General features: G+C 64.8%; 213 protein-coding genes and 1 tRNA gene (1 of these 214 only partly in view). 124 read left to right on the forward strand and 90 right to left on the reverse strand.

Features of this window, described 5'->3' with window-relative positions; all coding sequences use genetic code 11:
* From CK498_RS17930 to CK498_RS17950, 5 genes are all read left to right on the forward strand, one after another.
* A partial coding sequence (locus tag CK498_RS17930; RefSeq protein WP_176475834.1) for an ATP-binding protein occupies nt 1-180 on the forward strand: 180 nt, incomplete at its 5' end.
* Between the two features lie 132 nt (nt 181-312).
* Complete coding sequence (locus CK498_RS17935; RefSeq protein ID WP_407645874.1) at nt 313-612, forward strand: TetR family transcriptional regulator C-terminal domain-containing protein; 300 nt, start codon at nt 313-315, stop codon at nt 610-612.
* 111 nt (nt 613-723) lie between these two features.
* Nucleotides 724-1,401 (forward strand): type 1 glutamine amidotransferase domain-containing protein, encoded by a 678-nt coding sequence (locus CK498_RS17940; protein ID WP_095622236.1) that lies wholly within the window; start codon nt 724-726, stop codon nt 1,399-1,401.
* Between the two features lie 219 nt (nt 1,402-1,620).
* Nucleotides 1,621-1,740, forward strand: coding sequence for a hypothetical protein (locus tag CK498_RS26715; RefSeq protein WP_267873757.1), 120 nt, complete (start codon nt 1,621-1,623; stop codon nt 1,738-1,740).
* Nucleotides 1,741-1,878: 138 nt separating this feature from the next.
* The gene (locus tag CK498_RS17950) at nt 1,879-2,532 is read left to right on the forward strand and encodes an SDR family oxidoreductase (RefSeq protein WP_095622237.1); all 654 of its coding nucleotides are present in this window, start codon (nt 1,879-1,881) and stop codon (nt 2,530-2,532) included.
* A 473-nt stretch (nt 2,533-3,005) separates the two neighbouring features.
* Here CK498_RS17950 and CK498_RS17960 read toward each other — a convergent pair whose 3' ends face one another.
* Nucleotides 3,006-3,956 carry a LysR family transcriptional regulator gene (locus CK498_RS17960; RefSeq protein ID WP_095622238.1) on the reverse strand — a complete coding sequence of 317 codons (951 nt, stop codon included), beginning with the start codon at nt 3,954-3,956 and terminating at the stop codon, nt 3,006-3,008.
* A gap of 745 nt (nt 3,957-4,701) precedes the next feature.
* Here CK498_RS17960 and CK498_RS17965 point away from each other — a divergent pair.
* The 5 genes from CK498_RS17965 to CK498_RS17985 all read left to right on the forward strand — a co-directional run bounded on the left by CK498_RS17965 (nt 4,702) and on the right by CK498_RS17985 (nt 10,149).
* Nucleotides 4,702-5,475 carry an alpha/beta fold hydrolase gene (locus CK498_RS17965; protein ID WP_095622239.1) on the forward strand — a complete coding sequence of 258 codons (774 nt, stop codon included), beginning with the start codon at nt 4,702-4,704 and terminating at the stop codon, nt 5,473-5,475.
* 21 nt (nt 5,476-5,496) lie between these two features.
* On the forward strand, nt 5,497-7,092 hold the full coding sequence (locus tag CK498_RS17970; protein ID WP_095622240.1) for a ligand-binding sensor domain-containing protein: 1,596 nt from the start codon (nt 5,497-5,499) through the stop codon (nt 7,090-7,092).
* An 18-nt stretch (nt 7,093-7,110) separates the two neighbouring features.
* Nucleotides 7,111-8,592, forward strand: coding sequence for an ATP-binding protein (locus CK498_RS17975; protein WP_095622241.1), 1,482 nt, complete (start codon nt 7,111-7,113; stop codon nt 8,590-8,592).
* A gap of 2 nt (nt 8,593-8,594) precedes the next feature.
* Nucleotides 8,595-9,227, forward strand: coding sequence for a response regulator transcription factor (locus CK498_RS17980; RefSeq protein WP_229359132.1), 633 nt, complete (start codon nt 8,595-8,597; stop codon nt 9,225-9,227).
* Between the two features lie 190 nt (nt 9,228-9,417).
* Nucleotides 9,418-10,149 (forward strand): pirin family protein, encoded by a 732-nt coding sequence (locus tag CK498_RS17985; protein WP_095622242.1) that lies wholly within the window; start codon nt 9,418-9,420, stop codon nt 10,147-10,149.
* 67 nt (nt 10,150-10,216) lie between these two features.
* Here the strand turns inward: CK498_RS17985 and CK498_RS17990 are convergent, their stop codons facing one another.
* Complete coding sequence (locus CK498_RS17990) at nt 10,217-10,816, reverse strand: helix-turn-helix transcriptional regulator (protein ID WP_176475835.1); 600 nt, start codon at nt 10,814-10,816, stop codon at nt 10,217-10,219.
* Between the two features lie 395 nt (nt 10,817-11,211).
* On the opposite strand from CK498_RS17990, the gene CK498_RS17995 reads away from it, so the two are divergent.
* From CK498_RS17995 to CK498_RS18005, 3 genes are all read left to right on the forward strand, one after another.
* Entirely contained in the window at nt 11,212-11,865 is a 654-nt protein-coding gene (locus CK498_RS17995; RefSeq protein WP_095622243.1) for a hydrolase, read from the forward strand.
* A 49-nt stretch (nt 11,866-11,914) separates the two neighbouring features.
* A complete protein-coding gene (locus CK498_RS26390) occupies nt 11,915-12,742 on the forward strand; it encodes a nuclear transport factor 2 family protein (RefSeq protein WP_217987805.1) in 828 nt (275 codons plus the stop codon).
* Between the two features lie 116 nt (nt 12,743-12,858).
* The gene (locus CK498_RS18005) at nt 12,859-13,485 is read left to right on the forward strand and encodes an FMN-dependent NADH-azoreductase (RefSeq protein ID WP_095622244.1); all 627 of its coding nucleotides are present in this window, start codon (nt 12,859-12,861) and stop codon (nt 13,483-13,485) included.
* On the opposite strand, the gene CK498_RS18010 is transcribed toward CK498_RS18005, so the two are convergent.
* Both CK498_RS18010 and CK498_RS18015 read right to left on the reverse strand, forming a co-directional pair.
* Nucleotides 13,474-14,367: a LysR family transcriptional regulator gene (locus CK498_RS18010; RefSeq protein ID WP_095622245.1), complete on the reverse strand. Its 894-nt coding sequence runs from the start codon at nt 14,365-14,367 to the stop codon at nt 13,474-13,476. The two genes, CK498_RS18005 and CK498_RS18010, sit on opposite strands and share 12 nt — an antisense overlap.
* 386 nt (nt 14,368-14,753) lie before the next feature.
* Nucleotides 14,754-15,875 carry an NADH:flavin oxidoreductase gene (locus tag CK498_RS18015; protein ID WP_095622246.1) on the reverse strand — a complete coding sequence of 374 codons (1,122 nt, stop codon included), beginning with the start codon at nt 15,873-15,875 and terminating at the stop codon, nt 14,754-14,756.
* Nucleotides 15,876-15,980: 105 nt separating this feature from the next.
* Here CK498_RS18015 and CK498_RS18020 point away from each other — a divergent pair, with 105 nt between their 5' ends.
* The gene (locus tag CK498_RS18020; protein WP_095622527.1) at nt 15,981-16,376 is read left to right on the forward strand and encodes a winged helix-turn-helix transcriptional regulator; all 396 of its coding nucleotides are present in this window, start codon (nt 15,981-15,983) and stop codon (nt 16,374-16,376) included.
* Nucleotides 16,377-16,383: 7 nt separating this feature from the next.
* Here CK498_RS18020 and CK498_RS18025 read toward each other — a convergent pair whose 3' ends face one another.
* Entirely contained in the window at nt 16,384-17,274 is an 891-nt protein-coding gene (locus tag CK498_RS18025) for an AraC family transcriptional regulator (protein ID WP_217987806.1), read from the reverse strand.
* Nucleotides 17,275-18,240: 966 nt separating this feature from the next.
* On the opposite strand from CK498_RS18025, the gene CK498_RS18030 reads away from it, so the two are divergent.
* Complete coding sequence (locus CK498_RS18030; protein ID WP_095622247.1) at nt 18,241-18,558, forward strand: tyrosine-type recombinase/integrase; 318 nt, start codon at nt 18,241-18,243, stop codon at nt 18,556-18,558.
* A 50-nt stretch (nt 18,559-18,608) separates the two neighbouring features.
* Here the strand turns inward: CK498_RS18030 and CK498_RS18035 are convergent, their stop codons facing one another.
* The 3 genes from CK498_RS18035 to CK498_RS18045 form a co-directional block, all read right to left on the reverse strand.
* On the reverse strand, nt 18,609-18,914 hold the full coding sequence (locus CK498_RS18035) for an addiction module antidote protein (protein WP_095622248.1): 306 nt from the start codon (nt 18,912-18,914) through the stop codon (nt 18,609-18,611).
* Nucleotides 18,911-19,243, reverse strand: a complete 333-nt coding sequence (locus tag CK498_RS18040) for a type II toxin-antitoxin system RelE/ParE family toxin (RefSeq protein WP_095622249.1) — start codon at nt 19,241-19,243, stop codon at nt 18,911-18,913. The genes CK498_RS18035 and CK498_RS18040 overlap by 4 nt, the downstream gene beginning before the upstream one ends.
* Nucleotides 19,244-19,413: 170 nt before the next feature.
* Nucleotides 19,414-19,500: transfer RNA gene (locus CK498_RS18045), tRNA-Leu, on the reverse strand.
* Between the two features lie 156 nt (nt 19,501-19,656).
* Here CK498_RS18045 and queA point away from each other — a divergent pair.
* The 5 genes from queA (at nt 19,657) to secF (ending at nt 25,176) form a co-directional block, all read left to right on the forward strand.
* Entirely contained in the window at nt 19,657-20,697 is a 1,041-nt protein-coding gene (queA, locus tag CK498_RS18050) for a tRNA preQ1(34) S-adenosylmethionine ribosyltransferase-isomerase QueA (RefSeq protein WP_095622529.1), read from the forward strand.
* A gap of 53 nt (nt 20,698-20,750) precedes the next feature.
* Nucleotides 20,751-21,872 carry a tRNA guanosine(34) transglycosylase Tgt gene (tgt, locus tag CK498_RS18055; RefSeq protein WP_217987812.1) on the forward strand — a complete coding sequence of 374 codons (1,122 nt, stop codon included), beginning with the start codon at nt 20,751-20,753 and terminating at the stop codon, nt 21,870-21,872.
* Nucleotides 21,873-21,925: 53 nt separating this feature from the next.
* Nucleotides 21,926-22,258: a preprotein translocase subunit YajC gene (yajC, locus tag CK498_RS18060; RefSeq protein ID WP_095622251.1), complete on the forward strand. Its 333-nt coding sequence runs from the start codon at nt 21,926-21,928 to the stop codon at nt 22,256-22,258.
* Nucleotides 22,259-22,393: 135 nt separating this feature from the next.
* The gene (secD, locus tag CK498_RS18065) at nt 22,394-24,247 is read left to right on the forward strand and encodes a protein translocase subunit SecD (protein WP_095622252.1); all 1,854 of its coding nucleotides are present in this window, start codon (nt 22,394-22,396) and stop codon (nt 24,245-24,247) included.
* An 11-nt stretch (nt 24,248-24,258) separates the two neighbouring features.
* Nucleotides 24,259-25,176 (forward strand): protein translocase subunit SecF, encoded by a 918-nt coding sequence (secF, locus tag CK498_RS18070; RefSeq protein WP_407645875.1) that lies wholly within the window; start codon nt 24,259-24,261, stop codon nt 25,174-25,176.
* A 74-nt stretch (nt 25,177-25,250) separates the two neighbouring features.
* Here secF and CK498_RS18075 read toward each other — a convergent pair whose 3' ends face one another.
* On the reverse strand, nt 25,251-26,156 hold the full coding sequence (locus tag CK498_RS18075) for a LysR substrate-binding domain-containing protein (RefSeq protein ID WP_095622254.1): 906 nt from the start codon (nt 26,154-26,156) through the stop codon (nt 25,251-25,253).
* A gap of 112 nt (nt 26,157-26,268) precedes the next feature.
* Here CK498_RS18075 and CK498_RS18080 point away from each other — a divergent pair, with 112 nt between their 5' ends.
* The 7 genes from CK498_RS18080 to CK498_RS18110 all read left to right on the forward strand — a co-directional run bounded on the left by CK498_RS18080 (nt 26,269) and on the right by CK498_RS18110 (nt 32,978).
* Nucleotides 26,269-27,312 carry an isopenicillin N synthase family dioxygenase gene (locus CK498_RS18080; protein WP_176475837.1) on the forward strand — a complete coding sequence of 348 codons (1,044 nt, stop codon included), beginning with the start codon at nt 26,269-26,271 and terminating at the stop codon, nt 27,310-27,312.
* Entirely contained in the window at nt 27,309-28,139 is an 831-nt protein-coding gene (locus tag CK498_RS18085; protein ID WP_095622256.1) for a hypothetical protein, read from the forward strand. The genes CK498_RS18080 and CK498_RS18085 overlap by 4 nt, the downstream gene beginning before the upstream one ends.
* Nucleotides 28,140-28,171: 32 nt before the next feature.
* A complete protein-coding gene (locus CK498_RS18090; RefSeq protein WP_095622257.1) occupies nt 28,172-29,308 on the forward strand; it encodes an ABC transporter ATP-binding protein in 1,137 nt (378 codons plus the stop codon).
* Between the two features lie 72 nt (nt 29,309-29,380).
* Nucleotides 29,381-30,490 carry an ABC transporter substrate-binding protein gene (locus CK498_RS18095; protein ID WP_095622258.1) on the forward strand — a complete coding sequence of 370 codons (1,110 nt, stop codon included), beginning with the start codon at nt 29,381-29,383 and terminating at the stop codon, nt 30,488-30,490.
* Nucleotides 30,491-30,512: 22 nt separating this feature from the next.
* Nucleotides 30,513-31,346 carry an ABC transporter permease gene (locus CK498_RS18100; protein ID WP_095622259.1) on the forward strand — a complete coding sequence of 278 codons (834 nt, stop codon included), beginning with the start codon at nt 30,513-30,515 and terminating at the stop codon, nt 31,344-31,346.
* Between the two features lie 15 nt (nt 31,347-31,361).
* Nucleotides 31,362-32,177 carry an ABC transporter permease gene (locus CK498_RS18105; protein ID WP_095622260.1) on the forward strand — a complete coding sequence of 272 codons (816 nt, stop codon included), beginning with the start codon at nt 31,362-31,364 and terminating at the stop codon, nt 32,175-32,177.
* A gap of 27 nt (nt 32,178-32,204) precedes the next feature.
* Complete coding sequence (locus tag CK498_RS18110) at nt 32,205-32,978, forward strand: class II aldolase/adducin family protein (RefSeq protein WP_095622261.1); 774 nt, start codon at nt 32,205-32,207, stop codon at nt 32,976-32,978.
* 69 nt (nt 32,979-33,047) lie between these two features.
* Here CK498_RS18110 and CK498_RS18115 read toward each other — a convergent pair whose 3' ends face one another.
* Nucleotides 33,048-33,842 carry an inositol monophosphatase family protein gene (locus CK498_RS18115; RefSeq protein ID WP_095622262.1) on the reverse strand — a complete coding sequence of 265 codons (795 nt, stop codon included), beginning with the start codon at nt 33,840-33,842 and terminating at the stop codon, nt 33,048-33,050.
* Between the two features lie 197 nt (nt 33,843-34,039).
* Between CK498_RS18115 and trmJ the strand changes: the two genes are divergently transcribed.
* The 14 genes from trmJ (at nt 34,040) to der (ending at nt 47,415) form a co-directional block, all read left to right on the forward strand.
* On the forward strand, nt 34,040-34,816 hold the full coding sequence (gene trmJ / locus CK498_RS18120) for a tRNA (cytosine(32)/uridine(32)-2'-O)-methyltransferase TrmJ (RefSeq protein ID WP_095622263.1): 777 nt from the start codon (nt 34,040-34,042) through the stop codon (nt 34,814-34,816).
* A 101-nt stretch (nt 34,817-34,917) separates the two neighbouring features.
* On the forward strand, nt 34,918-35,757 hold the full coding sequence (gene cysE / locus CK498_RS18125) for a serine O-acetyltransferase (protein WP_095622264.1): 840 nt from the start codon (nt 34,918-34,920) through the stop codon (nt 35,755-35,757).
* A gap of 87 nt (nt 35,758-35,844) precedes the next feature.
* Complete coding sequence (gene iscR, locus CK498_RS18130) at nt 35,845-36,315, forward strand: Fe-S cluster assembly transcriptional regulator IscR (protein WP_095622265.1); 471 nt, start codon at nt 35,845-35,847, stop codon at nt 36,313-36,315.
* Nucleotides 36,312-37,460: an aminotransferase class V-fold PLP-dependent enzyme gene (locus CK498_RS18135; protein ID WP_095622266.1), complete on the forward strand. Its 1,149-nt coding sequence runs from the start codon at nt 36,312-36,314 to the stop codon at nt 37,458-37,460. Before iscR ends, CK498_RS18135 begins: the two co-directional genes overlap by 4 nt.
* An 85-nt stretch (nt 37,461-37,545) precedes the next feature.
* Entirely contained in the window at nt 37,546-37,872 is a 327-nt protein-coding gene (locus tag CK498_RS18140) for a HesB/IscA family protein (protein WP_095622267.1), read from the forward strand.
* 249 nt (nt 37,873-38,121) lie between these two features.
* Nucleotides 38,122-38,547 (forward strand): nucleoside-diphosphate kinase, encoded by a 426-nt coding sequence (gene ndk, locus CK498_RS18145; protein WP_095622268.1) that lies wholly within the window; start codon nt 38,122-38,124, stop codon nt 38,545-38,547.
* 65 nt (nt 38,548-38,612) lie between these two features.
* The gene (rlmN, locus tag CK498_RS18150) at nt 38,613-39,740 is read left to right on the forward strand and encodes a 23S rRNA (adenine(2503)-C(2))-methyltransferase RlmN (RefSeq protein WP_076749183.1); all 1,128 of its coding nucleotides are present in this window, start codon (nt 38,613-38,615) and stop codon (nt 39,738-39,740) included.
* A 130-nt stretch (nt 39,741-39,870) separates the two neighbouring features.
* Entirely contained in the window at nt 39,871-40,617 is a 747-nt protein-coding gene (pilW, locus tag CK498_RS18155; RefSeq protein ID WP_095622269.1) for a type IV pilus biogenesis/stability protein PilW, read from the forward strand.
* A gap of 30 nt (nt 40,618-40,647) precedes the next feature.
* Nucleotides 40,648-41,709, forward strand: a complete 1,062-nt coding sequence (locus tag CK498_RS18160) for a RodZ domain-containing protein (protein WP_095622270.1) — start codon at nt 40,648-40,650, stop codon at nt 41,707-41,709.
* 10 nt (nt 41,710-41,719) lie between these two features.
* On the forward strand, nt 41,720-42,835 hold the full coding sequence (gene ispG / locus CK498_RS18165) for a flavodoxin-dependent (E)-4-hydroxy-3-methylbut-2-enyl-diphosphate synthase (protein WP_095622271.1): 1,116 nt from the start codon (nt 41,720-41,722) through the stop codon (nt 42,833-42,835).
* Nucleotides 42,836-42,845: 10 nt separating this feature from the next.
* Nucleotides 42,846-44,153, forward strand: coding sequence for a histidine--tRNA ligase (hisS, locus tag CK498_RS18170; RefSeq protein WP_095622272.1), 1,308 nt, complete (start codon nt 42,846-42,848; stop codon nt 44,151-44,153).
* A gap of 54 nt (nt 44,154-44,207) precedes the next feature.
* On the forward strand, nt 44,208-44,867 hold the full coding sequence (locus CK498_RS18175; RefSeq protein ID WP_095622273.1) for a YfgM family protein: 660 nt from the start codon (nt 44,208-44,210) through the stop codon (nt 44,865-44,867).
* The gene (bamB, locus tag CK498_RS18180) at nt 44,864-46,015 is read left to right on the forward strand and encodes an outer membrane protein assembly factor BamB (protein ID WP_095622274.1); all 1,152 of its coding nucleotides are present in this window, start codon (nt 44,864-44,866) and stop codon (nt 46,013-46,015) included. The genes CK498_RS18175 and bamB overlap by 4 nt, the downstream gene beginning before the upstream one ends.
* Entirely contained in the window at nt 46,012-47,415 is a 1,404-nt protein-coding gene (der, locus tag CK498_RS18185; protein WP_095622275.1) for a ribosome biogenesis GTPase Der, read from the forward strand. The genes bamB and der overlap by 4 nt, the downstream gene beginning before the upstream one ends.
* Nucleotides 47,416-47,475: 60 nt before the next feature.
* Here der and CK498_RS18190 read toward each other — a convergent pair whose 3' ends face one another.
* Nucleotides 47,476-48,567, reverse strand: coding sequence for a PQQ-dependent sugar dehydrogenase (locus tag CK498_RS18190; protein ID WP_095622276.1), 1,092 nt, complete (start codon nt 48,565-48,567; stop codon nt 47,476-47,478).
* On the reverse strand, nt 48,564-49,013 hold the full coding sequence (locus CK498_RS26620) for a hypothetical protein (RefSeq protein ID WP_095622277.1): 450 nt from the start codon (nt 49,011-49,013) through the stop codon (nt 48,564-48,566). The genes CK498_RS18190 and CK498_RS26620 overlap by 4 nt, the downstream gene beginning before the upstream one ends.
* Nucleotides 49,014-49,157: 144 nt before the next feature.
* On the opposite strand from CK498_RS26620, the gene CK498_RS18200 reads away from it, so the two are divergent.
* Complete coding sequence (locus CK498_RS18200; protein ID WP_095622278.1) at nt 49,158-49,772, forward strand: hypothetical protein; 615 nt, start codon at nt 49,158-49,160, stop codon at nt 49,770-49,772.
* 8 nt (nt 49,773-49,780) lie between these two features.
* Here CK498_RS18200 and CK498_RS18205 read toward each other — a convergent pair whose 3' ends face one another.
* A complete protein-coding gene (locus CK498_RS18205) occupies nt 49,781-50,644 on the reverse strand; it encodes an ATP-binding protein (protein ID WP_095622279.1) in 864 nt (287 codons plus the stop codon).
* A 105-nt stretch (nt 50,645-50,749) separates the two neighbouring features.
* Here CK498_RS18205 and CK498_RS18210 point away from each other — a divergent pair, with 105 nt between their 5' ends.
* Nucleotides 50,750-51,553 (forward strand): M48 family metallopeptidase, encoded by an 804-nt coding sequence (locus CK498_RS18210; RefSeq protein WP_095622280.1) that lies wholly within the window; start codon nt 50,750-50,752, stop codon nt 51,551-51,553.
* Between the two features lie 15 nt (nt 51,554-51,568).
* Nucleotides 51,569-51,826 carry a hypothetical protein gene (locus CK498_RS18215; RefSeq protein WP_095622281.1) on the forward strand — a complete coding sequence of 86 codons (258 nt, stop codon included), beginning with the start codon at nt 51,569-51,571 and terminating at the stop codon, nt 51,824-51,826.
* A gap of 56 nt (nt 51,827-51,882) precedes the next feature.
* Here the strand turns inward: CK498_RS18215 and CK498_RS18220 are convergent, their stop codons facing one another.
* The 10 genes from CK498_RS18220 to CK498_RS18265 all read right to left on the reverse strand — a co-directional run bounded on the left by CK498_RS18220 (nt 51,883) and on the right by CK498_RS18265 (nt 64,454).
* Nucleotides 51,883-54,201, reverse strand: coding sequence for an ABC transporter ATP-binding protein (locus tag CK498_RS18220; protein ID WP_095622282.1), 2,319 nt, complete (start codon nt 54,199-54,201; stop codon nt 51,883-51,885).
* Nucleotides 54,198-55,934 (reverse strand): ABC transporter permease subunit, encoded by a 1,737-nt coding sequence (locus tag CK498_RS18225; RefSeq protein ID WP_095622283.1) that lies wholly within the window; start codon nt 55,932-55,934, stop codon nt 54,198-54,200. The genes CK498_RS18220 and CK498_RS18225 overlap by 4 nt, the downstream gene beginning before the upstream one ends.
* Complete coding sequence (locus CK498_RS18230) at nt 55,931-56,911, reverse strand: ABC transporter permease (RefSeq protein WP_095622284.1); 981 nt, start codon at nt 56,909-56,911, stop codon at nt 55,931-55,933. Before CK498_RS18230 ends, CK498_RS18225 begins: the two co-directional genes overlap by 4 nt.
* A 96-nt stretch (nt 56,912-57,007) precedes the next feature.
* On the reverse strand, nt 57,008-58,576 hold the full coding sequence (locus tag CK498_RS18235) for an ABC transporter substrate-binding protein (RefSeq protein WP_229359133.1): 1,569 nt from the start codon (nt 58,574-58,576) through the stop codon (nt 57,008-57,010).
* Nucleotides 58,577-58,781: 205 nt separating this feature from the next.
* Complete coding sequence (locus CK498_RS18240; RefSeq protein ID WP_095622286.1) at nt 58,782-59,822, reverse strand: MDR family NADP-dependent oxidoreductase; 1,041 nt, start codon at nt 59,820-59,822, stop codon at nt 58,782-58,784.
* A 5-nt stretch (nt 59,823-59,827) separates the two neighbouring features.
* Nucleotides 59,828-60,640 (reverse strand): shikimate dehydrogenase, encoded by an 813-nt coding sequence (aroE, locus tag CK498_RS18245; RefSeq protein WP_095622287.1) that lies wholly within the window; start codon nt 60,638-60,640, stop codon nt 59,828-59,830.
* A complete protein-coding gene (gene hemF, locus CK498_RS18250) occupies nt 60,637-61,563 on the reverse strand; it encodes an oxygen-dependent coproporphyrinogen oxidase (protein ID WP_095622288.1) in 927 nt (308 codons plus the stop codon). The genes aroE and hemF overlap by 4 nt, the downstream gene beginning before the upstream one ends.
* 42 nt (nt 61,564-61,605) lie before the next feature.
* Nucleotides 61,606-62,175, reverse strand: a complete 570-nt coding sequence (locus tag CK498_RS18255; protein WP_095622289.1) for an L-threonylcarbamoyladenylate synthase — start codon at nt 62,173-62,175, stop codon at nt 61,606-61,608.
* 90 nt (nt 62,176-62,265) lie between these two features.
* Complete coding sequence (dprA, locus tag CK498_RS18260) at nt 62,266-63,342, reverse strand: DNA-processing protein DprA (protein ID WP_095622290.1); 1,077 nt, start codon at nt 63,340-63,342, stop codon at nt 62,266-62,268.
* 26 nt (nt 63,343-63,368) lie between these two features.
* Complete coding sequence (locus CK498_RS18265; RefSeq protein ID WP_095622291.1) at nt 63,369-64,454, reverse strand: LysM peptidoglycan-binding domain-containing protein; 1,086 nt, start codon at nt 64,452-64,454, stop codon at nt 63,369-63,371.
* 146 nt (nt 64,455-64,600) lie between these two features.
* Here CK498_RS18265 and def point away from each other — a divergent pair, with 146 nt between their 5' ends.
* The 6 genes from def to CK498_RS18295 all read left to right on the forward strand — a co-directional run bounded on the left by def (nt 64,601) and on the right by CK498_RS18295 (nt 72,060).
* Nucleotides 64,601-65,113: a peptide deformylase gene (gene def, locus CK498_RS18270; RefSeq protein WP_095622292.1), complete on the forward strand. Its 513-nt coding sequence runs from the start codon at nt 64,601-64,603 to the stop codon at nt 65,111-65,113.
* Nucleotides 65,114-65,230: 117 nt separating this feature from the next.
* Complete coding sequence (fmt, locus tag CK498_RS18275) at nt 65,231-66,217, forward strand: methionyl-tRNA formyltransferase (protein WP_095622293.1); 987 nt, start codon at nt 65,231-65,233, stop codon at nt 66,215-66,217.
* Nucleotides 66,214-67,545, forward strand: coding sequence for a 16S rRNA (cytosine(967)-C(5))-methyltransferase RsmB (rsmB, locus tag CK498_RS18280; protein ID WP_095622294.1), 1,332 nt, complete (start codon nt 66,214-66,216; stop codon nt 67,543-67,545). The genes fmt and rsmB overlap by 4 nt, the downstream gene beginning before the upstream one ends.
* Before the next feature lie 81 nt (nt 67,546-67,626).
* Nucleotides 67,627-69,000: a Trk system potassium transporter TrkA gene (gene trkA, locus CK498_RS18285; protein WP_095622295.1), complete on the forward strand. Its 1,374-nt coding sequence runs from the start codon at nt 67,627-67,629 to the stop codon at nt 68,998-69,000.
* A 43-nt stretch (nt 69,001-69,043) separates the two neighbouring features.
* Nucleotides 69,044-70,492 carry a TrkH family potassium uptake protein gene (locus CK498_RS18290; RefSeq protein ID WP_095622296.1) on the forward strand — a complete coding sequence of 483 codons (1,449 nt, stop codon included), beginning with the start codon at nt 69,044-69,046 and terminating at the stop codon, nt 70,490-70,492.
* A gap of 326 nt (nt 70,493-70,818) precedes the next feature.
* Complete coding sequence (locus CK498_RS18295; RefSeq protein WP_095622297.1) at nt 70,819-72,060, forward strand: TraB/GumN family protein; 1,242 nt, start codon at nt 70,819-70,821, stop codon at nt 72,058-72,060.
* On the opposite strand, the gene CK498_RS18300 is transcribed toward CK498_RS18295, so the two are convergent.
* The 3 genes from CK498_RS18300 to CK498_RS18310 all read right to left on the reverse strand — a co-directional run bounded on the left by CK498_RS18300 (nt 72,046) and on the right by CK498_RS18310 (nt 74,670).
* Nucleotides 72,046-72,831 carry a tRNA-uridine aminocarboxypropyltransferase gene (locus CK498_RS18300; RefSeq protein WP_095622298.1) on the reverse strand — a complete coding sequence of 262 codons (786 nt, stop codon included), beginning with the start codon at nt 72,829-72,831 and terminating at the stop codon, nt 72,046-72,048. The genes CK498_RS18295 and CK498_RS18300 overlap by 15 nt on opposite strands.
* Before the next feature lie 57 nt (nt 72,832-72,888).
* Entirely contained in the window at nt 72,889-73,830 is a 942-nt protein-coding gene (locus CK498_RS18305; protein WP_095622299.1) for a bile acid:sodium symporter family protein, read from the reverse strand.
* A 102-nt stretch (nt 73,831-73,932) separates the two neighbouring features.
* Entirely contained in the window at nt 73,933-74,670 is a 738-nt protein-coding gene (locus CK498_RS18310; protein ID WP_095622300.1) for an SIR2 family NAD-dependent protein deacylase, read from the reverse strand.
* A 124-nt stretch (nt 74,671-74,794) separates the two neighbouring features.
* Between CK498_RS18310 and CK498_RS18315 the strand changes: the two genes are divergently transcribed.
* From CK498_RS18315 to CK498_RS18325, 3 genes are read left to right on the forward strand one after another with little or no spacing between them, the layout of a single operon-like run.
* Complete coding sequence (locus CK498_RS18315; RefSeq protein WP_095622301.1) at nt 74,795-75,598, forward strand: pseudouridine synthase; 804 nt, start codon at nt 74,795-74,797, stop codon at nt 75,596-75,598.
* Nucleotides 75,595-76,422, forward strand: coding sequence for a tRNA cyclic N6-threonylcarbamoyladenosine(37) synthase TcdA (gene tcdA, locus CK498_RS18320; protein WP_095622302.1), 828 nt, complete (start codon nt 75,595-75,597; stop codon nt 76,420-76,422). The genes CK498_RS18315 and tcdA overlap by 4 nt, the downstream gene beginning before the upstream one ends.
* Nucleotides 76,415-76,642: a DUF1653 domain-containing protein gene (locus tag CK498_RS18325; protein WP_095622303.1), complete on the forward strand. Its 228-nt coding sequence runs from the start codon at nt 76,415-76,417 to the stop codon at nt 76,640-76,642. The genes tcdA and CK498_RS18325 overlap by 8 nt, the downstream gene beginning before the upstream one ends.
* 69 nt (nt 76,643-76,711) lie before the next feature.
* Here the strand turns inward: CK498_RS18325 and CK498_RS18330 are convergent, their stop codons facing one another.
* The 11 genes from CK498_RS18330 to lptF all read right to left on the reverse strand — a co-directional run bounded on the left by CK498_RS18330 (nt 76,712) and on the right by lptF (nt 86,974).
* On the reverse strand, nt 76,712-77,758 hold the full coding sequence (locus CK498_RS18330) for an ABC transporter ATP-binding protein (RefSeq protein ID WP_095622304.1): 1,047 nt from the start codon (nt 77,756-77,758) through the stop codon (nt 76,712-76,714).
* The gene (locus tag CK498_RS18335) at nt 77,746-79,446 is read right to left on the reverse strand and encodes an ABC transporter permease (RefSeq protein ID WP_095622305.1); all 1,701 of its coding nucleotides are present in this window, start codon (nt 79,444-79,446) and stop codon (nt 77,746-77,748) included. The genes CK498_RS18330 and CK498_RS18335 overlap by 13 nt, the downstream gene beginning before the upstream one ends.
* Nucleotides 79,447-79,448: 2 nt before the next feature.
* A complete protein-coding gene (locus tag CK498_RS18340; protein WP_095622306.1) occupies nt 79,449-80,429 on the reverse strand; it encodes an ABC transporter substrate-binding protein in 981 nt (326 codons plus the stop codon).
* Nucleotides 80,430-80,517: 88 nt separating this feature from the next.
* Nucleotides 80,518-81,282 (reverse strand): ABC transporter permease, encoded by a 765-nt coding sequence (locus CK498_RS18345; protein ID WP_095622307.1) that lies wholly within the window; start codon nt 81,280-81,282, stop codon nt 80,518-80,520.
* Nucleotides 81,279-82,112 carry an ABC transporter ATP-binding protein gene (locus CK498_RS18350; protein WP_095622308.1) on the reverse strand — a complete coding sequence of 278 codons (834 nt, stop codon included), beginning with the start codon at nt 82,110-82,112 and terminating at the stop codon, nt 81,279-81,281. Before CK498_RS18350 ends, CK498_RS18345 begins: the two co-directional genes overlap by 4 nt.
* A 13-nt stretch (nt 82,113-82,125) precedes the next feature.
* Nucleotides 82,126-83,190, reverse strand: a complete 1,065-nt coding sequence (locus CK498_RS18355; RefSeq protein WP_229359134.1) for an ABC transporter substrate-binding protein — start codon at nt 83,188-83,190, stop codon at nt 82,126-82,128.
* A gap of 223 nt (nt 83,191-83,413) precedes the next feature.
* Nucleotides 83,414-83,896: a bacterioferritin gene (bfr, locus tag CK498_RS18360; RefSeq protein WP_095622309.1), complete on the reverse strand. Its 483-nt coding sequence runs from the start codon at nt 83,894-83,896 to the stop codon at nt 83,414-83,416.
* A gap of 182 nt (nt 83,897-84,078) precedes the next feature.
* Entirely contained in the window at nt 84,079-84,285 is a 207-nt protein-coding gene (locus tag CK498_RS18365; protein ID WP_095622310.1) for a (2Fe-2S)-binding protein, read from the reverse strand.
* A gap of 80 nt (nt 84,286-84,365) precedes the next feature.
* Entirely contained in the window at nt 84,366-84,818 is a 453-nt protein-coding gene (locus CK498_RS18370; RefSeq protein WP_095622311.1) for an RDD family protein, read from the reverse strand.
* Between the two features lie 12 nt (nt 84,819-84,830).
* Nucleotides 84,831-85,895, reverse strand: coding sequence for an LPS export ABC transporter permease LptG (gene lptG, locus CK498_RS18375; protein WP_095622312.1), 1,065 nt, complete (start codon nt 85,893-85,895; stop codon nt 84,831-84,833).
* Complete coding sequence (gene lptF, locus CK498_RS18380) at nt 85,895-86,974, reverse strand: LPS export ABC transporter permease LptF (protein ID WP_176475839.1); 1,080 nt, start codon at nt 86,972-86,974, stop codon at nt 85,895-85,897. The genes lptG and lptF overlap by 1 nt, the downstream gene beginning before the upstream one ends.
* A gap of 147 nt (nt 86,975-87,121) precedes the next feature.
* On the opposite strand from lptF, the gene CK498_RS18385 reads away from it, so the two are divergent.
* The 11 genes from CK498_RS18385 (at nt 87,122) to CK498_RS18435 (ending at nt 102,285) form a co-directional block, all read left to right on the forward strand.
* Complete coding sequence (locus tag CK498_RS18385) at nt 87,122-88,642, forward strand: leucyl aminopeptidase (protein ID WP_095622314.1); 1,521 nt, start codon at nt 87,122-87,124, stop codon at nt 88,640-88,642.
* Between the two features lie 155 nt (nt 88,643-88,797).
* Nucleotides 88,798-89,895, forward strand: coding sequence for a branched-chain amino acid aminotransferase (locus tag CK498_RS18390; RefSeq protein ID WP_095622315.1), 1,098 nt, complete (start codon nt 88,798-88,800; stop codon nt 89,893-89,895).
* A 252-nt stretch (nt 89,896-90,147) separates the two neighbouring features.
* Nucleotides 90,148-90,603, forward strand: a complete 456-nt coding sequence (locus CK498_RS18395) for a DNA polymerase III subunit chi (protein ID WP_076749244.1) — start codon at nt 90,148-90,150, stop codon at nt 90,601-90,603.
* A gap of 321 nt (nt 90,604-90,924) precedes the next feature.
* Nucleotides 90,925-93,774 (forward strand): valine--tRNA ligase, encoded by a 2,850-nt coding sequence (locus tag CK498_RS18400; RefSeq protein WP_095622316.1) that lies wholly within the window; start codon nt 90,925-90,927, stop codon nt 93,772-93,774.
* 1 nt (nt 93,775) lies between these two features.
* Nucleotides 93,776-95,242, forward strand: a complete 1,467-nt coding sequence (locus CK498_RS18405; RefSeq protein ID WP_095622317.1) for a sigma-54 interaction domain-containing protein — start codon at nt 93,776-93,778, stop codon at nt 95,240-95,242.
* A gap of 206 nt (nt 95,243-95,448) precedes the next feature.
* Nucleotides 95,449-96,558 carry a TRAP transporter substrate-binding protein gene (locus tag CK498_RS18410; protein ID WP_095622318.1) on the forward strand — a complete coding sequence of 370 codons (1,110 nt, stop codon included), beginning with the start codon at nt 95,449-95,451 and terminating at the stop codon, nt 96,556-96,558.
* A 76-nt stretch (nt 96,559-96,634) separates the two neighbouring features.
* Nucleotides 96,635-97,237 carry a TRAP transporter small permease subunit gene (locus tag CK498_RS18415; protein ID WP_095622319.1) on the forward strand — a complete coding sequence of 201 codons (603 nt, stop codon included), beginning with the start codon at nt 96,635-96,637 and terminating at the stop codon, nt 97,235-97,237.
* A gap of 15 nt (nt 97,238-97,252) precedes the next feature.
* Nucleotides 97,253-98,623, forward strand: a complete 1,371-nt coding sequence (locus tag CK498_RS18420; RefSeq protein WP_095622320.1) for a TRAP transporter large permease — start codon at nt 97,253-97,255, stop codon at nt 98,621-98,623.
* A 30-nt stretch (nt 98,624-98,653) separates the two neighbouring features.
* The gene (locus CK498_RS18425) at nt 98,654-99,436 is read left to right on the forward strand and encodes a 3-hydroxybutyrate dehydrogenase (RefSeq protein WP_095622321.1); all 783 of its coding nucleotides are present in this window, start codon (nt 98,654-98,656) and stop codon (nt 99,434-99,436) included.
* Between the two features lie 20 nt (nt 99,437-99,456).
* Complete coding sequence (locus CK498_RS18430; protein WP_095622322.1) at nt 99,457-101,436, forward strand: acetoacetate--CoA ligase; 1,980 nt, start codon at nt 99,457-99,459, stop codon at nt 101,434-101,436.
* A 111-nt stretch (nt 101,437-101,547) separates the two neighbouring features.
* Nucleotides 101,548-102,285: a phosphatase PAP2 family protein gene (locus tag CK498_RS18435; RefSeq protein WP_229359135.1), complete on the forward strand. Its 738-nt coding sequence runs from the start codon at nt 101,548-101,550 to the stop codon at nt 102,283-102,285.
* 78 nt (nt 102,286-102,363) lie between these two features.
* Here the strand turns inward: CK498_RS18435 and CK498_RS18440 are convergent, their stop codons facing one another.
* The gene (locus CK498_RS18440; protein WP_095622324.1) at nt 102,364-102,819 is read right to left on the reverse strand and encodes an META domain-containing protein; all 456 of its coding nucleotides are present in this window, start codon (nt 102,817-102,819) and stop codon (nt 102,364-102,366) included.
* Between the two features lie 108 nt (nt 102,820-102,927).
* On the opposite strand from CK498_RS18440, the gene CK498_RS18445 reads away from it, so the two are divergent.
* Nucleotides 102,928-103,332 carry a DoxX family protein gene (locus CK498_RS18445; protein ID WP_095622325.1) on the forward strand — a complete coding sequence of 135 codons (405 nt, stop codon included), beginning with the start codon at nt 102,928-102,930 and terminating at the stop codon, nt 103,330-103,332.
* 15 nt (nt 103,333-103,347) lie between these two features.
* Here the strand turns inward: CK498_RS18445 and CK498_RS18450 are convergent, their stop codons facing one another.
* The 4 genes from CK498_RS18450 to CK498_RS18465 form a co-directional block, all read right to left on the reverse strand.
* Nucleotides 103,348-104,109 carry an amino acid ABC transporter ATP-binding protein gene (locus tag CK498_RS18450; RefSeq protein WP_095622326.1) on the reverse strand — a complete coding sequence of 254 codons (762 nt, stop codon included), beginning with the start codon at nt 104,107-104,109 and terminating at the stop codon, nt 103,348-103,350.
* Entirely contained in the window at nt 104,102-104,767 is a 666-nt protein-coding gene (locus CK498_RS18455; RefSeq protein ID WP_095622327.1) for an amino acid ABC transporter permease, read from the reverse strand. Before CK498_RS18455 ends, CK498_RS18450 begins: the two co-directional genes overlap by 8 nt.
* Before the next feature lie 9 nt (nt 104,768-104,776).
* On the reverse strand, nt 104,777-105,418 hold the full coding sequence (locus CK498_RS18460) for an amino acid ABC transporter permease (RefSeq protein ID WP_095622328.1): 642 nt from the start codon (nt 105,416-105,418) through the stop codon (nt 104,777-104,779).
* A gap of 83 nt (nt 105,419-105,501) precedes the next feature.
* The gene (locus CK498_RS18465) at nt 105,502-106,404 is read right to left on the reverse strand and encodes a transporter substrate-binding domain-containing protein (protein WP_229359136.1); all 903 of its coding nucleotides are present in this window, start codon (nt 106,402-106,404) and stop codon (nt 105,502-105,504) included.
* Between the two features lie 261 nt (nt 106,405-106,665).
* Here CK498_RS18465 and pdxR point away from each other — a divergent pair, with 261 nt between their 5' ends.
* On the forward strand, nt 106,666-108,129 hold the full coding sequence (gene pdxR, locus CK498_RS18470) for a MocR-like pyridoxine biosynthesis transcription factor PdxR (RefSeq protein ID WP_095622330.1): 1,464 nt from the start codon (nt 106,666-106,668) through the stop codon (nt 108,127-108,129).
* A gap of 15 nt (nt 108,130-108,144) precedes the next feature.
* On the opposite strand, the gene CK498_RS18475 is transcribed toward pdxR, so the two are convergent.
* A complete protein-coding gene (locus CK498_RS18475; protein WP_095622331.1) occupies nt 108,145-109,452 on the reverse strand; it encodes an aspartate aminotransferase family protein in 1,308 nt (435 codons plus the stop codon).
* Between the two features lie 333 nt (nt 109,453-109,785).
* On the opposite strand from CK498_RS18475, the gene CK498_RS18480 reads away from it, so the two are divergent.
* Both CK498_RS18480 and CK498_RS18485 read left to right on the forward strand, forming a co-directional pair.
* The gene (locus CK498_RS18480; protein WP_095622332.1) at nt 109,786-110,547 is read left to right on the forward strand and encodes an SDR family NAD(P)-dependent oxidoreductase; all 762 of its coding nucleotides are present in this window, start codon (nt 109,786-109,788) and stop codon (nt 110,545-110,547) included.
* A gap of 123 nt (nt 110,548-110,670) precedes the next feature.
* The gene (locus tag CK498_RS18485; protein WP_095622333.1) at nt 110,671-112,629 is read left to right on the forward strand and encodes a bifunctional 2',3'-cyclic-nucleotide 2'-phosphodiesterase/3'-nucleotidase; all 1,959 of its coding nucleotides are present in this window, start codon (nt 110,671-110,673) and stop codon (nt 112,627-112,629) included.
* Between the two features lie 55 nt (nt 112,630-112,684).
* Here the strand turns inward: CK498_RS18485 and CK498_RS18490 are convergent, their stop codons facing one another.
* Nucleotides 112,685-113,125: a VOC family protein gene (locus CK498_RS18490; protein WP_095622334.1), complete on the reverse strand. Its 441-nt coding sequence runs from the start codon at nt 113,123-113,125 to the stop codon at nt 112,685-112,687.
* A 31-nt stretch (nt 113,126-113,156) separates the two neighbouring features.
* Nucleotides 113,157-113,630, reverse strand: coding sequence for a DUF411 domain-containing protein (locus CK498_RS18495; protein ID WP_095622335.1), 474 nt, complete (start codon nt 113,628-113,630; stop codon nt 113,157-113,159).
* Between the two features lie 53 nt (nt 113,631-113,683).
* On the opposite strand from CK498_RS18495, the gene CK498_RS18500 reads away from it, so the two are divergent.
* Nucleotides 113,684-114,262, forward strand: coding sequence for a DNA-3-methyladenine glycosylase I (locus CK498_RS18500; protein WP_095622336.1), 579 nt, complete (start codon nt 113,684-113,686; stop codon nt 114,260-114,262).
* 49 nt (nt 114,263-114,311) lie between these two features.
* Nucleotides 114,312-115,376 (forward strand): metal-dependent hydrolase, encoded by a 1,065-nt coding sequence (locus tag CK498_RS18505; RefSeq protein ID WP_095622337.1) that lies wholly within the window; start codon nt 114,312-114,314, stop codon nt 115,374-115,376.
* A gap of 2 nt (nt 115,377-115,378) precedes the next feature.
* Here CK498_RS18505 and CK498_RS18510 read toward each other — a convergent pair whose 3' ends face one another.
* Nucleotides 115,379-116,158, reverse strand: a complete 780-nt coding sequence (locus CK498_RS18510) for an MliC family protein (RefSeq protein WP_095622338.1) — start codon at nt 116,156-116,158, stop codon at nt 115,379-115,381.
* Nucleotides 116,159-116,262: 104 nt separating this feature from the next.
* Nucleotides 116,263-118,563 carry a 5-methyltetrahydropteroyltriglutamate--homocysteine S-methyltransferase gene (metE, locus tag CK498_RS18515; RefSeq protein ID WP_095622339.1) on the reverse strand — a complete coding sequence of 767 codons (2,301 nt, stop codon included), beginning with the start codon at nt 118,561-118,563 and terminating at the stop codon, nt 116,263-116,265.
* Nucleotides 118,564-118,694: 131 nt separating this feature from the next.
* Between metE and CK498_RS18520 the strand changes: the two genes are divergently transcribed.
* Nucleotides 118,695-119,609 (forward strand): LysR family transcriptional regulator, encoded by a 915-nt coding sequence (locus CK498_RS18520; protein WP_095622340.1) that lies wholly within the window; start codon nt 118,695-118,697, stop codon nt 119,607-119,609.
* Nucleotides 119,610-119,616: 7 nt separating this feature from the next.
* On the opposite strand, the gene CK498_RS18525 is transcribed toward CK498_RS18520, so the two are convergent.
* Together CK498_RS18525 and CK498_RS18530 are read right to left on the reverse strand one after the other, a co-directional pair.
* Complete coding sequence (locus CK498_RS18525; protein ID WP_095622531.1) at nt 119,617-121,224, reverse strand: ATP-binding protein; 1,608 nt, start codon at nt 121,222-121,224, stop codon at nt 119,617-119,619.
* A 5-nt stretch (nt 121,225-121,229) separates the two neighbouring features.
* Complete coding sequence (locus CK498_RS18530; RefSeq protein WP_095622341.1) at nt 121,230-121,943, reverse strand: winged helix-turn-helix domain-containing protein; 714 nt, start codon at nt 121,941-121,943, stop codon at nt 121,230-121,232.
* A gap of 482 nt (nt 121,944-122,425) precedes the next feature.
* Between CK498_RS18530 and CK498_RS18535 the strand changes: the two genes are divergently transcribed.
* The 4 genes from CK498_RS18535 (at nt 122,426) to CK498_RS18550 (ending at nt 127,646) form a co-directional block, all read left to right on the forward strand.
* A complete protein-coding gene (locus CK498_RS18535) occupies nt 122,426-125,311 on the forward strand; it encodes a ribonucleoside-diphosphate reductase subunit alpha (protein ID WP_095622342.1) in 2,886 nt (961 codons plus the stop codon).
* Nucleotides 125,312-125,502: 191 nt separating this feature from the next.
* Nucleotides 125,503-126,759 (forward strand): ribonucleotide-diphosphate reductase subunit beta, encoded by a 1,257-nt coding sequence (locus CK498_RS18540; protein WP_095622343.1) that lies wholly within the window; start codon nt 125,503-125,505, stop codon nt 126,757-126,759.
* A 106-nt stretch (nt 126,760-126,865) separates the two neighbouring features.
* Nucleotides 126,866-127,162 (forward strand): hypothetical protein, encoded by a 297-nt coding sequence (locus tag CK498_RS18545; RefSeq protein ID WP_229359137.1) that lies wholly within the window; start codon nt 126,866-126,868, stop codon nt 127,160-127,162.
* Nucleotides 127,163-127,181: 19 nt separating this feature from the next.
* Complete coding sequence (locus CK498_RS18550; protein WP_407645876.1) at nt 127,182-127,646, forward strand: NUDIX hydrolase; 465 nt, start codon at nt 127,182-127,184, stop codon at nt 127,644-127,646.
* A gap of 221 nt (nt 127,647-127,867) precedes the next feature.
* Here the strand turns inward: CK498_RS18550 and CK498_RS18555 are convergent, their stop codons facing one another.
* Nucleotides 127,868-128,287: a transcriptional regulator gene (locus CK498_RS18555; RefSeq protein ID WP_324615562.1), complete on the reverse strand. Its 420-nt coding sequence runs from the start codon at nt 128,285-128,287 to the stop codon at nt 127,868-127,870.
* A gap of 168 nt (nt 128,288-128,455) precedes the next feature.
* Here CK498_RS18555 and CK498_RS18560 point away from each other — a divergent pair, with 168 nt between their 5' ends.
* A complete protein-coding gene (locus CK498_RS18560) occupies nt 128,456-129,901 on the forward strand; it encodes a GGDEF domain-containing protein (RefSeq protein ID WP_176475840.1) in 1,446 nt (481 codons plus the stop codon).
* A gap of 27 nt (nt 129,902-129,928) precedes the next feature.
* On the opposite strand, the gene CK498_RS18565 is transcribed toward CK498_RS18560, so the two are convergent.
* Complete coding sequence (locus CK498_RS18565; RefSeq protein WP_095622347.1) at nt 129,929-130,108, reverse strand: PLDc N-terminal domain-containing protein; 180 nt, start codon at nt 130,106-130,108, stop codon at nt 129,929-129,931.
* Nucleotides 130,109-130,260: 152 nt separating this feature from the next.
* On the opposite strand from CK498_RS18565, the gene CK498_RS18570 reads away from it, so the two are divergent.
* A complete protein-coding gene (locus CK498_RS18570; protein ID WP_095622348.1) occupies nt 130,261-132,084 on the forward strand; it encodes a monovalent cation:proton antiporter-2 (CPA2) family protein in 1,824 nt (607 codons plus the stop codon).
* Between the two features lie 75 nt (nt 132,085-132,159).
* Nucleotides 132,160-133,491 carry a hypothetical protein gene (locus CK498_RS18575; protein ID WP_095622349.1) on the forward strand — a complete coding sequence of 444 codons (1,332 nt, stop codon included), beginning with the start codon at nt 132,160-132,162 and terminating at the stop codon, nt 133,489-133,491.
* Here CK498_RS18575 and CK498_RS18580 read toward each other — a convergent pair.
* The 4 genes from CK498_RS18580 to CK498_RS18595 all read right to left on the reverse strand — a co-directional run bounded on the left by CK498_RS18580 (nt 133,488) and on the right by CK498_RS18595 (nt 139,141).
* The gene (locus CK498_RS18580; protein ID WP_229359138.1) at nt 133,488-135,827 is read right to left on the reverse strand and encodes an ATP-dependent DNA helicase; all 2,340 of its coding nucleotides are present in this window, start codon (nt 135,825-135,827) and stop codon (nt 133,488-133,490) included. The two genes, CK498_RS18575 and CK498_RS18580, sit on opposite strands and share 4 nt — an antisense overlap.
* Nucleotides 135,824-137,533: a VRR-NUC domain-containing protein gene (locus CK498_RS18585; RefSeq protein ID WP_095622351.1), complete on the reverse strand. Its 1,710-nt coding sequence runs from the start codon at nt 137,531-137,533 to the stop codon at nt 135,824-135,826. Before CK498_RS18585 ends, CK498_RS18580 begins: the two co-directional genes overlap by 4 nt.
* A 76-nt stretch (nt 137,534-137,609) precedes the next feature.
* Entirely contained in the window at nt 137,610-138,590 is a 981-nt protein-coding gene (locus CK498_RS18590) for a YihY/virulence factor BrkB family protein (RefSeq protein ID WP_229359139.1), read from the reverse strand.
* 29 nt (nt 138,591-138,619) lie between these two features.
* Nucleotides 138,620-139,141, reverse strand: a complete 522-nt coding sequence (locus CK498_RS18595; RefSeq protein WP_095622352.1) for a retropepsin-like aspartic protease family protein — start codon at nt 139,139-139,141, stop codon at nt 138,620-138,622.
* 168 nt (nt 139,142-139,309) lie between these two features.
* Here CK498_RS18595 and CK498_RS18600 point away from each other — a divergent pair, with 168 nt between their 5' ends.
* Entirely contained in the window at nt 139,310-139,924 is a 615-nt protein-coding gene (locus tag CK498_RS18600; RefSeq protein ID WP_095622353.1) for a flavin reductase family protein, read from the forward strand.
* 52 nt (nt 139,925-139,976) lie between these two features.
* Here CK498_RS18600 and CK498_RS18605 read toward each other — a convergent pair whose 3' ends face one another.
* Nucleotides 139,977-141,329 carry an MFS transporter gene (locus tag CK498_RS18605; RefSeq protein WP_095622354.1) on the reverse strand — a complete coding sequence of 451 codons (1,353 nt, stop codon included), beginning with the start codon at nt 141,327-141,329 and terminating at the stop codon, nt 139,977-139,979.
* 228 nt (nt 141,330-141,557) lie between these two features.
* Here CK498_RS18605 and CK498_RS26625 point away from each other — a divergent pair, with 228 nt between their 5' ends.
* The 3 genes from CK498_RS26625 to CK498_RS18620 are packed head-to-tail and all read left to right on the forward strand — an operon-like array spanning nt 141,558 to nt 144,526.
* A complete protein-coding gene (locus CK498_RS26625) occupies nt 141,558-142,961 on the forward strand; it encodes a substrate-binding periplasmic protein (RefSeq protein ID WP_229359140.1) in 1,404 nt (467 codons plus the stop codon).
* Nucleotides 142,958-144,196, forward strand: coding sequence for a GGDEF domain-containing protein (locus tag CK498_RS18615; protein ID WP_095622355.1), 1,239 nt, complete (start codon nt 142,958-142,960; stop codon nt 144,194-144,196). The genes CK498_RS26625 and CK498_RS18615 overlap by 4 nt, the downstream gene beginning before the upstream one ends.
* 36 nt (nt 144,197-144,232) lie before the next feature.
* Nucleotides 144,233-144,526, forward strand: coding sequence for a sll1863 family stress response protein (locus CK498_RS18620; protein WP_095622356.1), 294 nt, complete (start codon nt 144,233-144,235; stop codon nt 144,524-144,526).
* A gap of 3 nt (nt 144,527-144,529) precedes the next feature.
* On the opposite strand, the gene CK498_RS18625 is transcribed toward CK498_RS18620, so the two are convergent.
* Complete coding sequence (locus tag CK498_RS18625) at nt 144,530-145,738, reverse strand: toxic anion resistance protein (RefSeq protein WP_095622357.1); 1,209 nt, start codon at nt 145,736-145,738, stop codon at nt 144,530-144,532.
* A gap of 170 nt (nt 145,739-145,908) precedes the next feature.
* Between CK498_RS18625 and CK498_RS18630 the strand changes: the two genes are divergently transcribed.
* The gene (locus CK498_RS18630; protein WP_095622358.1) at nt 145,909-147,264 is read left to right on the forward strand and encodes a hypothetical protein; all 1,356 of its coding nucleotides are present in this window, start codon (nt 145,909-145,911) and stop codon (nt 147,262-147,264) included.
* 269 nt (nt 147,265-147,533) lie between these two features.
* On the opposite strand, the gene CK498_RS18635 is transcribed toward CK498_RS18630, so the two are convergent.
* A complete protein-coding gene (locus tag CK498_RS18635; RefSeq protein WP_095622359.1) occupies nt 147,534-148,475 on the reverse strand; it encodes a cobyrinic acid a,c-diamide synthase in 942 nt (313 codons plus the stop codon).
* 124 nt (nt 148,476-148,599) lie between these two features.
* On the opposite strand from CK498_RS18635, the gene CK498_RS18640 reads away from it, so the two are divergent.
* Entirely contained in the window at nt 148,600-149,424 is an 825-nt protein-coding gene (locus CK498_RS18640) for a helix-turn-helix transcriptional regulator (protein ID WP_095622360.1), read from the forward strand.
* Between the two features lie 37 nt (nt 149,425-149,461).
* Here CK498_RS18640 and CK498_RS18645 read toward each other — a convergent pair whose 3' ends face one another.
* The 6 genes from CK498_RS18645 to CK498_RS18670 are packed head-to-tail and all read right to left on the reverse strand — an operon-like array spanning nt 149,462 to nt 156,080.
* Nucleotides 149,462-151,654: an MGH1-like glycoside hydrolase domain-containing protein gene (locus CK498_RS18645; protein WP_095622361.1), complete on the reverse strand. Its 2,193-nt coding sequence runs from the start codon at nt 151,652-151,654 to the stop codon at nt 149,462-149,464.
* Complete coding sequence (locus CK498_RS18650) at nt 151,647-152,291, reverse strand: cysteine hydrolase family protein (RefSeq protein WP_095622362.1); 645 nt, start codon at nt 152,289-152,291, stop codon at nt 151,647-151,649. Before CK498_RS18650 ends, CK498_RS18645 begins: the two co-directional genes overlap by 8 nt.
* Nucleotides 152,291-153,346, reverse strand: a complete 1,056-nt coding sequence (locus CK498_RS18655) for an ABC transporter ATP-binding protein (protein WP_095622363.1) — start codon at nt 153,344-153,346, stop codon at nt 152,291-152,293. Before CK498_RS18655 ends, CK498_RS18650 begins: the two co-directional genes overlap by 1 nt.
* Nucleotides 153,346-154,134 carry an ABC transporter permease gene (locus tag CK498_RS18660; RefSeq protein WP_095622364.1) on the reverse strand — a complete coding sequence of 263 codons (789 nt, stop codon included), beginning with the start codon at nt 154,132-154,134 and terminating at the stop codon, nt 153,346-153,348. The genes CK498_RS18655 and CK498_RS18660 overlap by 1 nt, the downstream gene beginning before the upstream one ends.
* Nucleotides 154,131-155,012 (reverse strand): ABC transporter permease, encoded by an 882-nt coding sequence (locus tag CK498_RS18665; RefSeq protein WP_095622365.1) that lies wholly within the window; start codon nt 155,010-155,012, stop codon nt 154,131-154,133. Before CK498_RS18665 ends, CK498_RS18660 begins: the two co-directional genes overlap by 4 nt.
* Nucleotides 155,013-155,021: 9 nt before the next feature.
* The gene (locus tag CK498_RS18670) at nt 155,022-156,080 is read right to left on the reverse strand and encodes an ABC transporter substrate-binding protein (protein WP_095622366.1); all 1,059 of its coding nucleotides are present in this window, start codon (nt 156,078-156,080) and stop codon (nt 155,022-155,024) included.
* A 132-nt stretch (nt 156,081-156,212) separates the two neighbouring features.
* Between CK498_RS18670 and CK498_RS18675 the strand changes: the two genes are divergently transcribed.
* The 3 genes from CK498_RS18675 to CK498_RS18685 are packed head-to-tail and all read left to right on the forward strand — an operon-like array spanning nt 156,213 to nt 158,924.
* The gene (locus CK498_RS18675; protein WP_095622535.1) at nt 156,213-156,920 is read left to right on the forward strand and encodes a GntR family transcriptional regulator; all 708 of its coding nucleotides are present in this window, start codon (nt 156,213-156,215) and stop codon (nt 156,918-156,920) included.
* Between the two features lie 2 nt (nt 156,921-156,922).
* A complete protein-coding gene (locus CK498_RS18680; protein WP_095622367.1) occupies nt 156,923-157,978 on the forward strand; it encodes an ADP-ribosylglycohydrolase family protein in 1,056 nt (351 codons plus the stop codon).
* Nucleotides 157,979-157,982: 4 nt separating this feature from the next.
* Nucleotides 157,983-158,924, forward strand: coding sequence for a PfkB family carbohydrate kinase (locus tag CK498_RS18685; RefSeq protein WP_095622368.1), 942 nt, complete (start codon nt 157,983-157,985; stop codon nt 158,922-158,924).
* A 34-nt stretch (nt 158,925-158,958) separates the two neighbouring features.
* Here CK498_RS18685 and CK498_RS18690 read toward each other — a convergent pair whose 3' ends face one another.
* Nucleotides 158,959-161,229 (reverse strand): xanthine dehydrogenase family protein molybdopterin-binding subunit, encoded by a 2,271-nt coding sequence (locus CK498_RS18690; RefSeq protein WP_095622369.1) that lies wholly within the window; start codon nt 161,227-161,229, stop codon nt 158,959-158,961.
* A gap of 261 nt (nt 161,230-161,490) precedes the next feature.
* On the opposite strand from CK498_RS18690, the gene CK498_RS18695 reads away from it, so the two are divergent.
* On the forward strand, nt 161,491-161,985 hold the full coding sequence (locus CK498_RS18695) for a MarR family winged helix-turn-helix transcriptional regulator (RefSeq protein WP_095622370.1): 495 nt from the start codon (nt 161,491-161,493) through the stop codon (nt 161,983-161,985).
* Between the two features lie 6 nt (nt 161,986-161,991).
* Here CK498_RS18695 and CK498_RS18700 read toward each other — a convergent pair whose 3' ends face one another.
* From CK498_RS18700 to CK498_RS18730, 7 genes are all read right to left on the reverse strand, one after another.
* The gene (locus CK498_RS18700; RefSeq protein ID WP_095622371.1) at nt 161,992-163,491 is read right to left on the reverse strand and encodes a tripartite tricarboxylate transporter permease; all 1,500 of its coding nucleotides are present in this window, start codon (nt 163,489-163,491) and stop codon (nt 161,992-161,994) included.
* 13 nt (nt 163,492-163,504) lie between these two features.
* Complete coding sequence (locus CK498_RS18705; RefSeq protein ID WP_095622372.1) at nt 163,505-164,008, reverse strand: tripartite tricarboxylate transporter TctB family protein; 504 nt, start codon at nt 164,006-164,008, stop codon at nt 163,505-163,507.
* Between the two features lie 34 nt (nt 164,009-164,042).
* Nucleotides 164,043-165,014 carry a Bug family tripartite tricarboxylate transporter substrate binding protein gene (locus CK498_RS18710; RefSeq protein ID WP_229359141.1) on the reverse strand — a complete coding sequence of 324 codons (972 nt, stop codon included), beginning with the start codon at nt 165,012-165,014 and terminating at the stop codon, nt 164,043-164,045.
* A 259-nt stretch (nt 165,015-165,273) separates the two neighbouring features.
* Nucleotides 165,274-165,915 carry an N-carbamoylsarcosine amidohydrolase gene (locus CK498_RS18715; protein WP_095622373.1) on the reverse strand — a complete coding sequence of 214 codons (642 nt, stop codon included), beginning with the start codon at nt 165,913-165,915 and terminating at the stop codon, nt 165,274-165,276.
* A gap of 10 nt (nt 165,916-165,925) precedes the next feature.
* Nucleotides 165,926-166,678 (reverse strand): maleate cis-trans isomerase family protein, encoded by a 753-nt coding sequence (locus CK498_RS18720; RefSeq protein ID WP_095622374.1) that lies wholly within the window; start codon nt 166,676-166,678, stop codon nt 165,926-165,928.
* 15 nt (nt 166,679-166,693) lie between these two features.
* The gene (locus CK498_RS18725; protein WP_095622375.1) at nt 166,694-167,512 is read right to left on the reverse strand and encodes an alpha/beta fold hydrolase; all 819 of its coding nucleotides are present in this window, start codon (nt 167,510-167,512) and stop codon (nt 166,694-166,696) included.
* Complete coding sequence (locus CK498_RS18730) at nt 167,509-168,675, reverse strand: FAD-dependent monooxygenase (RefSeq protein WP_095622376.1); 1,167 nt, start codon at nt 168,673-168,675, stop codon at nt 167,509-167,511. The genes CK498_RS18725 and CK498_RS18730 overlap by 4 nt, the downstream gene beginning before the upstream one ends.
* A gap of 455 nt (nt 168,676-169,130) precedes the next feature.
* Here CK498_RS18730 and CK498_RS18735 point away from each other — a divergent pair, with 455 nt between their 5' ends.
* The 5 genes from CK498_RS18735 (at nt 169,131) to CK498_RS18755 (ending at nt 175,466) form a co-directional block, all read left to right on the forward strand.
* On the forward strand, nt 169,131-169,625 hold the full coding sequence (locus CK498_RS18735) for a (2Fe-2S)-binding protein (protein WP_095622377.1): 495 nt from the start codon (nt 169,131-169,133) through the stop codon (nt 169,623-169,625).
* Nucleotides 169,618-172,602: a c-type cytochrome gene (locus CK498_RS18740; protein ID WP_095622378.1), complete on the forward strand. Its 2,985-nt coding sequence runs from the start codon at nt 169,618-169,620 to the stop codon at nt 172,600-172,602. The genes CK498_RS18735 and CK498_RS18740 overlap by 8 nt, the downstream gene beginning before the upstream one ends.
* A gap of 30 nt (nt 172,603-172,632) precedes the next feature.
* Entirely contained in the window at nt 172,633-172,821 is a 189-nt protein-coding gene (locus tag CK498_RS26395) for a hypothetical protein (RefSeq protein WP_095622379.1), read from the forward strand.
* The gene (locus tag CK498_RS18750) at nt 172,814-174,325 is read left to right on the forward strand and encodes a sodium:solute symporter family protein (protein ID WP_095622380.1); all 1,512 of its coding nucleotides are present in this window, start codon (nt 172,814-172,816) and stop codon (nt 174,323-174,325) included. Before CK498_RS26395 ends, CK498_RS18750 begins: the two co-directional genes overlap by 8 nt.
* Nucleotides 174,326-174,434: 109 nt before the next feature.
* A complete protein-coding gene (locus CK498_RS18755; protein ID WP_095622381.1) occupies nt 174,435-175,466 on the forward strand; it encodes a M29 family metallopeptidase in 1,032 nt (343 codons plus the stop codon).
* Between the two features lie 96 nt (nt 175,467-175,562).
* Here CK498_RS18755 and CK498_RS18760 read toward each other — a convergent pair whose 3' ends face one another.
* Nucleotides 175,563-176,798: a Zn-dependent hydrolase gene (locus tag CK498_RS18760; protein ID WP_095622382.1), complete on the reverse strand. Its 1,236-nt coding sequence runs from the start codon at nt 176,796-176,798 to the stop codon at nt 175,563-175,565.
* Nucleotides 176,799-176,943: 145 nt separating this feature from the next.
* Here CK498_RS18760 and CK498_RS18765 point away from each other — a divergent pair, with 145 nt between their 5' ends.
* The 7 genes from CK498_RS18765 (at nt 176,944) to CK498_RS18795 (ending at nt 184,750) form a co-directional block, all read left to right on the forward strand.
* A complete protein-coding gene (locus CK498_RS18765; RefSeq protein WP_229359142.1) occupies nt 176,944-178,386 on the forward strand; it encodes an aminotransferase in 1,443 nt (480 codons plus the stop codon).
* Between the two features lie 67 nt (nt 178,387-178,453).
* Nucleotides 178,454-179,800, forward strand: coding sequence for a Na+/H+ antiporter NhaC family protein (locus CK498_RS18770; RefSeq protein ID WP_095622383.1), 1,347 nt, complete (start codon nt 178,454-178,456; stop codon nt 179,798-179,800).
* A gap of 8 nt (nt 179,801-179,808) precedes the next feature.
* On the forward strand, nt 179,809-180,924 hold the full coding sequence (gene aguA, locus CK498_RS18775) for an agmatine deiminase (RefSeq protein ID WP_095622384.1): 1,116 nt from the start codon (nt 179,809-179,811) through the stop codon (nt 180,922-180,924).
* 87 nt (nt 180,925-181,011) lie between these two features.
* Nucleotides 181,012-182,469 carry a Na+/H+ antiporter NhaC family protein gene (locus CK498_RS18780; protein WP_095622385.1) on the forward strand — a complete coding sequence of 486 codons (1,458 nt, stop codon included), beginning with the start codon at nt 181,012-181,014 and terminating at the stop codon, nt 182,467-182,469.
* 10 nt (nt 182,470-182,479) lie between these two features.
* Entirely contained in the window at nt 182,480-183,583 is a 1,104-nt protein-coding gene (locus CK498_RS18785) for a class II histone deacetylase (protein ID WP_095622386.1), read from the forward strand.
* A gap of 22 nt (nt 183,584-183,605) precedes the next feature.
* Nucleotides 183,606-184,403 carry a helix-turn-helix transcriptional regulator gene (locus CK498_RS18790; protein WP_095622387.1) on the forward strand — a complete coding sequence of 266 codons (798 nt, stop codon included), beginning with the start codon at nt 183,606-183,608 and terminating at the stop codon, nt 184,401-184,403.
* A gap of 68 nt (nt 184,404-184,471) precedes the next feature.
* Complete coding sequence (locus tag CK498_RS18795; protein WP_095622388.1) at nt 184,472-184,750, forward strand: hypothetical protein; 279 nt, start codon at nt 184,472-184,474, stop codon at nt 184,748-184,750.
* Nucleotides 184,751-184,763: 13 nt separating this feature from the next.
* On the opposite strand, the gene CK498_RS18800 is transcribed toward CK498_RS18795, so the two are convergent.
* From CK498_RS18800 to CK498_RS18830, 7 genes are all read right to left on the reverse strand, one after another.
* Nucleotides 184,764-185,462: an extensin-like domain-containing protein gene (locus CK498_RS18800; protein ID WP_095622389.1), complete on the reverse strand. Its 699-nt coding sequence runs from the start codon at nt 185,460-185,462 to the stop codon at nt 184,764-184,766.
* A gap of 128 nt (nt 185,463-185,590) precedes the next feature.
* A complete protein-coding gene (locus CK498_RS18805) occupies nt 185,591-186,571 on the reverse strand; it encodes a TAXI family TRAP transporter solute-binding subunit (protein ID WP_095622390.1) in 981 nt (326 codons plus the stop codon).
* 52 nt (nt 186,572-186,623) lie between these two features.
* On the reverse strand, nt 186,624-187,028 hold the full coding sequence (locus CK498_RS18810) for a carboxymuconolactone decarboxylase family protein (protein WP_095622391.1): 405 nt from the start codon (nt 187,026-187,028) through the stop codon (nt 186,624-186,626).
* 11 nt (nt 187,029-187,039) lie between these two features.
* A complete protein-coding gene (locus tag CK498_RS18815; protein ID WP_095622392.1) occupies nt 187,040-187,963 on the reverse strand; it encodes a D-2-hydroxyacid dehydrogenase family protein in 924 nt (307 codons plus the stop codon).
* Nucleotides 187,960-189,918, reverse strand: a complete 1,959-nt coding sequence (locus CK498_RS18820; RefSeq protein ID WP_095622393.1) for a TRAP transporter permease — start codon at nt 189,916-189,918, stop codon at nt 187,960-187,962. The genes CK498_RS18815 and CK498_RS18820 overlap by 4 nt, the downstream gene beginning before the upstream one ends.
* A 105-nt stretch (nt 189,919-190,023) precedes the next feature.
* Entirely contained in the window at nt 190,024-191,016 is a 993-nt protein-coding gene (locus CK498_RS18825) for a TAXI family TRAP transporter solute-binding subunit (RefSeq protein ID WP_095622394.1), read from the reverse strand.
* A gap of 212 nt (nt 191,017-191,228) precedes the next feature.
* The gene (locus tag CK498_RS18830) at nt 191,229-192,149 is read right to left on the reverse strand and encodes a LysR family transcriptional regulator (RefSeq protein ID WP_095622395.1); all 921 of its coding nucleotides are present in this window, start codon (nt 192,147-192,149) and stop codon (nt 191,229-191,231) included.
* A gap of 243 nt (nt 192,150-192,392) precedes the next feature.
* Here CK498_RS18830 and CK498_RS18835 point away from each other — a divergent pair, with 243 nt between their 5' ends.
* Both CK498_RS18835 and CK498_RS18840 read left to right on the forward strand, forming a co-directional pair.
* Nucleotides 192,393-193,064 (forward strand): GntR family transcriptional regulator, encoded by a 672-nt coding sequence (locus CK498_RS18835; protein WP_095622396.1) that lies wholly within the window; start codon nt 192,393-192,395, stop codon nt 193,062-193,064.
* Nucleotides 193,065-193,074: 10 nt separating this feature from the next.
* Nucleotides 193,075-195,048 carry an aconitate hydratase gene (locus CK498_RS18840; RefSeq protein WP_095622397.1) on the forward strand — a complete coding sequence of 658 codons (1,974 nt, stop codon included), beginning with the start codon at nt 193,075-193,077 and terminating at the stop codon, nt 195,046-195,048.
* A gap of 2 nt (nt 195,049-195,050) precedes the next feature.
* Here the strand turns inward: CK498_RS18840 and CK498_RS18845 are convergent, their stop codons facing one another.
* Nucleotides 195,051-195,230: a hypothetical protein gene (locus tag CK498_RS18845; RefSeq protein ID WP_095622398.1), complete on the reverse strand. Its 180-nt coding sequence runs from the start codon at nt 195,228-195,230 to the stop codon at nt 195,051-195,053.
* A gap of 121 nt (nt 195,231-195,351) precedes the next feature.
* Nucleotides 195,352-196,983, reverse strand: coding sequence for a BCCT family transporter (locus CK498_RS18850; protein ID WP_095622399.1), 1,632 nt, complete (start codon nt 196,981-196,983; stop codon nt 195,352-195,354).
* A gap of 348 nt (nt 196,984-197,331) precedes the next feature.
* On the opposite strand from CK498_RS18850, the gene CK498_RS18855 reads away from it, so the two are divergent.
* From CK498_RS18855 to CK498_RS18880, 6 genes are all read left to right on the forward strand, one after another.
* Nucleotides 197,332-198,327: an LLM class flavin-dependent oxidoreductase gene (locus CK498_RS18855; protein ID WP_095622400.1), complete on the forward strand. Its 996-nt coding sequence runs from the start codon at nt 197,332-197,334 to the stop codon at nt 198,325-198,327.
* Nucleotides 198,324-199,034: an AzlC family ABC transporter permease gene (locus CK498_RS18860; protein WP_095622401.1), complete on the forward strand. Its 711-nt coding sequence runs from the start codon at nt 198,324-198,326 to the stop codon at nt 199,032-199,034. The genes CK498_RS18855 and CK498_RS18860 overlap by 4 nt, the downstream gene beginning before the upstream one ends.
* A complete protein-coding gene (locus CK498_RS18865; protein ID WP_095622402.1) occupies nt 199,031-199,345 on the forward strand; it encodes an AzlD family protein in 315 nt (104 codons plus the stop codon). The genes CK498_RS18860 and CK498_RS18865 overlap by 4 nt, the downstream gene beginning before the upstream one ends.
* Before the next feature lie 68 nt (nt 199,346-199,413).
* The gene (locus tag CK498_RS18870) at nt 199,414-199,758 is read left to right on the forward strand and encodes a hypothetical protein (protein ID WP_095622403.1); all 345 of its coding nucleotides are present in this window, start codon (nt 199,414-199,416) and stop codon (nt 199,756-199,758) included.
* A 112-nt stretch (nt 199,759-199,870) separates the two neighbouring features.
* Complete coding sequence (locus CK498_RS18875; RefSeq protein ID WP_217987807.1) at nt 199,871-200,239, forward strand: hypothetical protein; 369 nt, start codon at nt 199,871-199,873, stop codon at nt 200,237-200,239.
* 44 nt (nt 200,240-200,283) lie between these two features.
* On the forward strand, nt 200,284-200,664 hold the full coding sequence (locus CK498_RS18880; protein WP_095622404.1) for a c-type cytochrome: 381 nt from the start codon (nt 200,284-200,286) through the stop codon (nt 200,662-200,664).
* Between the two features lie 10 nt (nt 200,665-200,674).
* Here the strand turns inward: CK498_RS18880 and CK498_RS18885 are convergent, their stop codons facing one another.
* The 8 genes from CK498_RS18885 to CK498_RS18920 form a co-directional block, all read right to left on the reverse strand.
* Nucleotides 200,675-201,478 carry an ABC transporter permease gene (locus CK498_RS18885; RefSeq protein ID WP_095622405.1) on the reverse strand — a complete coding sequence of 268 codons (804 nt, stop codon included), beginning with the start codon at nt 201,476-201,478 and terminating at the stop codon, nt 200,675-200,677.
* A complete protein-coding gene (locus tag CK498_RS18890; RefSeq protein WP_095622406.1) occupies nt 201,475-202,239 on the reverse strand; it encodes an ABC transporter ATP-binding protein in 765 nt (254 codons plus the stop codon). The genes CK498_RS18885 and CK498_RS18890 overlap by 4 nt, the downstream gene beginning before the upstream one ends.
* A complete protein-coding gene (locus CK498_RS18895) occupies nt 202,236-203,240 on the reverse strand; it encodes a PQQ-dependent catabolism-associated beta-propeller protein (protein WP_095622407.1) in 1,005 nt (334 codons plus the stop codon). The genes CK498_RS18890 and CK498_RS18895 overlap by 4 nt, the downstream gene beginning before the upstream one ends.
* Nucleotides 203,228-204,457 carry an ABC transporter substrate-binding protein gene (locus tag CK498_RS18900; protein ID WP_095622408.1) on the reverse strand — a complete coding sequence of 410 codons (1,230 nt, stop codon included), beginning with the start codon at nt 204,455-204,457 and terminating at the stop codon, nt 203,228-203,230. The genes CK498_RS18895 and CK498_RS18900 overlap by 13 nt, the downstream gene beginning before the upstream one ends.
* A gap of 60 nt (nt 204,458-204,517) precedes the next feature.
* Complete coding sequence (locus tag CK498_RS18905) at nt 204,518-205,168, reverse strand: hypothetical protein (RefSeq protein ID WP_095622409.1); 651 nt, start codon at nt 205,166-205,168, stop codon at nt 204,518-204,520.
* Nucleotides 205,165-206,016 (reverse strand): substrate-binding domain-containing protein, encoded by an 852-nt coding sequence (locus CK498_RS18910; protein WP_095622410.1) that lies wholly within the window; start codon nt 206,014-206,016, stop codon nt 205,165-205,167. Before CK498_RS18910 ends, CK498_RS18905 begins: the two co-directional genes overlap by 4 nt.
* A gap of 64 nt (nt 206,017-206,080) precedes the next feature.
* Nucleotides 206,081-206,626: a c-type cytochrome gene (locus CK498_RS18915; protein WP_095622411.1), complete on the reverse strand. Its 546-nt coding sequence runs from the start codon at nt 206,624-206,626 to the stop codon at nt 206,081-206,083.
* Nucleotides 206,627-206,790: 164 nt separating this feature from the next.
* Nucleotides 206,791-208,623 carry a methanol/ethanol family PQQ-dependent dehydrogenase gene (locus CK498_RS18920; protein WP_095622412.1) on the reverse strand — a complete coding sequence of 611 codons (1,833 nt, stop codon included), beginning with the start codon at nt 208,621-208,623 and terminating at the stop codon, nt 206,791-206,793.
* Between the two features lie 387 nt (nt 208,624-209,010).
* Here CK498_RS18920 and pqqA point away from each other — a divergent pair, with 387 nt between their 5' ends.
* The 16 genes from pqqA to etfB form a co-directional block, all read left to right on the forward strand.
* The gene (gene pqqA, locus CK498_RS18925) at nt 209,011-209,082 is read left to right on the forward strand and encodes a pyrroloquinoline quinone precursor peptide PqqA (protein ID WP_141246982.1); all 72 of its coding nucleotides are present in this window, start codon (nt 209,011-209,013) and stop codon (nt 209,080-209,082) included.
* 146 nt (nt 209,083-209,228) lie between these two features.
* Nucleotides 209,229-210,158: a pyrroloquinoline quinone biosynthesis protein PqqB gene (gene pqqB / locus CK498_RS18930; RefSeq protein WP_095622414.1), complete on the forward strand. Its 930-nt coding sequence runs from the start codon at nt 209,229-209,231 to the stop codon at nt 210,156-210,158.
* An 83-nt stretch (nt 210,159-210,241) separates the two neighbouring features.
* Entirely contained in the window at nt 210,242-211,021 is a 780-nt protein-coding gene (pqqC, locus tag CK498_RS18935; protein ID WP_095622415.1) for a pyrroloquinoline-quinone synthase PqqC, read from the forward strand.
* Complete coding sequence (pqqD, locus tag CK498_RS18940) at nt 211,018-211,305, forward strand: pyrroloquinoline quinone biosynthesis peptide chaperone PqqD (protein ID WP_095622416.1); 288 nt, start codon at nt 211,018-211,020, stop codon at nt 211,303-211,305. The genes pqqC and pqqD overlap by 4 nt, the downstream gene beginning before the upstream one ends.
* Nucleotides 211,298-212,449 carry a pyrroloquinoline quinone biosynthesis protein PqqE gene (gene pqqE / locus CK498_RS18945; RefSeq protein WP_095622417.1) on the forward strand — a complete coding sequence of 384 codons (1,152 nt, stop codon included), beginning with the start codon at nt 211,298-211,300 and terminating at the stop codon, nt 212,447-212,449. Before pqqD ends, pqqE begins: the two co-directional genes overlap by 8 nt.
* A 13-nt stretch (nt 212,450-212,462) precedes the next feature.
* On the forward strand, nt 212,463-214,910 hold the full coding sequence (locus tag CK498_RS18950; protein WP_095622418.1) for an insulinase family protein: 2,448 nt from the start codon (nt 212,463-212,465) through the stop codon (nt 214,908-214,910).
* A gap of 195 nt (nt 214,911-215,105) precedes the next feature.
* Nucleotides 215,106-216,215, forward strand: a complete 1,110-nt coding sequence (locus CK498_RS18955) for an S-(hydroxymethyl)glutathione dehydrogenase/class III alcohol dehydrogenase (RefSeq protein WP_095622419.1) — start codon at nt 215,106-215,108, stop codon at nt 216,213-216,215.
* 168 nt (nt 216,216-216,383) lie between these two features.
* On the forward strand, nt 216,384-217,241 hold the full coding sequence (gene fghA / locus CK498_RS18960; protein ID WP_095622420.1) for an S-formylglutathione hydrolase: 858 nt from the start codon (nt 216,384-216,386) through the stop codon (nt 217,239-217,241).
* 284 nt (nt 217,242-217,525) lie between these two features.
* Nucleotides 217,526-218,641, forward strand: coding sequence for a choline metabolism transcriptional regulator GbdR (gbdR, locus tag CK498_RS18965; RefSeq protein WP_095622421.1), 1,116 nt, complete (start codon nt 217,526-217,528; stop codon nt 218,639-218,641).
* A gap of 120 nt (nt 218,642-218,761) precedes the next feature.
* A complete protein-coding gene (mtgA, locus tag CK498_RS18970) occupies nt 218,762-219,481 on the forward strand; it encodes a monofunctional biosynthetic peptidoglycan transglycosylase (RefSeq protein WP_095622422.1) in 720 nt (239 codons plus the stop codon).
* Nucleotides 219,482-219,657: 176 nt separating this feature from the next.
* Nucleotides 219,658-220,635, forward strand: a complete 978-nt coding sequence (locus tag CK498_RS18975) for a dipeptidase (protein ID WP_095622423.1) — start codon at nt 219,658-219,660, stop codon at nt 220,633-220,635.
* Nucleotides 220,636-220,887: 252 nt separating this feature from the next.
* Complete coding sequence (locus CK498_RS18980; RefSeq protein ID WP_095622424.1) at nt 220,888-221,433, forward strand: DUF5943 domain-containing protein; 546 nt, start codon at nt 220,888-220,890, stop codon at nt 221,431-221,433.
* A 22-nt stretch (nt 221,434-221,455) separates the two neighbouring features.
* A complete protein-coding gene (dgcA, locus tag CK498_RS18985) occupies nt 221,456-223,531 on the forward strand; it encodes a dimethylglycine demethylation protein DgcA (RefSeq protein ID WP_095622425.1) in 2,076 nt (691 codons plus the stop codon).
* A 287-nt stretch (nt 223,532-223,818) separates the two neighbouring features.
* Nucleotides 223,819-225,810, forward strand: a complete 1,992-nt coding sequence (locus CK498_RS18990; RefSeq protein ID WP_095622426.1) for a (Fe-S)-binding protein — start codon at nt 223,819-223,821, stop codon at nt 225,808-225,810.
* Nucleotides 225,810-227,126: an electron transfer flavoprotein subunit alpha gene (gene etfA / locus CK498_RS18995; RefSeq protein ID WP_095622427.1), complete on the forward strand. Its 1,317-nt coding sequence runs from the start codon at nt 225,810-225,812 to the stop codon at nt 227,124-227,126. Before CK498_RS18990 ends, etfA begins: the two co-directional genes overlap by 1 nt.
* A protein-coding gene (etfB, locus tag CK498_RS19000) for an electron transfer flavoprotein subunit beta (RefSeq protein ID WP_095622428.1) crosses the window boundary here: on the forward strand, nt 227,116-227,913 show its 5' portion. Its footprint extends 45 nt past the window's final position; 798 of the gene's 843 nt are visible here — the first part of the coding sequence; the start codon lies at nt 227,116-227,118; the stop codon falls past the right edge of the window. Before etfA ends, etfB begins: the two co-directional genes overlap by 11 nt.

Raw genomic sequence — 227,913 nt, forward strand, 5'->3', positions numbered from 1 at the left:
ATCACCGCCAACCAACCGTTCAGCGCCTGGGACAGCATCTTCCCCGACAGCATGATGGCGGTGGCCGCCATCGACCGGTTGGTGCACCACGCCACGCTGATGGAGCTGAGCGGGGAAAGCTACCGTAAGCGTGCTTATCAACGTCAATTACAAGGAGGAAAAGCCGGGTCGTCAGACTGACGACAATTACCCCACCCAACCGGCCATTTTAATTGTCGCCAAGCGGCCAAAGTAGTTGACGTCGCATATAGAGCCGCGCTGCTGACCGGATGGCTTAGAGATCTACAGTGATAAAGTGTTCAACCCAGCTAATTGCTTTGTCAGGGCAAATGCATTGCGGTCACACATGGCGCGAAAGTAGCCGACTTATCGGAAACAATGCGTTTAGCGCTCAAGCGCGGTACTAGGGGCATCATCGGTCGTCTTGCGCAAGCTATTGAGGCTGGTATGGCAGATGGTTCGCTATCGATCAAGGGATCTGCTCACGACAATGCAGAAAGCCTTTATCAGCTCTGGTTAGGTGCCAGCGTGATGGTGAAAATTGGACGTACCACGCATCCTTTTGAAATAGCTATGAAGACGACTCGCCAGATTCTTCATCTTTCCGCCTGACCGGGGAGAGATGTGGAGGTACTACTCGAGAATGTTCTCTCAAGGGTACTTTTTTACGCCTCGCCTCGAGACGACCGGTCTAATAAAACCACCTACCGATTGGAGAAAGACATGAAAATTTTGATGGTGCTGACATCACACGACCAACTTGGCAACACTGGCCGCAAAACCGGCTTCTGGCTCGAAGAGCTGGCCGCGCCTTACTACGTGTTCAAAGAAGCCGGCGCAGAGATCGTGCTGGCATCGCCTAAGGGTGGTCAGCCGCCGCTCGATCCGAAGAGCAACGAGCCAGACTTCCAGACTGACATGACTCGCCGCTTTGAGGCAGATGCAGACGCCCAGGCCCAACTCGCCAACACCGTGCGCCTGGATAGCGTTTCACAAGCCGATTTCGACACCGTATTCTATCCTGGCGGCCACGGTCCTCTTTGGGATCTCGCCGAAGATAAAAACTCAATCTCGCTGATTGAGTCGTTCCTCGCTGCCGAAAAGCCCGTTGCACTTGTTTGCCATGCACCAGGCCTGCTCCGCCACGTTAAAACGCCAAGCGGACGCCCGCTGGTAGAAGGCAAAAAAGTCACAGGGTTTGCCAACAGCGAAGAAGCCGCTGTCGGCCTTACCGACATCGTGCCGTTTCTGGTCGAAGACGAACTCAAGGCCAAGGGTGGTATCTTTTCGAAAGGCGACGACTGGGGATCCTACGTCATCACTGATGGTCTGCTGACCACCGGTCAAAACCCAGCATCCTCGGCACCGGCAGCTACTGTACTCCTAAAACAGCTCACATAGAGACCAAGTTCATAAGCAGATTGGCTGTCTTAATTCAGAGGAAGTGATCGACCTGGCCCTTCAAGAACTGGGGCCAGGTTGCGCCGATAGTTACAGAAAAACTATTCAAAAAAGTAGAAGCAATGCGATGTTGAGCCATATAAATCAGCCGGTTGGCTACGGGAAGAAAGCTATATCAACGACCAGTGGGTTGATGCAACCAACGCTTCTGAGTTCGGACTGCCCGCGTATTTTTATACCCGTGACCTATCCAGCGTGTTTCGAGTTTCTCGAGCGTTGGAAAGCGGCATGGTCGGTGTCAATTCAGGCTTGGTCACCGCGGAAGTTACCCCCCATTAGGTGGCGTCAAGGATAGCGGACTCGGCAACGAGGGTTCCTCACATGGCATTGAGGAGTATCTCCTACTCAAGTACATCAGTCTTGGTGGGCTCTGAGCGCCATCGAACTGTTACCCATTTTCTTACATGAGATATTAAGATGAAGATTTTTATTTTGGGAATCACTGGCAAGGTGGGATTTCGTTTAGCACGCATTTTAAAGGAGCGGGGCGACGAGGTAGATGGCCTTTACCGTCAGACAGACCAGGCCCAAATGCTCGCTAGCATCGGTATAACCGGCACCTTCGGAGATCTGATGAGCATTGATCCGCAGCGACTAGCGCAAGCCATGCAGGGAAGTGACGCCATTGTCTTTAGTGCTGGCGCGGGGGGCGCTGGTAGTGACATAACCGAAGCAATCGATGGTAATGGCATCACCAAGACGATAGAAGCTGCCAAGTTGGCTAGTATTAAGCGGTTTCTCCTTGTGTCAGTATTTCCCGAGGCATGGCGCGAAAGGCATATGCATGAAGGCTTCGAGCACTATATCAAGGTGAAAAAGCGGGCAGATATAGAACTCACCCAGAGTGGCCTGGACTGGTTAATCCTGCGTCCGTCCGCCCTGAAGGAGACCCCGGGTGCCGGAACCATTAATCTTGGGGTAGCCCAGCTCCACACCGAAGTCAGCCGTGACGATGTGGCGGCAACTCTTGCAGCGCTGCTCCATACCCCCATGGTGAGCCGCAAGATTCTTGAACTAACTGCAGGAAACACGCCGATAGCAGAAGCTATTGATGCATTGACCACCATTTGAGTCACATGCCTCTAAGGAGAAAGCAACAAAGAGCGGTGCAACCGCTCCTGCTGTTCTCTCGCCTGAGCAATGTGAAGCTCAGAAGCTGAAACGCAAGCTGTGTCGGGTTGAAGAAGAGAAGAAAATATTAAAAAAGCTACCGCTCTCTTGATGTCGGGGTTACCGAGCAATTCTCGATAATCGAGCGACTCGCCTGCCGTTCGAGCGATCTCTGAGGGGGTCGCGGCAGGAAGTAGGGAGAAATGTGCGCGTTACCTCTATTGAGCCAGGCGCGGTTAATAGTGAGCTCAAGTACAGCACTTCAGGCGCGGCTACTGAAACGGCGTTAGATTTTTACAAGTTTGAGAAGGAGTACCACAGCTGCCGGCCCACTCTACCTTGAGCACCAAACGCCAAGAGAAATCAATTGGTGACTTCAGCTTGAAAAATGTGCCCGCTCTGATTTGCCCAGAACAAGTGCTGGGAGAGCTGAACTATCCGTTCACGAGCGCTCGAGGAGGGGCGAATCTTATAGCCCGTCTTGGTTCAGTGGTCGCCTCATCCCCGGTAAGGTGCAGGTCTTTGCCGATCCTCTCTATCAGCATCTCAGTTAGGACCTTTACCTTCCTAGAGTGATGCTTACCAGGAGGACGAACGACAAATATTCCTGAATCATGTATCGGGTAGTTCGTCATGACAGGCACAAGTGCGCCCGAGGCCAGATGCTCCTGAAGAAGCACTTCAGGTAGATACGCAATGCCGACAGCAGCCAGGGCGGCAGCGACCAGCGCTGTGCAGTTGTCGGCTTTGAATTGTCCTTGCGGTCGGATCTTGACAACCTTCGCCCCATCCACGAATTGCCAGGACTCAGTACCTTGCATGAGTGCACGATGGGTGAGTAGTTCGTAAGGCGTTTCAGGCACTCCATGGACTTCTATATACTCTGGGCTCGCAACCAACTTTCTGTTGAGCGGGCCGATGCGTCTTGCAATCAGGTTGGAATCCGTAAGATGGCCAAGCCGAATTGCACAATCAAAACCTTCTGAAATAATATCTACGAGGTGCTCGCTGTAGCAGGTGTGGATGTGGAGATCGGGATAGCGCCGCGACATTTCCGCGAACACGGGAGCCAAGTGAGTCGAACCAAAGGAAAGCGGAGCAGCGATGCGTAGTCGACCGTGTAGGTCGCCGGCAGGCAACATCGTCTCCCTCGCTATATCCATCTCTGCACAGACTCTGGCTGCGTGATATCGGAACGTAGCACCTGCTTCTGTCAGGGCTGCGCCGCGGGTGGATCGTGCAAGCAGCTGGACACCGAGTTCAGCTTCGATCCGCGCGAGCCTTCGGCTGACGATCGACTTGGAAATGCCAAGTCGGAGGGCACCAGCGGAGACTCCACCACCATCAGCGACTTCTACAAACGTTCGCAATACTTCAATGTCCATTTTCGAGGCCTCGTTTCGCCACATGATGAATCGCCTCTGACATTTTAGGCCTCAATCAAGTTTTTAAAAGGCGCCGTTCGTACTTTCCAGCACTCTCATCACAATACAACAACCCTGTACATAAAAACTCCTCATTGGCTGGTCTTATCATAGCCAAGATAGCCATTAATCCATTAATAATTAGCAACAACTGTCACAAACTTCAAAAGTCGATGGTGAAAAGCGCTCAGGTCGGTGATCGCTCAAGAATAACTCGTCGAGACTTGCTTGTATTCACTGCAGGTGCTGCAGTGAATACGCTTCATTAGGTTATGCCTGAAAGTCGACGAGCGATGATCAGAAAAGGCAAATCGGAAAAAAGACGGAGTTTACGGGGGCAGTCTCAAGTCCCAAACGCAATGCTAATTCGAGATTCCGAACTTACCACAAGTCCATCACATAAACGCACAACCATCCAATCAGCCTGTGGCGCACCTTGGCATAGTCTCTATACCATTGGGCTCGCAGGTTGACTGCCAGCGAGCGTTGCGCTAAGCCATTTTTTATTGGCATGGCCGGCAAGCATTGCCTTCAACTTGGCAAACCTTAGCGGACCATGGGCAAAATTTGAGTAGCCCTCAGCACAACCAAACGCGATTCACCACCATAGGGAAGCTACTTTGAGTACTCTTTCAGGTCAAAGGCAGCCGGAAGCGACTTCCTTTACTGCCCCGCAGCTCACCGGAGTACGTGCTGAGTATCGGCCATGAATAGAACAGTTTTGTTCATCCACGGCGCTTGGCTGACTCCGGCAATTTGGAATCATTTCAAGGGGCGCTTCTCGGCTTGTGGATATACCTGCCTCGCCCCGCCCTGGCCGTCACTGCGTTCACAGTCGGGGGCAGTGCTGCCAGGCGCACGCCCAGCCCCCCTCGGACTCGCTCGAATTATCGACCACTATGCCTCCATAGTAGAGGGTCTGCCTTATGCACCGCTGCTTGTCGGCCACGGAGTCGGAGGCCTGGTTGTTCAGTTGCTACTGGACCGCGGCTTGGGCACGGCCGGAATCGCTATCGCTCCCATCCCACCGCGCGGTGTCCAGCGGAGTGCCTTAGCTTTCAATCTGTTGCCACTGTTACTCAATGGCGGTGTATGGGCGCATAAGGCAGAGATGACGTTCGAGTACTTTGCTACCAAGGTCGCGCAACGCCTGTCATCATACGAGCAATGTGCGGCATATCGACGGCACATCGTGGCTGCTCCGCGACGTATTCTCTACGAAACCCTCCTGGGCATCCGCTGCAGCGTCGACTTCTCCAATGACCAGCGTGCCCCCTTGCTGCTGATCGTTGGAGAAAAGGACCATGTTATCCGAGCCAGTCTCGTGGAAGCCATCTATAATCATCACCATCAGTCGATTGCGCCCACATCATTCGAATGTTTCGCAGATCGTAGCCATTGGCTGATCGCCGAACCGGGCTGGGAAGAGGTGGCAGACTACTTGATCGAATGGTCGCAGACTCAGTCAGGAAGATTTTAGTAACGTATCAGGCGTTCATGAATGAAGGCTTCAAGCACTCAGGCAGCCTTGCCCAGTGACTCAAACGAGTGCGCTACGCTCAAGGCCGCCGCTTTAGCCTGCTTGCTATGGTTGATTCTCGCGGCCCTAAACTGGCCACCACAGGCCGAGGCCCGTGCCTTCCGGCAGTTGGAACACAGCCGCTGGTCAGCTGCCGACAACGGCCCGAGCCAAGTGGGAGCCTTAGCTCAAACGCATGACGGTTATCTTTGGCTGGGTAGCAATGACTCGCTGCTGCGCTTCGATGGCGTACGTTTTACTCGATATCAACCAGCCAATGGGCAAGCTCTGGGTACCGTCTCGGCATTGCTAGCGACCAATGCAGGGCTCTGGGTTGGTCTACGTGCAGGCGGATTGCGCTTCATCTCGTCGAATGAAATGGCTAATTATCCACCCCAGGACGGACTTCCTGGTGGGGTCATTTATAGTCTTGCCGAAGACCAACTAGGTCACATCTGGGCCGCCACCAACGATGGCCTGGCGCGTTTCGATGGCAGGCAATGGCAGCGCATTTCCACACAGATGAATTTTCCGGGTTTGCATTCGAGTGCAGTGTTCGTCGACCGCAGCGGTGTGCTATGGGCTGCCAATGAGGAGCGCTTGTTCTACCTACCCAAGAATGCTCGATCCTTTATCGACACTGGGCTATCGGTCGCCTGGGCGAGCCAGATCGTCCAAGCGCCGGACGGCGACATCTGGGTGGCCGATCGTTATAACGGCACGCTGCAGAGCTTCAGTCCCGATACTGGCGAGGTTAAACGGCTGCCCACGTCGGCAGGCGGTAACAGCGGCCTATTGTTCGACAGCGCCGGCGCGCTGTGGGTTGGCACCATCGGCGATGGCACCCACTATCTGGCACAGCCGTCTGCACAGATAGGAACTAGCGAAACGGCTACAGAAAAATACACCAGCCGAGATGGCCTAAGCTCGGATTACATCTGGCCGCTGCTGGAAGACAGCGAAGGCAACATCTGGGTCGGAACCAGCTCAGGGCTCGACCGATTTCGTCCTCGCACCGTAGCGATGGCACCACTGCCTGACAATGCGATCAATTTTGCCTTAGCTGCCGGCACTGACGGCAGCATATGGGCTGGAAGCGGCAATCTTCCGGCGATGCGGCTGAAAGCGGATCACCTCGACTCGCTGAACGCTCCACCACCTGTAACCTCGGCGCTAACAGATGGGCAAGGACGTATCTGGATGGGTGGGCCGAATGGAATCTGGCGATCGCGCGGCGATCATTTAGAAAAAGTTACCGACCTGCCCAGCAGTGCCTTGCCGGACTCAGCGGTACGTGCCATGGCTTTAGGTGCGAATGGCACTCTCTGGGTTTCGATCAACAGGCAAGGGTTGTTCTCATGGCGTGAAGGCTCATGGACTCGTGTTGAATCGCCCTCCCTGCCTAGTCAGATAATGCCCGTAAGCGCTGCGGCCGATGATCAGGGTCGGCTCTGGTTCGGCTATCGCGACAATCTGATCGTCACTCGTAACGTCTTCGGCACACGCCACTGGGGGCTAGCAGACGGCTTGCAGGTTGGTCATGTGACTGCCATCAGTCACCAAGGGAAGCGCAGCTGAGTCGGTGGACAGCGCGGCATGGCGTATTTCGATGGCTCGCGCTTCCACCGATTACAGTTACCAGACAATGGATTATTCGACAATATTTACGCCATCATTGCCGCGCCTTCGCAAGCCCAGAATGCGTCTGCGGGAGACAACGATCTTTGGGTGCACGCAAGATCAGGAATCTACCAGATTCCAGCCCCCGAGCTGGAACAGGCCATAGCAGATCCTGACTATGACATTCGTTATCGGACCTATGATGTCATGGGTGGTCTAACAAGCGATCCGCACCAAGTGCTTCCACTACCGACCGCAGTGCGTGATAGTGGAGGACTACTCTGGTTTGCCACTGCCAACGGTGTGGTTCAGATCGATCCAACTCGCCATAATAAGCGCGACGCCCCCCCGAAAGTCGCTATCGAGTCCCTGAGTGTCGATGGTGTGGAGTTCCCGGCAACATCGTCGATGGTTCTGGCAGGGTTGAAAAGGATCGAGATCGGTTACACCTCTCTCAGCTTATCAAGTCCGGAGGCGGTTCACTTTCGCTACCGCTTGGATGGCTTCGATCGCGACTGGCACCACGCTGGCTCTCAGCGCCACGCTATTTATACCGGACTTCCCCCTGGCGATTATCGCTTCCGGGTCCTCGCTCTCAATCAAGCTGGTGTTACTAGCCAAGACGAAGCAACGCTGTCCTTTTCCGTACCACAAGTGTTCTACCTGCAACCGACGTTTCTCACTGCAAGTGGCCTAATGCTGGCCGGCCTTTTGTGGCTGCTATACCGTGCTAGTATGCGGCGCTCGGCAGAGCAGTTACGCGCGCGCCTTGAGGCACGGCATGCCGAGCGCGAACGAATAGCTCGCGAACTTCATGATACTTTTCTGCAAGGCGTACAAGGCCTGATACTACGTTTTCAGGCTATTACACAAACGATTCCCGAAGGTGAACCGACACGCATCCAGATGGATCAGATTCTTGATCGTGCCGACCAAGTTGTCAGCGAGGGACGTGACCGGGTGCTAGATCTTCGCAGCTCTGAATCTTCGTCAGTAAATCTGCTCGCGGCCTTGACCAAGGTCGGCCGCGAATACGCTCAGGACAACACAGCCGTATTCATAGCATCTTCCCGTGGTGCACATCGCCGACTGAATCCCATCGTCCGAGAAGAAGCCTATCGAATTGGGCACGAGGCTATCCTCAATGCCTTCAAGCACTCCGGTAGCGCGCATATCAACCTGCATATCGTCCATGGCTTGCGTGAGTTCGAGTTACAGATCACCGACGATGGCGTCGGCGTGGACTCTCGCTACCTCAATCCACTCGGACGGCCGGGGCATTGGGGCCTGTCCGGCATGCAGGAACGTGCTTGCAACATCGGTGCGAAACTGATTATTCAGCGAGCCCGCCCTAGGGGTACCGAGGTTCGCTTATGCGTTCAGGCATCATCAGCCTACCTTCGCCCTCTAACTCGTCTTCAGCGCTGGTGGCAACGACTAAGTAGGCAAAGGAGCTAAACGTGTCGCAAGCAAATCAACCAATTCGCGTGATGGTAGTCGATGATCATCCCTTACTACGGGAAGGAATTGCGGCAGTCATCGACGGGCAACCCGACATGGTCTTAATAGCTGAGGCAAGTGGCGGTAACGAAGCGCTGGAAATGTTTCGGACGCTGCGCCCGGATGTTACCTTGATGGACCTACAAATGCCGGATGTCAACGGCATTGAGGCAATTAAGGCGATACGTACGGAGTTTCCCGAAGCATGTATCGCCATACTCACTACCTATCGCGGCGATGTGCGAGCGCTACATGCCATCAAGGCCGGCGCTAAAGCATATTTACTTAAGAGCACATTGCGAAAGGAACTCGTTGATACCATACGACTGCTGGCTGCAGGTAAGCGCCATTTCCCACCGGAAATAGCTGCCGAACTGGCCAGCCATCTCGACAAGGACGCTTTGAGTGATCGCGAAATACAAGTCTTGCAGTGCGTGGCACGAGGGAAATCCAATAAAGAAATCGCATCTCAGTTTAAGCTATCGGAAGACACCATCAAGGGGCATATTCGAAGCATCATGGAAAAGCTTTCAGCGAACAACCGCACCCACGCAGTGTCAATTGGCATTCAGCGCGGCTTCATCGAGTTTTAAGCCTAAGCCACCTCTTTCACCGCTAAGAGAGACAAAGACCACAGACCAATCCAAGCCATACTTATCCCCTATTGGCATTATGTCAGATCTAATGTCGCCACTTGATGCACCAATGCTCAGCAATTTTTTCGGCAATAGATAGTCCTGAGTGACACAAGCCCCACGACGGCCCTATAACGGAGCGACCTAAATGATTGACACAATAGAAATACGCAAGGCGGCTGACCGAGGCGAGGCAGACCATGGCTGGTTGAAGTCCCACCATAGCTTTTCCTTCGCCTCGTACTACGATCCTAAACAGGTGGGATTCTCCGACCTGTTGGTGATTAATGATGATCGAGTCGCAGCCGGCAGCGGTTTCAACAAGCACTCGCACCGTGATATGGAAATATTCTCTTACGTCCTCGAAGGAGAGCTGGCTCATAAGGATTCACTCGGCACCGGATCGGTGATCCGCCCCGGCGACGTTCAGTTAATGAGCGCCGGTACTGGTGTCTCGCACAGCGAATTCAATGCCAGTGAGACGGAGTCGGTTCATTTCCTTCAGATTTGGATCACTCCCTCAACCAAGGGAATCAAACCCCGCTACCAGCAGCAGCACTACGGCGCGGCAGAGAAGCGCGGAAAACTACGACTCATTATTTCTTCCGATGGCGAAGACGGCTCTTTGAAAATCAATCAGGACGCGCGCATTTATGCAGGGCTATTTGACAAAAGTGAGCAAGGTGAATTGTCTATTATTGGTGAGCGGCATGTTTACGCCCATGTTGTAAGCGGCTCGCTATCTATCAATGGACACCGAATGAAAGAAGGTGATGGAATAAAGATCTGGCATGCCGACAAGCTGCTAATCACCAATGGCAAACAGGCCGAAGTATTGATATTCGACCTACGACCCAACGAGCTACCGAAGGTAGACTGAAGCTTCCCAAGAAATAGGCACGGACGCCTTGTTTCCTTGGCATCGGCTTTGATATTAAAACAACAAGTCAATCAATGCCGCCTCTATCCCCGTGTTGGCCAAATATTTGTCGCCACTTCTGTGGAGTTAGCCCTGTCTCGCGACGAAACGTCCGGCTGAAGTGGGATTGGTCGCAAAATCCATGATTGAACGCGATCTCGGCTAAGGGTATGCGACTGTCCAACATTGCCTGGCGGGCCAGTTCGATGCGCCTATGCGCAACATAAGCCTGGGGGACAACCCCCATGGCCTGCTTGAATGCATGGGAAAAGTAGCTGGTGCTCAGGTTAAGAGCCGCCGCCAACTGCGTTGTGCGAATGGCAGAATCGATATGCTGAACGATGAAGCGATCTAAGCGCTTGATTTGCCAACCCGCCAGCCCCCCTATGAAGCGGTTACGCGCTGAATGGCTTTTGTCGGTGTGGTTCAGTAGATCGATCGCCAAGGACAGCCGCACGATCGCGGTTTCGCTATCGCTCTGCAACACATTTTGAGCATCAACAATCAACCGACGCACGGCCTCTACGGATTCTAACGGCGCGCCGGGAAAGGGCTGCTTAGTAGAACTAGCATCTAGAGCTTTCGCATGCAGAACAACAGCAGCCTTAGCGCCATGGCTCATGTTCATGATTCCGGTCTCCAGCAATCGGAGAAATAATCATCTGCGATAGCATGCGGGACGCAAAGCCCACTAAGAAGGGTGCTAAAACAACCCATAAGTGTGGTTCGTCCAGAAGCAGTACTTACACGAATATTTCACCAGCGCTCTGCTCACCCGGCAAGCGCCTTACCATTGGAATCCCCACATTCGGCTGAGCCGGTTGAAGCTGCCGCCGCACCAGATCTGCCGGAGAGGCCTTAGTGGGATCTGGCATGGTCGTTCGGACCGTGCCCCTCGCCGTGAATCGCATCAGCAGCAAGATCGGTACCAACGCAGCAGGTTGTGCGCCGCAAGGCTCAAAGCCGAACACTAAGCTTTGTTCCTGTGGCCTCGTTCTTTCCACTATTTAAAAGGATGTAAACATGAAATTTCGTAACGGTCTCGATTCTCTTCTTCGCCCTGAAGATTCGGTTCTGGTCCTGATTGACCACCAGCCTTACCAGCTCTCGAATCTGAACAGCCACGAACCAACGATGGTAATTAACAATTCGGCGGCCCTGGCGAAGACTGCCAAAGCCTTCAATGTGCCCACCATCCTGACAAGCGTGGTCGCTGCCCAGGGCGGCGACATCTTTCCTCAGATCACTGATGTCTTCCCTGGGCAGGAGATCATCGACCGCACCTTTGTCAACACCTGGGAAGACAAGCCGACGGTGGACGCGGTCAAGGCAACGGGCCGCAAGCAGCTGATTATCGCAGGCCTGTGGACCGAGGTGTGCGTCGCCATGCCGGCGATCCAGGCCGCTGGCGAGGGATGGGACGTCACTGTCATCACGGATGCGTCTGGCGGTACGTCTGTGGAGGCTCACGAAGTCGCCATCCAGCGCATGATTGCGGCCGGTGTGAATATGATGACCTGGATGGCATTGGCGTCCGAATGGCAACGAGACTGGGCGCGGACCGAACACCTTGTCGAACTGCTCGAGGTCATGAAGCAGCATGGCGGCGGCAGTAGTATCGCATACATGTGGGAGCAGCAGTTGCTCAATACCCCGGTGCCTGGCAGCGCAGGATAATCGGCATGAGGATGACGAGACTTTTCAGCGACGCGTCGCGAGAAAGCTAATGGCTGTTCAAGTCTCGTCATCCTTCTTGCGACAACCCCTCCTGCCATTGGTGATGACTGCAGCCTGCCCGGCTGAGCTTAAAATGAGAGGCCGTGAAATGTCTGTAGATAGTTTCCCTGTTGGCTTGGAAATGCATGTTTCCTATCCAAAGCTTCAGGTCATTCTGACACTACTGTCCGTGTCGCAGTTGAAATTCGAGATCAAGGAAGGGCCATTTGCCCGAATCGAGACGGTCGATATACAGGTCGTGCCTCTTGGCAACAGCCTCTTCGCGGTAAGCTGGCAGGAGCAGAGTGGTGCGACGGTCACCAATATTCAAGACTATGACCGTGGTCTGATTCATTCGCACGCAACCTTACCTGACAGCCAGTTTCTGCGGATGACCGGCGCATTTACGATCACACGCCCCGCAGATCGTACTTCTGATGATCGCCCTCATCGCAATAAAGCTTTGGTACTTGAAGCGATGACATCACTTTTCCAGCGCCACGACGCCTCGGCAGTCGAACGGCTCTACACCGAGAACTACATCCAACATAATCCGAACATTCCACAGGGACGTGGTGCCTTGCAGGGAATCGTTGAAACCCTGTCTCCTGCCGTCCACTACGAACCGGGCCTGCTCATCGCCGAAGGTGATCTTGTCGCCATTCACGGCCGGATACGAGGCTGGGCAGAAGAGCCGCAGGTAGTGATCGACATCTTCCGGGTCGAGGACGGCAAGCTAGCCGAGCACTGGGATGTCTTGCAGAACGAAGTGCCGGCAGCGGCAGGCGCAGCCGGCATGCCGATGTTCGATCCCGAGGAAGGTACGAATCTCGGCTAAGGGGAATCAGCATAGTCCCCCATGGACGAGCGGAGATCCGCGAGCGCCACTTTGGTTTCTCAACACGAAAGCGTGATGACCAATCTGAGTAACTTTCTAGTACAGGATATATAACCATGAACAATATACTAGTTATAAACAGCAGCGTTTCGGGTGAGGCATCTGTTTCTCAACTCTTGGTGAGGAGCGCCGTACAGCGCGTGCTGGAGGTAAACCCCAGCGCAATGGTCACTTACCGCGATCTCAGCGATGCCCCCGTACCACATCTCACAGCCTACACTGTCGCAGGTGTTAGAGGAATGCCCGAGACACAAGCCGAGTTGGCCGCACAGGCACTTTCAAACGAGCTCATCGATGAACTGAAAGCTGCAGACGTCGTTCTGATCGGCGCTCCTATGTATAATTTTAGCATACCATCTTCGCTACGTGCGTGGTTCGACCACGTGCTTCGCCCGCGAGTCACTTTTGCATACAGCAAAGCCGGCGTACAGGGTTTGCTTAAAGGTATTCGCGTAATCGTAATCGAATCTCGAGGCGGCCTCTATTCGGAAGGCCCTACTAAAGAAATGGACTTCCAAGAGCCATATTTAAAGACACTGCTAGGCTTTATTGGGATCACTGATGTCACCTTTGTTCATGCTGAAAAGATCGGTTCTGGACCTGAAGCACGTGAGCTTGCAATAGAAACCGCAAAGGCCCGGCTTGAGGAAGTCATCATTGATTCTGAACAGTTAGTGATTTAGCTCGGCAAAGTGTAGATTCTGTTCGAAATATTCGATAAGCAATTCGGTAAGAACTCGTATTTTTCGGGCGGGATGATGTCCTGGCGGGCGAATGACATAGGCGCCTCCAGGACGCACGGGGTAGCGATCCATAATCGGATTGAGCGCGCCAGACGCTAAGTACTTATGCACCAGCCCACTTGGAAGCATACCGATGCCAAGTCCAGCAACGGCGGCTGTGACTAGCGCTGCGCCATTATCGGCCTTGAAGCGCCCTTGCGGTCGAACCGTGATGATTTTATTGTCATCCATGAACTGCCATGCTTCGCTGCCCTGCAGCAGAGCTTGATGGTTGAGGAGTTCTTCCGGCGTCTCCGGGGCTCCGTGCGCTTTGATATATCCTGGGCTCGCGACAAGCGTTCCATAAATGGTCCCTACACGCCTTGCTATCAAACTTGAATCCTCAAGATAGCCGAGCCGTATGGCACAGTCATAACCTGCTGCGATAAGGTCAACGACATGATCACTATAGTAAGTGTTAATGTGTAGGCGAGGGTGCCGCCGTGCCATTTCCGCGATCACTGGCGCGAAGTGTGTTGAACCGAAAGACAGAGGCGCAGATATTCGCAACCGGCCACGCAGGTCCCCGGCAGGTAGGATCGTTTCCCTGGCCGCATCAATTTCTGTGCAAGCTCTAGCCGCATAGTCACGGAATGTGGCTCCAGCTTCTGTCAGAGCAGCGCCACGAGTGGTTCGCACTAAGAGTTGTATTCCAAGTTCCGTTTCGAGCCGGAACAGCCGCCTGCTAACGATCGACTTGGAAACGCCGAGTCGACGAGCAGCGGGCGAGATCCCTCCGGCCTCAGCAACCTCCACAAATGTCAACAACTCTTCAATGTCCAATTCTTATTCCCCTCTTTCACAACGCAGCTGCAAGTAAATACGCTCTACTTCATTACACATAGGAATATTGCAGTGTTTAGAAAACAAGCCCGCAATTCCTGCATGCCTCCTGAAAACAACATCACTCAATACAAAATGGTAGCGACATCATTCTTGTGTAATGGCCTTGACCCCCACTGTCTCTTTCCAAAGATGCTGTACTCGTTCTGACAAACTCATAGCATGCCGCCATATTTTGACTGTGCCACTTCGGCATAGGCAACAGTAGCGATGTTAAATTTTTCGTACAAAGCCTAGTTTGAAGTGGGCTCTGGCCGATTCTGTTTTGATCATTGACTCGGGCTGCCCTGGAGTGACCCGAGCCTGTGGCGGCATACCGTTACGGATTAGTACAGTGTAGCCAACGCTTCCTTGGTGAAATCGCCCAGCAACTTCTCATCGCGGGTGTGCACCTTTTTCACCCATGCAGGATCGCCCAGCAACGCACGACCGACAGCGATTAAGTCGAACTCGTCACGTTCCATCCGTGCCACGAGATTATCCAGACTGGCCGGAGTCGAGCTTTCGCCGCTGAAGGCGCCCATGAAGTCGCTGGATAAGCCGACCGAACCGACGCTGATCGTGGCCGCGCCCGTGAGTTTCTTGGCCCAACCGGCAAAATTCAGGCCATCGGCACCATCGAGTTCAGGATACTCCGGTTCCCAGAACCGGCGCTGTGAGCAGTGCAGAATATCCGCGCCGGCTTCCACCAGGGGGGCCAGCCAGGCAGCCATTTCGTCCGGTGTATTGGCCAGGCGTACGTCGAAGTCTTGCTGTTTCCATTGGCTGACGCGGAGAATGATCGGCAGATCGGGGCCAACGGCTTCGCGAACGCTCTTGATGACATCCGCGGCGAACCGGGAGCGGTCCTTGAGCGTAGCACCGCCGTAACGATCATTGCGCTGATTGGTGGCCGCCCAGAAAAATTGGTCGATCAAGTAGCCGTGGGCCGCATGGATTTCGACCGTATCGAAACCGAGCCGCTTAGCGTCGGCAGCGGCTCGAGCATAGGCATCGAGCGTGTCAGCGATCGCTTGGTCGCTCATGACATTGCCGCGCGGCTGGCCAGGTGCGACGAGGCCAGACGGGCTTTCTACCGGCACGTCCGGTACCCACTCCGTGAGGAAGCTTGCGACCGAGCCCACGTGCCAGATCTGTGGTCCCATGCGGCCTCCCGCTGCGTGCACATCGTCGATGATGTTTTGCCAGCCGGTGAGCGCTTGCTCGCCATGGAAAAACGGGATGTTCGGTTCGTTGCGAGCGGCCGGTCGGTCGATGGTGGTGCCTTCAGACAGAATCAGGCCGACATCGTTTTCGGCCCGCCGACGATAATAGGCAGCGACGTTGTCGCCGGGTACGCCCGATGGCGAAAACGATCGCGTCATCGGTGCCATGACGATACGGTTTTTGAGCGAGAGTGATTTCAGTTGAAAGGGCTGAAACAGTACGTCGATGTTGGATGAGGCCATGGAGCATGCTCCCGGTGATGGATGGACTTTCAATCTTGGTATATGATTTATACCAGATACCTACTGGCAACTTTCAACTCACTAGGTATCCTCGAGGACACCACCATGCCCGACACATCTCGTCCGATAGCGGCGGCCGATTGCCCCAGCCGCGTGATTCTCGATCAGATCGCAGACAAGTGGTCTGTCCTCGTACTATCGGCACTGTGCAAAGAGCCCCTGCGTTTCAACGCGCTCAGGCGTCAGTTGGAAGGCATCACTCAGAAGGCACTGAGCCATACGCTGCGCCGGCTGGAGCGCAACGGCATCGTCGAACGCCGCGTGTTCACCTCGGCGCCGGTCGCTGTGGAATACCGGATCACACCTCTCGGACGAACACTCGAGGCACCTTTTCAGGCGCTGCATCAATGGGCGCTGCGATATCATCAGGAAATCGAAAAAGCGCGAAGCACCTACGATGCGCGTCAGCAGGCATTGGAGGACGAAACCGAGAGCCGCTAGTGGTCTCTCACGTATCTCGAACTGCCCGACGGTAGTCTGTTGGGCTCATGTGTCGATACTTGGTGAATACCCGGGCGAGCACCTGATTCGATGAGTATCCAACCTCCTGGGCGATCTCAGTAACCGAAAGGTCCGTCAGTTCAAGGAGCTCGCTGGCCTTCTCCACTCTCAGTTGCGTCAGGTAGACTCGTGGCGGAACGCCGACGCTCTGCTTGAACATGCGTGCAAAATGGAAAGTTGAGAGCTGTACCTCGGCCGCTAGCTCGTCAAGGCCGATGTCTTCCGAAAATCGCGCCCGCATCAGTTCCAAACAACGACGCTTAGCCCATGGGGCCAGGCCACCCTTTTTCGGCGCGCACGGTTCCCCGCTTAACCGGCACAGCTCGGCGAGAATCTCGCAACCGGCGGCCTGCGCCAGAAGACGCGACGGCACCCCCTCCTCGTTAGACAAGGCCCACAATTTCCGGAGCGAAGATTGTATAGCCAGCGAATGAAATGACCCTTCATGCAGACGCAAGCGTTCCATCGAGAGCTGCCCATCCGAGGCTTCATCGAGTATTTTCTGCCAATGCGCTAGAGGAAACGACAAGCTTCGAAGCTGATGGCTAGCGTCGACCATGACCCTATTGGCAAAATTCGGCGCGGCGAGAAACAATCCCCCCCTTTCGCTCATCACATCGAAGTGCCCGCCTCCCATGTTTCCGCTAACACGGCAGCCACCCAGCAGGTCTTGGTACAGAGTAAGGTCCGGTACGGCCGGATCGGACATGTCTCCGGCCGGTTGTGCTGCCTCAATTAAATTTAGGATTCCTCCGGGCGATTTCATCGTGCGTATATAGGAAGCGAGGTGGCCCTCGCAGTACCATTGGGTGAAGGATGCATAGGTAGTCTCTGTCACTGTGATGTCCTTAGGAATTCCAGGCTGATTTATACAAATCACTTGCTATCCGGCATGCACCACATATCGGTCAGTCACTATTAGGCAAACCAAGCCTCACCACAGCATTCGGCATCTTTCATGAAATATTCATAAACGGCGAATGAAAGTCCTTCCATTTATCATCAAGACATATACATTACACATCAGGCTCTTGATGTAGGAATTCGTACCTTGCGAACATATTCGTTGAGCCTGCTAATTAACATCTAACACTGAATCTTGAGAAGCCGAGGCTTTTCGCTTCTTTCTAATACCATAGTTATAGCCTGTGGTCTTAGGTTTTCGGTAGCCCTAATCTGTGAATAGCTGTGTTGCCAAATCCGGAACGCCTATAGGCTAGGTGTCAGATACAGTGTGATTGGTCACCCGTTTGGTCAATGACTCTGGCCGCTTGGCCTGCCATTCTTTCATCATCGTGATTGACGATGCAGCCCTTCTGCGGAACATGGTGATCACACATAGAAACAACCTAATGTAGTGCATATTGGCTAGATATGGCTCTTCGTTCGTCTACATAGTTCCCTGCCATGATCCTACTGTAATGGGGAAATTATAGATCAGAACCAGCTCTATGAATATCTTATCTGGCTTACTACTCCTTGGTTATCCCGCCATGTGCTACTTGATGAGAGCAGCGGTTTAGTCCATGTATAGTGACCAAGTGTTGTTCCACTGGTTTTTCAGCACACAGCAACTCCTTTATTACATCTGATGGCAGTTCATCGTTATACTTGTGCGGCCTAAAACTGATTCGGCAACCAACCATATAATCAACAATAAACCGTCTTGCCACCGCAAGATTGAGGTGATAAACCTCAGGCATCCATTTCGTATTCAGACTCTTGATGAATCGCTCTGTCAGATCGTTGTTCCTGAAATTGCCGCGGCGACGGGGACTCTTCGTTATCATCTTCACCTGACTCTATGGGAGTGCTCATACTCTCAAAATCAGCTGACCAGCCTTACTATGTCACTACACTCACGTTTGGCCGTGTGTTCCCTACAGACGCCTATCAGCCCTTTGCCAAAGGCATCAAAGCTGCTGGCATTCAGCTGTCACCTGGTCAGTGTACCCACGTACTCCGGCACACCTTTGCCAGTCACTTCATGATGAACGATGGCGACGTGCTTACCCTGCAACGCATCCTTGGCCATCAAACCATCATCATGACCATGCGCTATGCACACCTCTCCCTCGACCACCTGGCAGACGCGATCAAGTACGCCCCCAAGGTCGGCTGACACATTGGGGAATAGTTTATATTAATAAAATCAATTGTTTATTAAAAACCTTAAGAGGCGTGATGCGTCAGGTCGTGGAAGTGAATCCCGGTCGCCTTTATGACGGCCGTCATGGTGCGCAACGTTGGATTGCCCTTGGGGGATAGCGCCCGGTACAGACTTTCGCGTGACACCTTGGCCCTCTCAGCGACGACAGCCATCCCCCCCTGGGCCTCTACCACATGCCGTAAGGCCATCAGGAAGGCAGACTCTCCGCCCTCCTCGTCCAGCTCGTCAAAAGCAGTGCGTAGGTAGTCAATCGCCATGTCAGGATCATCGCGCAGCATCTCAATCACAGCGGTATCGTGGCTTTTCATGTCCGGGTTCTCCTTCGGTGGTCTGCCAGAAACGTCTTGGCCTGCTCAATGTCGGCCTGCTGGCGCTTCTTGGTGCCACCGATCAACAACATCACCAGGCGCCTACCCACCTTGGCGTAATAGACGCGGTAGCCAGGGCCATAATCGATGCGCAGCTCCAGCACCCCATCGCCAACGGCCTTGGTATCTCCTGCATTTCCAGCAGCCAAGCGGTTTAGGCGAGTCAGCACCCGCATGGCGGCCTGTCGATCCTTGGACTTAGTGTCATCCAACCACACTTGAAATGGATCGTGTCCGTCGGCGGTGAGGTAGTGTGTCAGCTCCATCATTGAGAGGATTGTAGCCTAAAAGCTACAAAAGGGAATGGGAGCGCGCGCATTTGGCATGCATATCGAGTGGACGCGATGACTCACCAGAGGTCTGTCGACACTCTGTAGACACATTAGCATCTGATTGAGAAACCAAGCCAAGGAAGGAACCGCTAAAGGCTTGATTTAACTGGTACCGGCGGTCGGACTCGAACCGACAAGGGCTTGCACCCGGCGGATTTTGAATCCGCTGCGTCTACCAATTCCGCCACGCCGGCAACGCGCGATGCATTATACGTGGGCCGCTTGGCAGGTCAATCGGGCAGCCTGACTTTGCGCGATGAACCGGGTATCCTGTGCCGCTTGTCCAGGCGGTCGAGTCGGCGGCTGTGGGCAAGGTATCGATGCCACTATCACTGCGAGTCATGGCCTACATGCTGCGTGCCGATTTCCATTACGACCTCCCCGAGGAGCTGATCGCTCGCTATCCCTCCGAGCGGCGCAGCGACTGCCGCCTGCTGTGCGTCGACGGTGCCAGCGGGGCGCTCAGCCACCGCCGCTTTCCCGATCTGCTCGAGCTGCTCGAGCCCGGCGATCTGCTGGTGTTCAACGACACCCGGGTGATTCCGGCACGCCTGCACGGCCACAAGGCCAGCGGCGGCAAGGTAGAGATGCTGCTCGAGCGTCCGCTGGATGCGCACCGCGGCCTGGCGCACATCCGCGCCAGCAAGTCGCCCAAGCCGGGCACCGAGCTGATCTTCGAGGGCGACGTGCGCGCGGTGGTCGAGGGCCGCCACGAGGCGCTGTTCGAGCTGCACTTCCTGGGCGAGACGCCGATGATCACGCTGCTCGAGCGCCACGGCCATATGCCGCTGCCGCCTTATATCACCCGCGAGGACGAGCTCGCTGACCGTGAGCGCTACCAGACCGTCTATGCGCGCCGCGATGGCGCGGTGGCGGCGCCCACCGCGGGGCTGCACTTCGATGAGCCGCTACTCGAAGCACTGGCCGACAAGGGCGTGGAGAGCGCCTTCGTGACCCTGCACGTCGGCGCCGGCACCTTCCAGCCGGTGCGCGCCGACGATATCCGCGACCACCATATGCACAGCGAGTGGATCGAGGTCGACGAGGCCGCCTGCGCCAAGGTGCAGGCGGCCCGCGCCGCCGACCGGCGGGTGATCGCGGTGGGCACCACCAGCGTGCGCTGCCTGGAGTCGGCGTGTCAGAAGAGCGGCAGCGGCGAGATCGCACCCTATCGCGGCGAGACCGATATCTTCATCTACCCCGGCTATGAGTGGCTGTGCGTCGACGCCCTGATCACCAACTTCCACCTGCCGGAGTCGACGCTGCTGATGCTGGTATCGTCCTTTACCGGCTATGACACCATGATGGCCGCCTACCGCGAGGCGGTGGCCGAGCGCTACGCCTTCTTCAGCTACGGCGATGCCATGCTGTTGACGCGCAAGACGCGTTGAGTCGTCGAGCCGCTCAGTGAGAAAACGAGATTTCCATGCGTAACCAATGCTTCATGAGCTTCGAGCAGCTGGCCAGTGACGGGCGCGCCCGCCGCGGCCGGCTGACCTTCCCGCGTGGCACGGTGGAGACGCCGGCGTTCATGCCGGTGGGCACCTACGGCACCGTCAAGGGCATGACCCCGGCCTCGGTGGAGGAGATCGGCGCCGAGATCATCCTCGGCAACACCTTCCACCTGTGGTTGCGCCCCGGCACCGAGGTGATCGAGGGCCACGGCGACCTGCACGACTTTTCCCAGTGGCACAAGCCGATCCTCACCGACTCCGGCGGTTTCCAGGTCTTCTCGCTGGGCGAGATGCGCAAGATCACCGAGCAGGGCGTGCACTTCCGCTCGCCGGTGGACGGCGCCAAGGTGTTCATGGGCCCCGAAGAGTCGATGGCGGTGCAGCGCTCGCTGGGCTCTGACGTGGTGATGATCTTCGACGAGTGCACCCCCTACCCGGCCACCGAGCGGGAGGCCGAGGTTTCGATGCAGCGCTCGCTGCGCTGGGCGCAACGCTCCCGCGACGCCCACGGCGATTCGCCCTCGGCGCTGTTCGGCATCATCCAGGGTGGCATGTATCCGGCGCTGCGCGAGGCCTCGCTCAAGGGTCTGCTCGAGATCGGCTTCGACGGCCTGGCGATTGGCGGCCTGTCGGTGGGCGAGCCCAAGGAGGAGATGATCAAGGTACTCGACTACCTGCCGACCTGGATGCCCGACGACACGCCGCGCTACCTGATGGGCGTGGGCAAGCCCGAGGACCTGGTCGAGGGGGTACGCCGCGGCGTCGACATGTTCGACTGCGTGATGCCGACTCGCAACGCCCGCAACGGCCATCTGTTCACCGCCGAGGGCACGGTCAAGATTCGCAACGCCAAGCACCGCCACGACACCCGCCCGCTGGAGGCCGACTGCGACTGCTATACCTGCCAGCACTTCTCGCGCGGCTACCTGCACCATCTCGACCGCTGCGGCGAGATGCTCGGCTCGATGCTCAATACCATCCACAACCTGCGCCACTACCAGCGACTGATGGCCGGTTTGCGCGGGGCTATCGAAGCGGGTACATTGGCGAACTTCGTGGAAATGTTCTATGCGCGACGCGGCCTGCCCGTGCCTCCGGCCCCCGAGCAGTGACGCGGCGCGCTGACCCTTGCCGTAACCTTTCGTTTCTCAGGAGATAACGTCTCATGCTGGACTTCTTCATCTCGCCGGCCTACGCCGAAGGCGGCGCCGCCGGTGGCGGTATGGCCCAGATCATCATGCTGGTCGGTTTCGTGGCCATCTTCTACTTCCTGCTGTGGCGCCCGCAGGCCAAGCGAGCCAAGCAGCACAAGCAGCTGGTCTCGAGCCTCTCCAAGGGCGATGAAGTGGTGATCGGCGGTGGCGTGCTGGGTCGCATCACCAAGGTCAGCGACGACAGCGAGTTCTTCACCATGGAAATCGCCGAAGGCACCGAGATCAACGTGCAGAAGAACGCCGTGGCCGCCGTGCTGCCCAAGGGCACCCTCAAGTCCATCTGATTTGCGGCACAGTGACAGCCTGCCGTGCCCTGGCGAACCCCAGGGCACGGCGCCTGTCCAAGCGCCGAACCCTTCTGGTAAACGCCACGTCACTGCGTCAGCGTCGCCGTCAGTCAGCTACAAGGCAGGGCTTGCATGCTCAACCGATATCCCCTGTGGAAGTATCTGCTCATACTTCTCGTACTCGTCGTAGGCCTGATCTACTCGCTGCCCAATCTGTTTCAGGCAGACCCCGCCATACAGATCAGCAGCGCCCGCAGCGAGGCCCCGATCAGCGAGCAGCAGCTGGAGCAGATCCAGTCCGCCCTCGATGAAGCCGGCATCACCGTCAGCGCCACCGACATCAGCGATGACGCGGTGCTGATCCGCCTCGCCGAGGCCGACGATCAGCACGCCGCCCGCGAGTTGATCGGCGAGATCATCGATGGCGACGACTACGTCATCGCCCTCAATCTCGCCGAGTCGACGCCCCAGTGGCTGTCGAACCTGGCCGCCTCGCCGATGACCCTGGGCCTCGATCTGCGCGGCGGGGTGCACTTCCTGCTCGAAGTGGATATGGACGCCGCCGTGGAGCAGCGCCTCGAAGTCAACGCCAGCGCCATGCGCGAGATGCTGCGCGGCGAGCGGATCCGCTATCGCAACACCGAGATCGACGGCCGCGACCTGACGCTGACCTTCATCAACGACGAAGATCGCGACCGCGCCCGCACCCTGATCAGCCGCGAGTTCCCCGACTTCGACTACAGCAACCAGGGCGACGGCCGCGGCGCCAGCCTGGTGATGACCATGACCGACCAGGCGGTCAACGAGCTGCAGGACTATGCGGTCAACCAGAACCTGACCACCCTGCGCAACCGCGTCGACGAACTCGGCGTGGCCGAGCCGATGGTGCAGCGTCAGGGGCCGGATCGCATCGTGGTCGAACTGCCCGGCGTGCAGGACACCGCCGCCGCCAAGCGCGTGGTGGGCGCCACCGCCAACCTCGAGTTCCGCCTCGAGGCGCGCCCCGATACGCCAGAGAACGAGACCGAGTCGTTCAGCTTCCGCAACGACGAGACGCGCACCGCCGACCTGATGCGCGACGTGATCATCACCGGCGACAGCGTCTCCAACGCCAGCCGCAGCTTCGACGAGAACGGCCGCCCGCAGGTCAATATCAACCTCGACGGTACCGGCGGCACGCTGATGAACCGCGCCACGCGCACCAACATCGGCCGCAACATGGCGGTGCTGTTCATCGAGCACAACACCCGCACCACCACGGTGATCGAGGACGGCGAAGAGGTCGAGGTGCGCGAGCCCTACACCGAGCGCGGCCTGATCAGCCTGGCGACCATCCAGAGCGCGCTGGGCAACAGCTTCCGCATCACCGGGCTCGACTCGCCCACCGAAGCCGCCGACCTGGCCCTGCTGCTGCGCTCCGGCTCGCTGGCCGCGCCGATCTACTTCGTGCAGGAGCGCACTATCGGGCCGAGCCTGGGGCAAGACAACATCGATCGCGGCGTGACCTCGATCATGGTCGGCCTGGCGCTGGTGGTACTGTTCATGCTGGTGCGCTACAAGGTGTTCGGGGTGTTCGCCAATATCGCCCTGACCATCAACCTGACGCTGCTGGTGGCGGCGATGTCGATGCTCGGCGCCACCCTGACGCTGCCCGGCATCGCCGGCATGGTGCTCACGCTGGGCATGGCGGTAGACGCCAACGTCTTGATATTCGAGCGAATACGCGAAGAGTTGCGCGGCGGGATGTCGGTGCAGCAGGCCATTCATGCCGGCTATGAGCGCGCCTTCACCTCGATCATCGACGCCAATATCACCACCCTGCTGGTAGCGGTGATCCTGTTCTCGATCGGCACCGGGCCGGTCAAGGGCTTCGCCGTGACCCTGTCGCTGGGCATCCTGACGTCGATGTTCACCGCCCTGCTGGTGACCCGTGCCATGGTCAACCTGACCTACGGCGGCAAGCCGGTGAAGAAGATCTGGATATGAGGAGCCTCGCGATGCGACAGTTCGATTTCATGGGCAAGCGCCGCCTGGCCTTCATCATTTCAGCGCTCATGCTGCTGGTGTCGATCGGCTCGCTGGTGGTGCAGCAGCTCAACCTCGGCCTCGACTTCACCGGCGGCACGCTGGTCGAGGTGCGCTATGCCACGGCCCCGGCGCTGGATACGGTGCGTCAGGCGCTGGAGGGCGAAGGCTTTCGCGACGTCTCGGTGCAGACCTTCGGCGCCTCCAACGAGATACTGATCCGCCTGCAGCAGGACTTCGACCCCGACGTCGGCCAGCAGGTGGTCAGCCTGCTGCGCGGCGATGGTGCCGAGGTCGACCTGATCCGCGCCGAGTTCGTCGGCGCCCAGGTCGGCGAGCAACTGCGCGACCAGAGCGGCATGGGCATGCTGGTGGCACTCGGCATCGTGATGCTCTACGTGGCCTTCCGCTTCCAGTACAAGTTCGCCATCGGCGCGCTACTGGCGTTGATCCATGACGTGATCATCGTGGTCGGGGTGTTCTCGCTGTTCCAGCTCGACTTCGACCTCACCGTGCTGGCCGCGCTGCTGGCGGTGATCGGCTACTCGCTGAACGATACCATCGTGGTCTATGACCGGATCCGCGAGACGATACGCAAGTCGCGAATCGACGATATGCCGACGATCTTCAACGAAGCGATCAACATGACCCTGTCGCGCACGCTGGCGACGTCTGGTACCACCCTGCTGGTGCTGATCGCGCTGCTGCTGCTCGGCGGCGACATGATCCACTACTTCTCCATCGCCCTGATCATCGGCGTGGTCGTCGGTACCTTCTCGTCGATCTACGTGGCCGCCGCACTGCTGCTGATCGTCAAGCTACAGCGCCAGGACCTGATCCCGGCCAAGAAGGAAGATCCGGAGGAAGAGGGCGAAGAGCAGCTGCCTTAGCGGCAGCGCGCCACCTCCCGCAGTACTCAAGGCCCTGCCATTTGGTGGGGCCTTGTTGTATTGGAGGCCAGCTACTAGCGATTCGATCGCAGCGTGCGCTCGATGCGCGCCTGTATCCAGTCACAGAACAGCAGGATGCGCGGTTCATCGACACGATGGGCCGCACACACCAGGTAGTAGGCCTGGGGGGCTGGCACTTCGGCGTCGAACAGCCTCACCAGGTTGCCCCGCGCAAAGTCCTGGGCACAGACGATGCGATCCCCCAGGGCCACGCCGAACCCTGCCGCCGCCGCCTCCAGCGTCAGGTGGGCGCCCCACAGATGGGTGCCATGCCCCAGGTCGCGGATATCGGCCCCCGCCGAGGCCAGCCAGCGCTTCCAGTTGCCCCCCGCATCCTCATGCAGCAGCCAGCCGCCGCGCAATTCGCTCACCTGGCGAGGTTGATCGCTGGCGGCGAAAAAACGTGGATGGCACACCGGCGTCATGTCGAAATTGGCCAGCAGCCTAACGTGCTTGCGCTCCCACTCGCCGTCGCCGTAGACCACCGCCAGGTCGTAGTCGGCGGTGGCCACCTCCTCGTCATCGAGGTTGCGCGGCACCACGCTGAGCTCGATGTCGGGAAAGGCGGCGCGGAAGTCGCGTAGCTGATGCGCCAGCCACTTGGTCGCCAGGGTCGGCGGGCAAGCGACATGCAGGCGCCCCTCCACCGACGGCAGGCCCAGCTTGAGGGTGCTCTCGGCCAACAGCCGCAGCGCTTCGCGGACCTGACGCGAGTAGACCAATCCCGCCTGATTCAGCCGCAGCTGGCGTCGGTCGCGATGAAACAGGCTGACGCCCAGCGCCTCTTCCAGCGACTTGATCTGATGGCTCACCGCGCCATGGGTGACGTGCAGCTCCTCGGCCGCCTGCTTGACGCTTTGCAGCCGCGCCACGGCCTCGAAGGCACGCAGGGCATTGAGCGGTGGCAAGGGTCTCCTCATGGCAATTTTTCTCACATGTCGGGACAAAAAATATGAATTTTATTATCAACACATTGTTGCCAATCTGAAAGCGGCTCCACGCCACCTGCGCCACTTTTCCGAGGACTCTGTGATGAAGGCACCCGACAGCGCCGCCACCCGCCGGCCACGCAATCCCGATCGACTGGCCCGCGACAAGGGGCGCGCCTTCTCTCACGTGCCGGTGATCGACTTGGCCGCGGCGCTCGGCGCCGAGGCCACGGCCGAGAGCCGCCAGGCGGTCGCCGACGAGATCGGCAAGGCTTGCGAACAGGTCGGTTTCTTCTACGTCGCCAACCACGGCATCGCCGACGACACCATCGCCGCCGCCTGGGCCGCCTCGCGGCGCTTCTTCGCCCTGCCGCTTGAGCACAAGCAGGAGATCCATATCAGCAAGCTGCCCAACCACCGCGGCTACCTGGGCATCGGCGAGGAGACCCTCGACCCCTACGCCGCCGACAGCAAGGAAGTCTTCAAGGTGGGGCTCGAACTGCCGGCGGACGATCCCGACTTTCAGAACGGCATCATCATGTATGGCCCCAATACCTGGCCACGCGACCTGCCCGGCTTCCGCCAAGACGTCTATGCCTACTACCAGCAGATGTTCGGCCTCTCGCGGGAGCTGTTTCGCCTCTTCGCTCTGGCCATCGGCATCGATGAGCATTTCTTCGATGACAAGATCGACAAGCCCATGGCGCAGCTCAATCTGATCCGCTATCCGGCCCACGAGGGCGAACCGCGGGTCGGCATAGGTGCCCATAGCGACTACGAATGCCTGACCCTACTGGCCCAGGACGACGCCGGGGGACTGGAGGCGCGCAATGCCAAGGGCGAGTGGATCGCGGTACCGCCCATCGCGGGCACCTTCGTGGTCAATATCGGCGACATGATGGCGCGCTGGACCAACAACCGCTTCGCCTCGACGGTGCACCGGGTGTTCAACCGCTCGCAGCGCGAGCGCTACTCGATGCCGTTCTTCTGCGGCTGTAACTACCACACCGTGGTCAGTTGCCTGCCCAACTGCTCGAGCGACAGCGAGCCGCCACACTATCCCGATACAGTGGCGGGCGAGCATCTGGTTGGACGGCTCGACGCCACCAATGCCCACCGCCAGCCGCCGCAGGGGTCACCAAGATGAGCGCCACGGTTCCCGATTGGCTGCGCGGTGTCTGGCAGCGAGTACGCATCGACCACGCCGACGGAGGCCAGGACACCAGCACGCGAGTGTTCTGGTTTCAGGGCCTGAGCCACTACGGCGACCTGCGTATCGCGGCCTCGCGCCCGCAGGTGAGCCAATTTGGTGCCTCCCCCTCCGCCGATTTGGCCCTGGCGCACCAGCAGGGTGCCACCGGACGCTGCCACTGCCCCGGCCATCAAGCCATCTGGCAACGCGAATGGGGCTACCAGCCGGTGGTCGATTTCCCCGAACCGGGTGACCTCGAAGCGCGCGGCTCAGTGGTGATCGAGCGAGCCCCCTCCGGGGCCTACGAGGAGGAGTGGCATCGGCTGACGCCGCCCGACCCCAGCATCCAGGTGTGGCGGCGCGATGACAGCCGCGCCCGGCTGCTGGTCATCGATGGCTACGCCATGCTGATCGCGCGTCGCCCGGTGGAGCCGGCACCGCGCCCCTTGGCGGCTCTGCTCACTGAGGGCACGGCCGCCGCACACCAGCTGCTCGACTGCGAAATCTCCTGCGCGGTGCGCGCCGCCCCCGGCGAGGCCTTCGTGATACAGCTGTCGACCCTGCCCTGGCGCGAGCAGCAGCCGCTTGCACTGTGCAATGGCCGCGGCGAGATCACCGCCCCCGGCTGGCAGCTGGAGGAGCACCACGCTGGCAGTCCCGCTACTGGCTACTCCAATAGTCCCGCTACCGACTATTCCGACAGCGTCTCTGCGACAGGCCCCCGGCCAGCATCTACGAGCTCGAATGCCAAGATGGTACGCGCCTTGCAGGTGAAACGATGATCGACACCCTCCTACGACCGCCAGGTACCACAATGACAAACCCACCCTCGCCGCTGCGCGATGTGCCCCCGGTCAAGGCGCCGCCCCATGCGGGCGACGTGCAGCTCAGCGTAGAGGGGATCCAGCAGCGCTACGGCAGCTTCCTGGCGCTGGATGATATCTTCATCGATATTCGCCGCGGCGAATTCCTGACCCTGCTCGGCCCCTCGGGCTCGGGCAAGACCACCCTGCTGATGATTCTCGCCGGCTTCATCACGCCGAGTGCCGGGCGGCTCAAGACCGCTGGCCAGTACATCACGCTGCGCCCCGCGGAGAAGCGCCAATATGGCATGGTCTTCCAGGGCTATGCGCTCTTTCCGCATATGAGCGTGGCCGAGAACGTCGATTTCCCGCTGCGCATTCGCGGCATGGACCGCGCCACGCGCCGCCAGCGCGTGGCCCGCATGCTGGAAACGGTAGGGCTGACCGAGCACGCCGGGAAAAAGCCCAGCGCACTATCGGGTGGCCAGCAGCAGCGGGTCGCCCTGGCCCGGGCGTTGGTCTTCGAGCCCGAGATGCTGCTGCTCGACGAGCCCTTCTCGGCGCTGGACAAGAACCTGCGCGGCCAGCTCCAGGACGAGCTCAAGCGTATCCACCGCGAGATGGGTACCACCTTCGTCTTCGTCACCCACGATCAGAGCGAGGCGCTGGCCCTCTCTTCGCGCATCGCCATCTTCAATCAGGGCCGTATCGCCCAGCTCGATACGCCGGAGCGGCTCTACACCTCGCCCCACGACCGCTTTGTCGCCGAGTTCCTGGGGCGCATGAACCTGCTACCGCTGAGCGACGTGCAGCGCAACGGCCGGCGCGTGACGGGCCGCTTCGGCACGGCGCCGCTGTCGGCGCTGGGCGAGCGCCACTTCGCCCACGACGCACTGCTGATTGGGATTCGCCCCGAACAGCTTGAGGTCGCGCTTGAACGCGACGACGCCGGTGCGCGCAACTGGCTGGAGGTGACCCTCACCGAGCGCACCTACCAGGGCCATAGCCTCGACCTGACGCTTGCCGGCGCGGACCATAGCGTGCTGACCACCAGCATCGCCATGACCCACCCCGCCGCCTCGCTGCCGCTGGGCGAGCGGCTGTGGCTGCACTGGGGGATCGATGAGGGCATCGTGCTGGAGGCCTGAGCGACGCCCCGTAACACGCGCATCACCACCGCCGATGTCGGCTTGTCACAACACCAACAAGGATCCATAGCCATGCATCAGTCCCATCAGCAAGACTGTATCGAACTGCTGGTTGAAAAGGCCCGCCGCGGCCAGATCGACCGACGCAGCTTCCTCAAGGCCGCCGGCATGCTGGCGGCGTTGCCGCTGGCCATGCGCAACGGTATCGGCTGGGCCCAGGAGCGCCCGATCGTGCTCGTCAACTGGGGCGGCGACGCCATCGATGCCTACCGCCGGGCCTGGACCGAGCAGTTCAGCCGCGAAACCGGGATCGCGGTACGCATCGATGGCAGCGGCCCCACCGAAGGCGCCATTCGCGCCCAGATCGCCTCAGGCCGCCCGAGCTGGGACGTGGTGGATGCCGAGCCCTTCACCTCTCTGACCCTGGGGCGCGAGGGCATGATGCGCCCGCTCGACTACTCGCTCATCGAGCGCGCCAAGGTCAACGAGGCGTTCGCCACCGACTACGGCGTGGCCAGCTATCTCTACAGCTATGTCATCGCCTGGGACAAGCAGCGCTTCGAGGAGACACCGCGCACCTGGGCCGACTTCTGGGACGTCGAGCGCTTCCCCGGCAAGCGCACCATGTACAAGTGGATGAACGGCGTGCTCGAGGCCGCCCTGCTAGCCGATGGCGTGGCCGTCGCAGATCTCTACCCGCTGGATATCGCCCGCGCCATGGACAAGCTGGACGAACTGCGCCCGCATATCCTCGCCTACTGGGGCTCCGGCGCCGAGAGCCAGCAGCTGTTCCTGGACGGCGAGGTGAGCATGGGCCAGATCTGGAATACCCGCGCCATCGTCCTCGAGCGCGATACCGAGGGCCGGGTCGGCTGGCACTACGATAACGCCTGCGTCACCCCCAGCAGCTGGGCGGTACTCAACGACAACCCGGCCGGGGCCGAGTCGACCATGCGCTTTATCGACCACGCCCTCGAGCCCGAGGGTCAGGTGGAACTGCTCGAGCTGCTCGGCAATGGCCCCTCCAACCCGGCCGCTGCGGCGATGATTCCCGAGGAGCTCGTCGAGCTCAACTGCGGCTCCGAGGAGAACCTCGCCAAGCAGTTCAAGCTGGATATCGAGTGGTATGCCGATCACTACGGCAGCGTGCTCGACGACTTCCTGACCCGCACCGGGGCTTGAGCGCCCCCTGAGGAGAGCGAGCATGGCGAGAATCTCCGCGCGTTGGCAGCACCGCCTGCTGCTATGGCCGCTGCCGGCCGTGCTGCTGCTCTGCTACGTGCTGCCGTTCGCCGGCATCGCGGTCTGGAGCGTCACCCTGCCAGAGCCAGGCATGGCCAACTATGCGCGGCTGGCGACCGACGGCTCCATCCATGCCGTGCTGTGGCGTACGCTCTACCTGTGCGCCACGGTCGGCGTGCTCGCCCTGCTGCTGGCGTTCCTGATGGCCTACTGCTGGCTCTACAGCTCTCCCGGTTGGCGGCGTTGGGTAGAGCTCTGCGTGTTCCTGCCGTTCTGGATCTCGGTGCTGGTGCGCACCTTCGGCTGGCTGATTGCGCTGCGCAGCAACGGGCTGGTCAATGGCTGGCTGGAGGCGCTGGGGGTGATCGATTCGCCGCTGGCCCTGACCCGCAACTCCCTCGGCGTGGTGATCGCCATGGTCCACTTCATGGTGCCCTTCGCCTTCTTTCCGCTGGTCTCGTCGATGCGCCAGATCGATGACCGCGTGCTGCTGGCGGCGCGCGGCCTGGGGGCCTCGCGATGGCGGGTGTTCGTGTCGATCTTCCTGCCGCAGACGCTACCCGGCCTGCTCGGCGCCTTCATCATGGTATTCGTGTTCTGCCTGGGGTTCTTCGTGATCCCGGCGATCCTCGGCGGCGGGCAGACCGTGATGGCCGCCGAGTACGTCTTCCTGCAGATGTTCCAGACCTACAACTGGGGCATCGGCGCGGCGATCTGCATGCTGATGCTGGCGCTGGTCTCCGGCCTGGTCTGGATCCTGCTGCGCTTCTCCCGCGTTGAGCGCCTGGTCGGCTAAGGGGCAAACCAAACCATGAACATCTATCGCGCCGGCTGGCTGGCCAAGCTGCTCGCCCTTGTCACCATGGGCTTCCTGATGCTGCCGCTGATGGCCGTCATACCGGTCTCGTTTACCGGCAAACGCTATCTCTCGATGCCCGAGGGGGACTGGTCGTTGCGCCACTATGCGTCGCTGCTGAGCTCCCCCGAGTGGCTCGGCAGCCTGCTGCACAGTAGCGTGGTGGCGGTATGCGCAGCGCTGCTGGCGACGCTGCTGGCCACCGCCTTCGTGATCGCCATCTGGTACCGCAGCGGCGCCTGGACGCGCTGGCTGATCGGCCTGTGCATGCTGCCGTTGATCGTGCCGCCGGTGGTCTCGGCGATGGTGCTCTACTTCATGACCACGCGAATCTCGCGCATCGCCCCCGGGCTCGGCTATGACTCGCTACCCGGGGTGATTCTGGCCCACACGCTGTTGATCGTGCCCTTCGGCGTGATCAACATGCTGGTCGCCATCAGCCGTATCGACAGGCGCATCGAGCTGGCCTCGCGCAACCTCGGCGCCAGCCTGTGGCAGACCACCTGGATGGTGATCCTGCCCAACCTGCGCCTGGCGATGCTGACCACCTTCCTGCTCTGCTTCGTGCTCTCCTGGGAGGAGATTGCCGTCACGCTGTTCATCACCAGCTGGGAAGTCGTTACCCTGCCACGCCAGATATGGGGCGGCCTACGTGATAACGTCGACCCCGTCGTGGCGGCCATTTCCACGCTGCTGATCGGCATCGTCCTGCTCTTGCTGCTGACGCGCATGGCGATCGAAAGCTGGCGAGAGGCTCGTCGCATTGGCTAATTCAAGCTGGAACTCACCGGGAGCACCATGACAGCACCGATAGCATCCCAAGCGCCGCGCGGCTGCAGCAACGAGGAGTGGCAGGCACGCTGCGAGCTGGCCGCGCTCTACCGCCTGATCGCCTACTACCGCATGACCGATCTGATCGACACCCACCTGACGCTGCGCATTCCCGGGTCGCCAGAGCATTTCCTGATCAACCACTACGGGGTGCCCTTCGAGCAGATGCGCGCTTCGGACCTGGTGCGCATCGACCATCAAGGCCGGGTCGCGGATCCGCTCAATCCCGATGGCCGAATCAACGTCGCCGGTTTCGTGATCCACTCGGCGATTCATGCCGCACGCCCCGAGCTCGCCTGCGTGATTCATACCCACACCGCCGCGGGGATGGCGGTCTCGGCCCAGGCCGAGGGGCTGCTGCCGCTGACGCAGCATGCGATGAAGTTTCACGGCAAGCTCGCCTACCACGAGTATGAAGGCGTCGCCCTCGACGTCGCCGAGCGCCAACGGCTGGTGGCCGATCTCGGCCCGCACAAGGCGATGATCCTGCGCAATCACGGCCTGCTTGCGGCGGGAGAAAGCGTCGCCGAGGCGTTCATGGAGATCTACTTCCTCGAGCGCGCCTGCCAGGCCCAGGTGCAGGCCCTGGCCGGCGGCCGCGAGCTGCATCTGCCCAGTGAAGCCGTGCAGCGGCATACCGCGGCCCAGTTCGCAGCCGAAGGCGAAGGCGAGATCGTCGACCTGGCCTGGCGCGCGGCGCTGCGCCTGATCGAGGAGCAGCGCCCAGACTACTGCCGTTGAGCCTGCCGTAACGCAAAACGCCCCCGCCGACGGTGGGTCAGCGGGGGCGTGGCGTAAATGCAGGAATGCTTAGAAGTGTGGCGCCAGCTGCTGCACCAGCGCCTTATAGAGGCGCGGGCTGGCGGCCATCAGCTGGCCTTCGGTGTCGACGCTGGGGCGGCCGTCGAGGCTGCCCATCAGCGCGCCGGCTTCCTTGAGCAGCAGCGTACCGACCAGCTTGTCCTGCTCCTCGAGACCCAGCACGAAGGCGGCATCGGCGCGCCCAGAGGCCAACTCGACGATATCCAGCAGGCCGCTGCCGGTAGCGCGCTGCACTTCGATCTGCGGGCCGAGCTGCTGGATCAGCGTCAGGTAGGCCGGCAGGTGGCGCGGCCGCAGCCAGCTCTCGGGCAGACTCATGGCGATCCGCGCGCCACCGATGGCCGAGGTCTTGGGCACGCGGATGCGCTTGCCGTTGTACTGGGCACCGCGGCCACGACTGGCGAGAAATTCGTCGTCGCTGAACGGACAGATCACCACGGCGTGCTCGGGGCGCCCCTTGACCAGGCATACCAGCGACAGGGCGAAGCCGGCGCTGGCCACACTGAGGTTGGAGTAGCCGTGGAAGGGCTCGATGACCCAGTGCATGTCGCGGCCTTCGCCCTCGCCTTCGCGGTACGGGGTATAGCGGCCTGAGATGCCGTGCTGCGGGTAGCCCCGCGCCAGCTGACGGGCAATCAGGGTCTCGGCGTTGCGAGCGGTGTCTTCCAGCAGACGCTCGATATTGTGTTCTTCGTGGGCGTTCTCGATACGCTCACGAATGCGCAGAAACTGTTCGGCGGCGCTGCGCGCAGCGCGCAACCCGAATTGGACCATCGGATGCATGATCGGGCCTTGAGAAGTCGGTAGCTGTTAAAGAACGTGTTGCACGATTGAGCCGCGCTAAGAACTTGGCTGACGGGCGACGCCGCGCATGCTAGCAGAAAGCGCCGTCGGGGGCCATCGTCGACGCCTCCGGCCTGCGCAGCGCGCCACCGTCATGCTAGACTATGCGCCCTGAATGCACTGCGCCAAGGCTCTCCATGCTCGACTCCATCCGCATCGTGCTGATCGGCACCAGCCACCCCGGCAATCTCGGCGGCACCGCGCGCGCCATGAAGAACATGGGGCTCGGCGACCTGGCACTGGTGGCACCGCGCAGCGAGCACCGCTCGGCGGATGCGATTTCGCGCGCCTCCGGCGCCGATACCATCCTCGCCGCGGCACAGCGGGTCGAGACCCTGGAGGAAGCGGTCGCCGACTGCAGCCTGGTGGTGGGCGCCAGCGCCCGCTCGCGCACCCTGCCGTGGCCGATGCTCACCCCGCGTCAGCTCGGCGAGCGCTTACCCGGCGAGTTGGCCGGCGACGGCACCCGGGTGGCGCTGGTGTTCGGCCGCGAGGATAGCGGTCTGACCAACGCCGAGCTGCAGCGCTGCCACGCCCATGTGCATATCCCCTCCAATCCCGAGTTCAGCTCGCTCAACCTGGCCACCGCGGTGCAGGTGCTGGCCTACGAGTGCCGCCTGGCATGGCTCGCCGCCGAGCACGGCGAGGCACCGGAAGTCACCGAGCAGGAGCAGCCGTTCGGCGTGGCCTGGGACAACCCGCCGGCCAGCCATGCCGACCTCGAGCGCTTCTTCGAGCATCTCGAGCGGGTGCTGATCGACGTCGACTTCCACGACCCGGCCAAGCCGCGCCACTTGATGGCGCGGCTGCGCCGCCTCTATCTACGCGCACGCCCCGACCAGATGGAAGTCAATATCCTGCGCGGCATGCTCAGCGCGGTGGAGAAGCGCTGTAGCGAGCCCCCGCGGGGCTAGCCAGCGCTGCCTTGCAGGGGGCCGACCCCAGCCCAATAATGAACTCAGCCGCCTACGGTCGCGCCTGTGCGACCGGCCCACCGTCATTCAAGGATTGCCGCATGTTTGCCCGACTGCGTGAAGACATCAACAGCGTATTCGCCCGCGACCCCGCGGCGCGCAACTTCCTCGAGGTACTGACCAACTACCCCGGCCTGCACGCCCTGCTGCTGCACCGCTGCGGCCACTGGCTGTGGCAGAAGAACCTCAAGTGGCTGGCGCGCACTCTATCGACTTTCTCGCGCTGGCTGACCGGTATCGAGATCCACCCCGGCGCGACCATCGGCCGGCGCTTCTTCATCGACCACGGCATGGGCGTGGTGATCGGCGAGACCGCCCTGGTCGGTGACGACGTGACCCTCTACCAGGGCGTCACCCTGGGCGGCACCAGTTGGAACAAGGGCAAGCGCCACCCGACGCTGGGCGACGGCGTGATCGTCGGCGCCGGTGCCAAGATCCTCGGCCCCTTCACCGTCGGCGCCGGCGCCAAGGTGGGCTCCAACGCGGTGGTCACCAAGGAGGTGCCGGCCGGCGCCACGGTGGTCGGCATCCCCGGCAAGGTCGTCAAGCGCGCCGACCCCGATGTCGAAGCCGTGCTCGACGTCGACCCGGCCCGGCGCGAGGCGATCTGCCAGAAGTTCGGCTTCGATGCCTACGGCGTCAGCCAGGACATGCCCGACCCGGTGGCGCGCTCGATGCAGGCCATGCTCGATCATATGCACGCCGTCGACGAGCGCATCGAGCAGATGTGCGGCACGCTGCGCAAGCTCGACGCCAGCTATCGCGATGGTCGCCTGCCGGAACTGCGCGACGAGGACTTCGCCGAGATTCTCGACGACGTCGACAGCTGCTGCCCGCCGCGCGACGAGCAGCCACCCGATGATGGCAGCGACAACCGCTGAGCCAGGCAGAGCGGCTAAAGTTGACCCGGGTGCTGGGTTATTCCCATAATGGCGCTTTACGATCCGCCATCAGGCTGCGATGACCCTATGCGCTTGACCACCAAGGGACGCTACGCCGTCACCGCGATGCTCGACCTGGCCCTCAACGCCAGGCACGGCCCCTCCTGCCTGGCCGATATCTCCAAGCGCCAGGAGATCTCGCTGTCGTACCTCGAGCAGCTGTTTGCCCGCCTGCGCCGGGCTCAGCTGGTCAAGAGCGTGCGCGGCCCTGGCGGCGGCTACCAGTTGGCCCATCCGCCGGCCAGCATCTCGGTGGCGCGGGTCATCGACGCGGTCAACGAGTCGGTGGATGCGACCCGCTGCCAGGGGCTGTCCGACTGCCAGCGCGGCGATGTCTGCCTGACCCATCATCTATGGTGCGAGCTGTCCCAGGAAATCCACGGCTTCCTCGACGGCATCACCCTCGGCACCCTGGTCGAGCGCCACGAGGTGCAACACATCGCCGCGCGCCAGCGCCGCCGCACCGACGACGCCACCATCGCGGTGTCGCCGCCATGAGCGCTCCGATCTACCTCGACTACGCCGCCACCACCCCGGTCGACCCCCGCGTCGCCGAGGTCATGGCCGGCCACCTGACCATGGACGGCACCTTCGCCAATCCCGCCTCGCGCAGCCATATGCCCGGCTGGCTGGCGGAGCAGGCGGTGGAAGGTGCGCGGCGCCAGGTCGCCGACCTGATCGGCGCCGACCCCCGCGAGATCGTCTGGACCAGCGGCGCCACCGAGGCCGATAACCTGGCGCTGATCGGCTTCATGCGCGCCAATCGCGCCCGCGGCCGCCACCTGGTGACCTCACGCATCGAACACAAGGCGATCGTCGACACCGCCAAGGCACTCGAGGCCGAGGGGTTCGAGGTGACCTGGCTCGACCCGCAACCCGACGGCCGCGTCACGCCCACCCAGCTGGCCGAGGCGCTGCGCGACGACACCGTGCTGGTGTCGCTGATGGCGGTCAACAACGAGCTCGGGGTGATCAACGAGCTGGCCGCGCTGGCCGAGGTCAGCCACGCCCGTGGTGCGGCCTTCCACGTCGATGCCGCCCAGGCCGCCGGCAAGCTGCCGCTGGACATCGCCGCCATGGGCATCGACCTGCTGTCGCTGTCAGCGCACAAGCTCTACGGCCCCAAGGGCATCGGCGCGCTCTACGTACGGCGCAGCCCGGACATCCGCCTCGAGGCACTGATCCACGGCGGCGGCCACGAGCGCGGCATGCGCTCCGGCACCCTGGCCACCCATCAGATCGTCGGCATGGGCGAAGCCTTCGCCCTGGCCAGCGCCGAAGGCGAGGCCGACCAGCGTCACATTACTGAACTGCGCGACCGCTTCCTGGCCGGCCTTGCCGACCTCGACGGCGTGCATCGCAATACTGCGGTCGAGGTGGCGGTGCCCAACATCGTCAACCTGGCCTTCGACGGCGTCGATGGCGAGTCGCTGCTGATGGCGCTACGCCACCTGGCGATCTCTACCGGCTCAGCCTGCAACTCAGCGAGCGTCGAGCCATCTTATGTACTGAAGGGTATCGGGGTGCCGCGTTCCCGGGCACTGGCCTCGTTGCGCTTCAGCTTCGGCCGCTTTACCCGGCGCGAGGATGTCGACACCGCCATCCACGAGCTGCGCCACGCCATCACCGCGCTGCGCCGCTGAGCGGCGAGCCGTGGTTACCCTTTATGCCACGCCCTTTATGCTAGAGTGGCTGCCATCGGGCAGCGTTTCTCAAGGAGGCAACATCATGGCCCATCTTTCGATCACTACCGCCGCCGCCCAGCAGATCCAGCAGGTGCTGGAGGAGCGTGGTCAGGGCCTTGGCCTGCGCGTCACGGTCAAGCCCAGCGGCTGCTCGGGCTACAGCTACGTGCTCGACTTCGCCGACGAGGCCGCCGCCAACGACGTGTCCTTCGAGGAGCACGGCGCACGCGTCTTCGTCGCCCCCGAGGCGCTGGAGATGCTCGACGGCAGCGAAGTCGACTACGTCTCGGAAGGACTCAACCGCTTCTTCCGCTTCAACAACCCCAACGTCAAGGATCAGTGCGGCTGTGGCGAAAGCTTCACCGTATGAGGCACCGTGGCGCGATGATTGTTGGATGCCACGGGAAAGCGCTATAATGCGCGGCTAATTGGAACGGCGGCGCTTGCGCCGCCAGCCCTTGCGCCGATCCTGATTCACGTCGCGCCGTCCGCGGCTCCATGTTTGTCATGGCTGCCGCGGGCGGCGCGATGTCATCCGCGATGAGCCGCTTGCACCCTTGCGTTTTCATACTGCCCGTTTCGCACTGCCTTTTCACACCACCCAACGGAGACACGTCCCATGGCTACCGAACGCACCCTGTCCATCATCAAGCCCGATGCCGTCGCCAAGAACGCCATTGGCGAGATCATTGCACGCTTCGAGAAGGCCGGCCTTCAGGTCGTCGCCGCCAAGATGCTGCATCTCGATGAGGGCAAGGCCGGCGGTTTCTACGCCGAGCACAAGGAGCGTCCCTTCTTTGGTGACCTGGTCGGCTTCATGACCTCTGGCCCGGTGGTGGTGCAGGTGCTCGAAGGCGAAGGTGCGATTGCCAAGAACCGCGAGCTGATGGGCGCCACCAATCCCAAGGAAGCCGCCGCCGGTACCATTCGCGCCGACTTCGCCCAGTCCATCGACGCCAACGCCGTGCATGGCTCCGACTCCGCCGCCTCGGCCGAGCGCGAGATCGCCTACTTCTTTGGTGCCGACGAGATCTGTCCGCGCTGAGGAAGCGCGTCACGCCTTCCCGCAGGGGCGCCCGGCGCCCCTGCCCCACCGACTCGCTGACCGCCATGACTGCCACTACCGCTCCTCAACGCACCAACCTGCTGGGCCTGTCTCGTGAGCAGATGGAGGCCTTCTTTCTCTCCATCGGCGAGAAGAAGTTCCGTGCCGCGCAGGTCATGAAGTGGATTCACCACGAAGGCTGCGACGACTTCGAGGCCATGACCAACCTCTCCAAGGCGCTGCGCGCGCGACTGGCCGAGGTCGCCGAGATCCGCGGGCCGGGAGTGGTCTATGAAGGCACCTCCAGCGACGGCACCCGCAAGTGGGTGCTCGAGGTGGAGGACGGCAGCTACGTCGAGACCGTGCTGATTCCCGCCGACAACGGCTCGCGCCGTACCCTGTGCGTGTCGTCCCAGGTCGGCTGCTCGCTGGACTGCAGCTTCTGCTCTACCGGCAAGCAGGGCTTTCAGCGCAACCTCACCGCCGCCGAGATCATCGGCCAGGTGTGGGTCGCCAGCCGCAGCGCGGGGCCGCAGAAGGATACCGCCCAGCGTGCCGTCACCAACGTGGTAATGATGGGCATGGGCGAGCCGCTGATGAACTACGACAACGTGGTGCCGGCGATGAAGCTGATGCTCGACGACAGCGCCTACGGCCTGTCCAAGCGTCGCGTCACGCTGTCCACCTCGGGCGTGGTGCCGATGCTCGACAAGCTGGGTGACGACATCGACGTGAGCCTGGCGATCTCGCTGCATGCCGCCACCGACGAGCTGCGCAGCGAACTGGTGCCGATCAACCGCAAGTACAACATCCGTGCCCTGCTCGACGCCTGCCACCGCTACCTGGCCAAGTGTGACAGCGCCCGCGTGGTGACCATCGAGTACACCCTGATCAAGGACGTCAACGACCAGCAGCAGCACGCCACTCAGCTGGCCGAACTGCTGCGCGAGCTGCCGTGCAAGATCAACCTGATCCCATTCAACCCCTTCCCGCACTCGGGGTATGAGAAGCCGTCGCGCAATCAGGTGATGCGCTTTCAGCAGTGGCTCTACGAGCTGGGCTACAATGCCCCGGTTCGCACCACCCGCGGTGACGACATCGATGCCGCCTGCGGCCAGCTGGTGGGTCGTGTCAAGGATCGCACCAAGCGCCACGCCCGCTATATTCAATCGATTCAGCTCGACGCCGACTGAGGCGGGTGGCGACCTTGACTTCAACCGGACACAGCGCTTTGATGGGTAGGTTTTTCAAGCTGTTGTTGCACATTGCCGCCTCCGCACGGCTACCCGATGCGACCATACTTCCATGCGCCGAGAGGACTCGATGATTCGTCGCTACACCCAGCCAGGATGCCGCTCGCTACGGCCGTTACTGATCGGCCTGTTCGGCGTCGCCTGGCTGACCGGCTGTAGCAGCCAACCGGCACAGCCAGATAGCGGCACCAATCCGGCCGAGGCCTACACCCAGCTGGGCATGGCCTACCTCGAACGCGACAACCTCCCGCGTGCCCAGGGCGCCTTGAGCCGCGCCCTGGCGATGGCGCCCAACGACCCCGAGACGCTGCAGGCGCTGGCCATGGTCTATCAGCGCCAGGGCGAGGACGAACTCGCCGACGAACACTTCCAACGCGCCCTCTCGGCCGATGCCGGCTACACTCGGGCGCGCAACAACTATGCGGCCTTCCTGTATGACCAGGGCCGCCTGAGAGAGGCCTGCACGCAGCTCGAGCAGGCCACTCACGATACCCAATACGACAATCGCGCCCAACTGTTCGCCAATCTTGGGCAGTGCCAGCGCGAAATAGGCAATCTCGGCGCGGCAGTCACCAACCTCGAGCGCGCCCAGGCCATCGACTCGCGCAGCCCGCGCAGTTATTTCACGTTGGCCGAGATCGAATATGCCCGGGGCAACAATGCGCGGGCCTGGGAACAGCTGCAATCGTTCATGCGCCTGGCTGGCACTACGCCGGCCAGTCTCGAACTGGCCCGCGACATCGCCGATGCGCGTGGCGACAGCGAGAACCGGCGTTTCTTCACCGAGCAGCTCAATGCCCTGGGTCATGCACCCTGATCACCGAATATTGACGAAGGATGCTCAGCCATGAGCGACACTCACGATAACGACGTAGCGGACTTTGCCCCCCAATCGTCACCCGGCGATATGCTCAAGCGCGAACGCGAGCGCCAGGGCATGCCCCTCGACGAGGTCGCCACCGCCCTCAATCTGCGCCCTGCGGTGGTGCGCGGCCTGGAGAGCGACAGCTACGACGAAGTACCGGTGGCCGCCTACCGGCGCGGCTACCTGCGCGCCTACTCACGGCTACTGGGCATCGACGACAAGCCGGTCGTCGTCGCCTACAATGCGCGCTTCGGCAGCGCCGAGACCGAGCGCAAGGTGACCCCGGTGCACGTCACCAAGCCGCCCTCCAAGCTCGGTGCCTGGCTATTCAAGCTGGTCACCCTGCTGGTGATCGTGGCGCTGCTCGGCCTTACCCTGCTGTGGTGGCAGAGCCGTGAAGGCACCGACCTGCTGGGCATGGGCGGCGGCGAACCGGTAGCCGTCGACACCCTCGACGGCACCACCATCACCGAAGGCGAAGAGGACCTCGCCTCCGGCAGTGAGCCGCTGCCGCCGCTACCCGATGATGAAAGCGACCTGGGGCTGGTCGACGACGCCCCGCTCGATGGCCCCAGCAACGATGACCCGCTGATGCCCGAAGAGCCGCTGCTCGACGCCCCCGCCGATGAACCGGCCGCCGAGCCGCTGGTCGAAGATCCAGCACTGGTCGAGGCACCCAGCAACATGGATGCCGCTGACGATGCCGCGGGCAACGACGAGCCGGCCGTGGGCGATCTCGTCGAGGCGGCCAGCGCCGAGGTCGAGGAAGCCAACGCCGCCGATGACACCGGCGCCGCCGACCCTGGCGTACTGCAGCTGACCTTCAACGAACAGTCCTGGACCGAGATCTTCGATGCCGGCAACCAGCGCGTATTCGTCGGCCTGCAGGAGCCCGGCACCCAGGCCACCGTCGAGGGCGAGCCGCCCTTCCGTCTAACCGTAGGCAACGTGACCGGCGTCGAGCTGCGCTATCTCGGCGAACAGGTCGACCTGGCCGGCTATGCCGGCAGCAACAACGTTGCCCGCTTCACCCTGGGAGAATGACCTAGTCACTATGCACGCTCAGTCTCCAATCACACGTCGTCAGTCACGCCAGATCCACGTCGGCAAGGTGCCGGTAGGCGGCGGTGCGCCGATCTCGGTGCAGAGCATGACCAATACCGACACCCTCGACGTGGCCGCCACCGTGGCGCAGATCCGTCAGCTCGAGGCCGCCGGTGCCGATATCGTGCGCGTCTCGGTACCCGACATGGACGCCGCCGAAGCCTTCGGCAAGATCAAACGCGAAGTGGCGGTACCGCTGGTCGCCGACATCCACTTCGACTACAAGATCGCCCTGCGCGTCGCCGAACTGGGCGTCGACTGCCTGCGCATCAACCCTGGCAACATCGGCCGCGAAGAGCGCGTCCGGGCAGTGGTCTCGGCAGCCCGCGACAACGGCATCCCGATCCGCATCGGCGTCAACGCCGGCTCGCTGGAGAAGGATCTGCAGAAGAAGTACGGCGAGCCGACCCCGGCGGCGCTGGTCGAATCGGCGATGCGCCATATCGACCACCTCGAGCGCCTCGACTTTCCCGACTTCAAGGTCAGCGTCAAGGCCTCCGACGTGTTCATGGCGGTAGCCGCCTATCGCGACCTGGCCAGCCGTATCGAGCAGCCGCTGCACCTCGGCATCACCGAGGCCGGCGGGCTGCGCTCGGGCACCGTCAAGTCGTCGATCGGCCTGGGTATGCTGCTGATGGACGGCATCGGCGACACTATTCGCGTATCGCTGGCCGCCGACCCGGTCGAGGAGATCAAGGTCGGCTTCGACATGCTCAAGAGCCTGCGGCTGCGCAGCAAGGGCATCAATTTCATCGCCTGCCCCAGCTGCTCGCGCCAGAACTTCGACGTGATCGGCACCATGAACGCCCTCGAGGAGCGCCTCGAGGACGTCATGACGCCGCTCGACGTGTCGGTGATCGGCTGCGTGGTCAACGGCCCCGGCGAGGCCAAGGAAGTCGACGTCGGCCTGACCGGCGGCAGCCCCGCCAACCTCGTCTATATCGATGGCAAACCGGCCAGCAAGCTGCGTAACGATCACCTGGTCGACGACCTCGAGCGTCTGATCAGGGAGCGGGTACGCCTCAAGGAGCAGGCCGAACAGGACGTGCTCGCCAGGGACGCCTGAGCGCCCGGCGATGAGTAAGGAGCAAGCGTTGAGCGACAAGAAGATCCAGGCCATTCGTGGCATGAATGACCTGCTGCCCGACCAGTCGCCGTACTGGCAGTACTTCGAGGCCCAGGTGCAGGGACTGATGCAGCGCTATGGCTATGCCGAGATGCGCATGCCGATCGTCGAGCAGACCGCGCTGTTCGCGCGCTCCATCGGCGAAGTCACCGACATCGTCGAGAAGGAGATGTACACCTTCGACGACCGCAATGGCGACAGCCTCACCCTGCGCCCGGAGGGCACCGCCAGCTGCGTGCGTGCCGCCATGCAGCACGGCCTGCTGCACAACCAGACCCAGCGGCTCTGGTACCAGGGGCCGATGTTCCGCCACGAGCGGCCACAGAAGGGCCGCTACCGGCAGTTCCACCAGGTCGGCGTCGAGACCTTCGGCCTCGAGGGGCCGGACATCGACGCCGAGCTGATTCTGCTCTCGGCGCGGCTGTGGAAGCAGCTCGGCCTGCTCGAGCACGTCACCCTGGAGCTCAACTCCCTTGGCTCGCTGCAGGCGCGTGCCGCCTACCGCGAGACCCTGGTGGCCTACTTCGAGCAGCACCTCGAACTGCTCGACGAGGACTCCCGGCGGCGCCTCACCAGCAACCCGCTGCGCATCCTCGACTCGAAGAACCCCGACATGGCGGCGATGCTCGACGCCGCACCGCAGCTGATGGATCACCTCGACGCCGAGTCCCGCGAGCACTTCGCGGCGCTTACCGCGATCCTCGATGCCGCCGGCATCGGCTATGTGATCAACCCGCGGCTGGTGCGCGGTCTCGACTACTACTCGCGCACCGTGTTCGAGTGGACCACCAGCGCGCTGGGCAGCCAGGGCACGGTGTGCGCAGGCGGTCGCTACGACGGCCTGGTCGAGCAGCTCGGCGGCAAGCCGACCCCGGCGGTGGGCTTCGCCATGGGCATCGAGCGGCTGATCCTGCTGCTCGAGACCCTCGACCTGGTGCCCGCCGAGGCCACCCCGACCCTCGATCTCTACCTGCTGGGCATGGACGCCGCCGCCGGCCGCGAGGCGCTGCTGCTCGGCGAGACGCTGCGCGAGGCGCTACCTGCACTGCGCGTTCAGGTACACTGCGGCGGCGGCAGCTTCAAGAGCCAGATCAAGAAGGCCGACAAGAGCGGCGCGCGGCTGGCGCTGCTGCTGGGCGAGGATGAACTCGCCGGGGACACGGTCACCGTAAAATTCCTGCGCGACGATCGCCAACAGTGCAGCCTGCCGCGTGACGGCCTGGCCGCGGCGCTGAGCGAACTGCTGAACGTTGCTTGATCGCCGCGGCGCCGCGGCGCCGAGGCACGCATTCCGATTGAGAGGAGACCGCCCGTGGCGGAGCTGAGAAGCGAAGAAGAGCAGCTTGATGCCATCAAGGCCTGGTGGAAGCAGAATGGTACCTCGCTGATTGCCGGGGTGGTGATCGCCATCTCCGGCGTACTGGGCTGGAACGCCTGGCAGAACTATCAGGAGAATCAGGCCGAGGCCGCCTCGCTGCGCTATCAGCAGCTGCTCAGCCTGGCCGCCGACCCCGAGCTCGACGAGGGCGGGCGCGCCGAGGCACGCGGGCTGATCGACGAGATCACCGACAACCATGGCCGCACCCTCTACGCCGATCTGGCGCAGCTGATCGAGGCGCGCCTGGCCGTCGCCGAGGGCGACCTGGCCGCGGCGCGTGCCGCGCTCGGCGACGTCATCGACGGCAATGCCCGCGACTACGTCCAGGCCCTGGCGCGACTGCGCCTGGCACGGGTCCAGATCGCCGACGGCAATCCCGAGGCCGCCCTCGAGGTGCTCGACAGCGGCCTGCCCGACTCGCTGTCGGCCCAGCGCGAGGATATCCGCGGCGACGCCTTCGTTGCCCTGGAGCGCGACGACGAAGCCCGTGACGCCTATCGCCAGGCCATGGCACTGGCCGTGGAACACGGCCAGTCGCTGTACGGCGTACAACTCAAGCTCGACAACCTCGGTGCGGAGGATGCCACCCTATGAAACCGACCCTCGTGATCGCCGCCGCGGCGCTGGCCCTGCTGGCCGGCTGTGCCGGCAAGGTGGAGCCGCAGTATCCGCCCAAGGACCTGACCAGTTTCGATGAGCAGGCCAGCTTCAGCACCGCCTGGAGTCAGCGCGTCGGCCGCGGCCTGGGACGCGCCACCTACCCCATCGCGCCGAGCCGCGAAGACGGCGTGATCTTCGCCGCCGACGAGCGCGGCCAAGTCTACGCCATGGACGCCGAGAGCGGCGACACCCTGTGGCGCAGGGATCTCGACACCCCGGTCTCCAGCGGCCTCAACGCCATTGCCGGCCAGGTCTACCTGGGCACCCGCAACGGCGAGGTGCTGGCGCTGAACCAGAACGACGGCGACGTCGTCTGGCGTACCCGCGTCTCCAGCGAGGTGCTGGCCGCGCCCCAGGCCAACCAGCAACTTCTCGTCGTGCAGAGCGTCGACGGTAACGTCACCGCCCTGGACCGCAGCAGCGGCAACGAGGTGTGGGTCCACACCAGCTCGCAGCCGGCCCTCACCCTGCGCGGCACCGGCACGCCCCAGGTCATCGACCCGGTGACCTTCGTCGGCTTTGCCAACGGCCGCCTGGCGACCCTCGACAACCGCAGCGGCCAACCGCTGATGGAGATGCGCATCGCCGTGCCCCAGGGTCGCACCGAGGTCGACCGCCTGGTGGACCTCGACGGCCAGCCGCTGCTGACCCCCGACGGGCGCCTCTACGTGACCAGCTACAACGGCCGTCTGGTAGCCATGGAGGCGACCTCCGGCGAGATTCTGTGGGAGCGCGAGCACTCCAGCTATCTCTCGCCGCTGCTGGTCGGCGACACCCTCTACACGGTCAACGAAGCGAGCCACATCCTCGCCCTCGACGCCCTTTCCGGCCGCCTGCTGTGGCGCTCCGATGACCTCGAAGGCCGCTGGATCACCGCCCCGGCGCTGGCCGACAACAAGCTGGTGTTCGGCGACTTCGAGGGCTATGTGCACCTGCTCGACCGCAACAGCGGCGATTTCGTCGGCCGCACCCGGGTCAACCGCTCGGGCATCAGCCTGCGCCCGCTGACCGATGGCCGCTGGGTCTACGCCCTGGCCAACGACGGGCGCCTCGAAGCCCTGCAGATTCGCGAGACACAATGAACCCAGTCATCGCTCTGGTCGGCCGGCCCAATGTCGGCAAGTCCACGCTCTTCAACCGCCTGACCCGCTCGCGGGACGCCCTGGTGGCCGATTTCCCCGGCCTCACCCGCGACCGCAAGTACGGTAACGGCGCGCTGGGCGACAAGACCTACACGGTCATCGACACCGGCGGCATCAGTGGCGACGAGGATGGCATCGACGCGGCCATGGCCGAGCAGTCGCTGCTGGCCATCGACGAGGCCGACATCGTGCTGTTCATGGTCGACGCCCGCGCCGGGTTGATCGCCGCCGACGAGGCGATCGCCAACCACCTGCGGGTCAACCAGAAGAAGACCTGGCTGGTGGTCAACAAGACCGATGGCCTCGAAGAGCACTCAGCGATGGCCGACTTCTGGCAGCTGGGTATCGGCGATCCGCATCCGATTGCCGCCGCCCACGGCCGCAACGTCACCACCCTGATCGACGAGGTGCTGGCACCGTTCCCCGAGCGCGAGGTCAACGCCGCCCCGACCGATCTCAGCAACGGTGTCCGCATCGGCGTGATCGGCCGCCCCAACGTCGGCAAGTCGACCCTGGTCAATCGCCTGCTCGGCGAGGAGCGGGTGGTGGTCTTCGATGAGGCCGGCACCACCCGCGACGCCATCGAGATTCCCTTCGAGCGCCGCGGCAAGCCCTATGTGCTGGTGGATACCGCCGGCGTGCGGCGGCGCAAGAACGTCAGCCAGATCGCCGAGAAATTCTCGATCATCAAGACCCTCGAGGCGATCAAGGAGTGCCACGTGGCGATCATGGTGCTCGATGCCCGCAGTGGCTTGGTCGAGCAGGACCTGCACCTGCTCGACTACGTACTGAGCAGCGGCCGGGCGCTGGTGCTGGCGGTCAACAAGTGGGACGGCCTGGAGGCCGAAGCCAAGGACAAGATGCGCGCCGAGATCAAGCGCCGCCTGGGCTTCGCCGACTACGCCGAGCTGCACTTCATCTCGGCGCTGCACGGTACCGCGGTGGGCGACCTCTACCCGTCCATCGACCGCGCCTTCGCCTCTGCCAACAGCCACTGGTCGACCAATCGCCTGACCAGCATCCTTCAGGACGCGGTCGGCGAGCACCAGCCGCCGCTGGTCCACGGCCGCCGCATCAAGCTGCGCATGGCCCACCAGGGCGGCAGCAATCCGCCGATCATCGTGGTCCACGGCAACCAGACCGAGTCGCTGCCAGATGCCTACAAGCGCTACTTGACCAACACCTTCCGCAAGGTGCTCAAGGTGCGCGGCACGCCGATCCGCTTCGAGTTCCGCTCCGGCAAGAACCCCTATGACAGCAACGCCGGGGCCAGCGACCGCGAGAAGGCCAAGAAGCGCGAGCTGGGCCGCACCAAGGAAGCGCGCAAGAGCCGCCGCTGACGATTGCTGGTCATGTTCGATTGTCGAGGGGCGCCTGAATCAGGCGCCCCTCGACGTTTCTCACGACGCTGGCACCACCCGTATCAGCGCCCCCTCAGCGTGATCGGTGAGCAGGTAGAGATAGCCGTCGGGGCCGACCCGCACGTCGCGGATACGCGCGCCGAGCTCCTCGAACAGCACCTGCTGCTCGACCACCCGCCCCTGCTCGCGAAGCAGTCGGCGCACCTGCTGGCCGGCCAGCGCCGAGACGAACAGGTCGCCCTGCCAGTCGGGAAAGGCGTCACCGCGATAGAGCGCCATGCCCGACGGCGCGATCGACGGCGTCCAGTGCAGCAGCGGCGGCGTGAACGCCGGCAGCTCGCGAAACGGCGTGATCCGCGCCCCGGTATAGTCGACGCCGTGGCTGGTCAGCGGCCAACCGTAGTTGGCGCCGGGCTGAATGCGGTTGAGCTCGTCGCCGCCGCGCGGACCGTGCTCATTGATCAGCAGCTCGTCGCGCTGATCATCATAGACGATGCCCTGGACGTTGCGATGGCCGATGCTATACAGCTCGGGCCGCGCGCTATCATCGCCGAGGAATGGGTTGTCGTCGGGCACGCCGCCATCGAGAGTCAACCGCACCAGGCTACCCAGGTGATTGCCAGCATTCTGCGCCTGCTCGCGATGGTCGAAGCCATCGCCCAGGGTCAGCACCAGCGTCTCGTCGGGCAGCAGCGCCATGCGCCCGCCGTAGTGGGAGGCGCCGCGCTTGGCCGGTGAGGCGCAGAACAGCACCTCGCCGGCGCTGAGTCCCTCACCGTTGAAGCGCGCCCGGCCCAGGCAGGTGTTATTGGCATTCAGGTCGCCATAGGCGTAGCTCAGGTAGAGCAGCCCGCTGTCGGCGAAGTCCGGCGCCAGCATCACCTCGAACAGCCCCGCCTGGGCCTCGGCGAACACCTCAGGCACCCCGGCTACCGGCGCCTCGCGCAGCTCGCCGTCGGCGTCGACCAGCCGCAGCCGCCCCGGCCGCTCGGTGACCAGCATGCCGCCATCGGGAAGAAACGCCAGCGACCAGGGATGCTCGAGGCCTTCGACCACGGTCTCGAGGCGATAGTCGGCATGGGCCAACCCTGCCAGCAGCGGCGCGGCAAGCCACAGACTCATGCGTTTCATGACGTCCTCCCGGCACGACAGCAGGCATATACCAGGCCGCCCAGGGCAGCACCGCCGAGCATCGCCAGCGTCCCTGAGAGGCTACGCGTCGCGGCAATCAGGGTCGGCATCGGCGCCAGGGCGTCGACGACCAGCAGTGCCAGCCACAGGCCCAGCGCCGCCGCCAGGGGATACAACAGGCCCGCCGGCAGCGCTAGCCAGCGCCTCACGAGCGCCGCCAATGGCAACGCCGCGGCCAGCACTGCCGCGACCAGCCCGGCATACAGGGGCGCGAAACCTAGCAGGTCGTGGACGCTGGTGGTCAGCCGCGTGGTCAGACTGATCTCGGCGCCTAGTGCCGCGATCGCCGCCAGATTGAACTGGGTCTGGATCAGCGACCCGCTCAGGGTCGTCACCAGCAGGGCCAGAACGAAGCCCTTCAGCCGTGTTCTCCACTTCTCTATCATCGGCATTCCTTGACAAAGCAACGGCGGTGGCGGCGTGCGCGAAATTGCTTGGCAGCCAGCTACACTGGCCCTAGAATACGCGCGCCCCGCGACCGCTCCCGGGAGCATCCCCGGCCATTATTCCATGCCCAGGAGTCCGTGATCATGTCGTTTGTTGCCCGCCGCCGCTGGCGCCTGCTGCTGCCCACCGGCCTGGCCCTGCTGCTGGCCGGCTGCCTGGCAATGCCCCAGACCAGCCTGTTCGCGATGCGCCTGGCGGTGACCTCGCTGGGCGTGGAGGACGTGCGCATCGGCCCCTATGCTATCCGCGCCGGCCTCGACACCTCTGATATCACCTCGCTGATCGCCTCCAGCCTCGGCGCCGGCAGCCTGCCGGTGCAGGCCACCCTGGCCATGGGTCTGGGGCTGCCACGGGGCATGCCGCCGGTGGAGCTCAATGGCTTCCGCTGGACCCTCGACGTGCCCGATGCCGAACCGATCAGCGGCAACTACGACGAGCGCGTGGCGCTGACCCCGGGCGACGATGCCGACCTGCGCCTGCCGGTGAGCTTCGACGTGCTCGGCGACCGTCAGCGCTTCGCGCCGATGGTGCAGCTGGCCAGCCAGCTGGCCAACCGCGGCGAACTGCCAGCGGGCAGCGAGCTTGCCATCACCCCCGGTGGCGTCCGCGGGCTGGGGGTCACGCTACCGCCAGGGCTATGGATGCCGACGGTGCGCTTTAGCATCAATCAGGACGGCAGCCTGACGCCCGCCTCCTAAGGCTAGCGCTACGCGTCCAGGCGCTGCTCACCGATCCACTGGCAGGCGAACTGCCAGGCGGCGCGGCCGCTGCGGCCGCCGCGCAGGGTGGCGAAACGAATCGCCGCCTCGCGGGCCTCGGCGTGCCAGTCCTCGCCGCTGCCCAGCCGCGTCACCCAGTGCTCGCAGACCTCGAGGTAGGTGGCCTGGTTGAAGGGGTAAAACGCCAGCCACAGGCCGAAGCGATCCGACAGCGAGATCTTCTCCTCCACCGCATCGCCGTGGTGCAGCTCATCGCCGACCAGCTGGGTGTCCTGGTTATCGGACAGCGACTCGGGAAGCAGATGGCGGCGATTGGAGGTGGCGTAGAGCAACACGTTGTCGGGCGGCCCGGTCAGGGTGCCGTCGAGCACGCTCTTGAGCGCCTTGTAGGCGTCGTCGTTGGCCTCGAACGACAGGTCATCGCAGTAGACCACAAAGCGCTGCGGCTGGTCGCGCAGCTGCTGGACCAGCCCCGGCAGGCCGGCCAGGTCGTGGCGATCGACCTGAATCAGGCGCAGGCCTTCGCCGGCCAGGGTATTGAGCAGCGCGCGTACCATCGATGACTTGCCGCTGCCCCGCGAGCCCCACAGCAGCGCGTGATTGGCCGGCAGGCCCTGCAGGAAGGCGCGGCTGTTGGCGAGCAGTGCACGCTTCTGGCGCTCCACGCCGAGCAGGTCATCGAGGGTTACCGCATCGCGAACCGGCACCGGCAGGAGTTGTCCACCCAGTGGGTGGCGTTGCCATAGCGCCGCCACGTCACGCGACCAGTCGATGCGCGGCGGCGAGGGCGGCAAGAAGGCCTCGACGCGGTCGAGCAGCTTGGCGAGTCGCGCGGACAGCTCGGCATCCATTGATGGAGTCTCCCTCTGGTTGACCTTGGTGGGCATCCGGGTATCTTGTGGCAGATCAGTGGCTTTCGTCCACTGCCTACGGACGGACTATGAGGACGCTTGACCATGCGCTGGATCCCCCGACTCGCCATTGGCGCGCTGTGCCTATCGCTCGCTGCCTGTGCCAGCTCGCCCACCGGGCGGCAGCAGTTCACCCTCTACTCGGATGAGCAGCTCAACCAGATGGGGCAGCAGGCCTTTGAACAGTACCAGGAGGATCTGACGGTAGTCGGCGGTGCCCACGCACGCTACGCCGAGTGTATCGCCGATGCGCTGGTGGCCGAGCTGTCCGGCCGCGACCGCGACTACAACTGGCAGATTCGCGTGTTCGAGGATGACTCGGCCAACGCCTTCGCCCTGCCCGGCGGCTACATGGGCATCCACACCGGGCTGCTCGACATCGCCACCGATCAGGATCAGGTCGCCGCGGTAGTCGGCCACGAGATGGGCCACGTAATGGCCAGTCACGCCAACGAGCGGGTCTCGACCCAGTCGGCTACCCAGGTCGGCATGTCGGTGCTCTCCTCGGTGGCCGGGCTGCAGGGCCCCCAGGGCGAGCAGATGCTCGGCCTGCTCGGCGCCGGCGCCCAGTACGGCATCCTGCTACCCTTCTCGCGTCGCCACGAGAGCGAAGCGGATGTGATCGGCCTACAACTGATGGCCGAGGCCGGCTTCGACCCGCGCGCCAGCATGACACTGTGGGAGAACATGCAGGCGGCCAGCGGCGGCCAGCCCCCCGTGTGGATGTCGACCCACCCCAGCCAGGGCCAGCGCATGGCCGGCCTCGAGGCCAACATGGACGACGCCCTGGCGCGCTACGAGCAGGCGCGCAGCGCCGGACGCCAACCCAACTGCCAGCGCCCTGGCTAAGACGCCCCCGACCCGATGCTTCGACTTGGACTACTGCTACTGATCGTACCCGTCATCGTGCTGATGGGCGTCTATTTCTGGGAACTCGGCGACGTGCGCGAGTGCACCCTCTCCGGCGGCTACTGGGACTATCACGACGGTGTATGCCGCGACACCCCGCAACCGTTCGTCTCCTGGCTGGAGCGCTACCCGCTGCTGGTCAACGGCGGCATGCTGCTGTCGGTACTCGGCGTGGTGCTGTGCATGGTCGGGCTCTACGTCAAGAAGCGCTGAACCTAACCGGCCATTTGACCAGCGCCCCGCGGCTGACGCCGCGGGGCGCGTACGTTTCACCCCCCACTATCCACCGCCTCTTCGTAGAGATAGCAGGCCACCTGATGCTCGCGGGCAATCAGCCGCCGCTTTGGCGAGGCCTGGGGGGCGAACTGCACGCTCAGGTTCCCTTCCCTGCCCTCGACCCGCGCCGCCTGCCACAGCGAGGGGTGCTTGGCCGAGAGAATCGCCTGCAGCTCATCGCGGGCCGCCGCTTCGTCGGCGCCATCGACCAGCGCCAGCTGCGCGTTCAATCCGCTAACGCTGGCCCCGGCCAACTGCTGCGGCTCAGCGCCGCGAATCCGCCACTCGCTGAGCGCCGTGGCTACGTCGCGCCCCTCCCAGCCGCAGTGGGCCATGGCCTTGGGGCAGCGGGTGTGGAAGTGGCAACCGTTGGGCGGCTCCATCGCACTCGGGATCTCGCCGGCGCTCTCCAGCGGCGGCTTGACCACCGCCGGGTCCGGCTCGGGGCTGGCATCCAGCAGCAGCTGGGTATAGGGGTGCTTACGCTCGCGGATCAGGGTGTCGGTGGGCCCCACCTCGACGATCTCGCCGAGGTACATGATCGCGGTACGGTCGGCGACATAGCGAATCGTCGGCAGATCGTGGCTGACGTAGACGAAGGAGATGCCCAGCTCGTTGCGGAAGCGCCGCATCAGGTTGAGCACCCCGGCGCGAATCGATACATCGAGCATCGATACCGGCTCGTCGGCGACCATGAAGCGCGGCTCGAGGATGATCCCGCGGGCGATCGCCACCCGCTGCCGCTGGCCGCCGGAGAGCTCGTGGGGGAAACGCTCCTGGTAGGCACTGGCCGGCTTGAGCCCGGCGCGCTCCAGCGACTCGACCACGCGCTGCTCCAGCGCCTCGCCCTCGGCCAGGCGGTGAATGATCAGCGGCTCGGCGACGATGTCATGGATGGTGAAGCGCGGATTGAGCGTCTGGTACGGGTCCTGGAAGATCATCTGCGCGCTACGCCGAAAGGCCTTGAGCTCGGGGCCCTTGAGCGCGGCGATGTTGACGCCGTCGAAGCGGATCTCACCGGCGGTGACATCCTGCAGTCGCACCAGCATCTCGCCGGTGGTGGTCTTGCCCGAGCCCGACTCGCCGGCCAGCCCCAGGATTTCGCCCTCGCGCAGGTCGAAGTCGATATCGTCGACGGCGTGGACCTTGCGCTCCTTGTGCTTGCCGCGCAGGCCGTCGAGGAAGCCCTGCTCCACCGGGAAGTACTTCTTGAGCCCCTCGACCTCGAGAATCGGCGTCTCGCTCATGCGCCGCTCCAGGCTGCCTGCCCCCTGGACCTGCTCGCCGAGGCGCTCGCCGGCGATCTGCCAGGTGTCGTTCCTGGCCGCCCGCTGGCGAAAATCGACGGCCTGCTCGGGGTAGTGGCAGGCCGCGTGGCGCCCCTCACCGACATCGACCAGCAGCGGCGTCTCCGACATGCAGCGCTGGGTGGCAAAGGGGCAGCGCTCGGCGAAACGACAGCCCGACGGCGGATCGAGCAGGTCCGGCGGGCTGCCGGGAATCGAGATCAGCTCGCGCTGGGCCCCTTCCAGGGTCGGGAAGGCGTTGGTCAAGCCCATGGTGTAGGGGTGGAAGGGGCTGGCGAAGACCTCGCGCACCGGCCCGGTCTCCATGATCTGGCCGCCGTACATCACCGCCACCCGGTCGCAGGTCTGCACCACCACCGAGATGTCATGGGTGATGAACATCAACGCCAGGCCGCGTTCGCGGCGCAGCTTGGTCAGCCGCGACAGGATCTGCGCCTGAGTCACCACGTCCAGCGCCGTGGTCGGCTCGTCGGCGACGATCAGCTGCGGGTCCAGCGCCAGCGCCATGGCGATCACCGCGCGCTGCTTCATGCCGCCACTCATCTCATGGGGATAGGCGGAGAGCCGCCCGGGATCGATGCCGACGTCGCGGAACAGCTGCTCGGCGTGGGCCCAGGCCGCCTTGCGCTCGATCTTGCGGTGCGCGCTCATTGCCTCGAGGATCTGCTCGCCGACGGTATAGACCGGGTCGAGAGCGTTCATCGCCGCCTGGGAGATCCAGGCGATCTCGTCCCAGCGCACGCGGCGCATCGCCTCCGGGTCGAGGCCGAGCAGATCGCGGCCGGCGAAGTCGATGCGCCCCCGCGGCACCTCGCCGTTGGGCGGCAGCAGCCGCAGCATGGCCTTGGCCGCAGTGGTCTTGCCACAGCCGGACTCGCCGACCAGGCCCAGCGCCTCGCCGGGAGCCAGCGAGAAGCTTACCCCGTCCACGGCCTGCACCGGGCCGGCCCCGGTGCGGTAGTGAATGGCCAGGTCATCGACGCTCAGTAATGGAGATGTGCTCATCGACGTGCCCTCAGTCGCGGATTGGCCACCAGCTCGAGCGAGCGGGAGATGAAGAACACGGAGAGCACCGTGATCATGATCAGCAGCCCGGGTGGCAGGTTCCACCACCAGGCCTCGCGCCAGGCCCCGGAGAGCCGCGCGTTGTGCAGGATGCCGCCCCACGAGATCGACTGCGGCGGCCCCAGGCCGAGGAATGACAGCGTTGCCTCGGCGATGATAGAGACGCCGACGATGATAGCCAGCTCGAGGAACACCAGTGGCATCACGTTGGGGAAGATATGCAGGTACATGATGCGCAGGTCCGACGCGCCGGCGACCCGCGCCGCCTTGACGAAGGGCCGCTCGCGCAGGCTCAGCACCTGGGAGCGAATCAGCCGCGCCACGGTGCGCCAGGTGAGCAGCGACACGGCCAGTATCACGATGAACAGGCTGGGCTCGAACAGCAGCACCAGGATCAGCGCGAAGGGCTCGAAGGGAATCCCGTACATTACATCCACGGTGCGCATCAGCACGGTCTCGGTGCGGCCGCGGAAGTAGCCGGCCACCAGTCCCACGTTGGCGCCGATCAGCACCACCAGGGCGGCGCCCAGAAAGCCCACCAGCAGGGCGATCTGCGAGCCGTGGACGTTCTGGCTGAAGAGATCGCGGCCGAGATGGTCGGTGCCGAACCAGTGCTCGCCGGAGGGCGGCGCGAGGCGATTGACGAAGCGGTCCGAGCCCAGCGCAAAGTAGTTGCTCTCGGTGACCATCAGCGTGCGCAGATGACGCTCCTCGTCGCTTGGCATCAGTTGCCAGTCAGCGCCCCGCTCGCGTTCGAAGACGATGCCGCTGCGCCCCACCGCGAAGGCGTGACCCTCGTCGGTGATCCAGCCGGCGCGCATGGCGCGGGAGTCCGGCGCATCGTGGCTCTGCCAGCTGGACTCAACGTCATCGCGTACCAGCAGGGTGCCGCGCTCGCCGACGATCAGGCCGGCGCCGCTGTCGGCGATATGGATATGGTTGAGCTCGCGGTTGCCGGGCAGCCGCTCCAGACTCGGTGTGTCCTCGCCCGGAGCGAGTCGCAGCGCCAGGCCGCGATCGCCCACCAGCCAGGCGCTGCCGTCGACGTCCAGCGCCACACCGTTGAGATCGAAGCCACGCCCCACAGGGCTCTGCAGTGACTCGACCTCACCGCTGGCCAGATCCAGTCGCCAGATGGTTTCGCCGCCGCCCACCAGCAGCGCGGTATCGGCGTCGCGCCAGGCGATATCGTTGACGTCCAGCGGCTCGGGCATGGCGAAGGTCTGCCAACTGTCGTCGGGCGTCCACAGCGCCACCGTGCCCTGGGCGCCGGCCACCAGGGTGGCGCCGTCTTCGCGGATATTGACCGCATTCAGGGTCGCGGTAAGTGGCGTGTCGAGGCGCGACCAGTCACCCCCCGCATAGCGCCACACCACGCCGTCGCGGCCCACTGCCATGCCCAGGCCGTCGCGGTAGTCGGCGGCATTCAGGGTCGCCTCGCCCAGCGGCGGCGAGGCTTGCCAACGCACGTCGCCGGCCTCGACGCTGCGCGTGAACAGCGAGCCCTCCTCACGCTCGTTGACCGCCAGGGGAGCATGGGTAGAGAGCACCGGCGCGAACAGTGCCATGGCGATGATCGACAGCAGCACCGCCAGCCCCACCAGCGCCAGCCGGTCGCCGAGGATCGCCCGCAGTGGCTCCTGGGCACTTTTCATCAGTCGTGATCGGTTCATTTGAAGCTCACCCTCGGGTCCAGCATGGTGTAAAGGATGTCGACCAGCAGGTTGAGGGTGATGACGAAGGCTGCCATCACCAGGAAGCTGGCCTGGGCGAGGGGGAAGTCAGAGGTGCGCACCGAGTTGAGGATCTCGCGTCCCAGCCCCGGCCACGAGAACACCACCTCGACCACCACCTGGCCGCCGGCGGCCAGGCCGATGGTCACCGCCAGCTGGGTGACCACTGGCAGCAGCGCATTACGCGCGGCGTGGGCGTAGAGGATGCGGCGCTCCGGCAGTCCCTTGGCGCGGGCCATCTCGATAAAGTCCTCGCCATACACCTCGAGCATGGTGTTGCGCATGATCAGCAGCGGCGAGCCGAGGTAGTAGAGCGCCACCACCAGCGCTGGAAGAATCAGGTGGTGCAGGAAGTCGAGGGTGAATATCTTGTCGAGGAAGCCCGAGGCCACGTAGGGCAGCGTGCGCATGCCGCTGGTGGGTAACCAGCCTAGCCCGATGCCGAAGATCAGGATGGCGATCATGCCGGTCCAGAACATCGGCGCCGAGCGAAACATCAGGCCGACGAAAATACCGCTGGTGTCGGCGCGGCTGCCGCGCCGCCACGACAGCCAGGCGCCCAGCGGCGCGCCCACCCCATACGCCAACACGATGGCCGGCAGCATCAGGATCATGGTGTTGGCCAGCCGCTCCCAGATGATATCCGCCACCGGCGCGCGGTAGTGGAAGGAGTAGCCGAAATCGCCCTGGACGATATTCGCCAGGTAGATGAAATACTGCTCCCAGATCGGCCGGTCGAGGCCGAAGCTGGCGCGGATCTGCTCACGCTCCTCGGGAGTCAGGCCCTCGGTGATCAGCGCGGCGGTGGGGTCGGGTAGCCCCAGACGAAACAGGAAGAACAGCAGGGTGGCGATGATGAACAGCGCCATGAAGCCGTGCAGCACACGGCGTATCAGATAGCTTCTGCGTGACGACATGACGGACTCGCTATAAACGGCCGTTCACCCCGCGCCGCCTTGTGGGCAGCGCGGGGTGGCGGCAAGCACCTGGGAGAAAGCGGCTTGGCAATGCGCTCAGCGCATCAGGCGACCGTCCTCGTCCCAGCTGTAGCCGGCCTCTTCCAGCTCGGCACGGGCGGCGTCCATATCGAACTCGAAACGCTCGATAAACGCCTCGTGCCAGAAGGTGTTGACCGGCGCGATCACGCTGGAGCCAACTTCGCCGCGACCGTCGAGCAGCACATTGACCATCCGCTCGCGATCGCTGGCCATGATCAGCGCACGGCGCACGGCGCGGTCGTCGAGGGGCGCGCGGCGCAGGTTGTAGGTCATGTGGTAGTAACCGAAGTCGGGTACGTTGACCACGGTGAGGTGGTCTTCGCTCTCGGCCAGGCTGATCTGACCCGGCTCCATGCGCCAGGCGGTGACGTCGATCTCGCCGGTCTGCAGGCCGGTATAGACGCCCTCCATGTCGGCGTAGATGATGAACTCGACGCCGTCGACGGCGATCTCGTCGGCGTGGAAGTGGTCGTCGAACTTGCTGATGGCCATGAATTCGCCGCGATCGAAGCGCTCGAACTGGAAGGGCCCGGAGCCCACGGTGGGCACCTGGTCGGGGCTCAGCGTCGAGGCATCATCGATCTGCGACCAGATATGCTCGGGCAGGATCGGGATCTGCGACAGCGAGATGCTGGCGAAGGACGCCGAGGGCTCGCTGAGGTGGAAGTGCACGGTGCGTTCGTCGACCGCCTCGGCGTTGTCCAGCGCCGCCAGGTAGGAGTTGAAGTAGCTGTAGTCCTGCTCGAGGTAGTAGTTCCAGGTGAAGGCTACGTCGTCGGCGCTCAGCGGCTCACCGTCGTGAAAGGTCATGCCCTCGCGTAGGGTCACCGCCACGGTGGTGTCATCGATCTGCTCGACGGCCTCGGCGGCCCAGGGCAGCGGCTCGACGTCGGCCGACAGGCGCACCAGGCGATCGTAGTAGAGGCGCATCCACTTCCAGCCCCATACCGAGGTGGAGGCCAGCGGGTTGAGGTTGTCGGGCTCCTGGGGGCCGCCGATACGCAGGGTGCTGCGCTCGCCCACCGGGGTCGCCTCCATCGGGCCCCACTCGCTGTAGAGCCCCTCGCCGGCCATCGGCTCGAAGCCGTCGAAGGCCTCGTGGTTGTAGGCCACCACCTCGTCGCGGTGGAACAGCACCGCCAGCGGCGCATCCGGCTTGTAGAGTTCCTGCATCTCCATCACCAGCCGCTGCCGCTCATCCAGATCGAAGGCCTGGGACTGCTGGTCGAACAGCGCATCGAACTCGGGGTTGTCATAGCCACCCGGATTGTTGCCGCCGGGGTTAGCCTGGCGAGAATCGAGGGTGCTGAGGAAGAACTGCGGGTCGAGGCGGTCGGTGCGACCGGTCCAACCGAGGATGGTGACGTCGAAATCCTGCTGGTCGTAGAACCGCTCCAGGGCGGTGCTGAACTCGGTGGGCTGGACATTCACATCGAAACCCAGCTCCTCCCAGCGCTCGGCGATCATAAAGGCCGCCTCGTAGCGGATCGGATCGTAGGACTCGGTGGTGGTGATCAGGTCGATGGAGGCCACCTGCTCCTGGGCCAGCGCCTGAGCGCCAAACGAGGCCGCGGTCAGGCCCATGGCACTCGCTAGAAGCGTTCTCTTAAAACGCGTCGCTGCAATATTTTTCACTGTCATCTGCCTCATTGTGCGTTGTTATTCGGAGATTTGACGTCTTTGCAATAAAGACCTCTGGCCAGGCTAGGAAAGCTCAGCAGAAGCGTCAAACGCTCGATTAAACGCAAGTCGGGCAAATGAACGTATACGCCCCGCCGGGGAAGGCGCGTCAAGTCACATGCTTTGAGGCTCTGGCACTACCTAGTCCCTCCACCCTGACCACCCGCTTGCCGATCCCCTTACCGGTGAAGAGGCCGCAGAAAGCCTGCGGCCAGGCGTCAAGCCCGTCGACTATATCGAGGGGTGCCAGCGGATCGAGTTCGGCCATGCCGGCCTGAAAACGCGCCCAGTGTTCGGTTTCGTGGCCGGGTACCACGAAGGGCATCAGCCGCGCGCCGATCGCCGGCAGGCGTGTCAGGTTGGGTGGCGCCCGGCGCGGTTCGGGGTCGTGGTACTGACTGACCAGGCCACACAGCACCACTCGCCCGCCGGGGCGCAGCCCCTCGATGGCGGCTTCGAAGACCGCCCCGCCGAGGTTCTCGAAATCCAGGTCTAGCCCCTCAGGGGCTGCCGCGGCCAGGGCATCTGCGAAGCCATTGGTATCGCGGTCGTCGAGAACCGTCTTGACCCCCAGGGCCTGTTTTAGCCAGTCGCGCTTGGCGCCGCTGCCGGCGCTAGCGATCACCCGCGCCCCCTCACGCTGGGCAAATTGCACCGCCAGGCTGCCCACCGCGCCGGCGGCGGCCGACACCAGCAATGTCTCGCCGGACCTGGGCCGGCCGTAGTGGCACATGCCCAGCCAGGCGGTGAAGCCGGTCATGCCGCGGGCATGAAGCCAGCGTTCGGGGGAGGGGGTCTCGCCAGGCAGGCACAGCGGCAGTAGGGCTTGCGGCTTGGGGCACGTAACACGCGCCCGGTCGGCCACCGGCAGGTGGCCGACTACCCAGTCGCCCTCACGCCAGCGCCCGCGGCTGCGCAGGATACGACCTAGTCCCCAGGCGGAGAGCGGCGTTCCCGGCCTCCACTTGGCCAGGTAGCCGTAGCCCTCGGGCTGCATGCGGGTCCGCATGTAGGGATCCACCGACAGCCAGTGCAACTCGAGCTCCACCTGGCCCGGTGAGAGCGGCGGCAGCGACATTTCCCTCAGCGAGAAGTCGGTAGGCACCGGCAAACCCGCGGGACGCCGTGCCAGGTGCCAATGCCGCGCCATATCGATCAGAGCGAGCGGCGCAGCTCGGCGAGTACCGGGGCGGTGTCGGGGCGCTGACCACGCCACAGGCGATAGGACTCGGCGGCCTGGCCGACCAGCATGCCCAGGCCATCGACGGTGCGAGCACCGCGCGCGGCGGCCCAGCGCAGGAATATCGTGGGCTCGGCGCCGTACATCATGTCGTAGGCGGTGGCGCCCTCGGCGAAGAGGTCGTCCGGTAGCGGCGGCAGATCGCCGGCGAGGCTCGCGCTGGTGCCGTTGATGACCACGTCATAGGGGGCGTCGACGGCCTCGAAGCCGCCGCCGCTGATCGCCCCCAGGTCGGTGAAGTCGGCGGCCAGCACTGCGGCCTTCTCGGCGGTGCGGTTGGCCACCAGGACGCTGGCCGGCTGGGCCGCCAGCAGCGGCTCGAGCACGCCGCGCACCGCGCCGCCGGCGCCCAGCACCAGCACCCAGGCACCGGCCAGCGTCACGCCGTTGTCGTGGAGGTCGCCGACCAGCCCCACGCCGTCGGTGGTGTCGCCGTGGGTGACGCCCTCGGCTCCCAGCACCAAGGTATTGACCGCCCCGGCGCGGCGGGCGCGCTCGCTAAGGCTGTCGCACAGCCGGTAGGCCTGCTCCTTGAAGGGCACCGTCACGTTGGCGCCGCGCCCCCCTGCGGCCATGAACCTCTGCCAGGCGCCGGCGAAGTCATCCAGCGGCGCTTCGATGGCGGTGTAGTCGATATCGTCACCCAGCTCGGCGGCAAAGGCGGCATGAATCGCCGGCGACTTGGAGTGCGCCACCGGGTGGCCGAATACGCAGTAGCGGTCTGTCATGAGAGCTCCTCTTCCCCCAACCAGTCGCGGGGACGCAAATAATCACGATACAGCAGCGCCTCCGGGCTATCTGGGGCCGGGGTATAGCCGTACTCCCAGGCCGCCAGTGGCGGCATCGACATCAGAATCGACTCGGTGCGCCCGCCGCTCTGCAGGCCGAACAGCGTGCCGCGGTCCCAGACCAGATTGAACTCGACGTAGCGGCCACGGCGGTAGAGCTGAAAGTCGCGCTGCTGCTGGGTGTAGTCATCGCCGCGACGGCGCCGGACGATGGGCAGGTAGGCGTCGAGGAAGCTGTCGCCCACGGCGCGCTGGAAGGCGAAACAGGAGGCGAAGTCGCCTTCGTTGAGATCGTCGAAGAACAGCCCGCCCACGCCGCGGGTCTCGTCGCGGTGCTTGAGGTAGAAGTAGTCGTCGCACCACGCCTTGTAGCGCGGATAGACCGCGTCGCCGAACGGCGCGCAGGCATCACGGGCCACGCGGTGCCAGTGCCGCACGTCGTCGAGCACCGGGTAGAAGGGCGTCAGGTCGTAGCCACCGCCAAACCACCATACCGGCGCCTCGCCACTCTTCTCGGCGATGAAGAAACGCACGTTGCCGTGGCTGGTGGGCACATGGGGGTTGTGGGGGTGCAGCACCCAGGACACGCCCACGGCGTGAAAGCTGCGCCCGGTCAGTTCGGGGCGCGCCGCAGTGGCCGAAGGCGGCAGTTGCGCCCCGTAGACGTGGGAGAAGTTGGCGCCGCCCTTCTCGAATACGGCGCCGTTCTCGATCACCCGCGAGCGGCCTCCGCCCCCCTCCTCGCGGGTCCAGCTATCTTCACGGAACTCGGCCTGACCGTCTTCAGTGGCCAGCCCTTGACATAGCCGATCCTGCAGTTCGAGCAGGTAGTGCTTGACCTCGTCGAGATGCGCGTGGGCCACGCTACCTCCCTGGATTCATCGATGAGTAGAAAGTTATTGCCGTCAACCGCGCAGCACCCGACCGCTGACCAGGTCGCGAATGGTGCTGGGCGCCTCGCGACCGCCCAGTTCACCCTCGACGAGGCCAGCCAGGGCGGCACCGAAATAGGCATCGACCTGATCCGCCGAGCGCGCCTCGGGCTCGCCGGCGGGATTGGCCGAGGTCGACACGATGGGGCCACCAAACGCCGCGCACAGCTCGCGCACCAGCGGATGATCGCTGACCCGCAGCGCCACGCAAGCGTGGCCGCCGCGCACCAACGGGTGGCTGTGGCCGTTGTCCGGCACCAACCAGGTGTTGGGGCCCGGCCAGCTGCTCACCAGCGGCGCGTGCAATTCCGCCGGCAGGCCCGCCAACCAGGGTGCGAACTGGGCGATGTCGCCGGCCACCAGAATCATTCCCTTGGCCGGGTCGCGCTGCTTGAGCCGCAGCAGGGCGGTAAGCGCCTCACCGCTGGCGGGATCGCAGCCCAGCCCCCAGACCGCCTCGGTGGGATAGGCAATCAGCTCGCCACGCGCCAGTGCCTTGGCGGCGAAGGCAGTCGATATGCGAGGTGTCGCGCGTTCACGCATGGCAGGGGCTCCAGGCCAATATCACAGGGCCAAGAGTCTACCATGGCCGTCCAGGCCGGTGATAAGCCGACAAGCTCATACGCAAACTGCCTAGCGCGGCAGGCGGATCCAGCCGCCAACGGCCTGAGTGGCAAGCCCCTCGAGCTCGAGTTCGAGCAGCCGCAGCTGGCAGTCGCTGACGTCGTGGCCGCTCAGGGCCACCAGCGCATCGAGCGGCGTCGGCCGGTCGCTGAGCCAGGCCAGCAGCGGGTCCTGCTCGCCGGCAACGGCAAGCGCTGGCAGCACCTGGCTGGGCGCCACCCAGTGCCCCAGCTCGGCGAGGATGTCCTCGACACAGGTGGCCATGGCCGCGCCGTCGCGAATCAGCGCGAGACAGCCGCGCGCCTGGGGATTGTGGATCGAACCGGGCACCGCGAACACCTCGCGGTTCTGCTCGGTGGCCAGCCGTGCACTGACCAGCGAGCCGCTCTTCTCGGCCGCCTCGACCACCAGCACGCCCTGTGAGAGACCGGTAACGATGCGGTTGCGTCGCGGGAAGAAGGCCGGATGGGCGCCCGTACCCGGGGGATGCTCGGCGAGCAGCAGCCCACCCTCGTCGTGCAGGCGGGCATACAGCTGGCGATGCCGCTGGGGGTAGACCACGTCGACCCCGCAGCCAAGCACCGCCACACTGCGCCCACCGGCATCCAGGGCCGCCTGCTGGGCGGCACCGTCGACGCCCAGGGCCATGCCGCTGATCACGCACCAGCCCTGCTCGGCGAGTTCGCGGCCGAAGCGCTGGGCGTTGTGCAGGCCATCGCGGCTCGGCCGCCGAGAACCAACGATCGCCAGGCCCGGCGGCGCCAGCGCAGCCAGGTCGCCGCTGGCCCAGAGTACCGGCGGCGGGTCGGGTATCTGCGCCAGCAGCGCGGGCCAGTGGTCGTGAGCAGGGGTCAGCAGGTGATGGTGGTCGGCCGCGGCTTCCCAGCTCAGCGCCGCATCGAGCTGGGCCTGCAGTGGACTGCGCGCGGGGTGGTGGAGCCAAAGCCGCAGATGGCTGCGCGCCGGTTCGGGCATCGCCGCCAGCCAGCCATCGGGCCACGCCGCGGCGGCTTCGGTCAGCTGCGCCAGGCGCCGCGGGCCAAGCCCGGGTAGCGCCGCCAGTATCAACCACTCCCTGGCCGTCATGCGCTCTCCTCCCTGTTTCCGCACCGTTAGCGCTGCGCTAGCGTGGCGTTGCTGTCGGGGCTGAAGATCCGATCGCCCACCACCAGGCTGCGGCTGGCGCGCATCACCAGCGCATAGCTCATCCGCTCGTAGCTCTTGAACACCATCACCAGGCCGGCCTCTTCGCCGGGCAGCCGCAGCGCCTCGTTGGTGACCGGATCGGTGACCAGTTCGCCGCGCTGCTCGACGCTCAGCACATGGCCTGGGGTGAGACCATCGCGACGGCCGCGGTCCAGCGCCACCACCTGCTGTCGGCCGATGAACTGGACGCCGCCAGGCACCGCCAGCAGCCGCCCATCCACCGCACGCTGCGGCGCTCGCGGCATGAATTCGGTGACCAGCTCGCCGCTCTCCAGCGGCAGCATCAGGTCGCCGTTACGCACTTCCTGGTTGGCACTCAATACGTCGAGAGTAGCGATGTCACCCTCGCTGCGCAGCCAGCGTGCCTGGCCGACGCCGACCAGCTCGAGCCCCAGGAACTCGCCAGTGACGCTGTCTTCGTAGGTCTCGCCGAGGCGGTAGATGCCCAGCCGGCCATGGTCTGCCAGGTCGCCGCGGACGTAGATGCGATCGCCGGCGCCACTGATCAGGCGGCGATCACCGCCGCCCACCACGTAGGCCTGCTCGTCGGCCTGCGCCGGGTCGTCGAGCACGCGGTACTCGGCGAGGAAATTCTCGACCCGCTCCAGCGGCAGTGGCGGCACCGCCTCGCGCCGCGGGGTACGGCGCACCTCCGGCGACAGCCGGACTTCGCCGCCACGCCCGCGTTCCAGGCCGAGGCGCGGTCGACCGTCCTGGTAGTAGAGGTAGACGGTGTCGCCGGGGTAGATGACGTGCGGATTGCGGATCTGCGGGTTGCCCCCCCACACCTCCGGCCACTGCCAGGGATGGCGTAGGAAGTGCCCCGAGATATCCCACAGGGTGTCACCGCGCACCACCGTATAGCGATCCGGTGCATCGCCGCGCAGCCCGGCATCGCTGAGCCCTTGCCCCATGGCCGGCAGGCTCAGCAGCAGCGCCCAGCCTGCGCCCCAGCCATGCCACGCCCCCCGCCTCGCCCCGCTCGCGCTCATCCTGTCGTCCTCGCGTCCAACGGCGTTATCGCTCTTATGTGCGGCCATGCATGGCGCAAAACGCAACCGGCGGTTTCACTGCACGCGGCCGCCCACTACAATATGGCCATATCCTCTGATAACAGCACAACGGTGATTTCAACGCCATGGCCAAGTTACCCATCCTCGAATTTCCTGACGAGCGCCTGCGCACCAAGGCCGCACCGGTTGCCACGGTAGACGACGAGGTGCGCCAACTGGTCGACGACATGTTCGAGACCATGTACCACGCTCGCGGCATCGGCCTGGCCGCCACCCAGGTTGACGTGCACCGCCGCGTTATCGTGATGGATGTCAGCGACGACCGGAGTGATCCTCGGGTGCTGATCAATCCCGAGTACACACCCCTCGGTGACGAACGCGAGTCGCTCCAGGAGGGCTGCCTGTCGATCCCCGAATATTACGCCGAGGTGCCGCGTGCCCTGGGCGTCCACCTCAAGGCGCTGGATCGCGACGGCCAGCCCTATGAGCTCGAGGCCGACGGCTTGCTGGCACACTGCATCCAGCACGAATACGACCACCTCGAAGGGGTGCTGTTCGTCGACTACCTGTCGCCGCTCAAGCGCGAGCGGGTACTCAAGAAGATGCAGAAGCGCCACAAGCTGATGCAGGACGCCTGATACCCGCCTGACGCCCCAGCCGGCTCGCAGCAGCGCTGCGAGCCGCATTGCGCATGAAGCGGAACGCCGCCCGCAGGTGGCCGATCCGCCGTATCCGACTTCTCGAGGCCCTACCGCATGCCCCAAGCGTTACGCGTGATCTTCGCCGGCACCCCCGACTTTGCCGCCGCGAGCCTGGCGGCACTGCTCGACAGCCGGCACCGGGTGGTGGCCGTCTACACCCAGCCAGATCGTCCCGCCGGTCGCGGTCGCAAGCTGTTGCCCAGTCCCGTCAAGGCGCTGGCCCAGGCGCATCAGTTGCCGGTCTATCAGCCGACGTCGCTCAAGGATGCCGACGCCCAGGCCGAGCTGGCCGCCATCGAGGCCGACATCATGGTGGTGGTCGCCTACGGCCTGATCCTGCCCCAGGCGGTACTCGATACCCCACGGCTTGGCTGCCTCAACGTCCACGCCTCGCTGCTGCCGCGCTGGCGCGGAGCGGCGCCGATCCAGCGCGCCATCGAGGCCGGCGACCGCGAGAGCGGGGTGACCATCATGCAGATGGATGCCGGCCTCGATACCGGCGCCATGCTGCTCGAACGGCGCACGCCGATCGCCGCCACCACCACCGGCGGCGAACTGCACGATACCCTCGCCAAGCTGGGTGGCGAGACGATCGTCGCGGCCCTCGACGCCCTGGCCGGCGAGGGCCTCAGTGCCACGCCGCAGCCCGAAGCGGGCATCACCTACGCCGCCAAGCTGACCAAGGCCGAGGCCGAGCTCGACTTCCGCCAGCCGGCGGCGCGCCTTGCCGCCAAGGTGCGCGCCTTCAATCCCTGGCCGGTGGCCTGGTGCACACTCGGCGACGAGCGTCTGCGGCTGTGGTTGGCCGCCGCCGGCGAGCGCCGCGACGACGACCCTCAGCAGACGCCACCGGGTACCCTGCTGCAAAGCGACGCGGATGCCCTGCGCATTGCCTGCGGCGCCGGGGGTAGCGAAGTGCTACGCGTCACCCAGGCCCAACTGCCCGGCGGCAAGGCCCTGCCGATGCGTGAGCTACTCAAGGCCCGCGGCGAGCGCTTCGCCGCCGGTACCCCGCTATCCCCCCCGGAGACGCCACGATGAACGACGCGCCCACGCCCCAAGGCAGCGGCCAGCAGCTGCGTGCCGCCGCCGCCCGTGCCCTGCTGCCGGTGATCGATGCCAAGGGCTCGCTTGCCGCCCTCGACGACGGCGGCGTAGCACCTCGCGACCGCGCGCTGTTCCGTGCCCTGTGCTATGGCGTGTGCCGCACTCTGCCGCGCCTCGAGGCGCTCGCCGACGAGCTGCTGCGCAGCCCCTTCAAGGCCCGAGACCGTGACATTCAGGCGTTGCTGCTGGTCGGCATCTACCAGCTGCTCTATCTGCGCGTTCCGGCTCACGCCGCGGTGGGCGAGACCGCCGGTGCCGCGCGGCTGCTCGGCAAGGCCTGGGCCACCCGGGTACTCAATGGCTGCCTGCGCCGCCTGCAGCGCGAGCAGAGCGCGCTACAGGCCAAGGTCGACCGCGATCCCTGCGTCGCGCTGCTGCATCCGGCCTGGCTGCTCAAGGCGCTGCGCCAGGCGTGGCCCGACGACTGGCGCGAGATCGCCATCGCCAACAATACCCCGGGGCCGATGACGCTACGCATCAATCGCCGCCGGGTCAGCCGCGAGGTGTATCGCGAGCGCCTGCTGGAGAGCGGCCTCGAGAGCCGCCCCTGCGAATTCGCCCCCGATGGCTTGACCCTCGAGACCCCCTGCGACGTCAAGGCGCTGCCGGGGTTCACCGACGGCGTTGTCAGCGTCCAGGACGAGGCCGCCCAGCTTGCCGTGGAGCTGCTCGGCCCAACCCTGGCCCCACGCCCCGGGGCGCGGGTGCTCGATGCCTGCTGTGCTCCCGGCGGCAAGACCGCACACCTGCTCGAGGCCTTCGACATCGACCTCACCGCGCTGGACAGCGATGCCCAGCGCCTGACCCGCGTCACCGACACTCTCGATCGGCTAGGGCTAACGGCGCGCATCGAGCACGCCGATGCCACCCAGCTGGAAGGCTGGGAGACGGACTGCTTCGATGCCATCCTGCTCGACGCCCCCTGCTCCGGCAGCGGCGTGATTCGCCGCCACCCGGATATCAAGCGGCTACGCCGCGCCGAAGACATCACCGCGCTGGCCGCGCTGCAGGCGCAGTTGCTCGACCGCCTGTGGCAGACCCTGACCCCGGGCGGCACCCTGGTCTACGCCACCTGCTCGGTGTTCCCTGAGGAGAACGCCGAGCAGATCAAAGCCTTCCTGGCCCGCACCGCGGATGCCCGCGTTACCACCCCCGACCAGGTGGCCTGGGGCCGCCCGGCCGGCGACGGCCGCCAGCTGCTGCCCCGCGAGGCCGGCCATGACGGTTTCTTCTACGCGCGACTCGAAAAGGCGCGCAGCTGATCCCACCCCGCGCCGCCGCCTGTCCTTCGCCAGGCGGCTGGTTTATGCTGTGCCGACGCATCGCAGGGGAACAGGCGTGGCATGAAGATCATCATTCTCGGTGCCGGACAAGTCGGCGGCACCCTGGCCGAACATCTCGCCCACGAAGAGAACGACATTACCGTGGTCGATACCGACGGTGGGCGGCTGCGCGAGCTGCATAACCGCCTCGACATCCGCACCGTCTCGGGCCCCGCCTCCTACCCCATGGTGTTGCGCCAGGCCGGTTGCGAAGATGCCGACATGCTGATCGCGGTGACCAACTCCGACGAAGTCAACATGATCGCCTGCCAGGTCGCCCACACCCTGTTTCGCACCCCCACCAAGATCGCCCGCGTCCGCGCCACCGCCTACCTCACCCGCAAGGGCCTGTTCGCCCACGAGGCGGTGCCCATCGACGTACTGATCAGCCCCGAGCAGGTGGTCACCGACCATATCCGCCGCCTGATCGAGTACCCCGGCGCCCTGCAGGTGCTGGAGTTCGCCGGCGGCCAGGCCCAGCTGGTGGCGGTCAAGGCCTTCTACGGCGGGCCGCTGGTGGGCCAGGAGCTGGGCTTCCTGCGCCGCCATATGCCCAACGTCGACACCCGAGTGGCGGCCATCTACCGCCGCAACCGGCCGATCATCCCGCGCGGCGACACCGTGATCGAAGCCGACGACGAGGTGTTCTTCATCGCCGCCCGCCGCGATATCCGCGCGGTGATGAGCGAACTGCGCCGCCTCGACCGCGACTTCCGCCGAGTGGTGATCGCCGGCGGCGGGCATATCGGCGAGCGCCTGGCCGAGAATCTCGAGCACAGCCATCAGGTCAAGATCATCGAGCACGACCTGGAGCGCTGTACCACCCTCTCCGAGCGCCTCGACCGCACCGTGGTGCTGCACGGCAGCGCCACCAGCAAGCGCCTGCTGCTGGAGGAGAACATCGAGGACTGCGATATCTTCTGCGCGCTGACCAATGACGACGAGGTCAACATCATGTCGTCGATGCTGGCCAAGCGGCTGGGCGCCAAGAAGGTGCTGACGCTGATCAACAACGCCGCCTACGTCGACCTGGTGCAGGGCGGCGAGATCGATATCGCCATCTCGCCCCAGCAGGCCACCATCGGCAGCCTGCTGACCCATGTGCGGCGCGGCGATATCGTCAACGTCCACTCGCTGCGCCGTGGCGCCGCCGAGGCCATCGAAGCCATCGCCCACGGCGACTCGCGCTCGTCCAAGGTGGTGGGTCGCGCCATCGACGAAATCGACCTGCCCGGCGGCACCACCATCGGCGCCATCGTGCGCGGCAAGGAGGTGCTGATCGCCCACGACGACGTGGTGGTGGAGTCTGGCGATCACGTTATCCTGTTCGTGGTCGACAAGCGCCGCATCCGCGACGTGGAACGGCTGTTCCAGGTCGGGCTGACATTCTTCTGATGGGGGAGCAACGCGTGAACGCCCGGACAAGGAGCGTGACGGCATGAGTCTGCGCGTGATTCTGCGCATCCTGGGACTGCTACTGATGCTGTTCAGCCTTACCCTGGTGCCGCCGATCCTGATCTCACTGCTGTTCAACGACGGCGTGTGGGACGCCTTTGCCATCGCCATGGCGATCACCGTGGCCACCGGTGCCCTGCTCTACCTGCCCAATCGCTATGCGCGCAAGGAGCTGCGCACCCGCGACGGCTTCCTGATCGCGGCGCTGTTCTGGACGGTACTCGGCACCTTCGGCTCGCTGCCGCTGATGCTCGACGGCCCCTATGCGCTATCGGTCACCGATGCGGTGTTCGAGTCGTTCTCGGGATTGACCACCACCGGCGCCACGGTCATCACCGGCATCGACTTCCTGCCCGAAGCGGTGCGCTACTACCGCCAGCAGCTGCAGTGGCTGGGCGGCATGGGTATCGTGGTACTGGCGGTGGCGATCCTGCCGACGCTGGGCGTTGGCGGCATGGCGCTGTACCGCACCGAGATCCCCGGGCCGCTCAAGGACTCCAAGCTGACCCCGCGCATCACCGAGACCGCCAAGGCGCTGTGGTACATCTATGCCAGCCTGACGCTGACCTGCATCATCGCCTACTGGGCCGCCGGCATGGACTGGTTCGACGCCATCGGTCACGGCTTCTCGACCGTGGCCATCGGCGGCTTTTCCACCTACGACGCCAGTATCGGCCACTTCGACAGCGCCACCATCGAGCTGATCTGCGTGCTGTTCATGGTGATCTCGGCGATAAGCTATAGCCTGCACTTCGCGGCCTGGCGCGAGAAACGCCTGTCCCAGTACCTGCGCGATCCGGAAGCGAGCTTCCTGCTGCTGTTCCTGCTCGGCCTGAGCGTGATCAGCGTGCTGACACTGTGGCTGACCGCCACCTACAGTGGCAGCGAGGGCCTGCGCAACGGCGTGTTCCAGGCGGTTTCCATCGCCACCACCGCCGGCTTCGGCGTCGCCGACTTCGCCGCCTGGCCCGGCGCTCTACCCTTCCTGCTGTTCGTCGCCGCCTTCGTCGGCGGCTGCTCGGGCTCCACCGGCGGTGGCATGAAGGTGATCCGCATCATCCTGATCCTCAAGCAGGGCATGCGCGAGGTGATGCGCCTGATCCACCCCAATGCGGTGATCGCGGTCAAGGTCGGCAAGGTCAGCGTGCCCGACAGCATCGCCCAGGCGGTGTGGGGCTTCTTCTCGGTCTACGTGATGCTGTTCTTCCTGATGCTGATCGGGGTGATGGCCACCGGCGTCGACCAGGTCACCGCCTGGTCGAGCGTCGCCTCGACCCTCAACAACCTCGGCCCGGCGCTGGGTGAGGCCGCCAGCCACTACGGCGAGCTGCCCGACCTGGCCAAATGGATCCTGGTGATAGCGATGATCCTCGGCCGCCTGGAGATCTTCACCGTGCTGGTGCTGTTCACCCCGGCCTTCTGGCGGCGCTAGTCGAAGATGCTGCCAAGGGACGCCGGGGGCAGGTCGCAGCGAAGGTCTTTTGCCATGGGTGAGGAGCACTGCTCCGAACGGGCTGGCCATGGATGACCAGCACCGGTCCTGCAAGCGAAGCAGGATGCGAGAGCGAAGCAGGGCAAAAGTAGCGCCCAGGGATGGGTTCACAGCGCCTTCGCGTAGGCCTGCCGCCGGATCAGTCCCGGTCTCAAAGCAGCTGAACGTTTACTGCGATTTACCTATCGTTGCCGTCCCCGGGTTTGGCGTGGCCAGCGGCTTTCGTGGATAATCGCCTGATCATCTTGTCGTCACAGCGAGCCTTCATGACCGACCCTCAGGATCTCACCGCCAGCGCCGAGCCGGCCGCAGCGCTCAGCGGCGGACCTCGCCAGACCCTGCAGCTGGGCGATACCCGCTACACCCTGCTGGGCACCGCCCACGTCTCCAAGGAGAGCGCCGACGAGGTGCGCGCGCTGATCCGCTCCGGCGACTTCGACGCGGTGGCCATCGAGCTGTGCGCCTCGCGCCACCACAGCCTGGTGGAACCCGATGCCCTGGCCGGCCAGGACCTGTTCGAGATCTTTCGCCAGGGCAAGGCCGGCATGGTCGCTGCCAGCCTGGCGCTGGGGGCCTTCCAGCAGCGCGTCGCCGAACAGTCGGGCATCGAGCCCGGCGCCGAGATGCGCGCCGCGCTGGAGGAGACCCAGCGCCGCGACCTGCCGCTGCTGCTGATCGACCGCGATGTCGGTATCACCCTCAAGCGCATCTACGCCAATGTGCCCTGGTGGCAGCGCTTCTCGCTGTTCTCGGGGCTGCTCGGCAGCGTCATGTCGCGCCAGGAGGTTTCCGCCGCCGATATCGAACGGCTCAAGGAGGGCGACGTGCTGGAGTCGACCTTCAACGAGTTCGCCGAGCAGTCCGAGTCGCTGTATACGCCGCTGATCAGCGAGCGCGACCGCTACATGGCCCTGCGTATCGGCGAGGAGAGCCCGCCCGGGCGCTACCGCCATGTACTGGTGGTGATCGGCGCCGGCCACCTCAAGGGCATGGCCGAACATCTCGGCACGCCGCTGCCCGACGAGCCGCGGGTCGAACGCGAGGCGCTGGAAGCCACGCCACCGCGCTCCAAGGTCTGGAAGCTGCTGCCCTGGGCGATCACCGCGCTGGTGCTGACCGGCTTCGCCATCGGTTTTTCGCGCAATACCGAACTCGGCTGGCAGCTGGTCGGCGAGTGGTTCCTGATCAACGGCGTGCTATCGGCGGCGGCCACCACCGTCGCCCTGGCCCACCCGGTGACCATCCTGGCGACCTTCTTCGCCGCCCCGCTGACTTCGCTCAATCCCACTATCGGCGCCGGCTTCGTCGCCGCCGGGGTCGAGCTGTTCATGCGCAAGCCCAAGGTCGGCGACTTCGCCCATCTGCGCCACGATGTCACCTCGCTGCGCGGCTGGTGGCGCAACCGGGTGTCGCGCACGCTGCTGGTGTTCCTGCTCGCCACCCTCGGCTCGGCGGCGGGCACCTGGGTGGCAGGCTTCCGCATCGCCGGGGCGCTATTCGGTAGCTGAGGCGGGCCAGCGGCCCTGGCGCGACAGCAGCCGGCGCATGGCCGGCGTGGGCTGTTCGATCTTGTGGTAGGTACGGCTCGAGGCGTAGCTGTCGTTGAAGGCGTCGAAATAGTCGTCGAGTATCTCGGCGGCGTCGATATCGCCAGCCTGGCGCAGCAGTTCGATGGCCACTTCCGCGGTACACAGGTGGGCCTGGGAGGCCGGCTTGCGCAGCCGGTAGCGGGTCTGGCGCTGGGTGCGCAGCGGCAGCACCGGCAGCGCGTCGAGGTAGGGGCTCTTGCGAAAGATGCGCCGCGCCTGGCGCCAGGTGCCGTCGATAATGATGAACACCGGAATCTTCGCCTGCTGCTTGGCACGCTCCACCGCCGGCATGCCCACCACCCGTTCGGCGTAGTCCGGCTGGTCGTCGGGAAAGATCACAAAGGGCGCATAGCGCGAATCCTCGAGCAGTGCCAGCAAGTCTGGATCGGGGGCGGTACGGTACCAGGTGAAGACCCGGGTGGCGGACAGCACATCGCCAATCAGCCGCCCGGTATTGGTCGGCTTGTGGTGCTCCAGGGGGTGGGTCAGCAGCCACACCTCGGCGCAGCTGTCGGTCTCGACCCGGAAGGGGCACAGGCAGTTGAGGGTCGGCAGATTGCAGCCTTCGCAGCGTTCGACGAAGCTGCCGCGGGCCTTGAACTCACGCCGTGGCGGACGCGCATGACCGCTGGCCGGATCACGGCCTTCGCCGTTGGCCACGCGTGGATCGAGCGAGACGTCTTCGTACATGACGCACCTGGGAAAAGAGCGGGCGGGCATTCTAGCATGCCTGCCCGCCAAGGCACTTCAGGGGGTCTCGGAGGCACTCGACGCCGCCACAGGCCAGCGCTTCCAGTAGCCGGCCAGCAGCGAACCTGAGACATTGTGCCACACCGAGAACAGCGCGCCGGGCAGCGCAGCCCCGGCGCTGAAGAACTGGTTGGCCAGCGCCACGGCGAGCCCCGAGTTCTGCATCCCTACCTCGATGGAGACGGTACGCGCGGTACGCTGGTCGAGGCCGCACAGCCGGCTGACAAAGAAGCCACCGGCCAGGCCGATGGCGTTATGGGCGATCACCGCGACGGCCACCACTGGCCCGAGGCTGGCCAGGCGACCAGCGTTGAGCGCCACGACGATGGCAATGATCATCACGATGGCGAACATGGCAAGCGTGGCCAGTGCAGGCTCGACCCGCTCGACATGGCGCCCGACGAAGTGATGCACCACCACCCCTACCGCTACCGGCGCGACCACCAACTGGGCGATGCTCGACAGCATCCCCCACACCGGCACTTCGACCATCTGCCCGACCAGCAGCCAGGCGATCAATGGCGTCACCACCACCGAGGCCAAGGTCGAGACCAGCGTCATCGACACCGATAGCGCCACCCGCCCGCCAGCCAACCAGGTCATCACGTTGGAGGCGGTGCCGCCGGCCGTCGCGCCCACCAGCACCATCCCGGTGGTCAGCTCCGGTGACAGGCCCAGCACCAGCGAGACACCGAGTGCCGCCAGCGGCATCACCACGAATTGCAGCAGCACGCCGATGCCCACCGGCAGCGGCGCCTTGATCACAGCGAGGAAGTCCTGCTTGGACAGCGTCAGCCCCATGGCGAACATGATGGTCGCCAGCAGCACCTGGATCTTTCCCGCGTGACCGGTGAACAGCGGCGGCATGATGATCGCAAGGGCGGCGAAGAGGATCGCCCACACCGGAAAGAGGCGATTGAGGCGTTCGAAAAACAGCATGATGGCGTGTCCTTACGATGTGGTCCGCCGGGCGACGCGGCCCAACCGCCGCGTTGATTAGACCGCTAATAATGCCCTAAAGCGACGACCGGGGAAAATCCCTCACGCCTCGAGCAGCGTCTCCGGTAGCCACAGACGGCCCTCCCGCGACCAGTGGCGCACCAGCGTCGTGACACCGCGCCCGGCAGGCTGGGCCAGCGCCGCAACGCCGGGCGGCGCCAGCTGCTCGGCGGCTGGATCGACCAGGATCACCTCGGCATCCAGCGGCGCCCGCTCGAGCAGCGCCGCGGCAGGCATCACCGCCAGCGAGGTGCCCACTACCAGCAGCAGATCGGCCTGCTCGACGATCTCGCAGGCTTCTATATAACGCGGCACCGGCTCGCCGAACCACACCACGTCGGGGCGCAGCTGGCTGCCCTTGTCGCAGATATCGCCAAGCCTGATGCCGCCGCGCGGCAGCGGGTAGCGCATGCGCTCATCGACGCTGGAGCGCGCCTTGAGAATCTCGCCGTGGAGATGCAGCACGTCGCGGGAGCCGGCACGCTCGTGGAGATCGTCGATGTTCTGGGTGATCACGCTGACCCGAAAGCCCTGCTTCTCGAGCAAGGCCAGGGCCTGATGGGCAGCGTTGGGGCGGGCGCGGCGCACCTGGGTGCGCCGCGCATCGTAGAAGCGCAGCACCCGCTCGGGGTCGCGACGCCAGGCCTGGGGCGTGGCCACGTCTTCGATGGCATGATCGGCCCACAGGCCGTCGCTGGCGCGAAAGGTCTGGATGCCGCTCTCGGCACTGATGCCAGCACCGGTGAAGACCACCAGGTGCGGCGTTCGAGTCTCGTTCATGGCCGCCACTGCAGGTAATGTCGCCGCAACATAGCACTGCCACAGCCACCCTGACAACGCGCCAACGGATGACAGCGGCGCGCCGAGCGGCGACAATGGCCGCCCATTTCGAGACGCCGCTGCCATGCCTGCCACGCCCCCCAGCCGAGACGCCTGCGCCCCGCTGCCGATCCTGTATCGCGATGCGGCGCTGGTGGTCGTGGCCAAGCCGTCAGGGCTGCTGGTCCACCGCACCGCCCTGGCCCGCGGCGAGACGCGCTTCATGGTGCAGACGCTGCGCGACCAGCTCGGCCAGCGGGTCTACCCGGTGCACCGCCTCGACCGCCCCACCTCGGGGGTGATGGTATTCGCGCTCAGCGCCGAGATCGCCGCGACGTTGACCCAGGCCTTCGCCGAGCAGCATATCGCCAAGCGCTATCTGGCGGTGGTGCGCGGCGTTGGCCCCGAAGCCGAGCGGCTCGACTACCCGCTGCGCGAGGAGGACGGCAGCCGCCCCAAGGCACAGATGCCGGCCATGCCGGCGGCCACCGAGATCCGCCGCCTCGACAGCGTCGAGCTACCGGTGCAGGTCGACCGCTACCCCAGCAGCCGCTATTCGCTGATCGAGGCGCGCCCGCTGAGCGGGCGCCGCCACCAGATCCGCCGCCACCTGTCGCAGCGTGGCTACCCGATCATCGGCGATGCCAAGCACGGCAAGGGCAACCACAATCGCTTCTTCAAGGAGCGGCTCGGCTGCCCGCGGCTGCTGCTGGCCGCCGTCGAGCTGCGCTTTCCGCACCCGCTGGAGGGCAGCCAGCTGCAGGTCAGCGCACCGCTGCAGGAGGACATGCAGCAGCTCTTCGAGCGCTTCGGCTGGGCCGCCCACCTGCCGCAGCATGACATCGCCTGGCATGACACCGGCTCACCGACCTTCGCCACCGCCCCATGACCGATATCGACGCCAACGCCGACGACTACGACCTGCGCTTCGGCGGCATCCGCCGGCTCTACGGCAGCCGCGCCGCCGACACCTTCCGCCACGCCCATGTGGTGGTGGTCGGCGTCGGCGGCGTCGGCAGCTGGGCGGTGGAGGCGCTGGCCCGCGCCGGGATCGGCAAGCTGACGCTGATCGACCTCGACGACGTCTGCGTCTCCAACGTCAACCGCCAGCTCCACGCTCTCGACGGCACCATCGGCCGCCCCAAGGTCGAGGTGCTGGCGGAGCGCTGCCGGGCGATTCACTCCGGCATCGAGGTGGTCGCCGACGCGGCGTTCGTCACCCCGGGCAATCTCGCCGAGCGGATTCCCGACGACGCCGACCACGTGCTGGATGCCATCGACAGCGTGCTGGCCAAGGCCGCGCTGATCAGTTGGTGCAAGCGGCGCAAGATCCCCATCACCGTGACCGGCGCGGCCGGCGGCCAGACCGATCCCACCCGCATCCAGGTCGCCGACCTGACCCGCACCGAGCACGATCCGCTGCTGGCCAAGGTCCGCGCCCGGCTGCGCCGCGACTTCGGTTTCTCGCGCAACCCCAAGCGGCGCTTCTCGGTGGAGTGCGTCTACTCCGACGAGCAGCTGGTCTACCCGGGTGCCGACGGCGAGGTGTGCCTGACCAAGCCGGGAACCGGGGATGCCACCCGACTCGACTGCGCCTCGGGCTTCGGCGCGGCTACCTTCGTCACCGGCGCCTTCGGCTTCGCCGCCGCGGCGCGGGTCATGGCGCGGCTTGCCAAGCACGCAGCAGATTCTCAGGAGATTCAGGATGCATGATACCAAGCGCCCGGTCGCGGGCATCTACCGCCACTACAAGGGTGCCGACTACGAGGTGGTGGGTGTCGCCCAGCATAGCGAAAGCGAAGAAGCGCTGGTGGTCTATCGCGCCCTCTACGGCGACTACGGCCTGTGGGTCCGGCCGCTCGAGATGTTCTGCGAAACGGTCGAGATTCAGGGCGAGACGCTGCCACGCTTCGAACTCATCAAGGCATTCTGATGTGATGCAGCGCAACCCCAGGAGCAGACTGCATCTCGCCTCCTCCTGCCTCCAAAGCCGCCGGGCGGCTCATGTTTCGCGCTCCAGGCACCAGCCCTCGCGCAGGATCACCCCCACCTGAAGCCCTTCGCCAAGCGCCACGGGATGATAGGCGAGCAGCGTTTCACCGCTGGCGAGACGCAGGTGCAGTTCGTAGCGCTCACCGCGGAAGGTCACGCCCTCCACCCGCGCTTGCAGCCCCTGACGTGAAGGCGCATCGGGCAGCACCGTGACGTGCTCCGGGCGCACCAGCAGCGGCTGGGTGCGCTCGGCGGCAACCTCGGCCAGCCCGCGCATCAGCGCCGCTTCCTCCAGGCGCACGCCCGGCTGTCCTGCTGCGACGTTCAGCAGACTGCCTTGACCGATAAAGCCCGCCACCCAAGCGCTGCGCGGTTGGCGATAGAGCGTCTGCGGCGTGGCCCACTGCGCCAGCCGGCCGTCACGCATCACGGCGATACGATCCGCCAGCGCCATGGCTTCGCTCTGGTCATGGGTGACGTAGACCAGGGTGGCCCGGGTGCGGCGATGGAAATCACGAAAGCTCAGCTCCATCGACGCACGCAGGTGACGGTCGAGGTTGGCCAGTGGCTCGTCGAGCAGCACCACGTCGGGATCCGTGACCAGGCAGCGCGCCAGCGCCACGCGCTGACGCTGGCCGCCGCTGAGCTCCTGTGGCGAGCGCTGGGCGTAGGGTTCCAGTTCCACCATGGCCAGCGCCTTCGCTACCTGGTGCCGGTAGGCCTCGCCCCCCAGGCGGCGCAGCTTGAGCGGGTAGCCGACGTTGTCGGCCACGCTCATGTGCGGCCACAGGGCGTAGGACTGGAACACCATGGCCATGTTGCGCTGCTCCGGCGGCAGCTGCCGTTCGCGGCTGGCCAGGGTACGTTCGCCCAGGCGGATCTCACCCGCACTGACGGCTTCGAAGCCAGCCAGCATGCGCAGCATGGTGGTCTTGCCACAGCCGCTGGGGCCGAGCAGCGCGACGAACTCTCCCGGTTCGATCTCCAGCGAGAGCGCATCGACGGCGGTCTGCTCGCCGAAACGCTTGGAGACGCTCTCGATGGTCAACCCTGCCATGGTACGACTCCCCTGGGCAGGCGATGCGCCAGTAGGCTCAGGCACAGCATCAGTGCCGCCACCATCGCCACCACCAGTACCGACAGCGCGGCGGCCAGCACGCTCTCGCCGCCCTCGTCCAGGTTGAAGATCAGCACGCCGAGGGTCTCGTTGCCGGCGCTCCACAGCAGCGCCGAGACGGTCAGCTCGTTCACCGCCAGCAGGAACACCAGCAGCCCGCCGGCGAACAGCGCCGGCGCTACCAGCGGCAGCACGATGCCGCCCAAGCGCCGCCAGGGGCCGGCCCCAGCAAGCTGGGCCGCCTCCTCCAGCGAGGGGTCTAGCTGGGCGAGGCCGGCGGCCACCGGCTTGAGACACACCACCAGGAAGCGCGCCAGGTAGGCAACGAAGATCAGCCCCAGGGTGCCGTAGAGCGCGATATTGACTACCGGAATGGGGCGCACGAAGAGCAGGATGCAGGCCACCGCCAGCACCACACCGGGCAGCGCATAGGGTAGCTCGATGGCGCTCAGCGCCAGGCCCTGCCAGCGCCGCGGCAGACGCTGTAGGCGGTAGGCTAGCGGCAGGCTACACAGCATCAGCACCACGGCGGCACTGCCCGCCAGCCATAGGCTGTTGTGCACCGCACGCCAGGTCGCCCCCTGGCGGCCGATCACCTCGTGGTAGGCGTTCAGGGTGATGGTCTCCCAGGAGAGCGGCACACCCATGGCGGGCACCAGCGAACTCACCACCAGCGCCGCCAAGGGCGCGACCAGAATGGCCAGTAGCACCGCCACCAGCAGCACGGTCACGCCGCCACGCCAGCGCCCCAGCGCGAAGTCGTGGGCGCGGCCACCGTGCCCCACCAAGCCAAAGCGGCTGCGCTTCATCCACGCCTGCTGCAGCGCCACCCCGGCCAGCGCCAGGGCACCGATCAGCAGCGACAGCGAAGCCATCTCGGCCAGCACACCGGTGCCGAAGTTGGCCATGCGCTGGTAGATCAGGGTCGGCAGCACGTAATAGCCGGCGGGGATGCCCAGCATGGCGGGAATCCCAAAGTTGCCCAGGCTCGAGATAAAGGCCATGGCACCTCCCGCGACCAGGCCGCTGCGGGTCACCGGCAGGATGATCTGCCCCCACACCTGGGACTGGCGGGCGCCGCTGATGCGTGCGGCCTCGACCAGTTCGCGGGGCAGCGAAAGCAACGACGTACGCAGCGCCAGGAACACCAACGGCGCACTCTGGATCCCCAATAGCAGGGCGATGCCCTCGGCCGAGTAGAGCGGCTGAGGGCTGCCCAGCGGCGGCGCCATGCCGATGCTCTTCAACAGCGGGCTGGCCGGGCCGAACAGCTGCAGCCAGCTCAGCGCCGTGACTTGGGGCGGGATCATCATCGGTAGCATGAAGCAGAACACCAGCCAGGCCTTGCCGCGGATATCGGTGAGAGTGATCACGAAGGCGAACAGGCTGCCCAGCAGCAGTGCGATCAGCATACCCAGCCCCGAGGTATAGAGGCTGCGCCACAGCGCCCGCCAGGTGCTCTCGGCCTGCAGCACCCGCCACAGCGGCGACTCGCTGCCCTGGGCCAGGTCGCCCAGCGCCTCTATTAGCAGGCGCAGGCTGGGCACCAGGCTCAACGCCACGATGATGAGCATCAGCAGGGTGAGCAGCCAACGCTGCTGGCTGCCATCAGTGAGACCCGGCGCCATGCTCAGCCGCCGAACAGGTCGTCGAAGCGCTGCTTGAGTGCGGCTTCCCTGGCCAGGGCGCTTTCGATGTCGAGCGGCATCAGCGCGATGCTGTCGCGGTCGGGAAAGCCTGCCGGCGGAGCAACCTCGGGATGCGCCGGTAGGTAGCCCTGCTCGCTGACCAGCTGCTGCCCTGCCCGCGAGAGCACGAAATCGACGAACAGCTGCGCCGCCTCGGGATTGCGAGCCTCCTGCATGATGGCAACCGGCTCGGTTACCGCACTCACCCCCTCTTCGGGGAACACGAATTCCACCGGCGAGCCCTTGGCCGCCTCACGTATCGGCAGGAAGTCGACCACGATGCCGTAGGGCCTGGTGCCTGCCGCCACGGCGTTGAACACCCCGCCGTTGCCGCCCTGGGCCTCGGTACGGTTGGCCTGCAGCGCTTCGTAATAGCCTTCGCCCAGCTCGGGATGGGCCTCGACCGCCGCCATGTGGATAAGCGCGGCGCCGGAATAGAGCGGGCTCGGCATGGTCACCTGCCCCGCGTACTCGGGCTGGATGAGTTCCTGCCAGCTGTGTGGCTGATGCTCGGCACCGGTGTTGTAGACGATACCCGTGGTGATCAGCTTGGTGCCGTAGTAGTAGCCTTCCGGGTCGTACAGCTCGGCGTCGTAGGCCTCGCGTTCCGAGCTCAGGTAGGCCTGCAGGTGCCCCTCCTGTTTAAGGGATTCCATGGTCATGCTGTCGGCGATCAGTAGCACGTCGGGGTTACTGACGTTGGCGCTCAATTCGGAGCGCAGCCGGGTCATCAGGCGGGTGGTGCCGTCGCGCACCCACTCCACCTCGATCTCCGGATAGGCCGCCTGAAAGGCGTCGACGGTCTGCTGGGCATCGCTGTTGGGCTGGCTGGTGTAGAGCACCAGCTTCTGGTCGGCCAGAGCCGGCAGCGCCAGGCCAGCCAGAAGCAATGCCAGCACGGATCCTGGGAAGCGCTTGTGCATGGGAATACCCTCAAAGAATCATTCTCATCGAGGGTACTGCGCTTGGTTTACAGCTCGGTGACAGCCGCTGCGGCCGGAGAGTCGGCGCTCAGCGATCCTGGCCGCGGTGCGCCCAGCGGGTCATGCGCTTCTCGAGCAGCGCGAACAGCTCATACATCACCATGGCCATGGCGCTGATCACGATCAGCCCGGCGAATACCAGCGGCATGCGCATCTGCGAGCCGGCGCTCATCATCAGGTAGCCGATGCCCTGGTTCGAGGCCACGGTCTCGGAGACCACGGTGCCGACGAAGGCCAGGGTGATGGCGACCTTGAGCGAGGCGAAGAAGTACGGCAGCGAGCGCGGCAGCCCCACCTTGAGCAGCACGTCGAGGCGCTTGGCGCCGAGCACCCGCAGCACGTCCTCCATCTCCGGCTCCAGCGTCGCCAGGCCGGTGGCCACGTTGACCACGATGGGGAAGAAGCAGATCAGGAAGGCGGTGAGGATCGCCGGTACCGAGCCGATGCCGAACCACACCACCAAAATCGGCACGAAGGCGACCTTGGGGATGGCGTTGAAGCCCACCAGCAGCGGATAACAGGCGCGGTACATGAAGCGCGACGAGCCGACGATGAAGCCCAGCGCCAGCCCCACGACCACGCCCAGCGCGAACCCCACCAGGGTGGTCCACAGGGTCTGCCAGGAGTGCATGCCGATCGGTCCGGCGAAGGTGATCATGGCCTGGAAGGTGTCCCAGGCGCCGGGAAACAGAAACGGCGGTACGTCCAGCAGGCGCACCGTGCCCTCCCAGATCACCAGCAGCGCGATTACCGCCAGCCACGGCGCCAGACGCTCCTTGGTGGTGGCCTTCATGCCGCACCTCCGCGTATCTCGCCAATCTGCGCGCGCAGCTCGTGCACCAGGGTGGTGAAGGGCTCGCGATAGGTGGTTTCCAGCTCGCGCGGGCGCGGCAGGTCGATTTCGCGCCGCTCGACGATGCGCCCCGGGCGCTTGCTCATCACATACACAGTGTCGGCCAGGAAGGCCGCCTCGCGCAGGTCGTGGGTGACCAGCACCACGGTGAAGCGCTGCGTCTGCCAGAGGTCGCGCAGCACGCACCACAGCTCTTCACGGGTAAAGGCATCCAGCGCGGCAAACGGCTCGTCGAGCATCAGCAGCTTGGGTTGGTGGATCAGCGCGCGGCAGATCGAGGCGCGCTGCTGCATGCCGCCGGAGAGCTGCCAGGGGTACTGGTCCTCGTAGCCTTCCAGCCCCACGGTTTGCAGCAGGTCGCGTGCCCAGCCGACGAACTCCCCGCGCCGCCGGCGAAACTGCGAGCGGTAGGGTTTGACGATCTCCAGCGGCAGCAGCACGTTATCCAGGGTGGTGCGCCACGGCAGCAGGTTGGCGTTCTGGAACGCCATGCCGGTGATCTTGAGCGGCCCGCTGACCGGCTCGCCAGCGACCCGCACGCTGCCCTGGGTCGGCCCGTGCAGACCGGTGCAGAGCTTCATGAAGGTCGACTTGCCGCAGCCCGAGGGGCCGACGATGGCGACGAACTCGCCCTCGCGGATGGAGAGGCTGATGTCCTCGATGGCGTTGCCGCTAGCGTCGTAGGCGAGGCTTACGTCGTCGAAGTCGACGAAGGCATGCTCGCTGCGCGCCGCCTCGGCGGCGCGCAGCTCGGTGGGAGTGGCGGTCATGGCAACCCTGGGCTCAGTCGGCGAAGATCATGCGGTCTTCCTGGGCGGGCAGGAAGCGCGAGGTGAAGACCCGCTCGGCGCCAGGCACCTCGGGCAGGTCGTAAGCCTCGGCAACCAGCCGGATCGCCTCGTCCAGGCGCGCCTCGTCGATGGCACCGGCGCCGTGGGCGCGGGCGTCCTCGGTATCGATGGCGCCCTCGATGGCAAGCTTCAGGCGGCGCGTCTCGAGCTCGACGTCGATCAGGCCGTCGCGGTTGCGCACATAGTCGATGGCACCCTCGGGGTCGGCCAGGGTCTCGGCAAGCGCCCGGTTGAAGGCGCGCAGAAACCCCTCCACCGCCTCGGGGTTCTCCTCGGAGAACTGCTCGCTGGCGATGATCGCATTGCCATAGAGCGGCACACCGTAGTCGGGGAACGGCATGATGGTCAGCTCGCCCTCCTGCATGCCGCGCGCCTCGAGGTTGAGCAGACTGGTGAAGTAGAAACCGGTGATGGCATCGACGTCGCCGCGCTCGAGCAGCGTTTCGCGCAGTGCCGGGTCGACGTTCTGCCAGGTCACGGCATCGGCGTCGAGGTCGTTGGCATTGGCGAAGATGCCCCAGGCGCGATAGCCAGTATCGAAAGTGGGTGCCGCCAGGGTCTTGCCGGCCAGGTCGGCGGGCGTCTCGATATCGCGGTCCTTGCGCGCGAAGACCGCCGCCGGCGAGCCGTCATAGACCACATAGACGCCCTGGATGCCCGGGCCGTCGGGATTCTCGGCCAGGAACTCGACCAGTGCATTGAGATCACCGAAGCCCATCTGGTAGGCACCGCTGGCGACCCGGTTGATGGCTCCCGCCGAACCGCTGCCGGAGTCGATCTCGACGTTGAGCCCCTCCTCTTCGAAGTAGCCGCGCTCCACCGCCATCAGAAAGGGCGCCGACGGCCCCTCGAAGCGCCAGTCGAGCTGGAAGCGAATATCGGTGGCGGCGCTGGCGGTGCCGCTCAGCAGGATGGCGCCAAGCGTGGTGCCGAGAAGCAGGCTACGTGACAGGATTCGGTGCATGGCATGGGCCTCGGTATACAAGATTGTCATCATTGAGTATGCAGGTTTCTTGCCATCGCGGGCTGTTGCTCGCAGCCCCTGCACGGCAAGGGTCGATGCAGGGCATCTCGGCACCTCACTGCGCCACCCCGGTGCAGGCGCCGCCCGCCCATGCACCAGCATAGAACATTCAGCAATACCGGCACCGCGTGCATCCTCAACGCAAGACACCGGCCCTGGGGCCGGTGTCGTGATTCGCTGCGGCTCGGCTAGCGCGTTACTCGTCGCCGGCCATCTGCATCTGACGCTGCATGTAGTTCTCGATGCCAACCTTGTCGATCAGGCCGAGTTCGGTCTCGATATGATCGATATGGTCTTCTTCGTCGGCGAGAATCTCGCGGAAGATATCGCGAGTCACATAGTCCTTGACCTGTTCGCAGTAGGTGATGGCCTCGATGTAGTCCTTGCGACCGTCGTGCTCGATCTTGAGGTCCGCTTCGAGCATCTCGCGCACATTCTCGCCGATGTGCAGCTTGCCGAGATCCTGCAGGTTGGGCACGCCTTCGAGGAACAGGATCCGCTCGATCAGGCGATCGGCGTGCTGCATCTCCTCGATGGACTCGTCGTACTCCCACTTGGCCAGCGCCTTGAGGCCCCAGTCCTTGTACATCTTGGCATGCAGGAAATACTGGTTGATGGCTACCAGCTCGTTACCGAGGGCCTTGTTCAGGTGCTTGATGACCTTGGCGTCGCCTTTCATCGATCCTCTCCTAAGTGCATGACACTAAACGCTAGAGTCGCCGCAGGCCGCGACGTCATGGCACCAGTATCGACAAAAAACCGAGAAAAGGCAAAAAATCCAATCAGGACAGGAGGTTAGCGAGACGCTCTCGCATTTGTGAAAAGTCGCGGATGGCAATGACTGACGGACGCCAGCCAGCCTCACACGGCATAGGCAAGGTCCTGGCTGGCCTCGACCATGGTGGTGACAACGGCCTCGCGGGTCAGCGCCTTGCCGACACAGGCACATTTGCCGCACTGGGTGGCACAACCGGTGGACTCGCGCACTTCACGCCAGCTGCGCGCGCCGCCATCTACGGCTTCGCGAATCGCCTTGTCGGTTACCCCGTTGCACAGACACACGTACATGCCATCACCTCGCTGATCATCCACATACCGAATGTAAATGATTCGCAGAGCCTATTGCAAGTGCAACTACGACCTATTGGTTAGATAGATCTCTTCTCCGGCTTGGGTAGCACCACGACTTCAGTGCCGGAGGCGATATCCGGCCAGCTGCGCCGCTGGCCGTCGAACAGCACCCACCAGTAGCCCAAGCCCAGCAGCGCCAGCGACAGGCAGGCGACCAGAAAGCGGATCAGGCTCTGCACCAGGGTAATGCTGGCGCCGTCCGGGGTCTGTACGCGCAGCCGCCAGGCCTGCATGCCCAGCGTCATGCCGGCACGCATCCAGCAGAAAGCGAAGAAGGCGAAGGTGGTGACGAACAGCAGGCTGTGAAACAGCGGCGACTCGTTGGCCTCGCCCTGGTTGAGCGCCACCGCAATAAAGGCCAGCAGCACCCAGATGGCCATGACCAGGAAGCTGTCGTAGAGCATCGCACCCAGCCGGCGGCCGAGACCGGCCGGCCATACGCGGTCGAGATCGGTAAAGCGTCGTCGCATGGTGTCCTCGTGTCAGCCCGAGCGTCGTAATAGATAGAAACCGAGGCTGGCGCAGATCAGCGTCGGCCCGAGTACCGCCCACACCGGTGAGAAACCGAACACCGTCGAGGCCGGCGCCAGCAGGTCCTGCAGATACTTGAAGCACAATCCGACCACCACGCCGTAGAACACCCGGGTACCGGCGGCCACGGTGCGCAGTGGACCGAATACGAACGAGGCCGCCACCAGCACCAGCGAGGCCATAGTCAGCGGCATCAGCATCTTCTGCCAGAAGTAGAGCAGCGGCTGAGTCGACTGCAGCCCCTGCTCCTGCAGGTAGCGCGCGTAGGCCCACAGCTCGCTGGGCGCCTGGCTGTTGACCGGCCGCAGCAGGCGCCCGAGCTGGTCGGGCGTGAGGCTGGTCTGCCAGTCGAGCCGATCGAGGGACTCGGCCTCGGTGCGCGCGTCTTCGAAGCGAGTGATCGAGACCTCCTCCAGCACCCAGTGGCCGTCGTTCCACACCGCCCGCTCGGCAGTGGTCGCGGCCCGCAGGATCTCGCCCTCGAACTCGTAGCGGGTCAGATCGAGCACGGTGTTGTCGCCGCGGATCGCCCCGAAACGGTAGACCGCATCGCCCTCGCGCTGCCAGCCGCCGCGCTGGGTGAGCACGGCGCCCTCGCCCTGCATCTGCTCGATGCGCCAGGCGCTGGCAAACTGCTCGGTGCGCGGACTGACGTATTCGGCCACCAGCAGCACGACCACCACGACCAGGATGATCGGCTTCATCACTCCCCACAGGATCCGCGACAGCGAGCGCCCGGCGGCGCGCATCACGGTCAGCTCGTTGCTCGAGGCCATGCTACCCAGGCCGATCAAGGCGCCGATCAGCACGCCTACCGGGGCATACTGATAGAAGCGCCACGGCAGGCGCATGATCAAGTAGAGCAGCACCTGGAAGGCGCCGTAGTTCCCCTCGACGTCATCGAGGTCGTTGATGTAGGTGATCACCAGGTCGAGCCCCAGCAGCACCAGTTGCACGACGATGATCGCGCCCAGCACGTTGCGGGCGATATAGCGGTCGAGACGGTCGGCGATCATCAGCGCATCCCCTTGTGCTGTGCCCGCTGCATCATTACCAGGCCAAGGGCCAAGTAGGCAGCGTGGATCGGCCACATGCCCACCGCCGCCGACAGCGCGCCGCGGCCAATGGCGTCCTGGGCGGCGAGCAGCAGACTCAGGTAGCTGATATGCAGGAAGATCGCCGGCAGCAGCTTGGCGAAGCGCCCCTGGCGCGGATTGACCTTGGATAGCGGCATTGCCATCAGGGTCAGGATGAAGACCATCAGCGGCAACCCGAAGCGCCACTGCAGCTGGGCGTGGGCACGGCTGTCGTCGCTGCCCAGCAGCGCCGCGGTGGAGGCGTACTCGGGGGAGTCGATCTCGACCACTTCATCGGCGCGCGAGAGGCGCACCGCGTAGGTGGCGAACTCCAGGCGTTCGGCCTCGAAGCGCCCCGGGTCGACGCTATAGCGCTCGCCGTCGGCCAGCACCAGAAAGCGGCTGCCGGTCTCATCGTCGACGGTCTGATAGCCGCTTTGGGCGCGGGTCACGCTGTCTTCCGGGGTGCCGTCGGTGCGCCGCTGGCGCTCGCTGATGAAGACGTTCTGCATGCGCGTCTGGTTATCGGTAAAGCCCTCCACGTAGACCGTGCGGCCGGCGCCCAGGTCCTGGAAGCGTCCCGGCGCCAGCGCCGAGAAATCCAGCTGGCTACGCTGCTCCTCGAGGGTCACGGCATTGTTGAAGGCCCCTGCCGGTGTCAGCCACAAGCTGCATAGCCCCACCAGGAATGCCACCAGGGTGGCCGGCACCAGGCTGATGGTCAGCAGCCGCCGCGGACTGGTGCCGCAGGCGACCAGCACGGTAATTTCGCTGTTGAGGTAGAGCTGCCCGTAGGCCAGCAGGATGCCCAGAAAAAAGGCCAGTGGCAGGATCAGCTCGAGAAAGCCCGGCAGGTGGTAGAGCATCAGGGTGCCGAGAATGCTGGCCGGAATATCGCCCTCGGCAGCATCGGTAAAGTAGCGAATGAAACGACTGCCCATGATCACCAGCAACAGCACCCCGGCCACGGCGGCCATGGTCAGCAGGATCTCGCGGGTCAGGTAGCGAAATATGATCAAGAAACTCTCCCGGTGCTCCATGCAGGGCAGGTATCGCTCCCCATGCAATGGCGCAGCGCATTGCGTACACTGGACGGCATTCGGCTGCGGCAAGGCGTCGTGCCGGCATTATCCAGAATCCCCTTTCGCTTGTCTTGTGGAGACGTCATGGAATTCACTGTTCAGACGGCCAATCCGGCCAAGGTCGAGACGGCCTGTCTCGTGGTACCGGTATTCAAGGACGGCGACCTGCTGCCAGCTGCAGCCAAGCTCGACGATGCCAGCGAGCGGCTGATTGGACAGCTGATCGAGCGCGGCGACTTCAGCGCCGGGCTCGGTAACGTGCAGATGATTCCCTTTGCCCCCGGCGTCAGCGGCGAACGCCTGCTACTGGTGGGCCTGGGCGAGCGCGACAAATGCAACGAGGCCGCCTTCCGCAAGGCGCTGGACGCCGCCTTCACCACCCTGGCCAAGCTGCCGGTGAGCGACGCCGCGGCGGCCTTCACCGATGTGCCAGTCGGCGAGCACGGCTGTGCCTGGAAGGCACGCATGACCCTGGAAGCCGCCGAGCGCGCCATTTATCGCTTCGTCGAATTCAAGTCCGACCCGGCGCCCGCAGCCAAGCTCGAGCGCGTCATCCTACTGGTCGGCGATGGCCAAGACGCCGAGGCGGCCAAGCAGGGCGCGCGCCTCGGCGCCGCCATCGGTGCCGGCATCAACGTCACCCGCACCCTGGGCAACCTGCCGGGCAACGTGTGTACCCCGCGTTACCTGGCCGAGCAGGCCGAGGCGCTGGGCAAGGGCTCCGGCGGCGCACTTGAGGTCGAGATCCTCGACGAAGAGGCGCTGGAAGCGTTGGGTGCCGGCTCGCTGCTGTCGGTGGGACGCGGTAGCGCCGAGCCTACGCGGCTGATCGTCATGAAGTACCAGGGCGCCGACAATCCCGACGATGCCCCCCATGTGCTGGTCGGCAAGGGTATCACCTTCGACACCGGCGGCATCTCGCTCAAGCCCGGCGAAAACATGGACGAGATGAAGTTCGACATGTGCGGCGCAGCCAGCGTGTTCGGCACCGTCAACGCGGTGCTGGCGCTCCGCCCCAGGATCAACCTGGTGGCGATCGTCGCCGCCGCCGAGAACATGCCCGACGGCAAGGCCACCAAGCCCGGCGACATCATCAAGACCCTCAAGGGCCTCTCCGTCGAGGTACTCAATACCGACGCCGAAGGGCGCCTGGTACTGTGCGACGCCCTGACCTACGCCGAGCGCTTCCAGCCCGCCAGCGTGGTGGATATCGCCACCCTCACCGGTGCCGCCATCATCGCCCTGGGCCACCACGCCACCGGCCTGCTGTCCAACGACGACGACCTGGCGCTGGACCTGCTCGAGGCCGGCGAGACCGCCTGGGATCGCGCCTGGCACCTGCCGCTGTGGGACGAGTATCAGGAGCAGCTCGACTCCAACTTTGCCGACCTGGCCAACATCGGCGGGCGCCCGGCGGGCACCATCACCGCGGCCTGCTTCCTGTCACGCTTCGCCGACAAGTTCCCCTGGGCGCATCTCGACATTGCCGGCACCGCCTGGAGTTCCGGCAAGCAGAAAGGCGCCAGCGGCCGCCCGGTGGGCCTGCTGACCCAGTACTTGCTCGATCGCGAAGCCGACGCCGAGGTCGAAACCGACGCCGAGTGATGCCTGAGCTTCCCAGGGGGTTGCCTTTTTTGCGCGGCGACTTTCTCATGGGAGGCCTGACATGCTTTCACGCACCGAGTCGCCCACGCGACTCGGTGTTCCTGTATCACCCTGAGGCCATTGCCGCGCCCCAGGGGTAGCGGAGACCCTTTGCCGTGCCCACTGCAAGCTTTGCCCAACTGCCCAACGCCCAACCCACGGCGGACATCATTCGCAAGGACATCCTTGCCAACCCTGGTTTTGGCCGCTATTTCAGCGACCATATGGCGCATATCCGCTGGACCCTCGATGCCGGCTGGCACGGCCACGAGGTGCGCCCCTACGGTCCGCTGACCCTCGACCCCGCCGCTGCGGTGCTGCACTACGGCCAGGAGATCTTCGAGGGCATCAAGGCCTACCGCCACGCCGACGGCTCGGTGTGGACCTTCCGCCCCGAAAAGAACGCCGAGCGCTTCCGCCGCAGCGCACGCCGGCTGGCGCTGCCTGAGCTCTCCGACGAGGACTTCATCGGCTCGCTCAAGGCGCTGCTCGCCCAGGACCATGAGTGGGTACCGACACCGGCCAGCGAAGCCGACGAGTGCAGCCTCTACCTGCGCCCGTTCATGATCGCCAGCGAGACCTTCCTCGGCGTGCGCCCCTCCCACGAGGTCGACTACTACGTGATCGCCTCGCCGGCAGCGGCCTACTTCAAGGGCGGCGTCGAGCCGGTGTCGATCTGGCTGTCGGCCAACTACAAGCGCGCCGCCGCCGGCGGCACCGGCTTCGCCAAGTGCGGCGGCAACTACGCCGCCTCGCTGGCCGCCCAGAAGGAAGCCGAGGCCCACGGCTGCGGCCAGGTCGCCTTCCTCGACGCCGCCGAGAACAAGTGGATCGAAGAGCTGGGCGGCATGAACCTGTTCTTCGTGTTCAAGGACGGCCGTATCGTCACCCCCAAGCTGACCGGCACCATCCTCGAGGGCGTGACCCGCGACTCGGTGCTGACCCTGGCCCGCGACGCCGGCCTGCAGCCGGAAGAGCGCCATATCAGCATCGACGAGTGGCGCGATGGCGCCGCCTCCGGCGAGATCACCGAGGTCTTCGCCTGCGGCACCGCCGCGGTGATCACCCCGGTGGGCGAGCTGGTCGGCGAGGACGAGCGCATCCGCTGCCAGCCCAGCGACAACCCGGTGGCCAAGCAGATCCGCCGCACCCTGCTCGACCTGCAGTACGGCCGCGCCGAGGACACCCACGGCTGGCTGACCCGGCTGGTGTAATAGCAGCTCTCACAGCGGTTACGCCCCCCACCGACGTGGCGGGGCGCCGCCGGGCGGGTCGTAGCGGAGGTTTGCGCCATGGGTGAGGAGGATTCCTCCGAACGGGCTGGCCATGGATGGCCAGCCCCGGTCCTGCAAGCGGAGCAGGATGCGAGAGCGAAGCAGGGCGCAAGTAGTGCCCCCTCGTCGGCCCTGTCGCCGGGTGAACCCCAGCCCTCGGCGTCACAATCAGCACACCTTTTGGCGAGCCGTATGACACAGGTTGATTTCTACGTCCTACCCGACACCACGCTGGAGGCCCGGCTGGCCTTCGCCTGCCGGCTCACCGAGACCATCCAGCGCAAGGGCTACCGCCTGCACCTGCACGCCGAGGATGAGGCCATGGCCCGTCAGCTCGACGAGCTGCTGTGGACCTTCCGCCCCGACGCCTACGTGCCCCACGCCCTGGCCGGCAGCGAGATGGCCAGCCAGGTGCCGGTGGTGATCGGCTGGCAGGGGCCGCCGGATCCCGCCGAGGAGCACCCCCAGGCGATGCTCAACCTGCATCCCGAGATCCCCGAATGGTTCTCGCGCTTCGAACGAGTCGCCGAGATCATCAACCAGCACCAGGAGGTGCTGAGGGCCAAGCGCGCCTGCTGGAAGACCTACAAGGACCGCGGCTACCCGGTCAAGGCGCACCAGTTGGCGGGGCAAGAGGGTCGAGGGTGACGGTTGCGACTATTCAGCGTGGCTAACTATCGCGGTTACCCCCTGCCTTGTGACGCTCGGGGCTGATCCGTCGACAGGTCTTCGCGGAGGCGCTGTAAACCATCCATGGGCGCTACCGATGCCATCCCTGGCATCGGAACCTCCGCTACGACCTGTCCCCGGCGCCCCCCGCGCAGCGTAGTCGCCTCATCCCTCGGCTACCAGGCTGACGCCTAGCGCCTCATCGCGCTATAATCGTGGCCATTTTTCGCACGCCTCGACGATTTCCTGCCGCCCGGCGCCACGCCCCGGCGGCGACCATTTCTGGACCCGGAACGCCCCATGGACAAGACCTACCAACCCGAGCAGATCGAATCCCGCTGGTACCAGCGCTGGGAAGCCGACGGCCGCTTCGCGCCGTCCGGCCAAGGCGAGCCCTACGCGATCATGATCCCGCCGCCCAACGTCACCGGCAGCCTGCATATGGGTCATGCGTTCCAGGACACCATCATGGACACCCTGATCCGCTGGCGGCGGATGCAGGGTCACAACACCCTGTGGCAGGTGGGCACCGACCACGCCGGTATCGCCACCCAGATGCTGGTCGAGCGCAAGGTCGCCGCCGAAGAGGGCAAGACCCGCCACGACCTGGGCCGCGACGCCTTTATCGACAAGGTGTGGGAGTGGAAGCACGAGTCCGGCGGGCACATCACCCGCCAGCTGCGCCGCATGGGCGCCAGCGTCGACTGGAGCCGCGAGCGTTTCACCATGGACGACGGCTTCTACAAGGCGGTCCAGGAAACCTTCGTGCGCCTCTATGAAGAGGACCTAATCTACCGCGGCAAGCGGCTGGTCAACTGGGACCCCACCCTGCACACCGCGATCTCCGACCTCGAGGTGGAGAACCGCGACCAGCAGGGCCAGTTCTGGCACTTCCGCTACCCCCTGGCCGACGGTGTGACGACCGATGCCGGTCTCGATTACCTGGTCGTCGCCACCACCCGCCCCGAGACCCTGCTCGGCGACACCGGCGTGGCGGTGAACCCCGAGGACCCGCGCTACGCCTCGCTGGTCGGCAAGTACGTCGAACTGCCGCTGGTGGGGCGCCGGATTCCCATCGTCGCCGACGAGCACGCCGACATGGAGAAGGGCTCCGGCTGCGTGAAGATCACCCCCGCCCACGACTTCAACGACTACGAAGTGGGCCGCCGCCAGGGGCTGCCGCTGATCAACGTCTTCACCCAGGATGCGGCGATCCTTGCCCAGGCCGAAGCCTTCGACATCCAGGGCCGCCCGCTGCCCGATATCGACCCAAGCCTGCCCCAGGCCTATGCCGGCCTCGACCGCTTCGCGGCGCGCGAGCGGATCGTCGCCGACATGCAGGCCGCCGGGCTGCTCGAGCAGGTCGAGGCGGTCAACAACACCCTGCCCTACGGCGACCGCAGCGGCGACGTCATCGAGCCGCTACTGACGGACCAGTGGTTCGTCGCCGTGGAGAGCCTGGCCAAACCGGCCATCGAGGCGGTGGAGAGCGGCGATATCCAGTTCGTGCCGAAGAACTACGAGAACATGTACTTCGCCTGGATGCGCGATCTGCAGGACTGGTGCATCTCGCGCCAGCTGTGGTGGGGCCACCGCATTCCCGCCTGGTACGACAGCGAGGGCAACGTCTACGTGGCCCGCAGCGAAGCCGAGGCTCGCAAGAAGCACGGCCTGGGTGACGAGATCGCCCTGACCCAGGACGACGACGTGCTCGACACCTGGTTCAGCTCGGGCCTGTGGACCTTCGGCACCTTGGGCTGGCCGGAGCAGACCCCAGAGCTGGCGACCTTCCACCCCTCCAGCGTGCTGGTCACCGGCTTCGATATCATCTTCTTCTGGGTCGCGCGGATGATCATGCTGACCCTCAAGTTCACCGGCGAGGTGCCCTTCAAGCAGGTCTACGTTCACGGCCTGGTGCGCGACGGCCAGGGCCAGAAGATGTCCAAGTCCAAGGGCAACGTGCTCGACCCCATCGATCTGATCGACGGCATTACCCTGGATGACCTGCTCGAGAAGCGCACCGGCAACATGATGCAGCCGCAGAAGGCCAAGGCCATCGCCAAGGCGACCCGCGCCGAGTTCCCCGAGGGCATCGAACCCCACGGCACCGATGCGCTGCGCTTCACCTTCCTCTCCCAGGCCACCACCGGGCGCGACATCAAGTTCGACATGGGCCGCCTGGACGGCTACCGCAACTTCTGCAACAAGCTGTGGAACGCCTCGCGCTACGTGCTGATGAACGCCGAGGGTGAGGACTGCGGCGCAGCCGGTGGCGACGTCGAGCTGTCGCTGGCCGATCGCTGGATCGTCTCGCGGCTGCAGCAGACCGAAGCCCAGGTCACCAAGGCGATGGAGGAGTTTCGCTTCGACCACGCCTCGCAAGCGCTCTACGACTTCGTCTGGAACGAGTACTGCGACTGGTACCTGGAGCTCTCCAAGCCAGTGCTATGGGATGACGCAGCGGCCTCCGAGGCCAAGCGCGGCACCCGGCGCACCCTGGTGCGCGTGCTCGAGGCGATCCTGCGCCTGGCCCACCCGATGATGCCCTACATCTCCGAGGAGATCTGGCAGCGCGTGGCACCCCTGGCCGGCAAGGCCGCTGGCGACGGTAGTGATTCGATCATGAACCAGCCCTGGCCGCAGCCGGAAGAGAGCAAGATCGACGAGCAGGCGACCCGCGATATCGAGTGGCTCAAGGGTGTGATCGTGGCGGTGCGTAATATCCGCGCCGAGATGAACATCGCCCCGGGCAAGCCGCTGGAGGTTCTGCTCACCAAGGGTGGCGACGCCGACCGCCAGCGCCTGGAAGCCAACCGCCCGTTCCTCGCCAAGCTGGCCAAGCTGGAGAGCGTCAGCTGGCTCGACGACCCGGCTCAGGCGCCCCTCTCGGCCACCCAGCTGGTCGGCGAAATGGAAGTGCTGGTGCCGATGGCCGACCTGATCGACAAGGACACCGAGCTCGCCCGCTTGGCCAAGGAGATCGACAAGCAGGACAAGCTGATCGGTGGCATCGAGAAGAAGCTCGGCAACGAGGGCTTCATCGCCAAGGCGCCGGAGGCGGTGGTGGAGAAGGAGCGCGGCAAGCTGGCCGACTTCCAGGCCGCGCGCCGGCTGCTGGTCGAGCAGCGCGACAAGATCGCCGCGCTCTGAGATGGCGCCCCCCGGCAGCAAAGGCTTCGGCCAGTCGCCCTTCCCCGGCGGGGTCGACCGCGGCCTGACGCTGGAGTCGATCAGTGCGCTGTTCCCGGTCTTCGAGCAGGCCAGCGCCGGGGCGATCTCGGTGGACGCCGAGAGCCGCCTGACCTGGATCAACGACAGCTACTGCCGGCTGCTAGGTATCGAGGACCCCGAGGCGGTCATCGGCCGCCCGGTGGCCGAGGTGATTCCCGCCACCCGCATGCCCGAGGTGGTGCGCTCGGGGCGACCACTGCTGCTCGACATCATGGAGTACCGCGGCCAGCAGCTGGTGGTGATGCGCCTGCCGGTCTTCAACGATGCCGGCACCGAGGTGCAGGGCGCAGTGGCCTTCGTACTGTATGACGACCTGCAACCGCTGACGCCGCTGGTCAGCAAGTATCGTCGCCTGCAGAGCGACCTGGCCGCCGCCAAGCGCGCCCTGGCCAAGCGCGGCGCGCGCTACGAGATGGCCGACTTCGTGGGCGCCAGTGCAGCGGTGCTGGAGGTCAAGCGCCGCGCGCGCCTGGCCGCTGCGCGCAATACCCCGGTACTGCTGCTCGGCGAGACCGGCACCGGCAAGGAGGTGCTGGCCCAGGCCGTCCACGCCAGCTCGCTCCGCGCCGAGCGCCCCTTCGTGGCGGTCAACGTTGCCGCCATCCCCGACAACCTGCTCGAGGCCGAGTTCTTCGGCGTGGCCCCGGGGGCCTACACCGGCGCCGACAAGCGCCAGCGCCAGGGCAAGTTCCAACTCGCCGACGGCGGCACCCTGTTCCTCGATGAAGTCGGCGACATGCCGGGGCATCTGCAGGCCAAGCTGCTGCGCGCGCTGCAGGAAGGTGAGGTGGAGCCGCTGGGCTCCAACGAGGTGGCGCCGGTGGACGTGCGGGTGATCGCCGCGACCAGCCGCAACCTCGAGGAGATGGTCGCCGCCGGCAGTTTCCGCGCCGACCTCTACTACCGCCTCAACGTGCTCAGCATCCGCGTACCGACCCTGCGTGAGAGGCTGGTGGACCTGGGCATCCTGTGCGACACCATCCTCGAGAAGCTGGCCGCCGAGAGCGGCGAGCCGCGCGCCGAGATCACCGCCGAGGCCATCAACGTGCTGCGCCAGCACGACTGGCCGGGCAATATCCGCGAACTGCGCAACACCCTGGAGCAGACCCTAGCACTCAACGAGGAGTGCAGCGTCATCGACGTGCCGCAGCTGCTGACCGCGCTGCCGGCCCCGGCACGGCGCGGGCGCCAGCCCGGTGTGCCGAGCGCGCCGGTGCGCCCGCTGCAGGAGGCGGTACGCGATGCCGAGCGCAGCGCCATCCATAACGCCCTTACCGCCAGCGGTGGCAACAAGGCACAGGCCGCACGGCTGCTCGGCATCCCCCGCTCGGTGCTCTATGAGAAGCTCGGCCGCCTGGCCGACATGTCCGAAAATCCGGACGAATGACCAAAAATCCGGACAACAAATCTACTACCAAAGGCAAATATCGTCCGTTATTACGGACATATACGCTTTTGGCGCGATTGACGAAATCTCGTAACTCCTTGTTTATCCACTATTCCTGATTGTTGGCACGAAGTCTGCAGTGTCACAGGCATACGTCGCCGTGCGGCGTTGTTGTCCAACAATAACGAAGCCAATCAGGAGCTATCATGCCGTTCAACCGCCCTCTCACCTCGCTAGTCCGTCCCATCGCACTCGGTGTCACCACCGCCGCCGTGCTGGTGGGCGCCGGCCTGAGCAGCGCCCAGGCCCAGGAGCGCGTGCGCTGGCAGGTACCGATCGCCTTCCCCTCCCACCTGGTCGGCCTGAGTACGCCGGTGCGCTACCTCAGTGAATCCCTCGACGAAGTTTCCGGCGGCAATATCAACCTGCGCTACTACGAGCCGGGTGAACTGATCCCGCCGTTCGAGATTCTCGATGCGGTGTCCGAAGGCCGCTACGACGCCGGCTTCACCTGGGTCGGCTACGACCAGGGCAGTATCCCGTCACTACCACTGTTCGCCGGCGCCCCGTTCGGCATGGAGCCACCGGCCTACCTGGCCTGGCACTACTTCGGCGGCGGCCGCGAGCTACTCGAGGAGATCTACGACGACTATAACGTCCACCCGCTGCTGTGCAGCATGATCGGCCCCGAGGCCGCCGGCTGGTTCGCCGAACCCCTCGAAGATCTCGACCAGATCGACGGTCTGCGCATCCGCTTTGCCGGCATCGGTGGCCAGGTACTCGAGCGCCTCGGCGCCTCGGTGACCATGATCCCGGGCGGCGAGCTCTACCAAGCCATGGAGCGCGGCACCATCGACGCCATGGAGTTCTCGGCACCGGCGGTGGATCGCATCCTGGGCATGCAGGAGATCGTCCAGAACTACGTGCTGCCGGGCTGGCACCAGACCTTCACCACCGCCCACCTGCTGGTCAACAAGGAGAGCTGGGAGTCCCTCGAGCCGCAGACCCGCGCGCAGATCGACATGGGTTGCCGTGCCGCTACGCTCTACGGCTACTCGGAAAGCGAGATCGAGAACCCCAAGGCACTGCGCGACTTCGAGGAAGAGGGCGTCAACGCCCAGGTGCTGCCGGATGAAATCCTCCATGAACTGCGCCGCGTGACCAATGAGGTGCAGGAGGAGATCGCCGCCGAGGACGAGATGTTCGGTCGCGTGCTCGAGAGCCAGCAGGACTTCATGCGGCTGCATGGCAACTGGCACGTCAAGGGCCATCTGCCGCGCTCCTACTACGCGCCGGAAGAGATCGGCAGCGACTGATCCGCGCTTGTGATACCGCCACCGGTCGCCTGCGGCCGGTGGTTCGTGCTTGCCCCTTTCGCCACGGAGTGACCCGATGAGCGTTCGTGAACAGGGGTCGGGGGATGGCGAACACGCCAAACTCGACCTGCCCACCAACCGCATCAGCCATCTGCTCGACAGCGTCATACTGCAGCTGGGCAAGGCCGCCTCCTGGCTATGGCTGGCGACCCTGGCGGTGGTGCTGACCAATGTGGTCAACCGTTTCATCCTCGACCGCGGTTCGATCGCCCTGGAGGAGCTGTCCTGGCACTTCTTTGGCGCTGCCATGGTGCTGACCCTGGCCTACGCCGTGGTCACCGACGACCATGTGCGGGTCGACGTGATCCGCGAGAAGATGACGCTACGCACCCAGGCGTGGATCGAGCTGCTGGCCATCGTGATTCTGCTGCTACCGATTCTCTATATCGTGCTGGTCGAGCTCTACCAGTACGGCTATCGCTCCTTCGAGCGCGGCGAGCGCTCCCAGGCCCCCAGCGGCCTGCCCTATCGCTTCATCATCAAGACCGTGATCCCCATCGGCCTGAGTCTGGTGGCCGTGGCCATCGTGTCCCGCGCGCTGCGCTGCAGCACGCTGCTATTCGGCTATCCACGGCGCTTTCTGAGTCCCGCCGAGCGCGACCAGCGTCCTTCTGACTGAATCACGAGGTTGATCATGGGATTGGAAGAAATTCTCGTACTGGCGATGTTCGCCAGCTTCATGGGCCTGCTGCTGCTGGGCTTTCCGGTGGCCTGGGCGCTGGCCGGCATCGGCTTCGCCTTCGCCGTGCTCGGCCATGTGCTGGTGGAGTTCTTCGACGCCGACCTGTGGTTCAGCTGGGGCGGCACCATCGGCGTGCTCGACCGACGTATCTACGGCATCGTCGCCAACGAGCTGATGGTGGCGCTACCACTGTTCATCTTCATGGGCATCATGCTTGACCGCTCGGGCATCGCCGAGCGGCTGATGAACTCGCTGGTCAAGGTGCTCGGCGGCCTGCGCGGCGGCTATGCGGTCACCGTGGTGATCGTCGGCGTACTGCTGGCCGCCTCCACCGGCATCGTCGGCGCCTCGGTGGTGCTGCTCGGCATGCTCTCGCTGGGGCCGATGATGCGCGCCCAGTACAACAAGTCGCTGGCGGTGGGCACCGCCTGCTCGGTAGGCACCCTGGGCATCCTGGTGCCACCCAGCATCATGCTGGTGTTGATGGCCGACCGCCTGGGCACCTCGGACGCCTCGGTGGGGCGGCTGTTCATGGGCGCGCTGATTCCCGGCATCATGCTCGGCCTGATGTACATCGCCTATATCGTCATCGCCGCCTATATCAACAAGGACCTGGCCCCGGCGCCCAAGGACCGCGAGCCGCTGAACGCCCGCGCCTTCGTGCAGGTGTTCTGGGCGGTGCTGCCGCCGCTGGGGCTGATCCTGGCGGTGCTGGGTTCGATCTTCACCGGCTTCGCCACCACCACCGAGGCCTCGGCGGTGGGCGCGCTGGGCGCGCTGCTGCTGGCACTGCTCAACCGCCGGCTGACGCTCACCGCGCTGCGCAAGGCGCTCTACCAGACCAGCCGCACCACCGCCTTCATCTTCGCGATCTTCATCGGCGCGACGATCTTCGCCGCGGTGCTGCGCGGGCTGGGCGGTGACGATGTGGTGCGCTTCGCACTGACCGGCTTGCCGTTCGGCGAAACCGGCATCGTGCTCACCGTGCTGGCGGTGGTGTTCCTGCTCGGCTTCTTCCTCGACTGGGTGGAGATCACCCTGATCATCCTGCCACTGGTGGCACCGGTGGTATTCAGCCTCGGCGTCGATCCGGTATGGTTTGCGATTCTCTTCGCGATCTGCCTGCAGACCTCGTTCCTGACGCCGCCGGTGGGTTTCGCGCTGTTCTATATCAAGGGCGTCTGCCCACCCGGTGTGACCACCCGCGACATCTATATCGGCGTAGCCCCCTTCGTCGCCATCCAGTTGCTCGGGCTGCTGCTAGTATTCTGGTTCTCGAGCCTGGCCACCTGGCTGCCTGGTGAAGTCTACGGCGGCCGCTGACCGCCCTTCCCCCTCTGTGGAGACAACCGCATGCGCATGACTGACAAGATTGCCCTGATCACCGGCGCCGCCGGTGGTATCGGTCTGGCGATTGCCCAGGGCTTCGCCCGCGAGGGCGCCAAGGTCGCCATCAGCGACCTCGACCTCGACGCTGCCGAGCGCGCCGCCGCCGGTATCCGCGATGCCGGCGGCGAGGCAATGGCCGTGGCCATCGACGTCACCGACGAAGCCGCCGTGGATACCGGCTTCGCCAAGGTGGTGGACGCCTGGGGCCGCATCGACGTGGCGGTGGCCAACGCCGGCATCCAGCATATCGAGGCGCTGGACAAGCTGAGCCTGGCCAACTGGCGCAAGGTCACCGGCGTACACCTCGATGGCGCCTTCCTGACCACCCGCGCCAGCCTGCGCCAGATGTACCAGCAGCATGGTGGCGGCTGCATCCTGTATATCGGCTCGGTGCACAGCAAGCTGGCCTCGCCGCTCAAGGCGCCCTATGTCGCCGCCAAGCACGGCCTGCTCGGGCTGTGCCGGGCGGTGGCCAAAGAGGGCGCCGCCCACGGTGTCAGCGCCAATGTGATCTGCCCCGGCTTCGTGCGCACCCCGCTGGTGGAGAAGCAGATCCCCGAGCAGGCCCGTGAGCTGGGCATCAGCGAGGAGGAGGTGATCCGCGACGTGATGCTCAAGGACACCGTGGACCAGGAATTCACTACGCTGGAAGATATCAGCGAGGTGGCGGTCAACCTAGCGGCCTTCCCCACGGCGGCGCTGACCGGTCAGTCGGTGGTGGTCAGCCACGGCTGGTATATGCAATGACAGCAGGAGAGACCCCGCACATGGACACGGCAGAGATCCTCTGGGAGCCCGGCCCGGCGCAGTACGAGCAGAGCCAGATGGCCCACTACCTGCGCTGGCTGGCCAAGGCCGGCTATGGTGACTTCGCCGACTACCAGGCGCTGCACGCCTGGTCGATCGCCGACCTCGAGGCCTTCTGGCGCTCGGTATGGGAGTTCTGCGGCCTCGAGGCCGAAACACCACCAACCGCAATGCTCGGCCGCCGCGAGATGCCTGGCGCCGAGTGGCTGCCCGGTGCGCGGCTCAACGTCGCCGCCAACCTGCTGCGCCACGCCCGCGGTGAGCGCGCCGAGCAGGAAGCGGTGGTGGCCATGGCCGAGTGCCGCGACACCCGGCGAGTGACCTTCGCCGAGCTCTACGACGATGTGGGTGCCTTCGAGGGCGTGCTGCGCGAGCACGGCGTGCAGGTCGGCGACCGTGTCGCCGGTCTGGTGGCCAACGGCTACGAGGCGCTGGTGGCCATGCTCGGCGCGGCGAGCCTCGGTGCGGTGTGGTCGTCGGCCTCGCCGGACTTCGGCGTCGAGGCCACCATCGACCGTTTCGGCCAGATCGAGCCGGCGCTGCTGGTGGCAGTCAACGGCTACGGCTATGGCGGCAAGACCTTCCCGCGCCTCGAGCAGATCGGCCAGCTCGCCGAGCGCCTGCCCAGCGTGCGCCAGGTGATCGTGGTCGACCAGTTGCCCGGCACCGGCCTGCCACCGGGCGAGCGCTTCAGCGCCTGGGACACGGCACTGGCCCGCCACCGCGGCAGCGCGCCCTCGTTTACGCCGCTACCGGCCGACCATCCGCTCTATATCCTTTACTCCTCGGGCACCACCGGCAAGCCCAAGTGCATCGTCCATGGCGCCGGAGGCATCCTGCTCAACCACGCCAAGGAGCTGATGCTGCACGGCGACCTTGGCCTCGGCGACCGGCTGCTCTACTTCACTACCTGCGGTTGGATGATGTGGAACTGGCAGGCCTCGGGGCTGCTCACCGGCGCCACCCTGGTGACCTACGACGGCTCGCCGGGCTATCCGGACATGGACCTGATGTGGCGCACCGCCGAAGCCGAGCGCCTGACCCACTTTGGCACCAGCGCCCGTTTCCTTGCCGAGTGCCGCAAGCAGCAGCTGACCCCGGGGCGCGATCACGACCTTAGCTCGCTGCGGGTGATCTTCTCCACCGGCTCACCGCTGCTGCCGGAAGACTACGACTGGGTCTACGGCGATGTCTCCGGCGACCTGCTGCTCGGCTCGATCGCCGGCGGCACCGATATCTGCGGCTGCTTCGTCGGCAGCACCCCGCTGCTGCCGGTGCGCCGCGGCGAGATCCAGTGCCGCTTCCTGGGCGTCGACGCGGTGGCCTACTCCCCGGACGGCGAGGCCCTCGACAACGCCCGCGGCGAACTGGTGTGTCGCCAGCCGCTGCCGTCGATGCCGGTCAGCTTCTGGGACGACGCCGACGGCCAGCGCTACCATGACGCCTACTTCGCCAGCTTCCCCGGGGTCTGGGCCCACGGCGACTTCGTACGCTTCACTGCCGAGGGCGGCGCGGTGATCTACGGCCGCTCCGATGCCACCCTGAACCCCGGCGGCGTACGCATCGGCACCGCCGAGATCTACCGTCAGGTGGAAACGGTCGAGGCCGTGGCCGACAGCCTGGTAGTGGGCCGCCCCATCGACGGCGACGTGGAAGTGGTGCTGCTGGTGACCCTGGTTCCCGGCCAGGCGCTCGACGAAGTGCTGCTCAAGCAGCTGCGCCAGCGCATCCGCCAGCACGCCAGCCCGCGCCACGTGCCGGCGCATATCGTCGCGGTGCCGGCGGTGCCCTATACCCGCAGCGGCAAGAAGGTCGAACTGGCAGTGGCGCGCATGCTGCAGGGCGACACCAAGGCCGAGAACCGCAGCGCGCTGAGCAACCCCGAGTCGCTGGACGCGATCCACGATGCCCTGGATGAAGCCAAGCTGCTGCCGGGCTGAGCTGCGCAGGCATGCTGGAGCAAAGGATCAGGCCCCGCGTCGCGGGGCCTGATCACATCCGCGGGCGTGGCTGCTAGAATGGCGGAAATCTTTCAGCTACGTGACGTTTTCATGACCCAGCCACCCTCGTCCTTCCATCCCCTGCGCATTCTCTTCTACAACCTGCTCGGCATCGCCCTGGTGCTCAGTTGGTGGTCGCCCAACCTGCTGATCTGGGAAGAGCTCGACGACGCGGTGTTCTTCGTCACCAACGCCTGGCTGCATGCAGACAACATGGCCTGGGTAACCTTCGTCGCCGCGGTCAACAACCGCTGGTTCGACGTGGTTAGTTTCCTGTTCCTGCTGGCTATCTACCTATGGGCGATCCGCCGCGACCCGGTAGCCGAGCATCGCCTGCTGCGCTGGGGCGGCATCGGCATCACCATGCTGCTCACCGCAGGCATCCTCAGCCAGGCGGTGCGCTACGCCATTCCCTGGGAGCGCCACAGCCCCACCCTGGTCTATGACGACGTCAACCTGATCACCCAGATGGTCGGCTTCTCTACCAAGGACGTCTCGGCAACCAGCTTCCCCGGCGACCACGGCATGATGCTGATGCTGTTCACCGCCTTCATGTGGCGCTTCGCCGGGCGCAGCGTGGGCCTGGTCAGTGCGCTGTTTGCCATCTTGAAGAGCTTCCCGCGGATACTCGGTGGCGCCCACTGGTTCAGCGACATCTTCATGGGCGCGCTGGCGATCTGCTTGATCACCCTGCCCTGGGTGCTGTGCACGCCCGTGGCGCCGGCCACGGCGCGCGCGATTACCCGCGGCATGGTAGCGGTCAAGACCCGGCTACTGCCCGCCCGCTAGCGACCATCTCCCGACACGACAACGCCGGCCCCTTGAGGCCGGCGTTGTTCAGTTCGCGCCACGACAGGGCATGCCCGATCAGCGGCGCTGAAAGCCCCCCAGTACGCGGCTATCGCTGCCGAAGAATACCAGGCGGTCGTGGTCGATCAGGTAGCGGTAGGCGTTTTCCAGCATGTCATCGACGCGCTGGGCGTCGGCCATATCGGGGCAGGCCATGCGCGTCGAGGAGAGTTCGCTGATGCGGATGCGGTTGCCATCGTCGAACTGCACCCGCCCATTGAGCTGGTTACAGCCATTGTTGCCGCTCAGGCGCAGTGCCCCCCCATTGGGCTGGACCTCGATATAGGGTCGCTGTTCGCCGGACCAGCGCTCGGCGGTGCCCAGCAGGATCAGCTGCCAGCGCTCGCCGACCATCGGCGACTGCTCGGCGCGAGTATCGGGCTCGGGGGCTCGTTCGGGAGCCGGCGCCGGGGAGCGGGCACAGCCTGCCATGACCGCCATCGCCAGCAGCGCGGGAATCCATGTCTTGCGCATCGTCGTTCCTCGGTGAAAGACTCCAGCGACAAGAGTGCCGCAAGGCTCTCCGCTTGGCCAGCTCAGCCTGTATCATGAGGGCTGGATGACACTGCTCACGGAGAGACCATGCTTCACGCGCTGCACAACGACGACCTGGGAAAACTGCTCCTGCGCCTCTCGGTGGGCGGCCTGATGCTACTGCACGGCATCGCCAAGCTCACCAACCCCGACAGCCTGACCTGGATCGGCAATGCCCTCAGCGCCCAGGGGCTGCCGAGCTTTCTCGCCTACGGCGTGCTGGTCGGCGAGATCGTCGCCCCGCTGATGGCGATCATCGGCCTGCAGACGCGCCTCGCCGGCCTGCTGATGACATGCAACATGCTGGTGGCGATCTTCCTGGTGCACCGCCACGAGCTGCTCGACTTCCAGGCCAACGGCGCCTGGGCGCTGGAGCTGCAGGGCCTGTTCCTGTTCGGCGCCGCCGCCATCATGTTCCTGGGCAGCGGGCGCACCGCCTACCGGCCGGACTGAGGGGGCGCCAGACGCTCAACCTTCATTGCGCTCGAGAAATTTCTGGACTCGTTCGGTACTCGGGCGTGTAAAAAAGGTCTCCGGATCCGCACTCTCGATGATCCGCCCTTTGTCGAGAAACACGACCTGGTCGGAGACGGCCCGAGCGAACGTCATCTCATGGGTGACGATGACCATCGTATAGCCCTCCGCGGAGAGGGCTTTGATCACCGCCAGCACCTCGCCGACGAGCTCGGGATCCAGGGCCGAGGTCGGCTCATCGAAGAGCATCACTTCCGGTCTCATCGCCAGTGCCCGTGCGATCGCGACGCGCTGTTTCTGACCGCCGGATAGCGTATTCGGGTAGGCTGCGGTCTTGTGCGACATGCCGACCTTTTCGAGCAGCTCATGCGCATGCGCCTCGGCCTCCGACCTGGCCTTACCCAACACATGGATCGGGGCTTCGGTGACGTTATGCAAGACATTGAGATGTGGCCAGAGATTGAAGCTTTGGAAGACCATTCCGGTGCGCGCACGTACCTTGGCAAGCTCCCTCATCGACATAGGCTTCCCGGCGTCGTTGACGCCAATGCGCTGGCCGGCAATCGTGATGGTGCCGCGATCGGGTTGCTCAAGCCAGTTGACACACCGAAGCAGCGTCGACTTACCCGAGCCTGAAGACCCCAGGATCGTGACGACGTCACCTTTCTTCACTACCAGGTCGACGTCACGCAACACCTCTACCCCATCAAAGCTCTTTGATAGATTTCGGATGGAGACCGCTGTCGTCTCAGACATTATCAAACCCTCTCTTTGCGCTGAAACGCCCACACTGCTTAATGATAATCTCCATGATCATGCTCACCAGCCAGTAGCATCCGATCACCACGATAAAAGCTTCGGTTGGAATGAAATAGGTACCCGACAAGCTATTGGCCGCAGCGGTCAACTCACGAACGGTGATAATGACCAGGAAGGCGGTATCCTTCAGTGCATAGATCAACTGGTTGCCGATCAGGGGGCGAGACCGCATGATGATCTGAGGAAGAATCAGACGAAGAAACATCTTGCCGGTGTTGAAGCCATAAGCCCGTGCAGCCTCCACTTGTCCGGGAGGAAAGGTCTGACGAACCCCACGGAATATCTCGGCGAAATAGCAGCCATGATAGACAGCTAACGCACCAACACCGGCCCACCACGCATTCAACCTGATGCCGAAGCTGGGTAACCCGTAATAGAGCAGGTACACAAGAATCAGGAAGGGCAGCATTCGCATGGAGTCGACGAAGATCCTGAGTGGTACCTCCAGCCTTGGTCGCGCACCTTCCAGTATGTAGAGCATGCCACAGCCGATGACGAAAGCGGCCGATATGGAGAGACCGAATATCTCGAGCGTACTTATGAAGCCGGCGATGAACTGATCTCTCTCTAGCCAAAGAATTTCCCAGTTGCTCATTATGCCTCCTTACTCGGCCAGACGATTGGCACGATGCTCGGCAATCCGCTGCAGCCATACCAGGCAGCCGATAATCGCCATGTAAAGCGCACAGGCAACCAGGATCGGGGGCAAGGGCTCGTAGGTCACCGCCGATATTCTGTTGGTGACGCGCGTCAGGTCGACGATGCCAATTACAGCAATGGCCGGGCTGCCCTTGATCAGGAATGACATCTCATTGACCAGCCCAGGCAAACTGGTGATCATCAGTTGCGGAAACATGATACGGCGGAACGTGACCCATGGGGTCATGCCCATGGACATGGCAGCTTCACGCTGCTCACGAGAGAAATTGCCGAAAGCACTCCGCCAAATCTCGGCATTGAAAGCCGTGGTATTGATGGTTAACGCCAGGATACCGGCCAGGTTTCTATCCAGCTGTATCCCGAAGTTGGGAGCACTGAGAAATATGAACAGGGTCAGTGTCACTAGTGGAGTGGCGCGTGCCAGACTGATGTAGAGCACCAGAATCTGGTCAATGATGGGAATTCTCGCCAGCCGCACCAATGCCAACAGCAAGCCAGCCACCACACCGATGGCAATCGATACCCCCGAGATCCAGAGGGTGACCCAAGCCCCCTCCAGCAACATGCTCCAAGCACTTGCATTCACAATGCCGCTCTCCCATCGAACGAAGATTGATCGGCGTCGATAGAGGCTATCGACGCCGCTGTAGGGAGTGTTTCAAAGGGAGGCTATTCGCCGATGCCAGCCAACTCGTGAAACTGTTCCACGCTGGTCAACGGCTCTTGCGGAAGATCAGGAAAGCTCTCGCCGAACCAGGTCTCCTGGAGCTCCGCGAGGCGACCGCTATCGCGCATCTCGGAGAGAAACTCGGTCATGAATTCGAGCAGTTCAGGGCTGTTCTTGGGAATCGGCCAGGAGACATAGCCGGGACCGGACACCGCCGGGCCTTGGGCAAAGACATCCGGGCGCGAGCTGACCAGTACATTGACCGGCACGGCCGAGTCGATCACGAAATCCAGACGCCCATTGGCCAGGTCTGAGAAGGCTTCGGGGTAAGACTCGTATTGCACCACATCGCCCAGGGCACCGCCCTCCTCGGCCAGCATTTCCTCGAGCTCGGGCAGTCTCGAGAGCAGTACGCTACCGGCCTGGACGCCGACGGTCATGCCACTCAGGTCCCCGACATCGGCAATACGTTCGTCGTCCGCACGCTTGATGGCAAAGTGCTGGGCCGACGCATAGGGAGGCGTGTAGTTGAAGACGCGCAGCCGCTCGTCGGAGACCGACGCCCCCGTCAAGGCCATATCGTACTGACCGCCGGACACGGCGGCGAGAAGCCCTGTCCAAGGCAGTATCTCCTGGCGAATTTCGAAATCTGCGTATGCCCGAAGCTCTTCCAGCATATCGGTATTGAAGCCTACCGCATCGCCGCCATCGATATAGTTGAATGGCGAGTAATTATCCTCTGTCGCGACGATCATGTAGCCACGGCTTTCGATCTCATCCAGATCCGCTGCTACCCCTTCCGCGGGCAGTATCAGCAGCCCCGCAGCCATGGTAAGTGCCAGGCAACTAATGGCCGGGCGATGGAGGATCAGCGTAGAACATTGACGAAACATTGCAGAAATCATGAGGCACACCTCAGTATTATTGTTGAAAGACACGATACGGCTAGCACTTTACTGAAGTGATGGCGCATCGCTGTCCCCACCCTAATGAATCCCAAGGGCTAGGCTATAGAGCCAGTTTGGCCTCCTCGATTGGCCAGATAGCAGTCAATCGTCAATGCCAGGCGTATCTTCGGCTCGCCATACGCAGTGCACCGTTCCTGGCCTGGTTCTTGCAGCATATGTGGCATAAGCGACTGTCCTCGCAACGCTTCGGGAGCCACCATGCTCGATCACTACTTCCATCTCGATTTCGACGCCCAGCGCGGCTTGCAGGAACAGCTGCGCGAAGCGCTTCTCGATGCAATCCATGCAGGAACCATTCCCGCCGAAGAGGCGCTGCCATCCTGTCGTAGGCTATCGCTGCAGCTCGGCATCTCACGCAACACAGTGGCGCTGGTATACGAGGGGCTGGTGGAGGATGGTTATCTGATCAGCCGGCCGCGCAGTGGCTACTATCTGCACGACGCCTACCAAGAAGCGGATGCACCTGACATGCCGGTCGCGGTACGCGAACAGGCGGTGGGTGCACCACGATGGAGCCAGCGATTCACGCATCGCCCCAGCCACTTGCAGGGCGTATTGCGGCCCAGCAACTGGATGGATTACGCCTTTCCTTTCATCTATGGCCAGCTCGACACACGGCTATTTCCGCTGGAACAGTGGCGCGAGGCATCGCGGCGCCTACTGGGTAGCCAGCGTGAACGTCGCTGGCTGAGCGACCGTTACGACCAGGACGATCCGATGCTGGTAGAGCAGCTGCGTACCCGGGTGCTGCCCAAGCGGGGGATCCACGCGCGCAGCGATGAGATCCTGATTACGCTAGGGTCACAGAACGCGCTGTTCCTCATCGCACAGCTGCTATTGGATCGTAACAGCCGTGTCGCGGTGGAGAACCCCGGCTATCGAGAAGCGGCCAATGTGTTCCTGCGCCAAGGGGTCAAGCTCAACTATCAGGCGGTGGATAACGAGGGCATGCGGCTCGACGGTGAGGCGGCCGACTGCGACTACCTCTATGTCACCCCCAGTCACCAAGGACCCACCGGCATTACCATGAGCCGAGCCCGCCGCGAGATGCTCATCGAGCAGATCCAGCGGTGCGACCAGATCGTGCTCGAGGATGACTACGACGCTGAGGTCAACTTCGATCACCATGCGCAACCGGCGCTCAAGGCGAGCCGCGCAGGATCACGGGTGATCTACATGAGCAGCCTCTCCAAACCACTCTCCCCTGGCTTGCGGCTAGGCTACCTGGTGGCCGACGCCGAGCTGATCGACGAGCTGCGCGCCCTGCGCCGGCTGATGTATCGCCACCCGCCCTCCAGCCTGCAGCAGCAGCTGGCGCAGTTCCTTTCCCAAGGGCACTACCACCGCTACCTGCGCATGTTCTCCGACAAGATGCGTGAACGCTGGGAGGTAATGAACGACAGCCTGATGCATGCGCTGCCGTGCTGCCGGCGCGTGGGCGGCGATCATGCCAGCGTGTTCTGGCTCGAGGCACCCGAGCATGTCGATACCCAGCGCCTGGCCTGGCGAGCGGCCCAGCATGGCGTATTGATCGAACCCGGCTTCCAGCACTTCTTCGATCGAGTACCGCCACGCAACTTCATGCGCCTGGGCTTCGGTGCCATTGATGCCGAACGTATCAAACCCGGCATCGCCCGCCTGGCGCAGTCGTTCGGCGCATAGCGCCCCCGGCGGGCGTCAGCACGACGCGCCGAGCACTTCGTCGAGAATCGCCAGTCCCTGCTCGACTTCCGCTTCGCTGACGATGCAGGGCGGCACGATATGCAGGCGATTCTCGATCACAAAGGGCAGCAAGCCCTTGGCGAGCATCGCGCTTTTCAACTTGGCGACCTCGGCCGCGGGCAGCGGTGCGCGGGATCGACGATCGCTGACCAACTCCAGGGCGTGGAAGACACCGAGACCGCGTACCTCGCCAATGACAGCATGATCGGCCGCCAGCTGCTGAAGACCCTTGGCCAGGACCCCATTGCCCACCCGGTCGGCGTTTTCCACCACCCCCTCGTCACGCATGGCGTCCAGTGTCGCGACGATCGAGGCCATGGCCAGCGGGTGGCCCGAGTAGGTCAGGCCACCGAAGAACATATGGTCGTCGAAGTGGCGGCAGATCGCGTCAGAGACAATCACGCCGCCGGTGGGAACGTAACCGGAGTTAACCCCTTTGGCAAAGACCACCAGGTCCGGCTCCACCGCGAAGTGCTCGAACGCAAACCAGCGGCCGGTGCGGCCGAAGCCTGCCATCACTTCATCCAGAATCAGTAGGATACCGTACTGATCGGCCAGCTTGCGCACCCCCTGCAGATAGTCCTTGGGCGGCACCAGCACCCCGGCAGTCCCGGGGATCGTTTCGAGCAGGATTGCGGCGATGGAGCCAGGTCCCTCGCACTCGATCACACGCTGTAGGTGTTGCAGGGCACGCTCGCACTCTTGCGTCTCATCGACGGCCCAGAAGTCGCTGCGGTAGAGATAGGGGTTGAAGAAGTGCGCATGCCCGCGGGCGAACTCGTTGGGGATGCGCCGCGGGTCGCCAGTGGCGACGATAGCGGCGCCGGTATTGCCATGGTAAGAGCGGTAGGCCGAGAGGATCTTGTCGCGACCGGTGAAGCTCCGCGCCATGCGCATGGCATTCTCATTGGCATCGGCGCCGGCATTGGTAAAGAACACCTTGCTGAAGGGCCCGGGCGCACGTTCGAGGATGCGCTTGGCCGCCTCTCCACGAGCCAGGTTGGCGTGAGCGGGCGCGACGGTGGCCAGCGTCTCGGCCTGGGCCTGAATCGCGGCAACTACCTTGGGATGCTGATGGCCGATGTTGGTATTGACCAGCTGGCTGCTGAAATCCAGATACTCCTTGCCCGCATAGTCCCACATCCGGCAGCCCTTTCCCCCCGCTATCACCAGCGGGTCGAGCTTGCCTTGCGAGGACCACGAGTGAAAGACGTACTGGCGGTCGAGTTGATGGACGAAGTCGTTGGTCACGCAATCGCTCATCGCAGGATTCCTCTTGTCGTGGGTCGGCCATCGCTGGTCGCTCGCGATCAGGGCTCACCTGGGCCAGTCAGCACGCAACCAGAACATCGCCAAGCCTAGGCGGGGATCGGTTCGCTTGAGTAGAGCCAAAATCCTGTGCCGCTCGGGACAGACGCCCGCATGTCTCATCGACCACCGCTAACTGGCCCTACCGCCGTCGATGGGCGCTCAGTATGTTGGCGTCTCGAGCGGCGCCAGGCGAGGCAGGAGAGCAGTCGGGGCGTCGGCAATGGGCAACCCTAGCCGGAACGCTATGGCCGCGATTCCGGTGTAGGTGCGGAGATGGAGCTTGCCATGAAGAGAGTCGCTTTTATTACCGGTGCCACCTCGGGCTTTGGGCGTGCCGCCGCCCTGCGCTTTGCTGAGGCGGGCTGGTCGCTGGTGTTGTGTGGCCGGCGTGAAGAACGCCTGAAACAGCTCGAGGAGGAGCTTGCGGCCACCACGGCGGTACACTGCGTGGTACTCGACGTACGCGACGCTGATGCGGTAAATCAAGCAGTGAGTGCGCTACCCGGTGCGTTCAAGCGCGTGCATGCGCTGATCAACAATGCGGGGCTGGCACTCGCGGCCAAGCCGGCCCAGCAGGCCGTGCTGCAGGATTGGCACACCATGATAGACACCAATGTGACCGGCCTGGTCAACGTGACTCATGCACTGCTGCCGACGCTGATCGAGACGGGCCAGGGTGCCACCATCGTCAACATCGGTTCCATTGCCGGCCACTGGCCCTACCCCGGCAGTCACGTCTATGGCGCCTCGAAGGCGTTCGTCAAGCAGTTCAGCTACAAACTGCGCTGTGACTTGCTAGGTACCGGCGTGCGGGTGACCGACCTGGCCCCGGGGATTGCCGAAACCGAGTTCACCCTAGTGCGCACCGGGGGCGACCAGGCCGCCTCCGATGCTCTCTACAGCACCACCACGCCGCTCAGCGCGACGGATATCGCCGAGCAGATGCTGTACATCGCCACGTTGCCGGCACATATCAACATCAATCGGCTCGAGGTGATGCCGACGCGCCAGGCCTGGTCGGCGTTCGCCATCGATCGAGACCCATGACGCTCCTAGCGACCATTTAAGGAATTGCCGTAAGACTCGGCCGCCGACTCATGACCCCGCTTGACAGGCCAGCCAGGACTGACAATGCTGACGGCCCGAGTCACGCGAATACCGAGGATCAAAATGCATTATCTGTCTCAACCCAGCGGATGGGTGGGCGGCGTGCTGCTGGTGTGCGCTTCCAGTGCCCTGGCCGCCGACGTCGAATTGAGGATCATCGAGACGACCGATATCCATAGCCATGTAATGGACTTCGACTACTACCGCGACACCGAGGTCGAGGACCTGGGCCTGGTGCGTACCGCCACCTTGATTCGCCAGGCGCGCGACGAGGTCGCCAATAGCCTGCTGGTCGACAACGGCGATCTGATCCAGGGCAGCCCGATGGGTGACTACATGGCCGATGAAGGCCTCGCCCAAGGTGAGACTCACCCGGTCTACAAGGCCATGAACCTGCTCGACTACGAGGTCGGCAACATTGGCAATCATGAGTTCAACTACGGCCTCGACTACCTCGAGCGCGCCATCGACGGTGCCGACTTCCCCTATGTCAGCGCCAATGTCTTCGATGCCGAGAGCGGCGAGCACTATTTCGATCCCTACCTGATCGAATCCTACAAGCTGGTCGACAGTGACGGCGAAGCCCAGACGATTCGGGTCGGCTATATCGGCTTCGTCCCGCCGCAGATCATGGACTGGGATCGCCAGCATCTCGAGGGCAAGGTGACCGCCGCCGATATCACCGAAACCGCCAGAGAACTGGTGCCGCGGATGAAGGCCGAAGGCGCCGATATCGTGGTCGCCATCCCTCATTCGGGGTTGTCGAGCGATCCCTATCGGGCCATGGCCGAGAACTCGGTCTACTACCTGTCCGAGGTCGAGGGCATCGATGCCATCGCCTTCGGCCACGCCCACGCAGTCTTCCCCAGCGACGACTTCGCCGAGATTCCCGGGGTCGACGTGGCGCGCGGCACCATCAACGGCGTGGTCGCCGTGATGCCGGGGCGCTGGGGCAGCCATGTCGGGATCATGGACTTGACCCTTAGCGCCGATGGCGATGGCTGGCGCGTCGCCGAGGCCCGCGCCGAGGCGCGACCGATCTACGACGCCAGCGAGCGCCGCGCCCTGGTCGAGGCCGATGCGGAGATCGCCGACGCCGTGGCCCACGACCACGACGCCACCCGCAACTTCGTCAGCCAGCCGATCGGCCAGGCCAGCGCGCCGATGTACAGCTACCTGGCCCTGGTCCAGGACGACCCCACCGTGCAGATCGTCAACCTGGCACAACAGGATTACGTCGAGCGCTTCATCCAGGGCGACCCGGACCTCGAGGAGCTGCCAGTGCTGTCGGCCGCGGCACCATTCCGCGCCGGCGGTCGCAAGGATGGCCCCCACGAGTACACCCAGGTCGAGGCCGGAGAGCTCAGCTACCGCAATGCTGCCGACCTGTATCTCTACAACAACAACTTGGCAGCACTGAAGGTCAGCGGCGCCGAGCTCAAGGAGTGGCTGGAATGCTCGGCGGGGCAGTTCAATCGCATCGATCCCGATCTCGAGGAGACCCAGGCACTGCTCAACTGGGAGGGCTTTCGCACCTACAACTTCGATGTCATCGACGGCGTGGAGTACCGCATCGACGTCACCCAGCCGGCGCGCTATGACGGCGACTGCGAGCTGCTCGATGCCGACGCCGAGCGTATTCAAGGGCTGAGCTACGCCGGTGAACCGGTCGACCCGGAGCAGGTCTTCCTGGTCGCCAGCAACGACTACCGCGCCTACGGCGGCCACTTCCCAGGTACCGGCGAAGACAATGTCGCCTTCGTTTCACCGGACGAGAACCGCGCCGTGGTCGCCGACTACATCGCCCGGGTCAGTGCCGAGCAGGGTCAGGTCGAACCCAGCGCCGACGGCAACTGGCAGCTGGCACCGATCAACAGCGATACGCCGCTCGACGTGGTCTTCGAGACCTCGCCCAGCGACACCGCCGCCGACTTCATCGCCGCCAACGCCGATTACCCGGTGGAGAAGGTCGGTGAGGACGATATCGGCTTCGCGCTCTACCGTATCGACCTGCGCCCCTGAGCGAAGGCTGTGGCGTGCCCCTGGCAGGGAGAGGCACGCCGCGACCGCCTCCCTCTTACCAGCTGCCGGTGTTCTCCATCGACGCCCAGGGCTCGCGGGGCTCAAGGGCATCGCCCTTCTGTAGCAGCTCCACCGAGATGCCGTCCGGCGATTTGACGAACGCCATATGGCCATCGCGAGGTGGGCGATTGATGGTCACGCCGTTGTCCTGCAGGTGCTGGCAAAGCGCATAGATATCGTCGACGCGATAGGCCAGGTGGCCGAAGTTGCGTCCGCCGGAATACGCCTCGGGTTCCCAGTTGTAGGTCAGCTCCAGCTCCGGGGCCTTGAGTTCGGCGCTGCGCGCCTCGTCCTCGGGGGCAGCGAGGAACACCAGGGTGAAGCGTCCCTTGTCGTTCTCCTTGCGACGCACCTCCTTGAGGCCCAGTAGGTCACAGTAGAAGTACAGCGAGGCGTCGAGATCGCTGACGCGCACCATGGTGTGCAGATATTGCATGGGTTGCCTCCTTGGCTGGTGAGAAACGGCGCTAGTCGTGGATGTATTCCTGGAAGACCTGTGGCGCCTCGTGCTGCCCGCCGAAGGCGAACACAGCGTAGTCGTCGACGCGCCCGGTCTCCATGCCCGGCGAGCCGTGGGGCATCCCCGGCACCGCCAGGCCGGCAACCTCCGGCGACTCTTCGAGCAGACGCTGGATATCCGCCGCCGGCACATGGCCCTCGATCACGTAGCCATCGACCAGCGCGGTATGGCAGGAGGCCATGTCCTGGGGGACGCCACGTTCGATCTTGACCTCGCGCAACTCGCGGGTGTCGTGCGCTTCGACCTCGAAGCCAGCCGCCTCGAGGTGCTCGGCCCAGGCCGTGCAGCAGCCGCAGTTGGGATCCTTCCACATCTCCACCAGCGGGCCTGCCCAGGCCGCGGTGGAGAAGGCACTCAACAGACCGATGCCCACCAGGCGGCGGGCAGCAGGGGGGAAGAGAGAGGGAAACAGACTCGACATGACGACTCCTCGATGCTAACGATAGTGACCTTCGACCCTCAGGATACACCAGCATGTCCGCCTACTGTGACCTAGCCCCGGGCCATGAATTCCACGGCCCCTACCACGACCACGAATATGGCTTTCCAGTCCACGACGACGACCGCCTGTTCGAGCGCCTGATCCTGGAGATCAACCAGGCCGGCCTCTCCTGGCTCACCGTGCTCAAGAAGCGCACCGCCTTCCAGGCCGCCTTCGAGGGTTTCGACATCGACCGGGTGGCCGCCTATGGCGAGCCAGAGCGCACGCGTCTGCTGAGTGATGCCGGCATCATCCGCAACCGCCTCAAGGTCGACGCCACGATCCACAACGCCCGGGTCGTGCAACGCCTGCAGGCCGAGCACGGCAGCTTCAAGGCCTGGCTCGACCACCACCACCCACTGCCCCGTGCGGACTGGGTCAAGCTGTTCAAGCGCACCTTCCGCTTCACCGGCCCCGAGATCGTCAACGAGTTCCTGATGAGCAGCGGCTACCTGCCCGGCGCCCACCGCGACGACTGCCCGGTGCAGGCGCGTATTCTCGCCGCCGGGCCACCCTGGGCAGAGACTACCCCGGGACGGGTCGGGAACCCTGCTGCGGATCGCCACTCATAACAACCGTTCATTCACGTCGACCTCGGCGCGCAGGGAGAACGACCAAAGCATGGATTCGATTACACAGGCGGCACTGGGCGCCGCCATCGGCGGCGCCGTGCTTGGCCGCCGGCTGGGCCGCAAGGCGGTACTGATCGGCGCGGCGCTCGGCACCCTGCCGGACCTCGACGTGGTGCTCGATTACGGCGACGCCGTGGCTAACTACACCGAACACCGCGGTTTCAGCCATTCGCTATTCGTGCTCACCGGGCTTGGTACGCTATTGGCGCTACTCGCCGCGCGTTTTGCCCCGGCGCGGGACATTCCGCTGCGCCACTGGTGGCTGTTCTTCGTGCTGTGCCTGACCACCCATCCGCTGCTCGATGCGCTGACCACCTATGGCACCCAGCTATGGTGGCCGCTGGACGTACACCCCAGCGCCTGGCCGATCGTATTCATCATCGACCCGCTCTACACCCTGCCGCTGCTGGTAGGCATCGTCATCGCCCTGATCAGCGGCAACGGCCGCCGCGCTCCAGCCTGGGGCCTGGCACTGTCGAGCCTGTATCTGGTGTTCGCCTTCGGCGCCAAGAGCCTGGTGGAGTATCGTATCGGACCCGGGCTTGCCGAACGCGGGCTGGATGACGTGCCACGGCTGGTGCAGCCAACGCCGTTCAATACGTTGCTGTGGCGAGTCACGGTGATCGACGGCGACGACCAGCACGAGGCGCTGGTCAGCATCTTCGACGGCCGTGCGCCGGTCGACTTCGCGCATTTCTCGCGCGGCGCACAGTGGGAACCAGCGGCGCTGGCCAGTGCCAACGGCGCACGGCTCGACTGGTTTGCCGGTCCCTTCCTGCGCTACGACGTGGAGCTGATCGACGACATCCCGACCCTCACCGCTACCGACCTGCGCCTGGGCTTTCCAGGCTTTCATCCGTTTACCTTCACGCTGCTCGAGGCCGACCTCGACGCCGGCCAGTGGCATCCGCTGGCCAGCGAGCAGCGCGAAACGCCGCCCCGCGAAAACGGCGAGGCGCTGGCGCTTCTCGGCCAGCGCATCCTCGACCCCGACGCGCCGCTATGCCTCGGCGAGCTGGTCGACGAGCGCTGGCATGAGGAAGTGACCTGTTGAGGCTAGGGGGCAATACCTTGCCCACAGCCCCTATACGTCTGCCCGTCGAGGGTCAGCGTGACGCGCACCGGGAAGGGGTCACCCTTCATATCGTCGAAGCAGGCCCTGGCCTCCAGCTCCAGCAGGAACGGCTGCTCGGCGGCGCCGCTGACCAGCCGCACCCGGCCGTTGGCATTGTCCATCATGGTGACCCGGTAGGGCAGGTTCAGTTCGCGCTCACCATAGTCGAGCAGCAGCGACAGGCGCGGCGCATCATGGTCGAGGCTGACGATCCAGCCCGGCTCGTTGCCGCGGCCGTGAAACATCACCCCGGGGCGGTCGGCGCGGGTCATGGTGGAGCGCGTCAGGTCCTGCTGGCAGTCGAGGCGGCCGTTGTCGCTCTCCACCAGCGCTTCGTCGCCCTTGTTCCAGAAGCTCAGATCATCGACCGTGTAGCGCGCGCCGCTGGCCACTACCGCCGGTGCCAGGCGGTAGGCACCCTGCCGCGACCATAGCCGCAGTTCGTCGTCGCCATACGCCGAAACCAGGTCTTGGGCCGGCTGGCAGCGCCAGGCGACGAAGCGCTCGGCGCTGCCGGGGAAGAACAGCGATGGCAGCAGCGGGGCCGGCTCGCTGGCCGCCACCTCGGCCGCCGAACGCTCGTCGGTCACGGCGGTGGCCCCGGTGCTGTCGACCACCGCCGGTGGCGGCTCATCGCTGCTCTGGGGAGCGGCGCAGCCGGCCAGCCACAGCGCGCCACAGGCGATCCCGGCGACGCGGGCAAGAGAGGGAGAAGGGGTCATCAACGGGCTCCTTGCAAGGCGAACGAATCCTGATCCGCGCCAAGCATAACAGGCGCCGGGGCGATTCGCCCCGGCGCCTGGTCGTGTCGGCCTTCAGCGCAGCATCAACCGTGCTTGCGGCGCAGCTCGCGGGCCGCCTCGACCATATTGGCCAGCGCCGGTTCGACCTCTGCCCAGCCGCGGGTCTTGAGGCCGCAGTCGGGGTTGACCCACAGCCGCTCGGCGGGGATCTTGTCCAGCGCCTTATCCATCAGCTGCACCATCCAGGCCACCTCGGGAATGTTCGGCGAGTGGATATCGTAGACGCCGGGGCCGATCTCGTTGGGGTAGGCGAAGTCCTGGAAGGCATCCAGCAGCTCCATGTCCGAGCGCGAGGTCTCGATGGTGATCACATCGGCATCCAGCGCAGCGATGGAGGCGATGATGTCGTTGAACTCCGAGTAACACATGTGGGTGTGGATCTGGGTGGCATCCTCGGCCACCGCCGCCGACAGCTTGAAGCAGGCCACCGCCCAGTCGAGATAGCCCTGCCATTCGGCCTGGCGCAGCGGCAAGCCCTCGCGCAGCGCCGGCTCGTCGATCTGGATGATGCGAATGCCGGCGGCCTCGAGGTCGGCGACCTCGTCGCGCAGCGCCAGGGCGATCTGCCGGCAAGTGGTCTCACGCGGCTGGTCGTCGCGCACGAAGGACCACTGCAGGATGGTCACCGGGCCGGTGAGCATGCCCTTCATCGGCTTGTCGGTGAGCGACTGGGCGTACTCGCTCCAGGCCACCGTCATCGGCTGGGGGCGCGCCACGTCGCCGTAGATCACCGGTGGCTTGACGCAGCGCGAGCCGTAGCTCTGCACCCAACCAAAGCGGGTGAAGGCGAAACCATCGAGCTGCTCGCCGAAGTACTCGACCATGTCGTTGCGCTCCGGCTCGCCGTGTACCGGCACGTCGATACCCAACGCATCCTGGCGCGCCACCGCATGGGCGATCTCCTGCTGCATCTGCGCCGTGTAGTCGGCCTGGCTCAGCTCGCCGGCCTTGAACGCGCGCCGCGCGGCGCGGATCTCGGCGGTCTGCGGGAAGGAACCGATGGTGGTGGTGGGAAACAGCGGCAGCTCGAAGGCACGGCGCTGGGCCCGCGCCCGTTCGGGATAAGGGCTGGCGCGCTCGGTGTCAGCGGCCGCGACCGCCGCCAGGCGCTCGGCCACCGCCGGGCGATGGATACGCGCCGAGGCGCGCCGCGCATCGAGTGCCGCGGTGGCCGACTCGAGGCAGGCGCGGTCGTCCGGCGTGGCGCGATTGTCCAGCAAGCGTGCCAGGGTCACCGTCTCGTCGAGCTTCTGGCGAGCGAAGGCCAACCAGCTCTTGAGCTCGGTGTCGAGCTCGGTCTCGGCCTCGAGGTCCACCGGCACATGCAGCAGCGAGCAGCTCGGCGCGATCCACAGCCGTTCGCCGAGGCGCATGCGCGCATCCGCCAGCCGCTCGCGCAGTACCGCCAAGTCGGCACGCCAGATGTTGCGGCCATCAATGGCGCCCAGCGACAGCACCTTGTAGCCCGGCAGGTTGTCGATCACCGCGGTGAGCTGCTCGGGGGCGCGTACGGCGTCGATATGCAGCCCGTCGACAGCCAGGCCGGTGGCCAGCTTGAGGTTGTCGCCCAGCCCGCCGAAGTAGGTCGCCAGCAGCACCTTGAGCGGCGCGCGAGAGAGGCGACTATAGGCCGACTCGAAGGCCTGCTGCCAGTCGCGGGGCAGGTCCTGGACCAGCGCCGGCTCGTCGAGCTGCACCCACTCGACGCCCTGCTCTGCCAGCCGTGCCAACACCTCGGCGTAGACCGCCAGCACCCCGTCGAGCAGGCTCAGGCGGTCGAGGCCGTCATCGCCCTTGGCCTTGCCCAGCCACAGCCAGGTGAGCGGGCCGAGCAGGCTGACCTTGACCGGGTGCCCCGCGGCGACGGCCTCGTCGACCTCGCCGAATAGCCGCTGGCTGGCCAGGCGGAACGTCTGGCCGGCATGCAGCTCGGGGACCAGGTAGTGGTAGTTGGTGTCGAAGTACTTGGTCATCTCGCAGGCCGCCGCCGGCGCGCCGCTGGGGGCGCGGCCGCGGGCCATGCGAAAGGCGGTGTCGAGATCGATATCGCCAGCGGCCACGTCAGGCTCGGCGCCAAAGCGCGGCGGCACCGCGCCGAGCAGCAGCGAGACGTCGAGGACCTGGTCGTAGAAGGCGAAATCGCCCACCGTGACCATGTCGAGGCCCGCGGCGCGCTGTTCGTGCCAGTGCCGGGCGCGTAGTTCGCGCCCCGCGCTTTCCAGACCATCGCGGTCCAGTTCGCCTTTCCAGTACGCTTCGGTGGCGCGCTTGAGTTCACGATTCGCGCCGATGCGTGGGTAGCCGAGAATGTGTGCCAGTGCCATGTGCTAACCCTTGAGGTGATAAACCGATATGATTTATGGCGGCGTCGCCATACGCAGTGAAGGCAGTCTGGCTGGCACCCAAAGGTGAATCAAACTAAATTAATTAATCTTAAAAGTGAAAGTGACTCATCATGCTCGAGCTACGCCATCTCCGCACCCTGATCGCCCTGCGCGACGCCGGCTCGCTGGTAGAAGCCGCCGAGCGGGTTCACCTCACCCAGTCGGCGCTCTCGCACCAGCTCAAAGACCTTGAGGAGCGGCTGGGCAGCCCGCTGTTCCTGCGCAAGACCCGGCCGGTAGAGTTCACCCGTGCCGGCCAGCGGCTGCTGGCCCTGGCCGAGCAGATCCTGCCCCAGGTGCGCATGGCCGAACGCGACCTGGCCAGGCTGGCCGGCAACGAGCAGGGCCGCCTGCACATGGCCATCGAATGCCACAGCTGCTTTCAATGGCTGATGCCGACCATCGACTACTTCCGCGACCACTGGCCGGAGGTCGAGGTCGACATTCCCGGCGGCCACCACTTCGACCCGCTACCGGCGCTGGCCCGCGAGCAGCTCGACCTGGTGATCACCGCCGACCCTCAGCCGCTGGCCGGCGTGCACTACGAGCCACTGTTTCGCTATCAGGGCCTGCTGGCGGTAGCCAAGCAGCACCGCCTGGCCGGACGCGCCTGGATCACCCCCGAGGACCTGGCCGATGAAACCCTGATCACCTACCCGGTGGAGCACGCGCGCCTCGACGTGTTCAGCCAGTTTCTCGACCCCGCCGGCGTCGAGCCGCGTGAGATCCGTACCGCCGAGCTGACGATCATGATGATGCAGCTGGTCGCCAGTGGCCGCGGGGTCTGCGCGCTGCCCAACTGGGCGCTCACCGAGTACCTCGAACGCGACTACGTGCGCGGCGTGGCGCTGGGCGAGCAAGGCATGTGGAGCACGCTGTTCGCGGCGATCCGCGAGGAGACTCGCGAGGCCCCGTGGATGGAGGATTTTCTGCGCACCGCGCGGGAGACCTCGTTCGCGGTGCTGGAGGGGATCAAGCCAGCCTGAGGTTGGTTCAGGTGCCACCGGGCAGCAGCAGGCTGAAGCGCGCACCGCCCAGCGTCGGGCTGTCGTCGACCATCACGCTGCCGCCATGCCAGGCCATGACCTTGTGCACGATGGACAGCCCCAGGCCATAGCCGCCGGAGCGTCGGGTGCGACTGTCGTCGAGGCGCGCGAAGGGCTTGAAGATCTCCTGACGGTCCGCCTCCGGCACCCCGGGACCGTCATCTTCGACGTCGATGCGCACCGCCCGCGCGTCGTTATGCAGGCTGATCAGCACCCGCCGTTCGGCGTGCCGACAGGCATTTGCTACCAGGTTCTGCAGCGCCCGCTGTAGGTAGCGCGGCTCGGCCTCGAGTTCGAACTCCTCGCCCGCCGCCAGATCGATGCGCAGCTGGCCGTGCAAGCCGGCCAGGGCGTCGATGACACGCTGCGCCATGGCCCGGCACTCCAGCGGCTCGGTGGCCAGCTCGACGCCATGGGCCTGGTCGCTACCCAGCCGCGCATAGGTGAGGATCTCGTCGATCAGGCCGTCGAGCTCCTCGATGTCGCCGTCGATGCCCGATAGCTGGCGACGCACCGCCTCATCGTCGGTCATGTCCTCGACCATCTGCACCGCGAAGCGAATGCGCGCCACCGGCGTGCGCAGCTCGTGGGACACCGCCCGGATCATCTCCTGCTGGGCGCGCAGCAGCGCCTGTACCTGGGCAGCCATGCCGTTGAAGGCCATTCCCAGTCGGCCCAGGAAGTCGCTGCTCTCGACCTTGACCCGGGTGTCGAGGTGGCCGCCGGCGATGCGCGTGGCAGCCAGCTCGAGCCTGGCCATACGCGCCTCGACGCCGCGCACGATCAGGTAGATGGTGCCGGCCAGCACGCCGAGCATCAGCACCAGCAGCAGCAACGACAGCGACAGCGGCATCGGCTCGAAGGCGTGGATCGGCCCCACCTGCAGCCACTGCACCGACTGCAGTTGGTTGCCAGTGTCGAGCTGCAGGAACAGCGTCAGGCTCCAGGCTTCTGGAGCCAGGTGCAGGATCACCTCGCCAGCGCCCAGCCGCGCCAGTTGGGCGCTGTCGAGTCGCCGCGGCGGCACATCGTTCAGAGTGATCGGCAGCGCCCCGCTGGACAGCTCGGCGACGCGCTGATGACGCAGCAGCGGGTCGGCCAGCCACTCGCCGAGCAGGCCGGCCATGCCGCGCAGCTGCGACTCGCTGATGCCATCGAGGCGCGCCTCGAGCACGGCCGCCTCGTCTGGCAGGCGTATGAACAGTCGCCAGTCGGTGTCTCCCCGGGTGTCGATCAGCACCCGGCCGGCGTCGAGCCGGGCACGCTGAAAGTAGCCGAGACCGCGGCTCTCGGCGTCATCGTGCAGATGCAGTTCGATATCGAGTTCGGTGCCGCGCTGCCACAGCCACTGGCTGCGCTGCTCCTCCGCCGCGGCGCCCAGCTGTTGGGCCAGCAGCCGCATCGGCGCGTCGGCGAGCTGTTCGCGATACTGCTCGCGGCGCACCTGGTCGACCAGCGTGAAGCCGCTCAGCGCCAGCCCGAACGCCAGTACCAGAGCCAACGCCAGCAGCACGTAGACGCGTAGAAAGGTACTGCCCGAGAGCGGCCGCAGCATCAGCATCAGCCGTCCTTGACGAACAGATAGCCCTTGCTGCGCACCGTCTTGATGCGGTGCGGATGGTTGGGATCGTCGCCGATCTTGGGACGAATGCGCGACACCCGTACGTCGATGGAGCGATCCTGGCCATCGTACTTGATGCCGCGCAGCTCGCTGAAGATCTCTTCACGGGTCAACACCCGCCCGGCGTGACTAGCGAGCAGCCACAGCAGATCGAACTCGGCGCTGGTCAGATCGATACGGTCGCCCTCCAGCCAGGCCTCGCGAGTCGCGCTGTCGACCACCAGATTATTGAAGGTGAGGCGCGCCTCACCGCCGCTTTCGCCACTCTCGGTGCGCCGCATCAAGGCCCGCATCCGGGCCAGCAGCACCCGCGGCTGGACCGGCTTTGGCACATAGTCATCGGCCCCCATTTCCAGCCCCAACACCTGGTCCATATCGTCGGTGCGCGCCGTCAGCATCAGGATCGGCCCGGCATAGTCGTTGCGCGCCCGACGGCAGATCGACAGGCCGTCCTCCCCTGGCAGCATCAGGTCGAGAATCACCAGATCCGGCTGCAGCGAGACGATACGCTCCACGCCACGCGCACCGTCGGCCTCGACAGTCACCTGGAAGCCATTGGCTTCGAGGTAGTCCCGGGTCAGCTCGGCGAGCCGTTCGTCATCCTCGATGATCAGTACATGATCCTGGTCGTTGCGCTCCACGCGTTGTTCCATCCCGTCATATCCGTCCGTTGTTGGGGAAACGGCCGCCGGCTGCTCGGCAGCATCATTTTCGCGACATCCTGCAACGCCAACTTACCTGGGGCACTACAGGGCCACATTGTTATTGGCGAATGATACCCAAGGATACCCGAAATAACCGAATTTGCAGCGAGCGTTTCTCGTTTAGCCTCTTTTCGGCCACACCGCCCGGCCGTGAAACGCTCTAGCATGCGGCCTGTCGAGGGGCGTCGATTCACACCCAGGAGAGTCACACGATATGCACAGCTTATCCACTTGCTGAAAGCCAAACGGCACACTATCTTGTGCTTGTGACCCATAGGCACACAACATAGTGTGTACCTAGCAAGTCACCTTACGACTGTCAACTTGCACCGACATCGCGTCAAGTGCAGCCAATTTGCCCGCTTTTTTCTAGGCGGCAGGGCGCGTCTCGCGCTGCTTTCCAACCACCACCGCTAGGACGACACGGCGCCATGGATACCACTTTGACTCCCGGCAAGACGCCGGTGAACGTGACCGCCCCCAACCAGCTGCGGGTGATCAAGCGAGGCGGCGATGTCGTCTCATTCGATGCCAGCAAGATCTCGGTGGCAATGACCAAGGCATTCATCGCCGTGGAAGGCGACAATGCCGGCGCCTCGTCGCGAGTCCGCGACTTCGTGGCCCAGGCCTCCAACGTCATCAGCGAGGCCTTCCTGCGCCGCATGCCCGATGGCGGCACCCTGCATATCGAAGATATCCAGGACCAGGTGGAACTGGCGCTGATGCGCGCCGGCGAGCAGAAAGTCGCCCGCGCCTACGTGCTCTATCGCGAAGAGCACGCCAGGGCCCGCGCCGCCGCCGGCGGCGACATCGAGAAGCCGCACCCGACGCTCAACGTCACCGCCCTCGACGGCAGCCGCCGTCCGCTCGACCTGGGCCGCGTCGAGACCCTGGTGTTCGACGCCTGCGAAGGGCTGACCAACGTCGATCCCAACAAGATCGTCGAGGACTCGCTGAAGAACCTCTACGATGGCGTGACCGTCGACGGCGTCTCCCAGGCGCTGATGATGACCGCCCGCACCCTGGTCGAGAAGGACCCCAACTACACCTACGTCACCGCCCGCCTGCTGCAGGACAACCTGCGCCGCGAGGCGTTGTCGTTCCTGGGCGTCGCCGAAGAGGCCACCTACCAGGAGATGGCCGAGCTCTACAAGCCGGCCTTCAAAGCTTATATCGAGCGCGGCATCGGTTTCGAACAGCTTGACGAGCGGCTCGCCGAGTTCGACCTCGAGCGCCTCGGCGATGCACTGGACCATACCCGCGACATGGCCTTCACCTACCTTGGCCTGCAGACCCTCTACGACCGCTACTTCATCCACCAGGACGACGTGCGCTACGAGCTGCCCCAGGTGATGTTCATGCGCGTGGCGATGGGTCTGGCACTCAACGAGGACGACCGCGAAGCGCGCGCCATCGAGTTCTACGAGCTGCTCTCCAGCTTCGACTACATGGCCTCGACGCCCACGCTGTTCAACTCCGGCACCCAACGCAGCCAGCTCTCCAGCTGCTACCTGACCACCGTGCCCGACGATCTGGACAGCATCTACAGCGCCATCCGCGACAACGCCATGCTCTCCAAGTGGGCCGGCGGCCTGGGCAACGACTGGACCCCGGTGCGCGCGCTGGGCTCCTACATCAAGGGTACCAACGGCAAGAGCCAGGGCGTGGTGCCGTTCCTCAAGGTGGTCAACGACACTGCCGTGGCGGTCAACCAGGGCGGCAAGCGCAAGGGCGCGGTGTGTGCCTACCTCGAGTCTTGGCACCTCGACATCGAGGAGTTCCTCGAGCTGCGCAAGAACACCGGCGACGACCGCCGCCGCACCCATGACATGAACACCGCCAACTGGGTGCCGGATTTGTTCATGAAGCGCGTCTTCGACGACAAGGAGTGGACGCTGTTCTCGCCGGCCACCTGCCCGGACCTCCACGATCTCTATGGCGCCGCCTTCGAGAAGCGCTACGAAGAGTATGAAGAGATGACCCGCAGTGGACAGCTCAAGCTGTTCAAGCGCGTCCGCGCCAAGGACCTGTGGCGCAAGATGCTCTCGATGCTGTTCGAGACCGGCCACCCCTGGATCACCTTCAAGGACCCCTGCAACCTGCGCAGCCCACAGCAGCACACCGGGGTGGTGCACTCCTCCAACCTGTGCACCGAGATCACCCTCAACACCAGCCCCGACGAGATCGCGGTGTGCAACCTCGGCTCGGTGAACCTGGCCCAGCATGTAACCGATGGCCAGCTCGACGACGCCAAGCTGCGGCGCACCGTGCGCACCGCGGTGCGCATGCTCGATAACGTCATCGACATCAACTATTACGCGGTGCCCCAGGCGCGCAACTCCAACCTCAAGCACCGCCCGGTGGGGCTCGGTATCATGGGCTTCCAGGACGCCCTCTACGCCCACGGTATCGCCTACGCCAGCCAGGAAGCGGTGGCCTTCGCCGACCGCTCCATGGAGCTGGTCAGCTACCACGCCATCGAGGCCTCAAGCGACCTGGCCGCCGAGCGTGGCCGCTACGAGAGCTTCGAGGGCTCGCTGTGGAGCCAGGGCGTGCTGCCCATCGACTCCATCGACAGGCTCAAGACCGAGCGCGGCGAGAAATACATCGCGGTGGACACCTCCGCCACCCAGGACTGGTCGAGCGTCCGCAGCAAGATCGCGACCCAGGGCATGCGCAACTCCAACGTGATGGCGATCGCCCCCACCGCCACGATCTCCAACATCTGCGGCGTGTCGCAGTCGATCGAACCGACCTATCAGAACCTCTACGTGAAATCGAACCTGTCGGGCGAATTCACCGTGGTCAACGCCTACATGGTCAACGACCTCAAGGAGCGCGGCCTGTGGGACGAGGTGATGATCAACGATCTCAAGTACTACGACGGTAGCGTGCAGCCCATCGAGCGGGTTCCCGAGGACCTCAAGGCCAAGTACGCCACCGCCTTCGAGGTCGAGCCCAAGTGGCTGGTCGAGGCCGCCTCGCGGCGCCAGAAGTGGATCGACCAGGCTCAGTCGCTGAACCTCTATATCAAGGGTGTCTCGGGCAAGAAGCTCGACGTGACCTATCGCATGGCCTGGTACCTGGGGCTCAAGACCACCTACTACCTGCGCGCCCTGGGCGCTACCTCGGTGGAGAAGTCCACCGTCGAGCGCGGCAACCACAACGCGGTGGGCAACGGCGCCCCGGCGCCCACGCCAACTGCCACCCCCGAACCGCGTGGCGTCGACGACTTCCTCACCGGCAAGGCAGGCAGCGGCTCACGCGCCCCCTCGGCCGGGGACATCGACGACCTGGGCTGCGAGGCCTGCCAGTAACGGCGCTCCGCGCCGGCCCCGGGCTTCGAGCAGCGAGCCGCTAACGGCCCGAAGCCCGAAGCCCGAAGCCCGAAGCCCGAAGCCCGAAGCCCGAAGCCCGAAGCCCGAAGCCCGAAGCCCGAAGCCCGAAGCCAATATTTGACCACCGGCGTCATGCGATAAACGCCACCAGCGAAGAACAGGACAGACAAATGCTGAACTGGGACGAATTCCACGAGGACGACAGCGCGGTCGCTGAATCCAGCCCGCAGTACGCGGCACCCAAGCCCGCACCGGCCAAGCCCGCGGCGGCGCCAAGTGCCGAGGAGGCGCCCGAGGGCGGTACCGGCAACCGCTATCAGACCGCCGACGAGGAGCGCCTGGCGCGGGCGCGCAAGTCGCTTGAAGAGCTCGACGTGGCCGCCGGCCTCGAGGAGCTCGAGATGGGCGCGGCACGCATCGAGGTCGACGACAAGCAGATGATCAATGCCCGCGCCGACTTGAACCAGCTGGTGCCGTTCAAGTACGAGTGGGCCTGGCAAAAGTACCTGGACGGCAGCGCCAACCACTGGATGCCCCAGGAAGTGAACATGAACGCCGACATCGCGCTGTGGAAGAGCCAGGACGGCCTCACCGCCGACGAGCGGCGCATCGTCGAACGCAGCCTCGGCTACTTCTCCACCGCCGACTCGCTGGTCGCCAACAACCTGGTGCTGGCCCTCTACCGCCTGATCACCAACCCCGAGTGCCGCCAGTACCTGCTGCGCCAGGCCTTCGAGGAGGCCATCCACACCCACGCCTACCAGTACTGCGTGGAGTCGCTGAGCATGGACGAGGGCGCGGTCTTCAACATGTACCGCGAGGTACCCTCGGTGGCCGCCAAGTCGGCCTGGAGCCTCAAGCACACCCAGTCGCTGTCGCGCCCCGACTTCCAGACCGGCACCCCGGAGACCGATCAGGAGCTACTGCGCAACCTGGTGGCCTTCTACTGCGTCACCGAGGGCATCTTCTTCTACTGCGGCTTCAGCCAGATTCTCTCCATGGGCCGCCGCAACAAGATGACCGGCGTCGCCGAGCAGTTCCAGTACATCCTGCGCGACGAGTCGATGCACCTGAATTTCGGCATCGACATGATCAACCAGATCAAGATCGAGAATCCGCACCTGTGGACCCCCGAGTTCCAGGACGAGGTGACCCAGATGATCATCGAGGGCACCGAGCTGGAGATCGCCTACGCCCGCGACACCATGCCCCGCGGCGTGTTGGGCATGAACGCGGCGATCATGGAGGAGTACCTGCACTTCATCTGCAACCGCCGCCTGGCGCAGATCGGCCTGAAGGAGCAGTACCCCGGGGCCAAGAACCCCTTCCCGTGGATGAGCGAGATCATCGACCTGCGCAAGGAGAAGAACTTCTTCGAGACCCGCGTCACCGAGTACCAGGTGGGCGGCGCGCTGAGTTGGGATTGAACCGAGCACCATGCTCTGCCCTCCCTCGGGAGGGCAGTCCTCGCACCCCCTATCCGCCATGCGATAGGCACAACGGATGCCGACCACCCCAATGGAGGGCACTGCCATGAGCGCACCTCTGGCAATCGAGCAGGACGTTTCACGACAGTGGCAACAGGCGCTGGACCGCGCCCTGGCGGCCCACGAGCAAGAGAGTGCCACCGCCTACTACACCTATATCGCGCTGGCCTTCCCCGCCGACACACCCTATACCAGCAACGCCAACCCGCTGATCGACTTTCGCTCGCTCAAGCGCTGGGCCCGCGAGCGTGGCTGGCGGGTGCTGCCCTCGCGCCAGGCCTCGCCCAGCGACAAGTACCGCCCGCCGGTACGCTTCATGCGCCATGCCTCGCCGCTGCACTGAGCGACTCTCGGGGGATTCAGTGAACCATCCGACCAACTCTGCCCCACCCCTGCACATCGCTGCAGCGATCATTGTCGATGATGCAGGACGTCTGCTGCTGGTGCGTAAACGCGATACCCAGGCGTTCATGCAAGCGGGCGGCAAGATCGAACCCGGCGAGACAGCAGCAGCGGCACTAGTACGTGAGCTTCACGAGGAGTTGGCGCAGCGGCCAGAGCGTCTCGTCTACGTGGGAGAGTACCAAGCCCCCGCGGCGAATGAGCCAGGCCAGCACATCCGAGCCCACCTGTTCAGGGTCGACATCGCAGGCTGTGTGACCCCTGCCGCCGAAATCGCGGAGTTGCGCTGGGTAACGCCACACCAGGCGCTTGGCCTGCCGCTGGCCCCCCTGACCCGCAATGAGGTACTGCCCTGGGCCATTGCGAATGCGTCTCGCGCGTCGCAAACGGGTATTGAAATATCGCCGCTTTCAGGCGCAGACTAATGAAGGTGTCAGTCATCGTGATCACTGCCCTCAGCGAGGGGCACGACTGAGTTAGGAGGCCATATCACCATGAGCAAGAGCATCATCGAACGCGTCTATGTTCCTACCCACGTGCGTCAGCTCCCCAATGGCGAACGCGTCAAGATTCCCGGGCATTACAGAAAGCCCACGACCGACTGATCGATACCGCCACGCTAGCCACCGGGCCACCCGTACCCCGATCAGCGTGGCTTGACACCGGATGCCACCGCCAACGCGGCCGCCACCTCGCGGAGCGTATCGCGCTGTTGCTCAGGCAGCGCCCGGTAGGTGTCCAACAGCTCGCGTTCCTCATCACTCATTTCGGTTCTCCAGGCAGCCGGCGGCTCACCCACGCCTTGGTCGTCCGCTGCCCCATAACGTAACTGCTGCGGCTCCACTTTCAGCCACTGGGCCAGCACCGTCAGCTTGTCCTGGCTGGGCAGGGACTCGCCGCGCAGCCAGCGACGCACGCCCTGAAACGTGATGGGCTTTCCCCAGAAACGCAGATTGAACTCGCGCTCCAGTACCGAAGGCCTGGGATCGTACCCTGCCTCCCGCATGGCCTGCTTCAACCGCTCGGCAAACAATCTTTTTTCTTCCATGCCGCGAATGTGAAGCATTGGTTCAACTCGAGTTGAACTAAAATTCAATCGATGGTTAAACTAGTGGTTTAATCCACCAGCTGTATCCGAGACACATGCGATCGCGGTGCAGGCCTGGCGCAGGAGTGGTGGAACGAACAATGCCCGCGTTAGCCGACGTTTCGCAGCACGCCGAGGGGGATGGACATGAGTGTAGACCCTTTGCTCTCTCAGCCTCGCCTTCACGATCTGGCGACGCTGCTCCCGGAACTGACATGGCTCGGCATGGCCACCGACCAGGATGCCCTTCTCCAGCGCCTGGGCGAGCTGCTCTTCAGGCTTACCGGGCAGCACCCGGTGGCACTCTATCGCTACCACCCGGATGGCAAGGCCCACCTCATTCACCACTTGGCGTCGCCTCTGGATTCTCCCCCTCCAGCCCCCTTTGAGCCCCCTGCGCTCGACCAGCACCGGCCCCTGCTACTCCCGACAGACCCACCGCACTGGGGATACGTACGATGCCATACGGACGACCTGGCAGCTGCTACACGGCAACTGCTGACCTTGATGCTGAATATCGCCGGCCAGCGCTTGCGCTACCTGAAGTCGCTGCGCTACGAGCATCACCGTGAACAGCTAAAGACCAGGCGGCGCCTGATCGTCAACGAAATACGCCAGATGCGTGATGCCAATGAGCTGGTCAGGCGCCACGGCGATCACTGGCTATCGCTGCTGCGGGCCCAGGGCGTCGCCCTGCTGTTGAATGACAGGCATGTGGTGAGGGGAACGACACCGCCGGCAGAGGCTCTGTCGCAGCTGAAATCAGCCCTGGCGGCCATGCGGCGAACGCGACGTACCACCACCTTGAGCGAGCTGCCCGCCAACCTGTCAGCGGCGCTACCACGCTCACGATACGGCGACTTGCTTGCCGTACGCATGACCGTCAACAAAGTGACGATCGGCTGGCTCGTGCTCTTCAGACCGCAGCAACCGAACCACAGCCCTGATCGTGATGCTATCAGCCGGCATGCCGGCTGGCTGGCAATCGAAGTCCACACCGCCCAGGACCTTGCCGACGACATCGGGATTGCGCTATCGGTCATCGACATCATGCACGCCAACCGCAAGCTGATCAGCACCAATGATCGCTGGAAACGGCTCGCCCACCGCGATCCACTGACCGGCTGCTGGAACCGCTACCGACTGGATGTCGCCCTCTCCGAGGCCATTGCGCAGAGCGCCCAGACTGGCGCCCCCCTGTTCCTGCTGTTGATGGATATCGACGATTTCAAGTCGGTCAACGATCAGTATGGCCATAGCGTCGGAGACGACGTCATCGTGCATGTCGCTGGCCTGATAAAAAGACGCCTGCGTCAGCAGGATAGCTGGGGGCGTTGGGGCGGGGAGGAGTTCATGGTCATCATCTCGCGGGTCACGCCAGAGCAGGCGTTCAAGATGGCAGAGCGATTGTGCAACGACATCGCGCGAACAACCTGCCCCGCTGGGGCAGGCCGTATCACGATCAGTATCGGTGTCGCCCGCTGGCAGCCTGGGATGGGGCATCGTCAGCTGATCGAGCTGGCCGACGATGCCATGTACCGGGCCAAGCGGGACGGCAAGAATCGTGTCGTATCGGCGGACAACGCCACCTAGGGCGTCCTGCCTCTCACGACACTGGCGCTACCCTTTCGGCCCCAGCAGCAGCCAGACGATCAACCCGACCAGCGGGAAGAACAGCAGGATCAGGATCCATAGCAGCTTGGCCACCGGCCCCGCCGAGCTCTTGGCCACCTTGACCACGGCCCATATCACGATGATCAGCCAGATCAGACCCAACAGGCCGCCGACTTCGATTCCCATAATGCACTCTCCTTTGCAGTTCAACGGGCTACCCCGTGCATGGTAGGCATAGTCGTGGCGAATTGCACAGCCGCAACAACGCCCCCTGCCGTCCCGGCCCTGGCGGGTTATCATGGCTGCTTCTGCCTGCTTACCGCTGAACGGATGTTACCTTGGCTACCGACCTGCTCTACAACACCCTGATCTTCCTCGCTGCCGCGGTACTGATCGTGCCGCTATGCAAGCGCCTCGGCCTCGGTGAAGTGCTCGGCTACCTGGCCGCCGGGGTGGTGATCGGTCCCTCGGTGCTGGCGCTGGTACCCGACGCCGAAGGCGTACTGCAGTTTTCCCAGGTCGGCATCGTGCTGCTGCTGTTCGTGATCGGCCTGGAACTCAAGCCGGCACGCCTCAAGGTGATGCGCCATGCGGTGTTCGGTTTCGGCAGCCTGCAGGTCGCGGTGACCAGCCTGGCACTGTCGCTGGGCGCCTGGTGGCTGGGGCTGGCCCCCGTCGCCGCGCTGGTGGTGGGGTTCAGCCTGGGGCTGTGTTCCACGCCACTGGTACTGCAGCTGCTCGGCGAGCGCAAGGAGCTGCAGACCCGCCACGGCCGCAACGCCTTTGCCCTGCTGCTGTTCCAGGACCTGGCGGCGATCCCGGTGCTGGCGGCGATTCCGATCCTCGCCGCGGGGTCGCTGCTGGCCGATGGTGCCGCCCCGCTGCTGCGCGAGGTGGCCTTTGCCATCGCCGCCTTCGCGGTGCTGATCGTCGGCGGCCGCCTGCTGCTGCGGCCGCTGTTTCGCATGGCCGCCGGCACCGCCAGCCGCGAGGTATTCGCCGGCACCACCCTGCTGGTGGTGATCGGCGCCGCCCTGCTGATGGAGCTGGCCGGGCTGTCCATGGCGCTGGGCGCCTTCATCGCCGGGGTGCTGCTCGCCGACTCCGAGTACCGCCACAACATCGAGGCCGATATCGAGCCCTACCGCGGCCTGCTGCTGGGGCTGTTCTTCATGGCGGTGGGCATGATGGCGCAGATCGGCCTGCTCGCCGAGATGCCGCTGACCATCCTCGGCCTGACGCTTGGCCTGCTGCTGCTCAAGGGCGCCAGCGTGCTGGTTGCAGCAAGACTCTACGGCACCTCCTGGAAGGAGGCCAGCAGCCTCGGCATACTGCTCTCCCAGGGCGGTGAGTTCGCCTTCGTGCTGCTGACGGCAGCCGCTGCCGCGGCGCTGGTCGATGCCACGCTGGTGCAGCTGCTGATCCTGGTGATCTCACTGTCGATGGCTACCACGCCGCTGCTGTTTCTGCTGCATGTGCGCTGGATTCGACCGCGCTTCGACGCCCCCAGGCCACGACCCGGCTACGATAGCCCGCGCGACGACTCGCCGCGGGTGATCATCGCCGGCTTCGGGCGCTTCGGCCAGATCATGGGCCGCGTGCTGCAGGGTCTGAAGATTCCCTACACCGTACTCGATATCAATGCCGACCAGGTCGACTTCGTGCGCCGCTACGGCAACAAGGTGTATTTCGGCGACGCGTCGCGTATTGACCTGCTCCGCGCTGCCGGGGCCGACAAGGCGCGGATCCTGGTGATCGCAGTGGGTGATATCGAGGCCTCGCTGCGCATCGCCGAGCGGGTGCGGCGCCAGTTCCCGCACCTGCGGCTCTACGCCCGCGCGCGTAATCGCTATCACGCCCACCGCCTGATGCGCGCCGGTATCCACCGGCTGATCCGCGAGATGCTGCCGGCCAGCCTGGAGCTGACCCGCGAACTGCTGATCGAACTGGGCCTGCCCACGGATCAGGCCCAGCACACCGTGGATACCTTCCGTGAGCACGACGAGCGCACCCTGCTGCGCCAGCTCGAGGTGTTCGGCAACGAGAAACAGCAGATCCAGACCGTCCAGGAAGCCGCCCGCGAACTCGAGGCGCTCTACGAGGCCGACGAGGATATCGCCACGCCCACTCGCGGCGCCCCCTCGCAGCACGACGAGCGTTGACCGACCCTGGGCACCACGCCGGCGCCGGGACTCTTCTATACTGAAGCTCTGCCCGATCTGACTGGCGGAGCCGTCATGCAACGTCATGCCCACCGCTTCTGGCCATCGCTCATCACTGCCGCCGGCCTCGCCGTCGCCGGGGCCTGGGCTCAAGCGCCTTCCCCCGATGACGAGACCGCGCCACCTCGCCAACCCGTCGAGCGGATGACCTTCGACTGGGATCAGAGCGTCGACAGCCTGAGGGTGCTGGATCTCGACGGCCGCGATATCGACGTCGAGATAGCGCCGCAACGGGAGCCGGGGCGCATCAGCCTGAGCGTACCCACCCGCGAGCCCTTCGTGGTCAAGAGTGACGCGGTCGAGACCCGCCGGCTGACCACGCAAGAGCGGCAGGTGCTGCCGGGTGGGCTCTTCATCCCCTCCACGGCCGAGACCGACGAGGTCGTGTTGCCCCCGGGGTTGGGTATCGCGCCACTGCCGCCGCTGCCATCCACAGCGTCCACCTGGCTTCGTCTCAGCGTCGTGGCCAGTCCGGTACCTGCCATCTGGAACCCGCTGAGCAGCACCTACCACACCCGGCTGAGCTTCGGCGTCTACCCCTCGGATGCCGAGCATTTCGCGCCTCGACAGGCGCTTGAAGCGCCTGTCGAGATCAGGCTGCGACTGCGCGGCCTGACCACCCGCGAGGAACCCCCTGCCCTGCTGATCGAGGCCCCGGGGCTGGCCAACGAGCAGTCCCTGGTGCTCGACTTCATGCCCTCGACGGCGACCCCTATCCTGGAGGTCAACTCCACTCTCTCCGACGTCAATCTGCAGCTCGAGGCGCTGCCGCGGCTGGAGGTTCGTCCGGAATCGACCAGCATGGTGGGCCTCGGGCTGGCCCGGATGGCCGTCAATATCGAGCAGGTGGCGCCCCACGGTGAGCCGCTGCGCGCCACGCGCCCTACCCCGATCGCCCTGACGCTCGACGGCCCCGCCACCGCTGCCCCGAGCGAGCTGCACATCGCGCCAGATCAGTCCACGGCGACGTTCGAACTGCGCTCTTCCGGCCTCTCGCCGATTACCGTCAGCGCCGTCGCCGGCAGCCTTAGGGGTGAGGCAAGCGTCGAGCAGCGCGTGCCCTGGGGGCCAATCGTCACTGCCTTGCTGGGTGGTGCCCTGGGAGGATTCGGCCGGCGCTTCGTCAAGGGCGCGCACCGGGTGTCGACGCCGCTACGTATGCTCGAGGGCCTCGTCGTGGCGCTGATCGCCTACGTTGCCGGCGTGCTTGGCGTCGGTTATCTCGCCTTGCCGATGGCCGTGGTCGCCACCGAGGCCGGCGCCTTCCTGACCGGCGCCCTGAGTGGATTCATCGGGGTGAACGTACTCGAACGCCTCCACACCAGGGCATCGCCACACGCCGGTTAGACAGCCGGCATCCCTGACAGCCGCCACCAGGCCGGCAGCAGTGCCAGGTTGTCGACCTCACCGAAGCGATCATCGAGCAGCACCACCACGCCGCGATCCTCGGGGCCGCGAATCACCCGACCGGCGGCCTGCACCACCTTGGTCAGGCCGGGGTAGCGGTAGGCGTAGTCGAAGCCGCGTCCGAAGCGCGCCTCCAGCCGCGCCTTGAGTATCTCGTTGTCGGCGCTTAGCGGCGGCATGCCCAGGGTGGCGATAAAGGCGCCCACCAGACGCTCCCCGGGCAGGTCTATGCCTTCCGCGAAAGCCCCGCCCAACACCGCGAAACCGATCCCCCGCCCGCCGGCCACGAAGTCATCGACGAAGGCCTGGCGCGACGCTTCATCCATGCCGCGTCGCTGGCAGCGGGTGGGGATATCGGGGTGATCGCGGGCCAGACGCGTCAGCGCCGCGTCGAGGTAGGCGAAGCTGCTGAAGAACGCCAGGTAGTTGCCCGGCGCACCACGGTACTGGTCGGCGATCACCGCCACCAGGCCATCCAGTGAGTGCTCGCGATCGCGCCAGCGGGTCGAGAGATGCCGCGCCAGGCGCACCTCCAGCTGCGTGCTGTCGAACGGCGAGGCGACCTCCCACCACACCGCATCGTCGGCCAGCCCCAGCAGGTCGCGGTAGTAGTCGGCGGGGCTCAGGGTGGCCGAAAACAGCACCGTGGTGTGGCTGGCGGCCAGCCGCGGCGCCAGGAAGTCGGCGGGTATCAGGTTGCGCAGCGTCAGGGTCGCGCGCCCGCGACCGCGGCGGGTCAGCAGGCAGATCGAGTGGTCGGCGAACGACTCCGTCAGCCGGCACAGCGCCAGCGCCTCGAACAGGAACGCCTGCAGCTCATCGACCTCGCCGCTGGGGTGCTCGGCAAGGTAGTCCCCCACCGCCGAGACCGCCTGCTGCAGGGCCAGGACCAGGCCCGCCGGCAGCGTCTCCAGCAACCGCGGCGCCGCATCATCGGCGGGCGACTCGGCGGCCAGCAGCTCACGCCACTGCCGCACCACGCGCCCCAGCGGTTTGGCCAGAGCCGGCGGTGCGCGTCGCTGCACGGCGTTGCAGCGCTGCTGGTCGAGGCTGGCGCTGTACATGCCGCGGGCCCGCTCGACCAGGTTGTGGGCCTCGTCGACCAGCACCGCGACCCGCCACTCCTGGGCCTGGGTGGCGGCGAACAGCAGCGCGCTGGTATCGAAGTAGTGGTTGACGTCGCCTACTGTCAGGTCGCACCAGCGCACCAGCTCCTGCCCCAAGTAGTAGGGGCAGATATCGTGGGCCAGCGCCAGTTCGCGCAGGGTCGGCCGGTCGAGCACGCGGCCGCACTCCACCGCCGCCTGACGCGCCGCCGGCAGGCGATCGTAGAAGCCCCGCGCCAGCGGGCAGGCGTCGCCGTGGCAGGCCTTGCCGGGATGCTCGCAGGCGGTGTCGCGGGCGACCAGTTCCAATACCCTCAGCGGCATCCTCGGCGGCGCCTCGTCAGCCCCCGGCTCGGGGGCATTGGCAACGCCCAACGTCCGCAGCGCCTCGAGCGCCAAGCGCCGCCCCGGGGTCTTCATGGTCAGGAAGAACGCTCGGTCTAGCCCCTGGCGGGGCATGGCGGCAAGCATCGGAAACAGCGTGCCCAGCGTCTTGCCGATCCCGGTGGGGGCCTGCAGCAGCAGCTGGCGACCGGTGCCGGCGGCCTTGTAGACCGCCTCGGCCAGCTCGCGCTGACCGCGGCGGAAGCCTGCGTGGGGGAAGCGCAGTGTCGACAGGGCGGCATCGCGGCGGCGGCGATGGGCGGCCTCCTGCTCGGCCCAGGCCAGGAAGCGCTGGCACTGGTCGACGAAGAAGGCCTCCAGCTCGCTGGCCGTGGCCGGCTCGCTCAGACGAGTCTCCTGTCCCGAGCCGATCTCCAGGTAGACCAGCGCCAGCTCGACCCGCTCGAGCTGGCGGGCTCGGCACAGCAGGGCGCCGTAGACCTTGGCCTGAGCCCAGTGCAGGGCGCGCTGATTGGCCCCCATCCGCGCCAGGCTCCCGCGGTGGGTCTTGACCTCCTCGAGGCGCCGGGCGGCGGGATCGAAGCCGTCGGCGCGCCCACTCACCACCAGCCGTGCCCCGTCTACCACCACCTCGCCGCACAGGCTCAGTTCGCTCTCGTAGCCCGCTCCGCGCCGCTCGGCGATCAGCTGGTGCCCTTCGATGCCCTGCTGGGCGGTGGGCGACGGCGTGAAACGGTGGTCCAGGTCGCCGGCCCGGGCGGTGAAATCGCACAGCGCCCTGACCGCCACCCGGTAGCAGGGTTGTGCCGCCGGCAGCGGGTTCACGGCGCCTCCCGCCAGCGCACCTGGCACACCACCGCGGGAATGTCGTGGGCATGGAAGTAGGCCAGCCAGCGACGCTGGTTGTCCTGCAGGCGGTCGCCTGGACCCTTGACCTCGATCAGCCGGTAGCGCGGGCCCTGGAGCACCTCGGGCAGGAATTGGATCAGGTCCGGCAGGCCGGCGCGGTTGGCGCCGATATCCTGCAGCAGGCGCTCGAACAGCCGCGCCAGGTGCGCCGCCGGCAGCCACGCCAGGGCGCGCTCCAGCAGCGTCTCGTCGAGCGCTTGCCAGTCGACGAAGGGTGACGCCAGGCCGTGCTTGACGTGCCAGTGGCGGCGAATGGTGTCGCGATAGCGGCCGTCGCGCAGCTGTGCCAGGCAGGCCGAGAATCGCTCACGACGCCGGCTGACGAAGTCCTCGCGGCGCAGGTCGGCCGGCCCGCGCTGGAAAGGGTGAAAGAAGGCGCCGGGCAGCGGGGCGAAGATCGCCTCCCAGCACAGCAGCCCGAAGAGGCCACCGATCAACGTATTCTCGACATAGTGGACCGGCGCATCCGGGCCCTGCAGGTGATCGCGCACGGCGCCCTCCACGCTCGCGGCGGGGCCCGGCAGCGTCAGCGTCCACTGCTCGATGGCAGGCGCCGGCGGCGCTGGGTCACAGGCCAGCCCCAGCCGCCGGCGCAGGCGCGGCTGCAGCCGTGCCAGGGCCTGGCCCTCGGCCTCGCTGAGCGGCGGCTGCGCCTCGGCCAGGGCCAGCGCCTCGCGCCAGGCGCCGCGCCGCTCCAGCAGCCGCAGGCGACGAATGCGCGCCTCACCGCCGCCGCCAGGGTCGCCGCTGGCCGCGGCGTAGGCCTCGAGAGCCAGCTCAGGGTTGGCGTGGCGCTGCGCCTCGCGACCCAGCTGGAACAGCAGCCTGGCACGCCGCGTGGCCAGCCAGGGGCTGTCCCAGACGTCATCCGCCGTGCTCGATGGTATCTCGGGCCACAGCGCTTCGACGGCCTCGCCGGCCTCGAGGCGCTCGCGCAGGCGGTGCAACTGTAGATAGGCGTCGACCTCGGCACGCCGCTGAAAAGCGCGTGAGGCAGGATCCAGTGGCACCTGCTCGTAGCGCTGCATGCCGAGTTCGGCAAGCACGAAGTCGGCCCAGTCCTGGCGCAGGTTGCCGAAGAACATCAGCCGCAGCCGCTCGCAGTGGGCCATGCAGGTGATTCGCACGATGCGGTCCGGCGCCGCGGGCCACCACTCGCCGAGCCGGCGCGGCTCGCTCAGCCGCGCGGCCAACGCCTCGCGTAGTCGCGCCTTGCCGGTCGCGGCGGGCAGCCCTGCGGCGCGCATCTCATCGGCCAGCGCCGCGCGCAGCTCGGCCAGGCGCCAGTGGCGAAACAGCTCGTCGAGGGATAGCAGCGGCTCCTCTTCCACCCAGCCAGCGGCGATCAGCGGCGCCAGGGCGGCGGCGCTGTCACCGATCTCGGCATAGGCCAGCCGCGCGACGCGAAAGTGCTCGCCGCGGCGCATCACCATGCGCGCCAGCAGCGCCTGGGAAGGCGTCGGCAGGTCGGCAATACCGCGGATAAAGGCGCGCTCGGCGTCGCTCAGCAAGTCGTCGTAGCGCGCCGCCACCCAATCTAGCACGCAGCGGAAATTGGCCAGGTAGTAGCGCGGGTCGTCGAGGGGAGCCGCTGCCGGTGGCGCGGGCCGCATACTGTTCATTTATCCATGGTAGCAGGCCCACCAGGCTGGCGGCCAGAGCAACGTCATCGTCGTCAGACGCGCCGCACGGCGAGGGTCAGCGCTTACGCCATGAATGCGACTTGCCCAGGGTGTCGGCGGCATGGGCGCCGCGCTCCCCCATCGGCCGCGGCTCGCCAACGGTAGTGTCGTGGCGGGTCTGGCGCTCCATCTCACCGTTGAGCTCGGCGCCCACCAGCACCGTGAAGGCCGACAGCCAGAACCACATCAGCAGCACCACCACCGCTCCCAGCGAGCCGTAGAGTTCCGTAAAACTGGCAAAGTGGCGGGCGTAGAATGACAGCCCCAGCGAGCCCAGCAACCACATTAGCGTCGCCGTCACCGTGCCGACACTGAGCCACTCCCAGCGCGGCGCGCGCCGGTAAGGGGCGAACCGATACAGCACCGCGATCACCAGCATCATCATCAGCACCAGGGCTGGCCAGCGCAGCAGGCTGATCAGGGTCACCAGGGTACTGTCGAGGCCCAGCATGCCGATCACCAGCGGCAGCCCGGCGATGAACACGATGGTCACCAGGGTCAGCACGATCAGCCCCACGGTCAGCGCCGAGACCACCGTGGCCTTGTGGGCGAGGCGCCGCCGCTCGTCTTCGCCGTAGACGATATTGAGGCCGAGGATCAGTCCGCGCACGCCCTTGGAGGCGACGAACATCGCCACCACCAGGCTGCCTACGGCCGCCACGCTGAGCCCGGCGTCGGTGTTCTCGCTGATCTCGTTGGCCTGATGCTCGATGATCGCCGCCGCACCCGGTGGTATGAAGCGGCTCAGCTCGGCGATCTGACGCGTGATGTCATGGGGGTCGAGCACCAGCGCCCAGATCGAGATGATCGCTGCCAATGCCGGAAACACCGCCAGCAGCGCATAGAAGGCCACCCCGGCGGCGAGCATGGTGATGTTGTCATCGCTCATCTCGCGCTTGACCCGCCAGGCGATGTCCAGCCAGCCGAGACCGCCGATCTGGCCCGGCTGCTCGGCACGACGGCCACGCGGTGAGTGATTCGACCCCTCCTCGGTCACATCCGGCTCCTTGAGGTTGATAGCCAGGATCAGGGCTCGGGGCGGCTGAGCACCATCTGATCGCCGCTGATCTGGATATCGAAGCGGTTGAGAAAGCTCATGCCCAGCAGGGCCCTGTCGCCCTCCATCCCGGGATTGATCGAGCCGCGCACCTGGCGGGCAGTGAGGCCGCCCAGGCTGACACGGTCGAGCTCGGTGATAAAACCGTCGACGCGGCCGTTGGCGGTCTGGAAGCTGGCGGTACGGCCGGCCTCGAGGGCAAGCTGTTCGGCCAACTCGCTGGACACCGCAATATAGGTCGCCCCGGTATCGAGCAGGAACTCCACCGGCTCACCGTTGATGCGGCCGGTGGCGACGAAGTGCCCCGAGGCGTTGCGGGCCAAGGTCACCGGTTCGTCGCCCTCGGTCATATGCACCAGCCCGGCATTGGGATTGCGCCGTTCATCGAGCACGCCCTGGAACCACCAGCTGCCCATGGCCAGTATCAGCAGCCAGAACAGCAGCATCATGCCGAGCCCGGTACGCCGCACGCCTCTGCCCTGATCATCCATCGACTCACCTCCACCGGCCGCTGCCACTCCATACATAGTCGCCGCGAAGAGCGATCGGTTCCCTCCAGCCTACCAACAACGCAGCCAATACGCGTTAACTGCTGACTTTACCTCGCGTCGATTCGATGCTCGTATGGCGACACCTGCCATCGCTTGGAGACACGCATCGTGACCGCTACTGCCCTGCCCGCCGACGCCTGGGAGGCCGGCGCCCTGTACCGACTATTCAGCGGCAGCATTGCACCGCGCCCGATCGCCTGGGTCGCCAGCATCGACGCCGCCGGTACCGCCAACCTGGCGCCCTTCTCGTTCTTCAACGTGGCCAGCGTCGCGCCGCCGGTGCTGGTGTTCTCGCCGCTGCTCAACGGCCAGGCCGAGGTCAAGGACACCCTGCGCAACCTCGCCGCGGTCCCCGAGTGCGTGATCCATATCGGCGGCGAGGCGCTGACCGAGGCCCTCAACGCCACCAGCGCCAGCCTGGCCCCGGAGCAGGACGAGTTCGAGCACGCGGGCCTGGCCAAGGCCGAGATGCCGCCGCTAAGGGTGCCCAGGGTCGCCGCGGCGGCGGTGGCCTTCGGCTGCCGGGTGCGCGACATCCTGCGCTTCGGCGACGGCCCCATGGCCGGCAACCTGGTGATCGCCGAAGTGGAGGTCATCCACGCCGACCCGACGGTGTGGAACGGTCGTCACGTCGATCTCGACGCACTCAAGCCGATCGGCCGTCTGGCGGGCAGCGACTACCTGCGCGCCAGCGACCGCTTCGCGCTCAAGCGCCCCGCCTGAGCGTTGCCCCAGGCCGGGCGACCCGACACGCCCAGCAGTGCCAGCGACACACTCACCGTTCAGGCGCCTGCCACTGCTCGGCGACCCGCTGCCCGCGGGCCTGGTTCACCGCCAGGCAGATCAGGATGGCGACGATGAACAGCCCCGCGCAGAGCAGGATCGAGGCCTGCAGGCCGACCACCGACTGCAGCAGCCCCAGGCAGATGATGCCGAACACCCCAGCCAGCTTGTTGGCCAGGCCCCAGAAGCCGAAGAACTCCGCCGACTTCTCCAGCGGCGAAAACAGCCCCACCAGGGCGCGACTGGCCGACTGGCTCGAGCCCAGGCTGAGCCCCGCCAGGCAACCGACCACCAGGAACAGATGCTGCGCCTCCCAGTCGAGCCCCCACTGCGCGTTGAGCCAGGCGGTAAGCTCCGGCGTGGCCCAGATGGCGAAAATCGCCGCCACCCACAGCAGCAGAGTGCCGATATAGGTGATCTTGGCACCGATGCGATCCTGGATCAGGCCGAAGCCCAGCGCCCCCGCGGCGGCGGTGATCTGCACGATGATGAACATGATATTGCGGATCGACTCGTCCCAGCCGATCACCTGGGCACCGTAGATGAAGGCAAAGGCGATGATGATATAGACCCCGGCCATCGAGAACAGCAGCGACACCAGGAACACGCCCAGGTCGCGAAAACGGCGCAGGTCATGCAGCGTCTCGGCGACCCGTTCACGGGCAATGCGATAGTAGGTCATGCCGGCTGGCAGCGCCTGGGGCGTGCCGCGCTCCTTGAGCCACAGGAAGGTGGGGATCGCCGTGACCAGGAAGAACCCCGCGGCGAACGGCCCCACCCAGCGGATACGCTCGAAGTTCTCGGCGCTGGCCTCACCCAGCACCACCAGCGTGAAACCGGCGGCGAACAGGCCACCGACATAGCCCAGCGCCCAGCCGAAGCCGGAGATCTTGCCCAGATCCCGCGGCGGGCCGAGGTCGGGCAGGAAGGCGGCAATGAATGACTCGCCCATCGAGTAGGCGTAGTTGGAGAGGGTGATCAGCACGAACCCCAACAGCACATAGCCGGGTGCCACGAAGTAGAGCATCGCGGTGGTGGCGATAGTGGCCAGGTAGCTGACGAACAGAAAGCGCTTCTTGCTCGCCGAATAATCCATCGCCGCCCCGCACAGCGGGCCGCTAATCACCACCATCAGATAGCTCAGCGCCAGCGCCAGGCTCCACAGCAGATTGGCCAGGCGATAGTCGTCGCCGCGGTCGCCGACGATCACCGTGGTGAACAGCTCGCCGAAGACCACGGTGATGATCAGCAGCGTGTAGGCCTGGTTGGCGAAGTCGAACATCGCCCAGCCCAGTATCTCCTTGCGCGAGGCCCGCGTGCGGGGCACGACGCCGGTATGGCTCATGGGACATTCCTTTGTGAGCGTGGCTCGACAAGACTATCAGCAGCGCGGTACTGGCCACCATGCGGCATGGCAACACTGTCGATCGAATGACAGGCCAACGGTTTCCCTCTAGCTTGAAGCTGAGCTGCCGATAACCTAAATATGTGGTCGGCTTTGCTTGACGGCCAGACTCAACATGGCGAACGCCACCGCATCCTGGGATGCGTCTAGAGAGGGGGTACAGCGCCCATGATAGCAAGGCTGCTGCTGGCATTGTGCCTGGTTGTGCCGCTTTCCTCGGCTCTTGCCCTGGAACGGCTGACCTTCATCACCGAAGAGTATCCGCCCTATAACTATCGCCACGGCGAGCGCCTGGAGGGGATCGCCATCGACGTCCTCGAAGCACTGTTCGAGGTCACCGAGACCCCGCTCGACCGCAATGCCGTACACTACTATCCCTGGGCGCGCGGCTACGATCTCGCCCTTAGCGAGCCCGGCACGGTGCTGTTCTCCACCACCCGTACCGAGCAACGCGAAGCACTCTTCCAGTGGGTCGGCCCCATCGCCCGCGACAGCGTTACGCTGCTGGCCCGGCGCGACAGCGAGATTCGCCTCGACACCCTCGACGACCTGGCCACCCACGACTACCGCATCGCGGTGATTCGCGAGGATATTGGCGCCCAGCGACTCACCGAGAACGGCGTCAGCGACAACCTGCTGCGCCCAGCGATCTCCAACCTCAGCGCGCTGAAGATGCTCGAGCACGGCCGCGTAGACCTGTGGGCCTACAGTCAGAACGTCGCCTTCTGGCTGATGGAGCAGCACGGCATCGACACCCGCCAGTTCGAGCCTGTCTATACGCTGAGCGAGTCCGACCTCTACTTCGCCATCAATCGCGACACCGACCCGGCACTGGTCGACACCATGCAGGCGGCACTCGATACCCTCGACCGGCAGGGCCAGTTGGCAAGACTGACCGGTAGTGGGGTGACCTTCACCACCGAGGAGTACCCACCCTTCAACTACCTCGACGACCAGCGCCAGGTCGAGGGTCAAGCCACGCGCATGCTGCAGCGCGCGCTGGATGACACTGGCCATAGCGCCGCTTTCCGGCTAATGCCCTGGGCCCGTGCCATCACCGAGGCGCGCCTACGCGATAACCACTGCGCCTACTCGACCAGCCGCACCGCCGAGCGCGAGGACCAGTTTCGCTGGGTCGGGCCGCTGGTCAGCAACCGCTGGGCGGCCTTCGTGACCATTGACAGCCCACTGATGGCCGAGGACCTCGATGAGCTGGCAGGCCTGACCATCGGCAGCTTCCGTGAAGATGCGGTGGGCCAGCACGTCGAGGCCCACGGCATCCCCGTTACCGTGGCCAGCCAGGAGCGTGACAACGTCCAGCGCCTCGCCGCCGGGCTGATCGACGTGTGGGTCACCGGCGAGCTGCCGGCCCAGGTGCTCGCCGCCGAGGCCAACATCGAGCTGCGCAAGCTGTTCGACTTCCACGCGGCCGACCTCTACCTGGCCTGCCACCCTTCGGTCTCCGAGACCTTCCTCGCCGACCTGCAGCGCGCCCTGGACGACCAGCGGCGCAGCGGGGTCAGCGCCAGAATAGAGGCCGAGGTGCTCGAGACCCTGGGCGTCGCTCCGTGACGCGCCGCAGCCTCACCGCCAAGCAGGCCGGCCTGACCCTGCTGATTGCCATTCTGCTGAGCATCGTCGCCGGGGCCCTGGAGCTGGCCTCGGATCTGCGCACGCTGCGCGACGAGGTCCGTGAGCAGACCACCCACACCCTGCGCCTGGTCAACGGCACCGCCGCCGAGGCCGCTTTCCAGCTCAATCCCGACCTCGCCGACCAGGTCATCGACGGCCTGTTTGCCGCCGGCAACGTCCAGCAGGTGGTGATCCGCGACGACTTCGAGCGGGTCATGGCCAGCCGCGAGCTGAGCCGTGACAGCCAGGCCGGCTGGTTGATCGAGCGGCTATTCGGCGACATGCTGCATTATCGCGCCAACCTCGACTACGACCTCGGCCAGGGCAGCCCGTCAAGCAGCGTGGGCGAGATCGAGCTGAGCCTGGCGCTGGATAGCCTCGGCAACGCCTTCATCGAACGCAGCCGCGTGGTGTTTTTACTCAGCGTACTCAAGGCCTTTGCCATCGCCGCGCTGGTGGTCGTGGTGTTTCACGTCTTCATCACCCGCCCGCTGCTCAAGGTGCACACGGCGATCGCCGCCACCGACCCGCAGCGCCCCGGCGAGTGGCCGAAGCCGACACTCGGCCACCATCACAACGACGAACTGGGCGAGCTGGTGGAAAGCCTCGATGAGCTGCTCAACGCCTTTCAGCGTGGCCTGGAGCAGCGCGACCAGTTGCACCAGATCTCGACCGTCGACGGGCTCACCGGGATCGCCAACCGACGCTGCTTCGATGACGTCTACGCGGCAAGTTGGGAGAGCAGCATCCGGGAAGGCACGCCGCTGGCGGTGATCTTCCTCGATGTCGATCACTTCAAGGCCTACAACGACCACTTGGGTCATGCGGTTGGCGACGACACCCTACGCGCCCTGGCCAAGGCGCTTGCCGCGGTGGTGACGCGCCCCGGCGACCTGGTGGCGCGCTACGGCGGCGAGGAGTTCGTCTGCGTACTGGCCAATACCGACCTCGACGCGGCACGGCGGGTCGCCGAACGCATTCGCCACGCGATTTACGCACTGGAACTGCCCCACCCCGAAGCCGAGCGGGTCACCGCCAGTATCGGTATCGCCAGCGCCACCCCGGCCGACGGCAGCCTCGACCGCGAACAGCTGCTGGCCCTGGCCGACCAGCGCCTGTATCGCGCCAAGCACGCCGGCCGCGACCGTATCGTCGCCGACGACGAGACAGGCTAGACTCAGGGTGACGGTTCACCTCATAGGAGCACCATCATGCGCCCCGAGGACGATCTCTTCGCCCGCCTAAAAGCGGCACTGGCCCGGCTCGACGCCGAGATCGACGCGCTGGCCGCCAAGGCGCGCCAGGCCGGCGACGAGGCCCGCAGCCGCTACGCCGACGACCTCGAGCGTCTCAAGCGTCGCCGAGTCGAGCTGGAAGTGCGCCTGGATGCCCTGCGCTGGGCCAGCGAGGCGGCATTCAGCTCCCTGGCCCGCGGCCTGGAAGACGGCGCGGGCCTGGCGCGCAAGGCCTTTCGCGACGCCAGCGCACGCTTCCGCCAGGGCTGACGTTTAGGGCCCGTCCGGGCTAGCGTCTTCGCCGGGCTGAGCACGGTTGCCGCGCTGGTAGCGCGACACCGCCGCCCCGCCCTGGTCGGCAAGCTGCGCCAGGCGGTCGATCTGGGCGTCGAGGGCCGGTAGCGCCTCGCGCCGGTAGCGCGACAGGTCGTCGATGGCGCCCATCACCTCACTGAACGACTCTTCCAGCGTTTGCATGTCGAGCATCGCCGACGAGGCGCGGGTCTGGATGTCGACGCCCTGCTGACGCAGCGCCTTGGCGGTTCCGCTGATCATCTGCGAGGTGGTGGTGTTGAGCGCCTCGACACGATCCAGCACCAGCCGCTGGTTGGCCATCGCCAGCGCCACCGTGACCGCCACCGTCAGCGCCGAGACGGTGACGTTGATGGCCCGGTCGACGCCGCGCATCAGCTCGCGGTTGTTGCGGATGATCACCTCCAGCGCCAGCACGCCCTGCTGGCTTACCGCCTGCTGCTGCTGCAGGTCGACGATGCGCTGGCGCAGCGGAAACAGCAGCTCCTCCTCGACGAAGCGCCGCTGCTCGTCGTTCTCGTCGCGACGGGCGATGGCCTGCTGCAGCCGTGCGTCGATCAGCCGCCCCAGTTCGACCTGGCGATTGAGCTGGCTCAGCGAGGCGCGCAGCGCCTCCTGGTCGTCGCCCAGCGTGATGTTGTCGCGGTTCAGCATGTCGCGACCGCTCTCGAGGTCGGCAATGATCGCGTCCAGCGCCTGCTGGGCGTTCTCGAACTTGCGGAAGTAGCGCTGCAGGCGGCTGCCGGCACCCGGCACCAGCGCCAGCACGCGGTCCAGCGGACTCGCCGCCAGGCGGTGCTGGGCCGGGTCGAGGCTATGCATGCGACCGCGCAGGTCGACCAGCGCCTGGGCCACCGGTCCGCCATCATCGCCCTGGTGGGCCAGCTTGCGCAGCGGGGTCTGCAGCATCGCACTCTGGTGGGCGGCCTGCTGTTGCAGCTCGCGCCCCATCTCGTCCACCGCGCGGCGCTTGCGCGCCAGGTCGGCATCGGCGTCGTCGGCCAGCACATCATCGACGAAGGCCGCGGCCATGGATTCGAGCTCGGGGTCGGCAGAGGCCTGCTCGACACCGGGGTCGGCATCGAGGGCGTCCGCTTCATCGAGCTCCCGCTCGATCTCGGCCAGCGGCGGTAGCGAAAGCGGTGAACGCTGCGGGTCTTGCTCGCTCATGGCAGAAATTCCTTGCGTCTCAGCTGTCAGCCTAGATTACCTCACCTGGCTCAACGCCGATAATCGGCTGCTCGAAGCTGTTCATCTTCGCCAGAGGCTTTATGATTCATCAACGTATTGGCCTATGCCGCCGCTCCCGCATATCCATGCCCTCGCACAAGGAAGACACAGTGTCTACGTTCACGATCCCTCGTACCCTCCTCCTCGGCCTGATGCTGACGGCGGGCTTCGGCGCCAGCTATGCCGATGACAGCGTCGACGCGCCAGCCCCCCAAGTGGCAGCGCTCGGCGAACGCCTGACCGGAGAGATCACCAGCGCCGACGAACTCAATGGCAAGGACGGCAGCTTCTACCAGCGGCATCACCTCATGCTCGAGGCGGGTAGCGTGGTCGAGTTCGAACTCGGCGGGGCCCTGCGCGGCAGCCTGTCGCTGTTCGCCCCCGACGGCGAGTGGCTGGCAGCCAGCGGCGATGATGCAGGTGCCAAACTCCGCCAGCGAATCGCCGAAGACGGCAACCATGTGTTGGTCGTCAGTGGCGAGGACGCGCGCAGCTTCGGGCCCTATCGCCTCGACAGCCGACAGCTGGAAACGCGCAGCGAAGGCGATATCACCGCACCCATCGAGCTGACTGGCTGGCTGGACGGTGACAGCAACCGCTACCGGCTGCAGATCGAGGAAGCCGGCCTGTATGTCATCGAGATGCGCTCCCATGAGTTGGATGCCTATCTGGAGCTCACCGGCCCGGACGGTTTCGCCGTCAGCGATGACGACAGCGGACAAGGCCTCGACGCACGCCTGACCGCACTGCTCGATACCGGCGACTACACCCTGGTGGCGCGTGCCGCCCACGGCTATGGCCAGGGCATCTACTCGCTGGATATCTCGGCCCAGGCCATGCCGGACGATAGCGATATGCAAAACGGCGGTCCGCTGGACCTGGATACTCAGGTCAGTGGCTGGTTTTACGGTCAGGATATCGACTATCAGATCACGCTGAGCGAACGCCTCGAGGTAGTGATCGACATGCAGTCCGAGGACTTCGACAGCTACCTGACGCTCACCGGCGACGGCGTGACGATCAGCGACGACGACAGCGGCAGCGACCTCGACGCACGCCTTCAGACACTCCTCGATCCCGGCCAGTACACCATCAGCGCCGGCAGCTTCGGTTCGGGCAGCGGCCGTTTTCGCCTCGCCACGCGGACGCAAGCCGTCACCGATGACGAGGGTAGCGAACTGAGCCTGGACGAACCACGCACCGCACGCTTGGTACCTGGCGCCCGCGACCACTACACCCTGCAGATCGAGACCCCGGGCATGTACGTGATCGACATGCGCTCGAGCGAGGTCGACGCCTACCTGGAAATAGAAGGCGAGGAACTCTACCTGAGCGATGACGATAGCGGCGACGGCGTCGATGCGCAGCTGACCGTGCGCCTGGAGGCGGGCCACTATCGCGTAACGGCCAGGGCGTTCAACAGCAGCGATGTGGGCAGCTATGTGATCAGCGTCACCCAGCCCTAGGCTTCGTCTGAAAAGTCGGCGAGCGAAGGTCAGGGCTAGGCCCGTTCCCTACGGGCCCACGCACTCCCCACATCCATGTGGGTCGCAAAGCAAAAATCGGCGACAAATCGTCAGGATTGACGATTTGGGCAGCTCCGCTGCTCGCAGAGCGAGCGACAAGGATGTCGCGAGTCCAAAGCGGAATTTACGAGGTGTAAATGAGTACTTTGAGCTGATTTTTAACGCCGTATGACCAAGCGCAGGCACTTTTCGGACAAAGCCCTAGTCCCTCAGTCGCTGCTGCGCCCGTAACGCTCGGCACGTTCGACGAAGCGGCGCAGCTCCTCCAGGGCCAGGTCGGTACCGCGCGAGGCCTGGGGGCGCTGGGTCTCGATACGCGCCATGGCCACCGCGGTATCGTCAAGCACGGTCAGCGCCGACTCGTTACGCGCCGCCAACTGCTTGAGGCGCCGCTCGGTGCTCTCGAGCAGCTCCAGGCGCCGTTTGAGTGCCACCCGCTCCTCGACGCTGAGCTGGGCCTGCTTGGCCAGCCGGCGACGCACGAAGCTCTCATCCACCCCCACCACACCGCTGGCCTGGGAGGCCATCGAGGTCAGGTTGTCCACCGCCCCCAGGCACACCTCGCTGACCAGCTCACGAGAGCGCTCGAAGGCCAACTCACCGCGTTCGAAGCGCCCGCCGAGCACGCCCATCACGTGGCGGTAGCGGCTGTACAGGCGGTCGGCCTGGATCGCCAGGTCGGGGCGATGCACGTCGAGCAGGCGCTGTTTGGCGGCACACAGCGAGCGCACCAGGTCATCGGCGTCCGCTGGCGGCCGCGCCGGGTCGAGCACTGCCACGCCGGCCTCGTAGGCGCTGCGCTCCTGCTCGGCCCGCTGGCGCTCCGCCTCACGCGCCAGCTGGGCCTGACGGCGCCGTTCGCCGCGTCGTGCCCACCAGCCACGCAGCCGCCGCTCCAGCGGCAGCGATACGGCGATCGCCCCCAACCCCGCCAGCCAGCCGATCAGGCTCGGTGAAAAGCCGCCCCATAGCGATGTCAGCCACAGCAGCACGCTCACGAACGGGAACAGCAGGCAGTAGCGGGCGATGACCTGCCAGCGGTTGGGCGAGGCCAGCGGCACCGCCAGACGCGGGTTGGCCAGCCCCACCAGCAGCCACGGCAGGCAGGTCATGAACAGTCCATAGGAAAACCCCTGCAGAAATCCCAGCATCGACTCGTGGTCCTTATCCCGAGGGCAAGCAGTCTCGAGTGTAGAGTAAGCGTGTCGCCAGGATAAGAGGCCAACGCAGCGTGATACGCTCAGGCTTCGTCAATCAGTACTCCCCGGACCCGACATGCCCCACACCGACCTGCTCGCACGCCCCGAATGCCTTGCCTGGCACCAGCAACTGGCGCGCCTGCTGCGTGGCGTTGCCAGCGTCGACTTCCCGCGCCAGCTGGATCACTGCCTGCGCGAGCTGGTGGCCTACGATACAATCCTGATCAACGCCTACCGCGGCCGCCGCCGGCCGCTGCTGATCCACGACGACTACCCCGAGGCCCAGCGCGAACAGGGCATCGAACGCTACCTGAGCGAAGCCTACCTGCTCGATCCCTTCTTCACCGCGGTCAGCGACGGCCTCGACCACGGCGCCCAGCGCCTGCGCGAGCTGGCGCCGGACCGCTTCGAGTCGAGCGACTACTACCACCGCTACTACCGCGACCTGGGGCTGCACGACGAAGTGGGGCTGTTCGCGCGGGTCGACGAGCAGGTGGTGATCGCGGTATCGCTGGGCTTCGGCGGCAACTCGCCGCCGCTGACGCGCCGCGCGCTGCAGGCGCTGCGTCACCTGGCGCCGCTGGTCGAGGCGCTGCTCGAGGAGTACTGGAAGTGGCAGGGCGGGCAGTTCCAGCAGCGCCTCGACGAGCGCGAGCCGGTGGAGGCGGCCTTCGCCAGCTTCGGCCGCGAGGCGCTCACCGCCCGCGAACAGGAGATCGTACGGCTACTGCTGGCCGGCCACTCGACCAAGTCGGCGGCCCGCGCGCTGGATATCAGCGACGGTACCGTCAAGGTGCACCGCAAGCACATCTACCAGCGCCTGGCGGTCTCCAGCCAGACGCAGCTGTTCCGGCTGTTCCTCGATCACGTGGCGCTGGTCTCGCGCCAGCGTGGGCGCTGACTCTCCCCAGACCATTCCGTGCGCAGTTGCTGGTCCTTCACGACAAACTCAGGCATAAGCGCATTTTCTCGCTACGTGCTGGCAGCCACAAGGTATGACCTTCTACGACCTCAACCAAGACATCCTCCAAAGTCGCGTCAGTAATGGCGTAGGATCGCCCCAGGCGCAGCCAGTCGCCTGCTTGGCCGACTGGCAGCTGCATCTGAAGCGTACCAGATCGCCACTCGATCCAGCAGATACAGCCGCGTAGGGACGTTTCCCATAATATGTCGCTTCCACGTAGCAGACGGTGTCCACCATTAGGCAGTGGCTCGATGCATAGTCTGCCGAGTGCTGTCTGCAAAGGCCCCAAAGGGCCATCGAGTCTATCACTGGCGATACTCAGCCCATCCCAAGGCGTAACGTCACATACTTCGGCGATGCTCAACGCAGGCATCAGCGCGCCCCATGTGTAGAACGTATCGGTATCAGGTTGGTCGGTGATGGCACCGGTTTCGGCGTGAAAGTTCTCACCGCACACTCTGTGCTCCCAGCCGCTCTGAAACAGCTGCCAGCTTTGATCGGCCAGGCGCGCTGCTTGGGCATCGAAACCGCAGCGACGCAGACCGCGATGAACCCAGAAGTTGAGCGGCGGCCAAATGCGACCACGCCAATAGACATTATCACCGTAGCTGGGATCATCACGGGCCACCGAGGGCAGCGAGAAGGTGCCACCGAATTTATGTTGTGGCAGCAGGTAATGTTCGACCATCGTAGCCGCCTGCTCCGGCGTCGCAGCCCCGGCAACAAGAGGATAAAACGAGGTCGGTGCCAGTTGACGCACAAAACGACCATCCGGAAGACGATTGGCGAACACCTCACGCTGCATGTCCCATAGATGATCGCGAATGCAGGAGAGGTGTGCTTGATGGCTGGCCCGCAAGCGCTCCAAGCTGACGTTGTCCCCTAGGGCATCTGCCATGGCCACGAGCATTTCGTTATCCAGCGCCAGGAGGCTGTTGAGCCCTACGTCATAGCACTGCAGTAGCCCGGTAGCGGGATCGAAGAGTGCGTCGTCGTGAACTGGGCTATTATCCATCGCCGATTCGTTCTTGGCACCGAGCTTGGTATTCTGATATAGCCCCCTGCCGATATCAGGTGAGGTGCCGTAGGCAACTAGCCCCGCACCGTTCAGCTCGCGACAGCGCCACCACCAATCGAAGTTGGCCAGTAACCGGGGAAACGCCCACTCAAGCAGTGCCCGATCTCCGCTGCGCTGATAAAGGTTCCACACGACATAACTGAGAATGGGGATCTGACTGCGATCCAGCCAAGCATCGTTGCCCGTTACTAGGCAGGGAAAGTTGCCAGCCACGGTTTGCCAGGCAAAAATGGCCGCTACATTGTCCTTGGCGATGGATGGGTCAATGTGGCCCCACAGCCAAGCGTGAAATGCCACGTCATCGAGCCAAATACCGAAGCCACCGAACTTGCTAGTACTCCAGAAGCGAGTCAAAGCCGTATAGGGCCGTTGATTCACACTGTCATAGACATGGTTCCAACGCACCACATCATTGAGCGCTTGTAGGGCCTGCTGTGATCTTCCAGGCACTTTGACACTTAGAGGCCAAGCCTCGTCGGGAAGTATGGAGAACCCAGGGGAAATTTCGTTGAGATAGCACGTGATGCGCTGCCGGGGCGCCTCTTCGAGATTGAAGCGCATAGCAGCACAGCGCCCTGATTCACCGCGAGAGGAGAGATAAAAGTAACCATACTCTACGAGTTCATGGCATAAGGCCTCAAGGTCGTCATGAAACGTAGTCAGTAGTGGAGCGTAGACGGCTTGTAGACCAACTCGGTTTGCACCAACTTGCCCATGCAAGGTGCCATCGTTCCGTGCATACCACGTTTCATCATGAGAACCTCGCACGCACAGCACGACCCAAAAGCGCAGCCCCCATTCACCACTAGCCTGGGCTCGCCAGTCGATTTCCACCTCAGTGTCATGAAAGGTAAAGCGCCAGTCCAGGGTGGTACCGGCGTGAGACGTGCGCAGGCAGGCCGTACGACCATCCAAGCCCCTCGTTCCCAGCAGGGTGGTGGCTGCAGGGGGGATCAGTGACACGTCATTGGCGCTGGCCGAATAGAGTAACGGAGTCAAGGTTACACCCAGCGTAGGGTGGACGATCTCCGCTGGGCGTTCGGCAGTCCACGTGCCCCACCCCGCTCCGGCAGGTACCTGTTCAGTCATACGTGACGCCCTGCCATTGAGCGAGTATCGCCTCTGTCGAGGCGAGTTCTATCTGCTGGTCGAAACGCGGGTAGACAAGCTCAAGACAGGCGCGATGAGCGCTGGGATCACTGCTCGCCACCGCATCTCGCGCGATAATAACCCGATAGCCAAGATCTACCGCCGAGAGCACCGTCGCCAGCACGCATACATCCGTCTCGATACCGCAGACGATCAGAGCCGGTGGCGCAAGCTTTCTAATATATTCTCGAAAGGTCGGACCCTGGGGCCCAACAACAGGTGCTTCAAATGCGTTATGCCCCCTTTTGTCGAATACCTGCCCGACCCTGGCATAGGGCACCAGGCTGGGATGGAGTTCTAACATGTCCGTGCCAGCCTCGACCTGAGTCACACGATGCCAATGGCGATAGTATCGCTTCCAGCAACCTTGAGCGGACTCGGGAGACGACGCAGTAATGAAGCGGGTAAATAATGTCTGGACAGAACGCGCCGCGACCAAACGCTCGACCTGCGGCAGAATCGCAACACCGTCGGCGCCATACCACTCACCCGGTTCAAGAAAAAGCCGCTGCATATCGATGCACAGGACCTGGGCGGCTGCCGGAATCGGCCCGAACGCCAAGCCACCTTTCTCCATCACGCTTCCACCAAGATAGTATCCCTGGCATACCAAGCCAGTTTGACCAGTTGCCCCGGCACCAGCTCTGCCGCCTCATGGTTCTGGGCAAATACCTGGAGCGGGATGTCGCCGTAATGCAGCAGATAGTTGAGGCTGTTGCCGGCGAAGACGATGTCGTCGAGCCGGGCCTCCATCACGTTGGCATCACTGGCGAGAACCTCATCATCAGCGACGATGGATATTTTCTCCGGCCGCACCGCACAGGTTGCCGTACCACCTTCCGGCAGGACGTCGAGACTGCGCAGGCAACTGCCGCCGTCAAGTTCGAGGGCGCCACTGACAACGCGTCCTTTGAACAGGTTGGCATCGCCGAGGAACGACGCGGCGAATGCCGTGGCTGGCCGCTCGTAGATCTCCCGAGGCGTGCCTTCCTGCAACAGCTTGCCATCCTTGAGCACGCCGACCTTGTCGCTGAGCGTCAATGCTTCCTCCTGATCATGTGTCACGAGGATCGTGGTCACACCAATCTCACGCTGGATGCGCTTCAGCTCGACCTGCATTCCCAGGCGCAGTGCCTTATCGAGTGCGCTAAGAGGCTCATCGAGCAACAGTACCTTGGGGCGGAAGATAATAGCCCTAGCCAACGCCACACGCTGGCGCTGGCCGCCAGAGAGTTCATGTGGCTTGCGCCGGTCATATCCAGTCAAGCGGACCAGTTCCAATACGTCCCCCACTCGTTTGCTAATCTCCTCTTTATTGGTATCGCGTACCATCAGGCCAAAAGCGACATTGTCGTACACGCTCATGTTAGGAAACAGCGCGTAATTCTGAAACATCATACCGATATTGCGTTTCTCCACCGGCAGTCGCTCGACGGCGGAACCACCAATATGGATCTCCCCCGTATTGGGGAAACTGAAACCGGCAATCAAACGCAACAATGTAGTCTTCCCGCTGCCCGACGGCCCCAACAACGAGTAAAGTCCGCCATCGGAAAAGTCGATAGAGATATCGCTCAGCGCAGGAAAATTACCGAAGCTTTTTGTGACATGAGAAACAGTAACGGATGCCATCAGCGAGAATCTCCAAAGCGATAGAAGCGTGACACGATCACCAGCAACGTTATCGAGAAAGCGATAACGAGGGTGGAAATAGCATTGATCTCCGGTGTAAAGCCTTGCCTAATCGCACTATATATCTCCACTGGTAGGGTGCTGATACCAGGCACAGAGAGGAAATAGGAGATCACGAACTGGTCGAACGACACGGCAAAAGCAAACAGAGCGCCAGCAATGATACCCGGCGCCATGTAAGGTAGCGTCACGTAGCGCACTACCTGCCAAGGAGTCGCACCCAGCGAACGTGCTGCTGCCTCCAAATCGGCGTCGAACCCTCGGAGTCGTGCTGAGACGACGATGATGACGTAGGGTAACGCAAGGGCAACATGGCCTAGGACCATGGCATGCAGGCCACGGCCGATGCCACTCCAGAAAAAGAACAGCAGCATAGCCGTGCCCGTAATCAACCAGGGAATGGCGATGGGAGGAAAAAGTGCTGCCTGGAATAGCTTCTTGAAGCGAAATTCATAGCGAAATAACGCAATGGAGGCCGCTGTGCCGAGCACGGTGGCAATGAGTGTGGTGGCCATCGCTACCAAGATGCTGTTGCGGGTGGCCGCCAGAAGTCGCTGATTACTGCTCAACTGAACATACCAATCGAAGGTCCAGTCGATAGGCAGTTGATAGAACTGTGAGGTGTTGAACGACATCGTTGCCATAACCACGATAGGTAGGTAGAGGAAGGCTAGCACTAAGGCAAGATAGAGCCTCCCCACGACCAGAAGAGTAGGGGTAGCTTTCATGAGGCTCTCCTCAAGATAGGCTGGAAAACGGCAAAAATGATCAACACACACGCCAACAATAAGAACGACAGCGCAGCGCCCAATGGCCAATTGAAGACGGCAGTAAACTGATCTTCGATCACGGTGCCTAGAAAAGTACCCTCGCGTCCACCAAGGATGCGCGGCTCCATGAAGGAACCGATCACCGGCACAAAGATCAGCACTGCGCCGGCGACGATACCCGGCATTGCTAACGGCAGGATAACCTTACGCAGCACTGTCAAACGGCTGGCGCCTAGCGATCGGGCGGCGTCTACCAAAGAGTCATCTATAGTCTGCAGCGAGATATAGCATGTGAGGATCATGTAAGGCAGGTAGGAGTGCACAAGCCCGATGACCACAGCGGGGTAGGTGAACATCAGATCCAGTGAGCCAAAACCAGGGATCAGCCAGGCAAGGAAGCGTTCCAGAATACCATTGCCGCGCAGCACCATGGTCCAGGAGAATATCCGGATCAAGGCATTGCTCCAGAATGGAATGATGACTAGTAGGAACAGCGCTTCTCGCCAGCGCCCCTTGATAGTCTTAGCGAGCACATAAGCGCAAGGAAAACCGATTACGAAGCACCATAGAGCGACTTCCGCGCCTAGACGCAGTGATCGCCACATCAGGGTGCGGTAAAACTCCTGTTGAAAGAAGGCCTCATAGTTGGAGAAGGTGGTGTACCAGTTACGCCCAGCAATAGGCACATCACTGAGGAAGCTGAAATAGAACATGGCTGCCAGCGGCAGCAGCACGGTGATGATCAGCCACAGGTAGGCAGGCCCCATCAGCCAAGCGGCACTTCTCGCATCGGAGGGCCCCCGGCGGGGCACACTAACGGTATCGGGTAAAGCCATCGGCCACTCTCACTCCTGGAAGTAGGTCTTGGTTTCCTGCCACACTTCCAGCATCTGGCGGCGCATCGTTTCCTCGATGGGTCCCATGAAGGGCAACCTTTCGACCTGCTCCAAATCTTCCATCAGAGCCTTGTTGAAGGCACCATCGGGTAACGCTGCCACAGCCTCGACGTTGGCCGAGATGGGGGCTCCAACTTCTCCATCCCAGTAGGTGTAGAAGTCGGGGGCAATCATCCAATCGATGAACTCCCGGGCGGCTTCGGGGTGAGGTGCATCGGTCTGCATCGACAGGCCATCGAGCCAAGCGATGGCCCCCTCTCGGGGAGTCACAAACTCGATGGGCAACCCGAAATGGCCACCTGAACGTGCCGCTGAGCCACTCCAGTAGGTGGCCATATCGAACTCACCGGAGGCCATGTACTGATTCCACTCGTTCTCCGATCCCCAGAAGGTGCGGATCTGCGGTTTGAGGGCATACAGGCGCTCGCGGATTTCGTCGAAGTCGTCTGGGGCATTGATGTCCTGCCCGGTCAGCAACGCTGCGAACTGTACCGATTCCACAGCATCGTCGCGCCAACCGATACGCCCTGCATATTGTGGGTCCCATAGCACTTGCAGGGAGTTCGGGGGCTCACTGATGGCCTGAGTATTGATAGCGAAGGATGTCACGCCCCATACCCAAGCGGCACCGTAAACCTCTCCATCTAGGCTCAAGTGGGGATGCCCAGCGAGTTCAGCATCCAGACTCTCGGCGTTCGGAATGTCAGCCAAGTCGATGGGCTGGATTAGGCCTTCTTCTGCGGCTTGCTGGGTGTAGGCCGCATTGATGACAATCACGTCATAGGCCCCAGGATTGGTACGCAGCTTGGTGAGCATCTCCTGCTCGGAGTTGAAATACTCATGTACGACGCGATGGCCAGTCGCCTGCTCGAACTGCTCGATGGCCCAGCGCTCGTCGGTGCCATAACCTTGCCAGTTGAGCACGCGGAGCGTATCAGCGTGGGCGAAGGTAGCACCTAGCATCAATGCACCAGTGACGGTGAGAAGTCGATATGAAGGGGTAATCATGAACGGTTCACCTCGATTGTTGGGCTTGTTATCGAACCTGTCACCGGACGGCTGGCAGCCCATCACGCCGGTTGATGAGCTATGCATCAGGTTTGGCTTGCCTTCCGAGACGTCAGGATGTACAAATTACACATGTCCAAACATGTACGATTTGACAAGAAACAGCAAGTCTTAACCGAACTGATGCGCCGAATCGAAAGCGGCCAGTTAGGTTATGGCAAGCGCTTGCCAGGCGAGCACCAGTTGGCTAACGAATTCAAGGTTAGTCGCGGCACACTGCGCCAGGCACTGTCGGAGCTCAAGGAGCAGCACTATATCGCCACCCAGACGGGTGTCGGCTCGATAGTCACCTACGATGGCATACCACTCGACCAACAGCGCGGCTGGGCTCAGGCATTGGCAGACTCAGGGGCTACCCTAGAAACGCAGTTGCTGCGCCTGGAAAGCATTGAGGATGAGGCGCTAGCGGCAACCTATGGGATGGCTGCCTACATTGCAGTAGAACGCCGCCGAGTCACAAGCCACGGACTCATCGTCTCACTGGAGCGCTCTCGCATCCCCGCGACGCCAGTATTGCATGACCTACCGCAACGAGGTCTGCTGGACAACTCCCTGACAGCAACACTGAAGGCGGCAGGCCTGCATGCCGAGCATGGAGAACAGAGCGTCGATGTGGTGATGCTCGATGCAGAGGATGCACGCCTGCTCGGTCGCAAGACCGGTAGCCCCTTCCTACGCTCCGTACGCACCACCTTCGACCAGCGAGAAGCTCTCGTCGAGCATGTTGTCAGTCTTCTAGATCCTGATCACTTCCGCTTATACCTACGTTTTGGAACCTGACCATGCCCCGCCCCAATGTCAGTTCACGCTTGACCTTCTCCGGCACGGACAACGGCCTGCGGGAGCGGGCTTTGGGGGCCTTTCACGGCCTGGCACTGGGCGATGCGCTGGGCATGCCAACCCAATCGTTGAGCCGTGCCGAGATCATCGGCGGTTTTGGAACGATTGCTGCCCTGGTGGATGCTCACTCCGACCAGCCCATTGCACCAAACATGCCGGCAGGGTCCATCACCGACGATACCGAGCAGGCCATACTGGTAGCTGATCTCCTGATCGAAGGCCGGGGGCGAATCGCACCAATTGCGCTCGCCAACCGGCTCATTGCCTGGGAGGACAGAATGCGCGAACGAGGCTCCCTCGACCTACTCGGGCCCTCGACCAAGCGTGCCATTGAGCTAATCGTCGCTGGCACATCACCGCATGAAGCAGGCCGCTTCGGCGCCACTAACGGGGCAGCGATGCGCATCACGCCAGTGGGCATCGCCTTCGACATTGACGATGAAGAGCGCTTGTTGGAGGCCGTCTGCGAGGCAAGTTGCGTCACCCACAACACCAACCTTGGCATTGCCAGCGCAGCTGCAGTAGCGGCGGCGATTTCCGCTGGCCTCAATGGTGCATCACCACGTGAAGCATTGGATGCCGGTGTACGCTTGGCCGAGCGCGCCGAGGCATACGGATTCTGGATCGCTGGCGCACTCATCGCGCCACGTATCACATGGGCAAGAAAATTAGTACGGAATTGCGATGACCGAGAGGTTATCGAACAGATCCATGACCTGGTAGGTACCTCGGTAGCTGCACAGGAATCAGTAGTAGCGGCCTTTGCTCTGGCGGAATGGGCTGAGCAGGCCAATGAGCGGCCACAGCGCGTGCTGTGCCTAGCCGCCAGCCTAGGCGGTGACACTGACACCATCGCCGCCATGCTGGGCGCTATGCTCGGTGCCTGTCACGGCCTAAACGCACTACCCGCGAGGTGGGTCAAACAAGTGTGCGATGTGAATGGGCTAGCACTGGAGCCACTCGTCGACCAGTTGCTCGTACTACGTGCTGGGGAGTGAGCCCATGTCAGCCACACCACGCCTGATCTATACCGGTCAAGCCATCGTCGATATCGTCATGCGGATCGACCAGCTACCACCACGCGGCGGTGAAGTTGCCGCTGCTAGTGCCGACCTGGCCGTAGGTGCAGGCTTCAACATCATGGCTGCCGCTCGGCGCCAGGGAATGCAAGTCCTCTATGCTGGCAGCCATGGCCGAGGGACAATGGGTAACCGGGTTCGGCAGGCGCTTGCGGATGAGCAGATCGACTGCCTGGCGCCAGTAGACGAGCGCCGTGACAGTGGCTTCTGCATTGCCCTAATCGATGCTGACGGCGAGCGAACTTTCGTCACCCGGCAGGGGGCCGAAGAGGAGGTCGATGCAAAGCAGCTTTGGGCACTCCGCCTACAGCACGGTGACTGGTTGCATGTCAGCGGCTACAGCCTGCTCTATGCCGCCAAGGCCGAAGCGCTGCTGAACTGGCTGCAGCAGCTCCCTACCGCCCTATCCGTGGTGTTCGATCCAGGCCCACGACTCGCGTCCATTCCAGTCGAATACTTGGATAGGCTGCTGCCACGCATCAGCGTTTGGAGCAGCAATGCGGAGGAGACCCGATCCTTCGGTGCCCACCAAGATCTCGAAGCCGCTCTGCGCACTATCGCTCGGCAGTTGGCACCTGATGCCCTACTAATCGCCCGGGATGGAGCCAATGGCTGCCGTCTTTTGCGCCACGGGGTTTGCCATAACATTACGGGATTTCCAGTAGTTGCCGTGGACACCAACGGCGCTGGCGATGCTCATAGCGGAGTACTAATCGCCGGGCTCGCCCATCATCTGCCTGCTGACGAGGCTTGCCATCGCGCCAATGCCGCGGCAGCTATCGCCGTCTCCCGACATGGACCTGCGATGGCGCCCACACAGCATGAACTGAACGACTTCCTCACTGAGCATCACAGTACGTACTGAGAAGCTCTAAGCACCTGCAGATCTAGATGCGGCATCAGCCGATCGCCTCCACCGACACCGACCGAGCAGCGGCCAGGGTGCGACGCACCACCTCCGGAGTGAACGGCGGGCGAGTGAAGCGCACCCCGGTGGCATCGTAGAGGGCATTGGCGATGGCCGGCGCGCCGGGCAAGGAGGTGGACTCCCCCACCCCCAGCGGTGGCGCCTCGGAGTGCTCGACCAGCATGACATCGATCTCGGGTAGCTCGGAGAAACGCAGGATCGGATAGCCGCCCCACTCGCGACTCACCGGCAGGCCATCCTCGAAGGCGACGCGCTCCTTGAGCGTCCGGCTCAACGTCTGGATCACATTGCCATGCACCTGGTGGCGCACGCCGGCAGGATTGATCATCAGGCCGGCGTCCTGCCCCACGATCAAGCGTTCGATGACGATGCGTCCACTGTCGGGATGCACCTTGAGCTCCACCACCCAAGCCGCCAGGGCGGCGCCGAAGCCGGGAAACTTGCTGTGCACGTACTGGGCATAGGCCACTCCACGTCCGTGCTGCCAGCCATCGACCACGCGAGGCTGCGAATGAGCGACCCGCGGCAGCCAACCCGCGCGCACTGCCACGGCCTCGGTGAGCGCCACCGCCCGGGGATCGCTCAGATGACGCAAGCGAAAGGCCACCGGATCCTCGCCGGCCAATTGGGCCAGTTCGTCGATATGACTCTCATGGGCAAAGGTATTGGGCATCGCCGAAACGCCACGCAACCAAGAGGCACGCACCAGAGTAGGCACATCGTCGCAGGCGATCTGACGATGGGAGTAGCGGTAAGGCGGGACCGAGGTACGATCGCCCATCTCGAAGGGGATATCGCTGGGTTTGGCGACGCCCGTCAGCAGCAGGGCCAGGGTGGGGGCATTGTTGGAGGGGTAGCGGGAGACGAAGCGATAGGCGGCGAGCGTGCCATCGGCATGCACCCCGCCCTCTACCTCCATCAGTTGGGCTGCCCCCTTGGGCTCCCAGCCATGCTCCTGCTCACGGGACAGCTGTACCCGTACCGGCCGACCCACCGCCCGGGACAGTAGTGCCGCATCGGCCCCCACATCATCGGCACAGTTGCGCCCGTAACAGCCGGATGCCTCCATCCGGGTGATGGTGATCACGCCCTCATCGAGTCCCATCAGGCGCGACAGGTCGGCACGCAGACTGTGGGGATTCTGGGTGCCGGACCACACCCGCAGTCGCTCGTCACGATAGTCGGCCACCGAGCAGGAGGGGCCGATGGAGCCATGCAGTTGGAAAGGCCAGACATAGGTGCGACGGATCCGCTGTGCGGCATCGGCCAGTCCGTTCTCCACGTCCCCCTCCTCCAACAGGGGACGGCGTTGCGCCGGCAGCTCACGCAGGGCCTGCTCTAGATCGTCGAGCCGGGGGAGCCCCTCCGGCTCGCGCCAGGAGACCTGGAGCCGTTTGGCCGCTGCCACGGCCTGCTCCTCACGCTCAGCGACCACGCCGACGAAGTCGCCGATCACCACCACCTGGATCAACCCGGGCATGTCGGCCACCGAGGCCTCATCCACACCTACCAGGCTGGTACCGACGAAGCCGCCACGATCATGGCCGGTATAGGGCGGACGGATCACCCGGCCGTGCAGCATGCCGGGCAGGCGCAGGTCATGCACGAACGTCAGCTGGCCGGCGACCTTGTCGGGAATGTCCACCCGCGGCGCCGCCCGACCCACCAAGCGGTAGTCGCCCACTGGCTTGAACGGTACCTGATCGGCAAGCGGCAAGGCGTGGCGCGAGCCCGCCAGCAGTTCGCCGTAACCCACGGCGGGTCGATCACCCGCGACCGGTTGAATGGCACCTTCGGCACAATACAAGCTGCTGCGCGCCACGCCGAAGTGATCACTGGCCAGGTCGAGCAGATGTTCCCGTGCCTGGGCCGCCGCCCGCCTCAGCGGTTCGGCGGTGATCTGGATGGTGGCGCTGGCAATGGTGGGCCCCTGGTTGGGCACCTCGAAGGGATGCCCCAGCACCATGGTGACCCGTTCCAAGGCCACATCCAGCTCCTCGGCCACGATCTGGGCCAGGGCGGTGCGAATGCCAGTCCCCAGATCCACGTGCCCATTGAAGGCCATCACCCCGCCATCGGCGAGTACTGCGATAAAGAGCTCGGGCTCCTTGGGCACAAAATCGGAATGTGTACCCGGTTGACCCGGCGCCGGTTTAGGAGGGATCACGGGGTCCCGGTAGACCACCAGCATATCGGCGCCATGCAGCAGCGCGTCTCGATCCGGCAGTGATGTAGGCGCCATATGAACCTCTCCATTGTTGGCTATTGCCAAGATCATGAGCGAATGCCGGCGTAGCGCAGGCGCTAGTGATCCCGTCCAGCTTGCCCCAATCTGCGTTTGGTTATAGTGTATGCACCATAAATAAGCATGGCTTGCTCATCGACTGCAAGCCATACAACGATGGCGTTGACACTCGAGTCCGTGGTACTCGGCCTCCGGGGTCATCCTTCCCGCTAGCCACCCGTCAACCCAAGATCGTCGCCAGCAGATCGAGGAGATCCGATGACCCAAGAGACGTCAGCTCACGCCACCAGCGCCAGCGAGCATCTCTCTCCTGCCGAGCAGGGGTATGACTTCTCGCAACAGGTGGGGCACCTTTTGCGCAAAGCCTACCAGCGACATACGGCGATTTTTCAGCGCCACAGCTATGACAAGCAGCTGACTGCCATTCAGTTCGTCACCCTATGCACAGTCATGGAACGCGGCGCGAGTTCTCTCACCGAGATCGTCAATGCCACCGCAATCGACCCCGCCACCATTCGTGGGGTGATCAAGCGCCTCAAGGCGCGGGAGTGGATCACCCTGACCACCGATCCCGGCGACCAACGCAAGGTGATGGTGGTCATCACCGAGGCGGGGGAAACACTGGTGGAGAACATGGTGCCCATCGCCAAGCAGATCAGCGATCAGACCATGAGTAACCTCAACCCCGCCGAGCGCATCGCCCTGCTGCACCTACTGGAAAAAATGAACGCCGACCAGCTAAGCGCTGACTAGGTGGGATCAGCACTCCCGCTGGCGTATTCGCGTCAAGAGCGGCAGCAACAGCGGCAAGGCTATCGCCATCAATGACATGGCCAGCAGCAGCATGGCAATGGGGCTATTCAGGAACACATCCCATGTGCCTCTTCCCAGGATCAGACTACGGCGAAGATTCTCTTCCAACAGCGGGCCGAGAATCAGCCCGAAGGCGAGTGGCGCGGCGGGCAGCGACATCAGATACAACAGATAACCGAGCACCCCGAAGAACAGCATGATATAGACGTCCGCCAGGCTATTGCGGATGGAAAAGGCGCCGATCACACACAGCAGTGCAATGCCGACCAGCAGCAGATGCGTGGGAATGCGCAAGATCCATGTCATCCAGCGCATCAGCAAGAACCCAAGCAGTAAGGTCAACAGCAACGCAATGGCAAATCCTGCATAAATGCTGGCCACGAACTCCGGATTCTCGGCGAACAGCATCGGTCCTGGGCGCATGCCATGCATCAGCAGCGAGCCCATCAGCACAGCGGTAATGGCGTCACCGGGCACGCCCAGCGTCATCATCGGAATCAGCGTGCCGCCGATGCTCGAACTATTCGCGGCTTCCGGCGCCACTACCCCCTCGCCGGCACCCTTGCCGAAACGCTCGGGGTGACGCGACAAGCGTCTTTCCTGGGCATAGGCGATGGCCACCGCAATCGCCGAACCGGCAGCGGGTATCGCGCCGATCAACGCCCCAATCGTGGAGCCTCTAAGCGCAGACTTCCAGTACGAGACGAAACTGCGCAAGGCACCCGATGCGGCATCGAGTGAGGCCGCTACCGGTCTGGTGGCAGGGCGCGACGCCGGGCCAATATGCTTCATCACCTCCGCCAGGCCAAACAGGCCGATGCACAACGGCACCAACTCTACCCCGCCTTGTAGCACGCGACTGCCGAACGTGAAGCGCGGCATGTCCGTCATCAGATCGAACCCAACCATGCCGCAGATCACCCCAAGCGCCCCTACCAACAGGCCACGCACCGTCGAGCCAGGCGAGGCATAGGCCAATAACACCAAGCCGAACACTGCCACCGCGGTAAACTCGGGGCTACGAAACTGCATGGCCATGGCGGCCATCCATGGCGCCACCACCATCAGCAGCGCCAACCCCACCAGTCCCCCCAGACTGGAGGCCAGAAGAGCATGACTCAGCGCCAGCTTTGCCTGCCCTGCTTGCGCCATGGGGTAGCCATCCAGTTGGGTGACAATGGCGCCAGGGGTACCAGGAATATTGATGAGGATGGCCGATATCGAGCCGCCATACACGCTGGCCACGAAGACACTAAGCAGGAAGAGGATCGCCAACTCGGCCTGCATGCCAAAGCTCAAAGGAAGCAGGATCGCCAGGGCCATGGTCGAGCTGACACCGGGCAGAGCGCCGAGCACGATGCCCAGCAGGACCCCACCCAGCGCAAGGGCGATCCCCAGGGGCGAGGCCAGGGTGGCCACGAATGCGGTCAAGGTATCGATGAGCATCGGCTCTCCTCGCTTACAACGGCACGTTGAGCAGCATCACGAACACAAGGTGCAGCAGCGCCCCGATCAGCAGGGCGAAGCACGCCGCATGACCCAACGCACGGCGCAAGCCCCCACCACGGCGATAGCCAAGCCATGCGAGCCAAGGCGCAGCGAATAGCACGCTGGCGGCAAGGAATCCCAGCCAGTCTGTCAGCACCGGTAATAGGGCGATCGATGAGATCAGCAGCAGGGCATGCAGGTGATCGCCCGGCATCGCCATGCCGGGAGGGCCCAGCCAGCCACTGCGTGCCCAGTTCACCACCCCTTTCAGCAGGATGACCGCCCCTCCCAGGCCCACCAGCCCGATGACGATCAACGGCAAGAACGCCGGGCCAGGATCGGGACCGCGCCCCAGAGTAGCCGTCAGGGCAGTGTCGCGGAGCACGGAGTAGCCCACCACGCCTGCCAGTACACTGAACAGTAAGCCGCAGGCGATATCGCGCCAGGCTTCATGACCGAGATGCCGAGTCGCCATGGATCATTCCTCGCGTGTGAGTGCGGAGCGGTACTCAATCGCTGAGCAGGCCCGACTCTTCGAGGATCGCATGCACTTCACGCGAGCGCTGGTTGAGATAGGACTCGGTAGCGGCACGCGCCATCGGCGTGATCACCAGGCCTAGCTCGCTGGCCTCCTGCAGGAATCCGTCATCGTTGAGCAGTTCGTAAAAGAGCTGCTCCAATCGGTCGCGCCGTGCCTCGGGCACGCCTTGCGGCAGGTAGAGCATGAAGAAATCTTCCGCGATGAAGTCAAACCCTTGCTCCTTGAATGTCGGCACGTCGGGAGCAAAAGGGTGGCGCTCCTCGGCGGCAACACCGAGCAACCTGACCGCTCCCGCGGCGTGCTGGTCAGCGAGCAGGGGAATCGGCAAGGTGACAGACATCACCTCACCGGACAGCAGTGCCGATACGGTGGGAGCGTAGCCTTGGTAAGGAATCTTGGTGAGGTCGACATCGAAGCGATTCTCCAACATGCTGGCCGCGATGTAGGAGAAACCACCTGGAGAGTCATTGCCGTTGACGATGCCACCGGGCATGTCCCGCAGCAGCTCCAGATACTCCTCTATCGACTCGATACCGGTATCGTCACCCACCGCCAGTGATGCCGGCTCGGGACCGATGAACACCAGCGGCTCCAGCTCATCCAGCGGGGTGGCGTTGGGATTCATGTAACTCTGGGCAATGGCGTGGGTCCCCATCATGCCCACGGTGTATCCGTCTGGCGCGGCATCGGCCACGTGTCTCACACCGGTAGACCCCGCGGCACCGGTCACATTGGTGACGACCAGCGGCTGAGACATCGCCTCTGGAGCATACTCCGCCATCAGGCGGGCAGCGAGATCATAGGCGCCCCCCGCCGGCCAGGGCACGACCAGGGAAACGGGACGGGTGGGAAACTCCTCCGCTACCACTGGGGTGAATACCGCAGCGAGCTGGAAGGTAGCCAAAGCGGCCGCAGCCATCAGGGTATGACGGGTTTTCATTGTTTTCACCAATTGTCAGAAGTCTAAGATTAGGCTTGTTATTGCTCTTCCCGATCACTGGCGTGACGATCGTCAAGTGGCAGCACGACATGCCTCGACCAAGCCTCCGGCAGCGCAACATGCGATGCCGTGACAAGGCCACCATCCATGCTGTCTTGGCGAATCTCCTTAGCCCAGCAGGGCTGCTATCGCTTGTTGTCTCACTTGATATGTCATGGCATCCAGCCACTCTCTACTTGCCTGCCATCCGTCGGCAGGGTCATGTCGTCACCAAGGTGGCAAAGAACTCGTCCTTGCCGATCACATCACCATACTTGCTGTCGATATCGAACAGGTTGGCCTCGTGGGGCGCAGGGTGGCGGTCGCCCACGCATTCACGCATCACCATCACGCGGAAGCCGTGCTGCAGACCATCCACCGCCGTGGCACGGATGCAGCCACTCGTCGAGCACCCCATCAGCACCACGGTATCCACCCCCAAGGCGCGCAGCGTCGGTGCCAGCGAGGTGCCGAAGAACGCGCTGGGATACTGCTTGGTGATCACCAGCTCCTCCGGTAGCGGCGCCACCTCTGGACAGAATTCGGCATGCGGGTTGCCTTCCACCATCGCCTTCATCACCGGCGCCTTCTTCAGCCACACGCCGCCGTCGAGGAAGCGTTCGGGCTGGTAGCGAATGTTGGTGTGTATGACCGGTAGCCCGGCGCGACGCGCCTGTGCCAGTGCCTCGGCGGCGTGGGGCATAGCCGCGACCACGCCGGGGGCATAGAGTGGAGCCCCGGGTATGGTGTAGCCCTGCATGAAGTCGACCACTATCAGGGCGCTCTGCTCACCGAAGCCGATCCGGCTGTCCCATACGCCCTTGTAGTTATCCTGCGCGTCATCGTTGTGAGGGTTGGACATCAGGGCGTCCTCAGTAAGCGCCGGAGAGCAGGGCGCCAGCACCAGGCACCACGGGCTCGAGATCCAGGGCCTTGAGCATGGCATAGGTCGTGGCGATGGCCGCAGTGACCACCGGCTTGCCGGTGAGCGCTTCGACCTTAGGGACGGCAGCCAGCGAGGGCATCTGCACGCAAGCAGAGAGTACGATGGCGTCCACATCGCCATAGTCGAGGCCGGCAACGATCTCCGGCAGGTTGGCGGGATCGTGGCGCGCCACATCGAGGTTGTTGGGGATCTCAAGGGCTCGATAGTCGACCACGTCGATCCCTTCCTGGCGGACATAGTCCACCACCATCTCGGTGAGCGGCTTCATGTAGGGCGCTACCACCACCACACGCTTGGCCTTGAGTACCTCGAGGGCATCCACCAGGGCACCGGCACTGGTGACAACCGGGGTGTCGCAACCGTTTTCCTCGGTGCGGCCACGCAGTCGCTGCTGGGATTCGCGGTGGTAACCCGGCCCCATGGACATGATCGCCACCAGGCAGGCGTAACCCATCACATCCACTGCCGCGTCGGAGAGCTCCAGGGCACAGCGGTCGGACTCGGCGTCCATGGCGGCCAGTTCGTCCTTGCTCACCGTCTTCATACGCATGCGGCTGGAGTGGAAGGTAAAGCGTTCGGGACGAATCAACTGTCGTGCCCCCAGCATGGCCGGGATTTCCGTCTCCATGGTGATATTCGAACTGGGTACGATCTGGCCGATGCGGTATGTCTTGGTCATGGCGCTAGGGCTCCCTTAGAGTTCAACGCCCAGGAAATCCTCGAAGGCGGCGAAGAAGCCCTCGACGTCATCCCAGGGGATCATATGGCCTGCCTGCTCTGCAGTCGTGATGCGAATCGACGGCAGCAGATCGCGGATTTCGTCGCGATCCTGATCCTCGATCACCCCCCCCTTGCCGGCACACATCAGCAGCGTCGGCACTCCAACGCCGGGCAGGTCCTGATGGATATCGACACTGTGGAACTCCTCGAAGGCCTGGATGATGGCCGGTTCATAGCAGGTGTGCAGCCACTCGGCGCGCAGTCGACGCTGCTCTTCGCTCCAGGTGGGGCAGAATTGACGCATCGTCTCGGCGTCGGCGCCGTGGACACAGGCGCGGATCGAATCCACATACCACGGCAGCTTGCTGGGATATTCACGACGCCCAGGACCGGACACCGGCGGATCGATCAACACCAGCTTGTCGATATTCGGTGCCCCCCGGGACAGGGCGCGCAACGCAAAACGGGCGCCCATGGAGTGGCCGGCGAGGACGACACTCTCCAACCCCAGCGCTGTGATGAAGGCACTCACGTCATCGGCACAGGTATTGGTGTCGTAGTCGAGCTCGGGGCCGCTGGAAGAGAGACCACGCCCGCGTACGTCGAGCACATAGGTGTCGAAGTATCGGCCGAGGCGCTCGGCCACGAAGCCCCAGGTCACCGCCGGGCTGGTAATGCCGGGGATCAATACCAGCGGCTGGCGGGTAGCCGATGCCTCACCGCCATAGCGCAGGTAGTGCTGGCGTATGCCGTTGGCATGAACGTGGGCGCCATACAAGAAATTACTGCTCATGCTGGACTCTCCTGGCTCATGTCTTGCGGCTGCTTGAGTGGCTCCTGGTAGACGTCATAGCCGAACACCCAGGCGGGATCTTCGTCATGGCGCAGCCAGGTGTTGTCATGCGATACCTTCTGTACCCGTGAAGCGCGCTCGAAACGGTTGGTACGGTATAGCTCGAAGGCCTCCTGGTAGTTGTCCGCTCCCACCTCGTCGAGGCAGCGCACCAGCATGGCAGCATCCTCGATGGCCATGGCGGCGCCCTGGGCCATGTGCGGCTTCATCGGATGGCAGGCATCGCCCAGCAGCACCAGGCGATTGTCGTGCCACAGCGGCAGCGGATTGCGTTCGAGCAGCGGCCACTTGGTCACCGTCTCGGTGCAATCGATCAGTGCCTGGACCGTGGGGTGATAACCCTCGAAGGCCTTGCGCATCTCTTCGCGAGAGCTGTCCACGAAGGAGGTGCCATGACGCCACTCCGGCTCGGGCACGCCGGTGACGTAGTAGTACTCCTGCTCATCACCGGTGACGAAGTAGACCATCATATGGCGATCTTCCGACCACCACTTCACGCATGCCTCGAAGTCGAGATCGTAGGCCTTGAGTTTCTCTGCCGAGATGATCGCCCGATGGGCGACCCAGCCGCTGTAAATAGGTGCTTCGCTGCCGAGCAGTTTTTCGCGAATGCATGAGTTGACCCCATCGGCACCAATGACTATATCAGCCTCGTCGCTGCTGCCATCGCTGAAGTGCATCACCACCTTGTCGCCGGTGTCATCTACCTCTACCAACTGCTTGCCGAAGTAGAGGCGCTCCTGATCCAAGGTACCCACCATCAGCTCATGCAGGTCACCACGATGTACGGTGATATACGACGCGCCGTACTCTTGGCGAGCGAAGTCACCGAGGGGGATACGTGACAAGTATTCACCGCTCTTGCCATCGCGACTGAACCAGTGACTGGGATGCGACCCCATGGCGTCGAGACGCTCCTCAAGCCCGATTTGGCGCATCACCTTCATGACATTGGGCCCGAGGTGAATGCCGGCCCCCAGGCGGGTGAAGCTCGGCGCCTGCTCATACACCTTGGTGGAATAGCCTGCCTGCTGTAGCAGTGCGCCAGCGGCCGCGCCGCCCAGTCCGGCGCCAATCACGGCGATGGTGAGTGCATTGGACATCGTGTCGTTTCCTCATTGCTCTTGTTGGCATCTCCCCCAGTGCGCCAGGCAGACCAGCCGTTGCAGGTCTACGCCTCGCCGACTCGCCTAGGGCTCAGCCATACAGGGCCGATCAGGCGAGGAAAACCGTAGGAGTAAAAACAACGTATACACCAATAAAAAAAGGGTCAAGAATTATTTTTCCAACATACCCCCTGTCAAACGACCAGACAGGCCATAATAGAAAAATACATAAAAAACTTATAAAACAATTATTTATTATCACACTCAATCACGGATAGAGCAAAAAAACAGCACTTGCAAGAATCGCCACGCCAGTGCTATATGTTGTAGACACTAGGATCTAATAGCGTACACGCCATTAGCAGCAAGAAAAGTGCACTACCAGCGAGAACCGCACCATTTCTTGCACCAGAGCGGTGCGACCGCAGCAGCCAACAATAACGACGACACCCATGACCCAAACCCTGACACTGAACGTCAACGGACAGGCGCAAGCGCTATCAGTGGCACCCGACACGCCGCTGCTGAATGTGTTGCGCAACGATCTAGCGCTCAATGGCCCCAAGTACGGTTGTGGGCTGGGTGAGTGCGGAGCCTGCAGCGTGCTGGTCAACGGCATGGCTGCCCGAGCTTGCGTGCTACCGATCTCAGCGGTAGTCGGCCACGAAATTGTTACCCTCGAGGGCCTGGCCCACGAGGGCCGGCTCGACCCAGTGCAGCAGGCCTTTATCGAAGCGCAGGCCGCCCAGTGCGGCTATTGCCTCAACGGCATGATCATTAGCCTGCGGGCCTTGCTCAATCGAACCCCGCGGCCCACATCGACACAGCTCAGAGCGGCGCTGGAGTATCACCTCTGCCGCTGTGGCACCCACCTGGAGATCCTGGAGGCAGCAGAGCGCGCCGTAGACATCAATGCCGCAGAGTCACTGGAGGCGCCCCGTGACTGACCGGCCGCTCTCCTCGCCGAGGGCCGACCGTGCAACGCTGCCCGCTGCGCTGGCATCGCCCAAGCGCTTCGGCGTAGCAATACGGCCTCCCCGCTATGCCTGGAACGGCGAGCACTTCGTCAGCGATCGACTGGTAGACGTGGACAGGGCCAGCGTGGCCGACCAACCGGGGCGGATCGAGGTTGTCGTCGAGGGCAACTTCGTGGGCGTGGTCGCCGACAGCCTGGATGCGGCCCAGAACGCCGCACGACAACTGGCCATCGAGTGGCAGGCCATCTCCGATACGGGCCATGGCAATGACGTCCGAGCTCACATAGCGACCAAAACGAACAGCAGCGATCCGCTCGCAGAGCATGGCACCCCCAGCCCGGCCCACCGCCACGACTATGGCTGGCCAAGCCGTCTACGCTGGGGCGATACCCCCGGCTGGGTGGTGGCCGACTGCTCCGAGCAAAGCCTCATGGTGTGGGTCGATAGCATGTCGCCAGAGGCCTTGGCCCACGACTTGGCGACACTTACCGGCCTGGCGCGCGAGCATATCGACCTGTATGGGCCCTCAGCACTGCGAGATGCCTGCTTGGGACGCCACTGCGGGGACGATGCCGCAGTGGATGCTGCCATCATGTCTCGCCGGCTCGGTTACCCCGTGGCGGTATGGCTGGATGCAACCTACGCACGCGATGTGCAGGCCCTGGGCGAGGCCCAGCGCATCTCCTTGCGTGCCGACCTGGCAATGGACGGCGAGATCAGCGACTTCCGCTACCACCAGGCGCATATTTCGGGAGACATTGCTGCCGTGGGCCTATGGCTATGCGGTTGCCCTCCCGTCCAGCCAGCCATGGCCAGCCCAGCTGCGACTTACTCCCCCTATGCCTTTCGTCGCCACCGGTTGGCGACACGACGCGATGCGGGCACTCACAGCCACAACGACGGGTTCGCCGAGATTCAACAAGCGTTTGCCAGAGAATCCTTCCTGGACGAGGTAGCCCACGACAGTGGCCAGGATCCACTGGCACTGCGCCAGCGTCATCTCGACGATCCGCGTGGTATCGAGCTGATCGAGTCCGTCTCCCGGCGCGCCGAGTGGGGTAAAACGTCATCCCCTGCCGATGCCGAGTCACCCGACCTGCTGCGCGGCCGCGGCTTCGCCTATGCGCAACGTCCCGACCGCCATCAACGTATTGCCGAAGGCGTCCGCTCGGCCTGGATCGCCGATGTGGAGGTCAACCGCGTGACCGGCGATGTCACCCTGACCCGCCTGGTGGTGGGCCAGGATGCCGGGCCTGACATCGACACCTCGCGCTTGCAGCAAACCTTGCAAGCGCGTGTGCTGAGTAGCGCGCGTCCGCTGCTTGGGCGCGCCCCCACCTTCGACGAATGGGGCGATGGCAGCGAGCCTCCCCCGGACCGGGATAGCGCAACCAGTAGCGCTCTCGTGGAGCCGACCGACACCCTAACCCGGAGAGCAACGAACGACATGCCGGCGACGCCGGGCGCTACGGCACTACCTGAGGCAGACCTTGCCCCCGCTGTGGCAGTCATCGCCAATGCCCTGTTCGATGCCACCGGAGTGCGTTTTCGCCAGCCGCCGTTCACTGCCGGCCGGGTACGCGAGGCCCTGCAGGACCCGACCTCCCCATTGCAGAAAAACGTCTCCGAACCACCAGCCCTTCGGCGCGGTAAACGCTGGTTCAAGGCAGCGGCACTGACCGCGGTAGCCGGCACAGCGATGATGGCCTGGCCCTGGAAGGGCGCGATCGCCCCGATCCCGCGCCCTGCCGCCAACCTCTACTCGGCAGAGACCATCGAGCGTGGGCGGCTGGTAGCCGCGGCTGGCGACTGCGCGGCCTGCCACACCGCCGAGGGAGGACAAGAAAATGCCGGAGGGCATGCCTTCGATACGCCGTTCGGCACCCTCTACAGCACCAATCTAACGCCCGATGAGGAAACCGGGATTGGCCAGTGGTCCTATGCGGCCTTCGACCGCGCCATGCGTCAAGGCATCAGCCGTGACGGCCGCCACCTCTATCCTGCGTTCCCCTACACGGCCTTTGCCAAGATCAGCGATGCCGACATGCAGGCGCTTTATGCCTATCTGATGGCACAGCCCGCAGTGCGCGCCGAGACACCCGCCAACTCGCTGAGCTTCCCCTTCAATATCCGACCATTAATGGCAGGCTGGAATGCGTTATACCACGATGCCACGCCCTTCGAGCCCGCCCCCGAGCAGAGTGATTTATACAACCGTGGCGCTTATCTCGCCGAGGGCCTGGGCCACTGCAGCGCCTGCCATACCCCACGCAACGCCATGGGCGCAGAGCGTCGAGGAGAACAGCGCCTGGCCGGCGCCATGGTGGACGGCTGGGAGGCCCCTCCCCTCAACCAGCAAACTCACTCACCGATTGCCTGGAGCGAGGCCTCTCTCTACGACTATCTGCGCCATGGAGCCTCGTCGCTGCATGGCGTGGCCTCCGGCCCCATGGCACCAGTAGTAGCCGGCCTGGGCGAGCTGCCGGAGTACGACGTACGCGCCCTGGCGCACTACGTGGCGGCCCAGATGGGCGTACCGGCAGGAGATAGCGAGAGTGTTCAAGCGGATGCCGCGGAGCGCATTGCCTCGACCCAGAGCGGCCCTATGGGAATGGAGGAAGGTGAGCGCCTATTCGAGGGCGCTTGCGCTGCTTGTCATATGGAGAGCGGCGCTCCCACCTTTTCCAGCGCCAAAACTTCTCTGGCCCTGAACACCAACCTGTTCAGCGCACATCCCGACAACGTCATTCAATCGATTCTAGGCGGCGTACATGCCGACCATGTTCCAGGCAGCGGCGCGATGCCTGGTTTCTCCGACAGCCTTAGCGACTCTCAGGTTGCCACTCTGACGGCTTACCTGCGGGCACGCTTCGCGCCCGACCAAGCACCCTGGAAAGACATCGAATCCCGCACATCGGAGATTCGTTCCTATAACGATAACCCTTAACCCCGACGTAATAACAATACGAGGTTGATCATGCAAAGAAGCAAATGGATATGGCTAGTTTGGACAGTGGTACTACTGTGCTACCTAGTCCCTTACACCCTACTGACCAACGTACAAACATGGCTGGGCAGTTTTCTGTTCTGGACGATTGCCGGGTTGGTGATCATTGCCCTAAACCTCTATATCACCAAAGATTTCGAGGAGCACGGCAATGACTGAGTCAATGATCTGGTGGTCTATCGCCATCTATTTCTTTATTGCCATTGGGATTGCCATCTTATCTCGCCAAGGCAAGTCGGAGAGCATGTCGGGTTATTTCTTGGGTAACCGACAAATGAATGGGTTCGTCTCAGCGTTGAGCTACAGCGCCACGACCTATAGCGCCTTTATGATGGTAGGGCTGGCCGGATTGACCTACGCCGGCGGCGTGGGCGCCCTCGGCTTTGAAATCATCTATTTCGCGGGCGTCTCGCTGGTGGCGATCTTCGGGCCGAAATTCTGGGCCGTAGGCAAGAAGTTCAACTTCGTGACCCCTAGCGAGATGCTAGGCCATCGCTATAACAGCAAGCACGTCGCCATGGCCGTGTCGATTGCCAGCTGTATCTTCCTGATTCCCTACGCAGCAGTACAGCTTGCCGGCGTTGGCTATCTACTTCAAGGCACCACCAACGGCGCAATTCCTTTTACCACCGGGGTAATGCTGGCAACGGTGATAGCGATTATCTTCTCCTATGTAGCAGGCATTCGCTCAGTCATGTGGACCGACTCCCTGCAAGCCATCATGATGATCATCGCCTCGACGCTGGTCGCTTTCCTGGTCATCCAGGGACTAGGTGGGTTTACGGCGCTGTTCGACACCCTGGCCAGTGAGCATCCCCAATCGCTAACGGTTCCAGGCACTGGTCTATTCAGCTTCATCACCTTCCTCGGCCTGACCATCCCGTGGTTCTTCTTTAGCCTCTCCAACCCCCAGGTCAGCCAGCGGCTATTCATGCCCGCCTCGCTGCGCTCCATGCGCCAGATGCTGATCGGCTTCCTGGTCTTCGGCTTTATCTACACCCTGGTGTCGGTGCTGTGGGGCTTTTCTGCCCTGGCGGCCTTTCCTAGCCTGGAGCGCGCGGATCTCGCCACCCCGACGCTGCTGGCATCCGACTTCGTGCCACCGCTCCTGGGCGTTATCGTGATGATCGGCATCATGGCCGCCGCCGTCTCGACCATCGACTCGATCATGCTGACTCTCTCCTCGATGCTGGCACGTGACGTCTATGCCAATCTCAAGCCCGATGCCAGCGAAAAGCGTCAGCTGCTGGCCGGCAAGATCGTGATCCCCGTCATCGCCATCATGGCGCTTGGCTTTGCCGAACTCGAGCTCGACCTGATCGCCGTGCTCTCGGTGGCAGCTTCATCGGGCCTGGTGGCCATGGTGCCAGCGATCATCGGTGCCTTCTACTGGAAGCGTGGCACTGCCGCTGGCGCCCTGGTAAGCGTGCTCGGCACCGGCGCCTTCGTGCTTTTCGTCTATGCCATTGGCAACTCCTTCCTGGGTCTGCCGGCAGGCGTGTGGGGAATTATCGTGTCCACGACGCTATTCGTAGGTGTGAGTTTAGCGACCAAACCGCATAAGGCTTCTACCGATCTCTTCCTAAAGGCTATCACCGAGGAGTTAGGCCGCAAGAAGCACACACCATCCGCCAGCCCTGACCCACACAACGCCACGGCTTAATTTTCATCGACAATCTACCGCTCGGCGCTTTATGTCCGATAAGGGCTAAAGCGCCAAGGTCGGACGCATTAGCCCTAACGGTTCCATACAATGGATATTGGGAGTTCTCATGGATCACGCAAGTTTTACCGAAATATGTCTGCACCAGCTAAAAATGTCTGGCGTGCATGAAGGCGAAAAGCTCATTATCCTTACACAGGGCAATGAACGCCTTGAGTATGCCGATGCGTTTATGGCGGCGGGCCAGCGCTTAGGTGCTAATATGTACCATATGCGCTTACCGTCCCCACTACCGACGGGCGGTTGGAATGTGGGTACGACAGGTCTAGCCAGCATGCCAGACGCGGTAGAAGCGCTTAAGAATTGCGACATGCTGATCGACTGTATTTTCCTGCTTTTTTCACCGGAACAAATGGCTATACAGGCGGCGGGGACGCGCATACTGACAGCCGTAGAGCCTCCTGAGTTATTGGCGCGCATGTTGCCCTCGAAAGAGTTGAGAGAGAAGGTCGAAATCGCTGCCGATATGCTGGACAAGGCCAAGGTAATGCGTATTACCTCGCCCCATGGCACCGATGTTACCTACCAATTGAATACCTATCCCACCATCGCCGAATATGCCTGTACCGATGAACCAGGCCGCTGGGATCACTGGCCGTCAGGGTTTGTCTTTACCGGCGGCGACGACGATGGTGTTGATGGCCAGATCGTCGTCGCTCCGGGCGATATCCTCTTGCCCCAGAATATCTACGTTCGCGAACCGATCACCTATACCATAGAGAAGGGCTGGATCACCGATATTCGAGGAGGCTTCGAGGCCGATATCGTCAAATCCTATATGCAAGACTTCAATGACGAGCGCGGCTATGGCATGAGCCACGTCGGCTGGGGAATGAACCGGGACGCCAAGTGGCACAGAATGGTGCCCGGAGAGTTCCCCGGTGGCATGGGGATGGAGCCCAGGAGCTTCTACGGAAACGTGATGTTCTCGACGGGGCCGAATAGCGAGCTCGGGGGGAGCAATGACACCGCCTGCCACTTGGACATTCCCATGCGAGGCTGCTCACTCTTTCTCGATGACACGCCCATCGTTATCGACGGCGACATCGTTGAAAAGGAGATCATCATCGACCAACCATGATCCTGCAGCGCCCCCCCAGGGGCTCACGCCTGAGCCTCTGGGTGATTGCCGCAAAATAGCCCCACATCCTTGGTGCTACTGCTTTCGACAAGCCGCTTACTCTCTGCCGGCCAGCTCGATCAGCGCATCGCACAGCACCTGAGCGCCCAGGGCGCACTGCTCCGGGCTCGAGTACTCCGCCTCGTTGTGGCTGATACCGTCGCGACAGGGGATGAAGACCATCGCCGTGGGCGCGACCCGCGACACATAGACGGCGTCGTGGCCGGCACCGCTCAGCATGCGCCGGTAGGCAATGCCACGAGCCTTGGCGGCGCCCTCCACGGCGTCGACGCAGCCGGCATCGAAGCTCACCACCGGCGAGGCCCAGATGCGCTCGCTTTTCGCCTCCACGCCGAAGGCCTCGCCGGCGGCGGCCAGTTCATCCTCGAAGCGCGCTTCCAGGGCATCCAGCTCACCCTCGTCGATATGACGCAGGTCGACGCTGAGCCGCACCTCTCCGGGCACCACGTTACGCGAGGCGGCGTCGATTTCCAGGGTGCCACAGGTGACCTTGGTGTCGCCGCTGGGATCCGCCAGGGCGTGGGCCTGGAGGCGGTCGATGCAGCGCGCCGCGGCGGCCAAGGCGTCGCGCCGGTAGCGCATCGGCGTGGGGCCGGCATGCGAGGACTGGCCGCGCAGCGTGACGTCGAACCAGCGCATGCCCTGCACGCCGGTCACCACGCCGATCGCCTCGTGGTTCTCCTCCAACACCGGCCCCTGCTCGATATGCAGCTCGAGGAAGCCCGCCAGGCGCGGCTCGCCCACCGCCATCTCGCCGTTGAAGCCGGTCGCGGCGAGCGCCTCGCCGAGGCTCACGCCGTCGCGGTCGCGGCGCGCCAGGGTCGAGCCGACGCTGAACACGCCGGCATAGGTGCCGGAGGCGACCATGGCCGGGGCGAAGCGGCTGCCCTCCTCGTTGGTCCACACCACCAGTTCCAGCGGCCGCTGGGTGACCACGCCGTGATCGTCGAGGGTACGCAGCGCCTCGAGGCCGGCCAGTACCCCCAGCACGCCGTCGAAGCGTCCACCCTTGGGCTGGGTATCCAGGTGGCTGCCAACGCCGATCGGATCGAGATCGTCACGCTTGCCGGCGCGGCGCAGGAACATGTTGCCGACGCGATCGACGCGCAGCGTAAGACCCAGCGCCTGGCCCCATTCGATCAGCAAGTGCCGGCCGGCGGCGTCCTCGTCGGTAAGCGCCAGCCGGTGGCTGCCGCCGTTGGGGCTGGGGCCGATCTCGGCCATCGCCATCAGCGAATCCCACAGTCGTTGCCCATCAATGGAGTGCGTCATGGGTGCCTCGTTGCGTTGTGGTTATAGGGTGTTGCCAGCTTAGAAAGCGGCCCTGCCTGCCACCATACCCCAATCGGGATATGTTCCCGCCAAGTCGCCCCTGGCTAGTCTGGTGCTACCGATAACAACAGACGAGGCCACGGCCATGCCCCCGACACCGACCATCAAGCGTTCCGCCCCGCGGCAGTCGAACGCCAGCACCCGCCAGGACCTCGACGCCCAGGCGCTATGGCAGAAGGACAAGGATCACTTCATCCACCCCTTCACCGACTACAGCCGCTTCCACGACGAGGGCTGCGATCTGATCACCGACAGCGACGGCATCTACGTGGAAGACGTCCACGGCAATCGCTTTATCGACGGCATCGCCGGCCTGTGGTGCGTCAACGTCGGCCACGGCCGCGCCGAGATCGGCCAGGCCATGGCCGAGCAGGCCACCCGCATGGCCTACTTCTCCACCTTCAACAACCTTTCCAACGCCCCGGCGACGGAGCTGGCCGCCAAGCTCGCCGAGCTGGCTCCGGCCCACCTCAACCACGTGTTCTTCAGCTGCGGCGGCTCGACGGCCAACGACGCCACCGTTCGCCTGGTCCACTACTACTTCAATCGCCTGGGCAAGCCCAACAAGAAGCGCATCCTGTCGCGCAACAACGCCTACCACGGCACCACCTACCTGGCGGCGAGCCTGACCGGCATCGAAAGCAACAACTGGGACTTCGACACCCTGGATCACCTGGTCACCCACCTCAGCGAGGCCAACCTCTACCGCCGCCCCGAGGGCATGAGCGAGGCGGACTACTGCGATCACCTGGTGGCCGAGCTGGAAGAGCGCATCGCCGAGATCGGCGCCGACAATATCGCCGCCTTTATCGCCGAGCCGATCATGGGCGCCGGAGGGGTGCTGATGGCGCCGGCGGGCTATCACGCCCGCATCCAGGCGGTGTGCCGCACCCACGACATCCTGTTCATCGCCGACGAGGTGGTCACCGGCTTCGGCCGCCTGGGCCACTTCTTCGCCTCCGAGGCGGTCTTCGATACCCAGCCGGACATCATCAACTGCGCCAAGGGGCTCTCCTCGGGCTATGCGCCGCTGGGCGCCACCCTGATCTCCGACGAGCTCTTCGAAGTCCTGGGCACCCCCCAGGGCAAGGGCGGCGTGCTGAGCACCGGTTTCACCTACTCCGGCCATCCGGTGAGCTGTGCGGCGGCGCTCAAGAACATCGAGATCATCGAGCGCGAGCGGATCTGCGACAACGTCCGCGAGGTGGGTCCCTATCTGGCGCAGCAGCTCAAAACCCTGGCAGATCACGAGACTGTCGGCGACGTGCGCGGCAGCCACTTTATGCTGGCCATCGAGAACGTCGCCGATAAGGCCACCAAGGAGCTGCTGCCGGTGGAGGCGCGGGTCGGCGACCGGGTCGCCGCCGAGGCCCAGAAGCGCGGCCTGATCATCCGCCCGGTGGGCCACCTCAACATCATCTCGCCGCCGCTGATCTGGGACCGCGACACCGTCGACCGGGTGGTGGCCGTCCTCGATGAGGCCTTCACCGCCGTCACGGCGTCCCTCAAGGCCGACGGGTTTATCTGACCCGCTCGGGGGCCGGGCGACAGGCCCCCACCCTCACAAGACCACAACGATAAATAGAGAGTGTTGTATGGAAAGTTTTGGCGCCTGGAGCCTGCTCCCCACCGCCGTGGTGCTGGGCATGGCCGTTATCACCCGTCGCACCATCGAGTCGCTGCTGGCCGGGGCCCTGGTGGGCCTGCTGATGATCGACCCCACCACGGTGGTCACCCAGGGTTCGGATATCCTGCTCAGCGTGCTGGGCAACGACACCGTGACCTGGATCATCCTGGTCTGCGGCCTGTTCGGCAGCCTGATCGCCCTGCTGGTCAAGACCGGCGGCGTGCTCAGCTTCGGCGACGCCGTCACCAAGCGCATCCATAGCCGCCGCCAGAGCCTGCTGGCCACCTGGGTGCTGGGGCTGGTGATCTTCGTCGATGACTACCTCAATGCGCTGACCATCAGCGCCTCGATGAAGAAGATCACCGACCGCTTCCAGGTCTCGCGGGAGAAGCTCGCCTATATCGTCGACTCCACCGCGGCGCCGATCTGCATCCTGGTGCCCTTCTCCACCTGGGCAGTATTCTTCGCCGGCCTGCTGGAGGAGAACGACGTGTCCGGCAACGGCATGGGCCTCTATATCGAAGCCATCCCGTATATGTTCTACGCCTGGGTGGCCGCCGCCGTGGTGCCCCTGGTGGCCATGGGCTGGATTCCCAACTTCGGCCCCATGAAGGCCGCCGAGGCCCGCGCCGCCGCCGGCCAGCTGATGCCGGACGGCGTCGACGACAACGCCCTGGAGGTGGAGGACGATGGCCGCATGCGCCCGCACCTGCTCAATTTCCTGCTGCCCATCGCCACCCTGATCTTCTTCACCTGGTACTTCGAGATCGACATCCTGCGCGGCGTCATCGTGGCGCTGGCCGTGACCCTGGTGCTGATCGCCGTCCAGAAGCTGCTGAGCTTCCACGACACCTTCGACACCGCCCTGGATGGCTTCAAGGCGATGATCATGCCGCTGGGCACCCTGGTGGCCGGCTTCACCCTCAAGGAGGTCAACGACGTGCTGGGGCTCACCGACTACGTGATCGCCACCGTCCAGCCGCTGATGAGCCCGGGGATGCTGCCGGCGGTGGTCTTCGTCACCATGGCTTTCCTGGCCTTCGCCACCGGCTCCTTCTGGGGGCTGTTCGCCGTGGCCATGCCCATCGTACTGCCCCTGGCCGCCAGCATGGACAGCCATATGCCGCTGGTGATCGGCGCGCTGATCTCGGCCAGCGCCTTCGGCAGCCACGCCTGCTTCTACGGCGACTCCACGGTGCTCTCGGCTCAGGGCAGCGGCTGCACGCCCATGGCCCACGCCCTGACCCAGTTGCCCTATGTGTTGATCTCCGCAGCAATTGCCGCCGGCATCTTTCTGATCGTAGGCCACCTGTGAGAACCGTCATGAACCCACCACAGATCGAAAGCCCCAGCGCCGATACCGCCACCCCTGCAACCCTGGGCTTCGCCATGCCCGCCGAGTTCGCCCCCCACGACGCCTGCTGGATGCTCTGGCCGCAACGCCCCGACACCTGGCGCTACGGCGCCAAGCCGGCCCAGCAGGCCTTCGCTGCGGTGGCCTGCGCCATCGCCGAGAGCGAGACGGTGTTCGTCGGCGTCAACGACGACCAGTACGAGAACGCCCGCCACCAGCTGCCCGCCCATATCCGCGTGGTGGAGCTCTCCAGCAACGACGCCTGGATGCGCGACGTGGGCCCCACCTTCCTGACCCACCCCGACGGCCGTCTGGCGATGGTCGACTGGGAGTTCAATGCCTGGGGCGGCCTCGACGGCGGGCTCTATTTTCCCTGGGACAAGGACAAGCGCATCCGTACCAAGATTGCCGAGATGCTCGGCATTCCGCGCTTCACCGCACCGATGGTACTGGAGGGCGGGGCGCTGCACGTCGACGGTGAAGGCACCCTGATCACCACCGAGGAGTGCCTGCTCAACCCCAACCGCAACCCCGGCCTGAACCGCCGGGAAATGGAGCAGCTGCTCCGCGACTACCTCGGCATCGACAAGGTGATCTGGCTGCCGCGGGGCTGCCACCGCGACGAGACCGATGGGCACGTGGATAACCTGTGCTGCTTCGTGGCCCCCGGCCAGGTGGCGTTGAGCTGGTGCGACGACGACGCAGACCCCCAGGCCGCCATCTGCCGCGAGGCGCTGGCGGTGCTCGAGGCCGCCAGCGACGCCAAGGGCCGACCGTTGAGCGTGCACAAGCTGCCCCAGCCCGGCCCACTGTATATCGCCGAGGACGAGGCCAGCGGCCTGGATCGCCTCGACAGCTCCCACCCGCGGCGCCCCGGCGATCGCATGGCCGGCTCCTACGTCAATTTCTATATCGCCAACGCCGCGGTGGTGATGCCGCTGCTCGACCCTGTCCATGACGAGGAGGCCAAAGCGATCCTCCAGGGACTCTTCCCCGACAAGCGGGTGATCGGCGTGCCAGCCCGAGAGATCCTGCTCGGCGGCGGCAATATCCACTGCATCACCCAGCAGCAACCGCGCGTGTGAGCCTGCGTTATCCCCTTGGGGACAATGCGGGCGACGTCCCAGCGGTGCTACCAATAGCAGATCGCACAACAACAAAGGTCATCTACCATGTCGCACAATGCTTCGGGCCTGACGGGCCATTCTCAGCGCTTCGGCAGTGCCACCAAGGGCGGCCTGCTGTTTCTCAGCGTCGTGTTGGTCGCCAGCCTGAGCGGCTTCGCGCTGATCGATAGTGACTATTACGGCCTCTACAGCCTACTGCCTACCACCGTGGTCATCAGCATGGCGCTGCTCACGCGACGGACGCTGGAAGCGCTGCTGGCCGGGGCACTGAGTGGCTTCATCATGCTGTCGCCCACCACCGCCGTACAGGATATGGCGGCCAGCGGCCTGGGGGTGATGCAGGACCCGACCATGGGCTGGATCATCCTGGTCTGCGGCTTGCTTGGCAGCCTGATTGGCCTGCTGCAGTTCGCGCGAGGCACGGAGGCGTTCAGTCGCGCCGCCGGACGCTACTTCACCACGCGTCGCAGCGCGCTGCTGGGCAGTGTCGGGCTCGGTGTGCTGATCTTCATCGATGACTACCTCAACGCCATGACCGTCTCGGCGGCGATGAAACGGCTGGCCGACAAGCTTAAGATATCGCGCTCGATGCTGGCCTATATCGTCGACTCGACCGCGGCGCCCATCTGCTTGATCATCCCCTTCTCCACCTGGGCAATTTACCTCTCGGGACTGCTGGAAAGCCACGACGTTGCCGACACCGGCCAGGGCTTCAGCTACTACCTGACTCTCATCCCCTACCTGTTCTACCCCTGGGTGGCGCTGATCGTGGTGCTGCTGGTCGCTGGCGGACTGATCCCGGCGCTGGGCAAGATGAAGCGTGCCGAGCAGGGCGACGAAGAGCGGTTGCCCGAGAACAACGAAGAGGAAAATCCCGAGCAGTTCACGCATCGCCCCGCCAGGTTGATCAATTTCCTGCTGCCGATGGCAACGCTGATCTTCGCCACCTGGTGGTTCGAGATCGACGCACTGATCGGTGTGGCGTTCGCCCTGCTGGTGACCCTTGGTCTGTACGTGGCGCAAGACATGGCACCGCTCAACCGCCTGTTCGACGAGATCATCAAGGGACTGCAGTTCATGTTGGTGCCGCTGGGCATCGTCTTCGCCGCCTTCATTCTGCAAGACGTCAACGAGCAGTTGAGTCTGGCCGAGACACTGATCGACTGGGTCATGCCGGTCATGGCGGGTCAGTGGCTGCCAGCAGTGACCTTCGTGATACTCGCCGGCCTCGCCTTTGCCACCGGCTCCTTCTGGGGTGTCTATGCCATTGCCTTCCCCATCGTGGTTCCGCTGGCGCTCGCCACCGGCGCCTCGCTGCCACTGACCCTAGGCGCCATGATCTCAGCGGGAGCCTTCGGTTCGCACGCCTGCTTCTTTGGCGACTCCACGGTATTGAGTGCCCGTGGCTGCAGTGTGACACCGCTGCAGCACGCCCTGACCCAGCTTCCCTATGTCTTGATCGCCGCGGCCTTTAGTGTGCTGCTATTCATCGTCCTGGCCTGAGGAGTTGACCATGCCACGCACCGGGTTTGCCTTTCATGAACACTGCATGTGGCACGATGCCGGCCCGTGTTCGATCTTCGACGCCCCGGGAGAGTTCGTGCAACCCGCCGCCGCGGCAGAGCATCCAGAGACCAAGCGGCGCCTGCGCAACCTGCTGGAGATGAGCGGCCTGATCGATGAGCTGGTCCTGCTCAAGGGTGAACCGGCTAGCGAGGAGGACCTGCTGCGCTTTCACACCTCCGCCTACCTCGACCGGCTGGCAGGGATGAGCGAGCGCGGTTTCGGTGATGCTGGCGAGTGCGCGCCGCTGCGCAAGGACAGCTACACCATCGCCCGCCGCTCCACTGGGCAGGCGATGATCGCCATGCAAGCGGTGCTTAGCGGCCGCTGCGACAACGCCTATGCGCTGTGCCGACCACCTGGCCACCACGCCGAGCGTGACCGGGGCCGGGGCTTCTGCCTGCTGGGCAATATCCCGGTGGCGATCATGGCGATGATGGCGCACCATCCGCTGAGGCGCGTCGCGGTCATCGACTGGGACGTGCATCACGGCAATGGCACCCAGCAAGCGTTCTGGGAGCGTGATGATGTATTGGCCATCTCGCTCCATCATGACAACAACTATCCTCAGGATAGCGGCCACCTCAGCGAGCGCGGCGAGGGTGCCGGATTCGGCTATACCCTCAACGTGCCGCTACCTGCCGGGAGCGGGATCGGTGCCTACCTGGCGGCCCTCGACGAGGTGGTCATACCGGCCCTCACTCGCTATCGGCCCGAGCTGATCGTGGTAGCCTGCGGCTTCGATGCCAGCGCCATGGACCCTCTCGGCTGCATGCTGCTCAACAGCGGCGCCTATGCGACCATGACCCAAAAGCTGTTGAGCGCCGCCGAGCGGCTCTGCTCCGGGCGATTGGTCATGGTCCACGAAGGCGGTTACTCGGAAGGCTATGTTCCGTTTTGTGGCCACGCAGTGATTCAGACACTGGCCGCTAGTCAGACCGAGGCCTACGATCCGATGGACGCTGAAATCGCCCGCTGGGGGCAACAAACGCTACAGCAACACCAGCAGCCTTGGATCGACCGGGCCGCCGCGCTAGTGGAGGATATTCGCTAGGCTTCTAACAGGCTGATATGCCATGCACGAGCCCCGTCACGCCGCCAAACCTCCCGCCAGCCTGGCGCCTGTCGCCAAGCTGGCGGGGCTGGTGCGCTCGCCGGATTTTCTCGATGGGTTGGGGGAGGTACTGGCGGCTTACTTTCCCGGCATCAGCTATGCGGCCTTCCACTTTTCCGCCCAGGGTCGCCCCGCCATCCTGGCACACAATCTCGATGCCACGCGCCATCAACGCGTTCTCATACCGTACATAGAACGCATGTATTTGCTCGATCCGATATTCCAGCACTGGGAGCGACACCGTGCCCGTGGCGTGTGGTCATTGGATGAGCTGGCACCAGCAGGGTTTCGAGACAGCGATTACTTCGCCACCTACTACCGCGAGCTGGGACTGCATGACGAAGCCGGGGCCTTCTTTCCCCTCACCGAGCAGGACTGCTTGTCGCTCTCCTTCGGTTTCTATCGCCCCTTGGCCACGCCGGCACCCGACGATGTGCTCGCCGTGCTGACCTATCTCTTCCCCTTGCTGGAATCGCTGATAGGCCAGTTCTGGCTGGCCAGCAGCCTGCACCTTCCCCGCGTCGACGACCAGGCTCCCAGCCAATTGCACGACTTCGGTCGCGATGTGCTCAGCGACCGTGAGCGCGACGTGGCTTGGTTAATCCTGCGTGGCTACAGCTCACCGGAGATTGCCCGACAGCTGGGCATCACCCAGGGGACGGTCAAGAACCACCGCAAGCGCCTCTACAGCCGGCTCAACATCAGTAGTCAGGGCGAGCTTTTCCGCCAGTTCATGCTATTCCAGCAGCCCCTCTCCTGATCCCACATTGCCCCAAGGCTCGACGGCTTCTAGGGTGACGAGGCAAACCATGGAAAAGGAGAGCTGATATGTACGAGCAAGGAGCCAAAACCGTTGAGAGGCCCCGCCACACGCCCCGCGGCCTGCTGAGTCTGGCGGCCATCGCCTTGACTGCGCTGGTGCTGGCCGGCTGTGGCACCACCACCGGCGAACGCGCCGCCAGCGGTGCCGGCGTCGGGGCCGCGGCGGGTGCTGGGGCAGGCGCCGCCACCGGCGGCAGTGCCACCCGCGGCGCAGTGATCGGTGCGGGCGTGGGTGCCGCCGCCGGGGCGCTGACCGACGAGGAGGATATCGATCTCAGCCAGTAACCTCGGGTCTCGCCTAGCGGCACAGCCGGAAGCCGCGCATGCCGAAATGGAAGTGATCGGCATGCGCGGCGTTGTAGTCCGGCCCCAGCACGTTGCCGAAGATATCGCAGGCGCCGTCCCGCGCCTCGCGCAGAAACGCCCCCGCCTCGCCGTCATCGTCCCAGTCGCCTAGCAGCGTGATGCGCCGCCCGTCGGCGAAGCCGAACCCCGCCACGTCGAACGCGTCGGCGCTGGCATGTTCGCTCAGGCGTCCGTCCTCGCGGCCATAGACGTTGCGGCAGCTGTAGCTGCCGTAGTGCTCGACGCTTGTCACGCGGCTGCCGAACACCTCCTCGGCGGCGGGCTGCAGACGCTGGCGCTCGTAGATCACCCAGGCCAGTGCCAGCGAGCAGCTGGCGACGAAGCTGGCGTTGAAGTCGACCCCGCTGCCCTGGACCCGCACCACGTTCGCAAGCGGGCACCCCGCCACCGGCTCATGGTCGTCCAGCGCGGTATAGGCCAATTCAGCATCCGGTACCGTATTCAGCGCCGCCAGGCAGCCCTGGCGGTCGTCGGCCAGCTGGCGCAGCTTCCACTTGCTGACCGGCGTCAGCGGGTCATCCACCGCCAGCGGCTCCCAGGGCGCCCAGTGCTGGGGCACCGCTTCCCACACGCGTTGGTGCGCCGCGGACACTGCCACGGCGATAATCAACAACACGATGAACTTGCCCATTCACTACCACCGGCGAAAGATTCGCCTCCAGCCTAAGCGCTGTGCCTCGCCGATGCGATAACCCCGGATAGCAGCAGGCCGCCCGAGGGCGGCCTGCTGCGGGTGGCACGGTGCGATCGAGCCAACGCTTACTCGGCTTCGGGCGGCATGACCGCCTCGGGAATCTCCAGACCGGCCTCCTGGTAGTAGCGCAGCGCGCCTGGATGCAGCGGCGTGGTGGTGTTGTCGAGGGCGATCTGCGCCGTCATGCCCTCCACCGGGGCAAAGCTCTCGGCGATGGCCTCGACGTTCTCCCAGTAGGCGCGGGTCAGGTCGTAGGCGGTCTCCTCGTCCATGCTGCTGTTGGCAACGATGCCGATGAAGGTGCCCAGGGTGGTGGCCTCGGGCATGTCGCGGTAGGTCTCGGCGGGGATGGTCGCCGGTGACAGGAACGGCAGCGCTTCGGTCACTGCCTCGAGCTGCTCGTCGCTGAACGACAGGATATGCAGCGGCCGCGAGGAGTGAACCTCGGTGAAGGCCGGGATCGGCGGCACGCCGTTGTAGCTGAAGCCGACAATGCGCCCGTCGACCACCGCCTCGGCGGCATCATCCATACGCATGCGCTGGAAGTCCGGCTGGATGCCGAGCACCTCGAACACCATGTCGGTGATGTACTCGCCGCCACCGCCAATGCTGCTGGGATTGAAGCGCTCGCCCTCGAGTTCCTCGAAGGTCTCGATATCGCGGTCCTGGCGCACCGCCCAGTGCATGGTCGAGGGCGCGACCCAGGTGATCACCCGCATGTCGGGGTTGTGGTGGTCGGTCTGCTGGCCTTCGCCATGGTAGCCCTCGTAGGCGCCGATGGCGTCGATCAGCGCCAGGTCGATCTCACCGCCGCGCAGGCGAATGGCGTTCTCCCGCGAACCGCCGGTCTCGCGTACCGAGATCTCGTGGTCGGTGGCGCCGCTGACGATGCGCGAGACCTCGGAGTAGCCGAAGTACCAGCCGCTGGCGCTGGGCGCCACGCCGATGCTCAGCGACTCGCCGGCCAGCGCCGGGGTAGCGGCGACCAGGGCCGCGGACATCAGCGCCGTGCCCAGGTGGCGGCGCAGGGATACGGTGGCGTACATAAATTAACTCCTAGCTTTTCAGACGCAGTCTTGGTTGTTATTACGCTCAGAATCACTCGCCGTCGCGGAACGCGATGCCCTCTTCGGCGAGTACCTCGCGGGCCACGCGGAAGCCGTCGATGGCCGCCGGGAAGCCGCAGTAGGCGGCGCTCTGCAGCAGTACCTCGCGGATTTCCGCCGGCGTGCAGCCATTGTTGAGCGCGCCCTTGAGGTGAATCTTGAGCTCGTGGGGGCGATTGAGGGCCACCATCATGCCCAGGTTGACCAGGCTGCGGGTCTGCCGCGGCAGGCCCTCACGGGTCCAGATATCGCCCCAGCAGTTGCGGGTCACCAGCTCCTGCAGCGGCCAGCTGAAGTCGTCGGCGCCGTCCAGCGAGCGGTCGACGTAGGCATCCCCCAGCACCTCGCGGCGCACGGTGATCCCCTGCGGATCGAGGCTGTCGTTGCGATGACTCATGGCGCATCTCCTCACTCGCTGGCGGCGGCCAGCAGGTTGTCGAAGGCATCGCCGAAGTAGAGCTCGTAGCTGTCCTTTTCGACGTAGCCGAGATGCGGCGTGGCCACCAGCCCCGGCAGGGCCAGCATGGGATGCTCGAACAGCGGCTCCTGCTCGAAGACATCGATGCCGGCGCGTCCCGGCCGACCGGCACGCAGCGCCGCTTCCAGCGCGCCGGGCTCGATCAGCTCGGCGCGGCTGGTGTTGATCAACACCGCCTCGGGCTGCATCAATGCCAGATGCTCAGCCGTGACCATGCCGCGGGTGTCATCGTTGAGGCGCAGATGCAAGCTGAGCACGTCGCTGCGCGCGAACAGGTCGTCCTGGCTGGCGGCGACCTCGAGCCCCGCCTCGGCGGCGCGCTGGCGGGTGCCCTCGCGCCCCCACACCAGCAGCTGCATGCCGAATGCCTGGCCGTAGCCGGCCACCAACTGGCCGATCTTGCCGTAGCCGAAGATGCCCAGGGTGCGGCCCTTGAGCCCGGTGCCCAGGGTGCGCTGCCAACGCCCTGCCTTGAGGTTCTCGACCTCTTGGGGAATGTGCCGGGTCGCCGCCATCACCAGGCCCCAGGTCAGCTCGGCGGCGGCCACCGGCGAACCGGTACCGGTCAGCACCTTGACCCCGTGGCGGGCGCAGGCATCCTGGTCGATATGCGCCGCACCGCCGCCGGTCTGGCTGATGTAGCGCAGCTTGGGCAGCCTGGCCAGCAGCGCCTCGCTGATCCGGGTCCGCTCACGAATCAGCACCAGCGCCTCGGCGTCCTGGAAGCGCTCGGCCAGGGCATCGAGATCGCTCAGGGTGTCGTGATGAATCGTCACATCGTGACCCTCGAGCTTGCCGAAGGCGTCCAGGGTGCGTACTGCGTCTTGGTAGTCGTCGGAGATCACGATCTTCATTGCGCGGGTTCCTTGCCTGCTGCGGGTGAGGAGGAGCGGGATAGCGTCGCCTGATGGTGACGATACTGCCAGATGAACAAGCCAACGATCAGCACGATGCCGATGACGTCGGTGAGCAGCTGGCCGGTGATCAGCATCAGCGCCGCAATCAGCAGCAGTCCGCGCTCCAGCCAACTGCAGGGTCGCAGGAAGTAGCCGATGGTCGAGCCGGCCAGGGCGATGATGCCCAACACCCCGGAGCCGACCGCCAAGGCGATCTCCAGCGGCGTACCGTTGCCCAGCAGCGGCGGGTGGTAGATGAACATGTAGGGGATCAGGAAGCCACCCAGCGAGATCTTGGTCGCGGTCAGCGCGGTCTTGAACCAGTGCGACCCGGCGATCGCACCGCCGATATAGGCGGCCAGAGCCACCGGCGGCGTGACCCCGGAGAGGATCGCGAAGTAGAGGATGAACAGGTGGGCCGAAAGGCTCGGCAGCCCAGCCTCGATGAAGGCCGCGGCCACCACCGAGGCGGCGAGCATGTAGGCCGCCACCGTGGGCAAGCCCATGCCGAGGATGATCGCCACCACCATCGCCAGCACCAGCGTGATCAGCACGTCGCCGCCGCTGACCACCAGGATCACCGAGGAGACCTTGAGGCCCAGGCCGGTAAGGCTGATTACCGAGGCGATGATCGCCACGCTGCCGATGATCACCGCGATCATCGCCGCGGTCATCGCCCCGGCCTCGAGGGCTGCCGGCAGCGACTTGATGCGCTCCCACAGGGTGCCCGGGCTGCGCCACGAGAACAGATAGATCAACACCGCGGTGAAGTAGGCCGCCACCGCCGCGGTGGTGGGGGTGTAGCGCAGCACCAGCATGGTCACCAGCACCGCGATCGGCACCACCAGGGTCTCGATGTTGAACAGCCCCTCGCGCAGCGTCGGGCGCTGCGACTTGGGCACCGGCGTGAGGCCCAGCCGCTTGGCCTCGAAGTGCACGCTCATCCAGATGGCGAGATAGAACAGCAGCGCCGGGATCAGCGCCGCGCCGATGATCTCCAGATAGCTGGTCGAGATCACGTCGGCCATGACGAAGGCCGCCGCGCCCATGATCGGCGGCAGGATCTGCCCGCCGGTGGACGCCGAGGCCTCGGTGGCCGCGGCGAAGCGTGGGCTATAGCCGTTCTTCTTCATCAGCGGGATGGTGAACACCCCAGTGGTGGCGACATTGGCCGCGGTACTGCCGCTGATGCTGCCGAACAGCGCGCTGCACAGGGTCGCGGCCTTGGCCGGCCCTCCGGACATGCGCCCGGTGGCGGCGTTGGAGAGGCGCATGAAGGTATCGCCGCCGCCGGTGGTGACCAGCAGCGCACCGAACATGATGAAGATTACGATCACCGTCGACGAGGTGCGCATCAGGCTGCCGTAGATGCCAGTGGGGCTCATGTAGAAGGTCGCCACCAGGTCCGCCCAGCCGTAGCCGCCGTGGCCCCAAACGCCGGGCAGGTAGCGCCCGAAGTAGGCGTAGACCAACGCCACCAGCACCAGCACCGGGAAGGCCAGGCCGATGGCACGTCGGCACGCTTCCAGCAGCAGTAGGATAGCGGCAATGCCGAAGAACAGATCGGTGGTGGTCGGCATCAGATAGCCGAGATCATAGAGAATGCGGTCGAAGTGATAGATGTAGTAGGCGCTGATCGCCACTCCCAGCAGCACCGGTATCACGTCGTACCAGGGCAACCGTTCGCTGTCGCGTGCCCGGCAGGTGTAGGCGAGGAAAATCAGCGGAATGGCGAACATCAGATGGATCGCATTCTGAGTATTGACCGCCCCGGTGACCGCGGCGTAGAGATGGAAGAGCGCCATGGACACGGCGGCGATGCGCATGACCAGGAACCAGATGCCCGTCAGCTTGCGCTTGCCGGAATCATCGGAATACTTCTCGACGACCTGTTGCTCTCGAGGCGTGTCCATTACCAGACTCCTGCGTCGCCGACCCGCTGGGCCAGCGACGACGAATGGATGTGATCGAACGATACCCCGTCGGCAGCCGGGCCGCCAACGGGGCAGTAACGACGCTTACTGCGCCTCGGGGGGAATGACGTCGTCGGGAATTTCCAGCTCGAGCTCCTGATAGTAACGCAGCGCACCGGCATGCAGCGGGAAGGTCGCGTTATCTATCACGTCCTGGGGCGTCACGCCGTCGGCCGGGGCAAAGGAGGCCGCTACCTGATCATGATTCTCCCAGTATGCCTTGGTGATTTCATAGACGATATCGTCGTCGAGGCTGGCGTTGGCAGCCACGCCCATGTAGATGCCCAGCGAGGTGGCCTCCTCCATGTCGCGGTAGGTACCGGCCGGAATCACCGATGGCGACAGGAACGGCAGCTCGCCGGTGACCAGATCGAGCTGCTCTTCGGACAGCGACAGCAGCTGCAGCGGCCGCGACGAGTGGACCTCGGTAAAGGCCGGGATCGGCGGCACGCCGTTGTAGCTGAAGCCGACCAGGCGGCCGTCGGTGACGCCCTCGGCGGCATCGTCGATGCGCATGCGCTGGAAGTCGGGTTCGACGCCGAGGATATCGAACACCAGCTCGGTGATGTACTCACCGCCGCCGCCGATGCTGCTGGGATTGAAACGCTGGCCGTTGAGATCGTCGAAGGTCTCGATATCCGAGTCCTGGCGCACCGCCCAGTGCATGGTCGAAGGCGCGATCCAGTAGACCAGGCGGGCATTCTCGTTGGGCGTCTCCTCGAAGCGGCCGATGCCGTTGTACATCTCGTAGCCGACCAGCGCCTCGGTGAAGGCCAGGTCGAGTTCGTCGCGGCCCAGGCGAATGGCATTCTCGCGGGTGCCGCCGGTCTCGCGTACCGAGATCTCATAGGGAGTGTTGGCGCTGATCACCCGCGCGCCTTCGGAGATACCGAAGAACCAACCGGTGCCGGTGGGTACGGCACCGATGTTCAGCGACTCCTGGGCCTGGGCGACACCGGCGGTGAGACTGCCAACTGCCAACAGTGAGATGGGCAGCAGCTGACGGGCTTTGCGGAAGGTCTTGAGCGTAGCGTTCATTCGATTTACCTCGATTATGTTGTTATAAGACGGATTGCAGTGATGGTTTAGGTCGATAAGCATCCGTTCATCTTGGCGTAAGTGCCTCCTTGGGCGAGCACGGCCCTTCGTTCGAAATATAGTGGAGTCGCCCATGAGGTTGAAGGCATAGCGCAGGTCCAGGTAATAGCCATTCATGACCCCGCCATCGCAAAATACGATGGCAAGAAGTCTCAGACACTTCCTGTCTTCTCCGACGGCATTTTTTTTGAAGACTCCACCAGGTGCTCGACGAATAGCCTTGCTGCCATGGGCAAGGATTCGAACGAATTGACGAAGATCGCAAGCTTGCGCCTTGCCCACTCATCGCGCAGCGCAATTACCTTGATACCGATGCCGCCAGCATAGGGACGCAGGGCGCCGCGTGGCACTACGCCGATCCCCAATCCAGCCTCGACCATCAGGCAAAGGGCGTCGTAGCTGGTCACCTGGATGCGGATATTCAAGGGGCGATTGGCCTGGCTCGAGGCCTTGATCAGTTCGAGGTTGATGGCACTCGCCGACTGCAGGCCGACATAGGCATAGCCGAGGGTGTCATCAAAGCGGATGCTGTCGTGCACGGCCAGCGGATGATCGAGCGGCGTCACCACCACCAGATCGTCGGTATGATAGGGAAAAGTTTCCAGGTCATGACCGTGAGGAAGCAGCGCACACACACCGACATCAGCGCCGTTACTGGCCACCTCACGAGTGATGATCGGACTGACCTTTTCCTCGAGATGAATGTTGATTTCCGGGTGCTTGAGAAAAAAAGACTGTATTTCGCCGGGCAAGTATTGTGTGATGGCCGACATGTTGGCATAGACGCGAACATTGCCACGCAAGCCGCTGGAATACTCGCGCATCTGTACGAAAATATCGTCGAGGTTGTGCAGCACCCCGCGCGCCATGTTGAGCAGCGCGATGCCCGCGGCCGTCAGTTCGACGCCCTTGTTGGTACGCAGCAAAAGCGGCGTATTGAATACCTCCTCCAGCTCGCTTATTCGCTTGCTCACCGCGGAGGTAGCGATGAATTCGGCCTCGGCAGCGCCAGCGATGGTGCCCTTCTCGGCGACCCTGACGAACAGCTTGAGTGAGGTGGTATCTAGCTTCATGGCAACGTCACACCTCGATTCCTCATCAGCGGGTAGCCAGGTCCATCATGCACCGCTTGGTAGCTGCGGTCTCGGCACTGTCGTTAAGGGAAGAGGCGGGGCTTAATCTAAAATGGTATACAACTCTTCTCGTTTTGACGCCAATATAGGCCTAAATTGTGCGATATTTCAAATAATCGTACACAATAATCGCTACGACCTTAGTCATGCCCTGCAGCGCCATGCCCTACACGGAGTTCGTCCATGACCGCCGCCGACCGCGTCTACGCCATCATCAAGCAGCGCATCCTCGACGGCTATTATGTGGCCGGCAGCTATGTCCGCGAGGCCACCATCGGACAGGAGCTGGAGCTGAGCCGCACGCCGATCCGTGAAGCCCTGCGCCGCCTGGTATCCGATGGCTGGGTGGAGGTGATCCCCCATCACGGGGCGCGAGTGGTGTCCTGGACCCAGCGCGACGTGGAGGAGGTCTTCGAGCTGCGCGTGCTGCTCGAGCCCCAGGTGGTCAGACGCGCGGCCTCGCGCATCGATGCCCCGCGACTGGATTCACTGGGCGAGCTGGCCTGCCATATGGAGCAGCTCTGCGAGCGCGGCGACGACCAGGCCATCGACGAGATTGCAGTCCTCAATGATCGCTTTCACGCCGAACTGATCACCGCCGCCGACAGCCCGCGGCTGCAGCGCCTGCTCGAGGCCATCGTCCAGGTGCCGGTGTCGCGTCGCAGCTTCCATCATTACAGCGACGAAGAGCTCCACGCTAGCATGCGCCATCACCGCGAAATCCTCCGCGCGCTGGCGGTCGGCGACGGCGAATGGGCGGCATCGGTGATGCGTGCGCACATCCTGGCCGCCCGTGCCGCACAGCTACACCCACCCGCGCGTCAGACTCACCAGCCACGACAACAACACGCCTGAGGCACAGCCCATGACACCCCCCAGCCCCCCACTCAACCTTGCCCAGCAGCTGGTCCGCGACCACCTTGTCGAAGGCGACCTGAGCCCCGGCAACGAGATCGCCCTGCGCATCGACCAGGCCCTGCTGCAGGACGTGCTCGGCACCCTGGTGATGCTCGAGCTCGAGGCCATGGGCCTCGACCGAGTGAAGACCCAGCCCAGCGTGCAGTACATCGATCACGGCCTGGTCCAGGCCGACCAGCTCAACGCCGAGACCTACCTGTTCCTGAAAAGCGCCTGCGAGCGATTCGGGATCTGGTACTCCGGCCCCGGCAACGGCATCAGCCACCCGGTGCACATGGAGCACTTCGGAGTGCCGGGCCAGTCCATCGTCGGCTGCGACAGCCACACCACCGCGGCTGGCTCGCTGGGCATGCTGGCGATCGGCGCCGGCGGCATCGAGGTGGCCATGGCCATGGCTGGCGAGCCGCTCTACCTGAGCATGCCGGAAATCTGGGGCATTCGCCTGGAGGGCCGCCTGCCCGACTGGGTCTCGGCCAAGGATGCGGTGCTCGAGCTGCTGCGCCGCCACGGTGTGGCCGGCGGCAAGAACACCATCATCGAGTACCACGGGCCGGGCCTCGCGGACCTTTCGGCCATGGACCGCCACGTGATGGCCAACATGGGCACCGAGATGGGCGCCACCGCCACGGTATTTCCCAGCGACGAGGAGACCCGCCGTTTCCTGGCGGTCCGCGGCCGCGAGGCGGAATGGCAAGCACTGGCCGCCGAACCGGGCTGCACCTATGACCGCGAGGAGACGCTGGATCTCTCACGCCTCGAGCCGCTGATCGCACTGCCGTCAAGCCCCGACAAGGTGGTGCCGGTGCGCGAGGTGGCCGGCGAGCCGCTGCACCAGGCCTATATCGGCTCCTCGGGCAACCCCGGCTACCGTGACTTTGCGGTGGTGGCAGAGATGCTACGCGGGCGCCGCGTCGCCGACGGGGTCTCGCTGGACATCAACCCGTCATCGCGCCAGGTGCTGACCACGCTGATCGACGAGGGCCATCTGGCCGACCTGGTGGCCTGCGGCGCGCGACTGCACCAAACCGGTTGCAACGGCTGCATCGGCATGGGCCAGGCGCCGGCGGCGGGCCTCAACAGCCTGCGCACCGTGCCGCGCAACTTCCCCGGCCGCTCCGGCACCCGCGAGGACAGCGTCTTCCTGTGCAGCCCGGAAACCGCCGCTGCCTCGGCGCTGGCCGGCGTGATCAGCGACCCGCGCAGCCTCGACATGGCCTATCCGCGGATCGCCGAACCGGCGCGGATGGTGATCAACCGCGACCTCTTCACGGCGCCGCTGCCGCCCGCCGAGGCGCGCTTGAAGCCACTGCAGAAGACCGACAATACCCCGGCGCTGCCGACGCTCACCCCACTGCCCGACACCCTGGAGGTGCCGGTGCTGCTGGTCACCGGGGACAACATCTCCACCGACGACATCATGCCGGCGGGCCAGCGGGTGATGCCCTACTGGAGCAGCGTCTACGCCTCGGCGCCGTTCACCTTCGAGGCGGTCGACCCGGACTACGCGGCACGCGCCGAAGCGACCCGCACCCGCAGCGGCCACGCCATCGTCGGCGGCCACAACTACGGCCAGGGCTCGAGCCGCGAGAACGCCGCCCTGGTGCCGCGCTACCTGGGCCTGCAGGTGGTGCTGGCGCGGAGCTTCGCGCGTATCCACTGGCAGAACCTGATCTGCTTCGGGGCGCTGCCGCTAACCTTCTTGGACGATGCTGACGCCGCGCGCCTGACGCAGGACGACCGTATCGTGATTCGCGACCTCCACGCCCAGCTGGCCGCCGGCCCTGCGCTTGTCGCCGAGATCGTCGGCAAGGGCGAACTACGCCTTCACCACGGCCTGACCCGGCGCCAGCGCACGCTGCTGGCCGCCGGCGGCGTGATCAACCATCTCAAGGTGCGGCCTGCGAATAAGCGCAGCGGATGACCTCATAGCAGCAGATGCACCACCAGGGCAACACCGCCCACCAGCAGCGCCAGGGTGACCGCGATGTCGACGCAGCGATTCAGCCAGGCGTCGAAACGCGAACGACGCTGCAGCGGCATCAATCGCGGCGTCGCCCCGTGGCTGTGTCGCGCGCCGAAGCGGCGCTTCCTGAACAGCGGCATGGTCAGCGCGATGCTCCCAGTATTGTCATAATGATGCTGCCATCATAAAACGCCGCGCCCGCATCTGCCATGCCAGACGCGGGCGCGGTATGCATTGCCTCCTTGGCTCAGAGGGAACCGGTCAGTTGTCGCGGGTATTGATACGCCGGTTGATTACATTGGGCGCCCGCCGCACGCGCTCCTCTTCGCTGAGCAGCTCGGCCTCGAAGGCGTCTGCGCCTACCGGCGTCTCGCCGTGGCGGCGGTAGAGCTGAGTCAGCATCGCCTTGCGGTCGGCGCGCAGCTCCTTGATCAGCACATAGGCCATGCCGTAGAGGATGAAGGTGAACGGTAGCGCCGACAGCACCGATGCCGACTGCAGGCCGGTCAGGCCACCGGCGGCGATCAGCGTCAGGCAGATGGCGGCAATCAGCACGCCCCAGGTTATCCGCTTGTAGAGCGGCGGGTTGATCGAGCCGTTGTCGGTCATCTGGGCAACGATATAGGACGCCGAGTCCGCCGAGGTCACCAGGAAGATGAAGATTAGGCACATGGCAATGATCGACAGCAGCGGCGTAAAGGGCATCAGCGCGAACATCTCGAACAGCGCCACGGTAATATTGGACTGGGTGACCGCGGCCAGGCCGACGTCGCCACCCAGCTCCATATTGAGCGCCGCGCCGCCGAATACGCCGATCCACAGGCAGGCCAGCAGCGGCGGCACCACCAGCACGCCGAACACGTACTCTTTGATGGTGCGCCCCCGCGACACCCGCGCCACGAAGGTGCCCACGAACGGCGACCAGGCGATCACCCAGGCCCAGTAGAAGATCGTCCAGGAACTGGCCCAGGTGTTATCGGTATACGGCGAGATGCGCAGGCTCATGCCGATGAAGTTCTGCAAGTAGTCGCCGATGCCCAGGGTGATGGTCTCGAGAATCGCCAGGGTCGGGCCGGTGACCAGCACATACAGCATCAGCCCGATGCACAGGATCATATTGAGGTTGGAGAGCCGCTTGATGCCCTTGTCGAGCCCCGACCAGGTCGAGGCCATATAGGCCAGGAACATCACGAACAGGATGATGAACTGCCACAGCACGCCTTCGGGCAGGCCGAATACCGCGTTGAGCCCACCGTTCATCTGCAGCACGCCAAGCCCTAGCGAGGTTGCCACGCCCATTACCGTGGCCACCACCGCGAACACGTCCAGCGCCGGGGCATAGGGCCGTACCTTGGGGTACTTGGCGGTCACCGAGGAGAGCACCGAGGAGACCAGCCCGGCCTGGCCCTTGCGGAACTGGAAATAGGCGATGATCAGCCCCACCAGCGAGAAGGCCGCCCACTGGTGGATGCCCCAGTTGAAGTAGCTGTACTGGATGGCATAGCGCGCGGCGTCGGTGGTCTCGGCCTCGACGTCGCCGTAGGGCGGGTCGATATAGTGGAACATCGGCTCGGCCATGCCGTAGAACACCAGGCCGACGCCGAAGCCGGCGGCCAGCAGCATGCTGACCCAGGAGAAGAAGGTGTAGCTCGGCGAGCTGTCCTGGGGGCCGAGGCGGATCTTGCCGTACTTGCTGAACGCCAGCCCCAGCAGGAAAATCACGAAGCCGAACATCGAGAACAGGTAGAACCAGCCGAACAGCTGAGTAACGCTGGCCAGCGCCGCTTCCGCCCCTGCGCCGAAGCGCTCGGGGAAGATCGCCCCTACCGCGACCAGCACGACAATGATTACCGCAGACACCGAGAACACCCGCTGCCCTCCGGGATTGGCCATATACGACACTCCCTATCGATTTGTCACATTTTTGTACAACGTAACATGCCCCACTAGCAGTAACACCCGCTGCTCAGTTGTCGCAAGTTGTGCTTAGACCACGCCACCGCTCGGGCCTGATCTGACGGCAGGCCTTCGAGGAGGCGCTGTAAACCATCCCTGGGCGCTACCGATGCCATCCATGGCATCGAACCTCCTCTACGACCTGCCGTCAGCGCCCCTCGCTAGAAGCAGCTGCGCGCACAACATCAGCACTATGCGAGACACAAAGCATTTGCAAAATATCGCGGTCACCCCCATAAGAGGGCGAGAGATAGCAAGCACGCTAATGACTTCCCGGGGGCCCCCATGAGCCAACTCTCCACCACCCGCCTTTCGGTGCTCGACCTCGCGGCGATCCGTCAGGGCGGCAGCATCGCCGACAGCTTCGCGGATAGCGTGGCCACCGCACGCCACGCCGAGGCGCTGGGCTTCACCCGCTACTGGCTCGCCGAACACCACAGCATCGACGGCATCGCCAGCGCCGCGACCTCGGTGCTGATCGGGCATATCGCCGGGGCGACCCAGCGCATCCGCGTCGGCAGCGGCGGCATCATGCTGCCCAACCATCCGCCGCTGGTCATCGCCGAGCAGTTCGGCACCCTGGAGACGCTCTACCCCGGGCGCATCGACCTCGGGCTGGGTCGCGCCCCGGGCTCCGACGGCGCCACCATGGCCGCGCTGCGCCGCCACGCCCAGGCCGGCGTCGACGACTTCCCGCAGCGCCTCGAGGAGCTCGCGGGCTACCTCGATGACGCCCAGCCCGGCCAGCGGGTGCGGGCGATTCCCGGCCAGGGAACCAAGGTACCGCTATGGCTGCTCGGCTCCAGCGGCTACAGCGCCCAGCTGGCGGCCAGGCTCGGCCTGCCGTTCGCCTTCGCCGCGCAGTTCGCGCCCGGCTACCTCCACGAGGCGCTGCGCCTGTATCGCGACAACTTCCGGCCCTCGGCGGTGCTCGACGCCCCCTATGCCATGGTCGGCCTGCCGGTGATCGCCGCCGACAGCGACGCCTACGCCCACTACCTGGCCAGCACCGCCCAGCAGAAGTTCCTCAACCTGATCCGCGGGCGCAGCACACGCGCCCAGCCGCCCCAGGAGTCGCTCGACTGGTCGCCCATGGAGCAGGCCCAGGTGAACCAGTTCCTGGGTGCCGCGGTGATCGGCGGCCCCGAGACGCTGCGCGAACAGCTCGAGGCGTTCGTGGCCCGTACCGGCGTCGACGAACTGATCATGACCACCGACGTCTACGCCCAGGAAGACCGCCTGCACAGCCTGTCGCTGGTCGCCGAGGCCTGGCAGGCATGAGCGCCCGGCTCGACTGGCCGGGCACCCTCAAGGGCCTCAAGCGCATGGCGCCGCTATCGCCGTTCGTGATCGCCTTCGGCCTGGCGTTCGGCGTGGCAGCCATCCAGCGCGGCCTGTCCGGGCTCGAGACGCTGCTGATGAGCGGGCTGGTGTTTGCCGGTGCCTCGCAGTTCGCGGCCCTCGAACTGTGGGGGCCGCAGATTCCGCTGGTCGCGCTGATCGCCTCGACCTTCGCCATCAACGCCCGCCACCTGCTGATGGGCGCCGCCCTCTACCCCTGGCTGAGCCACCTGCCGCGCCGCCAGCGCTACGCCAGCCTGGGGCTGATGAGCGACTCCAACTGGGCCATGGCCGCCGCCGACTATCGCCGTGGCGAGACCAACGTCGGCATGCTGGTGGGCGGCGGTATCGCGCTGTGGCTGGCGTGGATGCTCGGCACCCTTCTCGGCGTGGTGTTCGGCAGCGGCATCAGCGAGCCCGAGCGCTTCGGCCTCGACGTGATCATGGGCTGCTTCCTGCTGTCGATGCTGGTCGGCGGCAAGCTCGACCTCGGCGTGCTGGTGCCCTGGGTAGCGGCGGCGCTGGCCGCCCTGGCCGCCTTGGCCTGGCTGCCGGAGAACTCGCACGTGATCGTCGGCGCCCTGGCCGGCGGTATCGCCGGGCTGCTGATGCCACCGCGTAGCAAGCCCAAGGAGGCCTCGCCATGAGCCTGCCGCTAACGCCCCTGGGCGCTTTCCTCGCCATCCTGAGCATGGCGCTAGTCACCTACCTGACCCGCAGCGGCGGCGTGCTGGTGATGTCGCGGATCCCCATCGGCCCGCGGGTCGAGCGCTTTATCAACGCCATGGCCGGCTCGGTGCTGGTGGCGGTGATCACGCCGATGGCGCTCTACGGCGACTGGGGCGCCCGCCTGGCGCTGGTGGCCACCTTCGGCGTGATGCTGACCAGCCGCAAGCCGCTGTTGGGGATTGCCGCCGGTATCGCCACCGCCGCCGGCTGGCGGCTTATCCAGTCGTAACGGAACGATCCGCGGCGGGTGACTTCCAATAGCCACACGCTCAACTTGATGCTTTTCCGGAGCCCCTAATGCCCAACTCTCGAGACCCGCGTGACAACCCCGCCTGGCAAGCCGCACAGCAGTGGCGGGAGCGCGCTCGTCAGGGCCGGCCCAGCGGCCTGCGCCTGTTCTTCACCTGGCTGCTGTTCGGCACCCTGATGATCGTCGGCACCGTTATCGGCCTGTTCTTCCTGTTGATCGGCTGGGCCATGCTGCCGTTCCTGCGCCACCGCATGAAGAAGCGCATGGAGCGCATGCGCGCCGAACAGGCACAGGACATTGGCAGCGGCCAAGGCAATCGCCACCACCATCAACAGGTGCTGGAGGGTGACTATGAGATCAAGGACGAGTCCAACCCGCGACGCCCGGACTAACCGCTGACAGCGGCGCGACGGCAGCGCCGATCGGGGTGATCGAAGGTGGCGAAAGCACCACGCCTGGCATAACGTTAAGGAGTGATATCACGCCACTCACATGAGGTACTGCATGCGCCATAACAACAAGATGCACCACGTCATCCCACGCTCTGCAGCGATCGCCTTGGCAGGCGGATTGATGTTCGCTGCCCCCCTGGCCCTGGCCAATGACTACCCTACTTCGACCCGCGTCGACTACGTGCTCGGCTGCATGGCCGCCAACGGCCAGAACCACCTGGTGATGCAGCAGTGCTCGTGCAGCATCGACGTGATCGCCGAGCTGATCCCCTATGAAGAGTACGAGTCCGTCGAAACGGTGATGCGCATGAACGACCAGCGCGGCGAACTCGGGGTACTGTTTCGCACCGAGCGCGGCCTGCAGGATCAGCTGCGCCAGTTCCGCAGCGCCCAGGCCGAAGCCGACCTGCGCTGCTTCTGAGCGCGCCTTCGTCTCACCAGCCAGCCACAGAAGGTGCTTCCCCGATGCCCCCCTGGTTCCTGTCGAGCGCCGCCCTGCTGGGGGCGGCGCTGATCAGCAGTAGCGCACTCGCCGCCGATGTACGCGAGGGCGAACGCATTTTTCGCAACCACTGCTACGGCTGCCATGCGCTGCAGGAAGGCGTGCACCGCGCCGGCCCCAGCCTGCATGAGGTGATCGGCCGCCCGGTCGGCGGCCTGGCAGATTACGACTACTCTGCGGCCCTAGAAGCTGCCGAGTTCAACTGGGACGCCGAGACGTTGGATACCTTCCTGGCCGACCCCGAGGCGCTACTGCCAGGCAATCGCATGGTGCTGTGGGGGCTCGAGGATGCGCCGCGCCAGGCGCTGATCCGCTATCTCGAGGCCCAGCAGGAGGCGCCATAGCCGCCTTTACTTACTCTCCGCCACCGCCCTTGCGCGCCATCATGCCGCGCGCCGGGTTGTAGCCGAGAATCGCCAGCGCCAGCAGTATCGCCGTGGTCACCACCACGATCAGCACCGCCTCGAGATTGAGCTGCTCATAGAGCGCGAAGCGGATCATCTCCACGGCGTAGGTGAAGGGGTTGAGCGACGCGATCTGATAGACCAGATAACTGCCCTCGCGGATCCGCCATAGCGGGTAGAGCGCCGAGGAGAGGAAGAACATCGGGAAGATCACAAAGTTCATCACCCCGGCGAAGTTCTCCAACTGCTTGACGAAGGTCGACAGCAGCATGCCTAGCGCACCGACCATGAAGCCGGTGACGATCAGCGCTGGCAGGATCCACACATAGCCCAGCAGCGGCGCCTGAATGCCGTAGAACCAGGCGATGGTCAGGAACACATAGACCTGCACGATCGACACCAGGGTGCCGGCCAACAGCTTGCACAGCAGCAGGTACCAGCGTGGAAAGGGACTGACCAGCAGCACGCGCATGCTGCCCATCTCGCGGTCGTAGACCATCGACAGCGAACTCTGCATGCCGTTGAACAGCTGAATCATCCCCACCAGGCCGGGGATGATGTAGACCTCATACAGGATGTAGGTCTTGTAGGGGTCGGTCATCGCCACGCCCAGCGCCATGCGAAAGCCCGCGGCAAACACGAACAGCCAGATCAGCGGCCGCACCAGCGCCGCCACGAAGCGCGTGCGCTGGTGCAGGAAGCGCAGCAGCTCGCGTCCCACCACGCCGCGCAGGCAGTGCAGGTAGCGGTTCATGTGGCCACCTCAACGGGGCCGCGGGTCAGGGTATCGAAGGCCTCGCCGATGCTGGTGGCGCCGCTGGCGGCGAGCACTTCGCTGACGCTGCCGCTGGCGCGCACCCGCCCGGCGTCGAGCACCACCACGCGATCTTCGGGATAAACCTCGTCGATCAGGTGGGTGGCCCACAGCACCGCCACGCCCTCCTCCACGCACAGCCGATGGACCCGTTCGACCAGGTCGCGGCGCGCGGCGATATCCAGCCCCACAGTGGGTTCGTCGAGCAGTAGCAGGCGCGGCCGATGCAGCAGGCCGCGGGCGATCTCCACCCGGCGCCGCTGGCCGCCTGAGAGCTGGCGCACCCGGGTCTTGAGTGCCTCGCCGAGCCCCACCCGCTGCAGCTGCTCCTCGGCACGCCGACGCGCCTCGCGCGGCCCCATGCCGTGCAGGGCGGCATGATAGGTGAGGTTCTGGCGCACGCTGAGATCGAGATCCAGGGTCGGCTGCTGGAACACCACGCCCATCCGCGCGTGGGCCGCCACGACATCCCGCCGCAGCTCGAAGCCGCCCACCCGGATGCTGCCCACGCGGCGGTCGTAGAGCCGCGTGATCAGCGAAAACAGGGTGGTCTTGCCGGCCCCGTTGGGGCCGAGCAAGACCGTGAACTGCCCCGCCTCGAGGAGCAGGCCAACCTCCTGCAACACCGGCTTGCCGCTGTAGCTAAAGCTTAGCCCTTCCACCTCGAGCGCGGGGACTTCTGTGCTCTCGCCCACCGTCATGGCTGGACGATCACCCCCCACGGGAAGCGCCCTACCGGGATCGACTGCAGCGCGGTGAGGTTCTCGACGTCGATCACCGTGACGTCGCCGCTGACGCCGTTGGTGGTGTAGAGCCGCGTCTCGTCCTCGTTGAGCGCCAGGTGCCAGACCCGCTGGCCGACCAGGATGTAGTCGAGCACCTCATAGGTTTGCTGGTCGACCACCGCCACGCGATTGGAGGGCCCCAGCGCCACGAAGCCGTAGCGGCCATCGGAGGTCAGCTGCACGCCCACCGCCTGCACCGTCTCGCGCGGCACCCCCGGCACATCGAAGCGGATGGTGTGCTCGACGTCGAAGCTGTCGACCATGTCGATCACCGAGACGGTGGCGGCGATCTCCGCCGAGACCCAGGCTTCGCGGCCGTCGTGGGTGAACTCGGCGTGGCGCGGGCGCGCGCCCACCAGCCGATGGTGCACGGCCTCCATGAGCTCGGCATCGATGATGTGGGCCATGTTGGAGGTCTCGGTGGTAGCGATCAGCCAGCGGCCGTCGGGGCTGATGCCGAGCCCCTCCGGCTCGACCCCCACCGGGATCTCGGTGACCAGGGTGCGCCGCTCGTAGTCGAGCACCGAGACGATGTTGTCATCCTCGTTGGAGACATAGATATAGGGGCGGTTGGGATCGACGCGGATCACCTCCGGGTCCTCCCCCGACGACTGGCTGCGTACCACCTGCAGCGTCTCGAGATCGATCATGTCGATCGCCTCGTCGTCGCCCACGGCGACGAACAGCTCGCTGCCATCGCTGCTGAAGGCCATCGCCCGTGGCCGGCGGCCAACGTCGATGGTCTCGATTACCTCGAGACTCGCACCGTCGATCACCGAGACGGTGTTGTCCTTCTCGTTGGAGACGAAGATGCGCTCGGCGCTGGCGGCCAGCGGGGTCAGGGCCAGGGCGCCCAGCGCCAGCCCGAGAAGCGTCGGCTTGAACATGGCGGCAGCCTCGCGACTTAGAATTGGCATTGTGATTCCCCCTCGTCGACACCCATGGCATCCAGCGGCGTACGCGGATGCAGATAGCCCTCCTGGGGCGACACCGAGGCCACCATGCGCGGCCCGGTGATCAGGATCGGCTGGCGCAGTTGGTGGTTCCAGGTGCGGTAGCTGACCGGGAGGCCCAGGTAGCCGGCGAGCTCGAACTCGTCGCTGAGCATGTAGTCGACCACCTCACCGCGCTCCACCGAGCCGGTGCGCGCAGCGGCCTCGCCCAGCGAGCGCACCGCCAACCAGGCGCCGAAGTCCTGGGGCGTCATCCAGCGCTCGGCGAGCTTCTCGAAGCGCCGCTGCAGCTGCACCGCGCCCCAGGATTCATGCGCGCGGTGCCAGGCGGTGGCCATCAGCCCCTGGGTGCCGGCCACCGGGCGTGGCAGCCAGGTCTGGTTGGGGAAGAACTCGCCGAAGTAGTCGGTCTCGTCGGAGATCACCAGCACGTCGTGGTCGGCGAAGTCCTGGAGAAATACCGGGATCTCGCGCTGAATGTCGTGGAAACCGCCCTCGGAGCGCCGCGCCATGGCCTCATAGGGCCACATCTCCTCGCTGACCACCTCATGGCCGAAGCGCTCGGCGGCCTCACGCAGGGTCTCGGCGAACAGCCGATCCTGATCGGTGTTGCCGTAGACCAGCCCCCAGCGCTCCCACTGCTTGTAGCCGAGGAACTGCGCCAGGCCGTCGGCCAGCATGCGCCGGCTGGGCACGGTATGGAACAGCTGGGCATGGCACGCCTCGCTGCGCAGATGGTTATCCCGCGCCGCGGCGTTGAACACCACCCGCTCACCCAGCGCCTGGTGCTCGAGCACTGCACTCAGATCGTCGGCATTGAGCCCGCTGATGATCCAGTCGGCGCCCTGTTCGATCAGCTGTTCGAGGCCGGCGGTCACGTCGCCACCGGGCTCGACCATCGCTTCGACCAGCACGAACTCCTGGCCGAGAAACTGGCCGGTGGCGTTGTTGTCGTTGACTGCCAGGCGCGCGCCCTGGACGCCTTCATCATCGATTACCGGGTCGAGCACCGAGAGCGGCTCGAGATCGTCGGGCCGCTCCATGCCCAGATAGCCCAGGGTGATGGTGGCGACCTCTTCGTCCTGCGCCAGTACCGGGCCCGCCAGCGCCACGCCGGCGGCCAGCGAGCCCGCCACCAGCCAGCCCGCGAGCGGACGGGCCCCTACGTTATCAGCCCACATATGCACTCCCTAGCGGGGATCACCCGCGCCTGTTGTTGTTTGCTAGTGCGACTAGCGGCCTTACATCCCGGCATCGATGATGCGCACCATCTGGCCGAGCCGTTCTTCGAGCAGATAGGGCTGCTCGCACAGCGCCGGCAGCGACTGCTGGCGTGACTGGAAGGTGCGCTGCTCCCAGAACAGCGCCTTGGAAAGTTCCTCCTCCTGCGCGGGGTCGATGTCCTCCTCGGCGCGCAGCGCCTCGAGCTCATCGACCATCTCGGCAACCTTCTCGAGCCGTGCCACCTGGGCCCGCGAGGCACCGCGAATACGCTCGATGGTACGGCTACGCTCGCGCTGGGTGAGCTCGAAGAGCCCCGAAAACAGCAGCGTCAGGCGCTCCTCACGCTGCTCAGGGTCATCATCGGCAAGGCTGTCGACAAACTCGCTGACCCGCTGCATGGCGTCGTCGCTGCGGGTCTCGCGGGACATCGCGTAGCGCACCACGCGGCCCACCTCGTCGTCGTCCCACCACGCCTCCTCGACCTCGTCCAGCGGCGGCCCGGTCCAGATCGCGCCCCACGCCAACTCCGGTACCAGACGCTGCACGCAAGGCCAGTCGGGGGGGCCGGTGGCGGCGCGCTGGGCCTCGGCGGGCGGCGGTGATGCCAGCGCCAGCAGCAGCCCAAGCGGCAGACCCATTATCAGAGCGGAGATGTGGGAGGCTTTCATGATGTCTCCTCCGCATTGAGCGAGGCCGAATCGAGCGGCTCACCGCGGCGGTCGAGCAGCGGCACCTGGTACTCGACCAGGATGGCGTTGATCTCATCCTGATGGCGGTCGATGAAGTCGTTGATCCAGTCCTTCCACTGCGGCTCGCCGCGGCGGATGCCCATGGTGATGCGAAAATCCAGGCGCACGTCGCTATCGTCCTCATGCAGCGGCAGCACCTTGAGCGGCGGATCGTGCCGCGCGGCGAAGTAGCCGGCCATCGGCCCCCAGATCACCGCACCGTCCAGGCTGCCGTTGGCCACGTCGGCGATGGCGTCGCGCACCGGGGCACGCTCGCGGGTATCGACCTGCAGCAGGTAGTTGCGCACCGTGGCGCCACTGCGACGCAGCGGCACAATGGGCGGCGTCTCGGCGATCACGCCGATATCGAGCCCTTTGAGTGCCGGATCGTCGAGGCGTGTCACGTCGGCGTCGAAGTCCGCCGGCACCACCAGCGCATACACCGAGCGGTAGTATTCATTGGTGTTCTGCAGGTGCTCGTAGCCCGCCACAACACCGATCATCACGTCGCAGACGCGCAGTTCCAGGGTATTGCGCACGAAGCCCATGACCTGCGGCGCCCAGACGTAGCGTAGCGGCACATCAAGATCGTCGGCCATCAGCTCGGCGATACGGTTCTCGAAGCCCTCACCGGCACTGTTGGTGAACGGTAAGTTGTTACCATCGGCGCAGACCCGCAGCTGGTCGCGCTCGTAGAGCTCGGGCAGGTCGGCATGGACCGAGCCGATACCCTGGGTCAGCAGCCAGGCTGCCGCCGTCAGACATGTCAGGGAACCACGAAACCTCATGACGCTCTCCACTTGCCAAGGTGCAGGGGCATTGCTTACGCCTGGCGGAACAAGGGCCGCCGCGTCAAGATGCGTCGTCGTCCAGCGCTTCTTCTTCCTCCAGCGTCTCGTCGCTGACCTCAACCTCGAGGCGTTCAATGATCTGCGGGCGCCCGCGACCGATATCGCCGGCTGCGCGACCGCGCATGTAGCTGTAGATGTTTTCGATATTGCCGAGCACGTAGGGGTCGTCGGCAAATGCCGGCATCACCTGGCCCGGCTGTACTTCACGGCCGCCGGCAATGGTGCGGGCAAATTCGGCGAAATCGCGCCGTTCCGAGGCGCGCACCAGGCTGGGGGCAAACGAAGAGCCCAGGCCGTCGGGTCCATGGCAGGCCTGGCAAGAGCGGGTATAGGCGATATAGCCATCATAGGTGTCGGGATCGACCCTGCCGTCCTCGGCCAGGTATTCACCGGCGGCGCTGGTATCGACGGCGCCACCGTTGTCTTTGTCGTTGTCACTGCCGGCCAGGGCCAGCGTGGAAATGCTCAGGCCGGCGGCCATCAGGGCGGCGACCAGCGAGGTGGTGGAAAAACGCAACGTCTGGCGTGACGCGAAGACTCTAATCATGTGCGTGCCCTTACTGTTCGAACGCTGCCGCGAGCCTTGCGGCAGCGTTCGTTATCTGGCCGGGCGGCGCCCGGCGCCATTTGTCATTGTGTCGCCGTTAGGGACTTGCAGCTCCTTGCAGGAGAGGTCTGCCATGGCGCAAGGCGCCATGGCAGTCACTGCGTTCAGGCGTCGGGCAGTTCGAACACGGTCAGCACGCCGCCCAGTTCGGTGTAGTCCTCAAGGGCAGAGAACACACCCACCGCACCGAGACCTTCCTCGGGATCCTCGAGCCCTGCCGCCAGACCGATGCCGGCCCAGCCGCCGACCCCGGAGAGCACGGCGATGTACTGCTTGCCCTCATGGCGGAAGGTATTGACGTTACCGATGATCCCGGATGGGGTCTTGAAGCGCCACAGCTCTTCGCCGGTCTCGATATCCACCGCCTTCACGTAGCCCTCGAGAGTGCCGTAGAAGGCCAGATCACCGGCAGTGGTCAGCGCGCCGCTCCATACCGCGAAGCGTTCGTCGACTTCCCATACCACTTCCCCGGCGACCGGATCCCAGGCCATGAAGCTGCCCATGCGGCCTTCCATGCCACCGTTCTCCACCGGTGCCGGCATCATGGTCAGGGTTGCACCCACATAGGGCTGGCCCGCCACATAGTCGGTCTCGAAGGGCTCATAGTTCATGCAGATGCGGTTGATACCAGCATAGATCAGGCCTGTCTTCGGCGAGAACGAGCTCGGCTGCATGTTCTTGGCGCCCATCGCAGTGGGGCAGATATCGGTGGTATTGACGTCCACCCCCTGAGTGAAGGGGCTGAACTCATCGGCGACGACCGGACGCCCGGTCTCCATGTCGTAGTGGGTGGCCCAGTTGGTTTCCGGGGCAAATTTCTCGACGGTGAGCAGCTCGCCGGTCTCGCGATCCATCAGGAAACCGAAGCCGGTGCGGTCGATGATCGACAGGCCCTTGCGGGTCTCGCCATCGACCTCGACGTCGATCAGCACGTTCTCGTTGACGCCGTCATAGTCCCACTCGTCGAACGGTACCTTCTGGTAGACCCACTTGGTCTCGCCGGTATTAGGATCGCGGGCGAATACCGTGATGCCCCACTTGTTATCCGCCGGCTCACCATCGATGGCGCGCTGATCGGGGTTCCAGGTGCCCGGGTTACCGGTACCGTAGTAGATCAGGTCGAGCTCGGGATCATAGGTTACCCAGCCCCAGGGCGCGCCACCGCCGCGCTCCCACTCGCCGTCGGGCCAGGTGGTCACGCCGAGGTCGGCCTCGCCGATCGGCTCGCCCATCATCAGGGTGGTTTCCGGGTCGATCAGCACATCGGAATCGGGACCCTGGGAGTAGCCGCGCCAGGCCATCTCGCCAGTCTCGATGTCGTAGGCGGTGAGGTGGCCACGGATACCGTATTCACCACCGCTGACCCCGACGATGACCTTGTCATGCACCACCAGCGGCGACATGGTCATGGTCTCGCCCTGGGTGTGGTCGCCGTTGCTGACTTCCCACAGCACCTCGCCATCCTCAGCGTTGAGTGCCACCACGGTGTTGTCGGCCTGGTTGAGGAAGATCTTGCCGTCGGCGTAGGCCACGCCGCGATTGACGGTATCGCAGCACATCACCGGAATGACGCGCGAGTCCTGATCCGGTTCGTAGGACCAGATCACCCGGCCATCCTCTTCCAGATCGAGTGCGAACACCTTGTTGGGGAAGGGCGTGTGGATATAGAGCCGGCCGTCGCCGACGTACAGCGGCCCGCCTTCATGGCCACGCAGCACGCCGGTAGAGAACTGCCAGGCGGGCCGCAGGTTGCTGACGTTGTCGCGGTTGATGTCACTGAGGTTGCTGTAGCGGTGGCCTTGGTAGTTACCGAGCTGGGTGGCCCATAGGTCATCGTTTTCGAGTAGTTCCATCAGGCTGTCATTGGCGTGGGTAGTCGCCGCTGTGACAGCCAGAAGCCCCGCAGCTGCGAGTGCGCAGCTCATCTTGAGATGCATGGCGTTGTCTCCTAGCACTGAAGGTGCATCCCCTCGCCCGGGACTGGGCCACGGATGCATCTTTCATTGTTATGGTATTCCTAACAGCACACTCCAGGTCTAGCACAAGAAACCGCCTTGCACCGGGGTGTTAGCATAGGTTTTCGCCTTCTGGAACGGTCAAAAGACTTTTGCTGTGGCGGCATAATCCGCAAAAAGTATCCCGCCTCACTGAAAAGTCCCCGTAATCTCATGCTTTATAAGCGATACCGGGATCGCACGCCATTTGCCAAACGCCCTGCCCAGCGCCGAGCCCTGCAGCATGCGACTTAGGTAGCAAGGCGTGGAACCCACAACGTGCTTTACTGGTCAATGCAGTACACATCCACCGCCAACAGGAGTGTTCCTATGTGGACCAAGCCGACCTATCAGGATCTGCGCCTAGGCTTCGAAGTCACGCTCTATATCTCCAATCGCTGATCACGGCCTACTGGTAAGACGCTCCGATTTTCGGGGCGTCTTGCTTTTGGCAGGTATGAAATGCCGGCGGTTGATGATTAGCTTCGCCTCAAGACTTCATTAACGGTGTGCCATTCGCGGCACACAGCAAGACGCCGGGAGGTGGTATGCAGATACTGGTACTCGGGGCAGCGGCAGGCGGCGGCTTTCCACAGTGGAACTGTAATTGCCGACTGTGCCGCGGCGTACGCGACGGCAGCATCGAGGCCACCCCGCGCACCCAGTCGTCGATCGCCATCAGCAGCGACGGCGAGCGCTGGCTGCTGTGCAACGCCTCACCGGATATCCGCGCCCAGCTGGCCGCCAACCCCGAGCTGCACCCCAAGCGCATTCCCCGCGACAGCGGCATCTCCGGGGTGGTGCTGATGGATGCCCAGATCGATCACGCCACCGGCCTGCTGTCGCTGCGCGAAGGCTGCCCGTTCGAGGTGTGGTGCACCCCCAATGTGCATCAGGACCTGAGCACCGGCTTTCCGCTGTTCCGCATGCTCGAGCACTGGCAGGGCGGACTCGAGTGGCAGCGCATCGGCATCGACGACGGCCACTGGGAGGCCGAGTTCAAGGTGCCGGCCTGCCCGGGGCTGACCTTTACCGCGGTGGCCTTGACCAGCAATGCGCCGCCCTACTCGCCGCGCCGTGGTGCGCCGACGCCGGGCGACAATATCGGCCTGATGGTCGAGGACGCCAGCCGTGGCACGCGGCTGTTCTATGCGCCTGGCCTGGGCGAACTCGACGAGCGCACCCGCGGTTATCTGCAGCAGGCCGACTGCATCATGGTCGACGGCACCCTGTGGCAGGACGACGAGCTGATCCAGGCCGGCGTGGGCCGCGCTACCGGCCGCGACATGGGCCATCTGGCACTGTCCGGCGAGCACGGCCTGCTTAGCGAGTTCGAGGCCTTGCCCGATTCCACCCGGCGCGTGCTGATACATATCAACAACACCAACCCGATTCTCGACGAGCGCTCCGAGCAGCGCGCCGAGCTCACCGCGCGCGGCATCGAAGTGGCCTTCGACGGCATGCGCCTGGAGGTGTGAACCCTCACCCGCAATCCCGCGTCACAGATAACTAACACCTGTCACAAATAATAATAGTGCTGTTGCCTGCCAGGGAGCCTTATATGACCGCCATCGCATCAACGCTAAGCGACACTTCGGGAGAGGCCATGAGCCCCGACGCCTTCCGCCAGGCGCTGCTGGCCAAGGGCGACTACTACCATATCCATCACCCCTACCAGGTCGATATGGCGGCGGGCCGCGCCACGCCCGAGCAGCTGCGCGGCTGGGTGGCCAACCGCTTCTACTATCAGATCAATATTCCCCAGAAGGACGCCGCGCTGCTGGCCAACTGCCCGGACGCCGCGACCCGGCGGCGCTGGATACAGAGATTGCTCGACCACGACGGCCACGACGATGACGGCGGCGGCATCGAGGCCTGGCTGACCCTCGGCGAAGCCGTGGGCCTGTCCCGCGACGAGCTGTGGTCCCAGGAGCACGTGCTGCCCGGAGTGCGCTTCGCGGTGGACGCCTACGTCAACTTCGTGCGCCGCGCCGACTGGCGCGAGGCGGCGATCTCATCGCTCACCGAACTGTTCGCGCCAGAGGCCCACAAGAGCCGCCTGGACACCTGGCCGACCCACTATCCGTGGATCGACGAGGCCGGCTACGGCTACTTCCGCAAGCGCCTCAAGGAGGCGCGACGTGACGTCGACCATGGCCTGGAGGTGGCCCTCGCCGTGTGCACCACCCGCGCCGCCCAGGAGCGTGCGCTGGAGATCCTGCAGTTCAAGCTCGACGTGCTGTGGAGCATGCTCGACGCCATGACCCTGGCCTACCAGCTCGAGCGGCCGCCCTACCACAGCGTGACCGACCAGCGCGTCTATCACCGGGGGCTAGCATGAATCAGGACTCTGACAGCAGCCGTGTCTATTACCTGCGCCGCGGCTGGCGACTACAGTGGGAAGAGGCCCAGCAGCGCCACGTGCTGCTCTACCCCGAGGGTATGGTCAAACTCAACGACAGCGCCGGGGCGATTCTCGGCCAGCTCGACGGCCAGCGCGACGTCGCCACGCTGATCGAGCGGCTGCAGGCGCAGTTCCCCGAGGCCCCCGACGGGGCCATCGCCGAGGACGTGCACGCCTTCCTCGCCGACGCTCAGCAACAAGGCTGGATCCAGCATGACTGATCACACCGATACCGCCACCGCCAATGGCGCCACAGGCGCACCGCTGTGGCTGCTTGCCGAGCTCACCTACCGCTGCCCGCTGCAGTGCTCCTACTGTTCCAACCCACTGGACTTCGCTGCGGTCAAGCAGGAGCTGACCACCGCGGAGTGGATCGAGGTGCTGACCCAGGCCCGCGCCATGGGCGCGGTGCAGCTGGGCTTCTCCGGCGGCGAACCGCTGGTGCGCAAGGACCTCGAAACGCTGGTCGCCGAGGCCCGCCGGCTGGGCTTCTATACCAACTTGATCACCTCGGCGCTGGGCCTCGACGAGGCGCGCATCCACGCCCTGCGCGATGCCGGCCTCGACCATATCCAGATCAGCCTGCAGGCCTCCGATCCCGACGTTGCCGCCGCGGTGGCCGGCTCAGCCAAGGCCCATGCCAAGAAGCTGGCCATGGCCCGGGCGGTCAAGGAGGCCGGCTATCCGATGGTGCTCAACGTGGTACTGCATCGTCACAATATCGACCAGCTCGATACCATCATCGCCCTGTGCGACGACCTCGGCGCCGACGCCGTGGAGCTGGCCAACTGCCAGATATACGGCTGGGCGCACCTCAACCGTGCCGGGCTGCTGCCCAGCCAGGCCCAGCTCGAAGCCGCCGAGGCCACCACCCAGCGCTGGCGCCAGCGCCTCGCCGAGCGCGGCCGCGACATGCGCCTGCTGTTCGTGGTGCCCGACTACTACGCCGACCGGCCCAAGGCGTGCATGGGCGGCTGGGGCTCGATCTTCATGACCGTGGCACCGGACGGCGCGGTGCTGCCCTGCCACAGCGCGCGGATGCTGCCAATGGACTTCCCCAACGCCCGCGAGCGCCCGCTGCAGGAGATCTGGTACGACAGTGCCGCCTTCAACCGCTACCGCGGCGACGACTGGATGCAGGAGCCCTGCCGCAGCTGCGACGAGCGTCACAAGGACGTCGGCGGCTGCCGCTGCCAGGCGTATATGCTGACCGGCGACCCGGCCGCCACCGACCCGGTCTGCGACCTGTCCCCGGACCACCACCTGATCGAAGCGGCGCGCCGCGAGGCCGCCGACGACGGCCGCTCGGCGCAGGCGCTGACGCTACGCAACGCCCGCGAGTCCCAGGTCTTCTGTCGCGCCTAGGCGAGGACGCAGCATGCGCGCGAACCATAGCGACCTGAGCCGGGGCCTGCCAGCGGGTAGCCGCTGTCGCGCACAGCGGCACGCCAGCGGCCTATGGATGCTCGCCGCCGAGGTGCCCGGCGCCCACCTGACGCGGCTGGCCGGCGCCGTCGATCTCGGCTACCTCGATGAGCCCGCCGCGCGCCCGGGGCTCGCCCACCTGCTCGAACACGCCCTGTTTCTCGGCAGCCGCCGCTGGCCCGAGAGCGATGCCCTGAGCCGCTGGGTCGGCGAGCAGGGTGGGCGCTACAACGCCTATACCGGCGACACCGCCACCGACGTTCACCTGCAACTGCCCCCAGCGGCCGCCGGGGACGGCCTCGCCCGACTCTGCGAGCTGCTGGCCTGGCCCTGCTTCGATCCTGCGCTGGTCGAGCGCGAAGTGGCGGTGCTCGACGCCGAGTTCCGCGCCCGGCTCGCCGACCCCGAGCTGCATCGGCTCGCCGCCCTCGGCCAGCTGTGTCGCGCGGGGCATGCTGCGCAGCTGTGCCACGCCGGCCACGCTGCCAGCCTGGCCGGCAGCGGCGAGGCGCTGGCCGCCGAACTGCGTACGCTGCACCGCCACTACCGCCCCCCGCGCATGGCGCTGGCGATGCTCGGGCCACAGCCACTCGAGGAGCAGCTCGCGCTGCTGGCCCACCACGCCGCCGCGCTCGACGCCAGCGCCCCGCCCCCCGCACCGACACGGGCCTGGCGCTGGGCCGAGCCCGGTGGCGTGGCCTGGCAGTTGCCCGACGCAACCCACGACGCCAGCCACTGCATGGAGCTGCTGTGGCCGCTGCCGGTCGACCTGGCCAACGCCTACCGCCCCTACCTCGACGGCGTGGCGGCACACCTCGCCGACGGCGCCCTGGCCGCGACCCTTGGCCAGACAGCAACGCTAAGCGATATGCAGGTCACCAGCGAGCCGGCCGGCAGCGGCCCGGGACTCTCGCTGCGCCTCGATTTCGCCTCTCCCCCTCCGCCACTGAGCGAATTGCTGGCCTGCCTCTACCCGGCCATGGGCGAGGCCCTGCGGGATCCGCTGACACCCCCCATTAGCCTTGCCGCTAACAACACCGCAGCACTCGACCAGTGGCCGCGACGCCAGGCCCGGCGCCTCTCCGGGCAGGCCCCCAACCCACCGGCCTCGGTGCGCAGCGACGGCCACGCGGCCCTGGCCGCCTGGCTGGCGCCGGATCAGTGCCGGCTGCTCTGGCAGCAACCGGCCGCAGCACAACAAAACTCCGACTGGCGCCTCCTTGAGGAGACCGCCACGTGGGTGCAACCCATCGCGCTACCGGCAGCTAGCCCGCCACATGCCCCAGCACCGCGTCCGGCTCCGCGACTCGACACCTCATCGATGGGCGCCCCTGAGACATCGGATACCCGTCGATGCTGGCTCGGGCGACCGCCCTGGCCCGCGGCCGAGCACGAGGCCGAATCCGTCAGCCACTGCGCCCTGGGCTGGCCGGCGCCTGAGTCTGGCGCCCGACTACACCACTGGCGCCAACGCTGCCTGGCGCTGAGCCAAGCGGCGCAGGCTCAGGGCGCCGGACTGCAGCTCGGCGGCGACCGCCTCGGCGACTGGTTGATCGCTAGCGGCACACCGGACCAGGTGCGCGCCCTGGCCGAGCAGGCCCTGGCGGCCTGGCCGGCTGACGGGTATGCCCACGCCGCCGACTCACCCGCCGCCGGGCTGGTCGCCCAGCGCCTGCTCGGCCGACTGGAAAGCGCCCCGCCACCGGTCAACACCGAAGCCTCCCCCTCGCCCTTGTGCTGGGCCAGTGATGCCGCCGACCTGCTGGCACGGTGCCCGCCAGTGCCAGGCACGCCAGCGCCACCCGCGAATCCCACCGACACGGTCTGGCTCGCTCCCCGGGCCACGGACCACGCGGTGATGCTCGAAGTGATGGGTGCGGACGCCAGCCCGCGCAGCCGCTGGCTGCTGCACCTGCTCGGCCAGTGCCACGATGCCGCCTTCCAGCAGGCGCTACGCCAGCGTCAGGGCCTCGGCTACGCCGCCGCGGTGCGCTACCGCGAGGCAGCCGGCTGGCCGCGACTCGGCTATGTGGTGCAGTCGCCGCATGCCGACGTCGACACCCTGCGCCAGGCCATCGAGGCCTTTATCGCCTCCGAGGCGGTGCCGCTCGCGCGCCTCCCACCCGCGGCGCTGGACGCCCAGCGCCGTGGGCTACTGGCCCGCCATGGCCCACCCGAAACCTACCCGGCCGCCCTCGAGCGAGTATGGCAGGCGCTGCGCCAGGCACCGCCGCCGGTGGGCGAATCGGCCCTGCCGAGCCACTTGGGCAGCCCCTGGCAGCAAGACATGCAAAGCCTCGCCGGCTTGGCACCCAAGGATCTGCTCGGTGCCGCCGAGGCCTTGCATACCGGCACGCTGCCACGACGCTGGTGGCTTCATCATCCGCCAGGGGCCCACTGACGCAGGTCGGCACTGCCGAAGCCCCGTGACTGTTGCCGTTCAGCAATATTGCCACTCGGCAACGCAGTTATGCCGCTGCCGCACAATCCCCCCTCCGAAGCTCACCTAGACTGTGATCAGCATTCACCGGTCCAGTATCGACGACCGCTGCGGGTCATTCATCACCGCATGGATAACAACAACAGGAGTCCGCCAATGAAGTCACGCGCCGCAGTCGCACTTGAAGCCGGCAAGCCGCTGGAAGTCACCGAGGTCGACGTCGAAGGGCCCAAGGCCGGCGAGGTGCTGGTGCGCATCAAGGCCACCAGCGTCTGCCACACCGACGCCTATACCCTGTCCGGCGCCGACCCCGAGGGCAACTTCCCGGCGGTGCTCGGCCACGAGGGCGCCGGCATCGTCGAGGAGGTCGGCGAGGGCGTCACCTCACTAGCCGTCGGCGACCACGTCATTCCGCTCTATACCGCCGAGTGCGGCCAGTGCAAGTTCTGCCTCTCGGGCAAGACCAACCTGTGTGGCAGCGTGCGCGCCACCCAGGGCAAGGGCCTGATGCCCGACGGCACCAGCCGCTTCTCGCTGGACGGCAAGATGCTGCACCACTACATGGGCTGCTCGACCTTCTCGGAGTACACCGTGCTGCCCGAGGTGTCGCTGGCCAAGGTCTCCAAGCAGGCGCCGCTGGACAAGATCTGCCTGCTCGGCTGCGGCGTCACCACCGGCATCGGTGCGGTGCTCAACACCGCCAAGGTCGAGCCAGGCTCCACCGTCGCCGTGTTCGGCCTGGGTGCCATCGGCCTGGCGGTGATCCAGGGCGCGCAGATGGCCAAGGCCTCGCGGATCATCGCCATCGACGTCAATCCTGACAAGTTCAAGTTGGCCGAGCAGTTCGGTGCCACCGACTTCGTCAATCCCAAGGACTACTCGGACCCGATCCAGCAGGTGATCGTCGACCTCACCGACGGCGGCGTCGACTACTCCTTCGAGTGCATCGGCAACGTCAACGTGATGCGCTCGGCGCTGGAGTGCTGCCACAAGGGCTGGGGCGAATCGATCATCATCGGCGTGGCCGGGGCCGGCGAGGAGATCTCCACGCGGCCGTTCCAGCTGGTCACCGGGCGGGTCTGGAAGGGCTCGGCGTTTGGCGGGGTCAAGGGGCGCTCGGAGCTGCCGGGCTACGTGGAGCGCTATATGAACGGCGAGCTGAAGATCGACGAGTTCGTCACCCACGACATGCCGTTCGAGCAGATCAACGAGGCCTTCGAGCTACTGCATGCCGGCAAGAGCATTCGTACTGTTTTGCATTTTTAAACGCGCCGCTTTTTGATCACGCCCGAAGCCGCGTGACTGTTAAACGCGCCCGAAGCCGCGCGAAACGTTAGAGCAATACGCGCCACGGCTGTTGCTGAATCAGAGTGCGCGGAATTCCCCGGCTATCCAGTGGTGGCCGGGGTTTATCGGCTTAGAGGAGAACGCCACATGACCATGAGCGAACAGTTGGAGCTGGTGTCGGCCAACAAATCCTTCGGCGGCTGGCTGAAGCGCTACAAGCACCACTCCCGGGCGCTGGATTGCGAGATGATCTTTGCCATCTACCTGCCGCCCCAGGCCGAGAACGAGCGGGTGCCGCTGCTATGGTGGCTGTCGGGACTGACCTGTAACGATGAGAACTTCATGCACAAGGCCGGAGCCCAGCGCTTGGCCGCCGAGCTGGGCATCGCCATCGTCTGCCCCGATACCAGCCCGCGCGGTACCGACCTGCCCGGAGAGCATGACAGTTACGACTTCGGCAGTGGCGCCGGCTTCTATGTCAACGCCACCCAGGAGCCGTGGTCGAAGCACTATCGCATGTACGACTACGTGGCCGAGGAGTTGCCCTCGGTGGTGCGGCAGCATTTCCCGGTCAACGGCCGCGAGTCGATCAGTGGTCACTCCATGGGCGGTCACGGGGCGCTGGTGTTGTCGCTGCGCCGCCCGGGGCACTATGCCTCGGTGTCGGCCTTCGCACCGGTCGTCAATCCCACCACCTGCCCGTGGGGCAAGAAGGCCTTTAGCAACTACCTGGGCGACGATCCGGGCAGCTGGACCCAGTACGACGCCTGTGAGCTGGTGGCCAAGGGCGCCTCGCGCCAGCCGCTGTTCGTCGACCAGGGCGAGGCCGACAATTTTCTGGAAGAGCAGTTGCGGCCCGAGCGTCTGGAAGCGGTGTGTGCCGAGCACGACCACCCATTGACGCTGCGCCGCCAGCCGGGTTACGACCACAGTTACTTCTTCATTGCTACTTTCATCGAGGATCACCTGCGCTACCATGCCGAGCACCTGTTCAAGAAACGCTGAACGCTCGCCGATGATCCCTCCACGACGCCGCTGCCTTGCAGCGGCGTCCTTGGTTGATGTCTGGCGACCGGTGCGACCTCTGCATGTCTCTTCGCGACACGATTGTCGCAGATTACTGCATCCCGGCGATGCGATAGGCAAATTTGAGCTGTGTCGGCGCCGCAGCGCGATTACATTGCCGTGTGACGTGCCTATTCGCGACAGGCAAGCGACACCTAATAACGATAACAGCGGTCGTCGGCGATGTCGGCGACCTCCCCTAGCCAACCGTGCTGGAGTGACCCATGACGTTTTCCCCCCAGGCCGCACGACCCCCTGCCGCACCCCAGACCCTGGGGTTTCTGCTGCTGGACAACTTCACCCTGATTTCACTGGCCTCGGCCATCGAGCCGCTGCGCATGGCCAACCAGTTGGCCGGCCGCGAGCTCTACCGTTGGTATACGCTTAGCCTCGACGGTGGGCCGGTGCGCGCCAGTGACGGTCTGCAGGTGACCCCGGATGCCGCCACCGCCACGCCGCTGGCGCTCGACATGGTGATCGTCTGTGGCGGGGTAGGGCCCAGCCGCAGCGTGCAGCGCGAGCACGTTCACTGGCTGCAGGCCCAGGCGCGCCAGTCGCGCCGGCTCGGCTCGGTGTGTACCGGCAGCTGGGCACTGGCCCGTGCGGGGCTACTCGACGGTTACGAGACCAGCATCCACTGGGAGTGTCTGGCGGCCATGCAGGAAGCCTTTCCGCGGGTAGCGCTGACCACCCGGCTGTTCTCCATCGACCGCGACCGCGCTACCGCCTCCGGCGGCACCGCGCCGCTCGACATGATGCTCAACCTGATCGGTCGTGACCACGGCCGCGAGCTCTCTGCCGGGATCTCGGAAATGTTCATCTACGACCGGGTGCGCAACGAGCAGGACCAGCAGCGCGTGCCGCTCAAGCATGTGCTGGGCACCACCCAGCCCAAGCTACTGGAGATCGTCGCCCTGATGGAGGCCAATCTGGAAGAGCCGATCGGCCTCGACGAGCTGGCCCACTACGTCGATGTGTCGCGGCGTCAGCTGGAGCGGCTGTTCCAGAAGTACCTGCACTGCTCGCCGTCGCGCTACTACCTCAAGCTGCGCCTGACCCGGGCGCGGCAGCTGCTCAAGCAGACGTCGATGTCGATCATCGAAGTCGCCTCGGCGTGCGGCTTCGTCTCTACCCCACACTTCTCCAAGTGCTACCGCGAGTACTTCGGTATGCCGCCGCGGGACGAGCGACTGGGTATCTCGCGCCCGGGGCAGCGCGTGGAGGTGGCTGTGGTCCACCCCCTCTCTCAGGCTGACGCCTCCCCTGAGCTGGTATCGAGCGCGGTAGTGGCGCTGGCCCAGGCGCGCGGCGAACCGACCTATGCCAGCGTGCCGCTCTAGGCCGCCAGCCTCTTTCTATCTCTGCGTTGAGAGCGTGCCCCGAATATCGGGGCACGCTTGTTATACTGCCGGCATAGGTCATTCCGGGCGCACGGCGCCATCGATCCGAGGAGTCCTGCTATGGCCCTGGCCTGGCGACACCGAGTCTCGCTACGCGGCGTACTGCGTGGTCTGCTGTATGCCGTGATCGGCTTCGTCGCCCTGTCGGTGCTGGTGGTGCTGCTGTTTCGGGTAGTACCGGTGTTCGGTTCGATGGTGATGGTGGAGCGCAAGGTCGAGTCATGGGTGGCCCGCGAGCCGATCCGCATCGAGCACCAGTGGCGTGCCTGGGGCGAACTCTCCGCCTACGCCAAGCTGGCGGTGATCGCCGCCGAGGATCAGCGTTTCCCCCACCACCGCGGCTTCGACGTCGACGAAATGCGGCGTGCCTGGGAAGCCAGCCGCCAGGGAGGTCGCTTGCGCGGCGCCAGCACCATCAGCCAGCAAACCGCCAAGAACCTGTTCCTGTGGACTGGGCGCAGCTGGCTGCGCAAGGGGCTCGAGGCGTGGTTCACGCTGCTGATCGAGACCCTTTGGCCCAAGGAGCGCATCCTCGAGGTCTATCTCAATATCGCCGAGTGGGACAGCGGCGTATTCGGCCTGGAAGCCGCCGCCCAGCACTACTTCGGTGTCTCCGCGGCCCAGCTCAACGCCCACCAGGCGAGCCGCCTGGCGGCGATCCTGCCCAGCCCGCGCAACTGGAGTGCTGCGCAGCCCAGCGCCCACGTCGAGCGGCGCAGCGCCTGGATTCGCCAGCAGATGAGCAACCTCGGTGGCGCCAGTTACCTGGAGCAGCTCTAAGAGGGTGTTTACAAAGGTCACGCGCTCAGCATTTTGTAGACACCCTCTGAGTGCGGCTGTCGACATTGCGACAACCATGACGCTTTTGGGATTCCCCCCGTCGTTTCCAAGCGTCGCCCACACCTAGGGCGGCGCTATGCTGCCGGCAAGTCCATGTCACTGCCGGAGCAACCTCCATGTCCCCGCTCGACCTGCATAACGACGCCGTCGTCATCGACGGCCTGATCATCGCCAAATGGAACCGCGAGCTGCTCGAGGATATGCGTCGCGGCGGCCTCACCGCCGCCAACTGCACTGTGTCGGTGTGGGAGGGATTCCAGGCCACCGTCGACAATATCGTCAAGTCCAACCAGCTGATGGCCGAGTGCAGCGACCTGGTGCGCCCGGTGCGTACCACCGCCGACATCAGCCGCGCCAAGGAAGAGGGCAAGACCGGCATCATCTACGGCTTCCAGAACGCCCACGCCTTCGAGGATCAGATCGGCTACGTCGAGGTCTTCAAGCAGCTCGGCGTGGGCATCGTGCAGCTGTGCTACAACACCCAGAACCTGGTGGGCACCGGTTGCTACGAGCGCGACGGCGGCCTGTCCGGCTTCGGTCGCGAGATCGTCGCCGAGATGAACCGCGTCGGCATCATGTGCGACCTCTCCCACGTGGGCGGCAAGACCTCCGAGGAGGTGATCCTCGAGTCGCAGAAGCCGGTCTGCTATTCCCACTGCCTGCCCTCGGGCCTCAAGGAGCATCCACGCAACAAGTCCGACGAGGAGCTCAAGTTCATCGCCGACCACGGCGGCTTCGTCGGCGTGACCATGTTCACCCCCTTCCTGCGCGCCGGCATCGACGCCACCGTCGACGACTATGTCGAGGCCATCGAGTACGTGATGAACATCGTCGGTGAGGATGCCATCGGCATCGGCACCGACTTCACCCAGGGCCACGGCCAGGACTTCTTCGAGTGGTTGACCCACGACAAGGGCTACGCCCGCCGCCTGACCAGCTTCGGCAAGATCATCAACCCCGAGGGCATCCGTACCATCGGCGAGTTCCCCAATCTCACCGAGGCGCTGCTGCGCCGCGGCTTCAGCGAGCCCCAGGTGCGCAAGATCATGGGCGAGAACTGGGTACGGGTACTCAAGGATGTTTGGGGCGAGTGACGATAGCGGCTGAGATAGCCCTGTAGCGAGGAGCGCCGGGGCCTGTCGATCCAGCAGCTCCGGCACCATAGCGAGGGGCGCCGGGGGTAGGTAGAAGAGGAGGTTTGCGCCATGGATGGCGCAAGGTAGCGCCCAGGGATGGGTTCACAGCGCCTCCTCGCAGACCTGCCCCCGGATCAGCCCCGAGCGATGTCGGCAACGACCACTGCTTCGCCACTTCAAAACAATCAGCAAGATTCTAGGAATTCGACCGTGACCAAACTGGCCCCCGAACTGCCCATCGAGGTGGATAGCGAGACCGGCGTCTGGACCACCGACGCCCTGCCGATGCTCTATGTGCCGCGCCACTTCTTTATCAACAACCACACCGCCGTCGCCGATGCGCTGGGTGTGGACAAGTACGCCGAGATTCTCTACCACGCCGGCTACAAGAGCGCCTGGCACTGGTGCGAGAAGGAGGCCGAAGCGCACGGCCTGGAAGGTGTGGCGGTCTTCGAGCACTACATGCAGCGGCTCTCCCAGCGTGGCTGGGGCAAGTTCATCACCGAGGCCATCGACCTCGAGGCGGGAACCTGCCGGGTGCGCCTGGAGCACAGCGCCTTCGTCTACCAGCTCGGCAAGACCGGACACAAGGAAGAGTACATGTTCACCGGTTGGTTTGCCGGCGCCATGGACCAGATCCTCGCCGCGCGTGGTAGCGCGCTGCGTACTCTCGCCGAGCAGACCCAGAGCGCCGCAGAAGACGGCTGTGAAGTGGGCTATTTCGAGACCAAGCCGTTGACCGGCGACGCCCGCTAAGCTCGGGTACGAGGAGAGAACCATGGCATTCGACGCGATCTTCGAGCCGATCCAGATCGGCAAGCTGACCATCCGCAATCGCGTGGTCAGCACCGCCCACGCCGAGGTGCATGCCACCGACGGCGGCATGACCACCGAACGCTATGTGCGCTACTACGAGGAGAAGGCCAAGGGCGGTTGCGGCCTGTGCATCTGCGGCGGCTCTTCGGTAGTCTCTATCGATAGCCCACAGGGCTGGTGGAGCTCGGTGAACCTCTCCACCGACCGGATCATCCCGCACTTCCAGAATCTGGCCGACGCCGTCCACAAGCACGGCGGCAAGATCATGATCCAGATCACCCACATGGGGCGCCGCTCGCGCTGGGACGGCTACGACTGGTCGACCCTGCTGTCGCCCTCCGGCATCCGCGAGCCGGTGCACCGCTCCACCTGCAAGACCATCGAGGAGGAGGAGATCTGGCGCATCATCGGTGACTTCGCCCAGGCCGCGCGCCGGGCCAAGGAAGGTGGCCTCGACGGCGTCGAGCTCTCCGCCGTGCACCAGCACCTGATCGACCAGTTCTGGAGCCCGCGGGTCAACAAGCGCGAGGACCAGTGGGGCGGCAGCTTCGAGAACCGCATGCGCTTCGGCATGGAAGTGCTCAAGGCGGTGCGCGCCGAGGTCGGCGACGACTTCGTGGTGGGCATGCGCATCTGTGGTGACGAGTTCCATCCGGACGGCCTCTCCCATGAGGACATGAAGCAGATCGCCGCCTACTACGACGCCACCGGCATGCTCGACTTCTTCGGCGTGGTCGGCTCCGGCTGCGACACCCATAACACCCTGGCCAACGTCATCCCCAACATGTCCTACCCGCCGGAGCCCTTCCTGCATCTGGCGGCGGGCATCAAGGAAGTGGTCAGCGTGCCGGTGATCCACGCCCAGAACATCAAGGACCCCAACCAGGCGCAGCGCATCCTGGAAGGCGGTTACGTGGACCTGGTGGGCATGACCCGGGCGCATATCGCCGACCCGCACATCATCGCCAAGATCAAGATGGGCCAGATCGACCAGATCAAGCAGTGCGTGGGCGCCAACTACTGCATCGACCGCCAGTACCAGGGCCTCGACGTGCTGTGCATCCAGAACGCCGCCACCTCCCGCGAGTACATGGGCCTGCCCCATATCATCGAGAAGAGCGAAAGGCCCAAGCGCAAGGTGGTGGTGGTGGGCGGTGGCCCCGGCGGCATGGAGGCGGCCCGCGTCGCCGCCGAGCGTGGCCATGAGGTGACCCTGTTCGAGGCCGCCGAGGCACTCGGCGGGCAGATCACCATCGCCGCCCAGGCCCCGCAGCGCGATCAGATCGCTGGCATCACCCGCTGGTATCAGCTGGAGCTGGCGCGCCTCAACGTCGACCTGCGCCTGGGGACCCGCGCCGACGAGGCGACCCTGCTCGACCTGCGCCCGGATATCGTGGTGCTGGCCACCGGTGGCCAGCCCTTCCTCAGCCAGTTCCCGGAGTGGGGCTACTCGGAGAACCCCGAGGAGAGCCTGGTGGTGAGTACCTGGGACGTGCTGTCCGGCAAGGTCGCGCCGGGCAAGAATGTGCTGATCTTTGACGCCATCTGCGAGTTCTCCGGCGTCTCGGCGGCGGATTTCCTGGCCGACAAGGGCGCCAAGGTGGAGATCGTCACCGACGACATCAAGCCCGGCGCGGCGGTGGGCGGCACCACCTTCCCGACCTACTACCGCAGCCTCTACGAGAAGGAGGTGATCATGACCTCTGACCTGATGCTGCATAAGGTCTATCGCGAGGGCGACTCCCTGGTGGCAGTGCTCGAGAACGAGTACACCGGCGCCCAGGAGGAGCGGGTGGTCGACCAGGTGGTGGTGGAGAACGGCGTGCGTCCCGACGAGGGCCTCTACTACGCGCTCAAGGAGCAGTCTCGCAACAAGGGCCAACTGGACCTGGAGGCGCTCTACGCCATCCAGCCCCAGCCCTGCCTGAGCGAAGAGGGGGCAGAAGGCTTCCTGCTGTTCCGCCTGGGCGACTGCACCGCGCCGCGCAATACCCACGCGGCCATCTACGACGCCCTGCGGATCTGCAAGGACTTCTGACGGTGCACGTGGTCTGGTGCAGCCCGAGGGCATGCTCAAGCCGCGCCGTCAGCGATTCGCCCGAGGCGAGACGCCGCAACGCGGTACTGCCGAAGGGACTCGGCAGAGGCGTGGGGGCCAGGGATGGCCCTTCCACGCCGTGACCGCAGGTTGCCAGTCGAGAGTCGGAATAGCGAACGCGTGGCGCGCTTGTGGATGGCCCTCGGCTGACAGCGCCGACAAGCGATGGCTGACCCCGTCAGGCCGCTAACGTCAAACCACCACTTCTAGCCTGCGAGGTGAGCGAGATGCTCGAGACCCTATTGCCGATCCTGATCTTCGCCGCCCTGGGCCTGGCGGTGATCGGCGCCATTCGGCGTATCCGCCTGTGGCGCCAGGGGCGACCCTCCGCCGTGCCGCTGCTCAAGGGCCTGGCCGCCCTGCCGCGTCGTTACCTGGTGGACCTGCACCATGTGGTGGAGCGCGACAAGGTGATGTCCAACACCCACGTGGCCACCGCCGGTGGCTTCGTGGCCGCCGCCGTGCTGATGATCCTGGTGCATGGCTTCGGCCTGGCCCAGGGCGTGCTGGGCTGGCTGCTGCTGGCGGCCAGCGCCGTGATGTTCGTGGGCAGCCGCTTCGTGGCCCAGCGCCGCCGCAATCCGCCCGCGCGGCTCTCCAAGGGCCCCTGGATGCGCCTGCCCAAGAGCCTGGCGGCCTTCTCCCTGGGCGTCTTCCTGATCACCCTGCCCACGGTGGGGCTGCTGCCCGCCGACTTCGGTCACTGGCTGCTGGCGCTGGTCCTGGCCGCCGTGGTGGTCTGGGGCCTGGGCGAGATGGTCTTCGGCATGACCTGGGGCGGGCCCATGAAGCACGCCTTCGCCGGCGCCCTGCACCTGGCCTTCCACCGCCGCGCCGAGCGCTTCGGTGAGGGCAACCGCTCCACCGGCCTCAAGGCGCTGGACCTGGACGACGAGGCGGCGCCGCTGGGCGTCGAGAAGCCCGCCGACTTCACCTGGAACCAGCTGCTCGGCTTCGATGCCTGCGTGCAGTGCGGGCGCTGCGAGGCGGTGTGTCCGGCCTTCGCCGCCGGCCAGCCGCTCAACCCCAAGAAGCTGATCCAGGACATGGTGGTGGGCCTGGCCGGGGGCAGCGATGCGGGCTATGCCGGCTCTCCCTACCCCGGCAAGCCGGTGGGCGAGCATTCTGGTTCCCCCCATGGGCCCATCGTGGCCCCTGATGCAACGACGGGCGGCAAGGCCCTGGTGGACGCCGAGACCCTGTGGTCCTGCACCACCTGCCGCGCCTGCGTGGAAGAGTGCCCGATGATGATCGAGCACGTGGACGCCATCGTCGATATGCGCCGTCACCTGACCCTGGAGCGGGGTCAGACCCCCAACAAGGGCGCCGAGGTGCTCGACAACCTGATCGCCACCGACAACCCCGGCGGCTTCGATCCGGGCTCGCGGCTGCACTGGGCGGCGGACCTCAACCTGCCGCTGATGGCCGACGTCAAGCAGGCCGAGGTGCTGCTGTGGCTGGGCGATGGGGCCTTCGATATGCGCAACCAGCGCACCCTGCGCGCCCTGGTCAAGGTGCTGCGCGCCGCCGAGGTGGAGTTCGCGGTGCTCGGCACCGAGGAGCGCGACAGCGGCGACGTGGCGCGGCGCCTGGGCGACGAGGCGACCTTCCAGTCGCTGGCCAAGCGCAATATCGCGACCCTCGCGAAGTACCGCTTCCAGCGCATCGTCACCTGTGACCCCCACAGCTTCCATGTGCTGGGTAACGAGTATGGCGAGCTGGGCGGCCCCGGAGCGCCGGCCCGCTACGAGGTGCGTCACCACAGCACCTTTATCGCCGAGCTGTATGACGCCGGCCGGCTGGCCTTCGCGCCCTGGAAGGGCGGCAAGGTCACCTATCACGACCCCTGCTACCTGGGTCGCTATAACGGCGAGTATGAGGCGCCGCGCAACGTGCTCAAGGCGCTGGGCATCGAGGTCAAGGAGATGGAACGCTCCGGCTTCCGCTCGCGCTGCTGCGGCGGCGGCGGCGGGGCGCCGATCACCGATATTCCCGGCGAGCGGCGGATTCCCGATATGCGCATGAACGACGTCAAGGAGACCGGCGCCGAGCTGGTGGCGGTGGGCTGTCCCCAGTGCACCGCCATGCTCGAGGGGGTGGTGGATGCCACCGCCGAGGTGCGCGATATCGCCGAGCTGGTGGCCGACGCCCTGGTGGCACGCCCGGCCGCCGAGGCGGTCGATGCGACCCAACGGCCCACCGCCGAGGAGGTGATCTGATGAGTGAGATTCGTCGTCGCGATCCACGCCGCGAGTGGATCGCCCGTAACCGCCTGCATCCCGAGCACGCCAGCGTGCTCGCCGACCTTGGTGGCATCGGGGGCGGCGCCGCCAGCGAGTGGCTGGGGCCCAACGGGGTGATTCGCAAGAACCCCCATGCCATCGGCTTTATCGGCCCCAATGGCGTCAAGCGCATCGACCGCAGCGGCGCCCAGCAGGGCGGCCATGCGGTGGGTGCAACCCGCCAGGCGGTCCAGGATAGCCGTCGCCAGGTGGAGATTCCCGAACCGGCCTTCCTGGTGGCGGTGGTGCCGGACATGACCGGTGGGCGCCTCTCCGGCCACGATAAGGACCTGCTGGGCCTGGCCCGGCGCCTGGCCGATGCCGACCCCGAACGTCCCGGCGCCGTGCTGGCGGTGATATTTGGGCAGCACAAGGGCGAGGGGGGCGGCGAGCTGAAAGAGCAGGCCTTTGGTGAGGCGGGCATCGATCGCCTGCTGCACCTCAGCGACGACGCCTACGCCGGCTTCGCCCCCGAGGCGCGCCTGGCGGCGCTGACCGCGGTGGAGCGGGAACTGGCGCCGCGTCACTGGCTGCTCCCCGACTCGCCCCTGGGCGGGGCCGACCTGGGCCGGCGCCTGGCGCTGCGCCTGGGTGAGGGGAGAGACGAGCGCCCCGCCACCGGCGTCTGGCAGCTCGAGGCCGATACTGAGGCGCCGCTGGGCTGGCGCTGCACCGCCCGCGGCGCGGCGGAGAGCCTGGATATCCAGCGGCCCCTGCCCCGGGTCGCCCTGGCGCTGGCCGAGTGCGCCGAGCCGGTGGACGAGACCCGTCACGCCGCCGCGCCGGTGAGCCTGGCGGAGACGATCCCCAGTGCCTTCTCGCGGATCGAGGACCTGGGCCAGGTGGCGGTGGATCCCGCCGGGGTGGCGCTGGCCGAGGCGGAGTTCATCCTCTCCGGCGGCAATGGCGTCAAAGACTGGGAGGGCTTCCACCATGCCGCCAAGGTACTGGGGGCGACGGAAGGCGCTTCCCGGGTGGCGGTGGATGACGGTTTCATGGCGCGTCATCGTCAGGTGGGGGCCACCGGTACCTGGGTCACCGCCCGGGTCTACCTGGCGGTGGGCATCAGTGGCGCCATTCAGCACCTGCAGGGGATCCAGACCTGCGACAAGGTGGTGGCCATCAACCTCGACCCCGGATGCGACATGATCAAGCGCGCCGACCTGGCGGTGATCGGCGATAGCGGCGAGATCCTCGCCGCCCTGGTGGCCATGGTGGAACAGCAGCGAGGAGGGCAGCGCGATGCGGCCTGAGCAGCAGGGAATCGAGGTGGCGGTACTGGTCTCGGTGGGGCGTCACCCCATCACCGGGCGCGCGCGCCGCGCCGATCAGGATGCCCGGGGCCTGGAGATGGCCCTGGGCCTGGAGCGCCAGCTGCCCGGCAGCCGGGTCAGTCTGCTGCATGCCGGCCCGCGCAGCGAGGAGGGCGAAGCGGCGCTGCGCGGGTACTTAGGTATGGCCGCAGGCGCTGGTATGGCCGCAGGCGCCGGCATGGGGCTGGACACCCTGACCCTGCTCGAGCAGGCCGAGGGCAGCGATGCCATCCCGGCCCTGGCCGAGCACCTGGCCGCGGCACCGCCGCAGCTGGTGATCACTGGCGCCCGGGCGGAGCGCGGCGAGGGCTCGGGGCTCTTGCCCTATGCCCTGGCCGAACGCCTGGGCTGGCCGCTGGTCAATGGCCTGGCCGCGGTGGAGAAGGTCGAGAACGGCGTGGCGATCTTGTTGCAGGCCCTGCCTCGGGGCCAGCGCCGACGTCTCAAGGTGCGTCTGCCGGCCATCGTCAGCGTGGATGCGGCGGCCCCGGTGGCGCGCCAGAGCGCCTTCGGCCCGGCCCGCCGGGCCGAGCTCGAGGTCACTCCGGTGGCTGCCCAACCCGACCGGGCACTGGCCGAGTGGCAGCTGGCCCCGGCCCGCAAGCGGCCCAAGCGCCTGAAGATCGTCAAGGCCGCTTCGGCCCGTGACCGCTTCAAGGCCGCCGCCGCCAAGGCGGAGGGCGGCAGCGGCCAGGTGCTGGAAGGCGTCTCGGCGGAGCAGGGCGCC

The sequence above is a fragment of the Halomonas salipaludis genome, assembly GCF_002286975.1.
In the GTDB taxonomy this organism is placed as follows: domain Bacteria; phylum Pseudomonadota; class Gammaproteobacteria; order Pseudomonadales; family Halomonadaceae; genus Franzmannia; species Franzmannia salipaludis.

Excerpts from the sequence above, each read along its gene's own strand:
- CK498_RS17940 (WP_095622236.1), top strand. The coding sequence starts at position 724 with ATGAAAATTTTGATGGTGCTGACATCACACGACCAACTTGGCAACACT.
- CK498_RS17950 (WP_095622237.1), top strand. The coding sequence starts at position 1,879 with ATGAAGATTTTTATTTTGGGAATCACTGGCAAGGTGGGATTTCGTTTA.
- CK498_RS17960 (WP_095622238.1), bottom strand. The coding sequence starts at position 3,956 with ATGGACATTGAAGTATTGCGAACGTTTGTAGAAGTCGCTGATGGTGGT.
- CK498_RS17965 (WP_095622239.1), top strand. The coding sequence starts at position 4,702 with ATGAATAGAACAGTTTTGTTCATCCACGGCGCTTGGCTGACTCCGGCA.
- CK498_RS17970 (WP_095622240.1), top strand. The coding sequence starts at position 5,497 with ATGAAGGCTTCAAGCACTCAGGCAGCCTTGCCCAGTGACTCAAACGAG.
- CK498_RS17975 (WP_095622241.1), top strand. The coding sequence starts at position 7,111 with ATGGCGTATTTCGATGGCTCGCGCTTCCACCGATTACAGTTACCAGAC.
- CK498_RS17985 (WP_095622242.1), top strand. The coding sequence starts at position 9,418 with ATGATTGACACAATAGAAATACGCAAGGCGGCTGACCGAGGCGAGGCA.
- CK498_RS17990 (WP_176475835.1), bottom strand. The coding sequence starts at position 10,816 with ATGAACATGAGCCATGGCGCTAAGGCTGCTGTTGTTCTGCATGCGAAA.
- CK498_RS17995 (WP_095622243.1), top strand. The coding sequence starts at position 11,212 with ATGAAATTTCGTAACGGTCTCGATTCTCTTCTTCGCCCTGAAGATTCG.
- CK498_RS26390 (WP_217987805.1), top strand. The coding sequence starts at position 11,915 with ATGGCTGTTCAAGTCTCGTCATCCTTCTTGCGACAACCCCTCCTGCCA.
- CK498_RS18005 (WP_095622244.1), top strand. The coding sequence starts at position 12,859 with ATGAACAATATACTAGTTATAAACAGCAGCGTTTCGGGTGAGGCATCT.
- CK498_RS18015 (WP_095622246.1), bottom strand. The coding sequence starts at position 15,875 with ATGGCCTCATCCAACATCGACGTACTGTTTCAGCCCTTTCAACTGAAA.
- CK498_RS18020 (WP_095622527.1), top strand. The coding sequence starts at position 15,981 with ATGCCCGACACATCTCGTCCGATAGCGGCGGCCGATTGCCCCAGCCGC.
- CK498_RS18030 (WP_095622247.1), top strand. The coding sequence starts at position 18,241 with ATGGGAGTGCTCATACTCTCAAAATCAGCTGACCAGCCTTACTATGTC.
- CK498_RS18035 (WP_095622248.1), bottom strand. The coding sequence starts at position 18,914 with ATGAAAAGCCACGATACCGCTGTGATTGAGATGCTGCGCGATGATCCT.
- CK498_RS18040 (WP_095622249.1), bottom strand. The coding sequence starts at position 19,243 with ATGATGGAGCTGACACACTACCTCACCGCCGACGGACACGATCCATTT.
- queA (WP_095622529.1), top strand. The coding sequence starts at position 19,657 with ATGCTGCGTGCCGATTTCCATTACGACCTCCCCGAGGAGCTGATCGCT.
- tgt (WP_217987812.1), top strand. The coding sequence starts at position 20,751 with ATGAGCTTCGAGCAGCTGGCCAGTGACGGGCGCGCCCGCCGCGGCCGG.
- yajC (WP_095622251.1), top strand. The coding sequence starts at position 21,926 with ATGCTGGACTTCTTCATCTCGCCGGCCTACGCCGAAGGCGGCGCCGCC.
- secD (WP_095622252.1), top strand. The coding sequence starts at position 22,394 with ATGCTCAACCGATATCCCCTGTGGAAGTATCTGCTCATACTTCTCGTA.
- secF (WP_407645875.1), top strand. The coding sequence starts at position 24,259 with ATGCGACAGTTCGATTTCATGGGCAAGCGCCGCCTGGCCTTCATCATT.
- CK498_RS18075 (WP_095622254.1), bottom strand. The coding sequence starts at position 26,156 with ATGAGGAGACCCTTGCCACCGCTCAATGCCCTGCGTGCCTTCGAGGCC.
- CK498_RS18080 (WP_176475837.1), top strand. The coding sequence starts at position 26,269 with ATGAAGGCACCCGACAGCGCCGCCACCCGCCGGCCACGCAATCCCGAT.
- CK498_RS18085 (WP_095622256.1), top strand. The coding sequence starts at position 27,309 with ATGAGCGCCACGGTTCCCGATTGGCTGCGCGGTGTCTGGCAGCGAGTA.
- CK498_RS18090 (WP_095622257.1), top strand. The coding sequence starts at position 28,172 with ATGACAAACCCACCCTCGCCGCTGCGCGATGTGCCCCCGGTCAAGGCG.
- CK498_RS18095 (WP_095622258.1), top strand. The coding sequence starts at position 29,381 with ATGCATCAGTCCCATCAGCAAGACTGTATCGAACTGCTGGTTGAAAAG.
- CK498_RS18100 (WP_095622259.1), top strand. The coding sequence starts at position 30,513 with ATGGCGAGAATCTCCGCGCGTTGGCAGCACCGCCTGCTGCTATGGCCG.
- CK498_RS18105 (WP_095622260.1), top strand. The coding sequence starts at position 31,362 with ATGAACATCTATCGCGCCGGCTGGCTGGCCAAGCTGCTCGCCCTTGTC.
- CK498_RS18110 (WP_095622261.1), top strand. The coding sequence starts at position 32,205 with ATGACAGCACCGATAGCATCCCAAGCGCCGCGCGGCTGCAGCAACGAG.
- CK498_RS18115 (WP_095622262.1), bottom strand. The coding sequence starts at position 33,842 with ATGCATCCGATGGTCCAATTCGGGTTGCGCGCTGCGCGCAGCGCCGCC.
- trmJ (WP_095622263.1), top strand. The coding sequence starts at position 34,040 with ATGCTCGACTCCATCCGCATCGTGCTGATCGGCACCAGCCACCCCGGC.
- cysE (WP_095622264.1), top strand. The coding sequence starts at position 34,918 with ATGTTTGCCCGACTGCGTGAAGACATCAACAGCGTATTCGCCCGCGAC.
- iscR (WP_095622265.1), top strand. The coding sequence starts at position 35,845 with ATGCGCTTGACCACCAAGGGACGCTACGCCGTCACCGCGATGCTCGAC.
- CK498_RS18135 (WP_095622266.1), top strand. The coding sequence starts at position 36,312 with ATGAGCGCTCCGATCTACCTCGACTACGCCGCCACCACCCCGGTCGAC.
- CK498_RS18140 (WP_095622267.1), top strand. The coding sequence starts at position 37,546 with ATGGCCCATCTTTCGATCACTACCGCCGCCGCCCAGCAGATCCAGCAG.
- ndk (WP_095622268.1), top strand. The coding sequence starts at position 38,122 with ATGGCTACCGAACGCACCCTGTCCATCATCAAGCCCGATGCCGTCGCC.
- rlmN (WP_076749183.1), top strand. The coding sequence starts at position 38,613 with ATGACTGCCACTACCGCTCCTCAACGCACCAACCTGCTGGGCCTGTCT.
- pilW (WP_095622269.1), top strand. The coding sequence starts at position 39,871 with ATGATTCGTCGCTACACCCAGCCAGGATGCCGCTCGCTACGGCCGTTA.
- CK498_RS18160 (WP_095622270.1), top strand. The coding sequence starts at position 40,648 with ATGAGCGACACTCACGATAACGACGTAGCGGACTTTGCCCCCCAATCG.
- ispG (WP_095622271.1), top strand. The coding sequence starts at position 41,720 with ATGCACGCTCAGTCTCCAATCACACGTCGTCAGTCACGCCAGATCCAC.
- hisS (WP_095622272.1), top strand. The coding sequence starts at position 42,846 with ATGAGTAAGGAGCAAGCGTTGAGCGACAAGAAGATCCAGGCCATTCGT.
- bamB (WP_095622274.1), top strand. The coding sequence starts at position 44,864 with ATGAAACCGACCCTCGTGATCGCCGCCGCGGCGCTGGCCCTGCTGGCC.
- der (WP_095622275.1), top strand. The coding sequence starts at position 46,012 with ATGAACCCAGTCATCGCTCTGGTCGGCCGGCCCAATGTCGGCAAGTCC.
- CK498_RS18190 (WP_095622276.1), bottom strand. The coding sequence starts at position 48,567 with ATGAAACGCATGAGTCTGTGGCTTGCCGCGCCGCTGCTGGCAGGGTTG.
- CK498_RS26620 (WP_095622277.1), bottom strand. The coding sequence starts at position 49,013 with ATGATAGAGAAGTGGAGAACACGGCTGAAGGGCTTCGTTCTGGCCCTG.
- CK498_RS18200 (WP_095622278.1), top strand. The coding sequence starts at position 49,158 with ATGTCGTTTGTTGCCCGCCGCCGCTGGCGCCTGCTGCTGCCCACCGGC.
- CK498_RS18205 (WP_095622279.1), bottom strand. The coding sequence starts at position 50,644 with ATGGATGCCGAGCTGTCCGCGCGACTCGCCAAGCTGCTCGACCGCGTC.
- CK498_RS18210 (WP_095622280.1), top strand. The coding sequence starts at position 50,750 with ATGCGCTGGATCCCCCGACTCGCCATTGGCGCGCTGTGCCTATCGCTC.
- CK498_RS18215 (WP_095622281.1), top strand. The coding sequence starts at position 51,569 with ATGCTTCGACTTGGACTACTGCTACTGATCGTACCCGTCATCGTGCTG.
- CK498_RS18220 (WP_095622282.1), bottom strand. The coding sequence starts at position 54,201 with ATGAGCACATCTCCATTACTGAGCGTCGATGACCTGGCCATTCACTAC.
- CK498_RS18225 (WP_095622283.1), bottom strand. The coding sequence starts at position 55,934 with ATGAACCGATCACGACTGATGAAAAGTGCCCAGGAGCCACTGCGGGCG.
- CK498_RS18230 (WP_095622284.1), bottom strand. The coding sequence starts at position 56,911 with ATGTCGTCACGCAGAAGCTATCTGATACGCCGTGTGCTGCACGGCTTC.
- CK498_RS18235 (WP_229359133.1), bottom strand. The coding sequence starts at position 58,576 with ATGGGCCTGACCGCGGCCTCGTTTGGCGCTCAGGCGCTGGCCCAGGAG.
- CK498_RS18240 (WP_095622286.1), bottom strand. The coding sequence starts at position 59,822 with ATGGCGCGGCATTGGCACCTGGCACGGCGTCCCGCGGGTTTGCCGGTG.
- aroE (WP_095622287.1), bottom strand. The coding sequence starts at position 60,640 with ATGACAGACCGCTACTGCGTATTCGGCCACCCGGTGGCGCACTCCAAG.
- CK498_RS18255 (WP_095622289.1), bottom strand. The coding sequence starts at position 62,175 with ATGCGTGAACGCGCGACACCTCGCATATCGACTGCCTTCGCCGCCAAG.
- dprA (WP_095622290.1), bottom strand. The coding sequence starts at position 63,342 with ATGACGGCCAGGGAGTGGTTGATACTGGCGGCGCTACCCGGGCTTGGC.
- CK498_RS18265 (WP_095622291.1), bottom strand. The coding sequence starts at position 64,454 with ATGAGCGCGAGCGGGGCGAGGCGGGGGGCGTGGCATGGCTGGGGCGCA.
- def (WP_095622292.1), top strand. The coding sequence starts at position 64,601 with ATGGCCAAGTTACCCATCCTCGAATTTCCTGACGAGCGCCTGCGCACC.
- fmt (WP_095622293.1), top strand. The coding sequence starts at position 65,231 with ATGCCCCAAGCGTTACGCGTGATCTTCGCCGGCACCCCCGACTTTGCC.
- rsmB (WP_095622294.1), top strand. The coding sequence starts at position 66,214 with ATGAACGACGCGCCCACGCCCCAAGGCAGCGGCCAGCAGCTGCGTGCC.
- trkA (WP_095622295.1), top strand. The coding sequence starts at position 67,627 with ATGAAGATCATCATTCTCGGTGCCGGACAAGTCGGCGGCACCCTGGCC.
- CK498_RS18290 (WP_095622296.1), top strand. The coding sequence starts at position 69,044 with ATGAGTCTGCGCGTGATTCTGCGCATCCTGGGACTGCTACTGATGCTG.
- CK498_RS18295 (WP_095622297.1), top strand. The coding sequence starts at position 70,819 with ATGACCGACCCTCAGGATCTCACCGCCAGCGCCGAGCCGGCCGCAGCG.
- CK498_RS18300 (WP_095622298.1), bottom strand. The coding sequence starts at position 72,831 with ATGTACGAAGACGTCTCGCTCGATCCACGCGTGGCCAACGGCGAAGGC.
- CK498_RS18305 (WP_095622299.1), bottom strand. The coding sequence starts at position 73,830 with ATGCTGTTTTTCGAACGCCTCAATCGCCTCTTTCCGGTGTGGGCGATC.
- CK498_RS18310 (WP_095622300.1), bottom strand. The coding sequence starts at position 74,670 with ATGAACGAGACTCGAACGCCGCACCTGGTGGTCTTCACCGGTGCTGGC.
- CK498_RS18315 (WP_095622301.1), top strand. The coding sequence starts at position 74,795 with ATGCCTGCCACGCCCCCCAGCCGAGACGCCTGCGCCCCGCTGCCGATC.
- tcdA (WP_095622302.1), top strand. The coding sequence starts at position 75,595 with ATGACCGATATCGACGCCAACGCCGACGACTACGACCTGCGCTTCGGC.
- CK498_RS18325 (WP_095622303.1), top strand. The coding sequence starts at position 76,415 with ATGCATGATACCAAGCGCCCGGTCGCGGGCATCTACCGCCACTACAAG.
- CK498_RS18330 (WP_095622304.1), bottom strand. The coding sequence starts at position 77,758 with ATGGCAGGGTTGACCATCGAGAGCGTCTCCAAGCGTTTCGGCGAGCAG.
- CK498_RS18335 (WP_095622305.1), bottom strand. The coding sequence starts at position 79,446 with ATGGCGCCGGGTCTCACTGATGGCAGCCAGCAGCGTTGGCTGCTCACC.
- CK498_RS18340 (WP_095622306.1), bottom strand. The coding sequence starts at position 80,429 with ATGCACAAGCGCTTCCCAGGATCCGTGCTGGCATTGCTTCTGGCTGGC.
- CK498_RS18345 (WP_095622307.1), bottom strand. The coding sequence starts at position 81,282 with ATGAAGGCCACCACCAAGGAGCGTCTGGCGCCGTGGCTGGCGGTAATC.
- CK498_RS18350 (WP_095622308.1), bottom strand. The coding sequence starts at position 82,112 with ATGACCGCCACTCCCACCGAGCTGCGCGCCGCCGAGGCGGCGCGCAGC.
- CK498_RS18355 (WP_229359134.1), bottom strand. The coding sequence starts at position 83,190 with ATGATGACAATCTTGTATACCGAGGCCCATGCCATGCACCGAATCCTG.
- bfr (WP_095622309.1), bottom strand. The coding sequence starts at position 83,896 with ATGAAAGGCGACGCCAAGGTCATCAAGCACCTGAACAAGGCCCTCGGT.
- CK498_RS18365 (WP_095622310.1), bottom strand. The coding sequence starts at position 84,285 with ATGTACGTGTGTCTGTGCAACGGGGTAACCGACAAGGCGATTCGCGAA.
- CK498_RS18370 (WP_095622311.1), bottom strand. The coding sequence starts at position 84,818 with ATGCGACGACGCTTTACCGATCTCGACCGCGTATGGCCGGCCGGTCTC.
- lptG (WP_095622312.1), bottom strand. The coding sequence starts at position 85,895 with ATGATCGCCGACCGTCTCGACCGCTATATCGCCCGCAACGTGCTGGGC.
- CK498_RS18385 (WP_095622314.1), top strand. The coding sequence starts at position 87,122 with ATGGAATTCACTGTTCAGACGGCCAATCCGGCCAAGGTCGAGACGGCC.
- CK498_RS18395 (WP_076749244.1), top strand. The coding sequence starts at position 90,148 with ATGACACAGGTTGATTTCTACGTCCTACCCGACACCACGCTGGAGGCC.
- CK498_RS18400 (WP_095622316.1), top strand. The coding sequence starts at position 90,925 with ATGGACAAGACCTACCAACCCGAGCAGATCGAATCCCGCTGGTACCAG.
- CK498_RS18405 (WP_095622317.1), top strand. The coding sequence starts at position 93,776 with ATGGCGCCCCCCGGCAGCAAAGGCTTCGGCCAGTCGCCCTTCCCCGGC.
- CK498_RS18410 (WP_095622318.1), top strand. The coding sequence starts at position 95,449 with ATGCCGTTCAACCGCCCTCTCACCTCGCTAGTCCGTCCCATCGCACTC.
- CK498_RS18415 (WP_095622319.1), top strand. The coding sequence starts at position 96,635 with ATGAGCGTTCGTGAACAGGGGTCGGGGGATGGCGAACACGCCAAACTC.
- CK498_RS18420 (WP_095622320.1), top strand. The coding sequence starts at position 97,253 with ATGGGATTGGAAGAAATTCTCGTACTGGCGATGTTCGCCAGCTTCATG.
- CK498_RS18425 (WP_095622321.1), top strand. The coding sequence starts at position 98,654 with ATGCGCATGACTGACAAGATTGCCCTGATCACCGGCGCCGCCGGTGGT.
- CK498_RS18430 (WP_095622322.1), top strand. The coding sequence starts at position 99,457 with ATGGACACGGCAGAGATCCTCTGGGAGCCCGGCCCGGCGCAGTACGAG.
- CK498_RS18435 (WP_229359135.1), top strand. The coding sequence starts at position 101,548 with ATGACCCAGCCACCCTCGTCCTTCCATCCCCTGCGCATTCTCTTCTAC.
- CK498_RS18440 (WP_095622324.1), bottom strand. The coding sequence starts at position 102,819 with ATGCGCAAGACATGGATTCCCGCGCTGCTGGCGATGGCGGTCATGGCA.
- CK498_RS18445 (WP_095622325.1), top strand. The coding sequence starts at position 102,928 with ATGCTTCACGCGCTGCACAACGACGACCTGGGAAAACTGCTCCTGCGC.
- CK498_RS18450 (WP_095622326.1), bottom strand. The coding sequence starts at position 104,109 with ATGTCTGAGACGACAGCGGTCTCCATCCGAAATCTATCAAAGAGCTTT.
- CK498_RS18455 (WP_095622327.1), bottom strand. The coding sequence starts at position 104,767 with ATGAGCAACTGGGAAATTCTTTGGCTAGAGAGAGATCAGTTCATCGCC.
- CK498_RS18465 (WP_229359136.1), bottom strand. The coding sequence starts at position 106,404 with ATGATTTCTGCAATGTTTCGTCAATGTTCTACGCTGATCCTCCATCGC.
- pdxR (WP_095622330.1), top strand. The coding sequence starts at position 106,666 with ATGCTCGATCACTACTTCCATCTCGATTTCGACGCCCAGCGCGGCTTG.
- CK498_RS18475 (WP_095622331.1), bottom strand. The coding sequence starts at position 109,452 with ATGAGCGATTGCGTGACCAACGACTTCGTCCATCAACTCGACCGCCAG.
- CK498_RS18480 (WP_095622332.1), top strand. The coding sequence starts at position 109,786 with ATGAAGAGAGTCGCTTTTATTACCGGTGCCACCTCGGGCTTTGGGCGT.
- CK498_RS18485 (WP_095622333.1), top strand. The coding sequence starts at position 110,671 with ATGCATTATCTGTCTCAACCCAGCGGATGGGTGGGCGGCGTGCTGCTG.
- CK498_RS18490 (WP_095622334.1), bottom strand. The coding sequence starts at position 113,125 with ATGCAATATCTGCACACCATGGTGCGCGTCAGCGATCTCGACGCCTCG.
- CK498_RS18495 (WP_095622335.1), bottom strand. The coding sequence starts at position 113,630 with ATGTCGAGTCTGTTTCCCTCTCTCTTCCCCCCTGCTGCCCGCCGCCTG.
- CK498_RS18500 (WP_095622336.1), top strand. The coding sequence starts at position 113,684 with ATGTCCGCCTACTGTGACCTAGCCCCGGGCCATGAATTCCACGGCCCC.
- CK498_RS18505 (WP_095622337.1), top strand. The coding sequence starts at position 114,312 with ATGGATTCGATTACACAGGCGGCACTGGGCGCCGCCATCGGCGGCGCC.
- CK498_RS18510 (WP_095622338.1), bottom strand. The coding sequence starts at position 116,158 with ATGACCCCTTCTCCCTCTCTTGCCCGCGTCGCCGGGATCGCCTGTGGC.
- metE (WP_095622339.1), bottom strand. The coding sequence starts at position 118,563 with ATGGCACTGGCACACATTCTCGGCTACCCACGCATCGGCGCGAATCGT.
- CK498_RS18520 (WP_095622340.1), top strand. The coding sequence starts at position 118,695 with ATGCTCGAGCTACGCCATCTCCGCACCCTGATCGCCCTGCGCGACGCC.
- CK498_RS18525 (WP_095622531.1), bottom strand. The coding sequence starts at position 121,224 with ATGCTGCGGCCGCTCTCGGGCAGTACCTTTCTACGCGTCTACGTGCTG.
- CK498_RS18530 (WP_095622341.1), bottom strand. The coding sequence starts at position 121,943 with ATGGAACAACGCGTGGAGCGCAACGACCAGGATCATGTACTGATCATC.
- CK498_RS18535 (WP_095622342.1), top strand. The coding sequence starts at position 122,426 with ATGGATACCACTTTGACTCCCGGCAAGACGCCGGTGAACGTGACCGCC.
- CK498_RS18540 (WP_095622343.1), top strand. The coding sequence starts at position 125,503 with ATGCTGAACTGGGACGAATTCCACGAGGACGACAGCGCGGTCGCTGAA.
- CK498_RS18545 (WP_229359137.1), top strand. The coding sequence starts at position 126,866 with ATGAGCGCACCTCTGGCAATCGAGCAGGACGTTTCACGACAGTGGCAA.
- CK498_RS18555 (WP_324615562.1), bottom strand. The coding sequence starts at position 128,287 with ATGCTTCACATTCGCGGCATGGAAGAAAAAAGATTGTTTGCCGAGCGG.
- CK498_RS18560 (WP_176475840.1), top strand. The coding sequence starts at position 128,456 with ATGAGTGTAGACCCTTTGCTCTCTCAGCCTCGCCTTCACGATCTGGCG.
- CK498_RS18565 (WP_095622347.1), bottom strand. The coding sequence starts at position 130,108 with ATGGGAATCGAAGTCGGCGGCCTGTTGGGTCTGATCTGGCTGATCATC.
- CK498_RS18575 (WP_095622349.1), top strand. The coding sequence starts at position 132,160 with ATGCAACGTCATGCCCACCGCTTCTGGCCATCGCTCATCACTGCCGCC.
- CK498_RS18585 (WP_095622351.1), bottom strand. The coding sequence starts at position 137,533 with ATGAACAGTATGCGGCCCGCGCCACCGGCAGCGGCTCCCCTCGACGAC.
- CK498_RS18595 (WP_095622352.1), bottom strand. The coding sequence starts at position 139,141 with ATGGATGATCAGGGCAGAGGCGTGCGGCGTACCGGGCTCGGCATGATG.
- CK498_RS18605 (WP_095622354.1), bottom strand. The coding sequence starts at position 141,329 with ATGAGCCATACCGGCGTCGTGCCCCGCACGCGGGCCTCGCGCAAGGAG.
- CK498_RS26625 (WP_229359140.1), top strand. The coding sequence starts at position 141,558 with ATGATAGCAAGGCTGCTGCTGGCATTGTGCCTGGTTGTGCCGCTTTCC.
- CK498_RS18620 (WP_095622356.1), top strand. The coding sequence starts at position 144,233 with ATGCGCCCCGAGGACGATCTCTTCGCCCGCCTAAAAGCGGCACTGGCC.
- CK498_RS18625 (WP_095622357.1), bottom strand. The coding sequence starts at position 145,738 with ATGAGCGAGCAAGACCCGCAGCGTTCACCGCTTTCGCTACCGCCGCTG.
- CK498_RS18635 (WP_095622359.1), bottom strand. The coding sequence starts at position 148,475 with ATGCTGGGATTTCTGCAGGGGTTTTCCTATGGACTGTTCATGACCTGC.
- CK498_RS18640 (WP_095622360.1), top strand. The coding sequence starts at position 148,600 with ATGCCCCACACCGACCTGCTCGCACGCCCCGAATGCCTTGCCTGGCAC.
- CK498_RS18645 (WP_095622361.1), bottom strand. The coding sequence starts at position 151,654 with ATGACTGAACAGGTACCTGCCGGAGCGGGGTGGGGCACGTGGACTGCC.
- CK498_RS18650 (WP_095622362.1), bottom strand. The coding sequence starts at position 152,291 with ATGGAGAAAGGTGGCTTGGCGTTCGGGCCGATTCCGGCAGCCGCCCAG.
- CK498_RS18655 (WP_095622363.1), bottom strand. The coding sequence starts at position 153,346 with ATGGCATCCGTTACTGTTTCTCATGTCACAAAAAGCTTCGGTAATTTT.
- CK498_RS18660 (WP_095622364.1), bottom strand. The coding sequence starts at position 154,134 with ATGAAAGCTACCCCTACTCTTCTGGTCGTGGGGAGGCTCTATCTTGCC.
- CK498_RS18665 (WP_095622365.1), bottom strand. The coding sequence starts at position 155,012 with ATGGCTTTACCCGATACCGTTAGTGTGCCCCGCCGGGGGCCCTCCGAT.
- CK498_RS18670 (WP_095622366.1), bottom strand. The coding sequence starts at position 156,080 with ATGATTACCCCTTCATATCGACTTCTCACCGTCACTGGTGCATTGATG.
- CK498_RS18675 (WP_095622535.1), top strand. The coding sequence starts at position 156,213 with ATGTCCAAACATGTACGATTTGACAAGAAACAGCAAGTCTTAACCGAA.
- CK498_RS18680 (WP_095622367.1), top strand. The coding sequence starts at position 156,923 with ATGCCCCGCCCCAATGTCAGTTCACGCTTGACCTTCTCCGGCACGGAC.
- CK498_RS18685 (WP_095622368.1), top strand. The coding sequence starts at position 157,983 with ATGTCAGCCACACCACGCCTGATCTATACCGGTCAAGCCATCGTCGAT.
- CK498_RS18690 (WP_095622369.1), bottom strand. The coding sequence starts at position 161,229 with ATGGCGCCTACATCACTGCCGGATCGAGACGCGCTGCTGCATGGCGCC.
- CK498_RS18695 (WP_095622370.1), top strand. The coding sequence starts at position 161,491 with ATGACCCAAGAGACGTCAGCTCACGCCACCAGCGCCAGCGAGCATCTC.
- CK498_RS18700 (WP_095622371.1), bottom strand. The coding sequence starts at position 163,491 with ATGCTCATCGATACCTTGACCGCATTCGTGGCCACCCTGGCCTCGCCC.
- CK498_RS18705 (WP_095622372.1), bottom strand. The coding sequence starts at position 164,008 with ATGGCGACTCGGCATCTCGGTCATGAAGCCTGGCGCGATATCGCCTGC.
- CK498_RS18710 (WP_229359141.1), bottom strand. The coding sequence starts at position 165,014 with ATGAAAACCCGTCATACCCTGATGGCTGCGGCCGCTTTGGCTACCTTC.
- CK498_RS18715 (WP_095622373.1), bottom strand. The coding sequence starts at position 165,915 with ATGTCCAACCCTCACAACGATGACGCGCAGGATAACTACAAGGGCGTA.
- CK498_RS18720 (WP_095622374.1), bottom strand. The coding sequence starts at position 166,678 with ATGACCAAGACATACCGCATCGGCCAGATCGTACCCAGTTCGAATATC.
- CK498_RS18725 (WP_095622375.1), bottom strand. The coding sequence starts at position 167,512 with ATGAGCAGTAATTTCTTGTATGGCGCCCACGTTCATGCCAACGGCATA.
- CK498_RS18730 (WP_095622376.1), bottom strand. The coding sequence starts at position 168,675 with ATGTCCAATGCACTCACCATCGCCGTGATTGGCGCCGGACTGGGCGGC.
- CK498_RS18735 (WP_095622377.1), top strand. The coding sequence starts at position 169,131 with ATGACCCAAACCCTGACACTGAACGTCAACGGACAGGCGCAAGCGCTA.
- CK498_RS26395 (WP_095622379.1), top strand. The coding sequence starts at position 172,633 with ATGCAAAGAAGCAAATGGATATGGCTAGTTTGGACAGTGGTACTACTG.
- CK498_RS18750 (WP_095622380.1), top strand. The coding sequence starts at position 172,814 with ATGACTGAGTCAATGATCTGGTGGTCTATCGCCATCTATTTCTTTATT.
- CK498_RS18755 (WP_095622381.1), top strand. The coding sequence starts at position 174,435 with ATGGATCACGCAAGTTTTACCGAAATATGTCTGCACCAGCTAAAAATG.
- CK498_RS18760 (WP_095622382.1), bottom strand. The coding sequence starts at position 176,798 with ATGACGCACTCCATTGATGGGCAACGACTGTGGGATTCGCTGATGGCG.
- CK498_RS18765 (WP_229359142.1), top strand. The coding sequence starts at position 176,944 with ATGCCCCCGACACCGACCATCAAGCGTTCCGCCCCGCGGCAGTCGAAC.
- CK498_RS18770 (WP_095622383.1), top strand. The coding sequence starts at position 178,454 with ATGGAAAGTTTTGGCGCCTGGAGCCTGCTCCCCACCGCCGTGGTGCTG.
- aguA (WP_095622384.1), top strand. The coding sequence starts at position 179,809 with ATGAACCCACCACAGATCGAAAGCCCCAGCGCCGATACCGCCACCCCT.
- CK498_RS18780 (WP_095622385.1), top strand. The coding sequence starts at position 181,012 with ATGTCGCACAATGCTTCGGGCCTGACGGGCCATTCTCAGCGCTTCGGC.
- CK498_RS18785 (WP_095622386.1), top strand. The coding sequence starts at position 182,480 with ATGCCACGCACCGGGTTTGCCTTTCATGAACACTGCATGTGGCACGAT.
- CK498_RS18790 (WP_095622387.1), top strand. The coding sequence starts at position 183,606 with ATGCACGAGCCCCGTCACGCCGCCAAACCTCCCGCCAGCCTGGCGCCT.
- CK498_RS18795 (WP_095622388.1), top strand. The coding sequence starts at position 184,472 with ATGTACGAGCAAGGAGCCAAAACCGTTGAGAGGCCCCGCCACACGCCC.
- CK498_RS18800 (WP_095622389.1), bottom strand. The coding sequence starts at position 185,462 with ATGGGCAAGTTCATCGTGTTGTTGATTATCGCCGTGGCAGTGTCCGCG.
- CK498_RS18805 (WP_095622390.1), bottom strand. The coding sequence starts at position 186,571 with ATGTACGCCACCGTATCCCTGCGCCGCCACCTGGGCACGGCGCTGATG.
- CK498_RS18810 (WP_095622391.1), bottom strand. The coding sequence starts at position 187,028 with ATGAGTCATCGCAACGACAGCCTCGATCCGCAGGGGATCACCGTGCGC.
- CK498_RS18815 (WP_095622392.1), bottom strand. The coding sequence starts at position 187,963 with ATGAAGATCGTGATCTCCGACGACTACCAAGACGCAGTACGCACCCTG.
- CK498_RS18820 (WP_095622393.1), bottom strand. The coding sequence starts at position 189,918 with ATGGACACGCCTCGAGAGCAACAGGTCGTCGAGAAGTATTCCGATGAT.
- CK498_RS18825 (WP_095622394.1), bottom strand. The coding sequence starts at position 191,016 with ATGAACGCTACGCTCAAGACCTTCCGCAAAGCCCGTCAGCTGCTGCCC.
- CK498_RS18830 (WP_095622395.1), bottom strand. The coding sequence starts at position 192,149 with ATGAAGCTAGATACCACCTCACTCAAGCTGTTCGTCAGGGTCGCCGAG.
- CK498_RS18835 (WP_095622396.1), top strand. The coding sequence starts at position 192,393 with ATGACCGCCGCCGACCGCGTCTACGCCATCATCAAGCAGCGCATCCTC.
- CK498_RS18840 (WP_095622397.1), top strand. The coding sequence starts at position 193,075 with ATGACACCCCCCAGCCCCCCACTCAACCTTGCCCAGCAGCTGGTCCGC.
- CK498_RS18845 (WP_095622398.1), bottom strand. The coding sequence starts at position 195,230 with ATGCCGCTGTTCAGGAAGCGCCGCTTCGGCGCGCGACACAGCCACGGG.
- CK498_RS18850 (WP_095622399.1), bottom strand. The coding sequence starts at position 196,983 with ATGGCCAATCCCGGAGGGCAGCGGGTGTTCTCGGTGTCTGCGGTAATC.
- CK498_RS18855 (WP_095622400.1), top strand. The coding sequence starts at position 197,332 with ATGAGCCAACTCTCCACCACCCGCCTTTCGGTGCTCGACCTCGCGGCG.
- CK498_RS18860 (WP_095622401.1), top strand. The coding sequence starts at position 198,324 with ATGAGCGCCCGGCTCGACTGGCCGGGCACCCTCAAGGGCCTCAAGCGC.
- CK498_RS18865 (WP_095622402.1), top strand. The coding sequence starts at position 199,031 with ATGAGCCTGCCGCTAACGCCCCTGGGCGCTTTCCTCGCCATCCTGAGC.
- CK498_RS18870 (WP_095622403.1), top strand. The coding sequence starts at position 199,414 with ATGCCCAACTCTCGAGACCCGCGTGACAACCCCGCCTGGCAAGCCGCA.
- CK498_RS18875 (WP_217987807.1), top strand. The coding sequence starts at position 199,871 with ATGCGCCATAACAACAAGATGCACCACGTCATCCCACGCTCTGCAGCG.
- CK498_RS18880 (WP_095622404.1), top strand. The coding sequence starts at position 200,284 with ATGCCCCCCTGGTTCCTGTCGAGCGCCGCCCTGCTGGGGGCGGCGCTG.
- CK498_RS18885 (WP_095622405.1), bottom strand. The coding sequence starts at position 201,478 with ATGAACCGCTACCTGCACTGCCTGCGCGGCGTGGTGGGACGCGAGCTG.
- CK498_RS18890 (WP_095622406.1), bottom strand. The coding sequence starts at position 202,239 with ATGACGGTGGGCGAGAGCACAGAAGTCCCCGCGCTCGAGGTGGAAGGG.
- CK498_RS18895 (WP_095622407.1), bottom strand. The coding sequence starts at position 203,240 with ATGCCAATTCTAAGTCGCGAGGCTGCCGCCATGTTCAAGCCGACGCTT.
- CK498_RS18900 (WP_095622408.1), bottom strand. The coding sequence starts at position 204,457 with ATGTGGGCTGATAACGTAGGGGCCCGTCCGCTCGCGGGCTGGCTGGTG.
- CK498_RS18905 (WP_095622409.1), bottom strand. The coding sequence starts at position 205,168 with ATGAAAGCCTCCCACATCTCCGCTCTGATAATGGGTCTGCCGCTTGGG.
- CK498_RS18910 (WP_095622410.1), bottom strand. The coding sequence starts at position 206,016 with ATGAGGTTTCGTGGTTCCCTGACATGTCTGACGGCGGCAGCCTGGCTG.
- CK498_RS18915 (WP_095622411.1), bottom strand. The coding sequence starts at position 206,626 with ATGATTAGAGTCTTCGCGTCACGCCAGACGTTGCGTTTTTCCACCACC.
- CK498_RS18920 (WP_095622412.1), bottom strand. The coding sequence starts at position 208,623 with ATGCATCTCAAGATGAGCTGCGCACTCGCAGCTGCGGGGCTTCTGGCT.
- pqqB (WP_095622414.1), top strand. The coding sequence starts at position 209,229 with ATGCAGATACTGGTACTCGGGGCAGCGGCAGGCGGCGGCTTTCCACAG.
- pqqC (WP_095622415.1), top strand. The coding sequence starts at position 210,242 with ATGACCGCCATCGCATCAACGCTAAGCGACACTTCGGGAGAGGCCATG.
- pqqD (WP_095622416.1), top strand. The coding sequence starts at position 211,018 with ATGAATCAGGACTCTGACAGCAGCCGTGTCTATTACCTGCGCCGCGGC.
- pqqE (WP_095622417.1), top strand. The coding sequence starts at position 211,298 with ATGACTGATCACACCGATACCGCCACCGCCAATGGCGCCACAGGCGCA.
- CK498_RS18950 (WP_095622418.1), top strand. The coding sequence starts at position 212,463 with ATGCGCGCGAACCATAGCGACCTGAGCCGGGGCCTGCCAGCGGGTAGC.
- CK498_RS18955 (WP_095622419.1), top strand. The coding sequence starts at position 215,106 with ATGAAGTCACGCGCCGCAGTCGCACTTGAAGCCGGCAAGCCGCTGGAA.
- fghA (WP_095622420.1), top strand. The coding sequence starts at position 216,384 with ATGACCATGAGCGAACAGTTGGAGCTGGTGTCGGCCAACAAATCCTTC.
- gbdR (WP_095622421.1), top strand. The coding sequence starts at position 217,526 with ATGACGTTTTCCCCCCAGGCCGCACGACCCCCTGCCGCACCCCAGACC.
- mtgA (WP_095622422.1), top strand. The coding sequence starts at position 218,762 with ATGGCCCTGGCCTGGCGACACCGAGTCTCGCTACGCGGCGTACTGCGT.
- CK498_RS18975 (WP_095622423.1), top strand. The coding sequence starts at position 219,658 with ATGTCCCCGCTCGACCTGCATAACGACGCCGTCGTCATCGACGGCCTG.
- dgcA (WP_095622425.1), top strand. The coding sequence starts at position 221,456 with ATGGCATTCGACGCGATCTTCGAGCCGATCCAGATCGGCAAGCTGACC.
- CK498_RS18990 (WP_095622426.1), top strand. The coding sequence starts at position 223,819 with ATGCTCGAGACCCTATTGCCGATCCTGATCTTCGCCGCCCTGGGCCTG.
- etfA (WP_095622427.1), top strand. The coding sequence starts at position 225,810 with ATGAGTGAGATTCGTCGTCGCGATCCACGCCGCGAGTGGATCGCCCGT.